Source organism: Streptomyces umbrinus (genome assembly GCF_030817415.1).
Lineage (GTDB): Bacteria > Actinomycetota > Actinomycetes > Streptomycetales > Streptomycetaceae > Streptomyces > Streptomyces umbrinus_A.
This window is the reverse complement of the sequence record NZ_JAUSZI010000002.1, coordinates 166,197-393,426: the sequence shown is the minus strand read 5'-3', so window position 1 is coordinate 393,426 and position 227,230 is coordinate 166,197. Positions and strand designations below refer to the sequence as shown.

Below are 227,230 nucleotides of genomic sequence, written 5' to 3'. Positions count from 1 at the left end.
GCCCCGCTGGACCGGCTGTCCATCCAGTACGGCTTCCTGCACGCCCATGCCCCGCACGTCATGAGCTCCTGGGTCACCGACGCCCCCGGCATCTTCGACCCGCGCCCCCGCAGCCTCGCCTTCCGCTTCGTCAACGCCATGTGCGGCGTCCTCGGCATCGGCGCCGACCTGCGCGCCTGGAGACCGGAGGAGCGGGCCGAGGCCGCCGGGTGGATCGCCCGGTACAAGAAGGTGAGGGACGTCGTCCACCGGGGAGAGGCCCGCCTCCTCGGCACACCGCACGACAGCACCTGCGGCGTGCAGTACGACCTCGACGACCGTACGGTCGTCGCCGCCCTCGGCACCGGTCGCCTGGACGGGGCCCCGCTCGTGCCCGGGCGGCCCGACCGGCTGCGGATGCGGGGCATGGATCCGACGGCGCACTACCGAGACACCGCGACGGGGACGACGTACAGCGGAGCCCATCTGCTCCACTACGGACTGCCGTTCCAGTGGAGCGCCGACCATGACGCCGAACTGGTGGTGCTGATACGGCAGTGAGCCCGGTCCGGCATATGTTCTTAAGGCGGCCGATCAACCGTCCCACGCCCGCGAAGGAGTCGAACCCCACGATGGAGCAGTCCGCACGACGGCACGGCGCCCGTTTCACCGGCCGCACGGCCGTGGTCACCGGAGCGGCCTCAGGCATCGGAGCCGCCACGGCCGCACGCCTCGCCGAGGAGGGAGCCGCCGTCGTGATCGCCGACCTCGCCGAGGAACAGGGCGAGGCCGTCGCCACGCGGATCACCAAGGCCGGCGGCGTCGCCAGGTTCGTAAGAGCCGACGTGGCCGAGGACGACGACTGGACGCGGATCCTCACCGCCGCCCACGACTTCGGGCCCGTGGACGTCCTCGTCAGCAACGCCTACACCGTCGAGGTGGCACCGGCCCACACGATGTCCCTCGCCTCGTGGCAGAGACAGCTCGCCGTCAACCTCACCGGCGGCTTCCTCGGCTTCCGGACCGTCCTGCCCGATCTGCGGGACCGCCGCGGAGCCGTCGTACTGACCTCGTCCGTCCACGCCCACAAGGGCATCCCCGGCCATCCCGCCTACGCCGCCTCCAAGGGCGCCCTGCTCTCCCTGTGCGGCCAACTCGCCGTCGAATACGGTCCCGAGGTACGCGTCAACGCCGTCGTCCCGGGCCCGATCCTGACCGCCGCCTGGGACAGGGTCCCGCCCGAGGAACGGGAACGCAGCATCGCCGAGACCGCGGTGCGCCGCTTCGGCTCACCCGAGGAGGTCGCCGCGGCCATCGCGTTCCTCAGCGCCGACGAAGCCTCCTACATCACCGGGACGAGTCTCGTCGTGGACGGCGGCTGGAGCGTCGTCAAGGCCTCCGCATGACCACGCTCCCTCAACAGCAGAAAGGCTGTACGACATGACGCCCTATGCCCGTCGCGGCGTGCACGGCCAGACCGTGGAACTCCTCGCCCGCCGCATCCTGGGCGGTGAGATCCCCGAGGGGGCCACGCTGGACCTGGTGGCGCTGCAGAGCGAGCTGGACGTGAGCCTGACCGCGCTGCGCGAGTCGCTCAAGGTGCTCGCCGCCAAGGGAATGGTCGACGCCCGCCAGCGGCGCGGCACCTTCGTGCGCACCCGCGCCGAGTGGAACCTGCTCGACGCCGACGTGCTGCGCTGGCAGTTCGAGGGCGGCCGCACCAACGCCTCCGACCGGGCGCTGCTGCACAACCTCGCCGAAGTACGCGCCATCATCGAACCCGCCGCCGTGCGCCTGGCCGCCGAGCGCCGCACCGACGAGGACCTGGCCGCCCTGGACGGCGCCCTGGCGGCGATGGGGGAGCACGACCACGACGCCGCCCACGCCGTCGAGGCCGACCTCGCCTTCCACCGAGCCCTGCTCAACGCCACCCACAACGAACTCCTCGAACGCATGGAGATGGTCATCGAGTCGGGCCTGGCCCACCGCGACCGCATCGTGCACAGCTCCCCGCACAGCGAGGACCCGGTCCCGGCCCACCGCGCCGTCCTGGATGCCGTACGCGACCGGGACCCGGGGGCCGCCGAGGCGGCGATGCGTGCCCTGCTCGACCAGGCCGGCCGCGATCTGGACCGCGTCGGTGACTCCGAAGAAGCGGAAGGCTCCCGGTCTCAGTGAAGATCACCCGAATCGAAACCTTCCTGGTCCCGCCCCGCTGGCTGTTCTGCCGCGTCGAGACCGACGAGGGCGTGGTCGGCTGGGGAGAACCGGTCGTCGAAGGGCGCGCCGAAGTCGTCCGCGCGGCCGTCGACGTCCTGGCCGAATACCTCGTCGGACAGGACCCGCTGCGCGTCCAGGACCACTGGCAGGTTCTCACCAAGGGCGGTTTCTACCGGGGCGGCCCGGTCCTCTCCAGCGCTGTCGCCGGCCTCGACCAGGCCCTGTGGGACATCGCCGGGAAGGCGTACGGCGCTCCCGTGCACGCCCTGCTCGGCGGCCCGGTGCGCGACCGCGTCCGGGTCTACGCCTGGGTGGGCGGCGACGAACCCGCCGAACTGACCGAGCAGATAACCGCCCAGGTCGAGGCGGGCTTCACCGCGGTGAAGATGAACGCCGCCGGGGCCACCTCACCGGTTCCCACCGCCGCCGAAACCGCCGCGGTCGTCGCCCGCGTGGCCGCCGCCCGCGAGGCGCTCGGCCCGGACCGCGACGTCGCCGTCGACTTCCACGGCCGCTTCACCGCCGCGGGCGCCCGCCGCGTCCTCGCCGAACTCGCCCCGCTGCACCCGCTGTTCGTCGAGGAACCCGTCGTACCCGAGCACGGCCATCTGCTGGCCGGCCTGGTCGCCGCCAGCCCCGTACCGCTCGCCACCGGTGAACGCCTCTACGGACGCGCCGAGTTCCTGCCCGCACTCACCGCGGGCATCGCGGTCGCCCAGCCCGACCTGTCCCACGCCGGCGGCATCTCGGAGGTGCACCGCATCGCCTCACTCGCCGAGACATACGGCGCCCAGCTCGCCCCGCACTGCCCGCTCGGCCCCATCGCGCTCGCCGCCAGTCTCCAGGTCGCCTTCGCCACCCCGAACTTCCTGATCCAGGAGCAGAGCCGCGGCATCCACTACAACAAGGACGCCGACCTGCTGTCCTACGTGGTCGACCCCGAGCCGTTCCGGTTCGTCGACGGGCACGCCCCGCGCGGCGACGCCCCCGGCCTCGGAATCACCGTCGACGAAGCCGCCGTACGCGCCGCCGACCGCACCGGTCATGCCTGGCGCAACCCCGTGTGGCGGCACTCCGACGGTTCCTTCGCGGAGTGGTGACCGCACCGATGGACATCGTCACCGACCTCGCCTACGGCGGCCGTTGGACGTCACTGCGCACCGCGGGGCGCGAATGGCTCTGGCGGCGCGAGGCACCCGAGCGCAAGAGTGTGTCACCCGGCGACACCTTCGTGGACGCGGGCGGACTGGAGGAGTGCATCCCCACGGTTCGCGGCACCCCCGACCACGGTGACGCCTGGTCACGGCTGTGGACGCGTGACGGTGACAGCGACGTCCTCCACTGCGACCGCTTCACCCTGACCCGCACGATCCGTGGCACCGCGGAGGGAGCCGAGGCCGACTACGTACTGAAGGCTGACGTGGGCTTCCGGTTCGTATGGGCCGCACACGCCCTGCTCGACCTCTCCGACCGTTCGACGCTGCACATCCGCGACGGAGCGAACACCCGCCTCTTCCCCGAGGCGGCGCCGCTGCTGGACCGGGCGTGGCCGCAAGGCGCCGCCCGGGTCGAAGGGAGCTGGCCCGCACCCTGCGGACTGCGCCTCGACCAACTCGGCCCGGACGACGGCACCGCCGTCGGAGCCGTCGTGGACGCCTCCCACTGCTGTGTCCACGACCGGGCCGACCGTCTGTCGCTGTCCCTCGAGGCCGACGGGCAGCCCGTGTCCATCGCCCTGTGGCGCAACCTGGGCGGCTTCCCCGCCGCGCACCCCTACCGGAGCACGGGCGTCGAACCGATGCTCGGCCGCGTCTTCGACCTCGCCGAGGCCGGCCCCGGTGACGCTGCGCGGGTACCCGAGTCGGGCGAGGTGCGGTGGCGGCTGACACTGACCGCGAACTGCCGCTGTACCTGAACCGACCTGTGTGAACCTCTGAGAACCCGCGTGAATGTGAACCCGCGTGAAAAGGAGAACTCGTCCATGGATCTGCGAGCGGCCCTGGCCGCCCACCGCCTGGTCGCGATCATCCGCGGCACCGACCCCGAAGCCTCGGTACGCACCGTGCTGACCCTCGCCGAGGAAGGCGTCGAGCTGATCGAGGTCTCCCTGACCGGCGCGGACGCCCTGTCCGTCATCGAGCAGGCGCGCAAGGAGCTCGGCCCCGACCGGCCCCTCGGCGCCGGCACGGTCCTGACCGCCGAGGACGCTCGCGCTGCCCAGGGGGCCGGCGCGAACTTCGCCGTCACGCCCGCACTCGGTGAGGGCGTCGTCGCGGCACACGAACTCGGTCTGCCCGTCCTGGTCGGCGTGATGACGCCTACCGAAATCGTGGCCGCACGCCCGTTTGGTGCCGCAGCGCTGAAGATCTTCCCGGCCGCGGCGGCCGGCGGCCCCGCCTATCTGAAGGCCTTGCGGGGCCCGTTCCCGCACGAGCTGTTCGTGCCGGTGGGCGGTGTCGACGAGGCCGCCGCCCGGGCGTACCTGGCCGCCGGCGCGACCGCGGTCGGAGTCGGCTCGCCGCTGATCGGAGACGCCGCCGACGGCGGCAGCCTGACCGCGCTGCGCGAGCGAGCCCGTGCCTTCCTGACCGTCGTACGGAAAGACACGCCGTGACCGGATCCGCATCGCACACCGAAGGCGCAGCCGGAAGCGGGACTGGCTCAGCCGGAGCCGGAGCCGGAGTCGCAGGCGGCGCCGAAGCTCTCCGCCCTGACCGTCTGGAGCTCGGTGAGGGCATCCGCTGGACGGACCGCGGCATCGTGCTCGTGGACATCCTCGCCGGGCGTCTGCTCACCGCCGTCGGACATCCCACCGACCCCCTGCGGAAACTGGCCCAACTGCCCGTTCCCCTGGGCGCGGTGGCCCCCGTGGCCGATGCTCCCGGCACCTGGATCGCCGCCGCGGGCACCGGGATCTGCCTGCTCTCACCCGAAGGGTCGACGCGGTGGCTGGCACAGCCCGAAGCGGACGCCGCGCGACCCATGCGTATGAACGACGCGACCACCGACCCGTTCGGCCGCTTCTGGGCGGGCAGCATGGCCTACGACGCCGACGAGGGAGCCGGTTCCCTCTACCGGGTCGATCACGGCGGCACGGTGACCCGCGTCCTCGACGACATCACGGTGCCGAACGGGCCGGCCTTCACGGCCGACGGCGCCACCATGTACCTGGCCGACAGCGCCCGGGGAGTCATCAGGCGCTACCCGGTCGACCCGGCCACCGCCGAACTCGGGCCCCCAGAAGTGTTCATCACCGTCGACGACGGCAGCCCCGACGGCATGGTGGTGGACGTCGAAGGCGCCGTATGGGTCGCCGTGTGGGGCACGGGATCCGTACGCCGGTATCTGCCGGACGGCCGCCTGGACCGCACACTGAGTCTGCCCGCGCGACAGCCCGCCGGGGTGTGTCTGCAGGAGGATCTCCTCCACATCACGACGGCCCGCGTGGGACTCGCCGAGCCGGGCCCCTACGATGGCGCGGTGTTCACGGCCCGTGTCGAGGTTCCGGGCCGACCGGCGACTGCCTACCGCCACGGCGGCTCGGGTTCGCTCCCGGGGGAGAGGTCATGAAGGACGGCTGGAGGCCTGCCGAAGGACCCGTGGTCTGCATCGGGGAGACCATGGCCGCCCTGGCTCCCGGCCCCTCGGAATCGCTGGAGACGGCCGAGGACCTGCGTGTGTCGGTGGCCGGGGCCGAGTCGAACGTGGCGATGTACCTGGCAGACCTCGGCATCCCCGTCTCCTGGCTGTCGGCGCTGGGCGACGACGCGTTGGGACGGCGTGTGCGTGCCGCGGTCGGTGCGGCGGGCGTCGACGTCGGCGGCGTGCGCTCCGATCCTGAAAGGCCCACGGGCCTGCTGGTGAAGGAGCCGACCGGCACCCGTACCCGCGTCCATTACTACCGCGGCAACTCGGCGGCCTCGGTCCTGGGACCCGACGTACTGGATGACGAGAGACTGCGGTCGGCCTCCGTCGTCCACCTGACGGGCGTGACTCCGGCACTGTCGTCGTCCTGCCGGAGCCTGGTCGTGGAGGCGCTCGCCACTCCGCCCGCCGAGCGCCCGTACGCCATCAGCTTCGACGTCAATCACCGTCCGGCTCTGTGGCCGCCCCGGACCGCTGCCTCCGTGCTTCGCGACCTGGCCGACCGCGCCGACATCACCTTCGTCGGCCTCGACGAGGCGCAGGACCTGTGGGACGCCGACCTCGAACCGGCCGACGTACGGAAGCTGTTGCAGCATCCGCGTCTCCTTGTCGTCAAGGACGGCGGTCGTGCGGTCACCGTCTTCGGCGACGAGAATTCGTGGACGGTGCCCGCTCTGCGCACGGAGGTGGTGGAGCCCGTCGGCGCGGGTGACGCTTTCGCCGCCGGATTCCTGACCGGCCTCTTGCGAGGCGGGGGAATGGAGCGCGCGCTGCGGCTCGGACACATCACGGCCGCGTCGGCACTCAAGGTGACAGGTGATCATGGCCCCCTGCCGGACGCCGCCCGGATCAAACGGCTCCTCGACCTTCCGGCACAGGAGTGGGAGACAGAGGCCGACGGCCGTCCCTGAAAGCCCAGTTCAAAGACGTCACCCTCCGTTGCCGACCCTGTGCCATGATGGTTACCGGCGAGTAATTAATGTGCCGGGAAAAGGAGTCCATCGTGGCCCGTACGTTCACCGTGTCCCGCAGCGTCCTCATGGACGTGCCACCGGCTGTCGTGTACGACGCGATCAGCCGCCCTGCCGACATGGGGCGCTGGAGCCCGGAGAACCTCGGCGCGACCGTGTCGGCGCCCGATGAATCGGCTTCACTCGGGACGACGTTCGAAGGGCGCAACAAGCGTGGCGCCTTTCGCTGGGTGACTCGGTGCACGGTGACGGTGGCAGAGCCGGGCAGCCGTTTCGCCTTCCGGGTCCACGCGATCGGGCTCAGCCGCCCCCGCCTGAGAGCCCCGATCGCCACCTGGGAGTACCGCTTCGAGCGGGACGGCGATGGCACGCGGGTCACCGAGACCTGGACCGATGACCGACGCTCCTGGCCGACCTTCGTGACCAATGTCTTCGACCGCGTGGCCACCGGCGGCCACACGTTCGCGGACTTCCAGGTGCGCAACATAGACAGGACCCTGCGGAACCTGAAGCGGGAACTCGAAACGGCACCTCAGTCCTGACGCTGCCGAGCAGGTGGCGCACTGGATGGTGTCATTGGTGGCTCAGCACATTGACCACCTTGCCGTTGGGGTCACGGACGAAGAACCGGCGTACTCCCCACTCCTCGTCCTGCAAGGGGTGCACGATCTCGGCGCCGCTCGCTCGCATCGCCGCATGGACCGCGTCCACGTCGTCCACCTCGACACTCATGTCGGGCACGACCGGCGCGCTCTTGTCCTGGCTCATGAAGGTGACCTGCGCCGTGGGGTTGGAAGGAGAGGCGAGCGTCATGACCCAGCCCAGGTTCATGACCTCCTCGAATCCCAGGAGGCCGTAGAAGTCCCGGCTCTCCTCCATGGCATCCGATCGGATGTCGGGCATGACTCGGCGGATGGACATGGGCGACTCCTGCTGACGGGCGAGCGTGGACATGCCCTGATTCTCCACTACTGAGACGCGCGTCACATTCGGCGATGTCACATCTCGCCGGGCCGTCCCGTCGTAGAGGTGTATCCGCCAGCAACGGCAAGGAGTGCATCATGGAAGCCCGTTTGAACCTCTTCGACATCCCGCTCGCAGTCAAGTCCCTGAAGCACATCGTCACGGCGGGCAAGGTGATGGGGGAGTCGACAGTGCCGGCCGCGACCCAGGAGCTGGTGAGGCTCCGGGCCAGCCAGATCAACGGCTGCGGCTTCTGCACCGACATGCACACCAAGGACGCGGCCCACGCGGGGGAGACCTCGGTGCGTCTGAACCTGGTCGCGGCCTGGCGTGAGGCCACGGTGTTCACCGATGCCGAGCGCGCGGCCCTGGAACTGACGGAACAGGGCACCCGCATCGCCGACGCGGCTGGTGGGGTCACGGACGAGGCCTGGGCGAACGCCGCCAAGTACTACGACGAGGAGCAGCTCGCCTCTCTGGTGTCGATCATCGCCATCATCAACGCCTTCAACCGCCTCAACGTCATGGTCCAGCAGCCCGCCGGCGACTACCAGCCCGGGCAGTTCGGGTAACGAGGGGCAGCCGACCGGGGCCCGTGACTGCTTCTCACGGGCCCCAAGGGGCAAGGCAGTTGAGGACCTATCCGGGGACCGGGGGCTGAAGGACGGGCGCGGGCGACGATGTCTGCCCTCCGGAGGCAACCGTCGTGTCCCCTTGGGTCGGGTAGGTGGTGCCGGGTTGCCAGGCCTGCCAGCCTCGGGACAGTACGTAGGCCAGAGCGACCGCTCACGCTCCGGGTCACGGCCGCCCGCGTGGTGCAGGAGGCCCTCACCAACGCGCTCAAGCACGCCGGCCCCGGCGCCGAGGTCGAAACCGTCGTGGACGTCGACGACACCCAACTGTCGGTGGAAGTGGCCAACTCCGGACCGGTCGGCCCGTACCCCACTCTGCCGGCGTCGGGGCACGGCCTGGCAGGGATGCGTGAACGCGTGGAGATCCTCGGCGGCACCCTCGCCGCCGGCCCCACCCACACCGGCGGCTGGCGACTGCGCGTCACGCTGCCCCTGGGAGCCCGCTCATGATCCGCGTACTCGTCGTCGACGACCAGACCCTCGTGCGGGCCGCTGCGTACGGCCGGGGAAGACGTGGTCGGCGAGGCCACGGACGGGCTCGAAGCCGTACGCATGGCTGAGCGGCTGCGCCCGGACGTCATCCTCATGGACCTGCGCATGCCACGAGTCGACGGTATTGAGGCGACCCGCCGGATCCTCAAGACTCTCCCCGCAACGCGCATCGTGATGCTCACGACCTTCGACGACGACGCCGAGGTCTACGGTGCCCTGCGCGCCGGAGCCGTCGGCTATCTGCTGAAGGACGGCGAGCCCGACGCGATGCTCTCCGCCGTACGGCGAGCCGCGCAGGGCGAGTCGCTTCTCGCCCCCGCGGTCATGGCGCGCGTCGTCCGGCGCGCCGTCCAGTCGCACCACCAGGACGTCACCGGCGACGCGACCGACCCGGCGATTCTGGCAACCCTCACGCCCCGCGAACGAGACGTACTCACCCTCGTCGGCGTCGGACAGTCCAACGCGGAGATCGCCGAGACCCTTCACCTCGGCGTGACCACGGTCAAGACCCACGTTGCCTCCGTCACGGACAAGCTGAGACTGCGCAACCGTGTCCAGGCGGCGGTCGTGGCCCACCGACTGGGCCTGGTCGACGACGACTTCCGTCTTGCCGAGGGCCACGACTAGCGATCCGCGGCACTCCGGGCGGTCGGCCGCAACGCGCGTTACGCGATCGAGCGCACTGCCGCCTCGGTGAGGGTGGTCGCGGTCCGTACGGCACTGGCGATGGCCTCGTCGGGGGCGAGGCCGCACAGATCGGTGAGCGTGAAGAACGCCTCGGCGCTCACGACCACCGCGAGGTCCCTCTTGAGCTGGGCGAAGACGTCCGGGTCCGTCGCGCCGAGGGTGCCCTCCAGGGGGAGGAGCGCATGGTCGATGAGCCCGAAGCGGATGCCGGGGCGTGTGGTCACCGTCTCGGGCCGGGTGATGGTGGCGGCGATCATCGCGCGGACCGAGCCCTGGCGTGCGTGGATGCCGCGCAGCAGGAACTCGCAGGCGAAAGCGACGCGTTCGACGGGGTCGGAGGAGTCCGCGACCGGTGCGAGCGCCTCGGCGGGGGGCGGCCAGACACCGGCGAGGGCCTCGCTGATCAGCGAGGGGAGATCGGGGAAGTACCGGTAGGCGGTCGCCTCCGAGACCAGGGCCGCCCGAGCGATCGCGGGCATGGTCACCTCGGCGCCCGTGCCGATGAGTTCCCGGGCGGCCGCCACGATCGCCATCCGTGTGCGCTGCTTCTGGTTGGTGCGGCCGGTACCCGCCTGCGCCGTCATCGTGGCACTCCTCCTGTTGGCTCACCCACATTTTAGCAGTCGACACTCATTATGAGAGTTCACTTGCATAACGAGACTCGACGTCTCTACTCTCGTGAGAGTCAACTCTCACGAAGGATTCGCGCAGGAGGAACTATGAGTACGGTTTCGGTGGTCGGCCCGGACGGTGGCGAGACGATCCAACTGGGCCCCACGCGGATGCGCATCCTCGAGGACGGCACCACCACCGGGCACCGCCTCGGAATCGGGGAGATCACCCTCGCCCCGCACACCCAGGGCCCGCCGCAGCACCGCCACGCCCAGCACGACGAGGGCTTCTACGTCGTCTCCGGCACCGTGCACTTCACCATCGGGGAGACGACCCGCGTCGCCCCGGCCGGCACGCTCGCCATGATCCCGCCCGGCGCCCCGCACACCTTCGCCAACCTCGGCGACACACCCGCGGTGATGCTAAACACCTTCACACCCGACCTGTACGTCCAGTACTTCCGCGACCTGCGGAACATGATCGCAGGCGGCCGGGAGCTGACCCCGGAGTCGACGGTCGAGGTGATGAGCCGTTACGCCACCGTCCCCGCAACCGACTTCGCGTGACGGCGCCCCATCTTCCTTCCCGCACCGCACACTTGAGGAGCACCGAATGACCCGTAGCACCCACACCATCCCGCTCGACCAGGGCACCCTCGACGTCGCCGTCGACCTCCACGGACAGCGGGGGCGCCCCTTCCTGCTCCTGCACGGAGGCGGTGGCCCGCAGACCGTCGCGCCGTTCGCCGGACTCCTGGCCGAGCAGCGGCCGGCCAGGGTGTTCACCCCGGTCCACCCCGGCTTCGACGGCACCGACCGCCCCGACTGGCTGACCGACGTCACGACCCTGGCCCAGGTCTACGCGCGGCTGCTCGACGCACTCGACCTGCGGGGCGTCGCCGTCGTCGGCAACTCGATCGGCGGCTGGATCGCCGCCGAACTGGCGGCCCTGGGCAGCGACCGGATCAGCGGCGTCATCCTCGTCAATGCCGTCGGCATCCAGGCTCCCGGCCACCCGATAGCCGACACCTTCTCCCTGACGCCCGCCGAACTGTCCCGCCTGTCCTTCCATGACCCCTCGAAGTTCCGCTTCGACCCCAGCACGCTGACCGAGGCGCAACGTACGGTGATGGCCGCCAACCGGGCCACCCTGCAGGTCTATTCGGGCCCGAACGCCATGGCCGACCCCACCCTGACCGACCGCCTGGCCAAGGTCGCCCACCCCACCCTGGTCGCGTGGGGTGCGAGCGACCAGGTCGTGGACGCCGACTACGGACGCGCGTACGCACAGGCCATCCCCGACGCGGAGTTCCGTCTGCTGGAGGGCACCGGCCACATGCCCCAAGCCGAGACACCGGAGCAACTCCTGCCGGTGCTCTGGGACTTCGCCGACGCCCACGACACTGACCGGCTGCAGCACTGACTGCCGGAAGGGCCGCGTGCCGCGTCTTCGTCCTCTCCACGCCTCCTTCACCTACGCCCCTGAGCAGCACTACCGCGCCTGGGAGGCCGCCCAGACCGACGGCTGAGACTCCGGGAGAACACACCGCGCAGGTCCGGCGCGCAGCGCCCGCCCCCGCTGGACGGTCGCGGTGAGGCAGCGGGTCATCCAGAGGACGGCGGTGTGGGGGACCGGACCGACAGCGCGGAGCTGGTCCTCCTCGTCGGGCGGCGGGTGACATCCCCGATCTGCCAGGCAGTGGCATACAGCAACAGGGTGACCGCGAAGGCGGCCCCCGCTCTTGTGGCGACTCCGGTCAGTACACCTTCGGTGACGGTGCCCCAGGGAGCCCGGACCGTCCTGGAGGGGTACGTGGTCTCGCTCGCACCGTCTCCCAGGGCGACGGTGTTGGGGCGGCTGTAGTCCACTTCGGTCACATGGCGGTAGGCATTGAAGTCGGCGCGGGCATCCACGGCACCGCCCAGCACGGGTGACAGGACCAGCAGACCCACCACGCTCCACCGCATGGCAGGACCCAGGCGGGCCACGGTGCCACCCCGAGTACGCAGTCGGCCGCGACGCCGCCAGAGATGCACGGCGACGGCCGCCAGGCCGAAGACCGTACTCACGTACTGCAACAGCCGAGCGACCGTCAGGCCCCCCAGGGTCGAAGCTTGCAGCGCCTCCACGTGCGTGACCAGGAAGCCGTCGCCGTGCGTGAAGGAGTCCCACGCCAGGTGGGAGGCGACGCCGATCAGTGCGGAGGCCAGCAACCACATCACGTGTCGGGCCCTGGCTCGCAGGCCGTGCACTCGCTCGGGTTCCGGAAGGCCGAGGCCCGACGGCAGCAGGGCGGTGACCGGCGCGCGCAGCATCCCGTAGACGGCGACCAAGCCGACGGCAAGAGGCAGGTTGACCAACAGGCCCGCATCGAACGAGTGGGTCTCCGTGGCATTGAGGAGCGGCCCGTACCAGTCCTCAGGGCTGGTCTCCGAAACGCCGATGCGGGCGAGGAAGTACGGGACGTCGGGCGCCACGGAACCCGCGGCCAGAGCAGCCGGAACGAACGGCCGGCGCATCAGCGGCAGCACGGCGGCGGGATGAGACACGGTGAACGGCAATTCGGTGATCTTCTCTGGCCCGGAAGGAACTCACGAATAGAACATCGGGGAGAGTATTCACTTCAACGGACTATTGCAAGCGTGGGTGAATCGCCGATGGCCGTCGGCCTGAGCGATGCGGCTGTGTCAGCGCCGGCGGCGAACCACCTGGAAGCACGCGGTGAGCGCCGCCGCGATCGGCAGCAGAAGGAACAGTCCCAGTACGGGCCGGACCTCGAGCCAGGCATCCGTGTAGGCGTGGGCGACCAGAGGCGAAGAGGCCACCGCCATCGCACCGAGCTCACGCAGACCGGAGGAACGCGCGCGCAGGGCGAGGACGGCTCCCGTGAGCGCGAGTACCAGCATCGGCCAGGCGCCGTAGTCCGTCGTCACGCCGAAGGCTCCGGTGTCCACGACCACGACGGGAAACCATGCCGCGGCCGCCATCACTCCGGCTGCCGTGGACAGTTGCCTGTTGCCGCGTCGATCAGGAGGGCAGCTGAGCACCACGGCGGTGGTCAGCAGGGCCGCGGCGACGGGAGCGACCGCCCCCTCGCCGGGCGCTGGTGTGGCGACAACCCGCTGCACTGCCGTCCCCAGCAACCCGCACACGGCCAGACCCGCACCCGGCAGCCACCGCCCGGTCAAGGCGATGACCGCGCCGAGGCACACCAACAGTGACAGCAGCAGGTACGCGGCCTGGGCGGCATCCATCGTGGAGAGCTGGATCCACATCGGGGCCGGCGAGCGAACGAGTCCCGCGTACCAGCGCGTCAGGTGCAGTCCGCTGTCCACCGCACCTGCCGCCAGAGCGAACGGCGCAGCCAGGGCGAAGAAGCGTCCCGCGGGCGACGCCGAGTCGAGGCCCAGCCGAACCCGTACGGCGTGCGCGGCCAGGTCGGCGTCCGCGCGCAGCCGGGCCGCGCGGGGCATGTCCGCCGTCATCTCCCGGTGCACATCGACGATTTCCTGCCCGCAGGCCGCCCGGTACGTGGCTGGATACAGACGGAGCAGTGGATCGGTCACGTCAGTGCCGCCGCCCCGCCGGTGTCCAGACGCCGTCTGACCTCCCGGGCGGTGGCGGCCAGCCGCTCCGCCTCGGCCTCCAGCCGCTCCCGCCCGGCGGGAGCGAGGGCGAAGATCCGGCGTGCCCGGCCGCCCACCACTTCCTCACGCTCCACCTGGATCAAACCCTCCGCCAGCAGCCGGTCCAGCGCCCCGTACAGCGCCCCGGTACGCGGCACCACCCGGCCGTCCGTGATGGCTTTGACCTCCTGGGCGACGGCATATCCGTGCCGAGGTGCATCCGCCAGCGCCGTCAGCAGCAGCAGGGCCAGCTCCTGCATTCCTCGTTCACTCATACCAGCAGAGTATTCCGTCCGACGGACCTTCTTGGACCGTGTCCTACATGGTCTTAGGTAATACGACTGATGTTCGTATCGGTGGTGACCTGGAGTTCGCGCCGCGCACTGTGGTGCAGGACGATCTCAGAGGCGCAACCGGGCTGTACGCGATGCTGCTCCACCCGCAAATGCCCCGACGACGACGAGCTCCCAGCCCGCGACCAAATTGGCCCCACCACTACCGATTCCGCTGAGTGCGAGTGCGGCGACCTCGATCCGGAGATGATGGCTCTATGAGTCTCCCAGGGGTGCGCAGGGACCGCTCTGTGCGTAAGTGGATCATCGCAGGCCTGGTCGTTGGCACGCTCTTCTGCGGCTACAGCCTCGTTCGCATTGCCTGCGAGGGTCTGGCTGATGCGGCACTCATCGACCTGCTGGCTGTGGTAGCGGGAGTGTTGGCGCTATTCGTCACACTGCTGGTTTGGTGGGATTCAGCTCGAATGACCGCGAAGGAAGAACGCAAGGATGGGCTGCTGAGTTAGCCCATCGGGTTGAAAAAATTGAGAGTGCCCAATTTCGACGGCTTGTGGGTGGCGACACTCTACGTATCACGTGCTCGTCAGTGGTTGCGCCTGGCGGGCCCTGCCGCCGTGCTTCGGAGAGTCGAAGTCGACTGTGCATCGCCGCTTCGCCATCTGGTCCCGCGCCGGGTCTGGGGCCGACTGCACCAGAAAGTTCTCCAGCTCCTGGACGAGGAGGACCTGGTCGACCTGTCCCGTGCGGTCCTCGACTCAGCTCATGTCCGCGCTAAGAAGGGGGCGAACTTACAGGTCCGAGCCCCGTGGACCGGGGCAGGCCCGGTTCCAAGGTGCACGTCCTGTCCGACGCGAACGGACTGCCCCTACGCGTCGGACTCTCCGCGGCCAACACTCACGACAGCCAGGCACTGAAGCCGATGGTGGCCCATTTCCACATGGGACACGAATCCCATGCGGCCGATTCAAAGCCGCAACGCCTGCATGCCGACAAGGCGTACGACGTACCCCACCTTCGACGATGGTTATGGGGCAAGCGCATCGGCGTCCGGATCGCCCGCAAGGGCATCGACTCGAGTGAACGGCTTGGCCGCAGGCAGCCCGTACGACACACCGGCCGTGCGGTCCCCTCTCGCAGTCCACGGCGAGCAGTCAACGGGTCGCACCACCTACGGGCGATCGGGCTCACGCGACGAACCACGGGTTCGCCACGCACACCGTTGCGGGTCAGCGCCGGACTCTCACCGGACTTCCCCCACAGGCAGCGACGGGAGCGTAGCAAACCGGGGAAGTGGCGGATGGGCTGGGCCACTTGATGGCGCTGTCAGCGACTGGATACTGGCGGAGGTTCCGACAGCACTACGTATGATCGGGATCTCGAACAATGCTTGAAATATCGGCCACGGCGTGGACCGTTCAAGCCGTCATCTCCGCACCCCCGACAGCCCAACCTCCACCTCCCCCCACACACACAGGAGTCCTTCTCCATGAGCCCACGACAGACCCCGGAGCCCACCGAGCGAGCGACCATGCCCTGGCGAAGGAAGGTGGCCATAGCCGCGCTGACGGGAGCCTTACTGGTCGGGCCCGGCGTCGCGCAGGCCGCACCCCAGGCCGCCCCGGCCCCCAAGGAACAGATGGCGGCGGCCACCATCACCTGGACCCTCGAACGGGCCGCCAACCCCACCCAGGACCAGCAGACGGCCTACAACCTCATCACGACCGCCCTGAACGCCGCGGTGGCCCGGTACAACAACGTGAGCGACCTCGGCAAGACCATCACCGTCCGCTACGACCCGGCCGTCCCCACGGCCGACGGCAACATCAACGGAACCATCCGCTTCGGCAACCGCGGCTACATGACCGAGCGGACCGCGCTGCACGAGATCGCCCACACCATCGGCGTGGGCACGAGCTCCGGCAGGTCCTCCCTCGGAGGCAGCGGTACCTGGCGTGGAGCGCAGGCCACGGCCCTCGTCAAGCAGTTCGACGGTTCGGGTGCCACGTTGTCCACCGGCGGCGGCCACTTCTGGCCCTACGGCCTGAACTACGAGAACGAGTTCTCCAGCACGGGGGCCAATCGCCACGTCCAGATCGTCGCCGCCATGGTCCGCGACGGCCTGTAACCCGGACCCTGCTGGAGGGTTGGCCACTCCCGCCGGTCCGCCGCGCGGCCCACGCACCCTCCGGCTCGGCCGGTTGGTGTAGTAGGAAGGGTGCACCTGCCCTGACGCACGACCGCACCCGCTCCCACCGCCACTCCCACGCGCCCGCATCGAGGACTCCTGAATGAACGACGTGTCGGCTTCCTACCGTCTCGTGGCCGGCGCGCCGGACTCCCCTGTCCTCCTGCACGTCCCGCACTCCTCACGGGTGATCCCGCCGGATGTGCGAAGCGGCATCTTGCTCGAAGATGCCGACCTGGAACGGGAGTTGGACCTCATCACCGACTCGCACACGGCCCGGATCGCGTCGACGGCAGCCGAACGCTGCGCCGCCGTGCCCTGGCAGTTCGTCAACCAGTTGTCTCGCCTGGTCGTCGACCCCGAACGGTTTCCGGACGAGCGTGAGGAGATGCTGGCCGTCGGGATGGGCGCGGTCTACACCCGGACGACGCACCGGGAGGACCTCCGCCCGGCCGACCACGACGGACAGTCGCTCGTCGAGCGCTACTTCCACCCGTACGCGGCCGCCGTCACGGACGCCGTGACACAGCGGCTGGAAGCAGTCGGACGGGCCGTGATCATCGACGTCCACTCCTACCCGACCGAGCGCCTGCCCTACGAACTGCACGGTGACGGTCCCCGGCCGCCCATCTGCCTGGGCCGGGACGCCTTCCACACCCCGGCTGACCTGCTGGCCCACGCCGAGAAGGCGTTCGCGGGCTTCGGCGGCACGGGCGTCAACAGCCCCTTCGAGGGGACGTACGTCCCGCTCAAGTTCTACGGGAACGACCCCCGGGTCAGCGCCCTGATGATCGAGATCCGGCGGGACGTCTACATGTCCGAGCCGGGCGGCCCGGCGGGTCCCGGCCTCGATGCCCTCGCGAACGCGCTCGCCGACCTGGTCGACATGGTGAGTACGGTTGGCGCGGTGCGCGCCTGACGCAGACCTGCCTCCACCACGAACGGGCGCGGTTCCACATGGCGTGCGCCATGGCTCGCAGCTGTCGCCTCCGCCCGTCCGACCGCTGCTCGCGGCACAGTGGAGACATGAACGCAGACGACAGAAACATTCTGGCCGGGGCACGTTTGGCGACGAGGCTTCCGGCCCAGGACCTGGACCGGGCACGGCGCTTCTATTCCGAGCAACTGGGTCTGGAGCCCGTCGACGAGCGGCCCGGTGGGCTGTTGTATCGGTGCGCGGGCGTGGACTTCGTCGTGTTCCAATCGACGGGAGCCTCGCCCGGGACCTTCACCCAGATGGCGTTGGAGGTCGACGACATCGAGACAGTCGTATCGGAACTCAAGCGGCGTGGCGTGGTGTTCGAGGAGGTCGACGCTCCCGGATTCCGCACCAGGAACGGCATCGCCGAGATCGAGGGGAACTACCCGAGCAAGGGCGCACGGGGCGAACGCGGCGCCTGGTTCCGTGACAGCGAGGGAAACCTGCTGGGCATCGGCGAGTTGGTCTTCTGAGCGGGGGTGGGATCAGAAGCGGCCCTTGACCGACGAGTACAGGGTTTCCACGCTGCGCCGGGTGTCGTCACTCCCGCCGATGAAGCTCGTACGGGGGTTGAGGCGGAACGTGCTGCCGTCCGCGCGGCGTATGCGGACGTACGTGTTGCCGGTGTAGGCGCCGTTCATGTGCAGCTCGTTGGGTCTGTTGCCCAGGGCCACCTCGTCGAGCGGATCCGCCCACAGGAGCCCCTTGTCGCTGACCGACCAGTAGGCGCTCTTGACCAGAAGCACCCGACGGTCTGTCACCCCGAGGACGGCACGCCGGAAACCGGCCCCGAGGTACCCGGACAGGGCCACCTTCAACGTCTCCTTGCGCAGATGGGGGTGCAGGGCTCGCTTCAGCTCGGACTCGATCATGAGGACGGCTCCATTGGTGGGTGCGTGCAGACCTGGCGCGTTGCCGCGGGTCGAGTGCGTACACCCTTGACGGTGTCCGTACCCCCGGTGCACCCACAGATGATGCCCGCCGGACCGCCCGCGAGTCACGCCTTGTGACCCAACTGATCCTGGTGGGAGCCGAGTTGGGCTGGCGTTGTCGGTAGGGCGGCCGACGCGCTGCCCGGCGGTCCGGTCGGCCGCCGGTGCGAGTTCTCGCGCCCGGGAGCGGTCCCGGGCACCGTACTTCACCATGAGCTCGCCCAGAACAGCCATCGGTCCTGACCGTGGAGCGGAGCCCATGCGCCAGATGCCTTCCACTCGACGCCCGGACGTCCTTGTCGCGCTCCTCACCGCCGGTGTAGCACTACTGCTGGCAGGGTGCGGGAGCGACGGTACGGACAAGACCGCCCAGGACCGATCGAGCGCGCCCCGGACGTCGGCGACGGCAGCCACGCAGTCGCCGGATCCGGACGTCACGCCCGACGAGAGTCCGAGCACCTCGTCCCGCCCCACCGATGACAGTCTTCCGACGACTCCTCCCACGGACGCGAGCGCCCAGGTGGACGAGGCGTTTCGCGCGGCACGCGTCGTCGCGGTCCAAGGCAACCTGCGCTACATCGACCCCGCACTGGGCGCACCCGAGGACATTGCCAAGGCCGATGCCCAGTGCGCCGACCTCCAACGAAACGTCGCCAACCCGGACCAGGTCGCCGCCCGGCGCTTCAGCACCGGTAACCACAAGGTGACCACGGCTGACGGCAAGCGGATCAACACGCTGTTGAGCAACACGTACTGCGGCTGAAGCGCGTTGTCGCCGCCGTCAATGACTCGCCCTGAGTCCGGAGCCCAACGACCCCGGGCCGCGGGTCAGTATCCTATGGCCTCTCGGAGGAGCAGCACGGTGCCGCGCCCCGGGCGGGTCTCCGCGTTGAGGATGAGCAGGCGGTTGACGGCGCTGGGCATCCCGTACGCCGCCTGGGCGCGCGCGTTCTCCAGCGGGAGGGCGTGCTCCTCGACGCGGTGCAGCGCAGTGCTCAGGTCGGGGACCACCTTCTGCGCGCCGACGATCCAGACCGCGTTGGCGGCGCCGCCCGCGTTGGCGGGGAGTTGGCTGCCGCTGCCCGAGGCAAGAACGAGCGAGCCGGTCTCGGTGACCGCGGCGACGCTGTTGACGACGAAGTCGGGTCCGGTGACCAGCCTTCGGATCTCGTCGGCGCCGGTGGCACGGTCGATGGCCAGGACGCGCGGCCTGATGGCGTCGTACCGGCCGCCGGCGTTGATGTCCTCGTCGATGCCGGACAGCCGGAGGGTTTCGCTGGCTCCGGTGAGCACGCTGGCGCCCTCGGGGACCAGGTCCTTGATGCGGGAGCGCGCGGCCGCGGCGTCGTCGAGGATCTCGGCGGCGAAGCCGGCCGCCCGCAGCGCGGCGGCTGCCCGCTCCAGTCGTTCGGCCGATGCCGGGTCGGCGAAGGACGCGGCCGGAGCCGGGGCGGCCGTGGCGTCTGCCGGGTTGGTCCCGGAGCCCTGCCCCGCGTGGGGCGCCGTACCCGCCAGCGGGGAGGTGTCGAGGTACCTGACCTCGTACACCCGCTCGGCGAACTTCCAGCCCTCCGCGGTGCGCTGGTAGCGGTCGTGGTAGACGGCGTAGTTCAGACCCTGGCGTCCGTCGAGGGTGCGCGCGAGTTCCTGGATGTAGGCGCGGCCGGTCGCGGTGTCGCCGTCGAGCAGGATGGTGCCGGGGTGTGTGGTCTGCACGAAGAAGTCCCACTGGCTCTGCAGCCGCTCGCCCCCGGCACGGATCTCCTCGCGGCCGACCAGTTCGACGGGGATGTTGGGCATGCGCAGGGCGCCGTCCGGTGTGAACAGCGACGCCATGCGGGGTCGGTCGCGCATCATCGCCGTGTCGGTGAACTCGCCACGCAGCGCCTCTATCTCGACGCGGTCCGCGATGGCCTGGAAGTCGTTCATCGGAATCACCTCTCGGTCCTGTTGTCGTCCTCACCGGTACGACAACGCAGCCCTGCGGAATGTGAGGTGGCGCGGCGACCTCACATTCCGGCGAGCTGTTCTGTCGTAACGGGTAGAGGCGACAGAACCGAGCGAGGGAGACCGCCGGACCATGACGAGCAGAGCCGAGCCAGGCGACGACCACAGCGATCCGGGCCTCAGCGCGATCATGAGCGAGCGGCGCCAGTTGATCAACCTCGGCTATCGACTCCTCGGGTCCCTTGCCGACGCCGAGGACGTCGTGCAGGAGACCTACGCCCGCTGGTACGCCATGTCCGCACAGGAGCGGCAGGCCATCGAGTCGCCCGGTGCCTGGCTGATGACGGTCGCCAGCCGTATCTGTCTGAACCTGCTCGGCTCGGCGCGGGCCAGGCGGGAGACGTACGTGGGCGACTGGATCCCGGAACCGCTGCCGGAGCCCACGGAGTGGATCACCGGGCGCTCCGGCGCCGGTGACATCGACCCGGCCGACCGGGTCACCCTGGACGAGTCGGTGACGATGGCGTTCCTGGTCGTCCTCGATTCGATGGCCCCGGCCGAGCGCGTCGCGTTCGTCCTGCACGACGTCTTCCGCTACCCCTTCGGTGAGGTCGCCGAGATCGTCGGCCGCACTCCGGCGGCGTGCCGCCAACTGGCCTCGTCCGCCCGACGGCGCGTCCGCACCGCGCAGTCCCCGGCGGGCCCGAGTGCCGGGCAGGCCAGGATCGTCAGGCAGTTCAGAACGGCATGGCAGGCCAAGGACATCGATGCCCTGATCAGCCTGCTCGACCCCGATGCCACCGCGACCGCCGACGGCGGCGGCCTGGCCGTCACCCATCTGCTCCCGATCGTGGGCGGTGAGCAGATCGCACATGCCTACGCCGAGATCGCCCGTGTGTCGGGCCACCGCACGACATTCCTGGAGTGCACGGTCAACGGCCTGCCCGGCCTGGTGGCACGGCAGGACGGCGACATCGCTACCGTGTTCGCGTTCGAGCTCGCGGGCGACCGGATCAGACACATCTGGGCGGTGCGAAACCCCGAGAAGCTCCGTCCCTGGCGGATCGGCTGAGAAACGGTCCGGAACACCGCAGCGATCGGATCATGACCAGCACCGACCCGCACCGAGCCCACATCTCAAACACGCCCTGGATGGTCCAAGGTGGTTCCGTCGGGCTTCCGCCCGAAGGCGGCCGCAAGAACGGCCGGGAGGTCGGCCGCGGGGACCGCGACGCGCACCTCTGTCAGGACATCAGGAAAGTCGTCATCGTCGACGACACCCATGTACTCCTGGCGCAATCGGTAAATGGCCTCGACGAGTTCGGGCCGCAGCAGCATCCAGGCGCGGGACGTGCGGACCTCCTCGTCGACCTGGTCCATGAACCACCGCATGACCTCGTACGAGACGTCGACGTGTTGCCCGCCGGGGTCGAAACACACCGTCGGCTCCCGAGCCGGGTCCTCGTCAGGGACGATCGCGGTCACAAGAGTTCGTTGCCCGGCAACGAGATCCAGTTCCAGGTACCAGGCGTCATCGGGGACCGAGTACATCGCGGTGATCGCGTACTCCCCGTTGGGGTGCGGGACGGGCATGATCGCATGTTGTCATGCTCGTATGGGGGCCTACCGGCCTTGTCCTGGGCGGGTGTTCTGGTGCAGTGAGTGACGCCGGTAGGGCGACTCGGGTGGCCCGAAGGCCAGCTCGTTCTCGTCGAGGGCGTTGGCGATGGTCAGTTGGCTGTGGGGGAAGCGAAAGCTGACAGCGACTGTTCCCTGGGCCATGTCTGTGCCGGTCCATTCGAGGAGCTCGACGTCCTGAAGGGCCTGGCCTTCGAGGGCGTGCAGCTCGCGGCGCATGTCGGACCGCCACTGGAGATCGAAGCCGGGCCATCTGACCGGCTGGTGGGGATCGACCGTGTTCCAGGTGATCGAGACGTCGTCGAACTTCCGGTGGTTGATCTCGACCTGTTCACCGGTGAAGTCGAGCAGGACGGGGCAGTCGGAGAACCACTCGTTGTCCTGGACGTCCCAGACCAGCCAGGCGCGGGTCAACGGTCGGCCGATGAGTGCGCGCAGCTGCCGGCCGTGGCCCGCCACGATCGCAGAGCGACCGTTCAGCCATTGGGGCCGGTAGGTTTCGATCCCGAAGTTGAACACGCCAGGATCCTATGAAGGTGCCCTGGGAGAGACGCGCCCGATGGCTGTCGAGGGAGACACGGACAGGGGTTCAGCCCACCGGCACGTGATCGGGTGAGGACGAGGGCGTGCCGGTCCACCGGCGCAGGGCGGCTTCGAGGCCGGTGACGGCGGAGATGCCGGTGGTGTCGGAGGCCCAGGCGACCACCCCGTCCGGGCGCACCAACACCCCCGTCGGCGTCGCGTTGTCGTCGGTCACGCTGGTCACTCGCCCGGCCCAGGCCTCGGCGAGGCGGGCGAATGCGCCGTCCGGAGTGCGGTCGAGCAGCAGGAATCCGCCGCCGTGACGGTGGTCGACCAGACGGGAGCCGTCCTTCAGCCATACGTCGGGGACGTAGCGGCCGATCAGTGGGTGGTCGCCGGGCAGGTCGATGCGCTGGTCGGCTCCGGAGATCTTCTTGACCGCGTAGGTCGTGCCGTCCCGAGTGCTCAGCAGATCGGCGACGACCTCCCGGAGCGCGGCCGACTTGGCGTCCCCGCGCATCACCCCGATCTGGGCCCGCGTCCAGTCCAACACCCAAGCGCCGAGCGGACGACGCTCGGTGTCGTAGGTGTCGAGCAGTCCTTCGGGTGCCCATCCGGCGACCACGGCACCGAGCTTCCACCCGAGGTTCATCGCGTCGCCGACCCCGAGATTGAGCCCCTGACCGCCGAACGGCGAGTGCACGTGCGCGGCGTCGCCGGCCAGCAGCACCCGTCCCGATCGGTAGGCCGCGGCCTGGCGGGCGTTGTCGGTCCAGCGGGTCGCGGTGGCGCGCAGCGCGGTCAGTGTGACGTCGGTGCCCGAGACCCGGCGCAGACTGGTCTGCACCTCTTCAAGGGTGACCGGCTCCCTGGGGGTCCTTCCGCGCGAGCGAAGCCGAGCGTGCGGGAGGTCGTTGAGAGCGCCGTCGAACTCCACGGTGACCACCCGCCCGGGCTGTGGCCCATAGCGGTACGCCCCACGGGTCGACCACGCCCAGCCGTCCGCGAGTTTCTCCGGGTCGGCTATGTCGACGAGCGCCAGGTGCCCGGTGAGTTCGGGGTCGGTGCCGGGGAACTCGATGCCCGCGAGGCGTCGCACGGTGCTGCGCCCGCCGTCGCACCCGACCAGCCACCCGGTGCGCACCGGACCGGCAGTGCTGTCGACGAGCACGCCGTCGCCGGTGTCTTGGAGCGCGGTGACCTCCACTCCGCGACGCACCGGTATCCCGAGTCGCGCGACATGGCCGGCCAGCAGCTCCTCCAGCTCACGCTGCGGCACCATCCGCGCTCCGGTGACCGCGGTGTGCGCGGCGAGGTCGGAATCGGACCAGTCCACGAGGTCGGCGTCGAGGACCATCCCCGCGAAATGCCCGGTGAACCGCGAGTCGGGTGGTCGCCGGCCGCCACCGGGCTGTTGATCACCACCGGGCTGCCGGTTTCCGCCGGGCTGCGCGCCGCCACCGGGCCGCCGGTCGCCGTTCTTGGGCGCGAACGAACCCACCCGCTCAAGAATCTCCCGCTGCACCTGCTCGGCAGCAGGCAACAGGCCTCGGCGGTCGAGCGCCTCGGCCGTCGGCACATTGATCGACCCCGCCTTCATTGCCTCGGCCGGCTCGGCCAGTCGCTCGATCACCTGCACCGTCGCCCCGGAGAGCGCCAGCTCGGCGGCGAGCATGAGGCCCACCGGCCCGGCTCCCACCACGGTCACGTCCACGTCCTGCTTCGCATCCATCGTCACGAACACCGTTCTATCTACGAACGCTGTTCGAGTCAAGCTATGATGACTCCGTGAACCCGAGAGAGCGACGCGCGGCGCGCCACCAGCCGCCGAACCCCGAGGCCGAAGCAAGCCCCAGGCCGCGGCGCCGCAAGGCCCCGATCACCGTGGAGCAGGTCATCGACACCGCTCTGGGCGTCATCGCCACAGAGGGCTACGAGGCACTGACCATGCGCCGACTGGCCGGAGCGCTCGACACCGGACCCGCCTCGCTCTACGCCCACGTGGTGAACAAGGCCGACCTCGACGAGCTGCTCATCGGACGGCTGTGCGCCGAGCTCGTACTGCCCGAGCCCGACCCCGCGGCCTGGCGGGAGCAGGTCCGCTGTGTGTGCGCCCAGATCCGCGACCAGTACCTGAAGTACCCCGGAATCTCCCGTGCCGCGCTCGCCATGGCCCCCACCGACCTCGAGACCGTGCGCGTCAGCGAAGGAATGCTGGCCATCCTGCTCGCCGGCGGCGTCGCCCCTCAGGCCGCCGCCTGGGCGATCGACGCCCTTTTGCTGTATGTGGCCGCCTACTGCCTCGAGGTGTCGATCGCGCGCCAGAGATCAGCAGATGACGACGCCGTCTGGGTCCACGACCGCGACGAACTGCTACGCCGGTTTGCCGCCCTGCCTGCCGAGACCTTCCCGCACACCACCCGCCACGCCGCCGAGCTCACCGCCGGCGAGGGCCACGACCGGTTCGACTTCACCCTCGCCCTGATGGTCGACGGCCTGGCCCGCCGCTAGCCCGACGACGCCCTCCCACTTCCTTGGGCAGGCGAACTGCAGTTGAGCGAACCGCGCCCGCAGGCAGGACCCACCGGCGGGCGCTCTCAGAGTGATCGGGATGTGGGCGCGCGTACGCCCCTGTCGGGGTCGGCCGCAGCCTCAGGGCTACCGCTTGCGAGCGAGGGTGACGCCGTCGGCCATCGGGAGCAAGCGGCTTGGCGTCGACGTCGTCACCCATCCGCCGGTCGGCCGCCGTCTGCGTGAACACCCCTGCGCCTGCGTGCTGTTCAGCGCGGGGGCCGAACAACTCGGTGCGACCACGCCCCCGGTCTCGGTCCTGCTGACGACGCGCAGCTCGCTCGCCCGAGCCGACGAACTCGACCTGCAGATCGCTCCGAGCCACCTCGTACGGTCCGACGCCTACCCGCACGGCAGCGGACTCGGCTTCCTGATCTCCGTCACTCGCCCTGAACCCGACGCCCACGTCACCCTCCAACTGGCAAGCACAGACCCGGCCGTCCCGCCCCGGCCTGCTCGACGACCCCGAGGACATGCACAAGATGACGGAGGCGATCGCTCTCGGCCGGGAGCTCGCTGACACCGCCCCGATGCGCTCACCGGGCCTCAACGAAATCGCCCCCGGCCCCGCCGTCACAACGGACACAGACGTGGCCGCGTACCTGCGCGCCCACGTCAAGCCGTACCCGCACCGCCTGTATGCCACCGCGCCCATGGGGCCCGACACCGACGCTCACGCCGTCGTGGACTTCCGCGGATGTGTGCGAGGAGTGTCCGGCCTCAGAGTGGTCGACGCCTCGATCCTGCCCGACGTCCCCGCCGTGGCCACCAACGTCACCGTGATCATGGTCGCCGAACTCATCGCCGACCACTTCACCCAGGACACCTCGGTCTGACGTCGACGCGGCGGTTCCCCGACAGCACTGCGGGGGAACGGCCGTTGAGGCGGGACGATGTCGGCGCGGATTCGTCTACGCCGCCGAGCGGGCCGCGCCGACCGAGGCCGCGTACGCCTCCAGAGCGGACCGCGGCTCCCGCTCCAACAGCCCGCGCAGCGCGTTGAGTTCGATGCCCGTCCCGTCCAGGAAGCCGGCCGCGATCGCCGAGTACGTCCCCACCAGCATCGGCAACTGATAGGGCAGCGCCTCTCCGGCCGCAGCGATCGTTTCCCGGGCTCGGGCGAGTGAGCCGGGCTCGTAGGAGCCGTCGGCCGCAGCCGCCAGCTCCGAACCGCCGAGGGCTTCCTCGCCGACAAGCTCGTACGTTCGGCCCGCGTGCTGCTCCGGGGCGCTCACCACGCGAGCGGCCACTTCCGCGAGATCCGCGCGGGCGACGGCGGCCAGACGCCCCGAGCCCAGTGGCGCGGTGATGGCCCCGTCGGGGCCCGGGGCGGCGATGGCGGCGAGGAACTCGGCGTACAGGCCATTGCGCAGGATCGTCCACTCCAAGCTGCTCTGCCGGATTCTGCGTTCGGTCCAGCGATGGGGGAGCGCGTAGGCGAGGTGGTCGCCGTCGCCGCTCAGGCTGGTGTAGACGACGTGCCGCACACCCGCCTTCTCGGCTGCCGTGATGGCCGCGTCGTGACGGGCGACGACCACGTCGTCCTCGCCGAATCCTGCGGAGATCAGCAACAGGGTGCCCACACCTGTGAAGTCGAGCGATGCAGGGTCGTCGAAGTCGACGCGGCGCTCGCCCGCGGAACGGGGTGTGCGGGTGCCGAGCACCACGTCGTCGCGTACGGCCAGTCGCTGGGCGACGAGTTTTCCGAGTGCCCCGGCGGCGCCGGTGAGCAGGATCATGGGAAGTCCCTCCTGAGCTGTGTGGTTCCATCCTCAGCGGAGGAACTCGATCGCATAAGGAGGCACTTTCATGTCAGCAGGGCACATGGCGGTAACCAGCCCGGCGGCCGCCCCGGCGGCAGCCGTACCCGTGATCGTCTGCGACACACCGCAGGACGAGTGCGGTGTCCGGGACGTGCTGGACCGGCTCGGTGACAAGTGGTCCGTCTACGTGGTGGTCGAACTCGCCTCTGGCATCCGCCGGTTCAAGGAGCTCCAGCGCGCCATCCCCGGCGGCATATCGCAGCGCATGCTCACGCTCACCGTCCGCCGCCTCGAGCGCGACGGCCTGGTGAAGCGCACGGTGTATCCCACGGTCCCGCCTCAGGTCGAGTACGAGTTGACGGAGATGGGACACAGCCTGACTCACCTCGTGAAGGCCCTCGCCGACTGGTCGATCGCCCATCGCCGGGCCATCGCCGCCTCCCACGAGGCATGGGACGCGGCCCACCCGGACCCGGAGGCTCGCTGACCACTCGGTCCGGCGGGCCCGACACCGGACCCGGCGGGCCTCGGACCGGATCCGGACCGGGGCCGTGCTGCCGGAAGGTCGCACGGCGTCACCGCGCCCGCCGTGCCATCGTGGTGCCATGACGATCGAAGTGCGCCCGGCTACGGTCTTCGAGGACGTCCGCACCCTGGTCGGCCCGAAGTCGCCCGGGGCCAACGTCTGCTGGTGCCTGAGCCACCGGATCCCGTCCAAGCTCAACAACGAGCTTCGAGGGCCGGCCCGAGGTGAATACGTCGCCGAGCTGTGCCGTACGGGACCCCCTCCAGGTGTGCTCGCCTACGACGGCGACGAGCCGGTCGGCTGGGCCGCGGTGGCGCCGCGCGCGGACACCTCCTTCGCGCGCAACCGCAAGATCCCGCACGTCGACGACCTCGCGGTCTGGTCGCTGTGGTGCATCCGCGTACGCCCCGGTCATCGGAAGCAGGGGATCTCGCACGCTCTCATCGCCGGGGCGGTCGAGTACGCCCGTGCCCAGGGCGCACCGGCGATCGAGGCCTACCCCCTCGACAACGGCGAGGCCAAGGTCGACATGACGATGGCGTACGCCGGGCTCCGCAAGAACTTCGAACGCGCCGGGTTCACCCACGCCGCCGACACCACCTCGGTACTGGCCGGTCATCCCCGCATCCTGATGCGCCTCGACCTGAGCTGACGGTCGGCGGGAATCCATGGTTTGGCATGCAGTCGCGTGAGATCGAGACCAACGTCGCCAAGATCCACGTGCGCGTCGGCGGCCATGGTCCAGCGGTCGTCCTGCTGCACGGCTTTGGCACAACGGGTGACATGTGGGGTCATCTGGCGAGTGCACTCATCGAGGACCACATGGTGATCGCGCCCGACCTGCGTGGGCTGGGCCTCTCGTCGAAGCCTGACGGCGGCTACGACAAGAAGAACCAGGCGGCGGACGTCTGGGGGTGTCCTGGACGCCCTGGGGGTGCGTTCGATTGAACTGGTGACGCACGACATCGGCATCATGGTCGGCTTCGCAGCTGTCGCCACCCACCCCGAGCGAGTGAGCCGATGGGTGGCGATCGACGCACCGCTGCCCGGGATCGGGCCCTGGGATCAGAACACCCAGGATCCGGCCATGTGGCACTTCGGCTTCGGCGGTCACGACATGGAGCGCCTGGTCGCCGGCCGCGAGCGCATCCATCTCGACCGCTTCTGGAACGAACTCTCCGTGGAGCCGAAGCGGTTCGACGAGGCGAAGCGCGAGCACTATGCGGCGCTCTACGCTCAACCCGGCACAATGCGAGCGAGCTTCGCCCAGTTCCTGGCGTTCACCCAGGACGCGGCCGACAACAGGATGTTCCTCGCACAGGGCAGGCTTCAGATGCCGGTCCTGGCCTTCGGCGGCGAAGCAACCTTCGGCCCTGGGATCGGCGAGGTGCCGCGGTGTGTCGCCGACAACGTCGAAGACGCGGTCATCCCGGACTGCGGCCACTGGATCACAGAAGAGCAGCCGCAGGCGACTACGGACCTGGTCGTCGACTTCCTGCGCCGGGAGCAGTAAGAGACCCGACTTCGATGTGAGCGACGCTCGGGCCTTCGGACTCGAACTCGGCGGACGCAGGCCGGCGCGGGCGCCCGGAAGACGCCCGCGCGCCACACCCTGTGGGTCAGGGCTTGCCCAGGTACTCGGTGGCCTCGATCTCGTTCAGGTGGATGAGGACGTCGTGTGCCGGGCCGAGGGCGGTCTTGTACGTCACGGGGTCGGGCCACCCGGCGCCGATGTTCCAGGTGACACGCGGCTTGTCCAGCCAGGCGCGCGCGGAGTTGGGAACCGTGCGCATGTCGAGGATGTAGTCGTCCTGGCGGACCTTGTCCAGGGTCTCCTCGTTGGAGCCGGGCTTCGCGGCCCCCACGCGGTAGGTGCGCATCACGTTGTCGTCGGTGCCGAACGCCTTGAAGGAGCCCTTGAAGAAGCTGAAGCCGATGCTGACGTACTTCCTGCCCAACGCGTCATGCAGGAACGCCCCTTGGGTCTTGGGATACCGCTCGTCGAAGGAGTCGTACGACACGTGCGTGTTGTGCGCCGACAGCAGGATCCGGTCACCGGTGTGCTTGTTCCACCAGGCCACGTTCTCCGCCATCACCTGGTCACGGAGCCTCATCATCTCCGCGACCTGGGCCTCGTCGGTGATGTCGAGGGAGTAGCCCTTGGCCATCTGGTGGATGGCCCTGGCGTGCTGCACGGTCCACAGGTGTTCCTGCCGGTCGGCACCGGAGCCGGGGCGCTGCTTGCGGAGCAGCTCGTACACCTTCCCGGTCCGCTCCGCCCGCTCCTGGCGTTCTGCCAGTGGCAGCTTCAGGTAGTCCTCGCTGTAGGTGCCGGCGTCGGTGGTCGGCGCCAGACCGCGGTACAACTCGGTGACCTGCTCCAGCAGTTGCGGGTACTCGCGCGCCACCTGGTCGGTCACCTTCTCGTACAGCTCCGGCCCGGCGTAGCCCATGTCGTTGCCCATGAACTGCACCTTGTCCTTCGGGTGCCGGCGGTTGTAGTCCCGCATCCACTCGATGAGGTTGATGTAGTCCTGGTTGTTCCAGATCCGGTACGCCCCCTGGAACTCCTCGTTCGCTATGTCCTTGAGGTTGCCTTTGCCGTTCAGTACGTAGTCGTTGAGCCGCAGACCGCTGCTCCAGGCAAGCTCAAGGGAGAAGGTCCGGAAGCCCTTCTGCTCCACCAGGTAGCGGAAGACCCGGTGCTTCATGCGGAAGAAGTCCTGCGATCCGTGGCTGGCCTCACCCAGACCCACCACCTCGGCGTCCTTGACCATGCGGCCCAGCGCGTCCAGGTCCCGCAGACTGCCTTCGGGCTCGGTGGTCCTCAATGTGTGGGCACTGCGCTCGATGGCATCGACCACTCCGCCCGCGGGCCGCCCCGTTGCTGACGTCTTGGCATGGCCAGCGGAGGCCGAAACCGGAGTCGATGACTTGTCCATGGCATCGCCGATGGCCGGAGTGGCAACCGCCACGGCACCGAGGGAGAGGAGGACCGAGGGAATGATTACTGCCTTGCGTCGCGTCATGGCTATAGATTCCCGTGCGCACAGGGGTCGTCTCCAACCCATACGCTGCCCACCTCCGGGTACCGCAGGCACTACCGCCGGGACTCCTGGCACTACCTTGCGGCCGCTGTCGTCGTAGCGGGCGGCACGGGCGAGATTGTCGACGGTCTGTCAGGTCTCGGGCGCCTTCGCCGTGTTCACGTCGGGCGCCTTCTTCAGATGGACGGTTCCAGCCTCGCTGGTGTCCACCCGCAGTATGACGGCGGTTTTTGTCCCCGCCGCTGACCTGCTGCGGCGACGCCATTACAGCAGGCGCTACCGGCACCCGCCGGTGGCCACCCCAGCCGGGTGACCCGCCTGCCTGATCGTTTCGACCGGCCGGAATTCCTAGCGTGCGGCCACACCGCAACGGCGGCCCGACCGACACGACACGCAAGGAGCCCGCGACCCATGAAACCCAAGCTCACCTCCCATGTGGTGGCCACTACGCTCGTAGCCGGGCTGGCATGCGTCGGCATGACGCTGCCCGCGGCGGGCGCGACCGGATCCGTAACCGCGCCGCTGCACGACACGGCGAACAGCAAGGCGCTGCAGGCACACGCGGACGCGGTCCTCAAGACCGGGACCGTCGGCGTCGTGGCCCGGTCGACCGGCCCGCGAGGTTCCCGGTACGCCACCGCCGGAGTGGCCGACCGAGCCACGGGCAACGCCGTACGCCCCGGTGACCGGTTCCGGATCGCCAGCACCACCAAGACGTTCGTCGCCGCGGTGGTGCTCCAACTCGTCGGCGAGGGACGCCTGTCGCTGGACGACACCGTGGAGCACTGGCTGCCCGGAGTCGTCTCCGGCAACGGCAACGACGGCAGCGCGATCACCGTACGGCAGCTGCTCCAGCACACCAGCGGACTGTTCGACTACACGGTGGACTTCCCCGAGTTCGCAAGCACGGCCGGCTACCAGGCCGACCGCTACACCACCTGGACACCGGAGCGGCTGGTCGCCATCGCGATGCGGCACACCCCGGGATTCGCGCCCGGCGACGGGTGGAGCTACTCCAACACCAACTACATCCTCGCCGGAATGATCATCCAGAAGGCCACCGGGCACACCTGGGACCAGGAGGCCACCGCGCGTCATCCGCCCGCTGGGCCTGCGCGACACCGTCGCCCCGACGACGTACCCGCGGATGGCCGGACGCCATCTGCGCGGCTATTCCTCCTTCGACGAGGACAGGGCACCGATCGACGTCACCGAGATCAACCCCACCGCGGCCGGCATGGCGGGCGCCATGATCAGTACGACGGCCGACCTCACCCGCTTCTACCAGGCGCTCCTCGGCGGGCGGCTGCTGCGTCCGCCGAGCTGGCGGCGATGAAGACCACCGTACGAGCCCTGGAGCTGGACCCCGGCTGGCCCGGCGTGCGGTACGGGCTCGGCCTGATGGAGATCCCGCTGTCCTGCGGCGGCGCGTACTACAGCCACGGCGGTGACATGCCGGGCTACACGACCCGTAACGGCGTCAGCGAGGACGGCCGCCGCACGGTGGTCCTGAACGCGACGAGCGACGGCTCGACGGACTCGTCCACGCAGCAGGCGGCGAACAACCTGATCGACGATGAACTCTGCGCGTGAGCACGCCCACCTGGCCGGCGCGGCCACGGTCGCCGCGTCGACCGGCGGTGTCGCGGGCCGGGAGATGCCGGAGCGTCGTTCTGCCACCTTCGCCGCACGCAGGGTCTGGTGGTGGATTGTGTTTCGATGACGGCGAATGCTCCTGCGGAAGTCGTTTTGACGCGGCGCGGGCCGGCCGCGGTGAACAGGGCGTCGGATTCGGTGATTTGGCGTCCCCTGCCGCCTGTCATGCAGAGCAGGTTCATGTCCATCAGCGGGTCAGTTGTTCCCGCCGCTCCTACGCCGATGACCTTGCCGAGGGTACGTCTGTCGATCGTCTGTGAACCGTTCTGTCCGTGTCGGCTCCTCAGTGTCTTTCCAAGTCGTCCTTCGAGTTTCCCGCAACCGCCGCTTCGGCAACCGCGGCTGAGGAACCCTGGATTTCGGAAGGGCGGACGAGGCGCTCATCGAGCGGGCGCGACCAGCGTGGCAGCCGCGCAGAGACGCGGCCCGTGTTCCGTCAGTCGGGGGCGTCGCCGGTCCGGAGATCCACTTGGCGGGCTTCCCCGTTGCCGAGCGTGATGTCGGCGGATACGGGAGGGCAGCCGGAGGCGACGACGGTGTAGGGGCCGGGAGTCAGGCCCTTCAGGGTGTACGTGCCGTTCTCGCTGGTTGTGGACGTGGTCACGACATCGCCATGGGCGTTCAGCAGGGTGATGTGGGCGTGAGGGACGGGACGATCGGTGTGTGCGTGGCGCACGGTACCGTGCACACCGCAGATCGCCGTCAGGGCGAGGTCGGAGAGGGCCGGTTCAGCGCCCATGGTGACCTGCACGGCGCGGGGCTCGTGCCCCTTGGCTGACACGACCAGCATGTGCGAACCGGGTTCCGCCGATGCCAGCTCGTACGCCCCGTCCTGACCTGATCTGGCGATGGCCTTCTGGTGGCCGTAGCGGTCGACGAGTGTGAGGGTGGCGTGGACCAGCGGCTCGCCGGCACCGTCCCGTACCCTGCCGCGCAGTTCCAGGGCAGGTGGCGTGGCCGAACCGGCCTCAGGGGCTGCCTGCGAGGACGCCATGGCAGCAGGCGTCACGGGTGTCGGTGAGGTGGGCAACGGCTTGGCGCGGCCACGGATCAGCGAAGCGGCCGCGGCAGCCAGGGACATGGCGATGGCGAGGGAGAAGACGATGACCAGACCGTCGTGGAACGGCTGAGAGATATCGCGCATTTACATAGTAGTGCCTGGTCAGGTTGGCTGGAGTGACGCGTGTCCTTGGGGCTTGGTGTGGCGTTGAGGGTGTATGACTCCGGACGAGATTGCTGTGGTGCGTGGTGAGTTGGAGGCGTTCGCGGCGGAGGTGTTCGAGCCGTTTGCGCGTAAGGATCAGCGCCGGTGGGGGCAGGTGTATCTGCGAGGGCTGTTGACCGATGGGCGGCGTAAGTCGGTCGAGCCGATGGCCGCCCGGCTCGGGGAGGACGGCAATCGTCAGGCGCTGGCCAACTTCATCACCACCAGTCCCTGGGACCCCGCCCGCATCCGGGCCCAGCTCGCCTGGCGGATGGAGGAGGCGATCGGGCCCGACGCTTTCGTCTTCGACGACACCGGGTTCCTCAAGGACGGGACGGCCTCGGCGTGTGTGGCGCGGCAGTACACCGGCACCGCGGGCAAGGTCACCAATTGCCAGGTCGGTGTCTCGCTGCACCTCGCGTCCGACCATGCCTCGGCGGCGGTCAACTGGCGGCTGTTCCTGCCCCGGACCTGGGATCCCGCCTCGCCGAAGTCCGATGCGGACAAGATCGCCCGACGTACGGCTTGCGGCATCCCCGACGATGTCGGGCACGTGGAGAAGTGGCAGCTGGCCCTGGACATGCTGGATGAGACCCGTTCCTGGGGGATCGGGGTGCCGCTGGCCATCGCGGACGCCGGATACGGCGACGCCGCCGCGTTCCGGCACGGACTGCAGGAACGCGGCCTGAACTACGTGGTGGGGATCTCCACCACGCTCTCGGCCCAGAGCGCCGACGCCGCCCCGGTGGCCGAGCCGTACTCGGGGACCGGACGTCCGCCGGTGGCGAAGTATCCCGGCAAGCCGCGGTCCGTGAAGGAACTGGTCATCGCGGCGGGCCGGAAAGCGGCCAGGCCGGTGCAATGGCGGGAGGGCTCCCGGCCCGGCAGCGGCCTCTCGGGCCGCAAACGGATGTATTCCCGCTTCGTGGCCCTGCGCATCCGGCCCGCCGGACGCGAGGTCCGCCAGCACGTCGACGGTCCGGAACTGCCGGAGTGCTGGCTGCTGGCCGAATGGCCCGCCGGTGAGAGCGAGCCGGTGCAGTACTGGCTGTCCGACCTGCCCTCCGGCATGCCGTTGACCACCTTGGTCCGCCTCGCCAAGCTTCGCTGGCGCATCGAGCACGACTACCGGGAGATGAAACAGGCCCTGGGACTGGCCCACTTCGAGGGCCGGACCTGGAACGGATGGCACCACCACGTCACCCTCGTCTCCGTCGCACACGCCTTCTGCACCCTGCAGCGACTGGCCCGGATCCCAAAAGACCCAGCGCCGGCCTGAGCCTCTACCAGGTCGTCCGCGAGCTGCAGACTGAGGGGCCACGTGCTTTCCGGACAGGCGTCTGACTGTCTATTTCACGCGGCGATTCGCAACTTTTCGTACTCGGCGTGGACTTCACGTGGAGGGCGGTAACCCACCGCCGAGTGGAGGCGTTTGCGATTGTACCAGAATTCAATGTACCGAGTGATGTCCTGCCGGGCAGCCTCTCGGGTCAGGTAAGTGACCCGAGATACGCGCTCGTTCTTCAACACGCCGAAGAACGATTCGGCCATGGCATTGTCGAAACAGATCCCGGTACGGCCGGAAGACCTGCGCAGTCCGAACCGGTTGAGCGTCTTCCCGAACTCGGCTGACATGTAGTTGCTTCCGCGGTCCGAGTGAAATATCGCTCCCGCCGAGAGGCTTCTGTTCCGTGCCGCGTTGCGGATCGCCCTGGATATCAGCGAGGTTTGGTAGTGGTCGTCCATCGCGTAACCGATAACTTCCTTCGTGCAGCAGTCGATGACCGTCGCGAGGTACAGCCAGCCTTCCCCGGTCGTGATGTAGGTGATGTCACCGACGAGCTTTTCGCCAGGCGCATCTGCGGTGAAGTCACGGCCCACCAGATCCGGTACCTGGCCGGCTGCGGCCTGGGTGAGGCCGAACCTCTTCGGCCTTGGCTGGCAGGGCACCAGGCCCAGTTCACGCATGAGGCAGCGGACCAGCTCCATGCCCGCGGCGACGCCCCAGCGATCCAGTTGAGCCTGGATGCGCCGGTGCCCGTAGGTGCTGTCGGATATGTCGAAGGCTTTCTTGATGAGCAGTTTCAATTCTTCGCGCCGCTGGGCCGTTGCGGATTCCGGGCGGGATCGCCAGTCGTAGTAGCCGGACCTGGACACGCCGAGTCGGCCGCACATGAACTCGACGCTGTAGGCGTACTCCTCGGTGTCGAGCCGCATCTCGTCGATGAACTCGTACTTGCTTGCTACCGGGGATCCTTCGCGAAGTACGCTGCGGCTTTTTTCAGGAAGGTAACTTCCATCTCCAGCTCGCGGTTGCGTCGTTCGAGTTCCTTCAGGCGCGCCCGCTCGTTCACCGTCAGTTCCGCATCGGGGGCCGGTTCCTGCTGCTTCTGGTGCTTCTTCACCCAGCCGCGTAGCGTCTCCGAGTTCAGCTCAAGCTCCCGGGCGACTTCAGAGATCGTCTTGCTCGACCTCAACGCGATCTGGACGGCTTCCTCGCGGAACTCCGGCGAGTACTTACTGGGTGGCGCCACTTCTTCCTCGTTTCCTTGTTCAGGACAACCCTATTGGGTACCTGTCCGGAAACTTCGTGGCCCCTCAGACACTCCTCGCCCTCTGGACCGGCGCATGCCCCACCTGCCACCGCGACATACCCACACCCATATCAACCTGACCAGGCACTAATAGGCACCCTATGAAAAACAGGTAAGAAGAATCTCCGGGACGCTGGAGCGCTGCCAGGGAGGGGTGGTGACCGGGACAGTGCGGTCGATCTCGCCCTGGTCGGGCGGGTATCAGCTGCGCTCGGCGGCGGCCTCGATGCGGTCGAAGCGCTGCTGGCGGCGGTGGGCGTGGGTGAAGTCGGCGACTCGGTGGGTGCCCTGATTCGTGGCGCGTGGGTGCGGACAGATACCCGAGGTGCGTCCGGACGCGGCTTGATGATTCGGAGAAGCGTCAGGACCACCGCGTCCTACGATGAGGGGCCCGCCTTCCGTCCGATCAGCAAGGAACACCAGGCCGTGGACGTCGAGTTACCCCCGTTCGTACGCGACACCGCCACCCGGTTCGGGACCGGTGTGCCCTACGCCCTGAAGGTTCTGGCCGGCCAGCTGGCCGACGACCCGGACATGGGCCGGCCCTCGAATCTGCCAGGCATCCTCACCGTGACGGTTGACGGCGACCTGTTCGAGGACTGCCCCGCCCTGGCCGTCGGCTACATCCGCGAGTCCGACCGGATCGAGATCCGGTACGTGAACCCGATCTCCTTCACCGCGCCCGCAGAGCCCGTCGCGGACGCCCAGGACCTGGAGCAGCAGGACGAGGAGCCCGCCGACCCAGCCACCGAGGCGGTCACCGTACGGGAGATCGCCGATGCCTGGCAGCGCATCACCGGCTGGCTCCAGCACAACGCCCCCGATTCCTACGCTGCGCTCCGTGTCGGCGCCGGCCCCACCGCCATCGCCGCTCTGGAGGGTGACCTCGGCATCCGGATACCCGTCGAACTGCACGTCCTGTGGCTGCTGACGGCGGGTGACGACGGGGTCGATGGCGCGGGATGCCTTCCGGGCAATCGGGCTCTCATGACCCTGGACGCCGTGGCCGCCACCTACCGGCTGAAGATGGACTCCCAGGCCCACCAGGACACCTTCAACACCGACCGCCCCGAGGACGAGCGGATCACCGTGTGGAAGGCAACCTGGGTTCCGGTTGTCGCCCTGGGCCCGGCTGACGGCACCTCGGGCCTGTACCTGGACGCCGCGTCCGGCTACATGGGCCGATGGTCCCGCTACAACGAAGCCCCCGGCGAAGAACTCGACACGCTGGTCACCTACTTGGAAGAGGCTGCCGACATGCTCGAAGCCCCGGCCCTGGCCACGCGGGACAGGCCCGGCCTGATCGGTGGGGCGCTGGTGTGGCTCAGCAGTATCGACCCCGCACAGGAAGACCGGTGGCAGCCTTGCACCGGCTGACCGGCTGACCGGCTGGCCACACCGGTCGTTGTCCGTCCGTTCAGTGGGATACCAGCAGGCCCCGGCTGCGCAGTACCCGCTGCTCCAGCGGACTGAAGATGAGCAGGTCGATGGCGATTCCGACGATCAGGATGAGGAGGATGGCGAGGAAGACCATGGACATGCTGTTGGCGGTGCGGCCGTTTTCAAGGAGCTGGCCGAGGCCGATGCCCAGGTCGGGTGAGGAGGCGATGATCTCGGCGGCCATCAGTGAGCGCCAGGAGAAGGCCCAGCCCTGCTTGAGGCCGGCGAGGTAGCCGGGCAGTGCGGCGGGGATCACGATGTGCCAGGTGCCGCGCAGTCCCGTGGCGCCCAGGGTGCGGCCGGCCCGCAGGTAGAGCGGGGGTACCTGGTCGACGCCGGAGACCAGTCCGTTGGCGATCGAGGGGACCGCGCCGAGCAGGATCACCGCGTACATCATCGAGTTGTTGAGGCCCAGCCAGAGCACGGCGGGCGGTACCCAGGCCACGGACGGCAGTGACTGGAGTCCGGACAGAATGGGGCCGATGGCCGCGCGGACGAACTTCACCCGGGCGACCAGCAGACCCAGCGGCGTGCCGATCACGAGGGCCATGGCGAAGCCGAGCAGGCCGCGCGAGACGCTGGTCCAGATGTACTCCAGCAGGGTGCCCTGCCGCCAGGCATCGGTCAGCTCGTTCCACACCGCGGACGGCGCCGGCAGCTTGTAGCTGTCGGTGACCTTCGCCCAGACCAGGATCTGCCAGACCACCAGCACCAGCGCCACGGCGACGACGGGTGGCAGCACCTTGCCTGTCAGGGTCTCGCGCAACGGCGTACGGTCGACCCGCACCGAATCCAGCGCGTCGAGGCCGGCCTCCAGTCCCGCCAGATCGTGCGGGTCCCGGGGCTCCCCGGCCGCCGGGGAGCCGTCCTTCTTGATGTCGACCCCGGTGTCAGTGCTGGCCATGGCGGCGGATCTCCCCACGCAGTTGTTCGGTGATCTCGACGGACAGTTCCGCGACGGCGGAGTCCTCGATACGGCGTGGCTGCGGGATGTCGACCGTCCACTCGTGCGCGATCCGTCCCGGGCGGGAGGACAGCAGCACGACGCGTTCGGCGAGGCGGACGGCCTCGCGGACGTTGTGGGTGACGAACAGCACCGAGACGCTGGTCTCGCGCCAGATGCGGGTCAGTTCGTCGTGCAGCACGTCCCGGGTGATGGCGTCCAGGGCGGCGAACGGCTCGTCCATCAGCAGCAGTTTGCTGTCCTGGGCGAGCGCGCGGGCCAGCGCGACGCGCTGGCGCATCCCGCCGGACAGCTCGTGCACCCGCTTGCCGTAGGCGCCCGTCAGCCGGACGAGGGCCAGCAGCTCCTCCGCCTTGGTGCGCCGCTCCGCCTTGGCCACGCCGCGCAGTTTCAGGGCGAGTTCGATGTTCTTGCCCGCGGTCAGCCACGGGAACAGGGCGTGTTCCTGGAACATCAGGGCGGGGCGGCCGTCGGTACTGATGCCCCCCGCCGTCGGTTTGTCGAGGCCGGCGACGAGGTTGAGGAGGGTGGACTTGCCGCAGCCGGAGGCTCCCAGGAGGGTGACGAACTCGCCGGGTGCGACATCGAGGGTGATGTCGTCCAGGACGAGCTGGCGGCCGGCGGGTGTGGTGAAGGACTTCGAGACGTGCTCGATCCGCGCGGCGTATGCCACCGACGTAGTGGCGTCGGCGGCCTTGGCGAGGGCGGTTGCCATGGTCGTCACCTCCTGGGAACTCATGCGGACAACGGGGGTGTGCGGGGGTTACTTGACGCCGAGTCCGGCGTCGTCGACCGGGCTCTTGCCCTCGGCCTTGAGGACCTTGTTCAACGGCGCGAGGTTGTAGATGCCGTCCAGCTTCGGCTGCTTGAGCAGGCCCGCCTTGACCGCGTGGTCGGCCTCGGTGTTCAGGGTGGAGGCCAGCGGGTCGTCGGTGAACTGGATCGACTTCCACGCCGGGTCCAGCACATTGGCGGGCAGCGGCTTGCCGGACAGCTCCTGCAGCTTGGCGTTCGCGGCCGCCTTCGCCTTGTCCGGGTTGGCGTTGATCCACGTGTTGGTCTTCACCGAGCCGCGCAGCACCGCCTGCACCACATCCGGGTGCTCCGTGAGGAACTTCTGGGAGACGATGATGTTGGTGATGACGAACTTCTTGTCGGGCCACAGGTCGGCCTCGTCCAGGAGGACCTTGCCGCCCTCGGCGACCAGCTTGGACGCGGTCGGCTCGGGCACCCACGCGCCGTCGATGGACCCCGACTTGTACGCATCCGGGGTGATCTTGTTGTCGGTGCGGACCACCGACACATCCCCCTTGCCGCTCTGCGCGTCGACCTTCCAGCCCTGCTCGGCGATCCAGTTCAGGAACGCCACGTCCTGGGTGTTGCCCAGCTGCGGGGTGGCGATCTTCTTGCCCTTGACGTCCTTGAGGGACGTGACCTTGTCCGGGTTGACGACGAGCTTCACACCGCCGGAGGCGGAGCCGCCGATGATCCGCAGGCCCTTGCCGTCGGTGGTGCTGTAGCCGTTGATCGCGGGGGAGGGGCCGATCCAGCCGATGTCGATCGAACCCGAGTTGAGCGCCTCGATCTCCGCAGGCCCCGCGTTGAACTGGGAGTAGGTGGCCTTTGTACCGCCGAGTTCCTTCTGCAGCAGGCCTTCCTGGTCCCCGACCAGGGCGGTGGCGTGCGTCAGGTTCGGGAAGTAGCCGATCCGCACGGTGTCCGCGGAGAGCTTCTTGCCCTCGGCCGCCACCTTCGACGTGTCGTTGTCCTTGGACTCGGACCCGTAACCGCAGGCAGTGAGAGCGAGCAGGGGAAGCGCGGCTATGGCGGCGATGGTGCGCAGGGTGGTGAGCGGTCGTGCGGCAGACACTGAGGTGTCCTCTCAGGGGATGGGTTGTCAGGAGGTTCGGCAGTGCGAGGCGTAACGCCCGGTGGCACGCACCAGCGCTCCACTACTGGCCCTCGGCGGCAGGAATGCTGGCGCGGGCTGAGGAGCGCAACGTGGCGCATGTCGCCGGAGTGGCTGGTGCGTCCCGCTGCCTCAGCCGCGCCGTGCCCGAAGGCATGCGGTCATGGGGAGGTGCGGTTGACGCAGTCAGCCGAAGAGTGTCCGGTCCGCCGACTGGGGCGGGACGGCAGCGAGCGCAGTGGTGTTCTGCGTGAGCCACCTGGTTCCGCGGACAGTGTCAGACGGGTCGACAGATGGCGCTGGACGTACGGCCGAGGTCGATGTGGCGACGCGAGGTCAGAAGGGGCAGCAACCAGTCTGTGCGGTTGAGCGTTCTCATGGCCACCCCGCAGTTCCCTAGTTTTCCCACCTGGTTGATGGGGATCGTGACAGAAGGCGGCCTTCACCCCAAGAGGGTGTTCATATGATGGACAGCCTGATCTCGATCTGTGAGATCAAGCTGTGGTCGGCCCTGCGGTCAGGGGTTTGTCCAGGCGCCGGGAGCGTCGGTCAGCGCGGAAACTCCGGCGGGCAACTCGGCCGACGCGACGTCGGCGAGGGAGACGCCCTCCAGGATCTCGCGCACGTTGGAGCGCAGTGCGATCCACAGGGGGAGCAGCGACTGGGCAGGTCCGGTGTAGGACAGGTCGGGAGGGCGGACCCCGCGGACCGAGACCAGCGGACCGTCCACGACGCGAATGACGTCGGCGATGCTGATGGACTCGGGAGGCTTGGCCAGCCGGTAGCCGCCGTTCCCGCCACGCTGGCTGAGCACGAGACCGCCCCGCCGCATGTCGTTCAGGATGCCTTCGAGAAATTTGTGCGGGATGTCCTGAGCGTCGGCGATGGCCTCGGCCTTCAGCGGCCCGTCATCTCGGGACGCGGCGAGCTGCAGTGCGGCACGTACCGCGTAGTCCGCCCTGGCTGAGATCCGCATGCGTTCATTATCCCGTACGAATTCGGTCGGCGTCCGCCGCGGGCGGGATGCCGGGCACCCGTTCTCGTCCGGCAGTCGAGAGGTTCGGGTCGTCGGAGATCAAGGCAGCGTCTTGCGAGGTCAGGCGGGCAGGATGAACGGGGGGTGTGCACCGTTGAGGAAGTAGTCTCCGACATCGCGGAGTCGGTCGGCCACCGGCTCGTACAACGTGTGGGTCCTGGCATTGCGCCAGAAGCGGTCGAAGCCAAGCCGCGAGGACGTGGAGCGGGCGCCGATGACGTCCAGTGCGCGGGCGGTGCATTCCTGCACGGCCCTGGAGGCTGCGGCTTCGGCCATCGCCACGAGGACCGATATCTCCGCGTACTCGTCGTACGTGAGGTCTTCGCCGCGCGCCAGCCCGCCCCGCAGGGCTTCCAGTGCGTGATCGGTGAGCGCGGAGGCGGAGCGGGTGAGGACGGTGAGTTCCCCGTACGTGGTCAGCACCTGCGGATCCTGCGGAGAGCCGGCCGGCCACGCCGGGTCCCAGGCGGAGTGGCCCGCCCGGCTGTACTCACGGGCTTCGGCGAGCACTCCCTCGGCCATGCCGAGACGGAGCTGGACGGATACGAGCCGCCCGACCGGTGACGCCAGGGAGGCTACGGGCGACAGGGCGTCCTCGTCCGCGGACAGGGAGCCGAGTACGTCGTCGGTGCTGACCGGCACGCCGTCGAACTCCACGCTGCCGCCGGCCGCGAGCCGTTGGCCGAAGGGGTCGGCGTCACCGTCGATCACCACGCCGTGCCGGGCGGGATCGACGACCACGGCGAGCGGTTCGCCGCTGTCGGTCCGCACGGCCCGTACGACGAGCCGGTCGGCGACCAGGACCCCGGTGACGTAACTCTGCCGGCCGTCCAGCAGGTAGCCGCCGGCGGTCCTGTTCAGTGCGAGAGGTGGTTCCTGACGGGTGAAAGCACCGCCCCAGCACCACTGCTCCGCCGCGGACTGCCGCCCGAGCTGCGCGGCGAGAGCGGGCTCCGTGAAGAACCGGGCGCTCCACGACATGAAGTAGTGACAGCCGAGGAGCTGACCGATGGCCCCGTCGGCAGCGGCGATCTCCCGGACAACGGCGTAGGCCGTCGGCCAGCTCTCGCCTGCGCCCCCGAGCTCGGCCGGTATCAGCAACGTCAGCAGGCCCGCCTCGCGCAGCCGGGACACCTCGTCGAACGGGACCTTGCCCGCCTGCTCCCGGACCACCGCGTCCGTGGCCAGGTCGTCCGCCGTCTCGCGGGCCACGCGCAGCCAGTGCGCACGGTCTGTCGCGGTCCGGTCGGACTCCGGCGCGGGACCGGACTGCGCGAGGGCAAAGCCCATGGGACTGGTCTCCTCAAGGACGGCCGCAGGGAGCGGCGTCGGGCCTCGTTTGCTGGTCGGGCACGTACTTGTAGCCCACGCGTCGTACGGTGACGATCCGGTGCTGGTGAGCCTTGCCCAGCTTGCGGCGCAGGCGCGCGATGTGGACGTCCACGGTGCGGCCGTCGCCGACGTGGTCGTAGCCCCATACGTTGGCCACCAACTGCTCGCGCGAATGCACCTGGTGGGGGCGCAGAACGAGATGCGCCAGCAGCTCGAACTCGAGGTAGGTGAGGTCGAGTTCGCGCCCGTCCGCCTGCGCGACATGCCGCGCGGTGTCGACGTGGATGCTGTCGCCGCTCGTCGGCGGCGCGGGAGGCGAGTCGTCGTAGGTGACCGGCCGGAGCTCCGGCCGTACGCCGTCCTTGACGAAGAGTTCGGCCGGGTCGGTGCCCTCAGGGACGAACAGGAGGTAGCCGACGAGCGGGGCCGCATCGCGTTCCCCGGCGCCGCTCTGTGGGGTGGCGCCCACCAGGCGAAGATGGCGCACGTCGGAGAGCGGCGAATGCAGTGGAGCGGGCTGAGCCGGAATTGCCGTGGGCATGGCGGTCGTCCTTCAGAAGGATGTCGGGCTGTCGGGAGCGGTGGGTGAGTTCACCTGAAGGAAGCGGAGCGGCACGCGCGATGGGTGCGAGTCGCGTGCCCTAGACGCGACAGCAGGCAGCGCTGACGACGTGACCAAAGTCGACATGCCGACGACGAACGAGTCGTTGCTGCGTGGGGCACATGTGCATCATCCTGCGCACCCCAGCAGGGCGCCGTCAATACTTCCCTAGTAAATCGATAGGAAATATAGGGAATGATCGAAAGGGTGGCCCGTATTCGTTGCCGTGGCTGGCCGGCCCGCAGGCCGGAGCCGGTCCGGCATGCGGGCGTCGGTTGACGACGAGCGAGATGTATTGCTCAATTGGCCGCATGAACGCCCAGCCGCGCTTGGTCTCGCGTGACCACATCGACTTCGGTCGGGTGTGGTCCGCGGCGTGTCCCGCCTGACTCGGGCGGTGGGCCGTCCGTCGGCCTTCCCTCCTCGGTGACCCCGTCGAACCCGTCGCGGACCGAGTTCTCCTTTAGGGTCATCGGCCTCGTCGGCGCTGACCCGCGCAACGACGTGGTCCTGAGGGCCCTGACACGCGCTGCCGCCGTCCGGTTCGCCGCCCGACGCTGAGCACCGCCTCGCTCGCTCCAAGCGCCGCACCAGTTCCCTGACGAGCCGTTCCCTGATGAGCCGTTCTCTGACGAGCGGTCACATCCCGCTGTGCAAAGGCCCGTTCTGCCGGCCCGTACGAAAGGTCATTCCCATGCCCGTCGAGTTCCTCGGCATCGCCGCGACCAACAACGGATCCGAAACCACCGCGCGGTCCGGCGCCGCCTTCGACAAGGAGTACACGCTCAGGCTGGCCCGGGCGCACGAGGAGTACGGCTGGGACCGGGTGCTGCTCGCCTACGGCTCCGGTTCGCCGGACCCCGCGCCGGCCGCCGCCTACATCGCGAGCAGGCTCGACCGGCTCCAGATCCTGCTCGCCCACCGGCCCAACGTCTCGTATCCGACCTTCGCCGCGAAGACCTTCGCCACCCTCGACCAGATCAGCGAGGGCCGGCTGACCGTGCACTTCATCACCGGCGGCAACGACCAGGAGCAGGGCCGCGAGGGTGACATCCTCACCAAGGACGAGCGCTACGCCCGCACCCGCGAGTACATCCGGATCGTCAAGAAGATCTGGACCACCCGCGAGCCCTTCGACCATGAGGGCGAGCACTACCGTTTCCACGACTTCGTCAGCGACGTCTTCCCGGTTCAACAGCCCCGCCCGAATGTGTCGTTCGGAGGTTCGTCGCCCGCCGCGTACGCCGCAGGGGCCGACATCTATCTTTGATCTTGACCAGTGCTCTGCCGTTTGCGGCGGGGGCGAAGGCCATCCCTGGGCTGCTCTGACCTGAGCGGGTGCATGGGGTCGCACCGTTTTCCTCAGTCGGCGGGGCGTTGCTGGTTCTCGATGTACCGCTTGACGACGGTCAGCGGTGTCCCGCCGAAGGACCCGGCGAAGTAGGAGCCGGACCAGAAGTGGCCGCCCCACAGATAGCGGCGCACGTGCGCGTCGTACTCGTGGTGTAGGCGTCGGGAGGAGACGCCCTTGAGACTGTTGACCCGTTTGGAGAGTTGCACCTTCGGCGGGTAGTGCACGAGGAGGTGGACGTGGTCCTGTTTGCCGTTGAACTGCTTCAGTTCGGCCTCGAAGTCCGTGCAGACCTCGCGCATGACCTCCTCCGTGCGGGTCAGCATGGCCTCGGTGAACGCGTGCCGCCGGTATTTACTGACAAAAACCAAGTGGACATGCAGGTCGTGGACGACGTGTCGGCCGTTGCGTACATCAGGGTTCGGATTCCATCGTGGTGACATAAACCAATGTCGTATGCTGCGGTCCGTGAGTGGTCGCGGCCTGGAGACACGGCAGTTCGGGCACCGCGCCCGGCTGGCGCTGAATCCTGCCGAAGTCCTCAAGGCCGATGACCAGGCGCACGCGGCTCGCACCATGTGGAATCTCCTGCACGCCTGGTGGCAGATGATACCGAAGGAGAAGCAGACACTCGCGAACGCGGACGCCGCGATCCGCCAGGCCCGCCAGGACATCGATTTCCTCGCTGTCCTTCCCGCGCAGGCCGCGCAAGCGGTGCTGAAGACGTATTTCCAGGCGTGGCGGAACTGCTGGGACGCCCGTGCGGATGCGCCGAACTTCAAGGGTCGGTTCCGTTGCGCCATGGCTGTGGACGTGCCGCAGGGCCGGGACTTGAATATCAGGCGGGTCCACCGCAGGTGGGGGATGGTCAACCTGCCGAAGATCGGCCGTGTCCGTTTCCGCTGGACCAAAGACCTGCCCGTCGGCAAGGGCGCCACTAGGGAGAACCGGATCACCGGCGCACGTCTGGTCAAAGACGCGCTCGGCTGGCACATCGCCTTCCGAGTCCAGACCCTCGAACCGCAGCCGGAACCTCACCAGGGGCCGCCAGTCGGCATCGATGTCGGTATCACCGTGCCCCTCGCCCTCTCCGACGGCGGGACGTACGAGCACGGCGAATGGCTGACCCGGCAGGAGCAGGCCAGGCTCCTGGATCTGGAGCAGCGCGCCGCCGGCCGTAAGAAGCACCGCAAGCCTGGCGAACGCACCTCCCGCCGGCTGCACCACACCTACGACCAGATCGCAGGACTGCGCGCGAAAGCCAAGCGCCGGGCCTCGGACTGGCAGCACAAGACCACCACCAGGATCGCCGACACGTATGGCGTTGTGGTGGTGGAAGCACTCACGATCACGAACATGGTCAAGTCCCCCAGGGGAACCGTGGAGCAACCTGGCAGGAACGTCGCCCAGAAGTCCGGGCTGAACCGCTCGATCAGCGGGGAGGCATGGGGGCGCACGGTCACCATGCTGACGTACAAGCTCGCCCGACGCGGCGGCACGCTGGCCAAGGCCCCCGCCCCGAACACCTCCCGATGCTGTTCCGCCTGCGGTTTCACAACACCCGGCAGCCGGGAGACCCAGGCCCTGTTCGTGTGCAAGAACCCCGACTGCGGGTGGTCCGGCAACGCCGACCACAACGCAGCCCGGAACATCCTGCACCTGTACCGGACGGGCCACGCGCTCGTCCCGGCTGCCGGGAGGGCAGTCGTCAGGCGCGCTCGCCGTGCCAAGCCCGCCACCGCAAGGTAGACGGGAATCTCCCTGCTTCAGCTGGGAGAGCACTTCAATGCCTCTGGGGCGAGCCCGAAGACCGCCGAGCAGATCGAGGATGTGAAGGCCGCCGCGAAGTCCGGGGGCCGCACCGAAGTACCCGGCATCCAGGTGGCGTTCCGACCGATCATCGCCCCGACCGAGGAACTGGCCTGGGAGAAGGCGCACCGCACGGTTGGCGCGATCAAGGCCCGTAAGGAGAAAGGTGAGGCGATCACCAAGCGCCACAACGGGCAGGCACAGCCGCAGAACACCGGCTCGCAGCGGCTGATCGCGATCGCCGAGGCGGGCGAGCGCTACGACCGTGCCCTGTGGACCCCGACAGCCGCCGCCACCGGGGGAGCGGGCAACTCCAACGCCCTGGTCGGCACCCCGGAAACGGTCGCCCAAGCCCTCCTGGACTACTACGACCTCGGCGTCGACATTCTCTCCGCCCGCGGCTACGACCTGTTGGACGACGCGATCGACTTCGGCCGGTACGTGATCCCGATCGTCCGCGAGGAGGTCGCCAAGCGCGACGCCGAGCACGACGCTGAGCGGGCAGCCCGCGCCACGCAGAACCTCGCGGCGGTGAATGGATGACATCGGTGGCGCAACCACCGTCGTCCTCAAGCGAGTTGACGGTGATTCAAGTGACCGTGTCCGACCCGCGGGTGAGACCGCTGCTGCGCGAACTCGGCGACGAGTACTCGACGCGATACGGCAAGGACGCGCACGCTGAACTCGCCCGCTATCCCGACGAGGAGTTCACCCGGCAGCACGGCGGGGTGCTGCTCCTGGTCCTGGAGCGCGATGAGCCGGTCGCGGGCGGCGCCTTCCGCCGGTACGACGCAACCACGGCGGAACTCAAACGGATCTGGACGCACAGCGCCCACCGCAGACGCGGCCTCGCGCGACGCGTCGTCGCCGAACTGGAGCACGAGGCGAGCGCACGCGGCTACCGGCGGATCTACCTGACCACCGGGCCGCGTCAGCCCGAGGCCCGCGGCCTGTACCTGGCCACCGGCTACACCCCGCTGTTCGACACGTCCGCCGACCCGGAAACCATCGGCCCGCTGCCCTTCGAGAAGCACCTGCCGGCCGAAGCGCGCACTTGAAAGGCCGCGGGCGTCTGACCGCAATCAGCCGTGAATGTCCAGGTCGTTGCGATCGCGTGCTGCTCGGATCTGACTGAGCCACTCTGCGCCGAGCCGACGCCCGTTCGGGAGTTGGTCGTCTCGGTCCCAGCGCCACGTTGTGATGATGGCCAGTACGAGGATCCGGCACTCGCGCAGCAAGTCCTGGTCGACACCCGGATAGTGCTCGCTGACTTCTTCGGGCGCATGGGCGAGGTCGAATTCGACGGGCCCACGACAACACGTCTCAAAGTCGATGAACAGCGGCCCGTTCTCCGTGGTGAGCAGGTTGCCCGGGTGCGGCTCGCCGTGCAGCAGTTGCTCGGCGCCGCCGCGCTCGCCGATCGCTCGCCCAAGGCTTTGTAGCGTGTCGCCGAGCAACTCCCGGTCCGCGTCTGCGAGTTCCGGAGTGCGCTCGTGGTTCGCCAGGAACTGTTGAGCCTGCTCGACTCGATCCATGAAGTGCGGTGCCGGGACATCGAGCTTGCGCATGCCGGCATGCAGCTGCTCGAGCGCATGGGCGAAGTCCGCTGGAGAGACCTCATGGGGCGCCACGGGTTCGTAGTAGGTCCACAGTGTGACCACGAAGCCATCGCGCTCATGGACGCGTGGCTCCACTCGCGGCTCAAGGGCGGCCACCGGGCATCCGGATTCACCGAGCCGCTGAGCGACATCGACCTCGAACTGCGCGACCTGTTGCTCTACAGGTGCCACTCGGGCCAGGACATCACAAGGCAGCAGACGCAGAGTGAGTTTGTTGGAGTTATGAAGAACGATCGCGTCGTCGACGGTCAGGTCAAGCGATGAGGCGATCGACCTGGCCGCGGCCGTGGCACGCGAGACCTCTGACGCCTGCATCGTCGCCCGGCCCCCCTCCCTTGAGCGCTGTCTCAACTCTCCAATTGGTGCAACTGGCCTGCGCACCTTACCAAGTTGTCGATCGAGGAACGCCTGCTGCAGCGCAGTGACAAGGTCAACGATGCGGTCCAGCGCGATATGCCGCATCGCAGCCACACCCCGGGGACGGCCCGGGAGCCGGGAGTTCAGTGAAGGTGGGACAGGACCTGCGGATTCGCGCAGTGCGCGAGTGGCCGGCCTGCCAGGAACGCGGCTACCTCCGAGGCCACGATGGAGGCGGCGTTGAAGGCGGTCTGTCTGCTGGCGCCGGCCAGGTGTGGCGTCATGACGATGTTGGGGGTCGTCAGCAGGCGTGAGGTGGCGGGGATCGGCTCGCGGGGGAAGACGTCGAAGGCGGCGCCGAAGAGTTTTCCGGACTCCAGGGCGTCGCACACTGCTTCGTAGTCGACGAGCGACCCGCGGGCACAGTTGACCAGCACGCCGCCGGTCGGCATCAGGTCAATCATCCGCCGGGAGACCAAGCCCTCGGTCTCCGGGGTCGCGCGGGCATGGACGGTGACGAACGTGGAGCGTCGCATGAGGTCCGCCAAGTCGGTGACCTCGGCCGGTGACACGTCGTCCGCATGGACAAAGGGGTCGGCGACGAGCACCTGTGCGCCGAATCCGCGGAGGATCCGGGCGACCCGGGACCCGATGGCGCCGTATCCCACGATGCCGACGGTGCTGCCCGCCAGCTCCGGCCCGACCTTTTCGAACATGTAGTAGTCACCTCGCCAGGTGCCTGCGGCGAGGTCTGCGTGGGTGACGGGGACGCGTCGGGCCGCGGCCATCATGAGGGCGACCGTGTGCTCGGCGGTGGCGGTGGCGTTGCGTCCGGGAGGCGAAGGAGACCGCGACGCCGTGCCGGGTGGCTGCCTCGAGGTTGGCGTTGACGGGGCCGCCGCGGCTGACGCAGAACAGGCGCAGATCGGGGCAGGCCTTGAGGATCCGTTCGGTGAGCGGTGCCATCTGGGTGACACAGATGTCCACTCCGCTGAGGGCCTTGATCAGCTGGTCCTCGGTGCCGGAGGCCTCCCGTACCTCGGCCACCTCCCCGAAGGGCGTGGGTGTGGCACTACCTACTTCGAGCTCGACACCAGCAAGGTGGACCCTGCACCCACCGGCCCCAGCACGGTCGTGGCGGCAGAAGCGCAGCTCGTCACCGAAGCGGTGAGTGCCCCGGCGAGGTCCTGGTCTTCGCCCAGGGCGGCTATCTGTCATGGCTGGAAGTCTGTTCATGGGGCGACGACATCGAAGTGACGCTGGCCGCCGCGCGTCACTGGTTGCAGACGTGCTCTTGATCCCGAACGACCAGCGCCCAACGGGCTCCGCGACACCGTCGACATCACGAACTCAACTTCAGTAGCCAGTGGGACTCCGTTAGGTCGCCTTCGTTCCGCGGAACGGCCAGCGGGCCAAGGGCGATTGCCGTCTGCGCGGGTTGATGCCGGACGGACGGCGCGAGTCGATCCAGCTGATGGCCACTCGGCTTCAGGATGGCTCGCTCGGCCACCGCGGGTCCGGCCGGCAACGTCCCGGCCAACGTCAGCCGGAGCAGGGCCGGGACGAGCCCGGTACGGAGGATCATGCCGGAAACCTCCGGCACCGCTGGGGCCGCTCGACGCGGGCCGGCTTTATTCGGTTGCCGCTCCCCGTGTCCGCCCCTCACCATGGGCGGGACATCGGGAGCTGCCCGGTGCTCCACGAGAGGAGGCACGACTGTGACCACGACTGTCGTCGGCCTGTCCGCAGACCGCCTCTCTCTCGCCTCATGGAGCACCTCCAGCGATGTCTCACGACGATCTCTCGCAGCACCCTCAGCACCCGGCATTTCCTGACGACCCCGCATTTCCTGACGGCTTCGTCACCGACCCCTACCGGCACATCCCGCCGCCGGACGACCTGGGCGACCTCGACGACCGGTTCGTCTTCGACTTCCGTGCCTACGACGACCTCGAAGACGGCCGGCGCTGGTCGACCTGGCTCAGCGTGGAACCCCTCTGCCGGGGCCCCGAGCCGCTCCCGGACTGGGTGGTGACCTCGCAGGGCGCGATCGACACCGAGCTCGGCGTCCTGAAGACCGGCAAAGAGGCCGACGTCCACCTTGTCGAGCGCGCCGACCCGCGAGACTCCGCAGCCGGCGTGGTCATGGCGGCCAAGCGGTACCGCTCTCCCGAACACCGGACCTTCCACCGCTCCGCGTCCTACACCGAGGGCCGCTCGATGAAGCGCTCACGCGACGAGCGGGCCATCAAGCGGAAGAGCTCTTTCGGCCGGCAGGTCGCGGCCGGCGAGTGGGCGGTGTCCGAGTGGGGCGCCCTGGTGCGGTTCTGGAACCTGGGGCTGCCGGTTCCCTACCCGGTCCAGATCGACGGCACCGAGATCCTGATGGAGTGGATCACCGTCGTCGACGAGGACGACGCCGTCCAGAGCGCGCCCCGGCTCGCCCAGACCCGGCCCTCACCCGAGCTGCTGGCGTCGTACTACGAGCAGCTCACCGACGCGCTCGCGACGATGGTGCAGAACGGCCTCGTGCACGGCGACCTCTCGGCGTACAACATCCTGGCCGCGGGCGAACGGCTGGTCGTCATCGACCTGCCGCAGATCGTCGACCTGGTCGGCAACCTCAACGGGATGACCTTCCTCCAGCGCGACTGCGCCAACATCTGCGGCTGGTTCCGCTCCCGGGGCCTCGACGTCGACGAGCACGCGCTGTTCGCGGAGCTGATGGCACACGCCTTCTGAACCGGGCGGCTGGTAGGGCTCCCTGTGGTCCCGGCCCAGGCCATGTCGGAGTTCCCGGTAGTCGTGCTCGATGCGTCGGCCGGGTCGGCCGCTTCACCGTGCCGTCGGGCCCGTCGCCCCCGTGGGGAACTCCTCGATGCCGATGACCCGCAGCAGCTCCAGCCGCTCGCGGGTCTCGGCGTCCGCGGGGGTGAGCACCAGCAGTTGCTGGCCCTGGTCGGGAGTGACCAGGGTCTCGCAGTCCATCAGCAGGCGGCCGACCCGCGGATGCAGCAGGGTCTTGCGGTCGGCGCGCCGGACCGCCACCTCGTGCTCTGCCCACAGCCGGCGGAAGTCGGCGCTCGCGGCCTGCAACCGGTCGACGAGTCCGGAGACCGTGGAGTCGCCGGACCGGCGGCCGGCGGCCGCACGCAGGTCGGCCACGAGCCGGCGGCCGTGGCGTTCTTGCTCCTCGGGTGGGGTGACGGCGCGGACCGCGGGGTCGGTGAACCAGCGGTACGCGACGTAGCGGCGGTCGCCGGACAAGCCGGTGTGGTCGCCCATGAGCAGGAGGGCGACCCGGTTCTGGGCGAGGGCCTCACCCAGGTCGGACAGCACCAGGGCCGGGGTGTCGCCGAGCAGGTCGAGCATGCGGATCAGCCCGGCGCGGGCCAGGCGAGCGACCCCGTCAGCCGGCGGGGGCCGATGGCCGGCCAGGTGGAACAGGTGGTCGCGCTCGTCGTCGGAGAGGCGCAGCGCCCGGGCCAGCGCGCCGAGCAACTGGACCGATGGCTGACTGCTGCGGCCCTGCTCAAGGCGTACGACGTAGTCCACCGACATGCCGGCGAGCGCGGCCACCTCTTCCCGGCGCAGACCTGTGGTTCGGCGGCGGGGGCCGTCTGCGATACCGACCTCGGCCGGGCGCATCGCCTCGCGGCGGCGGCGCAGGAAGTCGGCGAGCTGGTCACGTTCCATGGCCCCATCGTCTCTCGCGGCGGGCGGGCCGAGCCAGGGAGCGGCTCTCCCAGGATGAACGCTCCGCTCCCGTACGTCGCGGCGCCGCCGCAAGGTGGACGGCAGACCGACGACGAAGGAGAACACGATGCAGACACGAACCCTGGGCAGCACCGGCCCCGCCGTTTCCACGCTCGGGCTGGGGGCGATGGGCATGTCGGGCGCTTACGGCGCGGTCGACCGCGCGGAGAGCATCGCCACCGTGCACGCCGCACTGGAGGCCGGCGTCACTCTGATCGACACCGGTGACTTCTACGCCATGGGCCACAACGAGCTGCTGCTCGCGGAGGCGCTGCGCGGCCGGGACCGGGACAGCTACCGGTTGAGCGTCAAGTTCGGACAGCTGCGGGGGCCGGGCCGGGAGTTCGGCGGGCAGGACGGCCGGCCCGAGGCGGTGAAGAACTTCCTGGCCTACTCGCTGACCCGGCTGGGCACCGACCACATCGACATCTACCGTCCCGCCCGGCTCGACCCGGCGGTACCGGTCGAGGAGACGGTGGGCGCGATCAAGGAGATGATCGACGCCGGGTACGTCCGGTACCTCGGCCTCTCGGAGGTCGACGCGGCGACGATCCGCCGGGCGCATGCCGTGCACCCGGTCGCCGACCTTCAGATCGAGTACTCCCTCCTGTCCCGTGCGGTGGAGGCGGATGTTCTGCCTACGCTGCGGGAGCTCGGCGTCGGTCTGACCGCGTACGGCGTCCTCAGCCGCGGCCTCATCTCCGGGCACTGGTCCGCAGGCCGCACGGCCGGCCCCGGCGACGGCCGCGGCTTCAGCCCGCGATTCTCGAGCGGGAACGTGGAACACAACCTCGCCCTCGTGGAGGCACTGCGCCGGGTCGCCGACGCGAAGGGGTGCACGGTCGCCCAACTGGCCATCGCCTGGGTGGCCGCACAGGGCGACGACATCGTGCCGCTGGTCGGCGCCCGCACCCGCGAGCGGCTGGCCGAGGCGCTGCCCGCGCTGGAGCTGGCCCTCACCGCGGACGACCTCGCCGAGATCGAGAAGGCGGTGCCGCCGGGCGCGGCGCACGGCGACCGATACCCGTCCGCGTTCATGTCGGGCCTCGGCGTCGGCAACTGAGTCCGCGCGGCAACACTACGAAGAGGTCTGCAACCGAATCCTACGAGGACTTGTCTGGCGAATGGTGAACGCGTTGGTGGTCGAGCGGTGGGTGGGTAATGGCCTTGCTGTGATGGTGGAGCCCAGCGATGCTGGGCCGATGCCAGGGCAGCGGAAGAGGAAGCGTCAGCGGCGGGACGAGGCAGAGCGGGCGGCTGCTTGCTTCGCGTCTGACGTGGGCCGCTGGGAGGTGCTCTTCGAGACCCAGGACGGGGCGGAATGGCGCGCTCACATCCGCCGGCTCCGAGCGTCGGACACACAGATCGACTGGTCGGCGGTGCGGGTGGACACGTTCTGCGGACGTACCGTGCAGCCGACCACCTTCCGACTGAGCCTCTTCGTGCCGAACTCCGGACCCGGTCCTGGCCGGGGCTCGCCCGACAATTGATCCCGTGACTGGCAGAGGTGAACTCCTTCCCGAACGTGTGGCCCTCGACCAGGCGGCCTACTGCGACCTCAACCGGCGTGTACTCACCGGGCATTGGGCATGTGGCCGACACGGACTACTGCGCCTCAGCCGACACGGCCACCGCCGCAGGGGATGAGGGAGAGGAGCCGGACCCATCGTCCACGTGCTGTGCCAGACGGTCGCGCAGACGGGTCAAGCGGTCGATCTCGGCGTCGAGGGCTGCCAGTCTGCGGTCGGCGACCCTGGAGCCTGGGACGCCGGTGTCGGGGGGCCCGCAGCGCCGTTGGGGATTCTTGACCAGCACGTCGATCCGGTCGGCGACACCGCTCAGATCCTCGACGGTGAGCCCGAGCGCCAGCAGCTCACGGACGACGCGGACTCTGGCCACATCGTCCGGCCCGTACTCACGCTGTCCGGCGGCCGTACGCGGCGGCGGTGGCAGCACGCCGCGTTCCTCGTAGAACCGCAGCGCCCGGGGTGTGGTCCCCGCTGCCGCCGCCGCATCCCCGATCCGCATCCCGCCCCCGTCTCGGACTTCTTCACGCACCTGCCGCTCCCGCGGTGGCGCCTCGTGGCCTCACCGTGGCGGCAACTCCACGACGACGGTACCGAAGTGCCGCCCCTCGAACAGTTCCTGCAACGCACTCGGCGCCCGATCCATGCCCGGGACCCGCACATGCGGGAAGGTGATCTCGCCGGAGCGCAGCCACTGCCCGAAGCGCTTGGTCCATTCCTCCGTCATCTCGGGATGATCCATACCGCTGTAGCCGCGGAGCGAGATGCCCTGGTTGACGAGCCGGAACGTGTCGATCTCTGCGGGCGCACTGCCACCGTCCCCGTGCGGCGACAGCTGTCCGGCCAGGGCACCGACCAGTGCGAAACGGGCACCGCGGCGAGCGGCGCGGACCGCCGCGGCCAGTTGCTCACCGCCGACGGTGTCCAGCAGCACGTCGATGCCCTCGGGCGCAGCCGCGGCCAACTGCGCGTCGAGCGACTGGGATCCCGGCACCAGCACCTCGTCGTACCCCAACTCGGCCCGCAGCCGCTCGGCCTTGTCCGGCGAACGGGTGCTGCCGATGACCGTCGTGGCGCCCAGCAGACGCGCCAGCGAACCCGCCAGCGAGCCCACGGCTCCAGCCGCCCCCGTGACGAACACCGTGTCTCCGGCGCGGACTTCGGCGAGCCGGGTCAGCGCTCCGTAGGCGGCCGACCCGGATGACAGGTGGGCCACCGGGTCGGGCAGGACATCGCCCAGCGGAGTGCAGTCGGCCTCCGCCGGCAGCGCGTGCTCACGCCATCCGAGCAGATGGGTCACCGCGTCCCCCGGCCGCAACGAGCTGCCTGCCGCCGCCGCGACGACCTCGCCGACAGCGGGACCGAAGAGCGCGTCACCGACGTGGATGCGCGGCAGCGGTACGCCGTCGGCCTGGCCGCCGATCAGGGTACGCAGCCCCGGAAACACGAGGAAGTACCGGTTCCGGACGAGGACTTGCCCGGGACCGGGGGCGGAGAGCGGCTTCTCCACGATCGCGAAGTGCTCGGGCCCGGGCAGCCCTTCAGGGGTGTCGGCCAGCAGGATCTCGCGCGTCGTGGCAGGCAGAGCAGTGGCCATATTGGGGCTCCTGGACAGGTGAGTGGGTGAGTGGGCGCGGAGGACAGCCGGAGGTGCCCGGCTGTCGGCGCGCAGACGCTAACCCTTGACGTGCGCGTCAAGGGCAAGACGGTCGCGGCTGTCCGGCCTGCTGTTCGAAGCGACTCCCGCTTTCCGGCGCACCCCGTGTCTCCGCCGTCCCGCCGGTGTGCCCGGGGGCCAGCCAGGGGCGCTGGGCATGCCGAGTCAGTCGGCTCCGTGACATGAAGGTGCCGTTGACACCCGTACGAGCCACGTGCTTGCATCCCGCCATGCCGTCGCCGGAGCCTCTGACTCGCCGCCGCGCCGTGGACCTCGTCCGGGTGGCCGCGGCACTGTGTCGGACGACCGGCTGACCACGCGCTCTCCCGCACCTCCTGCCAACAGCCGTGCTGGGCAGGCCTGTTGTGCGGGGCATCCTGGCCGCTGGGTACTTGCCCCGGCCTGCGTCCGACCTCCTCTCGCGCTTTCCACCCCTTTTGATGAGGACTCGCCATGCCTTCTGCCGCCCCCGCCCCTCACCACGACGAATCCGCCTACGACCGTCGCAGGCTGCGCCAGTGGCTCGCCGGTGAAGCCAGGGCGGACGGGGTCACCCGCCGTCGGCTGCTCACCCTGCTCGCCGCCACTGCCGCCGGGACCGCTCTGGGCGCCGCGCGTCCCGCCCATGCCGCCGACCGGCCGATCGTCAAGACACTGCCGCCCGAGTGGTTCATCGAACGCGGCACCAACGCCGAGACCCGCTGGGAGGCGCTGCGCGGGACTGGCCTCCACACCCCCAACGAGCGGTTCTTCGTGCGCAACCACACCGCCACCCCCGTCCTCCAGGCCGACGAATGGAGGCTGCGGCTGTGGGGGAGTGGACTGCGCGGCGCCCCCGGCGAGGACCGGGCGGTGGAATTCGGGTACGACGATCTGAGAGCTCTGCCGGCGGTCACCCGTACCGCGTTCGTCGAGTGCGCCGGAAACGGACGCTCCTACTACACGACCCAGCAGGGCGAGACGGTCACCGGGACTCCGTGGACTCTGGGCGCGATCGGTGTGGCGCGCTGGCGCGGGGTGCGCCTCGCCGACGTGCTGCGCCGGGCCGGGCTGTCCCCGTACGCCGTGGACGTGCAACCGCGCGGCCTGGACGCCGACTACATCAGCGGAGGCGAGAATCTGGGCAGGGTGCGCCGTCCGCTGCCGCTGGCGAAGGCGCTGGACGACGTACTGCTCGCGTACGAGATGAACGGTGAGCGGCTTCCCTACGATCACGGGCATCCGGTACGGGTGTTGGTGCCCTCCTGGATCGGGATCGCGTCGATCAAGTGGGTCGGCGACATCGAGGTGTCCGCGCAGCCGCTCTACTCGCCGTGGAACACCACCTTCTACCGGCTGTTGGGCCCCGCCCACCCGGAGGGCGGCAGCGCGCCCATCACCCGGCAGGTCACGAAGAGCGCCTTCGAGCTGGCGAGCGGTGCCACGTTCACGGCGGGACAGAGGCACGTACTGCACGGGCGGTCGTGGTCGGGCGCGGGCGGCGTAGCGCGGGTCGATGTCAGCACCGACGCCGGGGCGAGCTGGCGGCCGGCACGCCTTCATGACAGGCCCGGCGCCGGTACCTGGTCCCGCTGGTCCCTCAGCTGGAGGCCCGAGGCAGTCGGTGCCACCCACCTGCTGGCCCGCGCCACCGACACGGCCGGCCGTACTCAGCCGGACACGGCCGTGCCGAACACACAGGGGTACCTGTTCGACGCCGTGGTGCGGCATCCCGTGAGCGTGGTGTGACGACCGCCCTTCACGATGACCGGAGGCCGCCAACAGACCGGCTCAGGCTGCCTGTTCGCGGCCCTCGGTGCCACGCTTCAGTCGGGGAGCGAGGACAGGGGCACGGCGAACACCGTCCGCAGGTTCTCCCATTCGGTCAGGGACCAGACCTGGCCCGTGCTCTGCCAGTACGTCAGGGACTCCGGGTGCTCGGCCCAGCACTGGTAGGTGCCTCCGCAGGTGGCGACGCTGCGGGTCGTCGTCTGTCCCCAGAGGTGTCCGTGTACGCCGGACGAGGCCGAGGCATGGGCGACGTACCAGACGTTGTTGTGGGCGAGGACCCCCTGCATGTTCCCCACGCCGCTCCGGTAGCCCTGGACGGCCGGGACGAAGGAACCGGAGGCGGTGCTGCTGTTGAGCAGGTAGTCGCTGCCGAAGTTGTAGCGCAGCATGCGGCCCTTGGTGCCGTTGTTGAGGTACTCGGTGGTGACCAGGCTGTTGGGCACGCTGCTGCGGTCCAGCGAGAGCGAACCGACGCAGGGCACGGCCGTGTTGACGTTGCCCGTGCAGGTTCCCGCATCGTACGAATACGAGCCGATGGCCGGCATGACGTACTGGTAGCCCCAGGCGGAGTAGCCACCGTCGACCTTGCCGATCGCGTAACTGTTCACCGAGGCCTGCAGGATGTGCTGCATGCTGAAGACATAGATCGCGTTCGTGTGGCCCTGCTGGCCGGAGACGAACAGCTTGTCCCCGTACCAGGCCATGCCTCCCGCATGCGCGGCGACCCGGGCGAAGTTCTCGCCGCCGCTGGTGGGAGTCACCAGGAGCACCCAGCGGTACTTGGGGGCCGCGGGGTTGTTGTAGTCGATGAAGGCGACGCGGACGGTGTTGTAGCGGGCGTCGCCGGTTCCGGTGCCGACGTAGCTCCACCCGGCCAGGATCAGCCTGTTGGTACCCCAGGCGCCGTCGTCGTCGGCGTCGCCCGAGCTGGTGATCGACTGGGGGTGCCAGTCCGGGGTGGTCGCGTCGCCGGTGTCCCAGCAGAAGCTGGCGCTCGCGGTGGGAGCGGTCGGCAGGGTGCCCCGCTCGGCCGCGTTGCAGGAGCGCGCCGGATGGTTGGCGCTCTCCAACACCTCGGTGACGCCTACGTTGTTGAGCTTCGAGTCGAGGTTCGCGGTCGTCTCAGGGGTGACCGCGTTCCAACGGAGCCCGTAGCCCGCCCGCTCACTCGCGCCGATTGTCTCCAGCGGATCGGTGTAGGCGGTGGCGGCGGCTCCCGCACCGGTGATCGCGCCCGGCGCCAGCGCGGCGGCGACCAGAGTGAGCAGGGCTACTAAAGCGAGTCGAATGCTTCTTCGGGAATTCATGGTGGGGCCTTGCCCCATGGAGTTGAAACACATTCCCGGGGCTCCGCCAGCACATGGCAAAGGCAAGGAGAACGCCTCTCCTTGCCACTATCAACCTATAGCGCACCGGGGGCCTTGCGGCAAGACCCGGGTCGTGCAGCAGAATCTCCGGTCGAAGCCAGAACCGGCGGAAATCAGTGAGTCGCGAACTACGTATGCCTTTGTTGGCATATGGGTCTCACGGGGCCTTGTTGGATGAGGGGGATTTGATGGTTGACGTGGTCGTGGTCGGCGGCGGACCGACGGGCTTGATGCTGGCCGGCGAGTTGCGGCTGCACGGCGTGCACGTGGTCGTGCTGGAGAAGGAGACGGAGCCGACCAAGGTTGTCCGTGCGCTCGGACTGCACGCGCGCAGCGTCGAGGTGATGGACCAGCGTGGTCTGCTGGACCGGTTCCTCGCGCTCGGGAAGCAGTACCCGGTCGGCGGCTTCTTCGCAGGCATCACCAAGCCGTCGCCGGACCGGCTGGACACCGCACATCCGTACGTTCTCGGCATCCCGCAGCCCGTCACCGACCGCCTGCTGACCGAGCACGCCACCGAACTCGGCGTCGATGTCCGGCGCGGCTGCGAACTGGTCGGGCTGAGCCAGGACGACCAGGAGGTCACCGCCGAGCTGGCGGACGGCACGCAGTTGCGCTCGCGGTACCTGGTCGGCTGTGACGGTGGCCGCAGCACGGTGCGCAAGCTGCTCGGCGTCGGCTTCCCCGGTGAGCCCGCCAGGACCGAGACGCTGCTGGGCGAGATGGAGGTGACCGCGTCGCGGGAGACGGTGGCCGCCGTGGTGACCGAAGTCCGCAAGACCCACCTGCGGTTCGGCGTCGGGCCCTACGGAGGCGGGTCGTTGTACCGCGTCGTCGTGCCCGCCGAAGGGGTGGCCGAGGACCGCTCGGTCCCGCCGACCCTTGAGGAGGTGAAGCAGCAGCTGAGGGTGTTCGCCGACACCGACTTCGGCGTGCACTCACCGCGCTGGCTCTCCCGCTTCGGCGACGGGACCCGGCAGGCCGAGCGCTACCGGACCGGCCGGGTACTGCTGGCCGGCGACGCGGCGCACATCCACCCGCCGCTGGGCGGGCAGGGCCTCAACCTCGGTATCCAGGACGCGTTCAACCTCGGCTGGAAACTGGCCGCCCAGGTCAACGGCTGGGCGCCGGAAGGGCTGTTGGACAGCTACCACTCCGAACGGCACCCGGTCGCCGCCGACGTACTGGACAACACCCGCGCGCAGACCGTGCTGATGTCCCCCGAGCCGGGTCCCCAGTCGGTGCGCCGGCTGATGTCGGAGTTGATGGGCTTCGAGGAGGTGAACCGGTATCTGATCGAGAAGGTCATCGCGATCGGCGTCCGCTACGACTTCGGCGAGGGCCATGAACTGCTCGGCCGACGTATGCGGGACGTGGAGCTGAAGCGGGGGCGCCTCTATGAGCTGATGCACGGCGGCCGCGGTCTGCTCCTCGACCAGACCGGCCGGCTCTCGGTGGAGGGGTGGGCGGACCGGGTCGACCACGTCGTAGACGTCAGCGGGGAACTGGACGCGCCGGCGGTACTGTTCCGACCGGACGGCCACGTGGCGTGGGCCGGTGACGACCAGCAGGACCTCCTCAGCCAGTTGCCCAAGTGGTTCGGCGCGGCCGTCGACTGAGCGCACAGTTCTGGGTCGGTGGGTCGGGGACCTGCCTCAGGCCGGATTCGGCGCGGTCCGGTGCCGTACGCAGCCAGGTTCGGGGCCATCACCGGTGGTGGCCCCGAACTCGAGGGCTACTCTGGCCCGAGAGCCGTAACCACCTTTAGGTTCCCTGGAATTGGTCCACCTCCGGGAGACGCTCACTGCTCGTATGCCCTGGGGGGCTGATGGCAATTTCCTGTCGATCCGGCGATGACCAGAGCGGTGGCTTGGAGATCACCATCACCCTGACTGCCCTGGAGGCCGAGGCCATGGGTGACGACGCCACCCTCATGGCCGAGATCTTCGACAGCTGTCTGTGGGCCATGGGCATGCTCCGCACCGGCCGCAACTCCCGTGACTCCGGCACACCGCCCCCGACCCCCGGCGACTGGGCTGCAGCTCTGCGCGGCCTCGACCGGCTGCCAACCCGGCTCCAAGGAATCCGCAACGGCCTGATCCGCGCCCACACCGCGGCCGACGGAACCCTGGAACGTCTGGCCGCCGTCATGAACATCAGCAGGCCGGCCGCACGGCATCGGCGCAGGAGGATCACCAGCCACGCCCCCAACTCGTGGGAGCAGTGGGCCAGGACGCGCCCTTCGCGAGCTTGATGCGGGGTACGGCGATGGATGGGACAGGGGTATTGCGGAGGGAGGCGGGAAGGTGACGACGCAGCCGGCGGCGTATTCGTGGACGGATGAGGAGACCGTGGCGGCCAACGCCGCCGGGCGGCTGGTCCCGGTGCAGCAGGCGCTGATGACCGGGGCACCGGCCCGGATCATGAGTGCGGTGGGGCGGATCGTCGAGATGCCGGGCGCCGAGCCGGAGGTGCGTGCCGGCGCGGTGCGGATCGAGGTGCATGACGGTGCAGCGCCGCTTCCGCCTCCCGCGACGTATCGGCTGTACTGGCTGGCGCCGCTGGAGGGGCCGAGCCCGCTGCTGTTGTCGGCGCAGCCGCTCGACGCGCAGCACCTGGGGGAGCCGGCGGACGCCGTCGCCGAAGAGGTGGGACGTGTGCCCGCCGTGAGCCGACGGCGCCGTCGCTCACTCCTGCTGGCCGGACTCGGAGCAGCCGCCGCTTCCGCTGCCGGCGTGACCCTGTCGCGGCTGTCGTCGCAAGGGGGCTCCAGCGGCGACCCGGGCCCCACCGCTGGGCTGCTCACCCCGGCTTCCTCAGGGGCCGGCCCCGCCGACGCGTCCCTCGCCCCGGTACCCCGAAGGACCGGTGTCACCAAAGGCATCCGCTATTTATCGCTACTGATCCAGGCCGGAGAGATCACCGCGCTGGCCTTCAGCCCGGACGGGCGTACGCTGGCCGGCGGCATCCAGGACGGCACCATCCTGCTGTGGGACCCGGAGAACGGACATCCGGCCACCCTCCTGACCGACGCCCGGCGAATCACCCCGATCGAGGTCGCCTTCCACCCGGACGGCACCACGTTGGCCGATGCCCGGGACGCAGTACACCTGTGGGATCTGGCTTCCGGACGCACGACAGCCACTCTGACCCTGGCCCGCAGTTCCGCTGTCGACTGGGCATGGTGCGTTGCGTTCAGCCCGGACGGCGCTCTCCTGGCCAGCGGCCACAGCTTCGACTACGTACGGCTGTGGGACGTCGCGAGCCGTTCGAACGTAGCCATACTCCACGGCCACAGCGCGTTCGTGCTGTCGGTGGCGTTCAGCCCCGATGGACGGCTGCTGGCCAGCGGCAGCAACGATGCCTCCGTCCGGTTGTGGAACATCGCGCGCCGTTCGAGTGCGGCCACCCTCACCGGCCACACCAGTACTGTCCACTCGGTGGCTTTCAGTCCGGACGGCACCATGCTGGCCAGCAGCAGCTACGACCGCACCATCCGACTGTGGGACGTCTCCTCCGCCCGCACCATCGCCGTTCTCAAAGGGCACACCAGCGCTGCGATGTCGGTGGCGTTCAGTCCCGACGGACGGATGCTGGCCAGCGGCGGCGCCAGTGCCAGCGCCGCGTTCGGCAAGGACTACCCGGACGACCACACCGTCCGGCTCTGGGACGTCGCGAGGCGTACGAAGATCGCCACCCTGACAGGCCACACGGGCACCGTGCGATCCGTGGTGTTCAGTCCGGACGGCAGCACGCTCGCCAGCGGGAGCCACGACGGCACCGTCCGGCTGTGGCGGATCAACTGACCGTGACGCCGGCGAGGCTACTGGGGCGTCAGCACAGAGAACTCGTTGCCGTCGGGATCGGCCAGCTCCACCCGGCTGCCTTCGCCCTGGCCGCTGTCGATCCGCTTCGCCCCGAGGGAGAGCAGACGGTCGACCTCTGCCTGCCGATCACCGTGGACAGGCGGAGCGAGGTCGAAACTCAGCCGGTCTCTACCGGTCTTCGGCGCCACCGGTGGACCACCCCACGTGATCTTCGGACCGCCGTGCGGCGAGCGGATCGCGGTCTCCTGGTCCTGGTCCCAGACCAGTGGCCACCCCAGTGCTTCGCTCCAGAAGTACCCGACCTCCTGCGAGCCGTCGCAGGCCAGCGCCCCGATGAATCCGCAGTCGGCGAGGAAGCTGTTGCCCGGCCCGACGACGCAGAACTCGTTGCCTTCGGGGTCGGCGAGCACCACATGGCCCTCCTCCGGGAGTTGACCGATGTCGATGTGCCTCCCACCCAGTCCCAGCGCTCTGGTCACCGTCTGCTGCTGGTCCTCCAGAGAGGTGCTCGTCAGATCGAAGTGCATCCGGTTCTGGACGGCCTTCGGCTCCTGGCTCGGAAGGAAACGGATGCGGAACCCGGTGTCATCACTGGGCAGAAGCGTGACGCCGTCGTCCGGATCGTCGACCATCTCCCAGCCCAGGACTCCGGACCAGAACCGTGCGAGAACCAGCGGCTCGCTCGCACCGAAGCAGACCGCGAACAGTTGACAAGTCATTCCCTGCACATCCCCGATCCCCTGACTGACCGCCACCGACAGGGCGCCTTGTCGGTCCCCGAAGCGGAGCTTAGGCGTGAGTCGGCGTCACCCGCATCCGAGTATTCGACGACGGCCGGGACATGTCGCCCACCACCATCGGCCTCCGGGGTCCGGCCTCCGGCAGTCGCGTGCGGCTGGTTTCACGGAGTTGGACATCCACCTTGCCGCGGTCTTCCAGGCCGTCATGCGGTGCGAAGCCGTCTCGTTCACTCATGCGGATCATGTGGGCGGAGACGCCCGCGGCGGGTGGGAGCGTGACCCCGGTAGGGGCCGCGTTCCTCCGTGAGGCAGCCTCACCTCCCCGGGACTGTTTCTCCAGGAGATCCGAGGAACTCACCCTATGGCCAATGCGTCACCTCCTTGACTGGTGACGCGAGACCGGGCAACAATCGCTACCTGCATGTTGGCTCGCAGCGCGTCGCACCTGACCATCATGAGGAGGAGACCGCATGGCCGAGGCGTACGGCATCGAGGTCGTCGTCTTCGACATCCTGGGAACGATGGTCGACGAGCCGGGCGGACTCCGAGCGGCCATCCGCGATGCGGTACCCGGGGCCGACGATGCGTCCGTCGAGCAGCTGCTCACGGTGTGGCGGGATCATGTCGAGCGCGAGCAGCAGCGCATCGCGGAGGAGAGTCGGGCGTACGCCAACACCGACGTCATCGACCGCGAGGCGGCCCAACTCGTGGCCGACCGCGCCGGGCTCACCGACCCGGTGGCCATCGTGCGACTGGCTGCCGCAAGTCGGCGCCTGAGGCCCTGGGGCGATTCCGTCGCCGGACTCGCGCGCCTCGCCCGGCGATTTCCCGTACTGGGACTCTCCAACGCCAGCCGTGCGACTCTCCTCCGCCTCAACGCGTACGCCCAACTGGGCTGGCATCAGGCCCTGTCCGCCGAAGACGCCCGGGCCTACAAGCCCGCGCCGGAGATCTACCGGCTCGCGCTCGACGCGGCAGGGTGTCCACCGGAGCGGGTGCTGATGGTCGCCGCCCACGCCTGGGACCTTCGCGGAGCTCAGGCGGTGGGAATGCGAACCGCCTACGTACGCCGACCGGTCGGGGATCCACCGGCGAGCACCGACACGTTCGACTGGCGGTCGAGGGGCCTGGACGAGTTGGTCGCCGAGCTGACGGCGTAACCCTGCCCGAACGGCTCCTGGCGAGGGGCTTGCCGGAGGCGCCACGCTCTCCTTCCAGTAGCCGTTGACAAAACGGAACACGGTTCCGTACGTTAAACGGAACAACGCTCCGCTTCATCCTGGCTGAAGCCGGACGCTTCCGTCCGCCTCGCCTGCCGTCGGCCCGAACGAGACCGGCAGCCGAGGCCATTGAAGGGAAACACGCATCATGAGCGCATCGGCTCGGACGGCCGACACCGTCAGCTCGCCCACGCCCGTCCTCTCGGTCGGCCCGGTGGTGCTGTCAGCCCCCGGTCGGGCGGTTGACCTTCAGGTACGGGTCTCCGCGCCCGTGACGGGGAGCGACCTGCCGGTCATCCTCCTCTCGCACGGTCAGGGCTACTCGAACCACCTCTCCTCGCTGAACGGTTACGCCCCACTCGCCAACTACTGGGCGGCGCACGGCTTTGTCGTGATCCAGCCCACCCATCTCAGCTCCAGGACGCTGAGCCTGGATCCCAGTACCCCCGGGGCACCCCTGTACTGGCGATCACGGGCCGAGGACATGACACGCATCCTCGACCAACTCGATGCGATCGAGGCCGCCGTCCCGCAGCTACTCGGGCGGCTCGATCATGGCAAGGTCGCCGTGGCCGGGCACTCGATGGGCGGGCACACCGCGAGCCTGCTGCTCGGTGCCCGGCTCACCGATCCGGACGACGGAAAGGACGTGAACCTGGCCGAGCCCCGGATCAAGGCGGGCGTCCTGCTCGCCGCGCCCGGCAGGGGCGGCGACGCCCTCACCGAGTCCGTGGCCGAGAATCTCTCGTTCTTCCTGACCACCGACTTCTCCAGGATGACGACGCCCACGCTCGTGGTCGCCGGCGACAAGGACACCTCCGCCCACCTGACGGTCGCGGGCGCCGACTGGCACGCCGACCCGTACGTCCTCTCCCCGGGTCCCAAGTCCCTGCTCACCCTCTTCGACGCGGAGCACGGGCTCGGCGGGGTTTCTGGATACGACGTCGCCGAGACCACGGACGAGAACATCGAGCGGGTGTCCGCGGTCCAGCGGCTCACCGGGGCCTACCTCCGCTCTGAGCTCTACCCGGGCGATCCCGCTTGGCAGCAGGCGCGCGACGCGCTGACGGCCGACACCGACCCGCTCGGACGCGTCGAATCCAAGTAGCCAAGGGCACCGCCTCAGTGCGCAGGCACCGCCGGGGGAGCACTGGTGTGGCGTACCCGCAGCTCCATCGGAATGAGTTTGGGTTCGGTGTCGCCGTTGGCAGCCATCAGCGCTTCCAGTGTCTGGGCGGCCTGCCGGCCCAGCTCGTCCCGGGCCAGCGAGGCCGTGGTGAGTCTGCGTGAACTGGGCAGGTCGTCGAGGGAGATGTCGTCGCAGCCGATGACCGACATCTCCTCGGGGACCCGCAGGCCCGAGTCCTCCAACGCGGTCACGGCACCGAGCGCCACGAGGTCGTTGTACGCGACAACAGCGGTGACACCGGAATCCCGCACGGCATCGGCCGCGGCGTAGCCATGCCGTGCCGTATGGCCACAGGGGATGACCGTGACGTCGACGTCGACGCCGAACGCCGCCGCGGCATCGAAGGCACGGATGCGTTCGGCGTTGGCCCAGGACGCTTCGGGGCCGCTCAGGTAGGCCACGCAGCGATGCCCGAGCTGGGTGAGATGGCCGCAGACCAGGGTCATCCCTCCGTAGAAGTCGACGGAGACCGAGGGGAGACTCAGCCCGGGGACGATCCGGTTCACCAGCACAACCGGGTGGCCACGCATGGACAGGTCGACGAGTTCGGCGCGGTTCATGCGTGGCGAGCAGAGCAGCACACCGTCACAGCAGCGCATCAGGTCCTCGGCGAGCTCGTGCTCACTCGTCGCGTCCTCGTCCGACTCCATCGCCATCACCCGCCGCCCGTTCGAACGGGCCACGGCGGAGACGGACTTGAGGACATCGAGGAAGTACGGGTTGGACAGGTCGGGCACGAGGACACCGATGGCACCGGCCTCGCCGCGGGCCAGGCCCTGGGCGGCGGCGTTGGGGCGGTAGCCGAGTTCGGCGACCGCGTCCTGCACCCGGCGCGCCAGTTCGGGGTCGACCCGGGCCGTGCCGTTGAGCACGCGGGAGACGGTGGAGGTGGAGACACCTGCCGCCGTGCCGACATCGGTGATCGTCACCCGCCGCTGACGTGCGCCCTTCTTCGCGACGGAGGCGCTCGCCACCACGGACGCGCTCGCCGTGCCGGGCGGTTCGGACTTCTCGGGCATGCGGACCCTCGGCGGATCCGGCTCCGCGGAGGTTCGGCCCGGAACGACGCCTGCTCGGCCGGGTCATGGCCGAGGAACTGGCCCGGTACGTCGCCGGGAGCCCGCTGCGTCACGAGGTGGCCGCCGCGTCGATGGAGCACGCCGCATGAGCACAGCCGCCTTCACCCTCGTCATGGTCCCGCCCTTGCCGACGGAAGCCCGATCCTGGCCCGACAGGCTCGTCGAGGCCGTACCGGGGATCGAGGTGCTCTGCCCCCACGGCCCTCAGGACGTCGACGCCGCGCTGGTCCGCGCCGATGCCGCGTACGGCACACTCACACCCGAACTCCTCGGCTCTGCCGACCGGTTGCGCTGGCTGCAGGCCCCTCAGGCCGGCCCTCCTCCCGGGTTCTACCACCCCGCGCTCGTACGTCATCCGGTCGAGGTGACGAACATGCGGGACACCTACACCGACCATGTCGCCGTACACACGATGGCCTTGGTCCTGGCCCTGGCTAGGCAACTGCCCCGCTATGTACGCGAACAGGCGGCCGCCAACTGGGCACCGGACTGGTCGGACGACGCGGTCGTCCCACTCGGCGAGGTGCGCGCGCTCATCGTCGGTACGGGTGCGATCGGCGCCGAGACCGGACGACTGCTCGCCGCGTTCGGCACCCGCGTGGAAGGCATCGACCCCCGTGTCACCACGGCACCGCCCGGATTCCTCCGGGTGCTGCCGCCTGGTGAACTCGATCGCGCGCTTCCCGAGGCGGACCTGGTGATCCTGACCGTGCCCCACACCCCTGAGACGGAGGGGCTGATGGACGCCGGCCGGCTGGCGTCCATGAAAGATGGGGCCTGCCTCATCAACGTGGGCCGCGGCCCCACCGTCCGCCTCGACGACCTCGTCGCGGCCCTGGACGCGGGGCGCCTGCGGGGCGCCGCCCTCGACGTCATGGAACTGGAGCCGCTGCCGCCGGACCACCCGCTCTGGCGCCACCCCAAGGCACTGATCACTCCGCACGTGGCCGGAGCCGGGCCGCACGCCGCTGAGCGCCGGTTCGAGGTGCTGGCGGAGAACGCACAACGGTTCGCCGACGGGCGGCCGTTGATCAACGTAGTGGACAAGTCGCTATGGTTCTGACCGGATCACCCGACACGCGACCCGCCGTGACCGTCGAGCGCGTGGAGACGATCACGGTCGCCCTGCCGACGCTGCGGGACTTCGCGGTCGCGGGCGGCGGCGTGACCGCCCGAGGGCGACCCCCCATCCGCGTGCTCGTCAAGGTCACGGCCTCGGACGGAAGCACCGGCTGGGGCGAGGCGACACCGATCCCCTCCTGGACGTACGAGACCACCGAGTCCATCGTCTCGACCCTGACGCACTACCTGGCGCCCGCCGCGACCGGCCTGCCGCTGTGGGACCTCGACGGGCTGGTGGTCGCCTGCGATCGCACCATCCGGCGCGGCTGGTCCACCGGGATGCCGCTGGCCCGTGCCGCCCTGGACGTCGCCTGGCACGACGCACTGGCCCGCTCCCGCGGCGTGAGCCTCGGCGAGTTGTGGGGCAGGCGTCGCCACGACACCGTCGACCGCTGCTGGATCGCCACCGGAGACGACGCGGGTGCCCTGGCCGAATCGGTCGCCGAGGGGCAGGCCCACGGATATCGCCACTTCAAGATCAAGACGGGGCTCGTGCCCGGACAGGACGAGACCGGAGAAGTCGCCCGAGTGGCGGCCGTACGTGAGGCCGCCCCGACGCCCGCCTGATCGTCGACGCCAACCAGGCCGGCACCCAGGACTCCGCGCTCCGCCTCGCCCGGCTGCTCGCACCGCTCGACATCGCGGCGCTCGAACAGCCCCTGCCCGCCAACGACATCGAGGGACTTCGCCGGCTGCGTGACCTCAGCCCGGTTCCGATCGCCGTGGACGAGAGCCTGCGGCACCCCACCGACCTCGCCTCGTTCGTCCGCAGGGGAGCCATCGGCATCGCCGTGGCCAAGGTGCAGCGCTGCGCCGGGCTCACCCTGGCACTGCGCCAGTGCCAGCTCGCCGAGGACTGCGGTGTGGCGCTGATGGGCTCGGGGCTGACCGAGTCCGACATCGGCCTCGCCGCGTCACTGCACCTGTTCGCCGCCCACGACCTCATCGCCCCCGCCGACCTCAACGGCCGGCAGTTCCTGCAGTCTCCCTACGCCACCGGCTCCGCCATCCAGGTGCGCGCAGGGGTGGCCGAGGTGCCGTCGGGCCCAGGCCTCGGTATCGGCATCGACGAAGGGATCGTACGAGAACTCGCCTGCTGAGCCGCGGGCATGTCAGGCCGGCCAAGTACCCCCAAGTACTCCCCGCACGTACGCCCAAGTCCCCCCACGGGCCCGTCGTGGCCCAGACATGAAGGAGCCGCTCATGGAACGTCAATCGCCTTCGCCCACTTCTCACCGCCGGGCTCTGCGCCTGCTCGCGGCGCCCGCACTCGCCGTCGGCCTGCTGGCCCCGTTGCAGAGTGCGTCGGCCGATTCTTCGGGTGCCGCAGCCTGTCCCGCACCGGCCTCGGCCATCGGCCTGAGCACCGGCTGGAAGCTTCAGCTGCCCCTCCCCACCAGCTCCGGCTCCCCGCAGGAGATCAAGCAGCCCGCTCTGAAGACCTACAACAACGCCCCCTGGTTCACGACCACTTCGGAATGTAAGGCGATCCTGCTGCGGGCCGCGGTCAACGGCGCCACCACCAGCAACAGCGGATACCCGCGGTCGGAGTTGCGCGAGATGTCCGCCGATGGGTCGGCGACGAAGAGCTGGCCGTCCGCGTCGGGCACCCACACCATGGTCGTCGACCAGGCGATCACCCACCTCCCCAAGACCAAGCCACACGTGATGGGCGGGGCAGATACATGACTCGTCGAGCGACGTCACCTCGTTCCGCCTCGAAGGGACCTCGCTGTACATCACCTCGTACAACACCATCCACTACAAGCTGGTGACCTCCAACTACCAGCTCGGTACCCGCTTCCAGGGGAAGTTCGTGGCCCACGACGGGAAGGTGGACGTCTACTACAACGGCGCCCTCAAGGCCACCGTCGACGGCGCGTTCGGCAGCGGCTACTACAAGGCGGGCGCCTACACCCAGGCGAACTGCAACAACTCCTCGCCGTGCGACACCTCGAACTACGGACAGGTCGCCCTGTACGGAGTCACGGTGACGCACAAGTGACCTGACGGGGTCGCTCCTCCCGGTGCGTCGTCACGGAACCCGCAGCCTGCTGCGGCTCGCTGATCGCACCGGGAGCGGGCGGCAGTTGTGTTCGGCGGCCGGGGTCAGGCCTCGCAGAAGGGCATGGTCCGTACGTATCCGCCGAGGTTCTCGTCGTCGGTGCCGAGGAGGGCGTCGGTGGAACCGGGCAGGCACTCGACTGCCTCGATCTTGTACTTGGGGAATGTTCCGAGGACGTCCGGGGAGGCCGCGAGCGTGACCCGAACCCGGCCGGCAGCCGACACGCTCACCCGGCCCGCATCGCTCACCGCGGAGTCGAACGGGCCGTCGTCACCGGCGTCGGCCGCCGAACTCACAATGATCCGGCCGGAGTCCGTCACCGAGATGTCGGAGATGTGCCGGGTGCCGTCACCGGTCGGATACGCGGCCCGGTAGGCCCGGCGCGTCACGGTGCCGAACTGCGGCTGACCCCACGGAGCGAACGTCAGGGGTGCCGCGTAGAGCGTGGCGGGACGATCCGCGCCGGCTCCACGGTCCGCCCACAGGACGGCGAGTTTCCCGTTCTGGGCGACGAGCGCGAAGCTCTCGAAGTCGTCGCCCTCGCCGATCGCCGGCAGCGGTGAGTAGTCGACGACCGTCGCCTTGGGGCCGGCGACCTTCAGGCGGTGGACGATGCCGCGGCTGGTGAGCGCCAGGTATTCACCCGGCATCCCGGGGATGGCTTCGATGGCTTCCAGGTCGACGGGTTCCGGCCTGTCCCAGGTGATCGGGGAGATGCCGTCGGCGCCCTCCCAGTGGGTGATCCGGGAGAGACGCTTCTGCCCGGCCCCTTTGTTGTCGTGCACGGCCAGCACGTCCACCCATGATCCGTCCGAGGCACGGCCCTCGTACGCGAGGCCGCTGACACCGCTGCGGACGTCGCCGCCCACCTTCTGCCATGCGCTGTCCGCCCCGGCCGGGGCAGTGCCGAGTGTGGTCAGCAGGACCGTCGCCGCGGTGAGCCAGGCCATGCGCTGCAGCATCGGGAGTTTCACTGAGGGTCGCTCGCCTTCTGTGTCCGACGGACGCGAGATCACGCGCCGGACGTCAGGTTATTGATCATGGTGAGCGCGGGCCCAACGACGGTTACGCCATTCGCGGGAGCGCGAAGAGGGACTCGGCGGGCACGCGCCGCGCAGCCGGACGCCGTGGTGGGTCGTGGCCGCCGCACCACTTTCTTGAGCGAGCGATCCAGATAGGTTAGTGTGAGTGCATGGCAAGGACCCGGGAGTTCGACACCGAGGCGGCGGTGAGCCGCGCGATGGAGCTGTTCTGGACGCGCGGATACGAGGCGACCTCTGTACGTGATCTGACCGGGCATCTCGGGATCGGTCAGGGGTCCCTGTATGCGGCGTTCGGAGACAAGGACGGCCTGTACCGGGCCGCGCTGGAGCACTACCGCGCCACCCTCGCGGCGGCCGCCCTGCGCAGCCTCGACGAGGGGGCGGACGCCCGGTCGGCGATCCGTACGATGCTGGTCGAGCGTGTCCGGATCGCGGTCGGACACGACGGCCGGGGCTGCCTGCTGGTCAATGCCGTCTGTGAGCGCCTGCCGGGGGACCCGACCATCCGTCGTACCGTGCGTGACGTGCAGGACGCCAGTCAGCGTGCGCTCGCCGACGTGCTGAGTGTGGCGGCGGAACGGGGTGAGATCTCGACGACCAGCGACCCGCAGGCCCTGGCCGCCTTCCTGGTCACCTTCCTCAACGGTCTGCTCGTCTCCTCGAAGATCACACCCGACGTCCGTGCCCTGGAACCCCTCGTGGAGGTCGCGCTGGCCGCCCTCGGCTGATTTTTTCATGCCTTCAATCTGTATCGCACGATCCACAAAATGTACCGGCGTCCGCGAAGTCACCGACGCCGACGAGAGCACATGCCGCTCACCGACCACATCGGAGGACCCATGCCCCCCGCGCAGACCTCGACCGCACCCGCCCTCGGCGGCTCCCGGTGGAACACCTTCCCGGCAACCCGCACGATGAGAGCCCGTCAGTTCTTCACCGGTGCCGAGCCGCTGCTGCAGGGCGTCATCGATGCCCTGCACGGCATCGACCGTGAGGTCCTGGAGGACCAGATCCACGCGACGCTCGGCCTCGGTACGCGCGAGACCTCATTGCCCCTGGCCGTAGGCCCCGACAGCGCTTCGGCAGCCCGCGAACTGGGCACGCAGGCCGAGAAGATCGGCCGGGAGATCGCCTCCTGGGCGACCGCGGCCCTGGACCGGCTGCTCACCCATCGGATACCGCTGCCCGCTGGCCCCATGGTGGTCCGCAGCCACTGCGACGGGCATCTGCTCACCCACCGCGCGGCCGACCTGCTCCTGGGCAGCCGCGGCGGACCGGTCGCGATGCAGCTCTACAACGAGTGGCTGCACCAGATGGTCCTGCTCCGCGACGCCCTACTGCCCTTCACCAACTGGCAGGACGCTCCGCTCCTGGTCACCCCGACCGGGCTGCGGCACATCGAGTCGGCCCGCGACAGCTTCCTCACCGAACTCCTGGTCCGCCAGATCCGGCACACCAGCATCGTGGACTTCGCCCGCCATGCGGTCACCGGTACCTCGGGCCCGGCCGGCTACGGCTTCGACCACGGCGGCGGCACCGTCCTGCCAGCAGTCGTCGGCACACCGCCTCTCACCGCGCCCCGCCACCTGCTGACCTGGCGACCCGGCCCCGCCGCAGACGACACGATCACGTACGTCGCCGAAATGCAGGACTACTACGCCGCACCCCGCACGCTCATCGAACACCTGCCGCCCGCCACCGCGGCACAGGGGCCAGTAGCCGGCCGCGTAGTCGTAAGACCGGTCGTCGACGGCACCCGCACCGCCCGCATCGCCGTGACCCACGACGGCACCACCGCACACCTCGACCTCGGCCAGGCACTGCGCGGCCACCGCTTCGCCCACCGCTTCTCCCACCAGACCGCCGCCACAGGCGCCACGACTGCCGGCAGCACCCGGAGCGCCGACCTGTGGACCGCACTACGTGCCCCCGGTCTGCTGTGGACGCAGGACGGCGACGTCACCCTGGAAGCCACCGGCCAGGACAACCTCGTTGCCCTGGCACTGCTCGGCCGCCTCTACCCGGACAATGTCGGCCTGCGCCCCGCCGGCCGTCATGTCGGCCCGGCAGCCGCGGGCACGAACGGACCGGGCCGCCTCATCGTCGACCTGCCGGACCACGACGTCACCGAGCGGCAGGACAGCCCGCCGGAGACGCGCTGATCACGCGGCTGAGACAGACACCGGCCCTCATCGCCTCACCAGGGCACAGTCCGGCAGGACCAGAACGCACTCTCAGGCGCCCGAACTGCCAAGCCCCTCAGGAAAGTTGAGAAGAAGTATGATCGTCGACCATCACGCAAACCCAGTGCGCACAGGCCGTGCCACCGTCAACGGAACGAGTCTGCACTACCGCACAGCCGGTTCCGGGCCGGCGGTGGTGCTGCTGCACGGCGTGCCCAAGACGGGCTACCACTGGCGGCACCTCGTCCCGAAGCTGACGGCCCAGTACACCGTCGTCGTACCGGACCTCCGTGGCCTTGGTGACTCCGCCCGTCCCGCGGACGGATACGACAGCGCGACGATGAGCGACGACATCGCCGAGCTGATGGCCCACCTCGGACACGCGTCCTACAGCGTGATGGGGGAGGACTGGGGAGCGGTGATCGGCTACCAACTCGCGGCCCGGCACCGCGATCACGTCAACGCCCTTGTGTTCTGCGAGGCGTTGTTCCCCGGATTCGGCTTCGAGGACCACACCGCACTCACCCACGAGAACGTCTCCAGCGGAATGCACCTGTGGCATCTGGGTTTCTACTTCCAGCCGGACGTACCCGAGATGCTGATAGCCGGGCACGAACGCGAACTGATCACCTACATGATCAAGTACGAGCGCAGCCACCCCGACACCGCCACCCCTGACGCGGTCGACGAATACGTGCGGTGTTACTCCATGCCCGGCGGCATCCGCGCGATGCTGGCGATCTACCGCGCGATGCTCGTCGATGCAGAGCAGAACCGGCAGGCATCACAGCGGAAGCTGGACATCCCGGTGCTGGCGCTCGGAGGCTCGGCGTTCATCGGCGACCGGAACGAAGCGCAGATGCGGTTCATGGCCCATGACGTCACCGGTCACGTCTTCAACGCCGGCCATGACCTCGCCGAGGAGGTACCTGACGAGGTGGCCGACGTAGTCCTGCCGTTTCTGACCGAGAGGCTGTAGCCGCACTCGCACCCGCTCGCACCCGCACCCGCGCCCTGGCCGCGGGCCCTGACCGCGGGCCTCGGCCTCGGCCTCGGCCGCGACCGTCAGCCGCTGGGCCGACGGCTGCGGTACGAGGCGATCGCGGTCAGCGCGAAGATCAGGGGCGCTCCCACCCCCATGACCGTGAAGGGGTTCAGGAACGACTCCAGCCACTCCGGCATGTCGACGAAGAGGGGCAGCAGCATCAGCACGGTCAGCGGGATGAACGCCATCATCACGGCGGCGAACCCCATCATGAGGGCCGCCTGACGTGCATCGCGTCGGTCGATGAGGACCGCGGCATGCGGGTCGGGCGCCCAGTCCTCGCCGCGCAGTTCCACCCATGAGTCGAGCAGCAGCCCGACTTCGCGCTCCACGTTCACATGAAGGTCGTCGACGAACGGCAACAGCACCTTGGCGCCGTCCCGGCCGTAGGCGTGCACGAGCACGTTGGGCGCACCGCTCTGCATGGCCGATGCCGGGTTGACCTCGGCCCTGATGTCCTGGATGTCCTCCCATGCCAACCGTCGGCGCTTCACCATGCCGCGTACATGGAGTGCCTTGATGTCCGCGATGGTCGAACAGTGCAACGTGGCATAGAAGAGCCACCCCATCAGAGCCACCCACGCCGCGAGGATGGGACAACTGAACGAGGCGGGTACCTCGGCGCCCCACAGGGCCACCAACACACTCAGTGTGCCCACGACGATCACCCAGAGGAACACATGCATCCGGGACCGTCTCATCCGGTACTCGCGCGGCAATCGTTCGTACCCCACAGCCACCCCCAGTGCGGCGTGCCCCATCCGTCGACGGGACCGATGGGGCACCATGGTGAGGCCCCAACTCCGTTGTGTCGAGGGCCCTTTGGGGATTGAGTGCGCCAGTGCGCCTCGACGCCTTTCGCCGCGTGCTCAGTTCGCTACGACCGTCCGCCGAACTGCCAGTTGTGGACCTCGATGCCGGCGTACGGGCCCGGGGTCAGGACGGTGCGGGCCGTGTCCGGGTCCGGTGCCCGGAGCAGCACCGCCGTACCCAGCCAGGTGGTGCCGTCGTCGGACAACAGCGGCCCGTACGCGATGAGTTCGTCATCCCGGTCCTGCGGTACGGCGAGGTCGGCGCCCTGCCCCGAGCCAAGGCCGAGCACCAGGTACCGGTTGCCGCCGGTCCTGCCACCGGGGAAGTCCCACATGGTGCGCCCCAGCAGGTTGCGCCACCGGCGCAGCAGCACGTCCCGGTACACACCGGCCTGGTAGCCGGGCTCGTCAAAGGCGAACGCGCGGGCGGCGGCAAGTTCCGGCAGGTCCACGATGTGCACGCTGCCGGTGGGTGCGTCGTCCCCGGTGAGGGTCGGGCCGCGGGCGATCATCTCCTTGTCGAACCGGTCCATGTAGGACCAGTGCTCCTCCAGCAACTCGTGACGCAGAGCCACGGAGTTGGGCCGATCGCGGTGGTAGCAGAAGAACTCCATGCCCCACACTCTTCACCATCCGTCGTTCGGGCAGGATCCGGTTGTCACAGGCAGGGCCCGTCATGGAGGATCAGGCGTTCGATGCGCGCGGAACTGCTGTGCGCGGCGGGGGCCTGAGGGGGCGGCGATCTTTTCCGTAGTCGTCAATGTGCTGGTCGGTCTGGTGACCAGCCTCATCGGTGGTGGGTTCGTCTGGCTCTGGGAGCGCGGCAAGCGCACCGGCCGGCTGCGCCGCAAAGCGGACTTCTTCGGCCTCGTCCCGGGGGAGACCTGCTTCATCGTCATCGGCAACAAACACAACACGCGGGGCGTCACCACGCACAAGGAAATCCGCGCCATGATCGAGGTCGCGACCCTGGCCGGCCAACTCGGCTGTGACGTCGAGACCGAGTCCAGCGAGGACTTCCGCGGCATCAACAACGACCGTACGGAGTTCTGTATCGGCGGTCCGCTCGGCGAGGCCAACCTCCGCACGGGCGGCCACCTCGCGGCCCACCTGCCCGGCGTCAGCATCCAGCCGTACGGTCAAGGTCCGGAGTCGGTGGCGTTCGACGTCGGCGGCCGACGCTACCCCTACCGGAAGAACGAGGTGGAGTACGCCCTGGTGGCCAAGTTCAGGCCACCGCAGGCGACTCGTCCGGTCATGCTGGTCTGTGGCCAGAGCTCCCTGGCCAACCAGGCCGCGATCCACTTCCTCAGAAGGAACTACCACCAAGTGGCAGACACCCTGGGCGCGGTCGACCACTACTGCCTCCTGATCAAGGTCTCGGACATCGGTACGTACGGCTTCCAGGGGGCGAGCCTCGAACGCGACGTGACCGCTGACGCGTTCACCGCCCCCTGACGTCAGTGCTGCGCCGACGGTTCTGTTCCTGACCGGAATCCGACCCTGACCCCGTCGTTACGGGCCCGTGAGCTGCGTCTCGCAGACTTGCGCCATGCCCCGCCGCCGTACCCGCCGCCCTGCTGTCGCCCTGGTCTGCCTCTGCGTGACGACCCTGCTGTTCGCGGGCTGCTCGGGCGATGACGGGAAGTCGGCGCCGGTGCCCCCTTCCCCCGCCCAGCGGGACGACGGCGAGGTCAACCGGGACGACGTGAACGGCGACGGGCACCCGGACGCGGTCGTCAACGGCTGGTACAAGGAGCCCAAGCCGGGGGGCGACTGGCACAACAACCGCTTCGTCGTCCTCGCCGCACCCGGCGGCCCGAAGCCGGGCGATGCCTTCCGCCTCGCGGAGCGCTACGCCAAGCCCGACCCCCGGGTCACCAGCTCGCCGATCACCTACGACCGGTCGACCCAGTTCACCGGGGATCTCGATGACGACGGCCACGCCGATGTCGTCGTACGCAACCTGCTGAGCCACCCCAGCGGGAAGTACACGCCCGACCAGCGCATTGTGTGGGGCGACCCCGACGGCCTCGCGGGAGTCACCAAGCTGCCCGCCGACGTCCTCCCGGCCACCGCAGCAGGGGACTTCGACGGCGACGGGGCTCTGGACCTGCTGACCCTCGCGGAGCCCGGCAGCGAGTACGACCGCAAGCCGCAGCCCGCCACCGTCCTGTACGGCCCGCTCAGCCGTGACGGCGGGGCGCCCCGCACCACTTCGACCATCGATGTGGGCCAACAGGGGTGGGTGTCCGTGGCCCACGCCGTCGTCGGCGACTTCGACGGCGACGGCCGGGACGACCTGGTCGCCAAGTCCGAGTACGACGAGGAGGATGTCCGCTTCGAGGACGACGACATGCCGGAAGACGTCATCGACGCCGTGTTCTACCGGGGTACGCCCCAGGGACTGAAGCCCGCGGGGGCCGTACCCGGCATCACGAACCAGGCCGACAGCCAGGCCCCCGTCGGCAAGCCCGTGGCCGCCGGGGACTTCGACGGCGACGGACACGCCGACATCCTCGCCCAGGTGGGCTTCAGCGAAGCCGTCGCCGTCTACGGAAGCGGTGAGGGCCCGGGCCGGGGCAGGGCCGCCGGCGATCTGGGGAAGCTGGGTGTCGTCAGCGCCGCCGCGGTCGGCGATGTCAACGGCGACGGCTACGACGACATCGCCACCCAGTCGCCGGGCGTCGATCGCCGCATCGGCGAGGTGGCGGTGGTCCTCGGCGGCAAGGACGGGCTCGACCCGGCCCGTACCGTCAAGATCGACCGGTACACGATCGGCCTCGGCGGTTCCCCGGAGCACGAAGGGGACCGCGACTTCTTCGGCTGGGACCTGCACATCGCCGACCTCGACACCGATGGCCGCGACGAGCTGCTCATCGGCACGTTCGGCTTCAACAAGCCCCGCAAGGACGCCGGTTACTGGATCCTGCGCGGAACGAAGGACGGACCGTCGAAAACGGACCACCGCTTCATCAAGACGAAGGACTTCGGCGAGAACTGACTACCTCCGTCCGCCGCATCGTCGACGTCCCGGTCGGTGAAGCTCCTCGCGGTCACCGGTGTGGCTGGTGTCCCCGGTGCCACCGCCGTCGCGGGCGATCGCGAGGCCCGGTCACGCGACCAGCCGCAGCCAGGCCGCCGCGAGTGCGGCGTGACCGGCCGGCGTCGGGTGCACGCCGTCCGCGGCCCAGTACTCCGGTCCGGTCGTCGCGGCGAGCTCGGCGAACATGCCGTCGGCGGCGAGCAGATGCGCGCCGTACTTGCGGGCCAGCTCGCGCACGACCTGGATCTTCGGGTCCAGGTCGGCCCGCCACTCCCTTCGGACCTCTTCGCCGAGGTGCATGTCGCCGACCTCGACAACGCCGCGAATCGGCAGCAGGAACGGCTCGACGAGGATCAGATCGACGCCGGCCTCGGCCAGGGGCGCGAGCAGGCGGTCGTACCCTGCCGCGAAGTCCTCCGCGGGGATCACGTAGCCGTCCGGGTCGTACGAGTGCCAGCCGACATCGTTTCCGCCGACGAGGATCGACACCACGTCCGGGCGCGCGTCGAGGACGTCCGCCTGCCAGCGGGCTTCGAGGTCCATCACCTTGTCGCCCGCGATGCCGGAGTTCAGCCACGTCACGTCCCGGTCCGGGTGCCGGAATCCCCACTCGCCCGCGACGCGCAGCGGATAGCCGAACCCAAGATGCTCCTCGCTCTCCAGCCGTTGGCAGTCGGTGATCGAATCGCCGGCGAACATCACTGTGCTTCCCGGGCGGATGGTGATTGTCATGTGTGCTCCTGTAACTCGGTTGTCGGGGTGGCTGGTTCAGACTTGCGGTGCGCCGAACCAATGGCCGGCGGCCTGCTCGAACGCTTCACGGTCAGGGTCACGATCACCTGCCCAGGCGACGGTGCCGTCAGGTCGGACCAGCACGGCACCCAGCCCGAGGTCGTTCCGCGCCGGACCGGCCACGTACCGGATCCGGCTCTCCCATCCCATCGCCGAACCGTGTAGGGATCGGGCGATGCTGAAGTTGAGCGCGACGCCTCGCCCGTCCTGCATCAGGTCGCCGAGCCGAGTGCCGTCCTCGAGACGGAGGTCCGGGGCGTTGCGGCCGACCAGCGGGTGCTCACTGCCGAGGTCGTAGCGGTTCGACGATCCCGATGTCTTCTTGAACACGTAGGTCGTTCCGTCTCGGGTCCCGAGCAGGTCGCGCAGCACTCCTTGGACCGCCTGGGCATGCGGGTCCGGCTTCATGGCCGCGGCCTGGGCGCGCGTCCAGTCGAGCACGCCCGCGCCGATCGGATGGCGCTCGCGGGTGTAGGTGTCGAGAAGCCCGTCCGGTGCGTGCCCGTGCACGGTCGCCGCGAGCTTCCATCCCAGGTTCATGGCGTCGCCGAGGCCGAGATTGAGTCCCTGCGCGCCAAGGGGGGAGTGGATGTGAGCGGAGTCGCCCGCGAGCAGGACGCGCCCCTGCCGGTACGTCGTCGTCTGCATCGCCCGATCGGTGAAGCTCGAAGCGAGATGGACGTCGGTCAGCGTCACGTCGGTGCCGGACACACGGCGCAGAACTGCCTGGAGATGTTCGCGAGTCGGCCGCTGCGAGCGGTCGAACGCGCCGCCGTCGAACTCCAGCATGCCGATGTACTCCTCCGCGGGCGTCCGGAGGTACATGCCTGTCGGCGTCAGGTTGAACCCGGGGTGCAGCTTCTCGGGATCGGCGATGGGCGCGAGCAGGACGTAGCCGGTGAACTGCGGCTCGGTGCCGACGAATTCGAAGCCCGCGAGCCCACGCACCGTGCTGCGTCCACCGTCGCAGCCGACGACCCAGCGCGCGGCGTACTCGTGCCAGCCTGCTTGCACGACCACGCTCTCGCCGTCCTGCGCGACGGCTGAGACCGTGACGCCCCGCCTGACCTCCACGCCGAGCTTGGACGCCCGCTCGGACAGCACCGTCTCGACGGCTTCGAGGCTCGTCATCACTCCCTCCGATGCCGGGCCGGCAAGCCGGAACGGCAGGGCAGTGACGTCGACCTGGGCCGGATCGAGCATCATGCCTGCGAAGTGGCCCACGCCCCGAGGTGGTGACGGCTCGTCCGTGTCGGGGTTCGCGGCGGGACCGTCGTGGACGCCCGACGCTCTCAGCAGCGGGTGAAGCATCTCGCGGCGGTAGAACGCCTCGACCGACGCGGCGGACAGGCCCCGCATCCCGAGCGGGTCCGCCTTCCACGGGGAGCGGAGTTCCGGCGCCCGCTCGAGCACCAGGACAGAGCAGCCCGCGAGGCCAAGCTCGCAGGCAAGGAAAAGACCAACCGGGCCGGCGCCCACAATCACTACGTCATGCACGAAACTCCCCTTCCGAAGCCTCTGCTGTCCGAGGCACGCAAAGACTGACGCCAGCCGCTCACACGGGGCACACACGGCGCTGACATGGGGGCACATGGCGCTGACACTCCCGTCCGGTGCCTTCCGGTACTGGCGTGGACAGGGAAGTCAGGCACCGCTGTCCTGATTTGGGGATCGAGGGTGCCCGCGCGAAGATCGGGGGATGGATGGGGATGCGCGGCTTCGCATCACGCTGCTCGGCGCCTTTCAGGCGTCTCGCGGCGACACTGTCCTGCCCGTTGCCGGCGCGCGGTTGCAGGGTCTGGCCGTGCGGCTGGCGCTCGCCGGCGGTCGTACGGTCCCGCAAGGCGTCCTGGTGGACGCGATCTGGGCCGAGGATCCGCCGGCCGGCCCCGCCCACGCTCTGCAGGCCCTTGTCTCGCGGCTGCGCCGGACCTTCGGCTCGGCCGACTGTGTCGCGCAGATCGCGGGCGGCTACCGGCTGGACGTGGACGCGGCCGACGTGGACGCACTGCGGTTCGAGCGACTCGCCGCCACCGGCCGTGACCGCCTGCGCGCCGGCGACCCCAGCGCCGCGGCGGCCGTACTCGGCGAAGCCGTGGCGCTGTGGGGCGACCGTCCCGGCGCTGAGCCCTCGCTCATCGTCGCGGTGGCGCCTGCCACCGCGACCCGGCTGGCCCACGCCTCGGTCGAGGCGGTCGCCGACCTCGCCGACGCCGAACTGTCCCTCGGCCGCGCCGATGCGGCCGCCGCCCGCCTGACCGCACTGCTCGCCGAGCACCCCGTCCACGAGCGGGCGGCCGCGCTGCTCATGGACGCGCTCGCCGCCCAAGGTCGCCAGGCCGATGCCCTGGCCCTGTACGAGCGGATCCGCGAAAGTCTGGCCGGCGACCTCGGCACCGACCCGGGCGCCGCCCTGCGCGAGCGCCACCTGAGCCTGCTGCGCGCGGAGCGGCCCGCCCCGGACACCGACGCCTGGCAGACCAGGCCGAGCAACCTGCCCGCCCCGTTGACCAGCTTCATCGGGCGCGACGACGACCTCGCCAGGATCGACACGCTGCTCGCCGCCGGGCGCCTGGTCACCGTGCTCGGTCCCGGCGGCGCCGGCAAGACCCGGCTCGCCGTCGAGGCCGCCCGCCACCACCGCCACGAGTACCGCGACGGCGCGTGGATGATCGATCTCGCCTCGGTGACCGAGCCGGCCAAGGTCGGCGCGGCCCTGCTCGCCGGGATCGGGCTGCGCGGCGGCGTGATGTTCGAGGCCCGGACGCGAGTGGAGGGCGACGAACTGGACGTACTCGTCGACCAACTCGGCGGCCGGGAGAGCCTGTTGCTGGTCGACAACTGCGAGCACCTGATCGACGCCGTGGCCCACCTGGTCGCGGCACTGCTGTCCCGCTGCGCCGGGCTGCGCGTGCTCGCCACCAGCCGCGAACCCCTCGCGGTCGACGGCGAGTCACTCGTGCCTCTCGGCCCGCTCGCCCTGCCCGGCCCGGACGACGGCGTCGAACAGGCCCGACGGGCGGCATCGGTACGCCTGTTCAGCGAGCGAGCCGCGGCCGTACGCCCCGGCTTCGAGGCCGACGAGACGACACTGCCCGAGATCCGGCGGGTGGTCCGCAGCCTGGACGGCATGCCACTGGCACTCGAACTGGCCGCGGCCCGACTGCGGACGCTGTCCCTGCCCGAACTCGCCGACGGGCTCTCCGACCGGTTCCGGCTGCTCAGCACCGGCAACCGCACCGCGCTGCCCCGGCACCGCACATTGCGCGCGGTCATCGCCTGGAGCTGGGACCTGCTGAGCGTGCACGAACGTACGGTCGCCGAACGCATTTCGATCCTGCCCGGCGGCGTCACGCCCGCCTCGGCCACCGCGGTCTGCGCCGACACCGCAGTGCCGGCCGCCGAAATCCCCGAGCTGCTCGCCGGCCTGGTCGACCGCTCGCTGCTGCAGCTCGCGTCCGCCCCGGGCCGCTACCGCATGCTGGAGACGCTGCGCGAGTACGGCACCGACCGCTTGACCGAGATGGGCGACCTCGGCACCGCACGCGATCTGGCCGCCGGCCACTTCGCCGAGCTGATGGCCCGCCACGACCCGCAGCTGCGTGGGTCCGGCCAGCTCGCGGCCATACGAGTCATCGGCACCGAGTACGACAACACGCTCGCGGCCCTGCGTCGGCGGTGCGACACCGGTGACGCTCCCGGTGCGGTCGCCCTCGCCCTGAACCTGACCTGGTACTGGCAGATGTTCGACCGGCAGTCCGACGCGGCCTACTGGCTGGGCGAGGCTCTGTCGGTGCCAGGCGGAGAGCCGACGCCCGACCGAGACTGCGCCCGCGCGATCCGCCTGCTCAACCAGGTCGACGCCTGGCAGGGGACAACCGCTGATGATGCCGCCAGCGGCGACCAGGCCGAGCTGCGAGAGCTGGCCGACCGGTTGCTCTCGTACCCGGAGCTGCCCGGCCCGTACGGCGCGCTCGCCGCGCTCCCGCTGGCGTTCCTGCAGGGGGAGAGGACCACGCCCGCGCTTGTCGAGCGCCTGGCCGACAGCGACGACGTGTGGCTGTCCGGGCTGGCCCGCATGTTCCGGGCCCAGTTCGCCGAGAACGCGGGCGAGCTCGACGGGATGCGCACCGACGTCGAAGCGGCCCTGGTCTGTTTCTGGCAGGTCGGCGACCGCTGGGGCCAGGCCAACGTGCTGCCGTTGCGTGCCCAGTTGAGGCAGTACGACGACGACCTCGACGGCGCGTTGGCCGACCTGCGCGAAGCCCGGTCGCTGGCAGGTGAGTTCGGCTCGCTCAGCCTCGGCGACGAGGTGTTCGGCGACCTGCGCTGGATCGACCTGCACCTGCGGCGCGGCGATACAGACCTGGTGATCGCGATGATCGACTCTGCCCGGGAGCGGGCGCTGCGCGCTGACTCGCGGGAGATGCTGCTTCTGGTCGACGCGTGGGAGGCCGTCCTGTGGGTGCGGCTCGGCGACCTGGACCGGGCACGGGAACTGCTCGACAGAGCTGAAAGGGGCCTGCACGGCGACCCCCCGTTCCCCGGTGACCACGGGCGGACGCTGGTCGGCAGCGCACGCGCCTCGCTCTGCCTGGTGACGGGCGACTTGGCCGGTGCGGCGAGGGCGCTGGCGAAGGCGTACGCGGCGGCGCTGGAGACCCGGGACCTGCCGATCCTGTCGCTGGTCGCGGTCAACACGGCCGCGCTCGCCGAGGCGCACGGTCGGCACCACGAGACCGCCGTCCTGCTCGGCGCCGCCTCCCGGCTGCGCGGCGCCCACGACCGCACCGATCGCCAGGTTCGCCACCTCACCCGCCGGGGGCGGGCCGCGCTGGGCGAGGAAGCCTTCGCCGCGGCGTACGGGAAGGGTTGGGAACTGGACGCGAAGACCGCCGTGACGGAAGTGGATCCGGCCCGGCTGTCCCCGGAACTTGGGACGGCTCACCTGGATCCCGACTGATTTGGCCGGGCAGGGCGAAGCGCGTCGGCGGGGGAGCGCCGTCCAGTGGGTGCGGGCCGGATCGTCCGCCGGGTCAGGGCACGGTGATGACGATCTTGCCGCGCGCGTGGCCGTTGGCGCTGACCTCGTTCGCTGTGGAGGCCTCCTTCAGCGGGAACACGGCGTGCAGCGGGACGTTGAGGCGGCCGTGATCGGCAAGGTCGGCCGCCAACGGAAGTCCCGCCCAGCCTGTCGGCTCACCTGTTCCGGAGCGGGAGAACCGCACTCCGTGCCGATCGGCGTCGAAGTCTGCGATCGTCACGACGCGGTACGGGTCTCCGGCGATGGCCACCAGTTCGGCAAGGGAGCCCTTCCCGGCCGCGTCCAGAACCACGTCGACACCGTGCGGAGCCGGCGGGGCAAGGCGATCGGCCAGACCGGGCCCGTAGGCGACCGGTAGGACGCCGAGTTGGTCGAGGAAGCCGTGGTTGGGTTCGCTCGCGGTGCCGATGACGAAGAGGCCGCGGGCGTGGGCGAGTTGCGCGGCGATGGTGCCGACGCCTCCTGCGGCACCATCGATCAGGAAGGTCATGCCCTCGGTGGCTTCCAAGGCGTCCAGTACGCGCGTGGCCGTGTCGATGTTGCCCGCGGCGCCACCGGCTTCCTCGAAAGACCATGACCGAGGCTTGGGTGCCCACGCCTCCAACACGGCGTACTGGGCCGCGGCCCTCCCAGATCCGTGAAGGGGACGAGACCGAAGACCGCGTCTCCTACGGCGGTGCCGGTCACCCCCTCGCCCAACTCGGCGACGATCCCCGCGGCATCCAGGCCGGGGATGTGGGGGAAGTCCAGGGAGACGATGTCCTGCAGTATCCCTGAGCGCAGGTAGGAGTCAGCAGGGGTGACACCGGTGGCACGCACCGCGATGCGAACCTGACCGGGACCGGCGTGGGCTCATCAGCCTCCTCCACTCCGAGGACCTCGGGGACGCCGTAGCGGTGGTACTGCACAGCAAACACGGACAACCTCCGTACACATGACAAGTCGTTCAGAAGGCGGGCTCGCAACCCTCACCTCTGCGGCAGAGCGCCGGCTGCGGGGCACCGCGGCACCAGATCACGCCAACCGGCTAAACGGACGACCTCTTCCGTTTGTGGTTAAGTGAGAGACATGCCTGCTCAACCGTCTCGGAACCCGCCCTCCACCGCCTCCGGCACGTGAGCCACGGGACAGAGAGCCGACGCCAGGCACAACCGCGCCCGGCTCCTCCAGGCCGCCCGCGAGGCGTACGCACTCAATGGCACCGACGTGCCCTCCAGCGCGATCGCGCGCAGAGCAGGTGTGGGTGCCGCCACCCTCTACCGGCACTTCCCGACGCGCGGCTCGCTGATCGCCGCGGCGTTCTCCGAACAACTGGCCCAGTGCGTAGCAGCCCTCGACGAGGCGCTGCAGGACGACGACCCCTGGCACGGTTTCTGCTCCGTCCAAGGGCGATGAGTTTCGCCGTGGTCGCCAGTCCCTATCCACACAAGCGATCACCACACTTGAGGAGAGCACCATGACGGTCACCTACACGTTCGACGTCTTCTGCAGCCTCGACGGCTTCGGCGCTGCCGGCGGCGACTGGACCGGCTACTGGGGCAAGCAGGGTCCCGAGCTCCTCGACCACCGCCTCGGCCTGTACGGCGAGGAGCAGCGGATGGTCTTCGGGGCCAACACGTATCGGGAGTTCGCGCAGATGCTGGCATCGAGCACCGAGGAGTCCGAGGTGCGTGACCCGTGGGTCACGCGGATGAGGAACCTGCCGGCAACGGTGGTCTCGACCACACTGGAGGGACCTCTCGACTGGCCGGATGCGAACGTCGTGAGCGGTGACGCCGTCGACGTCGTCGCCCGGCTCAAGGAGGAGTCCGAGGTGCCGTTGCGCTCGCACGGCAGCCTGTCGATGAACCGGGCGCTGATGGCCGCCGGTCTGGTCGACCGCGTCCAGGTGACGCTCTTCCCTGTGATCACCGGTCAGAGCGGGCTGGCCCCGATCTTCCAGGGTGCGGCCGACTTCGACCTGGAGCTGATCGAGCACAGGACGCTCGACGGCCACATCCAAGAGCTCATCTACCGGCCCACACTGCATGCCTGAGTCCGTCCATGCACGATCAGGGCAAGGGCACGTATCCGGGGGAAACCCGAACCAGGGCAGTTGGGGGTAGCACGAGTGACCCCGTCGGTGGTCGTGTCGAGGATGGACGGCATGTCATCCTTCGCTCTTCCACGCCGCGAGTTTCTGGCAGCAACTGCTCTGGCGATGTCGCCGCTGGCGGGTGCGCCTGCCGCCCGGGCCCAGTCCCGGCCGGCCCGCCGTTCGGCGATCCGGCTCCGTCTTCCCGAGCCGACGGGACCGTGCACGATCGGTACGGTCTCACTGCGGCTGTTGGACCGTACTCGGCCCGACCCGTGGGTGCCGTCGGTGCGTCACCGCGAGCTGATGATCAGTGTCTGGTATCCGGCTCTCGCACCACGCCGATGGCAACGCCTCGCGCCGTACATGGAGCGCGGTGCGGCTGAGCGATTCGATGCCCTGGAGCCGCATCGCATCCCGTCGGGCACGGTGGACTGGGCGGGCACCCGAACGCACGCCTACCATCAGGCGCCCGCGGACCCACGCGGCGGGCGTCGGCCGGTGGTGGTGTATTCGCCGGGTGTCGGCGACCCTCGCTCCTGGGGCACCGTGCTGGCCGAGGAACTGGCCAGCCACGGCTACGTCGTTGTCACCGTCGACCACACCTACGAGCCTCCAGGCGTGCGGTTTCCAGACGGCTCGGTCAAGACGAACGAGGTTCTGCTCGAGGAATTCGCGCGGGCTCAGCGTGAGGGCACTGTTCCCGCTCTGCTGGAGAAGACGTTGCGCGCCCGGGTCGACGACGCCCGCTTCGTGGTGCATCGGCTCGGCACGCTGCCGCACGGGCTGTCGGACGTGCTCGACACCCACCGGGTCGGCCTGGCCGGCCAGTCGGGAGGCGGATTCACCGCCGCTCAGAGCATGTACGAGGACCGGCGGATCCGAGCCGGGATCGACCTGGACGGCACCCTGGAGTTCAACCAGGAACCCAACGGAACCAATCTCTCGCCCGTTGCCACCCACGGCCTGGACCGCCCCTTCCTCCTGATGGGCCGTGAAGGCAGCGACCACGCGCGAACCGAGCCGTCATGGGCGGCGTTCTGGTCGCACGGCACCGGATGGCGCCGCGACCTGACCCTGCGCGGCTCCCGGCACCAGACGTACACCGATCTCGCGGCAGTCATGCCCCAGACCGGCCTCGGCCAGGACATCGTCGAAGAGACCATCGGCACGATCGACCCCACCCGTGCGGTCACGGTGATCCGAACCTGTGTCACCTCGTTCTTCGACCGCTGGCTGCGAGACCACAACGACCATGTTCTGGACGGTCCCTCAGCGAGTCTCCCCGATGTCACCTTCGTCTGCTGAGCGGCCGTGCCACCTCCCGCACCCGCTGAGCCTGTTCAGTACGGCCACTGCTCGGATGACGCCGACCGGCTGTGCAACGCATGAGGCGCCCGTGCCGTGCGGTGGGTTCCACAAGGGCGCCAACGACCTCACCCACGGCGAGCAGGTGCATCAGCTCACCAGTGCGCGCGACCGGATCGAGCGAGTTGGCACTTGGATCTTCCCTCAGCGTTGGCGGCTGTTCCGCCGCAGCGGCTCGAACCGTGCCGACCGCGCTGGAAAGATCACCGTGCGTCGGCTCGACCCGGCCACTCACCTCGGCCGACCAGCTACATCAGCCCGGACGTCCTGCTGCCCGACGGCCGCAGCTACCTGGACCGCACGACCGACACCGTGATCGAGATCGTCCGCGCCCGCCACAGCGCGCCCGCGGCGACGGACGGTCCGCTGCCGTGAGGGCGTCAACCAGAGCCAAAACAGCAGGCTAGATCCTGGGTTCCGGCACGTTCTCGACAGCGGGGTCGGCATCGAGTCCGGCGACCAGGCCGCGCAGGAGGGGGCCGTACTCGGGGTGGGAGAGGGCGAACGCCATCTGGGCGACGAGGTAGTCGGCCGGGTTCCCGGTGTCGTACCAGCGGCCCTTGATGACCTGGCCGTACACCGCGCGGGTGGAGGCGTAGGCGTTGATGGCGTCGGTCAGATAGACCTCGCCGGTCCTGTGCTCGTACCAGCGGCGTGTCTGCTCGCGCAGTTCGTCGATGATGCCGGGGGTCACGACGTAACCGCCGATGGCCGCGTACGACGACGGGGCGGCCTTGGGGTCGGGCTTCTCGACCAGGCCGGTGATCCGCAGCTGGCCGTCCCCGAGGTCCTCCTTGACGATGGGCACGCCATAGCGCTGGGAGTCGGTGGGGTCCATCGGCATCAGGGCCAGCACGGGGCAGCCGGTCTGCTCGTACGCGCGGATCAGCTGCTGGGCGCGGGGGACCTCGGCCACGAAGACGTCGTCGGGCCACAGCACCAGCACCGGCTCGTTGCCGAAGGCGCGGGCGGCGTTCAGCACCGGGGTGCCGTTGCCGTACGGGCCGTACTGGTCCAGGTAGGTGATGTGGCCCTGGCGGGCGAGCTCCGCGACCTCCTCCACGGCGTCCGCGTAGCTCGTCTTGCCGTCCTCGCGGAGTTGTTCGACGAGGGCGGGGTTCGGGCGGAAGTGGTCCTGGATGAGGCTCTTGCCGCCGGACACGACGATGGTGATGTCGGTGATGCCGGAGTCCACCAGCTCGCGCACGGTGTGCTCGATGACCGGCTTGTCGCCGACCGGGAGCATCTCCTTCGGCGTCGCCTTCGTGAGCGGCAGTAGACGGGAGCCGAGTCCGGCGGCGGGGATCACGGCCCTGCGAATCGTCGGGGACATCAGATCTCTCCCGGTCGAGCGGCACACCGCACCGGCCGGCACGGCACACGCCGACGCTACCAACGCGCACGGCTCCCGTGGTCAGAGGTCCAGCAGATCCTGCGTCCGTGCGGGCGGGTAGGTGTCCACCGATCCGGGTCTCTCCGAGACCGCGCTCCAGGACTCGCCGGCTGTCCTCCGCGCGGCGACGCGTTCTCGACCGATAGACGACGTGTGCGTGGCGTCAGCGCGAGCCCCGTAGTCCTACGGCGGCTGTCAGTGATTCCAGGGCGCCGGCCTGGGTGCGCCGGTCCGGCGGGTTGGGGCCTGTGCCGGACCAGCGCTCGCCGAGGCGCTTGAGGGGGTCTCGGTCGGTGGTCGAGATCGAGTCGGTACGCGCGCTCCCGGTTCCACCACACTCCACCGCCGCACGTGCTCGGATCCCAGCTTGCTGACCTGGTGATCTCTGTGGCCCAGACGCGGCAACCCTGTTTGGTGACGCGTGTGAGAGGTGGGGAGCTCCCGGCGGCTTGTTCCGGCGGGAGTTCTGTGTGTGGTGGTAGCGCGTGCTTTGCGGTGGCCAACGGTGTCTTGGGTGTGCTTCGGCTCGCTGCTTTCCGAGTTCGGCGGGGAGACAGCGACACGTGCTGCGTCACGTTTTACTGGTTGCACTTTCGAATCGGCAATCTCTGGCTGGTGGTGCTACCGGCAGGTATGGGATTCAGAGGCCAACGCAGTCGTGTGTATGCCAGATCGAGGGCGTATGTATGTCGGTACGCAGCGGCATGTACAAGTAGGCAAACAGGTCGCGCCAGTGTGGAGATTCCGGCCGTTTCAATCTATGAGTGGTGCCCGCAAAAGGGGTAAAACGGGTCGATTCGACTGCTGTAAAGCAACATCAAACGCCCGTTAAATGCCCAATTCACTCGGAAGGTTGACAGTGTCCAGTTCGGCTTGAGAGGGTCAAGTGGATCAACATTGTTGTCAAATTGCTTAATTTAGTTGCTCCTGGTGTGGAGCGCGAGCGTTGACCGGGGTGTGGGAATGTCTGGATCGCGTGGTGGCCGTCGTGAGCTGATGGCCGGACAGCTTGGTTTATGGCATGCGCAGCAACTGAATCCGGATAATCCGATCTACAACATGGGTGAATGCATTGAGATTCATGGGGCGGTGGACGCGGGCTTATTCGAGGCGGCTGTGCGAAGAGTCGTATTAGAATTCGACTCTTTCGGTCTGTGCTTCGAGGGAACCGCAGACGAGGTTCCGCGGCAGTATTTTGATCTGCGGAGCGATTGGCTGTTTCACGTGATCGACGTGAGCCGTGAGGGAGATCCCCGTTCCAGCGCGGAGGGCTGGATGCGGGCGGACATGCGACGTCCAGTGGATCTCCGGCGTGGTGAACTCTTCACCCAGGCCCTATTCCAGGTGGATGAAGATCTCTTCTTCTGGTATCAGCGTGTTCACCACATCATCGCAGACGGACTCGCGGGATCCCGGATCGCCTCCCGAGTGGCTGCGGTCTACACGGCACTTTTGGCCGGCGAATCCCTCGCGGACAGTGGACCTCCGTCGAGTTCCGTACTGATGGATGCCGACGCCGAATACCGGGCGTCCGATGAATTCGAACTGGACCGGCAGTACTGGACGGAGCGTCTTTCAGATCGCCCTCAACCGGTCAGCCTGAGTGGCCAGGAACCTTCCACCACACCCCATGAACTGATACGGCATACGCTCCGTATCCCTGCCGACGCCGCTACGGAACTAAGAAGCTCCGCACGTCGGCTGGGAACGAGCCTTTCGGGTCTGGCCGTAGCTGCGAGCGCTGCCTACCTGCATCGCGCGACGGGACAAGAGGACATCATTCTCGGGATCCCCGTGATGGGCAGAAAAACTGCACTGCGGGACATTCCCGGAATGACGGCGAATATCGTTCCTCTGCGCCTCTCGGTGCAGCCGAAGGTCACAGTGAGGGAACTCGTGAAGCAGGTGTCTCGCGGAGTGCGAGATGCCTTGCGGCATCAGCGATACCGCTACGAGGACATCCTCAGAGACCTGAAACTCGTAGGGCGCAGCGGACTTTACCCTCTACTGGTCAATATCGTCTCCTTTGACTACGATCTGCGATTCGGCGACGCCTCCAGCAGCGTGCACGGGCTTGGTGGCATAAATTTCAATGACCTGTCGATTTCGGTGTACGACAGGTCATCCGACGGAAGCGTGTCCGTGGTTGCGGAGGCCAATCCGGATCTTTACAGCCGGGGAGCGGTGCATGAGCATGCTGCACAGTTCCTTGACGTGATGAATTGGATGGCGCGTTCCACCGCGGAGGAACGTGTACACCAGATCACGTTGATGAGCGGCTCCGAGGAGCGTCTGGTCGTCGAGGAGTGGAACGACACCGCCCGGGAGGTGCCCGCGGCGACGCTGCCGGAGCTGTTCCAGGCCCAGGCCGCCCGCACCCCGGACGCGGTCGCCGTGGTCTTCGAGGGCGTCGAGGTGACCTATGCGGACCTCAACGCGCGGGCCAACCGCCTCGCCCGGTTCCTGATCGACCAGGGTGTGGGACCCGAGTCGCCGGTCGCGGTGATGATGCACCGCTCCGTCGACCTGGTGGTCGCCCTCCTCGCGGTGGTCAAGGCCGGCGGTGCGTATGTACCCATCGACCCCGACTACCCCGCCGAGCGGATCGCCTACCTCCTCACCGACGCCCGGCCCCTCCTGGTGCTCACCAGCACGGACCTGGCCTCCCGCCTCACCGGCAGAGCGGTGTCGCACCTGGCCGTCGACGACCCCCGGACCACCACCGCACTCAAGGATTTCGAGGACACCGACCCCACCGACGCCGAGCGCCGTACCACTCTCCTGCCCGCCCACCCCGCCTACGTCATCTACACCTCCGGGTCCACCGGACGGCCGAAGGGCGTGTCCGTACCCCATGCGGGTATCGTCAACTGGCTGACATGGCTGCAGGGCACCTACAACTTGACTGCCTTGGACCGGGTGTTGCAGAAAACCCCGTTCGGTTTCGATGTGTCGGTACGGGAGTTCTTCTGGCCGCTGCTCCAGGGTGCGACGGTGGTGGTCGCCAAGCCCTCGGGCCACCGGGACCCCGGGTATCTGGCCGAGTTGATCCAACGCGAACGTGTCACGATCGCGCACTTTGTTCCGTCCCTGCTGCAGGTCTTCCTCCGTGAACCGGCCGCCGCCCGTACCGGCCTGCGAGCTGTGTTCTGCAGCGGCGAAGCGCTCTCCAGCGACATCGTCGGGCAGTTCCGGAATGTACTGGGCCTTCCGCTTCACAATCTCTACGGCCCCACCGAGGCGTCGGTCGAGGTCACCGCATGGACGTGTGACAGCGACACCAGCAGAAGCAGTGTCCCCATCGGACGCCCGGTCTGGAACACCCAGGTGTATGTGCTGGACTCGGCTCTTCGGCCGGTTCCGGTGGGTGTCGCGGGTGAGTTGTACCTGGCCGGTGTTCAGCTGGCGCGGGGCTATCTCGATCGGCCGGGGTTGACGTCGGAGCGGTTCGTGGCCAATCCGTTCACTGCCGGTGAGCGGATGTACCGGACTGGTGACCTGGCCCGGTGGAACGGCGATGGGCAGTTGGAGTATCTCGGGCGTACCGATGACCAGGTGAAGGTTCGGGGTTTTCGGATCGAGTTGGGCGAGGTCGAGGCGGCGCTGAGCGCTCATCCGTCGGTGGTCCAGTCGGCGGTGGTGGTGCGTGAGGACCGTCCCGGGGACAAGCGTCTGGTCGGCTACCTCGTTCCCGGCACCGGTCACATTGGCGGTGTCGATTCCGCTGCCCTGCGCGCGCATCTCGGCGGGATGCTGCCGGAGTACATGGTGCCGTCCGTACTGGTAGTGCTGGATGCGTTGCCGTTGACGGTGAACGGCAAGCTGGACCGCAAGGCCCTGCCGGCTCCGGACTACCTGGCGGCGGACCGTGGTCGGGGGCCGGTCACGGTGCAGGAGGAGCTTCTGTGTTTGGTGTTCGCCGAGGTGCTGGGGCTGCCCACGGTCGGGGTGGAGGACAACTTCTTCGAACTGGGCGGCCACTCACTGCTCGCGGTGCAGCTGACCAACAGGATCCGGACGGCTCTGGGGGCGGAAGTCGCGATGCGGGCGCTGTTCGAGGCGCCGACCGTGGCCGGACTCGCGCAGCGGCTGACGGATTCGGGTACGGCACGTCCGGCGCTGGTGGCGATGACGCGGCCCAAGGTGCTACCGGTGTCGTTCGCGCAGCAGCGGTTGTGGTTCCTGGGTGAGTTGGAGGGTCCGTCGGCGACCTACAACATTCCTGTGGCTCTGCGGTTGAGCGGTGAGCTGGACGTCGAGGCGTTGCGGATGGCGCTGGGTGATGTGGTGGGTCGGCACGAGGTGTTGCGGACGGTGTTCGCCACGGTGGGCGGTCAGCCGTATCAGCACATCGTTGCGGCTGAAGAGGTTTCGGTGTCTCTTGCGGTCGAGCGGGTGGCTGATCTTGAGTCGGCGATCAGTGAGGTCGCGGGTCATCGCTTCGATCTCGCCGCCGAGATTCCGTTGCGGGCCTGGTTGTTCGAGGCCGGTCCTGACGAGCATGTCTTGGTGCTGGTGGTGCACCACATTGCTGGTGACGGGTGGTCGATGGGGCCGCTGGCGCGTGATCTGTCAGCTGCCTATACGGCTCGGTCCACCGGTCGGCCGCCGGAGTGGGCAACGTTGTCAGTGCAGTATGCCGACTACAGCCTGTGGCAACGTCAACTGCTGGGCGAGGAGGCCGACGCGGCCAGTGTGCTGGCCCAACAACTCGGTTACTGGCGCGAGACACTGGTCGACCTGCCCCAGGAACTGACGCTGCCGTTCGACCGGCCACGCCCAACGATCTCCTCCCACCAGGGCGGAAGCGTCGAACTGACCATTGACGCCCACATCCACAGCGCCCTGACGGAGCTGGCCAGAGCACAGGGTGTGACGGTGTTCATGGTGGTGCAGGCGGCACTGGCCGTCCTGCTGCACCGGCTCGGGGCCGGAGACGACATCCCGGTCGGCACCCCGGTCGCCGGGCGGACCGACGAGGCACTGGACGACCTGGTCGGGTTCTTCGTCAACACCCTCGTCCTGCGCTCGGACCTGTCCGGCGATCCGACCTTCCTGCAACTGCTGGCCAGAACAAGGGAAGCGGACCTCGGCGCCTACGCTCACCAGGATGTGCCGTTCGAGCGGCTGGTGGAGGACCTGGCCCCGGTCCGGTCGATGGCCCGCCATCCGCTGTTCCAAGTCATGCTCACCCTGCAGAACACCGCCGAGGTCCGTCTCGACCTGCCCGGGTTGAACATCGAGGCACTGCCTGCGGGCGTCCTTCCCGCCAAGTTCGACCTGGACTTCCAGATTGCCGAGCAGATCACCGACGGCGGCACCCCAGCGGGCCTGACCGGGCTGATCACGTACGCCACCGACCTGTTCGATCTCGCGAGTGCCGAGGCGATCGTACGGCGCTTCCTCATGGTCCTGGAGACAGTGACCGCGGATCCGTCGCTGCCGGTCAGCCGCATCGATGTCCTGGACACCGCGGAGCGGGAGCGGATCCTGTCCGGGTGGAACGACACCACCCATGAAGTTCCGCAGGCCACGCTGGCCGAACTGTTCGAATCCCAGGTCACCCGCACCCCTGACGCGACCGCGGTTGTATGCGACGGCACCGAGGTGACCTATGCGGAGTTGAACGCGCGGGCCAACCGGCTGGCCCGCGTCCTCGTGGACAGGGGCGCCCGGGCGGAAGAACGGGTGGCGGTGATGATGGACCGCTCCGCCGACCTCGTCGTCGCACTCCTCGCCGTGGTCAAAAGCGGAGCCGCGTACGTCCCGATCGACCCGGCCTACCCCGCCGACCGCATCACTTACATGCTCAACGACGCCCAGGTCGCAGTACTGGTTACACACCAGGCCGTGATGGGCGCAGGGGATGACGGCGTGACCCGCATCGTGACGGACGCCCCGGACACCACGGCGGCCCTGTCCGCCATGGCCGGTGAGAACCTCACGCACCAGGAGCGAGGAGCGGCCCTCCTGCCCGCCCACCCCGCTTACGTGATCTACACCTCCGGCTCCACGGGACGCCCCAAGGGTGTCGTGGTGAGCCACGCGGCGGTCTCCTACTACCTCAACTGGGCAGTCGGCGCGTACCCCGGGTTGAGCGGCCGGACCGTGCTGCACTCGTCGGCTGCGTTCGACCTGACCGTCACACCGTTGTACGGCACGCTGATCTCGGGCGGCGCTCTGCACATCGCAGATATCCAGGATGGGTTTCCCGCCGGACTGGCGCCCACCTTCCTGAAGGTGACACCGAGCCACCTGGGCCTTCTGTCCGAAGAGCCGGCCGGATCCTTCGCCCGGGGAGACCTCGTCGTCGGCGGCGAAAGCCTTACAAACGAGCAGCTCACACGGTGGCGGTCCGCACACCACGACGTCCTGATCACGAATGAGTACGGTCCGACCGAGGCGGCCGTCGGATGTGTCACCTTCACCGTCCGTCCCGGGGACCCGGATGTGCCGGGTGGCATCCCCATCGGCATGCCCGTCCCCAACACCCAGGTGTATGTGCTGGACGCGGCTCTGCGGCCGGTTCCGGTGGGTGTCTCGGGTGAGTTGTACCTGGCCGGTGTTCAGCTGGCGCGGGGCTATCTCGATCGGCCGGGGTTGACGTCGGAGCGGTTCGTGGCCAACCCCTTCACCCCGGGTGAGCGGATGTACCGCACTGGTGACCTGGCCCGGTGGAACGCCGATGGGCAGGTCGAGTATCTCGGTCGTACCGATGACCAGGTGAAGGTTCGGGGTTTCCGGATCGAGTTGGGCGAGGTCGAGGCGGCGCTGAGCGCTCATCCGTCGGTGGTCCAGTCGGCGGTGGTGGTGCGTGAGGACCGTCCCGGGGACAAGCGTCTGGTCGGCTACCTCGTTCCCGGCACCGGTCACATTGGCGGTGTCGATTCCGCTGCCCTGCGCGCGCATCTCGGCGGGATGTTGCCGGAGTACATGGTGCCGTCCGTGTTGGTGGTGCTGGATGCGTTGCCGTTGACGGTGAACGGCAAGCTGGACCGTAGGGCTCTGCCTGTTCCGGATTACGTGGCGGCGGACCGTGGTCGGGGGCCGGTCACGGTGCAGGAAGAGGTCCTGTGTTCGGTGTTCGCCGAGGTGCTGGGGCTGCCCACGGTCGGGGTGGACGACAACTTCTTCGAACTGGGTGGTCATTCGCTGCTGGCGACGCGGCTGGTGAGTCGTTTGCGGTCGGTTTTTGGGGCGGAGGTGGCGATCCGGACGTTGTTCGAGGCGCCGACTGTTGCTGCTCTGGCGGGCCGGTTGGCGTCTTCGGGTGTGAGGCGGCAGCCGCTGGGTCGGGTGGAGCGGGCGGAGCGGGTGCCGGTCTCGTTCGCGCAGCAGCGGTTGTGGTTCCTGGGTGAGTTGGAGGGTCCGTCGGCGACCTACAACATTCCTGTGGCTCTGCGGTTGAGCGGTGAGCTGGACGTCGAGGCGTTGCGGATGGCGCTGGGTGATGTGGTGGGTCGGCACGAGGTGTTGCGGACGGTGTTCGCCACGGTGGGCGGTCAGCCGTATCAGCACATCGTTGCGGCTGAAGAGGTTTCGGTGTCTCTTGCGGTCGAGCGGGTGGCTGATCTTGAGTCGGCGATCAGTGAGGTCGCGGGTCATCGCTTCGATCTCGCCGCCGAGATTCCGTTGCGGGCCCGGTTGTTCGAGGCCGGTCCTGACGAGCATGTCCTGGTGCTGGTGGTGCACCACATTGCTGGTGACGGGTGGTCGATGGGGCCGCTGGCGGGGGATGTGTCGGTCGCGTACACGGCTCGTACCGACGGGCGGGTGCCTGACTGGGAGCCGTTGGCGGTGCAGTACGCGGACTACTCGTTGTGGCAGCGGGAGTTGCTCGGTGAGGAGGCCGATCCGGGCAGTGTGCTGAGCGAGCAGCTGGGTTACTGGCGTGAGGTGTTGGCGGGGGTGCCGCCGGAGTTGGTGCTGCCGTTCGACCGGCCGCGGCCGGCGGTGGCCTCGTACCGTGGTGGCCGGGTGGAGGTGCGTGTGCCTGCCGGGGTGCATGCCCGGGTGGCCGAGCTGGCCCGTGTCCAGGGTGTGACGGTGTTCATGGTGCTTCAGGCGGCACTGGCCGTCCTGCTGCACCGGCTCGGGGCCGGAGACGACATTCCGGTGGGTACCGCGGTTGCCGGGCGGACCGACGAGGCGCTGGATGACCTGGTGGGGTTCTTCGTCAACACCTTGGTGATGCGCACGGACCTGTCCGGTGACCCCACGTTCGCGAGTCTGCTGGAGCAGGTGCGGGAGAACGGACTGGGTGCGTTCGCGCATCAGGACGTGCCCTTCGAGCGGCTGGTCGAAGACCTTGCCCCGACCCGCTCGATGGCCCGCCACCCGCTCTTCCAGGTCATGCTCGCCCTGCAGAACAACGCCCCGGCAGTCCTCGACCTGCCCGGCATCCACACCGAACCCCTGCCCGCCGGCGAACCGGTGGCCAAGTTCGACTTGTCCTTCGCCCTGGCTGAGACCTTCCACACCGACACCGACACCGACACCGACACCGGTGCCGAGGCGGGTACGGGCAGCGGTGATCGCCCGGCCGGTCTGTACGGCGGTATCGATTACGCCCTCGACCTGTTCGACGCCGAAACAGTGGAGACACTGGCCGAACGGTTCGTCCGCGTCCTGGACACCGTCACCAGGGAACCGCACCAGCACATCGACGCCATTGAGGTACTGGACCCGGGGGAGCGGCACCGGGTCCTGGTCGAGTGGAACGACACCGCCCGGGAGGTGCGCGCTGCGACGCTGCCTGAGCTGTTCCAGGCCCAAGCCGCCCGCACCCCCGACGCGACCGCCGTGGTCTTCGCCGGCGACGAGGTGACCTACGCCGAGCTCAACGAGCGTGCCAATCGCCTCGCCCGGCTGCTGATCGATCGCGGGGTGGGGTCCGAGTCGCCGGTCGCGGTCATGGTGCACCGCTCGGCCGACCTCGTCGTCGCCTTCCTCGCGGTGACGAAGGCGGGCGGCGCCTACCTGCCCATCGACCCCGACTATCCCGCCGAGCGGATCACCTACCTGCTCACCGACGCCCAACCTCTCCTGGTGCTCACCAGCGCGGACTTGGCCTCCCTCCTCACCGACGGCCACCCGCCCTACGTTGCCGTCGACGACCCCAGGACCATCGCCGTACTCAAGGATTTCGAGGGCACGGACCCCACTGACGCCGAGCGCCGTACCGCCCTGCTGCCCGCCCACTCCGCGTATGTCATCTACACCTCCGGGTCCACCGGGCGACCGAAGGGTGTGGCCGTCACTCATCAAGGGCTGCCGAGTCTGGTCGGCGCGCAGGCGGAGGAGTTCGGGGTCTCAGCAGGGAGTCGGGTGTTGCAGTTCGCCTCGGCGAGTTTCGACGCGGCGGTCTGGGAGATGGTGATGGCCTTGTGCAACGGGGCCTGCCTCGTGTCGGCTGCGTCGCACGACGTGCTGCCGGGCCAGGCGCTCGTCCGCCTGGTCGCGGAGCGTTCGGTCACGCACGCTCTCCTGCCTCCCGCCGCGCTGGCTCTCATGGAACCGGACAGCCTGCCGTCGATCACGACCCTCATCACCGGCGGCGAGGCTCTCGGCCAGAACCTGGTTGCGCGCTGGGCCGAGGGCCGTCGTCTCGTCAACGCCTACGGACCGACGGAATCCACCGTCTGCGCCACCACCACCGACCCTCTGTCCGCCGACGAACCCACCACACCGCCCATCGGCACGCCCGTCGCCAACACCCGCGTCTACGTGCTGGACTCGGCTCTTCGGCCGGTTCCGGTGGGTGTCGCGGGTGAGCTGTATGTCTCCGGGGCGGGCCTGGCCCGCGGCTACCTTGACCGGCCTGGGCTGACGGCGGAGCGGTTCGTGGCCAACCCCTTCACCCCGGGTGAGCGGATGTACCGCACCGGCGACCTGGCCCGGTGGAACGCCGACGGGCAGGTCGAGTATCTCGGTCGTACCGATGACCAGGTGAAGGTTCGGGGTTTCCGGATCGAGTTGGGTGAGGTCGAGGCCGCGCTGACCGCGCACCCGTCCGTGGTCCAGGCAGCGGTGGTGGTGCGTGAGGACCGTCCCGGTGACAACCGTCTGGTCGGTTACCTCGTTCCCGCCCCCGGTCACACGGGCGGTGTCGACTCCGCTGCCTTGCGCGCCCATCTCGGCGCGATGTTGCCGGAGTACATGGTGCCGTCCGCGACGGTGGTCATGGATGCGTTGCCGTTGACGGTGAACGGCAAGCTGGACCGCAAGGCCCTGCCCGCTCCGGACTACCAGGCGGCCGACCGTGGCCGGGGGCCGGCCACGGTGCAGGAAGAGATCCTGTGCTCGGTGTTCGCCGAGGTGCTGGGCCTGCCCACGGTCGGGGTGGAGGACAACTTCTTCGAACTGGGCGGCCACTCACTGCTCGCGGTGCGGGTGGTCGAGCTGCTGCGGGCCCGGGGGGTGTCGGTTGATGTGCGGTCGTTGTTCGCAGCGCCCACGGCTGCCGGACTGGCTGCGTCGGATGGTCCGGCCGAGGTGGTGGTGCCGGAGAACCGGATTCCGGACAACGCCCTGACCATTTCTCCCGACATGCTCTCCCTGGTGGATCTGACCCGCGCGGAGATCGACCGGATCGTGGCCCGGGTTCCGGGCGGAGCGGGCAACGTGGCGGATGTGTACCCGTTGGCTCCGTTGCAAGAAGGGATCCTCTTCCACCACCTGATGGGTGACTCCGGGGACGGGACCGATGTGTACGTGCTGCCGGTGCTGTTGGGGTTCGACTCCCGGCAGCGGCTCGACGGGTTTGTGGACGCAATGCAGAAGGTCGTCGACCGGCATGACATCCTGCGGACCGCCGTCTTGTGGGAAGGACTGCGTGAACCGGTCCAGGTGGTAGTGCGCCGTGCCGCGATCCCGGTGGAAAACGTCGACTTGCCCGACGGGCCCGACGATGAGGTGACCGGCCGGATGCTGGCCGCATGCCCGGGATCGATGGACATCGGCCAGGCACCGCTGATCCGCGTGTACACAACGACCGACCCGGTGAACGGTCAGTGGCTCGCACTCGTTCAGGCCCATCACCTGATCTCGGACCACACCACCCTGGACGTACTGCTGCAGGAGGTACGCTCGTTCGTCACGGGCCGCGAGGAAGCCCTGCCCGCGCCTCTGCCGTTCCGGAACTTCGTTGCCCAGGCCCGCCTGCGGGTGGCGCAGGAGGAACATCAGAGGTACTTCTCCACCCTGTTGGGGGACGTGACCGAGCCGACCGCGCCGTTCGGTCTGCTCGACGTCCGCGGCGACGGCTCCGGCGTGGCCGAGTCCCGTCGCGTGATGGATGCGGAACTCGCGCAGCGACTGCGGGACCAGTCACGCCGGCTGGGCGTGAGCCCGGCCACGGTCCTGCACATGGTGTGGGCGCGGGTTCTGGCGGCCACCTCGGGCAAGGACGACGTCGTCTTCGGTACCGTCCTCTTCGGCCGTATGGCCGCGGGAAACGGCGCGGACCGCGTTCTGGGCCTGTTCATCAACTCCCTGCCGGTACGGGTGCGGACGCACGGCGCGCAGGTGGTGGACACGGTCCGTTCGGTGCAGAACCAGCTGGCGGACCTGCTCGTCCACGAACACGCCCCCTTGAAACTCGCCCGGCAGGCCAGCGGCATCAAGGCTGACACTCCGCTGTTCACCTCCCTGTTCAACTACCGGCACTCCAGGAGCACCGAGCCAGGAACGGACAACGGCCTTGACGGTGTCGAGTTGCTGTACGACCAGGAGCGGACGAACTACCCGATCGGACTGAGCGTCGACGACACCGGTGACGGTTTCACCCTCACCGTGCAGGTCGCCGAACCCGTCTCGGGTGCATCGCTGTGCGCCATGGTCCACACCGCCGCCGAAGGTGTCGTCACCGCCCTGGAGACAGCACCACACCAGCGGATCAGCACGGTGGACGTCCTCGACCCCGCGGAGCGACACCGAGTCCTGGTCGAGTGGAACGACACCGCCCGGGAGCTGCCCGCTGCGACGCTGCCGGAACTGTTCCAGGCCCAGGCCGCCCGCACCCCCGACGCGACCGCCCTCGTCTTCGAGGACGTGGACCTGAGTTATACGGAACTGAACGCCCGCGCCAACCGCCTCGCCCGGCTGCTGATCGACCGCGGGGTGGGGTCCGAGTCGCTGGTCGCAGTCATGTTGGTGCGTTCCATCGACCTGATCGTGGCTCTCCTCGCGGTGACCAAGGCCGGCGGCACGTACGTACCCATCGACCCCGACTACCCCGACGAGCGGATCACCTACCTCCTCACCGACGCCCAACCCCTCCTGGTGCTCACCAGCACGGACCTGGCCTCCCGCCTCACCGGCAGAGAGGTGTCGCACCTGGCCGTGGACGACCACCGGACCATCGCCGCACTCAAGGATTTCGAGGACACCGACCTCACCGATGCCGAGCGCCGTACCCCGCTGCTGCCCGCCCACTCCGCGTATGTCATCTACACCTCCGGGTCCACCGGGCGGCCGAAGGGCGTGGCCGTCACCCATCAGGGACTGTCGAGCCTGGCTGCCGTGCAGGCGGAGGAGTTCGGGGTCTCGGCAGGGAGTCGGGTGTTGCAGTTCGCCTCGGCGAGTTTCGACGCGGCGGTCTGGGAGATGGTGATGGCCTTGTGCAACGGGGCCTGCCTCGTGTCGGCCGCGCCGGACGACCTGCTGCCGGGCCAGGCGCTCGTCCGCCTGGTCGCGGAACAGTCGGTCACGCACGCCACCTTGCCCCCCGCCGCGCTGGCTCTCATGGAACCGGACAGCCTGCCGTCGATTACGACCCTCATCACCGCCGGCGAAGCTCTCGGCCAGAACCTGGTGGCCCGCTGGGCCGAGGGCCGTCGTCTCGTCAACGCCTACGGACCGACGGAATCCACCGTCTGCGCCACTACCACCGACCCTCTGTCCACTGACGAACCCACCACACCGCCCATCGGCACGCCCATCGTCAACACCCGCGTCTACGTGCTGGACTCGGCTCTTCGGCCGGTTCCGGTGGGTGTCGCGGGTGAGCTGTATGTCTCCGGGGCGGGCCTGGCCCGCGGCTACCTTGACCGGCCTGGGCTGACGGCGGAGCGGTTCGTCGCCAACCCCTTCACCCCGGGTGAGCGGATGTACCGCACCGGCGACCTGGCGAAGTGGCGACCGGACGGTGTCCTGGACTTCCTGGGCCGTGCGGATGACCAGGTGAAGATCCGGGGTTTCCGGATCGAGTTGGGTGAGGTCGAGGCCGCGCTGACTGCGCACCCGTCCGTGGTCCAGGCAGCGGTGGTGGTGCGTGAGGACCGTCCCGGTGACAAGCGTCTGGTCGGCTACCTCGTTCGGGCGGGCGGTCCGGAGGGTGTGGACAACGCTGCCGTACGTGGGCATCTGCAGGGTGTGCTGCCGGAGTACATGGTGCCGTCCGCGCTGGTGATCCTGGATGTGCTGCCGTTGACGGTGAACGGCAAGCTGGACCGTAGGGCCCTGCCAGCTCCGGACTACGTGGCGGCCGACTATGGCCGGGGGCCGGCCACAGTGCAGGAGGAGCTTCTGTGCTCGCTGTTCGCCGAGGTGCTGGGCCTGCCTCAGGTCGGCGTGGACGACAACTTCTTCGAACTGGGCGGCCACTCACTGCTCGCGGTGCAGCTGACCAACAGGATCCGGACGGCTCTGGGGGCGGAAGTCGCGATGCGGGCGCTGTTCGAGGCCCCGACCGTGGCCGGACTCGCGCAGCGGCTGACGGATTCGGGTGCGACACGCCCCGCGCTGGTGGCGATGCCACGGCCCAAGGCGCTACCGGTCTCGTTTGCGCAGCAACGGTTGTGGTTCCTGGGCGAGTTGGAGGGTCCGTCGGCGACCTACAACATTCCTGTCGCTCTACGGTTGACCGGTGACCTGGACATCGAGGCGTTGCGGATGGCGCTGGGTGATGTGGTCGGCCGGCACGAGGTGTTGCGGACGGTCTTCGCCGCTGATGAGGGCAGGCCGTATCAGCAGATCCTTGCCCCGCCTGTCTCTTTTGATCTGCCGGTGGTCGAGGTGGGACGGGAGGGTCTGACGGAGACGGTTGCCGGGCTGGCAGGTCACAGGTTCGACCTGAGCGCTGAGTTTCCCTTGCGGGCGTGGCTGCTGCGGGTGGGGCCGGGTGAGTGCGTGCTGGTGCTGGTGGTGCACCACATTGCCGGTGACGGGTGGTCGATGGGGCCGCTGGCGGGGGATGTGTCAGCTGCCTATACGGCTCGTACCGACGGGCGGGTGCCTGGTTGGGAGTCGTTGGCGGTGCAGTATGCGGACTACTCGTTGTGGCAGCGGGAGTTGCTCGGTGAGGAGGCCGATCCGGGCAGTGTGCTGAGCGAGCAGCTGGGTTACTGGCGAAAGGCTTTGGCGGGGGTGCCGCAGGAGTTGGTGCTGCCGTTCGACCGGCCGCGGCCGGCGGTGGCCTCGTACCGTGGTGGCCGGGTGGAGGTGCGTGTGCCTGCCGGGGTGCATGCCCGGGTGGCCGAGCTGGCCCGCGTCCAGGGTGTGACGGTGTTCATGGTGGTGCAGGCGGCACTGGCCGTCCTGCTGCACCGGCTCGGGGCCGGAGACGACATTCCGGTCGGCACCCCGGTCGCCGGGCGGACCGACGAGGCGCTGGATGACCTGGTGGGGTTCTTCGTCAACACTCTGGTGATGCGTACCGATCTGTCCGGTGACCCCACGTTCGCGAGCCTGCTGGAGCAGGTGCGGGAGAACGGACTGGGTGCGTTCGCGCACCAGGACGTGCCCTTCGAGCGGCTGGTCGAAGACCTTGCCCCGACCCGCTCGATGGCCCGCCACCCGCTCTTCCAGGTCATGCTCGCCCTGCAGAACAACGCACCGGCCGTCCTCGACCTGCCCGGCATCCACACCGAACCCCTGCCCGCCGGCGAACCGGCAGCAAAATTCGACCTCTTCTTCACCCTGAGTGAAACCTTCCACACCAACGCCAACCTGGGTGCGGGTGCGGGTGCGGGTGCGGGTGCGGGTGCGGGTGCGGGTACTGGGACAGGTAATCGCCCGGCCGGTCTGTACGGCGGTATCGATTACGCCCTCGACCTGTTCGATGCCGAAACAGTGGAGACACTGGCCGAACGGTTCGTCCGTGTCCTGGACACCGTCACCAGGGAACCGCACCAGCGGGTCAGTGTTGTGGAAACGCTGTCGGAGGAGGAGCGGCACCGGCTTGTGGCGGAGTGGAACGACACTGTCCAGGAGGTGCCTGGGGCGACTCTGCCGGAACTGTTCCAAGGCCGGGTCGCGAAGCATCCTGATGCGGTCGCGGTGGTTGTCGATGGCGCCGAGGTGACCTTTGCGGAACTCGACGAGCGCGCGAACCGGCTTGCCCGGTTGCTGATCCGTCGCGGTATCGGTCCCGAGCGTATCGTCGGGCTGGCCCTGCCTCGCTCGGTGGACCTGATCGTCGGTCTGCTGGCGGTACTGAAGTCGGGCGCCGGTTACCTGCCGATCGATCCGGAGTACCCGGCCGAGCGGATCGCCTTCATGTTGGCCGACGCCGTCCCCTCGCTCACGCTGACCATCACAGAGGTCGCCGGGCGCACAACCACCGGCCCAGCGCTGCTGCTGGACGACCCTGCGGTCGTCGCCGAACTCGGCGCACTGCCGGCCGACGTTCCCGGCGATACGGAGCGGACCCGTCCGCTGCGGCCGCAGCACCCCGCGTACCTGATCTACACCTCCGGCTCGACCGGGCGTCCCAAGGGTGTGGTGATGTCCTGTGGCGCGCTGGTCAATCTGTTGTCCTGGCACGCTTCCGTCATCCCCGCCGAGGCCGACTCGCGGGTCGCTCAGTTCACCGCGATCAGCTTCGATGTCTCGGCCCAGGAAATACTCTCGGCCCTCTTGGACGGCAAGACCCTTGTGGTACCGGACGAAGAGATCAGGCGTGACCCTGAAGAGTTCGTCGCATGGCTGAGGGAGCAAAAGGCCACCGAGCTGTACGCCCCCAACCTGATGGTGGACGCGCTCGGTGAGGCTGTGGCGCAGCACGGCACGGAGCTGCCACGGCTGCGTCATGTTTCCCAGGCCGGCGAGGCCCTTGCGCTCAGTGATCGGGTCCGTGACCTTTGCGGGGCGGTCGGGACGGTGCTGCACAACCACTACGGTCCGACCGAGACACACGTGGTCACCGCCCACACCCTGCCGGCGGACCGGGCGGCATGGCCCGGGGGCACCGCGCCGATCGGCCGTCCGGTGTGGAACACCCGGGTCTACGTCCTGGACCCGGTGCTGCGGCCGACGCCGGTGGGTGTCGCGGGTGAGCTGTACGTCTCCGGCGCCCAACTGGCCCGCGGCTACCACGCCAGGCCGGGACTGACCGCGCAGCGGTTCGTTGCGAGCCCCTTCACCCCGGGTGAGCGGATGTACCGCACCGGCGACCTGGCCCGCTGGAACGCTGAGGGACAACTGGAGTACCTGGGCCGTACGGATCAGCAGGTGAAGGTCCGGGGTTTCCGGATCGAGCTGGGTGAGGTCGAGGCCGCGCTGAGCGCGCATCCGTCCGTGGCCCAGGCAGCGGTGATGGTGCGTGAGGACCGCCCCGGGGACAAACGCCTGGTCGGCTATGTCGTACCCGACGGTGGCCACACCAGCGGTGACGGCGACACCGCCCGGGTTGACCTGGCTGCGCTGCGCGCCCATCTCGGCGCGATGCTGCCTGACTACATGGTGCCGTCCGCGTGGGTGGTCCTGGAGAGTCTGCCGCTGACGGCGAACGGGAAGCTGGATCGACGGCAACTCTCGGCGCCGGACCATACTTGGTCCACGCCGAGCCGGGAACCCTCATCGGTCCAAGAGGAAATCCTGTGCAGAATTTTCGCCGAAGAACTGAATGTGCCTCACATCGGCGTCGAGGACAACTTCTTCGAACGCGGAGGGCATTCACTTCTGGCGGTCAAGCTGGTGAGTAGGATTCGTTCGATCATGGATGTCGATGTCTCCCTCCACATGCTGATGGAAACACCCAGCGTCGCAGGACTCGCACACCGGCTCAGCCTTCCCGCGACGAATGACTCGCTTCGTATGCTCCTTCCCATCAGGACGCACGGGGGCCGGCCGCCCCTCTTCTGTATTCATCCGCGATCCGGGCTCAGTTGGTGCTTCGCACCTCTGGCCGGATTCATACCTGCTGGTATTCCGTTGTACGGCTTGCAGGCGCGGGATGTCGACGGCGCGGGTGAGTTGCCGGGATCCATCCGAGAAATGGCAGAGGAATACGTCAAAGAATTGCGCACCGTGCAGCCGTCCGGTCCGTACCGTCTGCTGGGATGGTCGATGGGAGGCCGTGTGGCGCAGGAGATGGCTGTGCAACTGCAGGAAGACGGCCAGCAAGTGGCACTCATCATCATGGGAGGCTATGCGCCGGCTCCACTCGAGAAGCTCAACGCGGACGAGACCGGCCGGGAATCTGAAGACCTTGTCCGTCAAGCGATTCAAGAACGTGATGGCAACGGTCGCGGCGACCATGTGGACGCATCGGAAATAATAGACGAGGCACCTTCTCTTCGTGATCTCGCCGGACTTCCGGACTACTTCCGCAGCGAGATCTCAGAAGAGGAGGCTGAAGTAAGGGCGAGGATCATTGCGAACAATACCCGTATCTATGTGAAGCATTATCCTCGCAGGTTTCATGGCGATCTCCTCTTCATTTCGTCGGACGAGCTGGAGGATGGTTGGGGTCGTGCCATGTGGCAACCCTATACTTCCGGTCACATAAGCGAGTCACGGTTGCCTTGTTCTCACGACGATATGGCCAATCCCTCCATGCTCTCTCTGCTTTGGGGCGCAATTGTGGGTTGGCTGTCCACGGCGAAGGACGGATAGTCGTCGACTGAGCTGGTGTAACCCATTGGCCGCGGTTGGCCACCCTGACATGTCTACCCGCGAGTGACAGATAGGACTGAATGATGACGAACCCTTTTGAGGACCAGGACGCCAACTACCTTGTTCTGAAGAACGAGGAGGGTCAGTTCTCGCTTTGGCCCACATTCGTCGACGTGCCGGACGGGTGGGAGTCGGTCTTCGGAGAGGCAGCCCGTCAGGCATGCCTTGACTTCATCGAGCAGACCTGGACCGACATGCGCCCCCAGAGCTTGATAGACGCCATGAACGGCGGCTGAGCGGGGTCGGGGACGGGCGGCGGCTGACGCTCCGTCTCGTCCCCGCCGCTTCATCGGGAGCGTCTCCATGCTGCGTGCCATGTTCCCAAGTCCAAGATCCAGCATGGGCATTTATGGAGGTCAGAGGCCCGATGAGGTCGATCGGGTCAGTAGACGGGGTCTTCGAAGTTATGCGGTGCGGAGGTGTCCGGGGCTCGGCGGGTGGTGACGCAGCGTGCTCGGGGCGTTGGTTGGTCGGGTTGCGGAAGCCATAGGCGGCGCGGCCGACGAACTTGATCACGCGTTTGATCCCTTCGCTTTTGGCGTTGTTGATGCGGGTGTGGAGGAAGGCTTCGATCTCGGGCCACCAGCGGTCGGTGACGCGGGCGAGTTGAGGGACCGGTGTAGCGGCCGTCGGCCCACTCCCGTACCAGCCGCCTGAAGCGGCCGGTTGCCGTCGGCAGAAGCGTCCGGGCGCCGTCCCGGTCGGTGGTGGACGCCGGTGTGACCAGCACGCTCAGCAGGAGTCCGAGCGTGTCGGTGAGCAGGTGCCGCTGGCGACCGTTGATCTTCTTGCCCGCGTCGAACCCGCGTGAGCCGAGGGCGACCGTGGCGTCCGCCTTGACCGACTGGGAGTCAACCACGGCCGCACTCGGCTCCGGTGCACGGCCCTGTGACCGGCGGACTGCTTCCCGTAACCGTTCGTGCAGCTCGGTCACCAGCCCCGTGTCCCGCCAACGGGCGAAGAAGGCGTAGACCCGCGGCCAGGGCGGGAAGTCCGCAGGCATCGCCCGCCATTTGATGCCGTTGTCGACGAGGTAGCGCACCGCGTCAATCATCTGCCGGTAGCAGTAGCCCTCCGGACGCCCGCCGCGGCCCGCCAACCAGGCCGGAACCGGCAGCAGTTCCCTCTGCCTCTCGCTGGACTCGACATCCGTGAGCTACCAGAGGCCCTTCTTGCATGCCTCCACACCGAACAACTCACCCGAACCCTCACCGACCACACGAGCGGGTAGAGAACGGCCAGTCAACCCACAGGCGCTCTTCTCACCGACATCGATTCATGCGTAGTGCTCAGTCTGCCGCGCGGGTGACTCGGCTTGGCGTGCGGCAACGGCCATGACGACGACGGAGATCAGTACGATGCCGGCGCCGACGTAGAGCGGCGCGGTGTATCCGAGACCCGCGGTGATGGCCAGGCCTCCGAGCCAGGCGCCGAGCGCGTTGCCGATGTTGGACGCGGACACATTGGCACTGGCGGCCAGCGCCGCCCCGTGGGCGAAGTCGGTGACGCGAGTGATCATGCCGGGCACGCTGGCGAATCCGAACAGCCCCATCAGGAACACGAGTATCACCGACGCGGTGGCGCTGCCGGCCAGCAGACCGAACACGGTCAGGGTGACGGCCAGCCCGAGCAGGGCAAGGACCAGGGCTCGGTCACGGTCGCGGTCGGCCGCTCGCCCGCCGACCAGGTTTCCGACGACCAGACCGACGCCGTACACCATCAACAGCCAGGCGACATCCGAGGAGGAGAAGCCGCCGACTTCGGTGAACGTGTAGGCGATGTAGCTGAACGCACCGAACATCCCGCCGTAGCTGAGCGCGGTGGCGGTCAGGGTCAGCCAGACCTGCCAGGAGCGGAACGCGCGGAACTGCGCGCGCAAGCCGTCGGCAGGTGTCGAGTCGGAGCGGCCCATTACTGTCGTTGGCGGCGTCTCTCCCGCCCCGTCGGGGACAAGGGCGGCGATTCCCGCCAGCGCGAGCACGCCGATCGCGGTGACCGCCCAGAAGGCCGCTCTCCAGCCCCAGCGTTCACCCACCAGCGCGCCGAACGGCACACCCAGCACGTTCGCGAGCGTCAGCCCCCCGAACATGACCGCCACCGCGCGGGACTTCTTCTCCGGCGCGACCAGACTGCGAGCGACCAGCGAGCCGATACCGAAGAACGACCCGTGGCACAACGCCGCGACGATCCGCCCGAGCAACATCACCGGATAGCTCGGTGCGAGCGCGGACAACAGGTTGCCGACGACGAACAACGCCACCAGGCCGACCAGAACCGCCTTGCGGGGTAGCCGCGCCGTCGCGGCGGTCAGCGCGATCGCACCGATCGCCACGCTCAACGCGTACCCGGAGATCAGCCACCCCACCGCCGCCTCGGACACCGCGAAACTCGACGCCACCTGCGGCAGCAGCCCTGCGATCAGAAACTCGGTCAGCCCAATGCCGAACCCACCGAGCGCCAGCGCCACAAGCCCACTCGGCATCCGCTGCCGCTCGATCACGCTCCTGTACGCCATTCACTCATGGCTCCACCCTCACCCCTGGAGGCGGGCTCATCCATGGACAAAGGTCGAGGGCGCTTGGACGAAAATGAGCACACGATGGATGCGTGGAGGTGCGCCTGCCACACCCGGATCGCACTGTCATCGCGGACGGGGGCTACCGGGGCATCGGCCTGATCGTCCCGCCGTGTCGGGGGACGCTCAGTCGAGACAGAACTCGTTGCCCTCGATGTCCTGCATCGTGATGCAGGACTCGTTTTCGTCATCGGCAAGCTGTGTGAGCACGTGCACCGCGCCGAGCGCGATCAGTCGTGCGCATTCGGCCTGAAGCGTGGCCAGGCGCTCTTCACCCACGAGTCCGGTGCCGGCCCGCACGTCAAGATGCACCCGATTCTTGACGACCTTGCCTTCGGGAACGCGCTGAAAGAAGAGTCGCGGGCCCTCACCCGAGGGATCACTGCAGGCGAACCATGAATCCCTGTCCTCGGGAGGCAGGGAGCCGTTGAAATCGTCCCAAGTGGCAAACCCCTCCGGTGGCGTCGGTGCGACGTACCCCAACACCTCGCACCAGAAACGAGCGACGCGCTCTGGTTCTGCACAGTCGAAGGTGACTTGGAACTTCTTGATCGATGACATCGGCGCACCATAGCAGGGGGAGTTTGATGCCCATTTCCCGGTGTGGATCCGGATGTTGGCGGAGGAGCTACGGGACGGCCTTCAGCGGGTGACTACGTTGAACACCGGGTAGGTCTGCGGTTGCACGTCCTCGAGGCCGAGTTCTCGCAGGATCGGGATGAGGGTCTCGCCGAACTGCTGGAATGCCTCCTCGGACTCCCAGACGTCCACGACGAGCCAGCCGTTGCTGGTGGGCGCGGCAGTGTGCGAGATGAGTCCGGACACCGGCCAGTCGGCGGGGCTCTTGACCGGGCCGGGCCGGCCGGCGACCTTCTCCGCGCTCTGCTCGTACTTTGCCTGGGTCATGCCCGGCATATCGAGAACCACGACGATGGCCATAGCTGACTTTCCCTTGCGAAGAGGTACGGAGTCGTTCGGCCAGTCGACCACTTCGGTGAGCCGCCTGCGCGTTGGCCTGAGCCGGACAGGTCCTGGACGGCAGCGCCCACAGATTTCACACCTGGTACGAATCCGGTCGAGTCCACCTTCGCCACCGTCCGGCTACGTACCAAGATCCCCCGGGGCGCCGGCAGCGCGGTCGCGGCCCTTGCCATGGTCCTCGACTCGTTGAACGCCCCGAGACCCTTGAGGGGTGAACAACCCAACCGATCCACTTCGTGGCTTCCACTCCCTTGCTGTGCCGAAGGCTCCCCGGCAGAACTGAATTCAATTATGGTTCGGTTGGTATCCTTGGCGAGGGAGGCACGTAATGGCGTTTGTTCTCATCCATGGGGCAAGCTTCGGCGCGAACTGTTGGGACGAGCTGATCCCCCATCTAAGTGCGGAAGCGCTGGCGGTCGACCTTCCGGGGCGCGGGACCAGAACTGAAGTCGACCTGGGCACGGTCACTCTCGCGGACTGCGCCGATGCGGTGCGCGAGGACGTCGAAGCGAAGGATCTGCGCGACGTGGTTCTGGTCGGTCACTCCTTCGCGGGCGTCACGGTCCCGCGTGTCCTGGACCTCATACCTCACCGGATCCGCCACGTCGTCCTCGTGTCGGCCGTGGTGCCGGCGGACGGTTCCCGGGTGCTTGACCAGATCGATCCGGGGGTGCGGGGGCTGGTGGAGCAGTCCATCGCCGACGGCGTCTACCACCAAACTCGCGAGGGCGCGGCCGCAATGCTGTGCAACGACATGGACGAGGCGACCGCTGCGTCCACCCTGAACCGGCTGGCCGACGACTCGGCCGCCCTGCTGAGCGAAGCTGTGAACTTGAGCGGGTACGGCCGCGAGATCCCCCGGACGTACGTGCACCTCACGCGTGACCAGTGCTACGTCGAGGAACTCCAGCAGCGATCCATCGCGCTGCTACGGCCAGACGTCATCGATCTCGACACCGGCCATATGGCCATGATCAGTGCGCCCGAAGAACTTGCCGCAGTCCTCAACGCCATCCACGGCTGATCGCCGCCTCGCTTCACTGCGACGGGCGAAGCCGCCGGACGGCATGGCGACACCATCCGGTTCGTCCTCTTTGAGACCAGACCCGCCGGCCTGCTGTTCGCTCAGCTGGTCCGCGCCAGCGAACTCACCCCGAGCCAGGCCCGGGCGGGGCCGGACTGTCCGCGCGACATCATTGCGGAGAACGGCCGGTCGCCGCTGATCCGGGGCAGAGCAGGCGGCTACCAGCTGGGAGCGGAACCGGCCGCGTTGCAGGCATACGAGCGGGGGGTGCTCGGCGAGAAACTCACCGAGTTCCGCCGGCTCTTCTCGCACAATCTGGTGCGGGTCAGGTGGGTGTCGGGCTGGGTGCGGGGGTGGAGCGGCGTATCGAGGGGGAGACCGCTCCACCCCCGCGCGGGGCCGTCAGTTGGAGACGGCCTCGGAGGTGATCTCAACGTGCTCGGGGTAGAAGGCGACGCGGCCGGTGATCGTCCTCACGGCCTCGAACGGCTCCTCGTAGAGCCACACCGCGTCGGCGATCTTCTTCTCGGGGGTGACGAGGCTGTAGTAGGACGCCTCGCCCTTGTACGGGCAGTAGGTGTGGGAGTCCGTCCGCTCCAGAAGTGCCTGGTCGACATCGGCCAGGGGGATGTAATGAACGGCCGGATAACCGGCCTCGGTCAGAGTGACGGCAGAGGTCGTCTCGGCGACGACTTTCCCGCCGTCCCGAGTGACCACCCGGATCGGACTGGAGTTCTCGACGACCTCAATGGGGTGGTCCGGCCCAGGGATCCTTTTCTCGCGGGACATCAACGTTCTCCTTCATTTGGGCCCTGATCGGGCCACTGCTGCCGACATCGGCCTGCGAAACGAAGGCGGTGGCTGTCCCGAGAAGCACCCTCGCCGGGAGATCGTGGACGTGATCCGCTATGTCGTGGATACCGGATGCACGTGGAGGGCCCTGCCCAAGGACTTCCCGGGTGCGTCGTCGGCCCGGCTGGTGGTCGGCGTCGTGACCCGGTTCGGTCTCCGGCCGCACACGGAATGGCGTCCGTAGACCTTCGTGGTGGCGGTGGTCGCCGCGTCGTTCAGACGGCGAGGCGACCACCGTCGGCCACGATCACCTGGCCGGTGACGAAGCTCGCGCGCTCGCTCGCCACGAACGCGATGACCTCGCCGAGTTCCTCGGGCGTGGCGTTGCGCTTGAGCGGGTTGACCTCGGACCAGGTCTTGAACTGGTCGGCGCCGATGAAGTTCACCACGTTGTCGCTGTTCACGTTCCCAGGAGCCACCGCGTTGACGCGTATGCCGTACTGGCCCCACTCCGCGGCCCAACTACGGGTGAAGGATTCGACGGCCGCCTTCTGCGCTCCATACGTCGCCATGTGCGGCATGGCGATCGCGGCGGCGATACTGCTGATGTTGACGATGTTGCCGCCACCCCGCTCGATCATCCCCCGGACGAGTCGTGTGCTGAGGACGAAGTTGGCGCGCACGTTGGTGTTCCATGACTCCGCGTTCGCTTCGCTGTCCTGGTCGAGGGTCGGCTTGATGCTGGCCCTGTAGCTTGCCGCGTTGTTGACCAGCACGTCGATTTCACCCGCCTCCTTGGCCAATCGCTCGACGTCGGCGAGATCACTCAGATCAGCGAGAATGAACCGGGCCTTTCCTCCGCCGGCGGTGATGTCGTCCACCACCTCGGCCCCGCGCTCAGCGTTGCGGCCGGTGATCACCACCGACGCTCCGTCGCGTGCGAACGCGTGCGCCGTCGCGGCGCCGATACCTCCTCGCGACCCCGCACCCGTAATCAGAACGCTCTTGCTCTCGAAATCCATTGTGTGCTCCTCGAAAAGAAAAAGATGTCTGACGGCGCGCGCCGAGATCGGGCGGAGACTTTCCGGCCCTGGTGGCTGCGCTGGGTGTGCACCACGGTAGGTCCGGCCTGACATAGAGGCAAATAGTGGCAATGTATACTCTGCATTGACATCTTCTATGTCATGTTGAAGGTTGGATTTCGAATGAACCTGCGCCAATACGAATACGCCCTGGCCGTCGCGGAGGAGGGCTCCATGACGGCGGCAGCAGAACGTCTGGGGGTCACTCAGCCCTCTCTGTCGCAGCAGATCGGCACCTTGGAGAAGCACCTCGGAGTGCAGCTGTTCACCCGCACCCCGAGCGGGGTGACGGTGACCGTGGCAGGGCGGGCTTTCCTCGCGGAGGCGGAGATCGCGACGACCGCATCCCGGCGTGCCATCACGGCCGCACGCGCCGCCGACGGGGAACTGGCAGGCGAACTCATCATGGCTGTCCACATGGGCCTGGGAGCACGCCAGCTGCCCCAGGTATTGGGGCAGTTGCGCAATCACCACCCGAAGCTGCAGGTGACTCTCTACGAGGAGCCCGATCCCACGGACATGGAACGACTGGTCCGCCAGGGAACCCTCGACATGATCCTCGTGCACCGCATCCCCGCCGGGTGCGCCTTCGACACTCACCCTCTGGGCGAGGAAGCCTACGTAGCCGTCCTGCCGAAGGGTCACCCGCTTCTCTCGGACGGCGCCGCTCTGCGCCTGGAAGACCTGGCGTCAGAGGGATGGATCCGGTTCCGGCGTGCCAGCCTGCTCGACGACTACCTCGCCCGCCTGCTCGCGAACGCGGGCCTCAGCCCGCACACGGTGGCCCGAGCGTCACAGATCTCCACTGCGGTACGGCTCGTGGCGCAGGGCCTGGGCGTCACTGTGGTCCCGGCCTCGGCCATCCCCGAAGGCTTCGAAGAACTGGCCTGCCCGCTACTGCCTTCCCTGACCGAGCCCGTCCTCGTCGGCGTGCGGCGCAATCCGGGTTCGGCGGAGACGGCCATGCTCGACCATCTCAACCAGCAGAACTGGTGCGGTACAAGCCTCCTCTGCCAGCCCCCAACTGCTTGAGCGTTCACCGTTGAACGCCCCGGTGACGTCCAACCTGGCTGTCGGCAACCTGGACCCCGCCCGCCGTCACCGCTCACGCTGCGAGCGCCGCACCGCGGTGTCTTCCCGTCGTGGTCCGGCAGCACCCCGTGCTGGGGCCACGCGCTCGAGTTTGGTCCAGCCGGTCCAGCCTCGCTCCTTCAGCAGCTCGATCAGCCGACGGGCCGGCGGCGCGGTGTCGAACGCGAGCGTGTCCATCAGCTTGACGAACGGTGGCTCGATGTCGGCATCGTCGACGTAGCCCTCGCCCTGTTCGTCGGCCATCCGCGTGATGTACGCGGCCAACTGGTCGGCCAGCTCGACCAGCCGTGGGTCGTCGTCGGTCCGGTCGAGGGCCTGGCCCAGGGTGAGATAGAAGTCGATGAGCTGCGGGTCGGCGAGCTGCTCCCGCTTGCGCGCCATCCACTCCGGAATCCGCTCGGGCGAGTGCGCGGCCAGTGGGATCCAGCCGTCGCGTTCGACCCGTACGATCCGCTCGTCGACGCCGAGCGCCCGCAGCCGGTCGAGGAAGTCGACCACCTCCGGGGGCAGCGCCAGGTTGTCCCCGGAGGCGAGGCGTGCGATGTGCTCGCGGTGTCGCTGCCGTTCCCGGATCTCCGCCCGCAGTCGTCTGTCGATGTCCGCGATCGCCTCGGCGAAGTCCTCCTCGTCCGCCTGCAGCAGCTCACGTACGCGCCTCAGCGGAACCCCGGCCTCGGCGAGGGTCCGGATCTTGATCAGCTCGACCACGGCGCCGGCGTCGTACCTCCGGTAGCCGGAGTGGTCCCGCTCCGGCTCCGGCAGCAGCCCCTTGGCGTGGTAGTGCCTCACCGCGCGCACAGTCACTCCGGCGTACGACGCCAGCTCGCCGATGGTCAGCATCGCACCAGTCTCCTAGTTCGCGGCTCGCGTCCGGTACCGGTAGAGACGCCGCGACCACAGATACCCGACCACTCCGATCACCCCACACCAGCCGATGGCCCACAGCACTTCCGAACCGTCCGGTGAACCCGCCAGCAGACCGCGGAAGGCGTCCATGATCGGAGTGAACGGCTGGTGCTCGGCGAACCACTGCAACCCGGCCGGCATCGATTCGACCAGCACGAACCCGCTGCCCACGAACGGAAGCAGCACGAAGATCATCGGCAGGTTGCTCGCGGTCTCCGCGTCCGGGCTTGCCAGCCCGAGAGCCACGGTGAACCAGGTCATCGCGAGCGACAGCAGCACGAGCAGTCCGACCAGCCCCGACCACTGCAGCCCCGAGGCGGCGGTCTCCAGGCCGAGCAGGAACGCCACTCCGAAGATGACCGCGAGCGCGAGCGCGGTCTGGATCATCGCACCGAGCACGCGGCCGCTGAGCACCGAGACCTTGGCGATGGCCATGGTCCGGAACCGGTCGGTGATCCCGTTGGTCATGTCGGTGGCGACCAGGACGGCTGTGCCGATGGACACGCTGGCCACCGTCATGACCAGGATTCCGGGAGTGATGAACGTGAGATAGTCGCCACGGCTCCCTGCCGGGGCTTCGGGCAGACCGGCGCCCATGGTCGCGCCGAAGACATGGACGAACAGCAGTAGGAACAGCAGCGGCTGCCCGATCAGCATCACCGTCATCGACGGATACCGGGCCATGTGCTTCAGATTGCGACGCAGCATGGTCACGGAGTCACGAACGGCGTACCGCGCGGTGCTCATACCGACACCTCCTCGGAAGGCTTGTCGGTGGTGGGGCGGCCGGTGAGGGCCAGGAACGCGTCATCCAGGTCCGGGGTGTGCACGGCGAGCCCGGTGACCGCGTCGTCGTCGATCCCGTCCAGCAGCCGTCGCAGTGCGGCGAGGCTGCCGTCGTGCGGCAGGGTCACGGTGAGTGCCTCGGCGTTCGCGCTCGCCCCGGGCAACCGGCGCGCCAGGTCGGCCACCCGCTCGCTGTCGGCGGCCCGAAGCTCGATACGACCGCCGGGGACAAGCCGCTTCAGCTCGGCCGCAGTGCCCTCGGCGACCAGTCGGCCCCCGTCGAGCACGCCGATCCGGTCGGCGAGGTGGTCGGCCTCCTCGAGGTACTGGGTGGTGAGGAAGACGGTCACCCCGTCGGCCACCAACTCCCGCACGATCGCCCACAGTTCACGTCTGCTGCGCGGGTCCAGGCCGGTGGTCGGCTCGTCGAGAAAGATCAGCCGCGGTCCGGCGACCAGGGTCATCGCCAGGTCCAGCCGCCGCTTCATACCGCCGGAGTACGTCACCGTGCGCCGGTCGGCGGCATCGCCCAGCTCGAACCGCTCCAGCAGCCGCTCGACCACACTCTGCGCGCGGCGACGGTCGAGGTGGCCGAGGTCGGCCATCAGCCGCAGATTTTCCCGCCCGGTCAGCAACTCGTCCACGGCGGAGAACTGCCCGGTCACTCCGATCGACGCGCGCACCTGATCGGCCTCGCGGCGTACGTCGTACCCGGCGACCCGAGCCTCACCGGCGTCCGCGGGGAGCAACGTGGACAGGATCCGGACCGTGGTGGTCTTGCCGGCCCCGTTGGGCCCGAGCAGAGCGTAGACGGATCCGGCGGGAACGGTGAGGTCGACTCCGGCGACCACCTCGTGGTGGCCGTACGACTTGCGCAGTCCGGTGACCTCGATCGCACTGGTTCTTGTAGTCATGCCCACCATGCTGCGAGGTTGCCCCTGCGTCAGGGTCAACTGCCACGGCGAACGCGTCGCATGGCGCCGCTCGCGTACTGAGTGCTCAGTTGCCTGACACCTGACACCCGACGTGTGTCAGGACCGCTGCGGTCGGCACCCTTGCACCGCCAACCTCCACCTGCGGATCAACGCTGGTCCGGGGGTCTCTCCGGCGGCACCTTCGGTCTAGCCCGGGGAGCCTGGGACAACGTGGAGAATCACGCCGAGAGTGCCTACTCACCGCATTTCACCGTCCGGCAAGCACGAAGTGGCCAGTTCGCCCAGGGGTACCCCCAGCGCGGCGGCCAGTGCCGCGGCGGTGAAGTAGGCCGAGGAGGGTGATCGCCCCGTCTCGATCTTGCGCACCGTCTCCGCCGACACCCCTGCCGCCGCGGCCACTTCCACCATGCTGCGAGCCCCGCGTGCCTGGCGCAGCAGCGCGCCGAAGCGTTCGCCGCGCTGCCGTTCCCGCGGAGTCAAAGGAGTTCTCACCGTGGCCGTGATACTAATACCGGTATAAAAATTGGCACACCCGAGCGTGAGACGAGGAGTCGCAGGACATGGTGGAGATCAAGACCGACACGGCGCTGGACGCGATGCGGGAAGCCGGGCGCATCGTGGCTCAGGCCCTCGCAGCCGCCCGGGAAGCGGCAGGCGTCGGGGTATCCCTGCGAGAACTGGACGAAGCGGCCCGCACGGTGCTGACCAAGGCCGGGGCCGGCTCGCCCTTCCTCGGCTACCAGCCCTCCTTCGCCCCCACGCCCTTCCCAGCAGTGCTCTGCACCTCGGTCAACGACGCCGTAGCGCATGGAGTCCCCACCGACTACCGGCTGCGCGACGGCGACCTGGTCAGCGTCGACTGTGGTGCCGAACTCGACGGCTGGACCGGAGATGCCGCCATCAGCTTCACCGTCGGCACCCCTCGGCCCGCAGACCTGGCTCTGATCGACGCCACCCAGCGCGCTCTCGACGCGGGCATCGCCGCTGCTGTCCCCGGCAACCGCATCGGCGACATCTCACACGCCATCGGCGCCATCGCCGAAGCGGCCCGCTGCGGCATGCCCGCCGACTTCGGCGGTCACGGCATCGGCCGCAGCATGCACGAAGACCCCCACGTCCCCAACCGAGGACGTCCCCGCCGCGGGTTCCGCCTCCGACACGGTCTGACCCTCGCCATCGAACCCATGCTCATGGCCGGCGGACACGACGACTACTACACCGCACTCGACGGCTGGACCCTCCGCACCACCGACGGCAGCCGAGCAGCCCACATCGAGCACACCATCGCCATCACCGAAGAAGGTCCCCGCATCCTGACTCTGCCCTGACCGGAACACTTGCAGCCGTACGTCACGGCTGCGCGCAGCCCGGCTGTTCACCACGAACCCACGGGTGCCTCGATCCCCGTACTCGCGGCGGGCCCCGCCGTGCCGGGTCGGCCGGGGTGCCGTGGGTGCCGTCGAAGAGCCGGTAGCGGGCGAGGAGTTGACGGTCGGTGGACCGTCGGTGTCGCGCTGACGCGCAGGGCTGAATGGGGCCGAGAGAAGGGCGTCAGCCAGGGACGGCCGCTATTCCAGCCATGTCCCGTCGCGCATGATGACTCGGCCGCGTAGTTCCGGCTCGCCGCGCCAAGCGCGCACACTCTTCGGCACCACGCGCACATACAAGAAGGGACCCTCCTCCGCGCGAGGGTCCCACCCGAACTTGGTGGCGAACGCCTCCGCAGCGTCTCCGGGTACATCCTGGTCCAGGAAACACTCCGCCTCGCCCTGGAGAAGCACCACATCGAAGGTGTCCGGCAGCGCCAGGCGCACGCGCGGCTCCTCGCGGACGTTCCGCGCAGTTGCGGAAGTAGCACTGGTGCACATCCACACCGCTCGCCCATCCCACAAGAACCACAACGGCACCTGGTGCGGCCCGTGATCAGGATGTGCTGTCGACACCCATACATCCCGCTCGGCAACGAGCCGTTCCAGAGTGTCGCGCCTACGCTCCGCCGCCTGACGGCGAACAATCCCCGTGATCTGCATGAACGTCGACCTTAGCCAGCAGACTCAAGGCGCGCATGAGGCGAAAGACCTACACCCGGCGACCGATGAACTCCTCAGCCCCTGGGCTCGGGGACGGCCATGTGCTGGACGGGACTTGGTACTTCGCCCGGAGAGGGTTCGCCCTCATCAACCAACACACGGATGATATTGATGCTACGAATTTGCGCATATCATCGGCGTCTCCAAAACCGCATACGTGCTGGCAACGGCATGCTGCCTTGACTTGGCAGCATGAATCGAACTCCACCATCAGCACGAACAACGCCCCGTCGTTTTCGCCGGCTCGCTGTCGTTGGCCTGGTAGTTGTCATAGCAGCGATCACCGCAGCCCTCGGCTGCCTGGTGTCGCAGTCATCCTCTTCCTCATCGGCCGCATCACCCGCGAATACTCTTCGCATTGACCACCGTGGCGCGCTGGGCGAGGCAGATGGCGCCGTCCCCGACGGTGTGACGGTCTTCGATGACGAGATTCCGGCTGTGGCCAAGCTCGACCCAGACCTGCTCAAGGCCCTCCGTCAGGCTGCAAAGGATGCCGCGGACAACGGAGTCGAGTTATACGTGAACAGCGGTTGGCGTTCCCCGGCGTACCAAAATGAGCTTTTTCGCGAGGCGGTCTCCAAGTACGGATCTGAAGACGAAGCCGCCCGATGGGTGGCTACTGCAACGACGTCTCCCCACGTGTCGGGGGACGCGGTCGACCTCGGGCACTCCGATGCGACGATGTGGCTGGCGAAACATGGCGCCGAGTACGGGCTGTGCCAGATCTACAGGAACGAACCCTGGCACTACGAACTCCGCACCAATGCGATCGATCGTGGTTGCCCGCGTATGTATGCCGACCCGACCCAGGACCCGAGAATGCAGCAGTGAGCGAGGACAGAAGATGGCGTAGGTAGACACGGGGAGGCCTACGGGACGCTGTCGGAATTCGGTGTCGGCGCAACTACATGTCGAGCTGGTCAGTATGCGGCGTCGTAACGGGCGCGTGCGGTCTGCACATCGGCCTCGTGGGCAACTGCCCATTGTCCGAGCGTGGTCAGCAGTTCCCGTAGTGAACGACCGAGGTCGGTCAGGGCGTACTCGGCCCGTGGAGGCGTGCCGGCATGAAGAGTTCGGCTGATGAGCCCTTCGCGTTCCAGCGACCGCAGAGTGCGAACCAGCATGCGGCGGCTGAGGCCCTGGACCGACCGGTCGAGCTCGTTGAAGCCGTAACTGCGCTGCGCCAGAAGCGACAGCAGCACCGGGCTCCACTTGTCGCCGATCCGGCGCAGCACCTCCGTCGCCGGACACCTCTGGTGATCATCGACCGTGACCGGCACCGTGACGCCGACGACGGGCTCGTCTGCCGAAGCTTCGTGGAGGGGTGACATCAATGTGCCTTCTTACGAGACCAACACGCAATCACTGACCATCAGGCTACACATACGGCAGAGGAGCCTCTCTTGATCGCAGTAAGCGGAGCCTCGGGAAATCTGGGCAGCTCAACCGTCCGCCATCTCGTCCAACGCACCGACGCCGCCCGCGTCCTGGCGTTGTCCCGCACCCCGGACAAGAGCGCCGACTTGGGCGTGCGCACTCGCCATGCCGACTTCGACGAACCGCACGCGCTGGTCCGGGCCCTCGACGGTGTGGAACGGCTGCTGATCATCAGCATCGGCACCGACGACCGGCTGCCCAAGCACGCCCGAGCGATCGACGCCGCCGCGAAGGCGGGCGTGGGCCACGTCCTCTTCACCTCCATCACTCGCGCCGGCGACCCGGGCCACCCCAATCCCCTCGTCCCCGACTACGGGGCCACCGAACGGCTGCTGGCGGAATCCGGATTGGCCTTCACGGTGCTGCGCTTCAACGTATGGGTCGAGATGCTGACCCTGGTCGGGGCGGCTCCCCGGGCCGTGGCCACCGGAGTCCTTCCCAGCAACAGCCGAGACGGACGCATCGGCCACATCACCCGCGACGACAGCGCCGCAGTGGCCGCCGCAGTCCTGGCCGAGGGCGGCAGCCAGGGAGAGATCCTCGAGGTCACCGGGCCCGAGGCAGTGACCGACGCCGACGTCGCCGACGCGCTGACCGAGGCCACCGGCCGCCGCGTGCGCTACGAAGAGGTCGCCGACGCCGAACACCCCCAGCGGCTCCTGGACCAGGGGTTCCCCGAGCACTTCGCTCACGCCTGGAGCGCCGCCGGCATCGCCAAACGCGATGGCTGGTACGACATCACCACCCACACGGTCCAGCGGCTCACCGGTCGGCCGGCCACCACCATCACCGACTATTTCGCGGCGCACCGCGCCGAGTTGGTCAGCTGACCCCGGCGCCGAAGCACCTCGCAGCCGGCCGTGCCCCGCGGCTTGGTCGAGAACGGGCCGCGGCGGCGCCCTGATCGGCCGGCGCACCGAAGCCAGGCGGCGGCAGGGCCCTGGATTCCCGGACCCTGCCGTCCCGGTCCCGGCTCTACGGCAAGGGTGATCCGAACCATGTCTCCAGCGCGGCGTGCAGCCCCGTGGTGTCGGTGACCGGGTCGCCGGCCCAGCAGACGTAGCCGTCCGGGCGCACCAGGAAGGCGTCCGCGGGCGGGGTGTCAGGGGCGGGCACCGTTCCGGTGACGATGTCGACCCGGCCCTTGCACGCCATGGCCGCATCGCCGGCCCCGGCCGGTTCGTTCAGGAGGGCCAGTATGCCGTGACCGTCGCGGAAGTAGGAGCTCAGATGACGTTGTGACTGAGGGGTCACCACAGTCACATCCGGCATCCGCCGTCCTATCAAGGGATGCGAGCCTGCGATGTCGTACCGGGTGTCCAGCGCTGCTCCGCGTTCGACGAAATGGCGGTTGACCTCCGGGATCTGCAGCAGTTCGTCGAGCATGTCGCGCACATCCTGAAGGCCGGGGTCGGGGTCGAGCAGCAGCGCCTGGAGCCGCGCTTGGCGCAGCATCAGCTCGCCTGCTGGATGACGCTCGCTGTGGTAAGTGTCCAGCAGCGCGTCACCACCCCGGCCGTGCACGGCCGAGCCGAGCTTCCACCCCAGGTTCATGGCGTCCTGCACCGCGGCGTTCATACCCGGGCCGCCTGCGGGGAACTGCACGTGCGCGGCGTCGCCGGCGAGGAAGACACGTCCCTGCCGGTACTGTTCGGCCTGCCGGTTACTGTCCGTCAGTCGGGTCAGCCACCTGATGTCGTGCAGCCCGAAGTCACTGCCGGCGATCTCGACGAGCGCGGCTCGCATCTCCTCCTCGGACACGGGGGCATGGCGATCGGTGACAGTCCGCCCGTAGAAGAACGTAAAGATCCGGTAGATGCCCGGTTCGGGGAGCGGGACCGCCGAGAACCAGGTCCGTTCCTCCGGCCGCACGACGCCGTACGGGCGCAGGGGCCCCATGCCCTCGCCGACCGGCAGTTCGTCGCTGAACCTGCCTTCGGCCAACAGCCAGTAGAGAGTCGGGCCCTGGCCGGGGAAGGCGATGCCGGCGAGCTTGCGGGTGGTGCTGCGCCCGCCGTCGGAGCCGACCAGGTAGCGGGATCGGATCTCGTACTCGCCGTCCGGCCCGCGGATGCCGGCGGTGACCCCGGCATCGTCCTGTTCCAGCCGGATCAGCTCGTGCCCGCGTCGGAACTCCGCACCGAGCTTTCGGGCGCGCGCGGTCAGTATCTTCTCGACGTCCTCCTGCGGGCGGTATGCCGCGTGTGGATGGCGGCTGTCGAGGCCCTCGTACGTCAGCGGCGTGGGCAGGCTGGCGAAGTTGCCGTTGTGGAGCAACGGCGTACCGTCGAGGAGGTCTTCGAGTATCCCGCGGAGTTCGAACTCCTCAAGCGTGCGTGTCTGCACGCCGAGCCACTTGTGGTCGGACTGTTCTGTCAGCCGCTCCACGACCAGGGTCCGCACACCTGCCAGCCCCAGCTCACCGGCGAGTAACGCACCCGCCGGCCCGCCACCGACCACCACTACGTCAACATCAAAATCAGCATCCATCGATGCGTTTCCCTTCTGGACGATCGACGCCTCGGACTCGGCTGTGACGGCGGTTGTCACCGGCCCGGGAGTGTCCAGCCGGTGGAACGCAGCCATGTGGGCAGGTCCCACGCACTCGGTTCGATCGCTTTCGCCGCATCGATGTCGGCCTGGTAGGCGGGGGTCTCCGCGAACCAGCGGAACATAGCCTGGGTGTCCGGGTTGTCGTCGAGGACGTGCAGGGGCAGGGCTTCGTATCGTGCCGGGAGCCCGGCGTGTTCGCCGAAGGCGGCGGCGATCCGACTGCCGGTGCGTTCGTCGCCGGCGATCTCGATCGTGCCGCCGGGCGCCTGTGCGGTGCCCAGCAGGAGAGCGGCGCTGATCCGGCCGATGTCGTGGACGGCGACCAGCTGCAGCGGGATGCCGTCCGGCAGCGGTATACGCAGCACGATCTCGCCCTGCTCAACGCTCGGTGCCAGGAACGAGAAGTTCTCCATGAAGGCGACCGGGCGGACTGTCGTCGCCCGCAGGCCGGACTGCTGGAGGTATTCCTCCACGCGGCGCTTCGATTCGAAGTGCGGTATGCCCGAGTCGCGTTCCGCACCGCCGACCGAGCTGAACACGACGTGCGGCACGGCTGCCGTGACCGCCGCGTCGACGAGGGCGGTGCCCTGCTGTGTCTCGCCCTCGATGTCCGCGAGGGTGTGCCCCGCGGGGGTTGGTCATGAAGAAGAAGGCGTCCACCCCCTTGAGCGCCGTCGACAGCGACCTGGCGTCGCCGATCTCGACCTTCGCGAGTTCGACTCCGCGGTCGGCGAGCGCCTGCGCCCGGTCGGACTCGGGGGTTGCGTACGAGGGCGCGTACGTGCGCACCGCGGGTCAGGAGCGCGTCGATGACCGATCCGCCCTGCTGGCCAGTGCCGCCGAAGACGGCGATCGTGCCGAATGACTGTGTGCTCATGATTGCTTCTCCCTGTGGGCCTGCTCTGAAGCCGGTGGGGCAGCAGTCGCTGCCGTGCTCGGCGACGAGCGGGTTGTTCGGGTCTCGGTTTCGTAGAAAACGCGTCCGGGCGCGCTCTGGGGCGATGGCGTGCGCCGGGCGGGCCCGCCACGGCACAGGTGAGCCCGATCCGGGCGGACCAGTGGGGGAGCGCTGCTGGTGCCGCTCCAACAGCGCGCAGAGGCGCGCCGCCATCGGCGACCAAATAGTTCTTGCCGTGAACTAAAGTAGTTCCTGCCGTGAATTTCCGCAAGGTAAGGTGACATGCAGCGAAGGAAGGGTGCGCCGGTGACAGAGAACGACGGCTTCGGAAACAACCTGGTCTGGCTGTCTGTGCTGGTGCAGCGCCGGTACGCACAGGTCTGCGCCGACCACGACCTCACCCCTGTCCAGGCGACACTCCTGTGCGTGATCAAGGATCAGCCACAGGGCATGGGTGATCTCGCGCAGCTGCTCGGCGTGGCCAAGAACGCGCTCAGCGGTCTCGTTGACCGCATCGAACGACGCGGGCTGGTGCAAAGGGAAGCGCTCCAGCGCGATCGGAGGGCGGTCACACTCAGCACCACCGCACTCGGCAAGGAGATCGTCGACGCGCTCTATGCCGACGTCGCCCAGCGCATGCCCGACATCGCCAGCGCACTGCCCGCCGACGAGCGGCGGCAGCTCGCCAACTCCGTCGCCCGCATCACCGCCCCTCTGGCGGCATCGTCCGTGCCTGACGCAGCCCTGTCCAATGCCGAGAGCGAACAGTCGCCGGGATAGGCCACGTCATTGGGTGAGGATGACCAGAGCGCCGGCCCGGCCCGTTGCGGAGAGCTGGGTCGAGGACCGTCGTACCGCCACGAGTTGGCTCGGTTTCGTCAAGCATGGATGTGACCGACGTTGCCGACGGCACGGAAGCAGGAGCTCGTGATCGCCACGCCTGCGGTCAATCCCGTTGGGTACGGGCCTGCGTACGGCCGAGTTGTCACCGCGGACACTGCTGGGTGTCCCTTGACCGAGTGGAGCGGGGCCCGGAAGGTCACTCGGCGGATGGTGTTGCTGCATTGGGTATCCAGCAGTGTGTCACTGGCCAGGCGTTGGGACCGCCCATCCGCTGGAGCGCACCCACGCAGGCAGGTCCCACACGGTCGGCTCGATCACCTTCACTGCTTCGATGTCGGCCTGGAAGGCCGGCGTCTCTTGCAGCCAGCGGAACATTGCCTGGAGATGAGGGTTGTCGTCAAAGGCCTGCAGCGGCAGAGCCTCATAGCGTGCCGGCAGGCCGGCGCGCTCGCCGAACGCGGCGGCGATCTGACCGCCGGTGCGCTGGTCGCCGGCGATTTCGATGCTGCCGGCCGGCGCTTCTGCGGTCCCGAGCAGGAAGGAGGCACTGATCTGCCCGATGTCGCGGATCGTGATCAGCTGCAGCGGGATGTGATCGGGCAGCGGCAAACGCAACACGACCTCGCCGTGCTCCACGCTCGGTCCCAGGAGCGGCAGGTGGTCCATGTAGACAACCGGTCGCACCAGTGTCACCCGCAGGCCGGACTTTTCAAGGCGCTCCTCCAGGTGGCGCTTCGACTCGAAGAGCGGCACGCCCGAGTCGCGGTCGGCACCTCCGGCCGAGCTGAAGACCACGTTCGGCACGGCCGCCGCTACCGCCGCGTCGATGAGGGCGATGCCCTGGCGCGTCTCGCCATCAACGTCGTGGGTATCACCCTCGAGGGTGGTCATGAAGAAGAACGCGTCCGCACCTTGCAGCGCAGCCGGCAGCGATGCGGCGTCACTGACGTCGATGCGGACGAGCTCGACTCCTCGGCCGGCGAGTGACTGTGCCCGGTCGGAGCCAAGGTCACGGACGAGGCCTCGTACGCGCGCACCGCGGGACAGGAGCGAGTCGATGACCGCTCCGCCCAGTAAATCCAATGGGTGCGGATCCTTTCGAGGGGCAGCTGAGCTGGGAAGACGCTGATTGACGTGTGAGCGGTGCCGTCGTACTCCTACCGTGGCGGGGTGGAGGTGGGCGCGATGGTGTCGTTGCCGGAAGAGCTCCAGGCGCGGGAGGCCGCGGCTCGACAGCGGGTGGAAGAACTCCAGGCCGAGGCTGCGGAGTTGGCCGTCCGGCTGGAGAAGGCCCGGGCGGATCTGTCGCGGTTGGAGATCACGCGGGAGACCGTCGCGCAAGTGCTCGCGGAGTTGTCGGCCGCCCAGGCAGCGCCGGAAGCAGAGGCGCGCGATGCGCCGGACCCCAAGGCGCCGGCGCCTCACGGCATCGGAGTGATGGCCGTGCCGCCGTGGCGGGAGGGCCTGGTCGTTCAAGTGCTGCCGGACGTGTACCGGGACATCGTGGAGATCGTCGCTGATGCTCCAGGTCCGTTGCAGGCCAAGCAGATCGTGCCGCGGATCGGGTTGGAGGCCACCACGGCGAAGATCGAGGGGACACGGGGAAAGCTGAAGCGTCTGGTGGAGCGGGGCTGGCTGGACGAGGACGCACCGGGACGGTTCACCCTCGCTCGCCACGACGGGGACACCGGCCGGGTCAACTCCCGGTGACCAAGGGGCTCTTCTCCGTAGATTCGAAGGTGCCAACCAAACGAACCGCAAGAAGAGCCGAAGAAGAGCCCCAGATGGAACCCTATGACGCCTTGTCCGGGCCTGATGAGTATGCCGCCTCCCGTGGTGCCTTCGAACGCCTTGTCTCGACGCTGGCCGACGACCCGGCGCAAAGCATGGCCCACGACGAGCTGGAGGAACTGCTCGAACAGCAAGGGCGCGAGTTGCTGCGGCAGTTGATGCAGGATCACCTCGATGCGCGGGCGAGGACGGAAGAAGCGGACGCCCGTATCAACGCAGGGCAACCGGCGGTGCGCGGGCCGGAAGGACAGACGCGGACCTGGCGGGAGAGCAACCACCCCCGCTGGCTGACCTGCGTGTTCGGGCCGGTCCGGGTGAACAGGATCGCCTATCGCGGCCGGGGCGTGTCCAACGTGCACCCGGCGGATGCCCACTTGTCGCTCCCCGCCGGCCGGCACTCCCGCGGGCTTGCCCGCCTCGCGGTTCTGGAGGCGGTTCGCGGCTCGTTCGACCAGGCCCAGGCCGCGATCGAGCGACGCTGCGGGAAGGTGCTGGGCAAGCGCCGTCTCAAAGAGCTGGTGGTCGCTGCCGCCGTCGACATCGCCGCCTACTACACGGTGAAGATCCCCACGCCGTGCACCCGCGGGATGCCGCTGGTCATCCAGGTCGACGGCAAGGGGGTGGTGATGCGGCCCGAAGCCCTGCGCGAGGCCACCCGCCGGGCCGCGGCCAAGAGCGCGGCGGCCGGACGGCGCGGACGCCTGGCTCCGGGGGAGAAGCCCAATCGCAAGCGCATGGCGACCGTGGCCTGCATCTTCGACATCGTGCCCGCCCCGCGCCGGCCGCACGACATCGTGCACCCGCCCGGCGGTCGCAGCCAGGCCCGGCCGCCGAGGCCGGGCCCGAAGGCGGAACAGAAATGGTGCACCGCCTCGGTGATCCGTCCTCCGGAACAGGTCGTCGCCGACGCCTTCGGACAGGCCGAGGCCCGCGACCCGCAGCAGCTGCGGGACTGGATCGTGCTCGTCGACGGCGCCCGCCACCAACTCGACCTGATCCAAGCCGAAGCCGCCCGCCGCGGCATCCACCTCAACGTCCTGCTCGACTTCGTCCATGTCGCCGAGTACTGCTGGACAGCAGCGCATGCTTTCCATCCGCCCGGCAGCCGTGCGGCTGAGACCTGGGCCACGGACAAACTCACCGCGATCCTCGCCGGACATGCCGAGCGCGCCGCCACCGAGATGACCGCCCAGGCCGCAGCCGAACGGCTTCCCGCCGCCCGCCGCGAGGCAGTCACCACCTGCCACCGCTACCTCACCGGCCACCTCGATCAGCTTCACTACGACACCGCCCTCGCGGCCGGCTGGCCGATCGCCACCGGCGCCGTCGAAGGCGCCTGCCGCCACCTGATCGCCGACCGCCTCGACATCACCGGCGCCCGCTGGGGACTCGACGGCGCCGAAGCCGTCCTCCAACTCCGCACACTGATCACGAACGGCGACTTCGACAACTACTGGGTCTTCCACGCGGCCCGCGAACATCAACGCCTTTACCCCGGCCCCGACCAGCAGAAGTACAGCCTCACAGCTTGATCCCGACCGTCACTTCAGAGGATCCGCACCCAAATCCAATGCATCGAAGACGGCGATCGTGCTGGACGACTGTGTGTTCATGATTCCCCTTCTCAGGTGTACGTCGACGCCGGTGCGACAGCGATTGGCGGCCAGGTGAGCTCTGGACGCACTCCACTAGTTCCTGCCGTGAACTAAACTAGTTCACGGCAGGAACTTTAACAAGGGGGATGGGAAGTACGGCAAGGCCATGAGTGATCAGGGATCGGCGCTGAGGTGCGCGGAGAGTGGCCCCACCCTGGGCTGTTCGCGGCGGTCGGCCGCGGTGACGCAAACCGAGCAATCGCCATCGGGGCAAAGGAGGTTAGGGCTGCCGCTACTTGCGGCAATGGCTCCGCCATCGAGGCATCACCCGTCGCCTGGCACGCCGAGAGATCGAGCCCCGGCGCACATCGGAAGCCACCACTGGGTCGTTGAACGGCCAATGGCCTACTGGGAATCGTGCTGGCGGCGTGCGAGAACGATTCCCCCGAGTGTGCTCTCGGCTGAGGTGAGAGTCTTGTGCGCTTCGACGGTGAAGCCGGCTTCGTTGAGCCAGGCCGTCATCTGGCTGTGCTGTCGACGGTGGACGTAGAGCTTCATCGGGTGCCCGCCATAGCCCTGCGTCTTCAGCTGCGACTCGTCACCGACGTGGAAGCCGAGCAGCAGCGGGCCACCAGGCCGGACCACTCGCTTGAAGTGCGCGAAGACCGAGCCGATCTCGTCGTCGGGCACGTGGATCAGCGAGTACCAAGCGACGAGGCCGGCCATCGAGTCATCGGCAAGGTCGAGGTCGGTCATCGAGCCGAGCTCGAACCGCAGGCCGGGATGATCGCGCCGAGCCACCTCGATCATCCCGGGCGACAGGTCGATCCCGAACGCGTCCACGCCCAGTTCAGTCAGGTGGGCCGTGATCCTCCCCGGCCCGCATCCCACGTCCGCCACCGGGCCCCCGCCGCTGGTGCGCACCTGGTCGGCGAACTGTGCCAGGGCCGCGCGCTCGTAGGGCGTTTCATCCAGCAGGTTGCGCAACTGGTCCGCGTAGCTGGCGGCGACGGTGTCGTAGGACGCCCGAGTATCTTCCAGCCAGCCGTCAGTGTTCAGTTCGATTCCCACGCCGGCAGGCTACCCAAGAGCGGCATGAGATGACTTCCGACGACGGCCGGATCCTGTTCGTTCGGATCATGCCGGCTCGGGGGGCCTGGCACGCATGTCTGCGGCGTTGTCGTCAGCCCCAACACTCCGCGCTGACTCGCTTCTCCGCCTTGCAGCTACAAGTACCAGGCCCCGCTCCCTGATCTGGCCTGACCCGAATGACCCGAACGACAGGCCCTAGCCGTCGACCTCGTACTGGCCTACCTCAAGGAAGTAGCGCAGCGCTTCCGGGGTGTTGTCGTCCAGGGCCGCGTTCGCCGCCGCGCGCAGTGCGTCGCTGATAGCGGGATCGGCCAGTATCCGCGCGATGGCTACACGGTCGTCCTCGGCCTGAGCGAGACGCAGGCCGGTCTCAAGGAACTCTCGTACGGCCTCGGGGCTGCCGTCGTCGAGGGCCCCGTTGGCCTCACGGACGACGGCCTTGCCGCTGTCGGGATCGGCCAGGATCCTGGCGATGGCGACGCGGTCGTCCTCGGCCTGAGCGAGGCGGTAGCCGGTCTCGAGCCAGGCACGCATCTCTTCCACGGTGCCGTCGTCGAGGAGTTCGTTGGCCTCTCGGGTCACGCGCTTGCCGCTGTCGGGGTCGGCCAGGATGCGGAGGATCGCGATGCGCAGGTCGTCCGCGTCCATCTCGTCGTAGGGAGAGCCCGCGTCCGCTGCCGCCACGGCGGCAGGCGACGGTGTCGCGGCGCCGGCCAGGGACGGAGTGGAGAGCAGCAGGGCCGGAGCGAGGGTGCCGGCGGCCACGGCGAGGGACGCGCGGGTCAGTCTCACGGAGAGAACCACCTTGTGTCGTAGTCGCGGAGTGCGGAGGGGGCATTGTCCCAAGGGGAGCCGGGCCGGGTCTCTGCCCGGATCACGCAGTCTTCACTGGTTCTTCATTGCCGAGGGCCTGCCACCAGGCGGTTTCGATTCGATCAGTCGAACGTTGTGGTCCAGGTGTGCTGTTGACCGACGCGCAGTGGGCGCGGGTCGAGCCACTGCTTGCGGACCGGACTCCGAAACGGGTCTGGCCGCTGCGCTCGCCCGATGAGCAGTCCGGCGACGGCGAGTGAGTAGATGTCGACGATCCACAGCAACTGAACCGAGGACGGCTCCAGCTCAGTGCTCAGCGTCGGCAGTGCGACGTTCAATACGGTCAGGTCCAGCGCGACGACCAAGAGGCTCAGGGACAGGATGCCGAGCACTGTCCACCTGTTGGCCGCGCTGCGCGCCGATTCCATGGTTGCCCTCCTCTGATGTCCTTCGTTCAACCGCCTCGTACGTCATACCGCAGGATCGTACAATGTACGAGCCTGCGGTACTATAGAGCCGTGACTGAGACTTCTGGGCGAGAGACCACACCGAAGGGGCGTCAGGGTTCCTTCTGGCTTCGCGAGACGAAGAAGAGCCCGTCGAAGCCATCCCTGAGCCGTGAACAGATCGTGCAGGCCGCGGTGCGGCTCCTGGACGAAGGAGGCGTACGGAACCTGCGGATGCGTCAGCTGGCGACGTCGTTGAACTCCGCACCCATGTCGCTGTACTGGCACGTGCCCAACAAGGACGACCTCCTTGAGCTCGCCGTCGACGCGGTGTTCCCCGATCCGCCGAGCCGGGCCGACGCGGTGGCCTGGCAGGACGACATCAAGAGCGGCGCGATCGGCCTGTTCGAAGTGCTGCTGCGCCACTCATGGGTGATCGAGCTGATGGGCGGGCAACCCCCAGTGGGTCCACGGGCGTTGGCGCACACGAGTGCCATCATCGAGATCCTGGAGCGCGCGGACTTCACCCCCCAGCAGCTCGACTCCGCACTGGCGGCCATCTACTACTACATCGTGGGTGCGGCCCTGTCCGAGGCCTCCTGGCAGACGATGTCCAACCGGCGGGCCGAGAACGAGGAGGAGTGGGCGGCCCGGTTGGGCCCGTACCTCGACGCGGCGGTGCAGGACCATCCGAAGTCGCTGGCCGACTACATCAACCGCAGTGCCACAACCAGTACCCAGAGCCGCTTCCGGGAAGGGCTGGACTGCATGATCTCCGGCCTGGAGCGGATGCGTTCGTGACGCGCGGTTCTCCGTGGCCCCGGCAGGGCGCATCGTCTGTCACACGGGCGGCCCGGCTCGCGGCACTCGCGGCCGGAGGCGGCGGCGTACGCGAACACGTCGAGGCCGCCGACAGCGGACAGGTCCCGCCTCACCCCTCCAGGCGGGACAGCTCGTTCGGAGGGAGCTGCGGCAGGAGCGTGAGCGCGACCCTTCCTACTTGTCGTGCTGCCGGCGCACCATCTCGGTGATCCAGATGGGCGCGAACGGAGAGGTGCAGCCCGGGGAGGTCGGGTAGTCCTTGAGCACCTCCAGGCGCTCACCGATGTCGATCGCACGGGTGCGGTGCTCGGTGTGTTCGATCCCGATCTGGGCCAGGCAGTGGTTCATCGCCCACTGCAGGCGATCCGGGGCGTCCTTCATCTCTGCCTCGACGACATCGAGCAGCCCTACGAGGTCGAGTACCTCGGGCTTCTTCGCCACGCGTTCGGTGGTCAGTGCCCAACCCGCACTCGCGACCACTGGATCCGGATCGGCGAACCAGGCCAGGCGGAGCTCTTCGGAGTGCGGGTTCTTCTTGACCACGTAGTTCACGAGCCAGTCGTGCACCTTGGGGGTGCGCGCCTCGCGCAACATGACATCCAACTCGTCACGCTCGAACGCCTTCGGGCGGCAGATCAGGAGCGCCAGCAGTCTCGCCGCGGTATCACCCGTGTCCCAGAGGCGCCGGGCGAGTTCCTGCTGCGTCTTCAGCCGCTTCGCGAGCGCGCGCAGCTTGCTGAGGTTCACACCGTGATCGTCACCGTGCTTCTCGTTCACCGCGCGTGCTTTTGGGTCCTCGAGCGCGGCCAGCTCGGCCATCACCTCGGCCGCCGTCGTCTCGGTCACAGCCGTCTCGGCCACCTCAGCCTCCTGTCCCTCACGAGCGAGAGTCAGCCTACGACGGAGGTCGGCCCCCTGTCGTACACGCCGGTTCGGCAGTCTCCTTGTCCCTGCGGTCTGAGGTCTGCGGCCTGCGGGTGGTGGTCAGACACGCTCAGGCTGCAGGGGGTGGCTCCATCCCGGTACCCAGATGCCGCTGTCGGGGCGGCTGGGGTAGGCGGATGTGAGATGGCGGCGCAGGGCGGCCAGGGAGGGGTGAGGGTTGTCGGTGTGCCAGATCAAGGAGCGGGGTAGAGCGGGATCGGGTCTTTGATGGGGATGCGACGCAGGTCGTGGCCGGCGGGCCAGACCAGTGGGGTCTGTTCGCTGAAGAAGGTGCCCAGTGTCGTGGAGTTGGCGATGGTGTCGAGCAGGGGCTCGATTCCGAAGTCGGGCCGACCGAGTCGATGACCTGGTAGAGGGCCAGGCCGTGGCGCCGTTTCTTTGAGGTCTGGGCCAGTTGCTGGAGTGTGCAGAAGGCGTGGTCGGCTGAGGCGGGGGTGACGCGGTGGTGCCAGCCGTTCCATGTAGGGCCCTCGAAGTGGGCCAGGCCCAGGGCTTGTTTCATCTCGCGGTAGTCGTGCACGATCCGCCGGCGGAGGTCGGCCAGCCGCACCAGGATGGTGAGCGGGGTGTCCTCGGGCAGGTTGGAGAGTGAGAACTGCAGCGGCTCCGGCTCGGTGGCGGGCCACTCGGCCGGCAGCGGGCTCGTGGACTGCCGCAAGCGGATGTGTTGGCCCGTCCAGTGCTACGGCGAGGTGGGCAGGTGCGGGGAGCGGAGCACGAGCAGGGTGATCTCGCTGGGGGCGAAGACGCGGAACGGCGGGCCCCAGAAGCCGGTGCCACGGCTGGTGTAGAGGAGGGTGCGGGCGCCGTGGTGGCTCAGACCGGCGAGCGCGGGCTGGTCGATGCGGACCAGGTGGTGGAAGGGCCAGATCTGGCCGCCGTGGGTGTGGCCGGAGAGCTGGAGGTCGATACCGGCGGCTGCCGCCCGGTCGACGAACTTGGGCTGGTGTGCCAGGAGCAGGACGGGTAGGTCGGGGTCGGCGCCGTTCAAAGCTCCGGCGAGGTGGGCGCGGTGGCCGGCCAGGCCGGAGGATTCGGCGGTGACGTCGTCCACGCCGGCGACCACGAGGGTGTCGCCTCCGCGTTCGAGCAGCAGATGGCGGTTGCGCAGCGGCTCCCAGCCCAACTCGCCCATCAGGTCGACCCAGCCCTGGGCCTCGCTGTAGTACTCGTGGTTGCCGGTGACGTACACACGGGCCCGGCTGGCTCGCACGGTACCGAGTGGGACGGCCTGGGCGCGGCGGCGTTGGGCCGTGCCGTCCGCGATGTCGCCGGTGTGGCAGACCAGGTCGGCTTCCAGGGTGTTCACCGTCTCGCACACCCGCTCCGACCAGCGGGCGCGGTCGAGGGGGCCGTAGTGGGTGTCGGTGATGAGGACGACGCGGGTGCCGTCCAACCCGGCACCCAGCCGCGGGAGTTGCACGTCGAGGCGGCGCACGCGTGGCACGCGGCGGGCTTCGGCGTACCCCCAGGCGAGCAGTACGGCGGTCGTGCCGAGGACGGCCCAAGCGACGATTCGGGCCCGGTCCTGACTCTCGCCGACGCCGGCCACGGTCAGGGCGAGCCGCAAGAAGACGCCGAGCAGAACGGACCAGGTGAACAGAACCCAGCTGGTTCCCAGCAGGGTGTCACCGACTATCGCCGCCCGGTCCTGCTGGCGTCGGCCGTGGCCGCGCCCCATCGCGAGCGGCATACCAACGAGGCCGAGGACGAACAGGACGGTGCCGACCAGCGTGACGAGAAGCGGCCAGTGCTGGCCGGTGTACAGGAGCACCCAGCAGGGCACGGCCCACAGCAGGACGGGGGCGATCAGGGGGATGTAGCGCATCAGGCGGTGCAGTCGGCTCTGCTGCGGAGCTTGCACTTCGCTGTCGGCGGGTTGGGTGTTGCTGGTGTCGGTCACACTTCCCCTCTCTGCCCGGGCTGCCGTCTCGCGCACTGTATCCGGTCGCCCCGGGGCTGGTCGGAGGGGCCTTCATGGGAGCGCCCCTGCGGGGCGAAGGGTTTCCTGCGGGATGGCGTCACCTCGGCTCTGATCGCGTCATTGGCGGGTGCCGTGACGGCGCTTGCTTCCGCGAGCCCGGGCCGCCGTTGTGTCACCGGCGATGTGCGCAGCCGGCGGTGAGCGGTCATCCGGGCCTCTCTGACAACCTCGGCAGGGGCCTTGTCCCGGTGCACATGAGCCTGCGCTCCGACAATCCCACACTCGCAAACCCCGCACCGCGGGAGCTCAGCCTCCCCGCCACCTGACCATGCTGCCCCCCGCGCCTCACCGGACACGTGTCCGGTGAGGCGCGGGGGAAAGTTCGGCAAGGATGTCGAGAACGGCGTGGTGACTCCGTCCCAGGGGCAGAAGCGGCCACCGTGGTCGCTCAGCCTTGGGAGGCCCGTCATGACGAACGACCAGATCGCCGAGATCCTCAGTCGCCCGCTGAGCCAGGAGCTGCTGGCTCGTGACCTCTGCCGCCTGGCCTACGTGGCCAAGGACGGGACACCGCGGAACATCCCGATCGCCTTCGCCTGGAACGGCAAGGAGGCCGTGATGTGCACGTCGAAGAACGCCCCGAAGCTGGCTTCGCTCCGTCGGAACCCGGCCGTCGCCATCACGATCGACACCGAGGTGCACCCGCCCAAGATCCTGCTCGTCCGCGGCACGGTGGAACTCGACGAGGTCGACGGTATTCCCGAGGAGTACCTGGAGATGAACGGCTCCTACGGGATGACGGCGGAGCAACGGGTCGAGTGGGAGGCCGAGATCCGCTCGCTCTACGACGGCATGGTCCGCATCGTGATGACGCCGACCTGGGCGAAGCTGATCGACTTCGAGACGACCCTGCCCAGCGCCGTCGAGGAACTCGTACAGCAGCGTGCGGAACGTCAGCAGCAGAGTGGCGACAGCGTGCCGTCCGACGAGCAAGGAACATCGAAGTCATGACCATGCATACGGTGCATGGAACGAGCCATCCAGCCTCGACCGGAGAAGCCCCACCGCCCGGCCGGAAAGAATGCGGCAGCAGGGCCTCCTGGTGATCGGTCTGGTTCGCATCCCCGACGCGCCAAGAGGCCCTGCTCTCATACGCCGATCCCCGCGCGGCTACCCGACCAGGAAGGTTTTGCGCATTCCCTCCTCCAGTGTTTGCCGGGATCCGGTGCCCGTTCCGGTCAGGTGAGCCAGCTGCCCGCCGCGCATCCGGAGGCGGTGACCCAGCGGTGGGACCCGATGCGGTCGTTCACGACCTGCCCCGGCCTGTTGTAGAAGTAGTTGTCCGTGAGGTTGTCTGCCCACAGCTCTCCAGGAGCGAGGCAGACGTAGCCGTTCTGATACTGGTAGTCCTTGTCGTAGTAGAACGCGACGACGTCCTTGCCCCCGATGAACCCGCTGTTCATCACAGACGACGCCTCTTTGTAGGCGATCGTCTGGAACGGGCCACTGTCATCGCCCCAGAAGCGATCGTCTCCCGGTGTCACACCGAGGAGGTTCCCGTCACAGCCGTAGTCCGTCCAAGCCCTGACGTTGCCGTCACGGCCCGGCCACTCCTGCTGACAGCGGTATTCCTGTGTTGCCGCCGTGGCAGAGGTGGTCGGTGCCACAAGTCCGAGGGAGGTCAGGGCGATGACGATGGCGGCTGTACCTGGTCTGCGCATGGGCGTACTCCTTGGTGTCCGCCTCTGGGATGAGGCATACGGTTCCACGGTTGAGCCGTGGAAGTGATGGGCAGTCAGGCCCGTGGGCCGACGATCTTCTTGGCGCGGTCGAGCGCCTGGTGCTGCAACCGGCTGTGCGTGTCGAGGGCTTCGCCGTAGCGGTCGCGCAACTGGGCGACGTAGTGGCTCTCGCGCTCCTCACCGATGGGGCGGAGGTCGGTGTCCCGCGCACAGGTGGCGTCGGCCACGGCGAGCTTCCGCTCGGCCTTGAAAGCCTTGGGCTCAGCCGTCCGGGAAGCCTGCGCCACCGCTGCTTGGCGGGACGCCCCCGGGTCCCTGTAGACGTATCCGGCCCGTTTCATACACCGCGACCAGGCGTTCTGCGCCGCTGAGAACCGCTGGTCGGCCAGCACCCGGGGAACGTAGAGCGACCGCAGGTGTCCGACAGCCTTCTCCGCACGGAACCAAGCCCTGGGATCGCCGTAGAGCCTTTTCTCGGACTCGGCCACGCAGCCGCCCATCCGCTTGCGCAAGGTGCTGCCGCCGGGGATCTCGACGGCGATCACTGGCGCGTCGATCCCCTCGTCCAGAGCCTCGTCGTAGACGTGGCGACGCTGCTCGGACAGGCGCTTGCGGTAGGCGAGGTTGGGGTTGGAGGCGCGGGCGGCCGCTTCCTTGGCCTCGATGCGGCTGCCGTATCCGTGCTTGCGGGCCCAGCCGACATCGTCCAACACATAGCCGAGCGTGCGGCTTTCCTCCAGGCTGAGCTGCTCGGCCTCCCAGAACTCGAAACCCTGCCGCCTCATGCACGTGCCGATCAACTTCTGCTGTGCGTCCGAGATCCGCAACTGCTCGGCATCGGTCAGCTGCCGGGCAGTCGCGGCCGACGGAGGCGCCGTGCTCTGCGGAGTGTGCTGGGCACTGCCACAGCCGGCGATGACGGCCGACACAAGGAGCAGACTGATCACGGCCTTGCGCATGACATCCTCTCGCGTTGATTGTGAACGGGGCAGTGGTGCGGGCCAGGGCGGCCACGGAGAGGAAGGGCGACGGTGACGTGGTCCGCCGCGCGTCAACCCCGTGGTCTCGCGGCGGACCTGGGCAGCAGTCCCCGGTGGTCCCGCGCCCCGTACCCGACCGGACCCGTCGCAGGGCCCTCAGCACCCGTACGTATCGGTGCTGACGCCGCGGCAGCCGGCGCGCTGGCTGATGCCGTCGGCGCGAGTCCGGCAAAACCGACGAACGAAGCGGCCGCGTTCGGCGTGGCGGCCGTACGGGTGCACAGCGACATGGCGCTCCTTGCGGCTGGAATGACGTGGGGGGTGTGCTTGCGCCCCGCAAGGCTAGAAGGAGGCCGACCGCACCGGTCCTGACAGATGTCAGGTGTCGGGTCTCAGAAGCCTCCGCCTTCCGAACGTGATCGCTACTTTGGGCGGGGCGGGCATGAACTCCCGTCGTCGACGGGGGAGATGGGCGTGGTTCGTCCGTCCAGGTCGCTTGCGGCGTTACGGGAGGAGGCCGAGCGAGTGCAGTAGCCGGGGCGAGTCGACATCCATCAGGTCGTACTGAGACTGGCCTGTTGCCTCATCACCTACCGACAAGTCAGTTCATTGCGAGCCCTTGATGCGTGATGGGTTGGTTCTTCCCGGTTGGCTTCTGCGATGCATGCCATGATCCGGCCTCATGAGTGAGCGATCGTTGTCACATGCCTGGCTGTCGTCGTGGGTGGGCAAGGCGTCAGATGTCTTGAACGCGATGACAGAGGAGTTCGAGCGTCGGCACGGGTTCCCTCCGGGGACCAATCAGGTCCGATCGGCCAACCATGACGATCAAGAAGCGGCCCGCGCTCTGGTTCAAGTGGACGTCGCGGCAGGTGATTTGGTCGCATTCTACGAAAGCGTTGGCGAGGTCACATGGGAGGACGTCGGCAACGGTTACTTCGTCGATTCCGTGAGCAAAGTCCTGCAACGGCTCACTGAGTACGGCTCAGTTCGTATCGGCGCGAACCAGGAGCACTGTGGCTTGGTCGTTGGTTCAAATGGTGCCGGCCTGCTGTATGTGGCCGACCAGGATGGGGCGGTGTACCGGACGCGGACAGCGTCGTTGGACTCTACTGAGGTGGACAGGGTGGCAGACGGCCTGAGGGAGTTCCTGGAGTTGCTGGAACGATCCCTGACGCGGTTTGTCGCTACCGGCGAGCCGGGATACCTGTAGCTCCGGTCCTAGTACTCCAGTTGCGGTTCTCCATATGCCCTGGTCAGATGGCTCTTTTGGTGTGTAATTGGCTGACGCCTCGTCAGGGCGGCGGTGGTTCGTGACTCACCCGATCGGGGTGCGTTGAACCGGTTATGGAGCCGGAGATCGATGTCGAAGTAGGCCTGTGGGATGCCGAGTTGGAGTCGCTGCTGCTCCGGGTGGGAGAGCGGTTCGGCCGCGTCGAGCCGCGGCGGCGGATGCGGGACTACGTCCGCGGCCTGTTGGGACCGGTAGGTCGGAAGAACAGCTGGCAGTTGGCCGAGCACGCAGGCAACGCCACTCCCTACGGGTTGCAGCGGCTGCTGTCGTGGTGCCAGTGGGAACCCGACGAGATCCGTGATGACCTGCAGAATTACGTTGCTGAGCGGCTCGGGCAGCCGGACGGTGTGCTGATCGTCGACGACACCGGCTTCCTCAAGAAGGGCACCATCTCCGCCGGAGTACAACGCCAATATTCCGGCACCGCAGGCCGCACGGAAAACTGCCAGATCGGGGTGTTCGCCGCCTACGCCTCCGCCAAGGGCAGGGCCCTGGTGGACCGCGAGCTCTACCTGCCCAAGTCCTGGACCGGAGATCCGGACCGGTGCCGCGCCGCCCGAATCCCGGAGGGCAGGTCCTTCGCGACCAAGCCGGAACTCGCACGCGCCATGGTCCGGCGGGCGCTGGACTCTGCCCTGCCGATCGCCTGGGTGACCGCCGATGCGGCCTACGGACAGGAGTGGCACTTCCGGCAGATCCTGGAGGAAGCCCGCGTCGGATACGTCCTGGCGGTGCCCAAGTCCCAGCAGGTCAAGACGCCTGCGGGCAGTTGGCGCATCGACCATGTCCTGGCCGGCGCCCCGGCCGAGGCGTGGGAGCGGATCTCCTGCGGGGACGGGGCGAAGGGGCCGCGGGTCTACGACTGGGCCGCGGCCAAGCTGCCCACCATCGACGGTTGCGATCCCACCCACTACCGCTGGGTTCTGGCCCGCCGCAGCCTGGCGCGTCCCGAGGAGATCGCCTACTACCTCGCCTTCGCCCAGGCAGACGTCACGGTAGCCGAACTCGTCTGGGTCGCCGGCGCCCGGTGGGCCATCGAGGAGTGCTTCCAGGCCGCGAAGAACGAATGCGGCCTGGATCAGTACGAAGTCCGCCGCTACGTCGGCTGGTACCGCCACATCACCCTGGCCATGCTCGCGCACGCCTTCCTGGCGGCGATGACCGCCCATGCCCTCGAAAAGGGGGCCGGAGAAACGGTTCGAGCAGCCTCGTTCCCCTCACCGTGGCAGAAATCCGAAGGCTGTTGGACCTTGCCCATTCCTCCGCAGCCCGGCACCACTCACCTCGGCGCCGTCTCCACTGGTCCCGATGGCGACGCCGCCACCAGGCCGTCGCCCGCCACTGCCACTATCAGCACCGCGCGCACCCCGATCGGGTGAGTCACGAACCACCGCCGCCCTGACGAGGCGTCAGCCAATTACACACCAAAAGAGCCACCTGACCAGGGCATATGGAGAACCGCAACTGGAGTACTAGGCGCCGTGCGGATTCCATGACCGGAGGCGAGACGCCTGGTCCCAGTGGCCTTCACCATGGTGACCGTTGCAGGTCGCTGTGCGCACGGACTTCGGCCCTCCAAGCGGGCTTGCTGATCACGCTCCTGGTCCTGTGCGCCTTTGCCCACGGAGCTATAGAGCAATGAGACCGGCTGCCGTCTCCTTGAAGCCGCAGGCATCGAAATAGAACGAACGCAGGTGCTCCTCGAAGTCGACGTGGAGCCACTCGCACTTCGCAGCACGGGCTTCGTGGGCTGCGGTTGCGACCAGGGCGGCACCGATACCGCTCGCCCGGCGATGCCGTGCGACCACTGTGTCCAGGATGAAGGCATGGACGCCACCGTCCCAGACGACGTTCACGAAGCCGATCAGGGACCCGTCCTCCCAGGCGCAGACCCAGCCGAGACTGCGACGTTCAAGTCGTTCTCGCCAGTCGGTCTGAGCGACCGGGTGGTCGAATCCGTCAGCGTGGAGCGCGTTGAGGGCAGCGTTGCCGAAGTCACCCCGCCACTCGTACTTGATCGTCACCCCTCGATCGTAGTGTCCGTCGCGATGGCCGCGCCAAAGCCAGTGGCTGGGTTTCGGTACGAGGAGAAGTTCCGGCTTGATGTGTGGGGTCGGTTCAGGCCCTGTTGGGCACAGATCTCGTCCCGTTGGGCATGGGCGCCGGTTTCGGCGGGCCGATCCGGATGATTGCGGGTCTCGGACACAGGGACCCATACTGTGGCGGGTCATACGGGGGGAGACCGGCGAGTTGAGCGGGAGACGTGCGCCTACCGCAGTGCGTGGAACCGCGCACCATGGACTGGTGCTGGGGGCCGCGGGCCTTGCGGTGCTGCTCGCCGCCACCGTCCTGGCCGCGCTCGCGGCGCTCACCGAGAAGGCCGTCGAGGGCGGGATACAGCGACGGCTGGCCCGTGATCCGGGGGCGGTGGTCGAGGTCTCCGGAGCGTACCGGCCGCGCGGTGCGGGAGAAGTCGATGGCCTGGTACGCGCTGCCGTCGACCGCGCCTTCGGTGGCGTACCGCATCACACCTGGTCCGCGTTACGGGTCCCGGCCAGCCGGTCCGCCGCACTCAGTGTGACCGAGGCGGACGGCCGTCGGCGGGACGACGCTGTCGCCACTCTCGTTGCCCTTCAGGAGCCGCAGCGGCATGCCGAGTTGGTGTCCGGGCGCTGGCCGCGGACGGGTGGCGGTGGTGGGGTGGTCGAGACCGCGGTGAGTGAGGTGTTTGCCGCGGAACTCGCGGTGCGGCCCGGCGACGAACTGCGGGTGCAGCCCGACAGCGGGCGGCAGGTCCGGATGCGGGTGGCCGGGCTGTACCGGGTGGGCGGCCGCAGCCCGGCCGTCTGGGCGAGTCTGAGTCCCACCTTCAGGACGCCCGAGTCGATGGTGCTGGTGTCGCGTCAGGCGCTTGCGGCGGTGCCGGATCTGACCAGGGACGCCGATGCGTTGTGGCTGGGTGTGCCGGACACAGGCGGGCTTGGGCTCGGTGACATCGGGCCGTTGCAGCGGCGTGCCGACGCGTTCGGCGGCAGTGACGTTTCGCTGTCCGTCTTCCGCGGTGCTCCGCTCACGGCCGAGCTGGAGGTCAGGTCCACGCTCGACAACGCTCTCGACGACCTGACGACCCCGATCGCTGTGGCGCGTGCCGGTCTCTACATTCCGGCGACGCTGCTCGCTGCCCTGGCTGTGGCTGCTCTCGTACTCACTGCGCGTCAGCTCGCCGAGCACCGTCGTGCCGAGCTTGCGTTGCTCGCCGCGCGGGGTGCCGGAACGTTACGGCTGGCTGTGGCAACGGCGTTGCAGTGGGCGGTGGTTGCGGTGCCGGCGGGAGCGGCCGCGCCGTTCCTTGCCGGTCCGCTGTTGCGTCTTCTGGACGGGGCCGGTCTGATTCCTGGCGATGTGCCGGCGACGGCGACGTTGGCGGCGGGCTGGGTGGCAGCGCTGCTGGCTGTTGTGGTGCACGGTACGGCGTTGCTGTGGCCGACCATCCGGACCGTGCGTGACCGGCAGGCGGTGCGCAGGCTCCGGCTGCGCCTGGGACGGTTCGCGGGGGCGCAGCGGCTGGGCGCGGATGTGGCGCTGGCCGCTGTTGCGGTGCTGGGCTGGCTGCAGTTGCGGCAGTACCGGTCGCCGGTCACCGGTGGGGGAGTCGACCCGGTGCTGGTGCTTGCGCCGGTGGCGATGACGTGTGCAGCGGCGTTGCTGGTGCTGCGGGCGCTGCCACTGGCCGCGCGTATCGCGGATCCCCTCGCGCGGCGCGGCACCGGACTGGTGCTGCCGCTGGGCGGCTGGCAGATCGCGCGGCGTGCTGCGCGGCATGCCGGTCCGGCGCTGCTGGTGACACTCGCCCTGGCCGTTGCCGCGCTGAGCAGCACCGCACTGGCCATCCTGGACCGTGGCGACCACGACCAGGCGGTGTTCAGGGTCGGTGCCGACCTGCGGATCGTCCCGGGTGAGCGGCTCGCGACGGCCGAGCGGCGCGCCGCGTACGGCGCACTGCCGGGCGCCGGGGCGGTGACTCCGATGGTGGAGGCGAACGGTTACCTCGGCCAGAGCTGGGTCACCGTCACCGGTGTCAACACCGCACGCGGCCCAGCCCCGGCCCTGCGTCCCGACCTCAGTGACCGGCCGGTGTCCGAGCTGATCGCTCCGCTGGGCCGGAACATTCCCGTCCACGGGCTGCCGTTGAGTGGTGCGGCGGGTGAACTCCCGTTGCGTGTACGACTGTCCGCCGACGGGCCAGGCACCCCGGTGCCCCTCACGCTCACCGTGCACTTCGTGGACGCCGATGGTCTCACCCGAGCGAGCGAGGCCGTCCTCAAGGACACCGGTGGTGCGGCCCGTACCGTGCGCCTGAAGGTCCCGGTCGCCCGCGAAGGCGCACGGATCGTCCAGCTCGGGGTGAGCATGACCGGCGAGAGAGTACGGCGTACCTACCACTTCTCCGTCGACCGCGTACCCGGCCTCACCCGGCCTGCTGCCTGGCACGACCTGCGTACCGACGCCCCGGACCGGAAGATCGCCGGATGCCCTGGTGCCAGGGCACGCCGGCTGCCCGGGAGTGCTCCGGGGCCGGTGCTGTGTTCCGACCGGTCGGCGCCCGGCACGCTCCTGGACGCTGTGCTGCGCGGACCGGACACCACGCTCAAGTACCCGACCTGGAGCGTGCGGCTGGGCACCGACCGTGCCAAGGGGAGTCCGCCTGTGCCCGCGCTGGCCGACCGCATGCTGCTGTCCTCGGGCGTTGCCCGGGTGGGGGACACGGTCACAGTGCAGCGCGCCGGCGGCGGCACGGCCCGCATCAGGATCGTAGGGACGATCGACGCGGTGCCGGGCGCGGACCGTGACCGGCCGCGGCTGCTGGCCGACTCCCGGGCGTTGGCCGCCCAGTTCGTGCTCGGCGGAACCCTGCCGGCTGCCGATTCCGCCTGGTGGGTGGCCGCCGAGAACGGGGACGCGGCGGCCGCGCTGAGGGCTGTGCGTGCCGATCCCCGCCTGGGTACGGCTGTCGACGTGCCGCAGATGCGGGCCCGACTGGCCGCCGATCCGCTGCGGCAGGGGGCACGCGGGGCACTGACCCTGTGTCTGGTCCTGGCGCCCGCGTTCGCGGTCGTCGGCTTCACGCTGCATACGGCGCTGTCGGTACGGGCCAGGACGCGGGAGTTCGCGTTGCTGCGGGCTTTGGGTGTGCGGCGTGGGCAGTTGGCGGCGTATCTGTGGACGGAGCAGCTGGTGCTGGCTGCGGTGGCGGCGGTGCTGGGCACGGTGCTGGGGACCGTGCTGGCTGCACTGGTGATGCCAGTGGTGACGGTCGATGACACCGGCAGGCCGGTTTACCCGGGGCTGCTCACCGACGTGCCCTGGGCGCGGGTGGCTCTCACGGCGGGGGCGACGACGCTGGTGATCTGCGCGGTCGTGACGGTCGCCGCTCGCTTTTTGGGGCGGGTCGATCTGGCGCGGGTGCTGCGCGCGGGGGAGGACCGGTGAAGGTGAGGCGCTCGGTACGGCCGCTGCGCTGGGTCGCTGTGCGCGAGGTGCGCGCCGATGTGCCGTTGCTGGTCTGCCTGGCTGTGCTGGTGGCGCTGCTCACCGCGGTCGCCGCCGCAGGTCCCGGACTCCTGGAGCGGCTCGCCGGGCGGGCTCTGGCCTCGCGGCTGGAGCAGGAGCAACAAGTGGAGCCCGGCATCCTGTTCAGCGCGCGGTTCGAGCCGGCGGACAGCGCGGACGCCGATGCCTGGGCGAGTGACCTGGCCGAGGACCTGCTCCCGGTCACCGAGGTGATCGCCAACGCGGCTCCCGATGCCCTGAACGGCGGCCTCGTGCACGACTCGACGCGGGTGGAGCTGCCGCTCCTGCGCACCGCTGCGGGAGCGGGGGAGGTGGGTCTGGGCCTGGTGTATGCCTCCGACGCGCCCGGGCGCGGGGCCTACGTGGAGGGGCGGCCGCCCGCCCGGCGCGGTAAGGGTGTGGAGATTGCCGTCTCCACCCGGACGCGTGATGCGCTGAAGCTGCGGCTGGGGCAGGAACTCCCGCTCAGTCCCGGCGCGTTGGAAAATGTCCAGGCCACCGCTGTGGTCGTCGGGTTCTTCACTGCGGACGGCTCCGGCAGCAAGGGTGCTGACGCGAAGGGCGCCGGCGCTGCAGGTGGGGACCGGTTGTGGCATGAGGTGCCGTTGCTGGCGGGCCCGTCACGGTTTCCGCCGCGTAGCGCTGCCGGGCTGGACTGGGAGGCCCGCGCGCTGGTGGCGCCCGGTACTGTCACGGCTCTGCAGGCGCAGGCCGGGGCGGTCCTGACGGTCACGTGGGGAATGCGCCTGGATCTTGATGAGGGGACCGCCGCACGGTTCGCGGGGGAGCGGGGTCAGGGGGAGCTGCAGCGGCTGCTGGTGCGTTACCCGGATGACGCGCGGTCCGTCTTCTGCGGTGACATCGCCGACTACGGCGGTATGTTCTGCGAGATCGGCCCGCACCCGGCTTCCACCCTGCAGCACAGCACGCATCTTCCCGACGCGCTCGCCGACTTCGGCCGGCAATGGCGCCAGGGCCGCGCCGTGATCTCCTTCGCGCTGGCGTCCCTGCTCGTCGTCGGCCTGCTCGCCGCCGCGGTGACCGCGCTGCTCGCGGTGCGCCGCAGCCTGGACGCGCATCGGCTGCAGCGTGCCCGCGGCGCCTCCGCGACGGGCCTGGCGCTGGCGAGGGCGGTCCATACGGCGCCGGCCGTGCTGCTCGGGCTCGTGGCGGGCATCGCCGCCGCCCGCTCGCTGCCCGGCCCTTCGCCCGCCTACGGGCAGGCGCTGCTGGTGGCCGGGCTGGTGTGGTTGTTGCTGCCCGCGCTGACCTGGCATGCCCTGCGCGACCGAACCGCGCGCACCGGACACGGCCCGGCCCCGCACGCGGCGGGCCGCCGCCTGACTGCCGAGGCAGTGGTCCTGCTCCTGGCCGCGGCCGGTGTCGTCGCGCTGCGGACGCGGGGGACGGCTGCCGAGGCCGGACCGGACCCGCTGCTGGCCGCGGTGCCCGCGCTGCTGGGACTCGCAACCGTCGCTGTGCTGGTGCGCTGTTACCCGCTGCCGGTACGGATCCTGGCGCGCTTCTCGGCCCGCAGACGCGGCGTGGTGACGCTGATCGCGCTCTCCCGGGCAGCGAAAGAAGCGCCCGCGCGGGCCCTCGCCCTGCTGGTCCTGGTGGTGACCTTGGCCGGAGCCGTGTTCGGCGGCTTCGTGGCCGGGACACTGGCGGAGGGGCGCCGTGAGGCCGCCGGATGGCAGGTCGGCGCGGACGCCTCCTACCTCGGCGCACAGCGCAGCCCTGCCGTCGCCGAGCGGCTGGCCCAGGTGCGCGGGGTACGCGAGACCGTCAGCGTCCGGCAGCTGCGGGTGGACCCGACGAGCGCGACCAGCGGCAGCCGGTACGGCATCGCGAGCCTGGTCGGCATCGACGGCGCACGCCTGCGGGCGGCAGCGCCTCACTCGCCCGCGGCCCGCGCACTGGACGCCGCCGGGCTCACCGGCCCGCGGCCCGGTACGGACGTCCGGGTGCTGGCCACCGGGGCCCGCGCGGGCGACCGGCTCACCATCACCTTGCACGGCAGGAAAATGCACCTGCGTGTCGCCGGCCCCCTCCCCGACGACGTACTCCAGGACCCGGCGCTGGGTCCGGTCCGCGGCACAACACCGTCCAGGGAACGACTGCTGCTCGCCGACAACCGTGACCTGACGGCGATCGGGGCCAGCGACTTCGAGGGGTCCTCGCTGCTGCTGTACGGCCCGCACCTGGACGTACAGACGTTGCGGTCCCTGGTGCCGCGCGCCGGCCACGACACGGCCGTCGGCGAACTGCGTATCCGCTCCGAGGAGCAGGCCGATGCCGCGGCCGACGGCATGATCAGCGTCCTGCGGGCCGCGCACACCATGTGCACCGCACTCGCCGTGCTCCTGGCCCTGCTGGCGCTGGTTCTGGAACTGCTGCTGTCCGCCGAGGCGCGCGGCCGCACCACCGCCTACCTGCGCACACTCGGCCTGGGCAACCGTGCCACCTCGGCGCTGCATCTGCTGCAGTTGCTTCCGATGGTGGTGGCGGCGGTGGCGGGCGGCACCGCCCTGGGCCTGACGCTGCCCTCTCTGCTCGGCCCCGCCCTGGATCTGCGGGAGTTCACGGGCGGACCCGCCGCCCCCACCCCGCATCCCGACCTGCTGCTGACCGCTGCTCTGGGCGCAGGCCTGGGCGTGCTGGTGGTGGTGGCGGTGGGTGTGGAGACCTGGATCGGACGGCGCCGCGGGCTCGGCGCGGTCCTGCGACTGGGGAGGAACGGTGACTGACCCTCACGCCGGCGACCTGCGCCACCTGGAAGACAGAGCCCGCGAGGCCGTCCGCCCGCACGCGGACGAGGGGCTCGTCGTGTGCGACAACCTGGTCCGCGTCTACCGCACCGACGAGGTCGAGGTCCAGGCCCTCCAGGGCCTGGACCTGGTGGTCGAGGAGGGCGAGTGCACGGCGCTCGTCGGCGCGTCCGGATCCGGCAAGTCGACCCTGCTGTCCATCCTCTCCGGACTCGACCTGCCCACCGCGGGCCGCGCCCGGGTCGCCGGGCACGACCTGCTCGCGCTGGGGCGGCGAGAGCGGCTCGGCTACCGCCGCCGCACCGTGGGCTTCGTCTGGCAGCAGACCGGACGCAACCTGCTGCCCTACCTGACCGCCCTGGAGAACGTGGCACTGCCCATGAAGTACGTACGTGTGCCGCGCCGTCAGCGTGCCGCGCGTGCCGCCGAACTCCTCGACGTCCTCGGCGTCGCCTACTGCCGCGACCGGCGGCCGGCCGAGCTGTCCGGCGGCGAACAGCAGCGAGTGGCCGTCGCGGTCGCCACGGCCAACACCCCGCAGGTGCTGCTCGCCGACGAGCCCACCGGCGAGTTGGACACCGCCAGCGCCGAGGAGGTGTTCGCCGCGCTGCGCCGCGCCAACGAGGAACTGGGCGCCACCGTCCTGGTAGTCACCCACGACCCCCTGGTCTCCGGGCAGGTCCGCCGCACGGTCCGCATCCGCGACGGCCGCACCTCCACGGAGACCCTGCGCGGGCCGGGCGGTGGGGGCGCCGAGGAGTACACGGTCCTGGACCGCGCGGGCCGCCTCCAACTGCCCCGGGACTACGTGGAGCGCTACGGCCTGAGCGGCCGCGTCCGCCTGACCGAGGAACCGGACCATGTGGGGGTGTGGCCCGACCGCACCGAACAGCCGCCCGGCCCCAATCCCTTGACGTGACCGACGGGAATGCCTCGACCGCCGGTCGTGTGGTCCGTCAGCCGCAGTGGCTCAAGCGGCGCCGTGTTCAGGAACGTGTCGGATCTCCTGGCCTGGCACGGCTTCTACGGGGCGACCTGCTGGCATCGCGACACAGCGCCCCAGGCGGGGTGATTGGCCAGCCGTCGACAGGGGCTGTGTCGGCCTTGTGGGCGTGCCATCGGCGCACCGGGCGGGTGGCACCACTTGCCCGTGGCGGAGACCGTGAGGTCTCCGGACTTGCGCAGGGATCCGACAACTCCACTCTTCGCGTGAGCCGTTGTAAGACCCGATTGCGGGCGGAGGGAAAGCGAACGCGACCCCTGCTCGTGATCAAGACGTCGAGCAGCTTGATCATCAGAGGTCGCGTTCGCCGTCACGCTGGGACAGCAGCGGCTCCAGGCCGCGGCGCCTGCTCGGGCCCGAACGCTCGGTGTCCACGCCTTGGCCGGTGATCGGACATCCCTCAGTCCCGCCCGCGTGACTCCGCGGCGCGCCGCGCCAACGCGTCGAAGACCACCGCGGTGAGCAGCACTCCACCGGTGATCATGAACTGGACCGCGGGCTCGACTCCGAGCAGCGCCATGCCTGAGGCGATCGACTGGATGATGAGCACTCCCAGGAGGGCGGACCAGGTCGAGCCGCGTCCGCCGAACAGGCTGGTGCCACCGATGACGGCAGCGGCGATGGCGTTGATGAGCAGCATGCCGGAGCCTGGGACCTGGGTTGCCGAGGTGAGGCGCGACGCGACGAACAGGCCGCCGACTGCGGCCAGGGTCCCCGACACCAGGAACACGGCGATTCGCACGCGTGCCACGTAGACGCCGGCCCGCCGGGCCGCCTCCACACCGCCGCCCAGGGCGAGGACCTGCCTGCCGTAGGTCGTGCGGCGCAGGAAGAGGTCCGAGGCGACGATGACTCCGAGGAAGATCAGGAGCGCCAGCGGCAGGCCCTCGAACCGGCCCAGCACGTAGATGGTGGCGAACGCGACCACCGCGAGCAGAGCCGTACGCGCCCAGATCTCGCGCACCCGCCGGTAGGGCATCCCGACGGCGCTGCGGCGCCTGCGGTCGTGGTAGGAGAGGAGCAGGTACGCGACCGTACCGAGCGCCGCCAGGCCGTAGGTGACCACGGCGGCGCTGAAGTAGCGGCTGGTCAGCATGGCGACCAGCCCGGCGTCGCTGAAATTGATGGAGCTCTCCGGCCCCAGCAGGTAGAGCATCAGGCCGTTCCAGGCCAGCAGGCCCGCGAGGGTGACCACGAACGCGGGTACGCCGATCTTGGCGAAGAAGAATCCGTGGACGGCCCCGGCTGCCGCACCGCAGATGACCGCGATGATCACGGCGAGCCATTCGGGCATTCCAAGGTTCACGTTCAGCGACGCGAAGAGGGCGCCCGCCAGACCGGCGAGCGAGCCCACCGACAGGTCGATCTCTCCGATCAGCAGCACGAAGACGATGCCGACGGCGATCATGCCGGTCCCGACAATGTCCACGCTGAGGACGGACAGGTTGCGTGAGGAGAGGAAGTTGTCGTTGAGGCCCTGGAAGACCATCCAGGTCACGGCGAGAGCGAGCAGGGCCGGGGCCGGGCCGAGTTCGGCTTCGTGCAGTCTGCGGCGTACCACGCCGGCGTTCGCCCTGAGACGGTCGGCAGCGGGCGAGGCATCGGCGCCGCGCGCCCGCGTCCTCCTCCACCTCACGGCCATGCCTCCTCCGCGTGGGTCGTGCGGTGGGCGACGGCATTGTCCGTCGCGCCGGTGATCGAGGAGATGATCTGTTCCTGGGAGGTGGTGTTCACGTCGAACAGGCCGTTGTTGCGGCCGAGGCGCAGCACGGCGATGCGGTCCGCGACGGCCTTGATGTCACCCATGTTGTGGCTGATGAGGAGCACCCCGGAGCCACGGTCGCGCACCTGCTCGATGAGGTCGAGGAGCTGATTGGTCTGCTCGATGCCCAGGGAGGCGGTGGGTTCGTCGAGCAGGAGCAGCTTGGGCGCGCTCAGAAACGAGCGGGTGATTGCGACGACCTGCCGCTGGCCGCCGGACAGCGTGGCGAGCGGCGCACGTACGTCGGGGATGCGGATGGACAGGGTTTGCAGCAGCTCGCGGGTGCGGCGCTCCATCTCCACCTCGTTGAGGATGCCGAGCCGGTGGATTTCCCGGCCGAGGTAGAGATTGCCGACGACGTCGAGGTTGCCGCACATTGCGAGGTCCTGGTAGACGGTCGAGATCCCGAGGATCTGGGCGTCCTGGGGGCGCTTGATCTGGACGGCATTGCCCTGCCACTCGATGACGCCCTTGTCGGCGGGACCGACCCCCGAGATCACCTTGATGAGGGTGGACTTTCCGGCGGCGTTGTCGCCCACCAGGGCGACCACCTCCCCGGCTCTGATCTCCAGCTCGACGTCCACCAGCGCCTGGACGGCAGCGAAGCGCTTGGAGACGCCGCGCAACGCCAGCAGGGGCTGTGCCGGCACGTGGCCACCTCCTTCCGCCTTCGCGGAAGCTCATGGAGTGAGTCCGGCCTTGTCGCAGGCGGACCGGAGCTTCGCAGTGCAGATCTGGTCGATTGTGTACATACCATCCTTTACCAGAGTGTTCTTGATGTTGCCGACCGTCACTGAGATCGATGGGAGCAGGACCGCAGGGATGTCCTTGGCGGTGACGCTGTCGACGGTGCCGGTGGCGATGGAACCGACCGTCTCGCCGCGCCCCAGCGCGACGGCCATCTCGACGGCGGCGTCGGCCGCCGGCTTGAAAGGCTTGTAGACGGTCATGTACTGGTCGCCCCTGACGATGCGCCGCACGGCCGGGAGATCGGCATCCTGGCCGGTGATCGGGGGCAGCGGTCTGACCTCTGCGGCGTTGAAGGCGGAGACCACGGCGCCGGCGAGGCTGTCATTGGCGGCCAGAACGCCGTCGATGTTGCCCGCGCCCAGGGCGGCGATGGCGCCGGTCATGTTGACGTAGGCGTTCTCCGGCCGCCATCCGACGGTGTCGTACGACTTGCCGATCTTCACCTTGTCCTTGAGGGCGGAGAGGGCTCCCTGCTTGTACCAGTCGGCATTGGGGTCGGGCGTGGCGCCGTTCATCATGACGATCTGGCCGCCGTTCGCCTTTGTGCCCATGGCCTTCAGGAGCCCCTCGCCCTGAAGCCTGCCGACCGTCGCGCCGTCGAAGGTGACGTAACCGGAGATCGGGCCCTGCGCGAGCCGGTCATAGGCGACGACCGGGATACCGGCTCGGTGTGCGGCCTCGACCGTCGAGCGCAACCCCTTGGCGTCGACGACGGCGATGATCAGGACATCCACACCCCTGGTGATCATGGCCTCGAGCTGCTGCCGCTGGACCGCCGGTTCAGGCGTGGCAGCGACGGTCGCCGCCGGGCAGTCAGGGCACAACTGCTTCAGCTTCTGCTCGATCAGCGGCCGGTCGAACTGCCCGAAGCGCGAGGCCCCGCCGCCCGGGAGCAGTACGCCGACGGTGAGGCTGTCGCCGCCGCCCTCACCGCCCCCGCCCCCGACCCCGCCGCAGGCTCCGGTCAGGGCCAGGCCGGCGGCAACCGAGATCGCCACAGACGCACGGGTGAGGGACCTGCGCTTCACGACCGGAAGGCTGACACCGAGAAACATTTTCGGTTCCTTAGCGAATTTTGCCCCATTATCCCCAGTATTGGGAGCTTAGTGCCCAAGCGTAGTCAAGGCATCGCCGTCGTCCCGTTCAGGTCCGGCGCTCGTCTGGCAGTACCGGGCGGGGCCCGGATGTGACGACGGCGGTACGACGGCCATGCCGAGGACAACCAGCAACTTGTGCTCGTGCTGCGCCTTACGGGACGCGCGGCCGGCCGGTTGAGAGACCAGTCGCGGCTGTGAGTGGTGTCGACGTGCACGTGAACGCTTCCGCAAGCACGCCGACAAGCGGTGCAGTGCGGAGCCGGTCGCCCTCTGGTACCAGCTGTTACCATCTGGGTATGGCGAAGTCACAGAAGGGCTGGCGCGTCGACGACGAGATCGCGGAGCTGGCTACGGCCCGGGCCAAGGATCGCGGCATGAGCGTCGGCGACTACATCGCTGCTCTCGTGCGAGAAGACGTCGGCGGGCTGCGTCAACGAGGCGTGGACGCGGCGAGGCGCTTCCTCGACGAGCACCAGGCGGTCTTCGACGACGTTGAAGACGCCGACCGTCGTTCCTCGGGGGCTCACGCCGCCTGATGGACCTGTACATCGATGTCCCCTGGATCCTGCAGGTCGCGGAAGTGGCGGGTGCGGCGGATCCCGCCCCGGACGACTACGGGGTGCCCGTGGCTGCGGTCGCCTGTCACCGGGCCGAACTGCTGGAAACACCTGTCTACGACGGTCCCTACGCCCGTGCCGCCGCGCTGGTGCACATCCTCGGGCGCTGCCGCTGGCTGGAGCGCTCCAACATGGCTGTGGCCGCCGCGACGGGCGTGATGTATCTGGAGGCCTCCGGGATCCCGGTCAAGCCCACTCGCGAGAACGCCGTCGCCCTCCGCGACATACTGCGTGATCCCACCTGCACTGCCGCCAGGATCGCCGCCCTGTTGCGCACCTGGCCCCAGGCCACCTGATCGGAGCTGCCTCACCGGTGCGACGGACTGGGAGCGCGAGAAGCGGCCCCGGCGCGGCCCACGTCATGCATGAACCTCTGTAGTGGTCAGGTCGAGGCTGACGCAGCGGGCTCGGGTCCTTCAGGTCCAGGGCCTGTCGTTCGTTCATCGCGACCCGAGCGGAGTCTGGCACGCACATGTGCGGCGTTGGCGTCGGTTGCCATGCTCCGCATTGATGCCCTCCTCCGCCCTGTGGTTGCACGCACCAGACCTTGCTCGGGTCGGACAAGAGGTACCGCACCTCACTCACAGCCGGGCTGATCCAAACGACGGCCCTGGTGCCGCGTCACGGAAGCTCCGCCGATGAGTTTCCGGCGGTTGTGCCGTCTACCCTTCGACGAAGGGAGCGCACCATGCGCGAGATCATCGTTTGCACGTTCCTGACGCTGGACGGCGTCATGCAGGCGCCGGGCGGTCCGGACGAGGACGCCGAGAGCGGCTTCGAGTACGGCGGCTGGCAGAAACCGGTGGCCGACGACGAGGTCGGCGCGGCCATCGCCGGTTGGTACGAGCCTGCCGACGCGATGCTGCTGGGCCGCAAGACGTACGAGATCTTCGCGTCGTACTGGCCGACCGCCGATCCCGACAACCCGTTCACCAATCGGATGAACAGCATGCACAAGTACGTGGCGTCTCGGACCCTGACGTCCGTCGAATGGCAGAACTCCACGCTGCTGGAGGGCGACACCGTCGATGCCGTGCGGAAGCTGAAGGCGTCCGACGGCGGCAACATCAACGTCGTCGGCAGCGGCGACCTCGCCCAGACCCTCATGCGGCACGGCCTCGTCGACGAGTACCGGCTGACCATCCATCCGGTGATCATCGGCACCGGTAAACGGTTGTTCGCCGACGGAGCGATCCCCACTGCGCTGCAGCCGGTCAGCGTCTCGACGACGAAGGGCGGCACCATCGTCGGTGCCTACCGGCCGAACGGCAAGCCCAGTTACGACAGCTACTGAGCGGTTTCGTTCGGATCACCGAGCTGATCAGAGGAGGATGCCCGCGACGTGGAGTCCGGCGGCCAGGTGGATGGTCGCGGTCTTCTCGTAACGGGTGGCGATTGCCGCGCCATTGCTTCAGGCGGTTGATGCACCGCTCGACGGTGTTGCGCTGCTTGCAGGTCTCGCGGTCGAAGGCAGGTGGCCTGCCGCCCCGGCATCCCCGCCGCAGCCAGTGACGCTGCAGATCACGCGGAAGGGATACGCCTTGTCGGCCAGGACCATGTCCGGCCTCGTGCGGGGCCGTCCACGGCGGCGGGGAACGCGCAGGCGTGCCATCACTTCCGATCCCGACGTCCTTCGGTACACGTGAGACACCCCGTCGGCCCGTGGGCTCAGGAGAGGGCGGTGACCAGCAGGGTGAAGGCGGCGATGATGACGGCGACGCGGACGTAGTGGAGGCGGTCCCAGCGGTTCATCTGCTGCTTCCAGTCGGCGGGGAGGCCGTCGGCGGTCCACGTCTTGACCCGGTTGTTGATCGGGACGAGCAGCACGATCGACATGACCACGCTGACGATCAGCAGTGCGGCGGCGGTGACGACGAGGCCGGCGCCGTGGTCATGCCATCCGGCGATGGCCCAGACTGCTGCGAGGACGAGCGAGCCGATGTACCAGAACGGCATCACGGTGCCGAGCAGCCGGGCCCCGTGGGTGCGGCCGCGGAGGCCGTTGTCGCCGGGGAGGCCGTCGAGGATCGGGTTGACGAAGAAGGCGACGGAGAACTCCACCCCCACCATCACGCCGACGGCCACGGTGGTGAAGACCTCGAGTGCATTGAGCATGATGACCCCTCCTGGGATCTAGCACCGCTAGATGATGAGGCAACGCTAGCCCTGTCGACGCTCGATTGTCTAGCGATGCTAGAATCTCCCCATGTCGGTACAGGAACGCAAGGAGCGCGAACGGGCGGGCCGTGAACGCCTCATCTTGGCGACGGCCCGCGAACTCGCCGAGCAACAGGGCTGGGACGCGGTCACCACGCGCCGGCTCGCCGAGCGCATCGAGTACAGCCAGCCCGTCCTCTACAGCCACTTTCGCGGCAAGCGCGAGATCATCGGCGCCGTCGCCCTGGAGGGCGCCGCCGAGATGGCCGCGGAGCTGCGGGCCGCGGCCTCCGCCGCGGACGGCTCGCGCGCCCGGGTCGCGGCCCTCGCCCGCGTCTACCTCGACTTCGCCGAACGCAACCCGGCGGTCTATGAGGCCATGTTCCAGCTCGACGGCGGCCTGGCGTTCGCGAAGGAGGAAACCCCGGAGCCTCTGAAGGACGCCTTCGCCGCCCTGCTGGAGAGCCTCGGCGAGGTTGCTGGGGACGGCGTCCACCCGGCGCTGTTCACCGAGGTGTTCTGGGCGGCCCTGCACGGAGTGGCGACCCTGACCCGTGCGGGACGGCTGCCGCCGGGAGACGCCGAGCGGCGGGTGGAGCTGCTGGTGGACCGGCTCGCCATGGTCTGACGCGCCGTCCGGGCGGGCAGCCGGGCTCTTCCTGCCCCGGCTGCCCGCCTACGGCATCGCCTCCGGTCACGCTGCACAAGGTGCAGCCGCAGATCTCCGGGGCCCGCGCTCCTGACGGGGCTCCAACCTCGGGCCCTGCAGTTCCTTGGCGTGTCGGCGCTTCGGCCTGCACCGCCCGCACCTCGGGCCCGCCCCTTCGGCTCGGTGTCGCACGTGCGGTATCCGGGGCCGGCTGGCCAGAGACTCGGAATTCCGAACCACCAAGCCAGGGCGGCTCAGTGGTCGGCCAGGCGCGTGGGTAGGGCATGTGCAACGCCTCGGCCGTCGTCGGGGTGTGGTCGGCGGCTGCGTGCAGGCGTCCGTCGCGGAGGACGACCGCGCCGCTGCTGAGCATGGTCGTGACCAACTCGGCGGTGAGGAACTCGGGGGACACGTCCAGGAAGCGGGCGGCGTCGGTCAGCCAGGTTCGGGCAAGGAGGTACGGCTCGACCTCGTTGACCGGGATCCCTTCGCGGATCATCAGGGCGAATGCGAAGATCCGCCGTGCGCCGTACCAGACTGCTCCGCCGGGGTCGTCGACGAGGCGCTGGGCCCGGCGCAGGGTGGTGGCGGGCTCGGTGGGGATCGGGCCGTGGGAAGGAAGGATCATGCGCGGGGCGAGGTCGGCCATCCGCTTCAGGGAGGTGAGCGCGGTGGTGGCGGCGTCGGGGCCGTCGAGGGCGGCGTTGACCCAGCCGACGTCGTAGTCCGACATCGCGTCCCCGACGACGAGGAGCCGCTCCTCCGGCTGCCACAGGGCCAGATGGCCCGGGGTGTGGCCGGGGGTTCTCAAGACTTCCCAGTCGGTGTCCCCGAGGCAGAGAACCTGTTTGTCGTCGAGCGCGAGGTCGACGGTGTACGGGGCGACGGGCTGGTCGAGGTATTCGGCAGCGCAACATCCCGGGTCGCGGCGGGAGATCGCCTCCGCCTCCGGTGCCCCGGCCGCGATCGCGGCGCCCTGAGCCTGGAGGAGGGCGTTGCCGCCGACGTGGTCCGAGTGCCAGTGGGTGTTCACGACGAGGGCGACATTGCCGGCCTGGGAGCGGGCCCGGGCCGCGGTCTCCTGCGCGTGCGCGACGAACCCGCTGTCGATCAGGGTTGGTTGCCGTCCTGGGAGCAGGAGCGTGTTGGCGTCGGGGAACGGGCGCTGCCACCACGTGACCCAGGCCGGCAACGACGGCGCGTCCGGGTGGGGGCTCACTCCGGGCTCACTCGGCGGGCCTGTTCGCGCGGATCAGGGTCTGCTGGCCGTTGGCGACGAGCTTGCGTTCGCCGTCACCCTGGATGCCGTACACCTCCAGTCGGCAGACGGTCAGGGTGCGGCCGGGCTTGAGGACGGTGCCGACTGCCTCCAGGTGGTCACCGGCCGCGGGGGCCAGGAGGTTGATCTTGTACTCGACGGTGAGGACTTCGGAGTCCTCCTCGAACAGGGTGAGGGCGGCGTAGCCGCCGGCGGTGTCGGCGATGGCGCTGGTGGCGCCCGCGTGGACGTAACCGTGCTGCTGTGTCACCTCAGGGCGGGCCGGGAGCACGATATGTACGCGGCCGGGCCCGATGTGGGCGAGGCGTGCGCCGAGATGGGTCATGAGGCCCTGACGGTCGAAGCTGTCCTGGACGCGCTTGCGGACCGCTGGGCTCGCCTGCTCCTGCTGTGTCCGGTCTTCCACGTGCGTGCTCTCCTTCAGCTCCGTGTCGGGCGGATCGGGGCGGGTCCCTCAGCCGACCAGACGTTCCACCAGCAGGAGGGCGCTGATGGCGATCATCATGGCACCGCTGATGCGGGTAACAGTTCGGGCGGCCGAGAGTCGGGTCTTCAGGACAGTGCGGGCCAGGACGCCGACGGCGAGGTAGACGACGGCGCACGCGGTCAGGTGCACCATGCTGAGCAGCCCGGTCTGCGCGGCGACCGGCCAGCCGACACCGGCGTGGATGAACTGCGGGAACAGCGAGAAATACAACAGCAGCGCCTTCGGGTTGAGACCGCTGATCCCGAGCCCCGTGAGCATGGTCTGCACGCGGGAGGTGTCCGCGCTCTCTTTGCCTGCCGTCGGTACGGCGGGCTGCCGCAGCACGCCCCAGCCCAGCCACAGCAGGTAGGCGGCGCCTGCCACGATCAGGGTGGTGAGCGCGGCCGGGGAACTGGCCACGATCACCGCCAGGCCCGCGACGGCCACCAGCGCGTAGGCCGCGTGTCCGGCGACCAGCCCGATGACGGCGGGGGCGACCGAGCGTCCCCGCAGTCCGGCGGAGATGGCGTACGCCCAGTCCGCGCCCTGGGGTGAACACCAGCAGCAGGTCCACCACCAGGAAGGCCACCAGCGTCGTCGTATCCATCGAACGTTCCCTCTCATGCTTCTTGCTCTGAGAGGGAAGGCTAGGGCGGATCTGCCCGAATGTGTTTGCCTATCTACCCGGTGATCGCGCGATGTGGGGGAGAATCTTCTTCATGGATGCTCTGGACCGGAAGATTCTTGCCGAGTTGCAGCTCGATGGCCGTCTGACCGTCACCGAACTGGCCGCCCGAGTGCAGCTCAGCGTCTCGCCCTGCCACCGTCGCTTGCGCGACCTCGAACGCGAGGGTGCGATCCGCGGCTACAGGGCCGTCGTCGATCCGGCCGCCGTCGGCCTGGACTTCGAAGCCCTCGTCTTCGCCACCCTGCGCTGGGAGAGCCCCGACACCGTCACCGCCTTCGAAGAGGCGGTAGCCGGTATCCCGCACGTCCTCCAAGCCCAGCGCCTCTTCGGCGAACCCGACTACCTCCTGCGCGTCGCCACTTCCGACCTGGTCGCCTTCCAACAGCTGTACGACCAGCAGCTCGCCCGACTGCCCGGGGTCCAGCGCCTGACCTCCACCCTCGTCATGAAGAACGTCATCGACGACCGCCCCCTACCCGAGTAGGACCGCTACCGTGAGCCCGGTCGCCACGAAGGCCAGGTCAGGGGCTCTACCGGCCGCGCACTGGGTGGACCTGGACGTCTTGCCCAGCGGTTCCGCAGTTACCTCACCCCTCCGACAAAGAGTGTGGTGTGGATGTCGTGGCTGGTTGTCGCAGCAGTTGTTCGATGAGGCGTTCCTTGGCCAGGGCGAGGTGACGCCGGTAGGTGCCGTAGGGCACCCCCAGTCGTCGGGCGGCGGCCTTGTGGGTGCGGGAGGCCACGATGTAGGTGGCGGTGAGAGCCTCGTGCGCCTTGACGCCCGCGGGGTCGATCTGCAGCGCGTCGAGGGCGGTGATGATGGCGCCGCGCAGGTCCGCGACCGGGTCGGGTGATCCCGGCGGCACGAGACGGGAGTGCAGCAGGACGCTGGTCGCGAATTCGCGGGGGGTGTGCCAGGTGCGCAGCGCCTCGAGCACGCCTTCCTCGAACGCGGCGCGCGGTAACTGGTCGCCCGGGCCACTCACGGAGGCGGTTGCGGGCCATGTCGCCAAGGGCGTGACCGCTGCACGAGCCCGCTGTTGCACCCACTGTTCCACTGATTGACGTCGCCAGTCCCGGCCGAAGATGTGCTGTTGCTTCCCGTCGACGTCCACGGCCGCGACCTCCGGCATCCCGGCCTCGGCGAGGTAGCGCCCCCACCGGTCGGCGTCTTCGAAGACCGTGAAGGTCACCGCGCGTCCGTGGGTCCTCATCTCCTCGCCGATGGTGCGTCGGCTGGTGAGCTCCATCAGGGGTGAGGGCCGCTGGTGCCCGCCGGGTTGCACCGCGAAGCGGCGGATGCCCAGGTGCCCGCCCGGCCTCAGGGGAGCGGCCGCCTCCACGAGGTCCCAGACTTCTGCGATCACCGGGTCCTCGGCGCGGTCCTCGGGCAAGGGTGCGTCCAGCCGCAGAATGGCCATGAATGACGCAGGTGTGGAGGAGCCCACATAGCGATGGACGCGGAAGGCCTCCGGTTGGCGGCGCACCCAGTGCGCGACCGCTGCCGCTGATGCCGGGCCCTCCGCTTCCTCGGCCATGCGCAGCACGTCCGGCACGTCTTCGGTCCGGAGCGGAGTGTCTTCGATGTGCGGGTGTGTCCGGTAGTTGTACAGATCTTCCGGTCCGCCCTGGTGACGGAAGAGGAACATCCACTCCGCAACCCGCAGCAGTGCGTCCCCTTCGGTGGCGCCGCGCACCGCCTGGAGGCCCGCGAGCGATATGCGGGCGCGGACGTCGTCGTAGCGCTCGGGGTCCCGCCAGCGCAGGTCGGCCTCGAGGGTCGCCCGCACCGCGTCGTGCGGGTGCAGTCCTTCGGGTGTGGCCTCGATGTAGGGCAGCTGGCGCAGCCAGGAGAACACCGTGTCGGTGTCCTCGTCACCCAGTACTGCGCGCAGCAGGGGCTCGCGGGTGACGTAGGCCTGCGCGACCACCTCGAGGGCGCGCCGGTAGACGGCGCTGGGCAGGTCGCCCACCAGTCGCTCGACCAGGGTCGTCAGGACGTCGCCGGTCGGTTCCCACGGTGCGCCGGGAGCGGCCGGGGGGACGGAGGCGGCCAGCGAGAGGGCGAGCGGGCTGCCTCCGGCGAAGGCGACGAACGCGCCGCGCTGCTCGGCGGGGACACCCCGGGCAGCGAGCAGGGCGTGGGACTGGGCGGTGTCGAGCGGTCGCACGGCCAGTGCGGTGAACAGCTGTGCCCACCCAGGGTCCAGTGACCATTCGGCGTCGGGGGAGACCCTGCCGGCCACGACCACGATCGCACGGTCGGCGAGCTGCAGCAGGAAGGTCTCGCGCAGCCACGCCTCGAGTGGCTGACACTGCTCGAAGGTGTCGATGAGCAGCACCGCACCGGGTTCGGTACACGCCGGGGCCGCGAGCTCCTCGAACCGGCGCGGGTCAGCGTCGAGGAACCGGCCGTCCACGTGCACCACGCGGCGGCCGGTGAGCTCGGCCTGCCGGGCGGCGTAGCGCACCAGCGAGGACTTGCCGATGCCGCCGGGACCGTACATGAACGCCACGAGCGGAGCGTCCGCCGCGCCCGACAGCATCCGGTCGAGCACCGCCCGCTCCGGCTCCCTGCCCACCAGCGCACCGGCTCGAGCCTGCGCCAGCCGGCCCGCCAGGCCCGCCACTCCCAATCCGCGTTCCTCTCTGGTTTCCGTCATGCCTCCAGCGCCGCGTTCTTCACCGGCGGCTGCCCGTCGCCGGCCCGTCATCTCGCCGGGCACATCGTGAGCTGGGTGGAGCAGTCCGCGAACCTCGACCGGTGGACCGATCCTGCCGCCCGGCTGATCACGCTCGTCCTGTTCCGCTGCCGTCGCCGGGGCTCCGAGAATGTCGAGTCCTTAGGCTCCACCTTTGCGGCGGCGAGGCGCGGCAGAGCGAGGTGGCGTCGAGCGCATGTGGTCGCGTACAGGCGCCAGCAGGTCCGCGAGAGCCTTGGCGTCGTCGCGCGAGAGCGGCTCGAACAGGAGGCCGCTGACCACCTCGACGTGACCCGGCAGCACCTTCGCAAGCAGCTCGCGCCCGGCATCGGTGATGGTGACGGTGATGCTCCGCTCGTCGTCCGGTGAGGGAGCGCGGACGACCAGGCCCTCCTTTTCGAGCAGACCCACTTGGTAGGTCAGGCCGCTGCGGCTGTAGACGACGCCGTCGGCCAGGTCGGTCATGCGGTGGCTGCCCGTCGGCGAGTCTCCGAGCCGGGCGAGCAGTTGGAACTGCACATAGCTGAGATCACCGGTCTCGCGCAGCTGCTGCTCGACCGCATGCCGGAGCAGGCTGGTCACCTCGACGAGGTCGAAGTAGGCGCCGAGCTGCACGGGGTCGAGCGACGGCGGTGAATCAGGCATGACCGGAGTCTACTGCTTCGAATTCGAAGAGTGTGGCGTGGCGCCGGTCCAGCCACCGCAGGCGGAGCTGGAGCTGAACTCCTCCGTGAATTCCGGTGCCGTCCCGGGCGGGTGGATGGGGCGGACGCAGGTTCCATCGGCCCGATGTCGTGACCTCGTGAGCGCACGGTGTGGGCAGTGTTGGGCCCGACTGAGCACCGCAGAACATGGAGATCGGGCAGTGGTGCGGCGCAGGGTTGCGGAAGGAGGACGGCGCCGCCGCCCACGGATCCCGAGGACCGGCCATGAGCATCCCCTACCTCGCACAACGTGAGGACCAGCAGCAACTCGAGTGGATCGGCGGGAGTGTCTTCAGCGTTCTGCTCGACGCCGCGGCGACCGGTGGGCAGCTGACCGTCGGCCGCTTCGACGTCAGCAAGGGCGAGGCGCCGCCGTTCCACGTGCACAACAACGAGGACGAGGTCTTCCTGCTCCTGTCCGGTTCGGCGCTGGTGTGGGCCGGCGACGAGGAGCACGAGTTGCGGGAGGGCGGCATCGCCTTCCTGCCCCGGCGCATTCCGCACGGCTACCGCATCACCTCCGAGAAGGCAGACCTGCTGCTCATCTCGACTCCCGGAGGGCTGGAGAAGATGTTCCGCCACGCGGGCCGTGACCTTCGTGAGCCACGACCGGAGGGCTTCGATATCCCCGCGCAGCTGCTCGCCGAAGCCGCGGAACTGTCCGGCAACGTCGTTCTCGGCCCTCCCCGGTGACGGCACCACGGCCCGGCCGCAGGGAAGAAGCCATGAACACGGTGCCGGGATGAGCACCGCCGCGTGGAGTCCGGTGTCCTTGGCCGTCGTGAGCGCCGGTGTCGGCCATCCGCGTCCGACTCGCCTGCTCGCGGACTGGGTCGCGGAGGCTGTGTGCCGGTCACTGGCGGCCGGCGGTGCGCGCGCCGAGGTGGAGGTGCTGGAGCTGCACCGGCTGACGGCCGACCTCGTCCAGTACTCCGCCCAGGGTCGCGCCAGCCTTGACCTGCGGGAGGCGATCGCGGCGGTCGTGGCGGCCGACGGGCTCGTGGTGGCGACTCCGGTACTCACCGCATCCCCGAGCGAGGTGCTCGACTCGTTCCTCGCCGCCCTCGGGGACAGGCTCCTCTCCGGCGTGCCGGTGCTGCTGGCGCTCAACAGCGGCTCTCGCCGACAGCCACCCAACCTCGCGCAGGTGATACGCAGCTGCCTCACCGACGTGCACGCGGACCCCGTGCCCACGGTCGTCGTCGCGTGCCCCGCCGACTGGCGGGCCACGGCTCACGGTGACGCGGTGCGGTTGCGCGCCTGCATCGACCAAGCCGCCGCCGAACTCGCCGCGGCGATGCGCTCGCACCGGCAGTAGCCGACAGCACTTGCTTCGAATTCGAAGCAGAGGTACCGTCAACACTAGTTGCTTCGAATTCGAAGCAATGTGGATCGCAGCGAAGGTGAGAACCGAAATGAAGGCAGTACGTTTCCACGAGTACGGCGACCCCGGCGTCCTGCGCCATGAAGACGTGGAGCAGCCCGTCCCCGGGGCCGGTGAGGTCCGGATCCGCGTCGCCGCGACGTCGTTCAACGCCGTCGACGGCAACATCCGCGGCGGGTTCATGCGTGGCCCCATCCCGGTGGTGCTGCCGCACACTCCCGGCATCGACGTCGCCGGCACGGTCGACGCGCTGGGCGAGGGCGTGGACGGCATCGCGATCGGCGACGACGTCATCGGCTTCCTGCCGATGGACGGGAACGGCGCCGCTGCGGAGTACGTTCTCGCGCCGGCCGAGGTCCTGACGCCGGCTCCCAAGAACATCCCGCTGCCCGACGCCGCCGCACTGCCGATCGTGGGCCTCACCGCGTGGCAGGCGCTGTTCGACCACGGCAAACTGACGGCCGGGCAACGCGTGCTGATCAACGGCGCCGGCGGAGCGGTCGGCGGCTACGCCGTGCAACTGGCCAAGGGAGCCGGGGCCCACGTGATCGCCACGGCCAGCCCGCGCAGCAGCGAGGCGGTCGAGTCGGCCGGCGCCGATGAGGTTATCGACCACACCACCACCGGAGTGACCGCGGCAGTGACCGAACCGGTCGACGTCGTGCTCAACCTCGCGCCGGTCGACCCGGCCGAACTCGCCGCGCTCGTCACGCTGGTCCGTCCGGGCGGGGTCGTGGTGAACACGACGGTGTGGATGCCCGCGCCCGCCGACGAGGAGCGCGGTGTGCGCGGCATCGACCTGTTCGTCCGCAGCGACGCCGACCAGCTGTCGCGGCTGGTCGCGCTGGTCGACCGCGGGGAACTGCGCGTCGACGTCGCCGAACGGGTGCCGCTGGCCGAGCTGTCGGCCCTCCACGCCCGGGCCGCCGAAGGCGCGGTGCACGGCAAGGTCATCGTCGTCCCGCCTGTCGCCTGACGCCGATCCTCCACCGAAAGGAAAAGGCCATGGCACTCAGTCTGGATCCCGAAATCGCCGAGGCGCTGGCCCCGATGGCCGGCGCGATGGCGGACGCCACACCACCGGCAGTGGGGGACATCGCGGCGCGGCGCGCCATGTGGGAGCCGATCATCGGCGCTGCGGGAACGGCCCAACCGATCCCGGCCGACGTGAAGACCAGCGAGCACTGCACGACCGCCGGCGACGGCACAGAGATAACAATGCGCTGGTACGTCAAGGACGGCGCCAAGCCCGGCCCGGCCGTGCTGTTCTTCCACGGCGGCGGATACATCTTCGGCCATATCGACCTGTTCGACGGCCCGGTTTCCCGCTATGTGTCCTCCAGCGGCGTGCCGATGCTGTCGGTCGAGTACCGCCGCGCCCCCGAGCACCCCTTCCCGACACCGCTCGAAGACGCCTACGCAGCTCTGAACTGGCTGCACGAGCACGCAGCCGAACTCGGCGTCGACCCCGACCGCATCGGTGTGATGGGCGACAGCGCCGGCGGCGGCATGGCCGCAGCCGTGTCGATCCTCGCCCGCGAGCGCGGCGGCCCGCGGATCGCCCGGCAGATCCTGATCATGCCGATGCTCGACGACCGCACCACCACCCCCGACCCGCACATCGAGCCCTACGCGCTGTGGTCCTACGACGACAGTCTCACCGCATGGCCGGCCTTGCTCGGCGAGGCCGCCGATGGGCCCGACGTCCCGGCCACAGCGGCCCCGGCCCGGCTCGAGGATGCAACTGGCCTTCCCGCGGCCTACATCGAGGTCGGCCAGCTCGACGTCTTCCGCGACGAGGACACCGCCTACGCGACCAAGCTCAGCCGTGCGGGCGTGCCGGTGGAGTTCCACCTTCACCCCGGCGCTCCGCACGAGTTCGACTCCATCGCCTTCGACTCCGACGTCGCACGGCGTGCCATCGCCGACCGGGTCCGGGTGCTCAAGTCGATCTGAGCCGCAACCACCGCTGTCACTCAACCCATGTCTCGCGCCACATGCCGTTGCGTCTCAGCGACTCTCAGCAAGGACGATTGAAGGGCCTGCCGGGATGCAGGGTTGTCAGGGTTGTTCCTATCTCCGGGTCGCGGCTGAAGTGTCTCGGCGCTGGCACGCAAGTGCTCGTTCACCGCGTACTGCGGCAGTCTGCTGACCGTCGGTCAGGGGGTGCAGCAGACACTCGATGTTCAGACCGACGGTCGGGTCACTCACACCCCGAATCTGCTTACTTCCCATTCGAGGCGCTTTGTGTTCGCCAGGGGATGTCTCACGTGGTGCATGGCTCGTGCGGCATCACGGTTGTGGGTGCTGATCTGTCGCAGCGGCTGCGCCTGGCGGCATCTGCCGCCGACGTTCGGCACCTCTTCCGCGACGGCGCATCGCCGGATCACGGCGTGGACCGAGGCGGGTCTGCGGCGCCGGCTCCACCGCGCGGTCCTGGACGAACTCGGCGCCAGGGGCGCGGTCACTGGACCTCGGCGATCATCGACGCAGCGCCGGTCAAGATCCATTCGGGCAAGGCGTCCTTCTCCGCCGACCACCTGGCCTGGCTCGGCCGCGGCCTGATCCCGCGGATCCCGCGTCCGGGAATCGAGTCCGGCGAACGGCTGGCCGCCACCGCTGGAAGATCGAACGGTCGACCTCCTGGCTGTTCGGCCACCGCCGACTCACCGTCCGATGCGAACGTAAGGGCAGGCACTTAAAACTCGCCACGTCAGACATCTCTTAATGCTTCGAAGCGGATAGGCATCACCAAGTCAGGAGGATATTGATGTCCGACAAGAAACCGGCCGCGTCGAAGGAAGCGACCGAGCCCCAGGAACGCGCAGTGGCTCAGGCGATACCACTCATTATCGGCCCAGCCGACAACACGGTTCCGATCACAGTCCAGCGGCGCACCTCGGTGGCGCCCGCCAAAGCGTTCCGGCTGATCGTTCCCATCGACCTGTCGAGCGTTTTCCACCGGGTGGCACCGTTTCCCGGCGTCAAGGGTGTGGCAAACCAGACCGAAGCATGGGACCACGTCGGACCTACCAGGAATCCGCAGTTCGACGACGGCTCGCAGGCCGACGAACAGTTGATCGAGTACACGGAAGGCGCGAGTTTTGCGTATCAGCTGACGGGATTCACGAACGTCCTCTCCCGGCTCGCGGTCGGCGTTCGGGGCGAATGGAACTTCAACCCCGATGGCGATGGCACCCTCATTCGGTGGACATACGAATTCAAGCCGTTTCCGGGTCGTCGCTGGATTCTCGCCGGTCCCTTCGCTCCTCTCTGGCGCCGATACATGGTGGCCGCCATCGAGAGGTGCCTGGAAGTGATCGAATCGGAAGAGAGCAACTCGTAGACGTTGTCCGAGACCCGCAGTCGTGGGCTGTTTGCCAGGTCAGGCCCGGAGGTGATATTCCGCCTGGGCTCCCCGAGCAGAGAATTCCGTACGGCGATATCCAGGGCCCGTCGATGAGGGAGCTGGCGGGGGTGCTCTAAGCCTTTCGTCAAGTTCGACGCCGAGCTCTACCGGCGGTTCCGGTTCCCCGCCTCCACCCGGTCGAGTCGGAAACCGACTGCAGCGGACGCGATCCGCCGCGGTTGTGGGGCGTCGGCGCGAGGCGGGTCAGCCCTGGGGTTTGGCCTTGCGGGCGTGGCGGGATGCCTTGAGTGATTCCGGCATGAAGCGGTGTTTGAGGGCGGTGCGCCGGGTGGCGGCGTCGCCTCCGACGACTTCGGCCCGTCCGTCCATCATGGCCAGGAAGCCCTGGCACGCCCGCCACAAGCAGTGGCATCAGGCTGCCCAGGGGCGGGCTTTGTCGAGGCCGACCGGACCACCCGGCCAGCACCACTGGAAGACCGCGACTGTCACTCCGAGGCACTTCCAAGCCGAGGTCATCCAGCCGGCGGAACGTTGTCAGGTCAGCAGGGCGGAAGGGAGCGTCACGCACGGGCCCAGGGCGCGACCACCGTCTTTGGGGACCGGTGATCGTTCGGTGGCGTTCGGCCGGTCAGGCGCGGTCGTGGAGGGTGACTTGGTAGCCGTCGGGGTCGGCGAAGGTGAAGGTCCGGCCGAAGGGGCCGTCGATGGGTGTGGAGACGATGGTGTGGCCGTCGGCGACGAGAGCGTCGTGGATGGCCTGGACGTCGGTGGCGTGGAGCCAGATCGCGGCGCCGATGCCGGGCTGGGCAACGGATGCGAGATCGGTGCCGGGAGCGACGTCGCGGAGTGCGAACGCGATCGGCTTCGTCTCGAAGACGACAGCGTGCGGAGGTCCGGCCTGCGAGCGGACGAGGCCGAGGTACTGCTCGTAGAACGCCTGCGAAGCGTTGAGGTCGCGCGTCTGGAGCGAGATGAAGTCGGGGCCGGTGGCGGGCATGATGATGCTCCTTCTCTTCGTGTCAGCTTTCTGACACAGGCCAACGTATGTCAGAATGCTGACATGAATCAAGACGGCGTCGACCTGGAGACGTCACTGGGCTACCTGCTGAAAGAGGCGTCGAGCGTCCTGCGCACGGCCATGGAGGAGGTGCTGCGGCCGCTCGGGATGAGCGTGACGCACTACTCCTGCCTCGAGCTGCTGGCTCAACGGCCGGGCTTGTCGAACTCCGAGCTCGCGCGGGGCGCGTTCGTGACACGGCAGTCGATGAACGTGCTGCTCCAGACCCTGGAACGAGACGGCTACGTGACCAGGCCCGCGGAGGCGCCCGTCGGGAAGGTACTTCCCGCGCGGCTCACGCCTCGCGGCCGACGGAGCCTGGAGAAGGCGACCGTGGCGGTCCGGTCCGTCGAGGTCAGAATGCTGGCCGGCATGACCGAGACCGAGCAGTCAGGCGCGTTCCGGATCCTGCAGAGCATGATCCATTCCCTGCGCGACGGCAACGACGGTGCGTAGCTCGTTCCCTGGTGCACGTCTCGCCGTGCCCGGACAGAAGTGCAGCCGAGCGCGGGAATCCGTGCCGGCGACCTCGAAAAGGTTGACAGGCGGGATCGCTGAACGTTTTCCAACCTCGTGTTGATGTGTCGTGAACGGCCAGGACGGCCAGGACGGCCTTCACGGCGCATCAACGGCCCGGTCGGCCACGCCCGGCAGATCGTCGCGGTCCGACCCTTGCCGAACCGCTGATACCCGAAGGTCCCCGGTAGCCAGGCTCCCTGTGTGACGTGGATCACGGCGAAGGGAAAACCTGTCGCCCGGGCCGGGCGTCTAGCAGGTGTGAGATCAGTCAGAGCAGCGCTGCACGAGGTGGACGAGGAGCGTCTCGTCCGGCTGGTGGCAAAAGGCGACCGTGCCGCGTTCGAGGAGTTGTACCGGCGTACGTCACCGTGGATGGCGGTGCGGCTGCGCCGCCGGTGTGTGGACGAGCAGATCGTCGCGGAGGTCATGCAGGAGACCTACTTGGCGGTCTGGCGCGCGGCGGGTGCGTTCGCCGGGACCGCGGTCGGAGGGACGGCCACCGGTTGGCTGTGGACGATCGCGGCGCGCCGCCTCGTCGACGCGTTCCGGCGCAGGGCGCACCACGCGGAGCCGCCGCCGGCCGCCGCTCCGCCCGACGTGGCGCCCGCCGCCGAGGAGTTGGCGCTCGCGGGAACCGTCGACGGTGATGTCGGGGACGCACTGAGGTGCCTCGCGCCGGAGTTGAGACAGGTACTGCAGGCCATGGTGCTCGACGGGCTGTCCGTCAGGGAGACCGCGGTCCTGCTCGGGCTGCCCGAAGGCACGGTCAAGACCCGTGCCCGCCGGGCCCGTATCGAGATGCGGAGGGCGCTGGCATGAGTATCGAACACGCGTCGAAGCGGATCATCGAGGGGTATGTGCGCGGCAGCGCGGACCTCTCCGCGGACGAGGTGTGGGCTGTGGAGGCGCATCTGGAGATGTGCCGGGCGTGCCGCGACCGGTTGTCTGCCGCAGTCGATGCCGGGGCTCCCGCCGTGGCGTCGCTCGTAGACACCGTGTGGTCCGGCCTCGAACCCCAACTCGCGGTCACTGCCACGATGCCGCGCCGACGGCGCTGGTCGGCGCCGCTGGCCAGGTGGATGACGCCCACGATGGTGCCGTGGCTGGCCATGGTCGTGGGCGTGACGCTGCTGGCCCTGCTGCTCGACCTGTCCGACACCGGATCCGGCGAGGTGTCGTTGGTGCTGCTGCTCGCGCCCATCCTGCCCGTGCTCGGCGTCGCGGCGTCCTGGTCGCGCGGTCTGGACCCGGCGTACGAACTGACGGCCTCCGTCCCCAGGGCAGGGCTCTATCTGGTGCTGCGGCGCACCGCGTCCGTTCTTGCCGTGCTCGTCCCCGCGCTGCTGGTGGGCGGATGGGTGATGGGGGTGATGGTGGCCCAGTGGCTGCTGCCCTGTCTGGCCTTCACCGCGACGACCCTGGCGCTCGGCGGTGTCGTCGGTGTGACCCGCGCCGCCGTCGTGCTGGCCGCCGTATGGGCCGCCGTGGTCGTGGCGCCGACCCTGGCCACCAGCCGTACGACCTTCGCCCTGCAGACGGACGGTCTGCCCGCGTGGGGGCTGATCCTCGCGATCGGTATCGGCGTCGTGATCGCCCGCAGAGGCGCGTACACCGTGCTGGGAGCTCATCGATGACCATCGGAAAGAACATGGGAAGGGAACACCACATGACGTCCGCCGTGAGCGCGGCCGACATCGCACCGACGGCCTACGCCTGGGAGATCCAGGCCACCGGGCTGAAGGTCAGGGTCGGCAGGAAAAGGATGGCCGTCGACGGCCTCGACCTGTCGCTGGGCACCGGCGTCCACGGACTCCTCGGCCCCAACGGGGCGGGCAAGACCACCCTCATCCGGACGCTGGCCACCGTGCTGCGCCCCACCGAGGGCAGCCTGGAGCTGCTCGGCGAGTCCGTGGGCGGCATGGGCGAGCACCGTGCGGTACGCCGCCGAATCGGCTATCTGCCGCAGGAGTTCGGCTACTACAAGCGCTTCACGGTGCGCGAGTTCGTCGAGTACATGGCGTGGCTGAAGGAGGTGCCCAAAGCGGCCATCCCCGCGGCGGTGCAGCGCGCCGTGGAGCGGGTGGGTCTGGCGGATCGCGCCGACGAGAGGATGAAGGCCCTGTCGGGCGGCATGGTGCGCAGGGTCGGCATCGCCCAGGCCATCGTCAACGACCCGACGATCCTGCTCCTCGACGAGCCGACGGCCGGCCTGGACCCTGCACAGCGGCTGCGCTTCCGCGAGCTGTTGCAGGAGTTGGGTACGGACACCTGCGTGCTCGTCTCGACCCATCTGGTGGAGGACGTCGCCGCCGCCTGCACCGACGTGGTGCTCTTCGCCGAAGGACGGCTGGTCTTCCAGGGCCCTCCGGACGAACTGGCCTCGGCGGGCGGTCCCGAACACGTGGGTGACAGCCCGCTGGAGCGCGGCTACTCGGCACTGCTGCTCAACCCCGAGCAGGGAAGGGGCACTTGGTGAACAGCCGCGTCCTGCGTATCGAATTGAGGCGTTCGGTCGCCCCATGGGCCGGCGTGGTGGTCCTGGCACCGGCGCTGGCGTTCCTGTACCTGCTGAACGGCGCCTGGTGGAGTGGCACCACGGCGTGGACGGCCCAGTGGACACCACTGGCCCTGTGGACCCGCTCCCTGCTGTTCTACCTGTGGCCGCTCGCCGTCGGGCTCGGGGCGCTGCAGGGACTGCGCGACCACCGCTCGAAGATGTCCGAGCTGCTGACGAGCACGCCGCGGCCCGCCCGGCACCGCGCGGCCACCCTGGCGGGCGCGACGGCGATCACGCTGGCCTCGGCCTTCGCGTTGCTCGTCCTCGTGGGTGGGGTCCAGGTGCTCGCCCACACCGAGTACACCCACCTCGGGTGGCTGCCCATCTCCCTGGTGGGGGCAGTCTTCCTCGTCGCGGGGGCCGTGCTGGGCATGGGAGCCGGGAGGGCCCTGCCGTCCCCGCTCACCCCGCCCGCGCTGGCCATGGGCGCCTTCGTGTTCACGGCCCTCATGCACATGTCGCTGGGCCGGACGCAGACGGACACGGCGGACGGGTTCACGAGCACGGAACCGAACCGGGTCTCGCTGCTGTCACCGACGGTGGAAGACGCGCGCGAGGCGTTCGTCACGCTCTCCGCCTCCGTGCATGTCGGGCAGACGCTCTGGCTGCTCGGCATGGCCGCGACCGGCTTCGCACTGCTGGTCGCCGCCACCCGGCGCGCCCGACTGACCGCCTTGACGCCCGTCCTCGCGGGTGCGGCGATCGCCCTGCTCGTCCTCCCCACCGACCCGCGCCGGATGTACGTCGTCGACGAGGCCGCCGCGGAGCCGGTGTGCGACGGCCCGGTGTGCGTGACGAAGACACAGCAGGCACGACTCGCGGACCTCGCGGGTCCCGGCAAGGAGGCGCTGCGCCTGCTGCACGGCGCCCTGGGCGATCAGGCGCCGGCCTCGATCCGGGAGAACACCGCAGCACTGCCGGAGGGCTCCACGCCTCAGTGGTCCCGCAAGACCGTGCTCCTCGACTTCGACGACGACATCGTCGCCGCCGCCAAGGGCGAGGAGCTCACCCGAGCCCTGATCGCCAAAGGCATGGTGCCAGGGTGCACCCCCGTCGGCTGGAGCGGCTTCGGGGGAGATGAATACGCGCAGACCATCGCGGTGGGCTGGGTCCTCGGGGACCTCAAGCCGCTCGGCGGCACGCCGGCAAATATGCGCGGCGAGGTCGAAGCCGAGACCCGCCCGGTGTGGAAGAAACTCAAGGCGCTTCCCCGGGCCGAGCAGCTCTCGCGGATCAACGCGATGCGCGCCGCAGCGCTCTCCTGCGAGGGCGACCCGTTCGAGGTGCTGTCCGGCGGTGCGTCCCGGTGAGATGGCTGACGCTGTACGCGCGCTCGCGACAGGTACCCGCGTCGCTCGCCGCGGTGCTGATCAGCGCTGTGGCGATGTGGGCACTCGCCCGGGACGGGGGCGAGGGGCCCGGCGATCCGCGACCGGCCGTGCTCGTCCTCGCCACGGGGGCGATGGCCTTCTCGATCGGGCTCGGTGGGCAGGACCTCGCGCTGGACCGGACGGCCGCGATCCGCTGGGTGCCCCGCAGGACGGCGCACGTGCTGCTCGCCGGTGCGATCGTCGCCGCGGCGCTGCTGACAGTGCAGACCATGGGCGCGCCCATGGCCACCACCGCGTTCGTCGTCCGCGACAGCGCGGGCCTGATGGGACTGGTCGCCCTGGGCGCGGTGTTCTCCGGCGGCCAGTACGCATGGACGCTGCCGTTCGCCTGGCTCTTGTTCTCGTTCTTCGCTCCGCCCCCGACGAGTGCGCCGATGGAGGTGGCGACGTGGATGCTGCTGCCTCCGGGCACGGCAGCGGGCACCTGGACGGCCCTGGTCCTCACGGTCGTCGGCACCGCGGCCTACGCCGTCGCAGGACCGAGGCGGTAACCGGACCCCGACACCTCGGACCGGGAGTCACCGTCGGGCTACGCCGGCAGGTTGATCGCGGCGATGCCGCGGTCGAAGGAGGCCAGCAGCTGCTGCTGGGCGCCATTGCGGTCCATGTCCATGACGTACGACGTGCTCACCGGTTCGAGGGGAGACCGCCAACGGTCCATCGGGCCCTATGTGTTCTTGGCGACGCCGGCGCGCCTGTGCGAGTTGACGCTGCGATCTTTGCGCGCGCCTCGGCTCAATGAAGCTCGGCCGGCATCCTCCTGGTGGGCCTGGCACGCAACGGCGCCGGCTTCGAGATCGCCTTGGGCGCCGAAGTCCTCTGAAGATTCTCTCCAGCAAAAGAACATGGACACGGTGGTATTCATCACCGGCTCCAGCGGGCGGACGGTAAGCGCGACCCCCTGATCGGCCTCCTACGCGAGTTCGCCGACTCGATCAACACCGATCCGGAATGCCTTCCGCATCGACGTCGAAGTCGTCCGACGCGCCCCGGGGCCAAAGAGTTCAAGGTCATAGACCTGTATCTCGTTCGCGTTGAACGCCGACGCCTGCAAGGTCAAGCGGCCGTGCCGGGAACATCCGGTCCCGCCGGCACGGTTGCATCGACCGGGGGACCGGCGCCGCACGGGCGGGGAACATGGAGACCACGAGGTCGTCCGCCCCGCCAGGATCCGGGCCCCCGGATCGCGGCACGCCCGCCGCGCTACTTGGACGAAGTCGTATTCCGCTGGAGGACTGTTTTGATGACTGACCGGCCCTTGACCCTCATGGCAGTACACGCCCACCCCGACGACGAGGCCACCGGAACCGGAGGGGTCCTCGCGCGGTACGCGGCGGAAGGCATCCGCACGGTTCTCGTGACGTGTACCGACGGCGGTTGCGGTGACGGACCGGGGGGTGTCAAGCCGGGCGATCCCGGCCACGATCCTGCGGCGGTCGCCTTGATGCGCCGTCAAGAACTTCAGGAGAGCTGTGACGTCCTGAAGGTCAGCGATCTGGAGATGCTGGACTATGCCGACTCCGGGATGATGGGCTGGCCGACCAACGACGCCCCCGGATCCTTCTGGCAGACCCCCGTGCAGGAAGGAGCGGCCCGACTCGCGGAACTCATGCGGCATTACCGACCTGATGTAGTCGTCACCTACGACGAGAACGGCTTCTACGGCCACCCCGACCACATCCAGGCCCACCGCATCACGATGGCGGCGCTGGAGATGACCGAGCTGGCACCGAAGGTGTACTGGACCACGATGCCCCGCTCGGGGATGCGGCGGTTCGGCGAGATCATGCGCGAGTTCCATCCGGACATGCCGGAGCCGGACCCTGCCGAGGCCGCCGCGATGGCCGAGATCGGCCTGCCCGACGATGAGATCAGCACGTGGGTGGACACCACCGCGTTCAGCGGCCAGAAGTTCGACTCGTTGGCCGCGCACGCCAGTCAGGGCGAGAACATCTTCTTCCTCAAGATGGGCAAGGAGAGGTTCGGTGAGTTGATGGGCGTGGAGACCTTCGTACGCGTCCAGGACACCACCGACGCTGCCATACCCGAGAACGACCTCTTCGCCGGACTGCGCTGATCCACCCGTCCGACCGGCAGGGAAAGCTCATCGGCCGCACGGCGCGGTCGAGCGGGTCACACACCCGCAGGCTTGTCCACGCGAGTTCCGCTCCGGCAGCCCGCGCCCAGGCCCTCGCCGACGGCGTCGACGTTTGCCCACACTGCCGACGTGACACCGCGCTCGTCCCCGAACCAGCTGGCGGCGGCACAGGTGGGAGACCTGCGGGCTGCTGACTCGGAAGGTGCGCGACAGTCCAGGTCCTGGGCCCGGCGGTCTGCTCCGATCAGGACAGATCGCCGGGGGAGTGACACGAAGCTGAGGCTCCGATGCCCGATGCCGTGAGACAGCGGAAGCAGCAGGTCACGAGTACCGTTTTCGACACCAAGCGCGAGACCCCACACCGGCTGTGGGACCTCACGTCCCGCTGCGCGCACTCACCGTGTCCTCGACGAACTCGCCCACCGCGCACGGCACATCGAATTGGCCGGCGAGCCCCGCCGCAACACCTCCCACCATGTCTGGGGCTAGGCCTCCCTGCCTTGTCTCACTCTCGGCGCGCGCGGATTGTGGGTGGGCTACCCTGCGCGCATGTGCGGACAGTTCACCGGCTGGCCGGAGCAGGCCATGGACGTGTTGTGGCAGCTCCAGGGCGAACCGACCCACGCGACCCGCGAGCGCTACCGCGCGGATCGCGAACGCCTGGTCCGGCAGCCGATGATCGCTCTGCTCAACGAGGTAGCGGACACCGACCCCCGGTACGAGGACTTCTCCGTCTGGCACTACCGCACCGACTCCTGGTGGTGGCAGAACCAGGGCGCGGTGATCCGGCTCGGCCGCAAGATCGAGATCGGTCTCCGGTTCTCCCTGGACGGTCTGCGGATCCAGGGCGCCTGGTGGTACCCAGATCCCGGCCAGGTGGACATGTTCCGCAAAGCGGTGGCCTCCGAGGGGAGCGGCCGCGAACTGTCCGCCATCGTCGAGGACGTGCGGAAGAAGGGCTACGACGTCTCCGGGGACGTGATGAAACGTCCCCCGCGCGGCTATCCGACCGACCACTCCCGTACGAACCTGCTGCGCCACCGTTCGCTGATCGCCGCTCGTCCCCTGGGCTGCGAGGAGTGGCTGCACACCCCCGAGGCGGTCGACCGGGTCCTCTCGGCCGCCGCCGACCTGGACGCCCTGCTGATGTGGCTGGTCCGCCACGTGAAGCGCGCCGCCTGACATCACGAGGCCGCCGCGCACTCAGAAGATGATGCGCACCTTCAACGCCGACCGGTCGTCCATCGCCCGATAACGGTCCGGCACCTCGGCCAGGGGGTTGGTCCGGTCGAGGAAGGGCCCCGGGGTGTGCCAGTGGTGCCATCGAGCGGCGACCTGGAGGGCTTGCGGGGCGCCGAGGGTGGCGCCTTCGGCGAAGAAGGGGGCGCGATCGCACAGACAATCTCGGTGCCGGGCCACTCGGCGAGCCAGGCCGCCAACGGGTCCGCTTCCCAGTCCGGAAGGAGGTCCACCGGGAGTCGTGTCTCGACGCCGACGAGCACAGTTCCGTAGGCATGTCCCTTGCGCTGGGCGGGGCGAATACACGGCTCCTACCTGCGATTTCCTCGTGATCTACCGACGGCGGGCGTGGAAGTCCACGGCCAGGACCGTGATACCGGTGGCGGCCAGGAGGATGAGCACGGTCATGTACAGGGCAGCCGGGGTATCGCTCAGCCATGGCAACTGTGAGCTGAGCTGCTCACGGAACCTGGTGGTCTTGAGGACACTGGAGGCCGCAACGGTGACGGCCGGCAGGCTCTGCACGACCACAGGCGTACGTTCATCGAAGCGGAAGCCCTCTTCTGGGATCGCGCCGCGGCGTGGTGGGCTGCGGCGCGATCAGAGTTCGACGGGAGGCGGGTGCGGTGTCAGCCGCGGGGAAAGCCCTCGGTATTGAGCTTGAAGACGAGTTCGTCCTCGTCGCGCTTGGTGGTGTGCAGCTCCCAGTACATCGGTGAGATCTGCTCGGGCCGGGCCGCCTCCACGCCAGGGATGACGGAGACGCCGATCGAGGCGTCAATGCCGACGTGGGCGGCCTGGATGCCGGTGCCGGCCAGCTCCTTGTGCAGGTTCATCGCCCAGTTGCGCAGCGCCGCCGCGGCGGCGTTGACGTTGGCGACCCGCGGGTCGGGCCAGATCGAGCCGGCGCCGGTGGTGTAGAGCAAGGTGCCCGCACCAGCCTCGCGCATCGCGGGCAGTACTGCCTTGGTGGCAGCGATTGCCCCGTACAGCTGGAAGTTCATCTCCGATTCCACATGCGACGGTTCGGTTCCGGCCGGAGCAGTCAGTGTGGTGATGCCGAACGTGCCCACTGGGGAGTATTCCAGGACGTCGATCCCGCCGAACTGCGAGGCGGCGTCCTTCAGTGCCTGGCTGAGGGTGGCGCGATCGAGTACGTCCGCGGGGAATGCGGCGGCGGTGATGCCCTCGGCGGTGAGGGTGCCGACGAGATCGTCGAGCTTGGCGCGGTTGCGGGAGATCAGGGCGACGTCGTAGCCCTGGGAGCCGAAGGTGCGGGCGATGGCCAGACCCAGCTGAGGGCCGGCTCCGACAATGGCGATGCTGGTCACAGCAATCCTTTCGTAGAACGCCGTCGAGGAGACACCGGCGGCGCTGAAGAGACGGAGGACATGGAAAGGCCCATCCGTTTTTGGATCCGGATGGGCCTTTCCGGTTCACCGTAGCACGTGAAATGGATAGGGCTTTCCGATTGTTAGAGTGTCCCCATGAGCCCTGGCGACCAGCACTCCGACGCCCCCGCCGCCCAGTCTGTGCGCAGTGACGTCGAGCGCAACCGGGGACGGATCCTCGCTGCCGCGCGCACCGTGTTCGGGCGCGACGGCCTGGGCGCCTCCATGGCCTCCGTGGCCCGCGAGACAGGCGTCGGGATCGCCACCGTCTTCCGGCACTTTCCCACGAAGGAAGCGCTGGTCGCAGCCGTCTTCTCCGACCGCATGGACGCCTACGCCGACGCGGTCGACACCGCCCTCGAAGACCCCGACCCCTGGCACGGTTTCACTGGCTACATCGAGGCCGCCTGCGCCATGCAGGCCGCCGACAACGGCTTTGCCGACGTCCTGACCATGACCTTCCCCACCGCCAAGGCCATGGAGAAGCGGCGGAACGAGGCGTACGAGGGCATGGTGCGACTCATCGGCCGCGCCAAGGCCACGGGCCGACTGCGTGAGGACTTCGACCCTTCGGATCTGGTACTGCTGCACATGGCCAACCTCGGCGTCGTCAATGCCTGTGGCGACGCCGCCCCCGACGCTTGGCGGCGTGTTGTCGCCTTGATGATCCAGTCCTTCGAGGCCCCGGCCCGGGCCCCCCTTCCCGCCTCGCCCGAGCATGACGCCCTCTACAGGGCCATGCTCCGCGCCGTCCCGGCCGGCGACACCGCGCGGAAGCCGGAACAGAACAGCTGACCCGCTGGGCCCCGCCGGCCTGTCTCCCCTCCGTCAGCTGACAGAGGGGATGTCGGCATCCCCGAGAGCGTCGTGCCGCTCGCCCCGATCGCCTTCGGCGCCGTGGCCTGGACGGCACGGCCATCGGAGGCCAGCTGGGTGACAGTCGCCCGATGGTCACCACACTCACCGCTGCCACAGCCACCACTCTGGTCCTGCTCCTGCTGATCCCGCTGTCCGCCAACCACGTCACGGCCGTTGGCCTCGTCTTCCTCGTGGCCCTGGCCGGATTCACAGTCAACCCGGTCGTCACCACGCTCGCCATGCGCTTCGCGGGCGACACCTCCACCTTCACCTCTGCGCTGGCCACCTCTGCCTTCAACGTCGGCATCACCGCCGACCGGCCATCGCGGGGACGGTTCTGGAATCCCCCTCGGCGTGACCGGACCGCTTCTCGTCGGCGTCGTCATCGCCGTCCTCACCCTGCTGCCCTTGATCGCCCTCGACCTCCGCGGTACGTCCAGCACGTCGCGGATCGTGCCCCGGCGCACCGCCGCCGGTACTGCGCGATGTGGCGAACCCGCACAGGTGTCAATGCACTGCTGATCACCGTTCGTATTCCCGGGAGGAGCCCGCCAATGAGCCCGGTCCACGACTTCACCGGCCCGGTAGCCCTCGTCACGGGGGCCGGCTCCGGCATGGGCCTGGCGACCGCCCGTGCCTTCGCCGCCGCGGTCTCGCAGGCGGGGGCCTTGAGCGCGGCCCTGGCCACCTACGAGGAGGCGTTCCGCATCACTGCTCACGAATCTCACGTGGAGATCCGAGCTCAAGCAGAACGCAAGGCGCCGATCCTGTCGCCTGACGATCAGTGGAGGCGAAGCCCCGGTGAAGCCGGTCAGGCGGGATCGGAAGGGTCTCATCCGATTCAGCCCCGTCCTCGCCGGTCACGACGGGGTATCAGCCGCTGGGTCGATCGTCTGAGCCACCAGTCGGGAGCGACCTCTCCGGAGCTCACGAATGACAGCAGCGCGTAGGCGGCGGCGCCGACAAGGGAGGTGGCGAAGGTAGCGGCGAGCGCAGCCGGAGCGACGCGCGCGACGGGCAGACGTCGACCGACGAGAATCGGGCCGAACAGCGAACCGCAGCCGATGCCGTCGATGCCCCCGACTGTGCCGACCACCACCGCGAAACCAGTGAACGTGTGAGGTGCGAACTCTCCAGGGGGCGGCGGCCGGTGCTGTGCCTGTCCGCCGCCCAGCGCAAGGCCGGCCGTGAACTCGGCTCCGCCGGCGCGGTCGCCGACTCCAAGCAGACCTGCTGTGCACCTGCCTGTCTCACCGCCGTCCTCCTGGTCGGTCTGGTCCTCAACGCCACCCCTCGGCTGGTCCTGGGCCAACCCGATTGCCGCCCTCGCCGTCAAAGGAGGCCGCGACGCCTGGCAGGGCAAGGTTGCTGCGCCCCTTCGCCGCGACGGTTCCGGCCGCGGTCAAGGTGAGCGACGCGTGCGGTTGCGGCCCGGGTGCGCCTGCCGCACATGATCGGCAGCTCCGGTGCTGCTGTATCTCGCTTGCGGCGGGTGTGACTGCGCTTCGCCTAGCGGGCGGGTTCGAATAGTTCGATGAGGTTGCCGGCGGGGTCGGTGAGCAGGATCTGACGCCCACCGGGGCCCGAGACCACATCGCTGAGGAAGGTCAGTCCGGCGCCACGCAGCCGGTCGATCTCGGCGTTGAGGTCGTCGACGGTCAGGTGGATGCGGTTGCCCCCGGCGCCGAGGTCGCTGGGGGTGGCGCGGGCGCCGGAGCTGGCCGGGCCGGACAGCAGCAGCCGCAGCGGCCCGCGGGTCACGTCGGCGAAGGCGGGGGCGGGGTGGCTGTGGAGGGTGAAGCCCAGGTGGGTGGTGTAGAAGTCGATGGCCGCCTGGACGTCGTCGACGAGGTAGCGGACGTTGGCGAACTGGTCGGGCGTGGTCACGGCTGAACCTCCTGTGGCGTGAGGGTGAGCAGCGGCAGCAGGTAGCGGATGCGGGTGTCGATGTCTGCTGCCGTGCGGACGAATGCGGGGTGGCCGACCGGGCCGGGGGCGGTTGCTGCAGCCGGGTCGGGGATGCTCCAGTGCACCAGCCGTGGCCGGTCGCCGAAGTCGGGGCAGACCTCGCGGACCTTGTCGCACAGGCTGATCACGTAGTCGAACCGGTGGCCGACCAGGGTGTCCAGGTGTCGTGGACGCTGCCCGGAGATGTCGATGCCGTGCTGTTCACGCAGGACCTGCACGGCGTCGGAATGGAGGCAGGGTTTGGGGTGGCTGCCGGCGCTGGTCACCTCGACGTGACCGTCGGTGCGGTGGCGCAGCAATGCCTCTGCGATCGGGGAGCGAGCGCTGTTGCCGGTGCATGTGAACAGGACGGTGGGCCGCCTCTCCAGCCGCGCCGAGGACGGCAGCGGCGGGGTGGGGGCGAAACCCAGCGCTGGGTGCAGAGCGGTCCCGGCGTTGGTGAGCGCGTGGGCGCACTGCTGCAGGTCCAGGTGGTAGTAGCTGTCGCGGGCGTCGAAGTTGCTGCGGCGGGCGGTGACCAGCCCGCCGCCGCGCAGCAGCCGCAGATGGTAGGAGACCAGGTTCTGCGGCTGGCTCACCCGCTCCACCAGTTCACGAACCCGGTAGTCACTCGCGGCGAGTTCGGTCAGCAGCTTCCACCGCAGCGGGTGGGCGGCCAGCCGGACGAACGCCGGGGCGGCAGGATCCGAGGGCCTCATGAATCCAAAATACATCAAACTGAATTGATGTACCTTGCCGGGAGCCCCGACGATCAATGCCGGAAGACGGAGGCACGTCATGAGTCAGCCCAGCGAGAGCGTGTCGCCTCAGCTCCAGCGCCGGCTCGGCGTCGGCGACGCCGTCCTGATCGGACTGGGTTCGATGATCGGCGCGGGCATTTTCGCAGCGCTCGCCCCGGCGGCCCGCGCGGCCGGCTCCGGGCTGCTGGTCGCTCTGGCGGTGGCCGCGGTGGTCGCGTACTGCAATGCCTCCTCCTCCGCCCGGCTGGCCACCCGCTACCCGGCCTCCGGCGGCACTTACGTCTACGCTCGCGAACGCCTCGGCGACTTCTGGGGCTACCTGGCCGGCTGGGCCTTCATCATCGGCAAGACCGCCTCTTGTGCGGCGATGGCGTTGACCGTCGGCTCGTACGTGTGGCCTGGTCACGCCCACGCGGTGGCGGTCGCCGCGGTGGTGGCGCTGACCGCCGTGAACTACGTCGGGATTCAGAAGTCCGCGTGGCTGACCCGGGTTGTCGTCGCCATCGTGCTGGCAGTGCTCGCGGCGGTCGTGGTCGCCGGCCTCACGTCGGCGACCGCGGACGCGGGCCGGCTGGGTGTCGGCTCCGATGCCACCGTCACCGGCGTGCTGCAGGCGGCGGGCCTGCTGTTCTTCGCCTTCGCCGGGTACGCCCGCATCGCCACCCTCGGTGAGGAAGTCCGCGATCCCGCGCGCACCATCCCCCGCGCCATCCCGCTCGCCCTCGGCCTCACGCTGGTCGTGTACTCGGCGGTGGCCGTCGCCGTCCTGATGGTGCTCGGCCCCCGGGGGCTGGGCGAGGCGGCCGCGCCGCTGTCGGATGCCGTGCGGGCCGCGGGGGCGGACTGGCTGTCGCCCGTCGTGCGGGTCGGGGCGGCCGTCGCCGCGCTCGGCTCCCTGCTCGCCCTGATCCTGGGCGCCTCCCGCACCACCCTGGCGATGGCCCGCGACCGGCACCTGCCCCACGTCCTGGCCGCCGTGCACCCGCGCTTCCAGGTGCCACACCGCGCCGAACTGCTGGTGGGCGCCGTCGTCGTAGTGCTCGCTGCCACCACCGACGTACGCGGCGCGATCGGCTTCTCCTCCTTCGGCGTGCTCGTCTACTACGCAGTCGCCAACGCCTCTGCCTGGACGCTCACGCCGGACGAGAACCGTCCGCCCCGTATCGTCCCCGCGGTCGGCCTGACCGGCTGCCTGGTGCTGGCCCTCACCCTGCCCGCAGGCTCCGTCGCATCGGGGACCATAGTGGTGGCCGCCGGCATCGCCGCCTACGGAATACGCCGGGCCATCAGCGCCCGCCGGACGTCCTGAGCCGCTCACCCGCACGAGCGGGATGGTGCCCCGAACTCACATGTCCGGGCGGACCCTCGACGTAGGTCCGGACGGTACTTATGAGGTGGACCCGAACTCCCGCTCGTGCCCGACGCGGTCGGCGCTCCGCTCGGTGCGCCGGGAGAGGGCGAGAGCACGCCGGCCGAGGGTCATGGCGATCAGCCCCAATGGGATGGCCCCGATGGCTCCCACCATCCCGTTGCCCGTGCCGGGGCCACCGCTGGAGGTGGCCAGATGCAGCGCCGCGAGGGCCGTGCCGACCAGGCCCACCGCCATGGCCGCCATGGCGCCGGTGCGCGCATTGCCGGTGCTGATACGGCCGGCCATGCGGGCCAGGGCCAGCCAGCCAATGGCCACGCCGATCAGCCCCACTCCGAGGGCCAGGTGGGCCCCCGTCCGCCCGTCGCCGATGACTCCGCCCTCGGCGGCCACCGTGAGGACATCTGATGCACTCATGCCACTCTCCTCCTTCGTGCGTGGCGAATTCCGCGGTTCCCGTTGCGCCTTGAGCGTGCCTGTCGACCACCCTGCTGGTCGTCCCGCGAGTGTCGTCTCTTCGGACTGCCGTCGACATGGCAGTCGACTGCCACGCATGTGGCAGGCGGCGGGCAAGTACCGCAGGTGCGGTAGCCGGCCACTCGTCCGCGGGCGGGACTCGCCCGCACCGGCGTCCGGCTAGGGTGCGCGCATGGACACAGGGCCTTTTCGTGTCCCGGCCGGTGCCATGGACTGGGCGATTGCCGTCAGTGTGGCGGCACTGCTGCTGGGAACCGGGTTGTCCGGGCAGCACCCGGCCGGGGAACGCGAGCTGCTCGGCGCCGTGCTGCTGGCGGCGGGCGGTCTGGCGCTGATCGCGCGTCGTAAGGCTCCGATTGCCGTGCTGACTGTCACCGGCCTCTGCGCGGTGGGGTACGAGGCGGCCGGTTTTGAAGTGCTCGCTGTCTCGTACCTGGTTGCTGTGTACGGCGCCGTGCGGGCCGGGCACCGTGCCCTGACGGTTGCGGCATCCGTGTCCCTGCTCGTCGTCCTGCCCCTCACGGCGCTGGTCTTCCGCGACGGGTCGGCGCCCGAGGCGTTCGCGCAAGCCAGGAACGTACTGGAAATCGCCTGGCTGATCGCCGCCTTTGCCGCCGGGGAGGCGCTGCGGCAGGCCGAGCGGCGGGCGGACGAAGCCGAGCGCACTCGGGAGGAGACCGCTCGGCGCCGAGCCGGCGAGGAGCGGCTGCACATCGCGCGGGAGCTGCACGATTCCCTCACCCACCAGATTTCGATCATCAAGGTGCAGTCCGAGGTCGCCGTCCACGTAGCCCGCAGGCGCGGCGAGCAGGTGCCCGAGACGCTGCTGGCGATCCGGACGGCCGGACGGGAGGCGACCCGGGAGCTACGCGCGACTCTGGAGGCCCTGCGCGACGACGACACGGCCCCGCCGCGGAGTCTCGAGCACCTACCGGAGCTGGTGGAGAGCGCCCGTTCGATGGGCCTGGACGCAACCCTGACCATCGCAGGGCAACGGCACGACGTGTCGGCCGCGGTGGGCCGCACTGCCTACCGCATTGTCCAGGAGGCGCTGACCAACGCCGCCCGGCACGCCTGCGCCACCACCGCGGCGGTCCGGATCGAATACCGGCCCGACGCCCTTGCGGTCCAGGTGGACGACGACGGCAAGGCGGTCCCTGATGACGCCCCGGCTCCCGGCCTCGGGCTGCTCGGCATGCGCGAACGCGTCACAGCCCTCGGGGGCCGGCTGCGCGCGCAGCCGCGCACCGAGCACGGTTTCACCGTCCAGGCCGAACTCCCCGTGGAACGAGCATCATGATCCGTGTCCTGCTGGTCGACGACCAGCCGCTCATCCGCAGCGGCTTCCGTGCGCTGCTCGGCCTTGAAGACGACATCGAGGTGGTGGCCGAAGCCGCCGACGGTGAAGAGGGTCTGGTGCTCGTCAAGGAGCATCTGCCCGACGTCGCGCTCATCGACATCCAGATGCCGGTCATGGACGGCATCGAGGCAACGCGGCGCATCGCCGCGAACCCGGCCCTGGCCGACGTGCACGTCGTCATGCTGACCAACTACGGCATGGACGAGTACGTCTTCGAAGCGCTGCGCGCCGGAGCCGCCGGGTTCCTGGTCAAGGACATCGTGCCGGAGGACCTCCTGCACGCCGTACGGGTAGCCGCCCGCGGCGACGCTCTGCTCGCCCCGTCCATCACCCGCAAGCTGATCCACCGGTACGTCGCCCAGCCGCCCCCCGCCTCCAGTGCCGCGCTGGAGGAGCTGACCAGCCGCGAACGCGAAGCGGTCGCCCTGGCCGCACAGGGACTGTCCAACGGCCAGATCGCCGACCACATGGTGATCAGCCCGATGACCGCGAAGACCCACATCAACCGGGCCATGACCAAACTCCATGTCCGCGACCGGGCCCAACTCGTGGTTCTCGCCTACGAATCCGGCCTGGTCGCCCCGCGCAACGGCTGACAGCCAGCAGTGGTTGCCGACTTCGCGGTGGACGTCCGACCATGCCCCGACCACACCACCGCGACGGTGCTCGCCGCCTTCACGCCTCCTAACGGCCTCGTGCACGGTTGGCCGTGGCCTGTCGAGGTGTGTGGCGTTGCCGGTGTTCACGTTCGCAGGGTGGTCGACGGCGGCGTGCTGTTGGTCTGAGAGCACCGGCGACGGCTTGGACGATGTCACTCATGTGTTCACGGCGGCCAAGGTGGGGGGCGGGGGCCCGCCAGTTCCTTCGTTGCGGGCGTCGCGGCACCAACGCCGCGCACATGAAGGTCGAGAACTTCGGACCGGTCCGCGTCAGCGCCCGGCCGTCCCATACCTCACGGGCGTCCCGCGTGGCTTCCCCTGGCGCGGCGTCGGCTGAACCTGCGGCGCGGGCGTTGCGTATCAATCCCAGAGGGACAGCTCAGGTCTCTGCCACGGGACGGAAGGAGAGCGCCGTGCCCACACCGCCCGCGTCCGACTCACCGGACGACCGCCCCGCGCTGGAGCCCATCCGCGTGCTGCGACCGCGCCGCACCGACGCGCTGGCCCAGCTGCTCGACGAGATACGCCAGGACAAGGACTACCGCAGCCACGACACCGGGGCCGCACCCGTCCCGCACACCCGGACGGGCGACGAGACAGAGCAACTCCCGCCTGTCCTGGGCGGTATGACGAAGGAACTCCCCGCGTCCGACGGCGATTCCTGCCCGCCGCGTTCCGTAGGCCGCCCGCGCCTCGGGCCCGGACAGCGCCGGGCGGCCATGGTGATCGCGGTCGTCGCGGCGGCCGTCGTCGGCTTCGGCTGCTCCCTCCTGATCCCCGGCCGTACCGACGCCACCCCGGCCGCACCCTCGGCGAGAGCGTCGGCCGCCCCGGGCGCGGTCGGGGCCGTCGACGTCCTGACCAACCCCGGCTTCGAGTCGGGCAGCCTCGCGCCGTGGACCTGCACCGGCAACCCGGGTTCGGCCGTCTCCTCTCCCGTCCACGCGGGCTCCAAGGCCCTCCAGGGGACGGTCAGTTCGAGCGACACCGCGCAGTGCAACCAGACCGTCGCGGTACGGCCGAACACCACCTACTCACTCAGCGGCTGGATCCGCGGCTCCTACGTCTATTTGGGTGTGAACGGCGGCGCCTCCACCTGGACCACTTCCCCCTCCGAATACAGCCCACTGAAGGTCTCCTTCACGACAGGCGCTTCCCAGACCAGCGCGACAATCTACGTGCACGGCTGGTACGCACAGGGCAGGTACTACGCCGACGACATCACCCTGGAGGGGCCCAGTGGCGGCGGTGGCGCCTGAAGCGTGTTGCGCAAGGCTGTGAGCTGGGCACCTCCTTGGTGTGGCTGGGGTGTTGAGGGTTGACCGGGTGTGGGTGGAGACGTTCACCGGGCTGCAAGTGACCCAGTTCGCAGGCCTGTTGAAGGTGGTGCGGGAGCGGGGCGGCAATGGCGCCATGCAGGGTCGGCCGTGGTCTCTGCCGCTGGCCGAGCGGGCGCCGGTGGTCGCGGTGTATGACCGCACGAACCTGACGATGCGGCAGTTGGGCCCGCTGTTCGGTGTCAGGTCGTCGACGTGCTCACGGGGGAGCGGGTCAGCCTGCTCGGCGGGGAGTTCACCGCGGATCTGCGCATCGCCCCCGCCCGGCTCTGCGCCGTCGTCCCGCTGACGCACGCCCCGCTGCCGCCCCCGGCCGACTACGCCTTCGGCCTGCATGTGCGCGACATCGCGGACGGCCGCACCGCCGCCCTCACCGCCTTCAACGGGACCACAACCTCTACGGCCTCGACCTCGCCACCGGCACTACACGCTGGCGCCGCCGCCTCGGCCACCACTTCGCCTACGCCCCCAGCGCCCCCGGCACCGGCTTCGCCGCACAGGGCTTCGACGTGCACAGCCCCGAGCGCTACCACCTGTACCTGCTGAACGCCGACGGCTCGCCCGGGCGCCGCTTCGCCCTGTTCGGCCTGGCCAAGAAGGCCACCGACTGGACGAAGGGCGAATGGGGCCACGACTACGGCCTGAGCAACTTCGCGGCCGCGCCCGGCGGTTCCTGGATCGCCACCTCCGGCGACCTGGGCCTCGCGCTCTGGGACAACCAAGGCACCGCGGCGCGCGAGAAGTGGGCGCACGAGTGGTGGAAGACCGGCGAGCGGACGCCGCTGCGGCTCCTCGCCCTCGACGACACCCTCATCACGTTCGCCGCCAACACGATCACCGGACTCGCCGCCGCGGACGGCTCCACCCTGTGGTCGATCGGTGGCGAGGGCGGCTTCGGCGGCGGGGTCGTCAGCGGCGACCGGCGCACCGCCGTAATCTGGTCGGACGCCGACGGCGGCCGCGTGTACGTGATCCGCGGCGGCGCCCTCGTCAACACCATCCCCACCGCCGCCGGCGAGGTCTCCGTCAGTGCCGACGGCTCGTTCCTCGCGGTCACCTTCCGCAACCAGCTCAAGGCGTACGACCCCGCGCGCGGACTGCTCTGGACGTACACCGGGGACGACCTGCTGCGCCGCCCCCGCGTCTCCCCGGACGGCACCCGCGTCGCCGTCGGCAACGAGCTCGGCACCCTCGCCGTACTGTGGCGCGACGGCACCAAGCTGGTCACCAAGGACCTCAAGGCGCTGCCGGTGTCGGCCTGGCTGCCCGACGGCGGGCTCCTCGTCGCCACGTGGACGGGCACCGTGCTCCGCTACACCGCCGCCCTCGACGAACGCCGGCGGACCCGGCTGACCCCGTCGGAGACGGACATCCGCCCCAAGCTCCTCACGCCCGACCCCGTCCCAGCGGTCCGCCGCGCGGGCTGGGGCAACGCCACTGCGACCCAGGACCTGACACCCAACCTGATCAGGACCACCTCCGCGCTCTTGGACGTGCGCCTCGTCAACCCGACCCGGTACGTCGACCTCGGCAAGCAGAACGCGGTCGCCCTGCTCACCGACGGGCGCGCCGACGCACCGGCCAACCCGTGGGTGTCCGGGTCGGTCATCGGCGCCATCCGCATCCAGGACGGGACGGGCAGGAGCTGCTGTTCACCGTCGACACCTTCCGCACGCAGGTCCGACTCACGGGAGTCACCTTCACCGAGGACCCCGCCCACCCCGTGTCGTGGCTGCGCGATGTCCAACTGCAGTGGTGGGACACCAAAGCCGGGCTCTGGAAGGACGGCCCGAAACTCCTTTCCGACGCGGGCGCCGTGCACAGCCACACCTTCGAGGCCCTGTCCTCCTCCCGTTTCCGGTTGCGCACCACCGGCGGCGGCATCTGGCCCGTGGGCAACATCCGGCTCGGCGAACTCGTCTTCCACGGCACCGTGGTGGGCAACTCCCACCGGGACGGTACTGGAAGGGAACGCGCTCGCCGTCCTGTTCGACGACCGGGACGACGACGTGCACGGCATCGTGGAGGACAGCGAGGCGGCCGACATCCAGATCGGCGGCGCGGCCGCGGGGACCAGGTGCCTGCGGCTGAAGAAGGCGGTGGAGCGCTACCCCACGTCGCGGGCACCCTTCGGGCACGCCATGCACGACTGGGACTTCAGGATCGTGGAGAACCCGAGCGCCCCGGGCGAATGCCGCTACCTCCAGTTCGCCTGGAATGCCCTCAGCCCCGCGACCACGGGGATCTGCGTCCGGCTCGGGCCCGCGAAGTCCGCCCCCATCTTCTCGGCGTCCATCGGCGACTCGCACTGGTCACCACAGACGTCCATGGTCGAGAAGCGGTTCGAGGGTCGCGTCCCCGCCGACTGGGAGGTCGTACGCGTCGGCCTGTGGAAGTTCACCGCCGGAGCGGTCAAGGTCGTCGACCAACTCGCCCTGCGCAGCAACGGCGACGGCGCCCTGTTCGACCAGATCGTCCTCGCCCGCACCGAGGCAGCGCTACCGATCCTGCCCTGGCCCCCGTCGACATGACACCCGGTGGGCCGGACGCGCGGCCTGGCTAGTCGCTCGGATGCCGGTATCCCGACCGGTTGTACTGCTTCCAGACGCTCTGGGTCATCATCTGCCGCCTCGCCGTAGGTCCTGGACGACCTCCTCTCAGCCCGGGTCGTCCAGCAGCTCGTAGCCGGCGCGGATGTGCTCGACTATGAGGGCGCGCGGATAGGCGTGATGGTGGCACCCAGCCGCAAGACAGGCGCAGGTCCTGGCGATCATGGAGTTGTGACGCTCTGTAATCATCGGAGAGACCTGTGCCTGCGCTGCCATGTCCGGGCTGTCAGAGCCTCAGGTATACGGAGAAGGCAGAAGGCCCACCACGCCACCAGGGCTACCGTCAGGGTGGGAACGATCGACGGACACGTGATCGCGACAAGCCCAAGAAAAGCCGCCCCAAGGGCAGCTCCGGATTCGTCGGTCTACCCGGCCGCCGGGTCGTCGAGAGATTCTTTTGCCTGCATCATGCACGCCCGCCGACATGCCCGCGACTACGAGCGGGCCGTCCAGCACTCCGAAACCCTGATGGCTGGGCCTACATCACGTTGATGCCCCGCCGCATCGCCCGCGGCATAAAGCGCCCAAAGGGTTAGACCACAACCCTTTCTTCAGTGACCATTACTGCCACTGAATTCATATCGATGAACTTACTCTCGTCCGGGTTCACCAACTCCTTGTAATTCTTGGACGTGAAGAAGGCGTGGTGATCCGCCCAGCTTTCGAACCAGATTTCAGTGAGGCCGTCGTAGGCGGGGCTCGGATACCCTTCGGCGGGTACCGGGTGGGAGACGGTGTACTTCTTCACGTACTGCCGCGCTTCTGGAATGGAGGTGAACAACGGGGCGTGGCGATTTCGGTGATGCTCGACGAATTCCTCGAAGGTCATTCCATCGATACGGTTGATCATGAAAGCGAACTTGATCACGGACTTCTCCTTTTCGTGCTCGCGGACGCGAGAGGTCGGCAACCAGATGCCCTGGCGGCGAATCGCGAGCCATGGGGTTAACCTAAACGCTCACATCGATGTCAAGGGCAAGTCGCCGTGACCCAATGCACACGAGGGGTTGAGATGCGGATCGGTGAGCTGTCCGCCCGGACAGGAGCAAGCCGTCGATCGCTGCGCTACTACGAGCAGCAGGGCTTGCTGGTCAGCACAAGGTCCCCCAGCGGCCAGCGGTGCTACGACGATGGTCACGTCCAGCGGGTGGCGCTGGTTCAGAGCTTCCTGGTCGCCGGAATGTCCAGCAGAACCATCGCTCAGATGGTCCCCTGCATGACGGAGCCCAACATGGACAGAGCCCGGGAAGCTTTGACCGCAATGAATCAGGAGCGAAATCGCCTTTCATCCACAATAGACAGCCTGACTGCCGCCAGAGCAGCACTTGATCACCTGATCAACGTAAATCGGGAGTTTCTGGCGAACGTGGCGGATGACTAGGCCTCGGGCTGCCTGAGTCAACATTCTGGTTCGGCCAGTCGGTCAGGCAGCAGTGCCGCGAACTGGTCCCAGGGGGGTTCGGTCAGCCATGGCGGCAGTACAGGCGCAGGTCTCCCAGGTGATCACAGAGCGTCGCAACTCCATGATCGTCAGGACCTGTGCCTGCCTTGCTGCCGGGATGCCTTACTACGCCTATCCGCGCGGCCTCTAAGGTCCACCAGTTCTCGAAGTTCGGTGGGGCGTCGTCCAACGCGCAGTTGTGGTTGGTCTGCAGGTCGGAGGGCCGGGTCGGACCGGGGACCCGGCGGCGGGACGCCAAGTAGTCCTCCTTGCGCAACGCCCTCGGACGCTGAGGCACGTCGCCCGTGCTGAAGTCGTACGGATGGAGTTGCGGCGCCGCCGGACCACCCGGAGGAGTTCCGGCTCGGAATGCGGACCGAGCCCGATGGTGTTCTGGAAAATCCAGCGCAGCCCCTCGCGGATCGCCTCGCTGAGGTAGCCGGCGAACCAGTAGGCGTCGTCTTCGTAGTACTGCCGGTTGAGGCCGATATGCACCAGATCGGTGTCGTACACCAGCCAGAAGTTGAGGCTTTCGCCGCCGTGGACCTCCGACTTGAGGAGGTAGCAGGCGCGGAGCCGGCTGAGTGGCAGGTGCTCGACCCGTTTGCGGCGCCACGGCATCCCACGTCGGGTGATGGTCAACGACCGGCCGTCGAATGCGAAGGTCCATCCGGAGTACCGCATGACCATGGCGTCAGACATCTGGTGAATTCACCGAGTTCACCGGCAGGCGACAACGGAAGGATCACGGCTCGGCAGGGTGGCGGACGACCGGAACACTGCGCCCTCGGCATGTCGCCCGAGGGCGGGTGGTGGCCGCCGGCCGGCGCGTCAGGACGCCAGAGAGTGTCTCCCGTGGTCGCGTGAAGGCGGTGCTGGCCGGGCGTGACCGGCCAGTGCGGGGCGCGTCAGCGGCGTCGCTGGTCGGCGCGCAGTTCGAAGTCGCCGTAGCTGTTGTCGACCGGGTTGACCGTGACACCGGGCGCGACGACCTCGTCGATGGCGTCGAGCACGTCGGACGACAGTGTGACGTCGGCGGCGGGCAGGAACGCCTCCAGCTGTTCCATGGTGCGCGGGCCGATGATCGCCGACGTGACGCCGGGGTGGTTGATGACGAAGGCGACGGCCAGCTCGATCAGGGTGAGGCCCGCCTTCTCCGCCAGGAGCGCGAGCTGTTCGACGGCGTCGAGCTTGCGCTGGTTGGCGGGGGTGCTCATGTCGAAGCGGGCCTGGGGGCGTGCGGCGGAGGCGGGGCCTTCGGTGGCGTGCTTGCGGTAGCGGCCCGACAGCCAGCCGCCGGAGAGCGGGCTGTAGGTGAGGGTGCCCATGCCGTGGCGGCGCGCGGTGGGCAGCACGTCCTCCTCGATGCCGCGGACCAGGATCGAGTACGGCGGCTGCTCGGTCACGAACCGCTCCAGACGGCGCTCCCGCGAGGTCCACTGGGCCTCGACGATCTGGGAGCCGGAGTAGGACGAGGAGCCGATATAACGGATCTTGCCCTGGTGCACGAGGTCGGAGAGGGCGCCGAGGGTCTCGGCCAGGTCGGTGTCAGGGCTGGGGCGGTGGACCTGGTAGAGGTCGATGTGGTCGGTGCCGAGACGCCGTAGGGAGTTCTCGACCTCGCGGATGATCCAGCGCCGCGAGCCGCCCCGCTGGTTGGGGTCGTCCTGGTCCATGGGCATGAAGAACTTGGTCGCCAGGAACACGTCGTCGCGGCGGTTCGTCAGCGCCTTGCCGACGATCTCCTCCGAGACGCCGGCGGAGTACACGTCGGCGGTGTCGACGAAGTTGATATCTGCGTCGAGGGCACGGTGGATGATCCGGATCGAGTCGGCTTCGTCCTCGTTGCCCCAGGGGCCGAACATCATCGCGCCCAGGCAGAGCGCGCTGACCTGGACACCGGTGCGGCCGAGCGGTCGGTACTGCATGAAGGGGGTTCTCCTCGGGTGTGCTGGATCGTAGTCAGTCGTTGGCGGTCGGGACGACGGTCCCGGTGCTTGCCCAGCTGGCGAGGAGGCTCAGGGCCTCCTGCGCCGGGGAGTCGGGTTCGGGCGTGTAGAAGTTGAGGCGAAGGCCGGGGTCCGCGGGCAGTTCCATCGCCTCGTAGGGCAGGGCGAGATCGCCGACCAGCGGGTGGTGGAGGTTCTTCACCCCGGAACGGTGGAACTTCACGTCGTGGTGGGCCCACCGGCGGGCGAAGTCGCCGCTCTTGGTCGTCAGCTCTCCGATCAGATCGGTGAGCGCCTTGTCGTGGGGTGCCCGGCCCGTCTCGGTACGCAGGAACGCGACCGCGTCGTCGGCGCCCTTGTCCCAGTCGACCCAGAAGTCCTTGCTGGCGGGGTCGAGGAACATGAATCGGGCGCTGTTGGCAGGGCCGCGCTGGGCGAACAGCGAGTCGAAGAGGGGTGCGTACAGCGCCAGCCCCAGCGTGTTCGCGGCCAGGATGTCGAAGCGCGCGTTGCGCACGTACGCCGGCACATCGGTCATCGCGTCGAGCAGGCGCAAGATCGTGGGCCGAACCCGGGACGCCGTCACGGTGGGGCGCCGGCCCGACGGTGTCGCCTCGCGGGCCAGGTCGTACAGGTGAGTGCGCTCGGCCTCGTCCAGCTGCAGTGCGTGCGCGAGGGATTCCAGTACCGAGTCCGAGGCGCCGGAGAGGTTTCCGCGCTCCAGGCGGACGTAGTAGTCGACGCTCATGCCCGCGAGCAGCGCGACCTCCTCCCGGCGCAGGCCCGCGACCCGCCGGTTGCCGCCGTAGACCGGCAGTCCGGCCTGCTCGGGGGTGATCCGGGCACGCCGGGTGCTCAGGAACTCGCGGGCCTCGGAGGCCACGCTCCTCTTGTTGTCTCTGTCTGCCATCGTCCAGATCCCTGAAATCGCTCCGTCGCCGTCTGATCGCGTCCCGGTGGGACGGTCCGGCCCCGACCTACGACGGTCGTGCTTTTGACCTTCACCGTAGGTCCCTCCGCGAGGACCTGCGAGGTACTGCCAGTACCTGGAAGACCAGTGACTACCACCGCTGTGCCCGCGCGGGGTTCTCCCGGAGAGGACCGAAGGCCGGGAGCCCGGCACCAGGCCCTGACCCTGATGCGAAGGACACCACCGTGCGCGCAGTGCTCAAGTACGACGGGTCCTGCGATGCCGCCATGGCGGAATCCACGCCGACCATGGAGGTGCGTGCGCCGGCCGCCTCTGCCGCCCCGGCCCGGGCGACGCTGATCCTCGCGATCATCTGCGTCAGCTACTTCATGGTCATCTTCGACAACTCGATCGTGTTCACCGGGCTGCCGCAGATCCGCTCCGCCATGGGGTTCTCCGGCCACGAGGCCGCCGACATCGCGGCCCGCTCGGGTGCCGCGCTGACCGGCACCGCCGTCCTGCTCGCCCTGGCCCTCGCGGCCACCCGCACTCTCATCGTCCCTACACGTACCGACCCGCAACAAGGGTCCCTGTACGGCCGCGCTCGAACTCGGCTACCGGCACATCGACACCACCGCCGCGTACGGCAACGACGCGAAGCCGGCCAGGCCATCCGCACCTCCGCCGTGCCCCGCGACGACCTCTTCATCGAGACGAAGATCTGGATCAGCGACTGGAACCCGGGGTCGGGCCACAGCCCGGGGAGCCATGGTGGAGGTGGGCCCTGCCTGGGGTTTGGATCAGTGGGTTCAGGTCACGGGCTCCATTGGGGGCGATGAGTGATGTCATCGAGCCCTGCCCAGCCACCCTCGGACACCCGGAGCGCATCTGAAGTCGGCCTGATGGAGCGGTCGTTCACACGGTGAGTTCCTTGGTGATGCGGTCCAGCATGAAGGCCGAGGACTCGTGGGCGCGTTCCTCCCAGGCGAAGACGCAGGCGGTGGCCACTCCGTCGAAGTCGAGGTCGCGGAGTGTGCCGAAGAAGGCGTCCCAGTCGACTTCGCCCTGGCCGATGTCGAGGTGCTGGTGGATGCGGGCGGTCGTGCCGGGCGGGTTGAGGATGTAACGCAGGCCGGAGGAGCCCTTGTGGTTGAAGGAGTCGGCGATGTGCACGTGCTGGAGCTTGTCCCCGGCGTAGCGCATCATCTTCGCGATGTCCGCCCCGACTTCGGAGGCCCCGGAGAGGTGGAAGGAGTGCGGGGCGCAGTAGAGGTAGTTCACCCAGGGCTTGTTGATCGCCCGTACGAGGTCGACCGCGGGGGTGTTCTCCTCGCAGAAGTCGTCCGGGTGGGCCTCGAGGTTGAGGGCGATGCCCTCGCGCTCGAAGACGGGCAGCAGCTCGTCCATCGAGCGCCAGAAGGCGGCCTCGCTCGCGGCGGCGTGCTCGGGGCGGCCGTTGAACTCCGAGTTCATCAGGGGGCATCCGAGATCGGCGGTGATCTCGATCATGCGCTTCCAGTAGCGGACGGCGGCCTGTCGCTCGGTCTCGTCCGGCGAGGACCACTTGTACAGGGGGAGCACGGAGGACAGTTGGACGCCGTGTGTGCGCAGGGAGTTCTTCAGCGTGGCGACGCGTTCGTCGTTGGCGCGCGGGTGCAGGAAGAAGGGCATGAAGTCGTCGCGGGGTGACAACTCGATGTGCTCGTAGCCGAGTTCGGCGACTGTACGCACCATGTCTTCGATGGGCAGGGCGCGGAACATGTACGGGTCGAGGGCGATTTTCATGCGGTGCCTCCGTAGAGTGCGGGCCGGGGCTTGAGGTCGGTGGCGATGACGTGGCCCGACTCCAGGGCCTCGACGGTCGCGCTGGTGATGACGGTGGCCGCGTAGCCGTCCCACGCCGAGGGGCCGGTGGGTTCGTTGCCTGCGGCGATCCCCGCGATCCACTCGCGGAACTCGGTGTCGAAGGCGTCCGAAAATCGGCCCACCCAGTCCGTGAGGACCTCCGTGCTGTGCTGCCCGGCGCTGCGTAGGCCGACCGAGGCCGGGTCGGGCAGGCGGACCAGGCCCTCCTCGCCGACCGCCTCGCACTGGATGTCGTAGCCGTACTGGCAGTTGACGAAGACTTCCAGGTCGATGCGGACGCCCTTGGCGGTCTCGAAGAGCATGATCTGCGGGTCCTTGAGGTGGGCGAACCGTTTGCGGGTGGCGCGCGGGGTGACCACCTGGGTGGAGACGATCTCGTCGTCGAGCAGCCAGCGCAGTACGTCCACCTCGTGCACGGCCGTGTCCAGGGCGGCCATGGGGGAGGTGTACGACTCCGGGACGGTCGGGTTGCGGTGGGCGCAGTGCACGATCAGCGGCTCACCGATGCGACCGGCGTCGATGAGCAGCTTCAGTTGCCGGTATCCGGCGTCGTAGCGGCGCATGAAGCCGACCTGGACCAGGCGGCGGCCGTGGCCCGTCTCCGCCTCGACGATCTTCAGGCAGTCCTCGGCCGTCGTGGCCAGCGGCTTCTCGCAGAACACCGGTTTCCCGGCGGCCACCGCGTTCAGCACGTGTTCGGCGTGGGTCGGGCCCCACGACGTCACGAGGACCGCGTCGACGTCGTCCGCCGCGATCACGGCTGCGCCGTCGGGCAGCACCCGGGCACCGGCGGGCGCCGCAGCTTCCTCGGCGCGGGCCGCGTCGATGTCGGTGACCGCGGTGACACGGGCGCCTGTGACGGTGTGGGTCAGGCGCCGGATGTGCTCCTTGCCGATCCAGCCGGCGCCGATGACGCCTACGCGCACAGTCATGGTTGGTGATCCTTTCTGCGGACCCCGGGCCGCATCGGCCCGGGGCAGGGGAAATCAGGAGAAGCGCGCCCGGAGTTCGGCTTCGAGGGTTTCGAGGGTGCGGCCCTTGGTCTCGGGGACGTAGAGCTTGACGAAGGCGAGCGAGAAGACGCCCGCCACCACGAAGAGGAAGAAGGTGTTGGAGATCCCGATGCCGGAGACCAGGGACGGGAAGACGAGGCCGATGGCGAAATTGGTCAGCCACAGCACCACCGCCGCGACACCCATCCCGAAGCCGCGCATCCGCATCGGGAAGATCTCGGAGAGCATCAGCCAGGTCACCGGCGAGATTGCCCCCTGCTGGAAGGCGAGGAAGGTGACCGTCATCACGAGGACCGCGAACGCCCGGCCGTCACCGGAAGGCAGCACCAGAGAGAAGACACCGATCAGCAACAGAGCTGCTGTTGTGCCGATCTGACCGGTCATCAGCATGGGGCGGCGGTTGACGCGGCCCAGCAGCCAGATGCCGACGAAGGTGGCGAGCACCGAGATGACGCCGTTGGCGATGTTCGCGGTGAGGGCGCTGTCGGCGGTGAAGCCGGCGTCGGTGAGGATCTGGGTGCCGTAGTACATGATCGTGTTGACCCCGGTGATCTGCTGCACGATCGCGATGCCGAACCCGACGAACATCAGCCGGCGCAGCCAGGGCGTGGACTTCATGTCCTGCCAGCCGCCGAGTTTCTGCTGATCCTCCTTGACGGCGAGCGCGGACACCTCGCGAAGCTCGGCCTCGGCTCGCTGCTGGGAGCGGACCTGCTTGAGCACTTCGAGAGCCTCACCGAAGCGGGTCTTGGAGGCCAGCCAGCGCGGGCTCTCCGGCATGACGAGCATGCCGAACCAGAGCACGACGGCAGGGATCGTGGCGATCACGAGCATGTAGCGCCACACACCGCCGGACTCACCGCCGATCCGCGCGATGATCGCGTTGGAGGTGAACGCGAGCAACTGACCACTGACGATCATGAGTTCGTTGCGGGTGACCAGGGCGCCGCGCCGCTCGACGGGCGAGATCTCGGCCAGATAGACCGGCACGGTCACCGAGGCACCGCCGACCGCGAGGCCGAGCACGAAGCGGGCCACCACCATGACGGCGGTGTTCGGCGCGAGCGTGCAGCCGAGTGCGCCGACGAAGAACACCACGGCGAGGACGAGGATCGTACGGCGCCGGCCGCGCGCGTCCGAGAACCGGCCGCCGGTGACCGCGCCCAGCGCGGCGCCGAGCAGCAGCGAGCTGGTGACCATGCCCTCGGTGAAGGGGGTCAGGCCCAGGTCCTCGGTCATGTAGGGCAGGGCGCCGTTGATGACGCCGGTGTCGTAGCCGAAGAGCAGTCCGCCGAACGTGGCGATGACGGTGATGAGTCGCAGCCGCCGCGACACCGCCGGAGGGGCGGCGTCCGTGACCACGGTGGCCGGGGCTTTGGTCATGTCGTTCCTGACGTCCATGGCCGCCTCCTACCGGTCGAGGCGCGGGCGGCGGGTTCCGGTCAGGCCGCAGACGGCCAGGTGCTCGCGGGTGCTGACCGCGATGGGCAGCGGTACCTCGGGAGCGCAGGGGTACAGGTCCTGCTCGACGATGACGAACAACTCGGCGTCGAGCAGGGCGAGTTCGGCCACCACGTCGGCCGGATTCGGTACGCCGGCGGGAGGTGACACGCACACGCCGCGCTTGACCGCCTCCCCGAACGACAGGTCCTCGACGGTGACTTGGGCCAGCACCTCGGGATCCATCTGCTTGATGTGGACGTAGCCCACACGGTCGCCGAAGCGGCGGATCAGGTCGAGGTTGTCGCCGCCGCCGTAGGCCACGTGCCCGGTGTCCAGGCACAGGTTGGTGTAGCGGGAGTCCGACTCGTTGAGCAGCCGCTCGATCTCCGGCTGGGTCTGGATATGGCTGTCGGCGTGCGGATGGATGACGAGTCGTACGTCGTACTCGTCGAGCAGCAGCCTGCCGAGACGGTCGGCGGATCGGCCGAAGCCCGCCCACTGGTCGGCGGTCAGCTCGGGCGACTCGGTGAACGCGCCGGTCTTCTCGTCCCGGTACATGGGCGGGATGAGGACGAGGTGGTGAGCGCCGGCGGCCGCGGTCAGTGCGGCGACCTGCCGGACATGGGCGAGCATCTCGTCCCACGCCTCCGGCCGGTGCAGGGCGCCGAACGCGGTGCCGCCGGAGACCTGCAGACCACGGGCGTCGAGGTCGGCCTTCAGGCGCTGCGGGTCGGTGGGGAGGTAGCCGTACGGGCCGAGCTCCAGCCACTGGTAGCCGGCCGTGGCCAGTTCGTCGAGGAAGCGGGTGTACGGCACCTGGTGCTCGTCCTCGGGGAACCAGATGCCCCAGGAGTCGGGGGCGGAGCCCAGGCAGAGGTTGCCGGCGATGGTGCGGAGCGGACCTGGCGCCATTGCCATGACATGTCCCTTCACCCCGAGATCGGGAGTTTCGCGGTGCTTGCTGTCGCGCTCTACTAGCGCGCTCTAGTGCGAGTACGATGACCCTGGTCCAAATGTCATGTCAATAGTCTGTTGCCGGGAGATTTCGAGCCCGCTGGTCACGGTGGGCGGTGTCGAAGGGTGGGTTCACACGTGGATGCATCGGGCAGGCAGCGGCCCACGATGGCGGACGTCGCCGAGAAGGCCGGTGTCTCCAGGGCGCTCGTCTCGATCATTTTCCGCAACCAGCCGGGGGCCGGCGAGGAGACCCGACAGCGGGTGCTGCGGGTCGCCGACGAGATCGGCTACCGCCCCGACAGCGCGGCCCGGCTGCTGGCCCGCGGCCGCAGCCGCACGCTCGGCGTGATGTTCACCGTGCACCAGACCTTCCACACCGACCTCATCGAGGGCATCTACGCCGAGGTAGAGCGCCTCGGTTACGAGGTGCTGCTGTCGGGCGCCACGCAGGGCCGCAGCGAGGAGAAGGCCGTGGAAGCACTGCTCAGTCACCGCTGCGAGGCGGTGATCCTGCTCGGCTCCTTTGCGGAGCCCTCCTTCCTCGACGAACTGGGGCGCCGTACGGTCGCCGTCTCCGTCAGCCGCCGGGTTCCGCACGCCCACGTCGACTTCGTCCACACCGCCGAGGGCAAGGGCGTACGGCAGGCCATGGACCACCTCGTCGAGTTGAGGCACCGCCGGATCGTGCACATCGACGGTGGCACCGGCCCCGGCTCGGCCGAGCGGCGCCGCGCCTACCGGGCGGCGATGCGGCGCCACGGACTGGAGTCCGAGGCGCGTGTCATCCCCGGTGACCACACGGAGCAGTCGGGCATCGAGACCGGCCGTCTGCTCCTCGCGGAACGAGACCAGGGGCAGCCTCTGCCTACCGCGGTCCTCGCCGGCAACGACCGTTGCGCGATGGGTCTGTTGATGAGCCTCACCAGGGCAGGCGTCGAGGTGCCGCGCGATCTCTCAGTCGTCGGCTACGACGACAGCCACCTCTCCCACCTGATGCCGATCGGCCTGACCACCGTCCGTCAGGACGCGGGGCTCATGGCGGAGTACGCGGTGCGCTTCGCGGTGGAGCGGCTGGAGAAGCCGGAACGGGAGCCGAGGGAAGCGGTGTTGGACCCGCAGCTGGTGGTCCGGGGGAGCAGCGGGCCGACCCCGGAACCGCCGGCCTGAGAGACGGACGTACGGTTCCGGGGCTGGGCGGTGCCGGTTACGGCGTTCCCCTGGCCGCGAACTCGGCCGCGGCGTCCACGTTGTCCCTCCCATGGCATCATGCCGGCCATCGCCCGCAGGGACACTCCGCGCGCCACCGGTCCGGGCGCCTACCGACCGCTGGCCGAGCGGCCCTTCGCGTGGCTCCACGGCCTGGGACGGCACGAAACTCCAGACCAGCGCGTTGGTCCTGCGCGACTTCGCGAGATGCCCCGCGCTGCGACTCTCCGCAAGCCCTCAGCTGCGCCGTCTGTGGCCCGTCTCTCTGTCCCCGCCCTCATCTACCAAGAGCAATCGGAGGTCGGCTCGTTAGGGTCGGAGGCCTGACGACACCCCCTGCCGGCAGTGCCTTTGACATGCTCCGCCTCGACGCTGTGCCCGACCAGGGGGCATTGCGCAAGGTCTGCGCACTCCCCAGCGACGCGGCCGTGCGGAAACAGATGACGGAACTCACCGAGCAGACCCGGCGGTTGATCGGTTGTTCATCTCTGGTTCTGGTGGCCGGCGCGGACGCCGAGGGCAATTGGACGTCTCGCCGCGCGGCGGCCCCGCCGGGTTCGTCGCCGTCCTGGACGCACGGACGGTGGCGATTCCGGACGCGACCGGCAACAAGCGGCTGGACATCGTGCAGAACGTCATCGCCACCGGACGGGCCGGGCTGCTGTTCGTCATCCCCGGGCGGGCCACCACCCTGCGGGTCAACGGCCGGGCTGTCGTCTCCACCCGCTCGGAGCTGCCGTCGAAGCTGACCGCCGTGGGCAAGCCGTCGGCCACCGCCCTGCGCTGCGACCTGGTCGTCGGCCGGACAGCGGATCGCCGCGCCCCGGTGCCCGGGTGCCTGAACTCTCCGTAGGGCTTGGTCCTGCGGAGTTCTGCCAGTCTGTCGCCGGTGGACGCGGCGGTGCTCTGTCCTCGCCGACCGCGCCTACCTGGGAGCCGGGCCGTGGGTGACGACATCCCTCAGACGCCCGCCAGGCCGCGACCTCCCACCAACCCGGCGAACCGCCAATCGCGCACTTTCGGCAGCACGGGCACCAGCGGAGCGGGGCGTAGCCCGTCCGCAGTCATGGCGCATCTTCCGTAGAGCCCGGTGCAGCCCGAATCGCAAGCCGTCAATTGCCTCGGCTGTCCTCACCCTGGGGCGGCAACGCTGACAGAGCTCTGTGACGGCCTGAGGGGACATGGCGAACCTGATCAACTACCTGTCGGCCGTGCCGGTGCCCCTACCGCGGACGGCTCTGCACGGAGCGGGCGGTGTCTCGCGTGCTGCTCGGCGTCAACATCGGCCCCAGCCTCACTCACGTACGCGCGCTCCCTGGCTACCGTGCTGTGGCGGCGTATCGTGCGCAACCACGACACTGATGTGGGACTGGGCGAGTCCATCCGGCTCGGCCTGTACGCGGTGCCCGCCGCCCTCGCCTGTTCGACGCCGGCGTTGGGGACGTCGCTGCGTCTGATCGGAGCATGACCTACGTGGGAGTCGGAAGGTGAGCGAATGGCCGTCATCGCGTGGATCGTCGAAGGCACCTGGCCCGCCGTCGTGGACGCCACTCTCACTCATGCTTCTGAGGATGCCGAGATCGTCCTGCTCCATGTGACGGGCCATGAGATCCCGGGCATCGCGCACGGTGCCTTCGCCGGCCTGCTCGGCCGTGGCCACCCCGAACGCGACCCCGGCACCCGCCTGGAACACCTCGCCGCCACGGCCGCCAACCAGCTCCTCCTGGATGCCGCCGACCGCCTGGGTCGCCCCTGCACCCGGATAGAGCGCACCGGCCGCATCGAGCAGGAGGTCGTGCTCGCCGCGCAGGGCGCGGAGTTGCTCATCGTCGCCCGTGACGGCGACCGCAGCCGCCTGGGCCCCAAGAGCCTGGCCCCGGCCGACCGCTTCGTCGTCGACCATGCCCCCTGCCCCGTACTCCTGATCTGGCCCGAACCGGCACCCGACCTCGCCGACCTCCCGCAGCCGCCGCACCACCGGTAGCGCCACATCACCGCCTCCGTCGAGGCGCGCTGTCTTCCTGAATCCATCAGCCGAACCGGATTTCCGTCAGCGCTCAGCCGAATCCAGGTGCCGCATCGCGTATCCGCGCTCTTCCGGGTGCCGCGCCGGCCGGGCATCGCCCAGTGCGGAGAACTGATTCCAGAACACAGCCGCCGCAGCCCGACGGTGCGTCGCGGAAGCGAACGCGAGACCAAACGAACGGTAATCAAGGAAGAGCACGAGACGGAGCGTGCACGAATCGCTGCCGATATTGAGCGTGAGCGGATCCGGCGTGGCGTGACAGGACAAGAGGAATTTCCTGATGCCTCTACCGATGAGGGTGAGGCGCCAGGAGCAGTATGAGCCCTTGGTCCGGATCAGTGATGGCCCTCTTCGTACGCCCGGGCCTGCTCCTCCAGCCGAGCGTTGTACTCCGCGATGATGCCGGCAGCGTCACGGATGGCCTCTTGCTCGTCGGGCAGGGGCTCATGCCGCACAGCGGTACCCAGGCAGTCGAGGCCATGCCCGCGCGGCCCCGCGGCTCGACAGCACCCAGGGGTGCGGCCGCCGCTCCGCGGGAGCACCCTGCCGATTCCTTACCTGTTCCGCTTGCTTGGAGTGCACGCCAAGGCCATAGCGTTTAGGGCATGCCGGTATCACTAGGGTCTCGCCGGTGTTCCGGAAGGCTGCATAACTTCTATACCGGCTCCCGGCTAAACACGAAATGAGTGGGAGCCATGAGTTTCTTCTACGGTCAGCGACCACGGCCCCGGCAAAGTCGTGATTGAAACACCGACAGCTGAACCGAACCCCCGACGCGTCGACGCATCATCCCGCGCGACCAACGAGAAAGACGGCAAGTGGTAGACAACCAATTCACGACGCATGCAGAACTTTTCGATCTGCGTGGAAAGCGCGCGCTCGTCACCGGTGGCACCAGAGGCATCGGGATGATGATCGCGCGTGGCCTTCTCCAGGCGGGCGTCCGCGTGGTCATCAGCTCACGCAACGCAGAAGCGTGCTCTCAGGCGCAGGAACAGCTGTCCAAATTCGGTGAGGTGCGGGCCATCCCCGCCGACCTGTCCCGCCACGACGAGTGTCGGCGACTGTCCGACCTCGTCACCGCCGACTCGGAGCGTCTCGACATCCTCGTCAACAACGCGGGCGCCATCTGGGACGAGCCGCTGGCGACGTTCCCGGACGCGGCCTGGGACACGGTCGTCGACCTCAACCTGAAGTCGCCGTTCTGGCTGGTCCAGGCGCTGCTGCCCGCACTTCGCAAGGCGGGCACCGCCGACGATCCCGCGCGGATCATCAACATCGGCAGCATCGCCGCCATCCACATCCCCCAGCGGCCCAACTACTCGTACTCCAGCAGCAAGGCCGCGCTGCATCAACTCACCAGAGTGCTCGCCAGGGAACTAGGACCGCAGCACGTCACCGTGAACGCCGTGGCGCCGGGACCGTTCCCGTCGACGATGATGGCTGCGACCCTCGATGAGTTCGGCGAGGCGATCGCGGCGTCGGCCCCACTGCGCCGGATCGGCCGCGACGACGACATGGCGGGTGTCGCCGTGTTCCTCTCCAGCCGGGCAGGCGCATACCTGACGGGCGCCGTGATCCCCGTCGACGGCGGCATCGCCACAACCGCGTAGGCCCCCCTAGGGCCTGTGCGGAGTTGTGATCTCGTGGGCCCCCGACCTGGGAAAGTCGGGGGCCTTGGAGTAAAACGGTGGGGTGTCTCGACCTCAACTTTCGGATGCCGATTGGGAGTTCATCTCCCCGTTTCTGCCGGTCGGTGAGTACGGGCCGTACCCGGAGAACCTGCGGGCGCACTTCGAGGGCGTCGTGTGGCGGTTCAGGAACGGTGCGAAATGGCGGGAGTTGCCCGAACGGTTCGGGCACTGGTCCACCGTTTACGGCCGGTTTCGGCAGTGGCGGGATGCCGGGGTGTTCGCCGCGGTGTTCCAGGGTGCCATCGCCGAGGCGGCGAAGCGGGGCCTGGTGGACTTGTCGCTGGTCAGCGTGGACTCGACCACGGTCCGGGCCCATCATGATGCTGCCGGGATGATCGTGGAGCCCGGGATCCTGGACGCGTTGGAGAAGGCCGCCGCGGAAAAAGGGGCGCCGGCCAAGACGGGCAACCGGACCCGGAGCGTGAAGAACGACGGCGCGTGAGGCGTCGCCGCAGGGCCCGGCTCGCCGTCGCCGACCTGGGACGTTCCCGCGGCGGACTGACCACCAAAGCGCATCTGTCCTGTGTGCCGCAGTGTCTGCCCCTCTCGCTCAAGATCACTGCGGGGCAAGCCGGAGACAGTCCGCAGTTCATCCCCGTCCTGAACAGGATCCGCGTCCCCGGCCCGGTCGGCCGGCCCCGCACCCGGCCCGACGCAGTCGCGGGCGATAAGGCGTACTCGTCCCGCCAGAACCGTTCTCACCTGCGCAAACGCGGGATCAAAGCGGTCATCCCCGAGAAGAAGGATCAGGCCGCCCACCGCAAGAACCGTGGCTCACGCGGCGGACGGCCCGTCACCTGGGACAAGCAGCTGTACAAGCTCCGCAACAGCGTCGAACGCACCATCAACAAGATCAAGGACTGGCGCGGTCTCGCTGTCCGCTACGACAAAAAGCCTGAAAGCTACCAGGCCGGACTCGAATTATGCGCCGGCCTCCTCTGGATCCGACACCTCGGATCACAGCCTTGATCACAACTCCGCACAGGCCCTAGGGGCAATGCCGTTGCGTTATGGGTCTGTGGGTTGGGGTCGTTTGATGAGGATGGCTTGGGTGCCGGTGCGGGTGGGCTGGGGCCAGTGGCGGTGTTCAGCCCGTTTGAGCCAGTAGTTGGACATCTTTCGTTTGACGACGCGGGGCTGGCTGCGCAGGCGTCTGGCGGGGAGGAGTCTTTCCAGCAGGTCTTCCTGGAGTAATCGCAAGGCCTGGACCAGGAGGTCAGGGGGAAAAGCTGCCGGGCGTGACGGTCACACTGCGGCGGGCGGAGCGCAGGGTCTCGGTGAAGGAGATGCGGTCGGGGTCGAGTTGGCGGGTAGCCGCGGTTCTGAGCATCAGTTCCCGCAGTGCATGGTGGACCAGGAGATGGGCCCAGATCTGTTGCAGGACACCGTCGGGTGTCTTGCTGCTGAGGACCACCTTCGCGCCGCGCTGGTGGGTTTTGATCTCGGCGAAGACGGATTCGATCTCCCAGCGTTCGCGGTAGAGGGCGGCCAGTTGCCGGGCCGGATAGCGGCGGGCGTCCAGGAGAGTGGTGATCAGGCGGTAGTCCTGGGCCGTGTCTTTGAGCTGGTAGGCCAGGACACGCACGGTGACCGGGTTGCGGTGGGAGGCGTCGGTGCCGGCATGGATGCGTGAGATCCAGGACCCGTCGCGCAGTGGCCTGTCGATGGGCAGGACACGGTTGGCGGGCACCCGCCACAGCAGGTCGGCGCCGGTGGCGGTGAAGGCCTGCCACAGCGGGACGCCGAGGAACTCGCGGTCGGCCAGCACGAGTTGGCCTGGCCCGCAGGAGCGGGGCAGGCGGCCCACCAGGGTCACTTCCCCGGTGCGGCAGCCGGCGAGTTCGGCGTCCAGCACTGCATGGCTGCCCACCTCCACCAAGGCGGCCATCCGCACCTGCACAAAGGCGCTCCGGCCGGTCCCACGACCGTTGCCGGGACGGCCGAAGGCCGCTTGATTGGCCTCACTGTCGGCGACATCCCAGCAGGTCCCGTCCACCGCCAGAACCCGCAGGCCCCGCCAGAACGCCCCCGGAGTCGCCTCGGTGGCCATCGGCTTCGCGGTCGTGGCGAACAGCACCCGCAGCGGCTCGGATCCCAGCCGCTGCCGGGCCCGAAACAGTGACGACTTCGCCGGAACATGCCAGTCACCCAGCAGTCCCAGACCGCGAAGCCCCGCGACCAGGTGCCGCATCACTTCTAGATACGGGGCGGGAGAGAACAGCGCCAGCCCCAGCACGAAGTACACCACCAGCCGGGCGGGCAGCAGCCGCTTACGCCGCTCGGACCGGCCACACGCTGCCACCACCCGATCCACCAACCCCGGCGGATACACCCAGGTCAACAGCCCCAGACCCGATAAGTCAGACACCCTCGCGGCCACCCGCACCACCCCCGGGACCCACTCCCAACCAGCCTACGCCCAAGGCAAAAGCAACGGCATTGCCCCTAGTAGGGCTTGGTCAGGTCCGTATTGGTGTGGGTATGTTGCGGTGGCAGGTGGGGCAGGCTCCGGACCAGGTGGCGAGGAGTGTCTGCAGTTCGCGGACTACCTGGTAGAGGCTCAGACCTGCACCGGTTCTTTTGGGTCTCGTGCCAGTCGTTGCAGGGTGCAGAAGGCGTGGGCGGCGGAGACGAGGGTGACGTGGTGGTGCCATCCGTTCCAGGTGCGGCCTTCGAAGTGGGCCAGTCCCAGGGCCTGTTTCATCTCGCGGTAGTCGTGCTCGATGCGCCAGCGGAGCTTGGCCAGCCGCACCAGCGTGGCCAGCGGCATCCCAGAGGGCAGGTCGGACAGCCAGAACTGCACCGGCTCACTCTCGTCGGCGGGCCATTCAGCCAGCAGCCACCGCTCGGGCAGTTCAGGATCGTCGCCGGCCTTGCGGATGCCGCGTCCGGCCGGGCGGATCCGCAGGGCGACGAACCGCGAATACATGCGCTTGAAGCCACTTTGGCTCTTGCCCGGCCGGGAGCCTTCCCGCCAGGACACCGGTCGTGCGGCCGCCTTCCCGGCCGCGATCACCAGATCCTTCACGGTCTGCGCGGGCTCGGGGTACTGCATTTTCGGTGGCCGGCCGGTGCCCGCATAGGCGGGCTGGACGGGCCGGGCGCCGGCGGGCCGGGCGCTGTGGCGAGAGGAAATCCCCACCACATAGGGCACGTTGCGCTCCTCAAGCCCCAGGCGGAAGGCAGCGGCATCACCGTATCCGGCGTCCGCGACGACAAGCGGAACATCAACACCCCAGGACCGCGTCTCATCGATCATGTCCAGGGCCAGCTGCCACTTCTCCACATGCCCCACCTGGGCGGGAATCCCGCAGCGACCGCGGCGGCCGACCTTGTCCACATCAGCCTCCGGCGAGGCCGGATCCCAGGATGCGGGCAGGAACAACCGCCAGTTCACCGCGGCCGAGGCATGATCACGGGCCAGGTGCAGCGACACACCCACCTGGCATTTGGTGACCTTGCCCGCGGTGCCGGTGTACTGCCGCGACACACACGCCGAGGCATCCCCGTCCTTGAGGAATCCGGTGTCGTCGATGATCAGCGCTTCGGGACCGATGACGTCCTGCATCCTCCAGGCCAGCCGGGCCCGCACATGCGCGGGATCCCACGGACTGGAGGTGACGAAGTGGGCCAGGGCCTGCCGGTTGCCGTCCTCGCCCAGACGGGCCGCCATCGGCTCCACCGACTTACGCCGCCCGTCCAACAGCAGCCCACGCACATACGCCTGCCCCCAACGCCGCTGATCCGCACGGAAGAACCCATCGAACAACTCCGCCGTGAACGCCGCCAAGTCCTCCCGGACCGAGGCCATCTCCTCAGGTGTCACACCATTCCAACGACGCTCACAGAGCAGTAGACACGCACCCAAAGCGAACATGACCAAGCCCTACTAGGGGGTGCTTCGAAAGTCCTGTGCGGTGCCCGCAGTGTCCGGTGCGTGCTCTCGGCGACCGGAAGAAAGCCCTCGTACTGGATGTACTTCGGATTTCGGCCGGTGCGGCGAGAGTGCGTGCCGGGCGCCGTGGGTGCTGTGCGGGGCTTTCGAAACACCCCTAGCACGCTCTCTGTGAGCGGCATCACTGTCGCCGTTTCTCTCGGCAACATGGCTGTTCTTCTGCACGGTCGCAGAGGCTCCGCCCCGATTGGAGGGGCGGAGCCTCTGCGCGTTGGAAGGGGAGAATCCGTTGCGCGCGGGTTCGAGACCCCTTCCTGGGCTGGCACAGCTGGTTCTGCGTCGGCCAAGCCTGTCCATACGGAATCTGCCTGCCACTGCATCCGGCGCCTGGCCATCGGTGCTCGGTGCATGGGCGGGCACGGCATGAGGACGGTCCGCAGGGCGTGACAGTACTGTCGTCGCCATGACTGACAATTCGCTGCGTTCTGTCACCATCGAGCGGGCCGGCCCGGGCCGGTTCACCGTGACCAATGCCCGCGGGGGCACGCTGAGCTTCGGCACTGGCGAGGGTGCCGACTTCACGCCGGTCGAGTTGTTCCTCGCGGCGATCGGCGGTTGTACCGCGGCCGACGTAGAGGTCGCCACGAGTCGTCACGAGGAACCGACCACGTTCTCCGTCGCCGTGACCGGCAACAAGGTCGCGGACGAGAGCGGCAACCGGATGTCGAACCTTGAGGTCACCTTCTCTGTCGCGTTCCCGGACGGGCCGTCGGGGGAACGCGCCCGCACCATCCTGCCCCGAGCCGTGAAGACTTCGCACGACCGGCTCTGCACGGTCAGTCGCACCGTCGAGGCGGGCACACCGGTCAGCGCGACGGTGTCCGACAGGACTGACGGCGCCTGACGTCTCACCCGGGGTGCATCCAGGACGTCGATTCCAAGAGGTGCAGCCGGCCCTGGGTGAGCGCGAAGCGCGAGGCCGTTGCGGCTCGGCGATGGCGTCGGCAACGTGGTCATCGCGACCGGGGGTACCCCCGGCCGGAGGCTGGGGGAGGATCTCCGCCACCGGGCACCCAGAGTCGATGTGGGAGCTGACCGGCGTGAACGCGGTATGTAAAGGGAGGTGGCCAGGGTCCGTCCCGGGTGTGGTCCGGATCATGCCCTCGGCTTTGGTCGATCGGGACGGCACTGATCTCACGCAGCGCGGTGAGGCGTCGTACGCGGGACCGAGTGCCGGGCACGACGCCGCACCCCTTCAGGGCATCAGCCCTTGACGGGGCCGCCGTTGATGGCGATGCGCTGGCCGTAGCGGGCGTAGGGGTAGTAGTCGTACGTCGCGTGGTGCTGGACGCATCGGTTGTCCCAGAAGACGAGCGTGCCCGGGGTCCAGCGGACGCGGCAGTGCAGGACCGGCCTGCGGGCGATGATGTCGAAGAGCACGTCGAGCAGGGCCCGGCTCTCGTCGGGGGAAAGCTGCGGGATGCGGCTGGTGTAGGCCTTGTTGACGTACAGCAGTTTGCGGTCGGTCTCGGGGTGCCGGGCGACGAGGGGGTGTTCGCTCTTGGGGATGACGTAGTCCGCGGGCAGCGCGTATCCCGCCAGGGCCTGCGCGCCGTCGTGTATCGCGGTCAGCGGGTCCAGATGGGTGCGCATCGCCGGTGAGAGCATGTCGTAGGCGAGGTGCATGTTGGCGAAGAGGGTGTCCCCGCCGCATCCCGGCTCGGGGGTCTCGGTGATGTAGAGCATCGACCCCAGGGACGGTTCGGCGTCGGCGGTGCCGTCCGCGTGCCAGCCGTTGCCCGCCACGTTCGCCGCGGCCGACGTCGTGCGGATCTCCAGGATGTAGGGATCGCCCTCGGGCGGCGGCGGGTTGACGGGGCGCAGTTCGCCGAAGGCGGCGGCGAAGCGCCTGTGATGCTCGGCGGTGATCGTCTGATCGCGGAAGACGAGGACGTGGTGGTCGCGGAAGGCGGCCCGGATCTCTTCCAGTTGCTCTGCCGGGATCTCCTGTGACAGGTCGACGCCTGAGACTTCCGCTCCCAGAACGGGAGTGATCCGCTCGACGGTGAGCGTGCGGTAGGGGTACGCGGGACGAGTGGTCACTGCTTCCAGCGCTTCGAGTTCGTATGACTCCATGTCAACCTCCAGGGGCGGGGTGGGGTTTACAGGTCAGCGGTTCCGCGGGCACCGGTACCCGGGGACGCCAGCGTCGCCCTGATGGTCTCGGCCACCGTGTCCACGTGGGGTGCCGCGACGATGCCGTAGTGGTCCGTGGGCAGATACCTGCGTACGGCGGACGGAGGCAGGCAGCTGTTCCACTGCCGGTCCGGCTCCTGAGGGTCTGCGGGGGCGGGCATGCCCGCCGTGGGGTGTTCGGCCAGCCACAGATAGGTGGGGACGGCGACGAGTGGCCGTACGTGATGTTCCCCGAGGCTGCGCAGGTTCGCGCGGCAGCAGCCGGCCAGCCTCTCGGCGTACGCCTGTGCGTGCTCGGCCGACAACGAGGAGGCGCCGACGCCGAGTTCGGCGGCGAACACCCTTTCCAGGTGAGCCTCGTCGTAGGCGGCGACCAGTGCCTGCGCCTCGGGCGGTGGCGGATCCAGAAGGTAGAGCGCCTCCAGTGGCCGGCCGGCCGACTCGGCGAGGCCCGCCATCTCCATCGCCACACGGGCGCCGTAGGACCATCCGGCCAGGTGAAGCCGGTGGTCCGGTCCGCCGAAGCGCTCACGTAGCTCCGCGTCGTAGTGATGGGCCCGCTCGGTCAGTGACCACGCGGGCATCCCGGTGTCGCGGAGTGCCGGGTCGGCGATGAGGCACACCGTCGGCGCGGGGCCGAGCGCTGCCACCAGGGAGCGGTAGGCCTGGATGTCTCCGCCCACGGGGTGCACCAGGCACAGGACGGCCGAACCGGTTCCCTTCTGCCAGATGTCGAGGACGACCCGGGAGGTGCCCCCGGCCGCCTCGGTGGTGGGCTCGGCGGAGGTGAGGGCCGCCTCGATGTGTTTCAGGATCTCCGTGAGGCTGACGCGGTGGCTGAAGGAGGCCAGGTCGAACTCGATGCCGTAGTCGTCCTCGATCCGGGCGATCAGGCTGATCAGGGTCAGCGAGTCGGCGCCCAGGTCGTAGAGGGAGTCCTCGGGGTCCAGTTCCTCCAGGCCCAGCAGATCCTGGATCACCCGGGCCATGGTCACCGCCCGCTCTCCGGAACCGCTGGCGTCGGAGCCTATGACGAGGGCTTCCTCCTCTCCGTCCGTCGGGTGCGCCGGTCCGGAACGCGAGGACGGGGCCACGATCCCGGTCGGAGCGTAGAAGGCCCGGGAGACATCGATGTCGGTTGTGGACACGAGGAGTTGAGGCAGTTGCAGGGCCAGGGCATGCGCGAAGACCGCTTTGCCCTCCTCGACGGTCAGGCCTACCGCGAGGTGGGCCTGATGGCGGCTGTCCGGGTTCAGGACCCGGGTCGCCATTCCGGTCTCGCTCCAGATGTCCCAGTCGATGCCGATCCGGACGGTCGTCTCGGTCTCGGTGGCCCGGTGGTGGGCGAAGCCGTCGAGGAGGCCCGCGCCGGCCGCGTAGTCGCTGTGGCCGACACCGCCGAGCAAGGCGGACATCGAGGAGCAGTAGACCGCGATCTCCGGGCGGAGGGCTCCGATCAGGTGCTCGACGAGGAGTGCGCCCCTCTCGCGGACCGCGGCGGCGTCACGCATCGCGGTGGCGTCACGTCGTACGAGCAGCCCGCCGTGTCCGAGACCGGCCGCGTGGATGACGCCGTCCAGCCGTGACGTGTGGTCGGCGACGGCCGCCGCCACATCGTGGACGGGCATGGTCGCGAGATCCGCCGGGACGAGGCCGATGCGGTGGGCCCATCCGTTCAACTCCTCCGGCAGCCGCGGGTTTCTCGACAGCAGCAGGACGCGACCGCGGGTGTGTTCGAGCAGCCAGGCGGCGATGGCGCGGCCTATGCCGCCCGTGCCGCCGAGCACCAGGTGGACGGTGTCCGCTCCGGCCGGTACGAGGGACTGTGTCCCCTCCGGTTCCGGTACGGGTATGGTGCCCGGCCGCCACCAGTAACCCTGCCGCAGCGCGAGCTGGCGCGGTAGATCCGGTCCGTCGGGATGACCGGTTTCACGTGTTCCGGCGATGACCGAGGCCACGTGTCCGGCCCAGCGGGTGAGGTCGCCGTCGGGGAGGTCGAGCCAGTGTCCGTTCAGGGCGGACTCCTGATGGGCGACCTCGACCGGCCCGGCGAGGAGCGCCAGCTCAGGTCTGTCCACCGTGCCTGTCACGGGCCGGGCGCCGTACGACAGCCACCACACACGGGGGGAGCCGTTTCGCCCGGTCAGTGCCTGGGCCAGGGCCGCAGTGCTGTCCAGACAGGTGTGACGGGCGTGTTCCAGGGTGCCGGGACCGACCGGCCCCGTCACGTCGAGGGGCAGGGTGTGCACCCACTCCGTGTCGGCAGAGGCTGGGACACCGTCCTCGGACAGCGCGTCGAGCAGCCGGCGCAGAGACGCCGGGTCGGCGGGGTCCGCGTCGTAGGCGTTCGGTCCTCTGCGGGCGAAGGCGCCGGCCGGGTGCACCCGTATCACTCGCGACGCCACCGCGTCGAAGGGCGTGAGCGCTGTCCGCGGAGTGTTCTCGGAGGCTACGACGACCACGGTGGACGCGCGGCCGGCCGGCACGCTGGTGTCCGCGACGGCGGCACGGCGCAGCCGGACCCAGTGCGGCTGGTGCAGCCAGTTCTCCCGGGGAAGCCGCCGGGGTGTGGCGGCCGGGACCTCGCGAGGCTTCTCGGGCAGCCGGTCGAAGTCGTGTTCCGTGAGGGAGAAGGACGGGGGAGGGAAGTCCCAGGGCGCCGGAGCGGAGCCCGCCCCCCAGTCGACCGGGCGTCCGGCGGCCCAGTCCTCGGCGAGGTCGTGGGCCGTGCGACCGGCCGCGGAGACCGTTGTGGCGTCCGGGTCCGCGGTACCGGGCGGCACCGCTCCCGCGGCCACCGCGCGCAGCCAGCGCTCGGCCGCGGCGACGTCCGTCGCGGGGGCAGCGGTCCGCAGGCGGCGAGCGACGCGCCCGGCCTGGAGATGACGCAGCACGAACCCGTAACGCTCCGGGTGGAGTTGGAGGTAGTCGGCGATCCGCTCGGCCTCGGCGGCGAGGGCGTCCGTGTTCGAGGCCGACAGCACCAGGCACTCGGGTACCTCGTGGGTCGCCACAGGTCCGGGCGCGGTGTCCTGCTCCACGATGACGTGGGCGTTGGTACCGCCGATGCCGAAGCTGCTGACCGCGGCCACCCGTTCGCGTCCCTCGGGCCAGGGCGTGGCCTCGGCCGGAACATAGAAGGGAGCGGGATCGGGGCCGATCTCGGGGTTGAAGGCACGGAAGTTGAGGTTGGGCGGGAGTGTCCCGTGGTGCACGGCGAGGACCGCGCGTACGAGGCCCACCACACCGGCGGCCGCTCCCATGTGGCCGAGCTGGCTCTTGACGGAGCTCAGAGCGCAGCGGCCGGACTCACTCACGTCGAACGCCTGCCGAAGCGCGCCCACTTCGATCGGGTCGCCCAGCCGGGTGCCGGTGCCGTGTGCCTCCACATAGCCGAGGTCGGCGCCCGCCCGTCCGGCGCGGGACAGGGCGGTGCGGATCACCTCCCGCTGCCCGGCGAGGGACGGCGCGGTGTAACTCATCTTCGCCGCACCGTCGTTGTTGATGGCGGAGCCTGTGATGAGTGCGTAGACGGTGTCGCCGTCGCGCCGTGCCCGCCGCAGCGTCTTGAGGACCACGACTCCGACGCCGCTCGCGCCGACCGTGCCGGTGGCGTCGTCGCTGAAGGGCCGGCAGTCGCCGTCCGCGGAGAAGATGTGCTGCGGGCGGTAACGGTAGCCGCCGGTCAGCCCGGGGTCGATGAGTACTCCTCCGGCGAGCATCACGTCGGCTTCGCCCTGCCGGAGCAGACCGGCGGCGAGGTGCACGGCGACCAGAGAGCTGGAGCAGGCTGTCTGAGCGCTGAAGACGGGGCCGGTCAGCCCGAGGTGGTACGCCACCTTGGTGGCCAGGAAATCCTTCTCATGGTGGAGGGCGAGCTGGAAGCCGTCAGGCAGCCGTTCGGGGTCCGCCTCGCGCACCAGGGACTGGAAGTAGGTGTTCTCCCCGGCACCGGCCACCAGGCCCACCCGGGTCGCCGAGGTGTCCGCCACTCCGGCGTGCGCCAGGGCCTGCACGCCGGCCATCAGCAGGTGACGCTGCTGGGGGTCCATCAGACGTGCCTCTTGGGGGCTGATGCCGAAGTGGCCCGGGTCGAAGCCGAGCATGCCGTCGAGTGTGCTGTGCGCGCCGACGACCCCTTCCGGCGCGTCGACACGGCGGATTCCGGTGCCGCCGGAAACCACCAGCTCCCAGAAGGCGGCCAGGTCCGCGGCGCCCGGCACCCGTACCGCCATGCCGACGACCGCGATCGGCTCGCCGGGTTCGGGGCTCTCGTCGTGCTCCGCGGCCGATGGGGTGAGCGGCCGCGGCGTGGTGAGGTGGCGGGCCAGGGAGCGGACGGTGACGTGCTCGAACAGATCCGCGACGCTGAAGCGCAGACCGAGTGCCGTGGTGCAGCGCAGGTGGAAGCGCATCAGGGCGAGGCTGGAGGCACCCGCCTCGAAGAAGGTCTGGTCCGGTGCGATCACCGACCCGGTGACCTCCTCGAAGGCAGCGGTGAGGCGCTCCTCCTCGGCCGACAGGCCCGTGCGGGTGACCGCGGAACGACGTATCTCTTCTCCCGGTGCCCGGGCGACCGACTGCCGGTCCAGCTTGCCGCTGGGTGTGCGGGGCAGTCTCTCCAGCCTGCGGAAGCGGTCCACACGTACGTAGGAGGGCAGCAGGGCGGACAGGTGCGCGGTCAGCTCGTCGGCGGACGGCGTTTCGCCACGGATCTCCAGGCCGGCCGTCAGCCGGTCTCCGTCACGGGTGACGACGGCGTTGACCACCGCCGGATGGCGCAGCAGGGCCGCCTCGACGGAGCCGAGTTCGAGCCGGTGCCCGCTCAGTTTGATCTGCTGGTCGTCGCGGCCCGCGTAGTGCAGCAGGCCCCCACGGTCGAAGAACGCCCGGTCACCGCTGCGGTAGAACAGGCCCGCGCCGGGGAGTTCGACGAAGCGGGTGTCGTCCGGTGCGGGTTCGTCGAGGTAGCAGCGGGTGGTCATGGTGCCGCCGATCAGCAGCTCGCCGGCGCACCCGTTCGGGACCGGGTCGCCCTGGGCGTCCACCACCCGCAGATCGGCGCCGGCCACCGGGCGTCCGATGGCGGGCCGCTCGGGCCACTGCCCGGGATCTCCCTCCAGACACAGGGCGCTCACCACGTGGGTCTCGGTCGGCCCGTAGTGGTTGAACAGGCGCGCGCCGGGGAGTCCGGAGAACCAGCGCCGGATGCTGTCCGTGCACACCAACTGCTCGCCTGCGGTGACCACTTCGCGCAGCCGGGAGGGATACCTGTTCAGGCGGACGCCGTACTCGGCGAGCAGGTGCAGGGCCACATAGGGCATGAAGATCCGCTCGGCACCCGCGGAGTCCAGCCGGTCCAGGAGCGCGGGCACGTCCTGACGCCACTCGGGACGAATGAGCTGGAGGCTGCCACCCGTGCACAGCGTCCCGAAGATCTCCTGGAAGGACACGTCGAACGCCAGCATCGAGAACTGCTGGGTGGCCGCGGGGGCGGTCAGGCCGCCGGGACCGGACTGCCACCTGATCAGGTCGCACAGTGTGCGGTCGTGGATCTGCACGCCCTTGGGGACGCCGGTGGAGCCGGAGGTGAACAGTGTGTACAGGGGGCGGGCGCCGTCGTGTGCCGACGCGTCGACCGTGCGCCGACCGTACGTCTGCCCGTCGTACGACGCGCTCGTGCCGCCGCCCTTCAGAGGCGGTACGACGAGGTGGCGCACCACACCGTCCGGGAGCAGCGTGTCCAGCGTCGGCGAGCCGTCCTGCGTGGCCAGGACGCACAGCGGGTCGATCTGTTCCAGGACGCGGCGCAGCACGTCGGCCGGGTAGGAGGGGTCGAGGGGAACGGCGGTGACGTTCAGCCGTGCCAGTGCCAGCAGTGCCACCACGTGTTCGACGGAGGGATCCAGGTACAGGGCCGCCCGGCAGGGGCTGCCGTCGGCCGGGATCGGGTAGCGGTCGGCCAGTTCCGTGGCGAGTGCCGCGGCCCGGGCGTCGAGGGCTGCGTAGCTCAGGGTGACGCCGTCGGCCGTGACGAGGGCGGGGGCGTGCGGAGTGCGGGCGACCTGCCGGCCGAAGCCTTCGGCGATCGTGCTGAAGCCGGTGTCCGGGGCGGGTCCGCGCCCCTGCTCCGGAAGGGAACGCCGGTACGGCACGACGAGCTCCCGGGCGGTGGAGCGGCCGCCGGCCGCGAGCGCGTCCACGCCTCGCCGCAGCAGCTCCGCCATCGCCTCGACGTCCTCGCCGGTGAACCGGTCCTCGGCGTACTCCCACAGCACGTCGAGGCCGTCCGCGTGCTCGACCACGGAGACCGTCATCGGGCACTTGGCCTCCGGCGCCGCCCACCACAGGGGGCGCTGGGCGCAGCCGGGCAGCCGCAGCGCACCGAAGTCGGTGTTCTCCAGGACGAACAGAAAGTCGAACGGCGTGCTGTCGCCGACGCCCTCCCAGCCGGTCAGGACGTCCGTGAGCGCCACGTCCTGGCATCCCAGTACCCGCCCCGCGTCGGTCCCGGTACGGGCGAGGTGCGAGCGCAGGTCCTCACCGGGCGCGACGGTCAGAGGCAGCAGCACGGTGTTCGCCATCATGCCCACGCTGTTCTCGAACTCGCGCACCGGGCGGCCCGCGACCGGGGCGGCGACGCGCGGGCGGACCAGGCCGGTCACGCCGTACAGGCACCAGGAGAACACGCTCAGCAGGACCTGGAACCGGGTCAGTCCGAACTCGGAGCACAACTGGTCCACTTGAGCCCGCCGAACGACGTCGAGCGACGTGCGCAGCAGGTGCGCCCGCGGTGCCGGACCCGCGTCCTGGGCGGGCAGCGGCTCTAGCGGCTCCTCCAAACCCCGGTAGAACGCGAGGAGTTCATCGCGCCGCGCCTGGTAGGCAGGGCTCGCGAATCGGTCGCCCTGCCAGACGGCGAAGTCCAGCTGGGTCGGAGCAGGTGCCTCGGGCCGACCGCTTTCGGCGTAGGCGGCCGACAGGTCGTGCAGCAGGATGCTCAACGACCAGCCGTCCACGGCGATGTGGTGCAGGTGAAGCAGGAGCGTGCCACCGTCCTCACGCGGCAGCCAGCAGGCTCGGAGCATGCGGGGGACGGCGAGGTCGAAGGGCTCGGCGAAGAAGGTGTCGGCAAAGTCGTGTGCTTCTTCCTCGTCCCAGGCATGCTGGGCGCTCGGTTCGTGCCAGGGGTCGTACGGCTCCGCGACGGTCTGCTCCAAGCCGTCGGGCCCGAGGCCGAAGCTCGTCCGCAGCGCCTCGTGGCGTGTCACCAGGCCGCGCAGCGCTCGCCGGAGGCCGGCGGTGTCGACGGGTCCGTCCACGCGGAAGGCCTGGTTGACGGAGTAGGCCCGGGAGCCCGGGGTGCGCCGCTGCAGCAGCCACAGCCGCTGCTGTTCGCTGGTGGCGGGCGCCGAGCGGGCACCGGAGACCACCGGTGCCGGTAAGTCGCTCTCCTCGCCGGGGCGGACCGTGACGACCGACCGGGCGATGGCGGCCAGGTCGCCGTGCAGGACGGCCGCCTGGGACAGCTCGCGGCCCCATCGCTGTCGTACGGCGAAGCAGAACCGGAGCGCCTTCAACGAGTCACCGCCGCTGGCGATCCACCGGTCGCCGAGCCCGAGGCCGGTGGTGCCGAGTATCTCCTCGGCCAGTTCGACGACCCGGCACTCCGTCTCCGTCATGGCCGGTCCCTCGGAACCTGGGGAGGCGGGCCGCCAGGGCCGGTCGGCCCTCCGCAACAGGGCGGCCTGGTCGATCTTGCCGTTGGCGTTGAGCGGCAGCTCGGCCACGAGATGAATCTGGTGGGGGCGCATGTATGCGGGCAGGTGGGCCGTCAGGTGGCTGTCGAACTCCTCGTAGGACAGTTCCTGACGCAGGACGACGAACGCCAGCAGTTCGTTGGGCCCCTCCTGGCCCGCGCGGTGCGTGCACACGTAAGCCCGTTGGACCGCCGGGTGGGCGCGAACGCGCCGTTCCACCTCGCCGGGCTCGATCCTGAAGCCACGGACCTTGACCTGGCGGTCGGTTCGTCCGACGTACTCCACCAGGCCCTCGTCGTCCATCCGTACGAGGTCACCGGTGCGGTAGTACCGTTCCTCGCCGCCGTCCAGCCACGTGAGCCGCACGAAGCGCCGCTCGGTCTCCTCGGGGCGGTTGCGGTATCCGCCGGCGAGCCCGGCTCCGCTCAGCAGGAGTTCGGCGACCTCACCGGGTGCGGCCACCCGCTCCTGGCCCGGCACGACCAGGACGGCACCGGTCTGCGGCAAGGGCCGGCCGATCGGCACCACGGCCCCGTCGAAGTCCCGTGGGATCGGATGGCACAGGGCGAAGGTGCTGGCCTCCGTCGGTCCGTAGCCGTTGAGCAGACGGGTGCCGCTGTCGGGATTGTCGCTATACCAGCGGCGCATCGTCCCGGCGTCGAGCTGCTCACCGCCCACCAGAACCTCGCCGGCCGCGGCAAAGCAGTCCGGCACGGCCGTGACCACCGCGTTGAACAGCGCGGCGGTGACGAAGAGGGTGTCCACCCCCTCGTGCCGCAGCGCCGCGGCGAGCCGCTCGGGAGTCCGCACGTCCCCGTCGCTCAGAACCACGCAGCAGCCACCGGTCAGCAGGGGCACCCAGACCTCGAAACTCAGCGCGTCGAAGGCCGGATTGGCCAGGCAGGCATAGCGCAGACCGGGCTCGACGCGGATGTAGCCGGGTTGAGCCAGTCGCCGGACCCCGGCGTCACGGACCTCGACTCCCTTGGGCTGCCCCGTCGTTCCGGAGGTGTAGTACAGGAAGGACACCTCGCCGGGAGCGGACGGTGCCTCCACGGCGGCAGCGCCGTCCGGGGGTTCGGGCAGAAGGGCGTCCGCGGCGAGTACCTTCACGTGCTGCGGGAGCCCGGTGACGCTCTCGATCGTCTCGTGCACCAGGGCGACCGCAGCGGAGTCCCGGAGGATGAAGTGACGGCGTTCCGCGGGGCTCTGCCTGTCGAGGGGCACGACCTGCGCCCCCAGCCGCAGAATGCCCAGCATCACGCAGACCAGCCGCCACGACCGCGGCAGCGCCACCGCCACGGCCTGCCCCGCGGTGACGCCCCGGCGCCCCAGCTCCTGGGCGACGCCGGCGGCTGCCACGTTCAACGTCGCGTAGTCGAGGCCGACTTCGCCGTCGACGACTGCCTCGGCGTGTGGTGTGCGAAGAGCCCGGCGGTGAATCTCGAGGGCTATCCCGGTTGGGTCGCTCATGTCCTTGGCCACGTCGGTGGGGGACGATTCGGCATGCGGTTTCATCGTGCCTCCGGCGTGCCTGAAGGTGTGGTGCACTCCGTCTCGCCCTGGCCGGGGTCGGAGGTCAGCCGGTGCAGTTCGGCGGTGAGGACGGCGGCGACGCGGGGCAGTTCGTCGCTCTCCAGCATGTCCCAGTGACCGCAGGCAACCGGCTCGACCACGAACTCGCCGCTGACGCGATGCCGCCAGAACGCGCGTAGACGAGCAGCAGCATGTTCGACGTCCGCTTCTTCGTCCTCCACGGCCGTCGCCTGCATCAGCACGACACGGGCGGGCGATCGGGGTACGGCGTAGTCGCGCCCTGTCTCGCGGTGGTGGTTGTAGACGTTCAGGTATCGGGCCACCTGGTCGTCGTCGATACCCGGGTACATGCCGTTGAAGCGCACCAGCTTCTCCCGGAACTCCTCCATGCCGACCAGTGCGATCGCGGCGCGCTGCTCGTCGTCCTGGGCGCCGTGGGTGTCGAGGAGGACCACGCTCACCTTCTCGTGCCCGGCCGCCACCAGACGGCGGCCCATCTCGTACGCGATGAGACCGCCGTAGGAGAGCCCGCACAGCACCAGTGCCTCGTCGGTGCGGGGACCGACGAGCCGCAGATACTCCTCGGCCATCGCCTCGACACCGGGCAGGGTCGACTCGCCGGGATTGATGCCGGGTGCCTGAAGCCCCACCACGCCGATGCCGTCGGCCAGTTCGGCGGACAGCGGCAGGTAGCAGAACGCGGTGCCGCCGGCGGGGTGCACACACACCACGCGCTGTCGGCCGCCGCCCGCACGGAATTCGACCAGGTTGCCGGGTTCTGTGGACCGCGCTGTATCGCCCACGTTGCGGCGCACCCGCTCGGCGAGCGCCTCGATGGTGGGATGCAGCATGACGTCCCGGACGGGCAGGGCGACGCCGAGTTCCTCCTGGACGGCGGATGCCATCTTGATCGCCGATATCGACGTGCCGCCCAGCTCGAAGAAGTTGTCACCGATACCGATGTCCGGGTGCAGCAGCACCCCGCGCCAGACCCGGTACAGCGCCATTTCCACACGGTCGCGGGGCGCGGCCGTGTTGACCTGCCCGGCGCGGGTCTGTGCCGCGGCGCGCAGCACCTCTGTCCGGTCCACCTTGCCGCTGCGGTTCAACGGCAGTCGCGGGAACTCGGCCACCACGGCGGGGATCATGTAGTCCGGCAGACGGCCCCCCAGGGCCGCACGCCACTCGTACGGCATCCGCGTGGCCCCGGCGTCACATCCCACGCCGGCGACCAGACGGGGGCCGCCGGGGGCGTCGCGATCGGCCAGGACGACGGCCTCCCGCACCCCGGGAACCGCCAGCAGCGCCGCCTCGACCTCGCCGGGTTCGATACGGAATCCGCGCAGCTTGAGCTGGTCGTCGCGGCGGCCGACGTACTCGGCGTTGCCGTCCGGCAGCCAGCGCGCCAGGTCGCCGGTGCGGTAGAGGCGTTCACCGGGGACGAACGGGTCGGGCACGAAGAGTTCGTCCGTGAGGTCGGGGCGGTTCAGATATCCACGGGCCAGACTGGCTCCGCCGAGGTAGACCTCTCCGGGAACTCCCACGGGCACCGGACGCATTCGGTCGTCGAGCAGGTACAGGCGGGTGCCACGCAGCGGCCGCCCGATGGGACACGACCGCTCGTACGGCTGTGGGTCGGTGTAGGCGGTGGAGTACAGCGTGGCCTCGGTCGGGCCGTAGCCGAAGCAGATGCGCAGGCCGGGCAGCAGCTCACGCATGCGGTGCAGGGTGCTCTCAGGCAGGGATTCCACTCCGGTGAGGAGCTGGCGCAGGCTCGATCCGGCCAGCCGTGCGGCCGGATCCTCGCCGATCCACAGGACGTAGGACGGAGGCAGAAACGCCTGGGTGACCTTGCGTTCGCGCATCCAGTCCAGCAATGCCCGTGGGTCTCCACGGAGTTCGTCGGGAACCAGGTGGAGCACGGCGCCGGTGGCCAACGGGACGAGGAGTTCGTGCACCGACGCGTCGAAGCCGATGCTCGACCAGGCGGAGGACGCCTCGCCGGGGGCGTCCCCCATGAGTTCGCGCCAGTGGTCCAGGAGATTGACGACGCTGGCGTGCGTCACCGCCACGCCCTTGGGGCGGCCGGTCGACCCCGAGGTGTAGATGACGTAGGCGAGCCGAGTCCGGTTCACGTCGATGACCGGTGCCTCGTCGTGCGACCCCTCTGCCTCCACCTTCGCCAGGTGCTCCCACAGCCGTCCGTGGTCGTCCGCGGTGTTCCTCTCGTCGGTCAGCACGAGGACCGGTGCGGCGTCGCTCACCATGGCGCCGAGCCGCTCCGGGGGCTGGCCGGGGTCGAGGGGCAGGTAGGCGGCTCCGGACTTGAGGATCCCGAGCACGCCGATGACGAGTTCGGCCGTACGTCCGGCGTGCAGGCCCACCACACGATCGGGACCGGCACCGCGGGCGATCAGCGCATGGGCGAGACGGTTGGCCCGGCGGTCGAGTGTCGCGTAGTCCAGCTCCGCGTCATCGGCCACCACCGCACACTGCCCGGGGCGTTCTCGGACCTGCGCGGCGAAGCGCTCCAGTACGTCTGCCGACGCCGGGTCGGCCACGGTGGGCCCTGTGCTGAAGTCGGCGAGGAGCGCCCGCTGCTCGTCCTCGTCGAGCAGCGTCAGGTCGGCGATCTCGGCATCGGGCCGCTCGGTCATCAGACGCAGCACGCGCAGGAATTGGCGTACGAGCCGTTCGATCGTCGCCCGGTCGAAGAGCGCCACCGCGTAGTCGATCTCCCCGGTGAGGTGCCGCCCCTCGTCGGCCAGGGCCAGGACCATGTCGAACTTCGCGGGTACGTGGGCGGCGTCCTCCCGCAACTCGACCTGCAGGCCCGGAAGTTCGAGCTCCTGCCGCATGGAGGGGACCCAGGCGAACATGGTCTGGAACAGGGCGGTGTAGGAGGGGCTCCGCGGTGGGTTGACCAGTTCGACGACTCGTTCGAAGGGGAGATCGACGTGCTTGAGGGCGTCACGGATCCGCTGGTTCACCCGCTTCAGGGCATCCTTGACGCTGGGTGAGCCGGAGAGGTCCGCGCGCAGGGCGAGGGTGTTGACGAAGAAGCCGATCAGGCCCTCGACGTCGCCGCGTCGGCGGTTCGACGTGGGGGCGCCGACAACGATGTCGTCCTGCCCGGAGAGCAGGGACAGCAGCACGGACCAGCCGGTGAGGACGGTCGCGTAGAGGGAGACATCGTTGTCTGCGGCCAGCGCGCGCAGGGCTCGCGTCAGATCCTCGTCGACGGTCACGGGCAACCGATCACCGCGGAAGCCCTGCTCGGGCGGGCGGGGCCGATCGGTGGGAAGGGAGATCACGGCCGGGATGCCGGCCAGTGCGGTGGTCCAGTAGTCGGCGTGCGAGACGGGCTCCTCTCCCGACATCCACTCCCACTGCCAGCGTGTGTAGTCCCTGTACTGCCAGGTGAGTTCGGGCAGCGGGACGTCCTGCCCCTGCTGAAGCGCGGAGTACATCACGCCCAGCTCTTTCAGTAGCAGGGAGCGGGACCAGCCGTCGAAGATGATGTGATGCGCCATCAGGATCAGTACGTGATGGTGCGGTTGGAGCGCTATCAGGCAGCCGCGCACCATGGGCTCCTCGCCCAGGCGGAACGGGGTGCCCTCCACCTTGGACCGTATGCGCGCGAATCGCTCGGCCCCGTCCGGCAGGCCCGTCAGATCCTCGAAGCTCACCGGGAACCCCGTGTCCGGCGGATCGACGACCTGAAGAGCCGAACCCTCGAAGGGGACCAGCCGGGTGCGCAGGGCCTCGTGCCGGGCCGCGAGCAGATGCAGCGCCTTGATGAGCAGGTCCCGGTCCAGCGGTCCCCTGATATCGAAGGGCATCGGCTCGTTGTAGGCGGCGCTGGCGTCGCCGTCCATGCGTGCCATGACCCACAGACGCTCCTGCGCCAGTGACAAAGGCGCGGGTTCTATCTCTTCGCCGGAATGATTACTGAGTGCGATTCGGGGTAATAACACGGGTTACCCTTCACGAGAAGAGAACGCGGCGAAAATCGGGTAAAGCGTGATCTGAAAGCAATATCTGCAGGTCTAGGGCCTTCGGCCGGACCGCATCTGGAGACGAGTGGCTATCCGGCCTGGTCAACGCTGTCGTTGCACTGCCGTGCGGGCGGCGCGGAGTGCGGGAGAAGCTCTATAAAGTTGAGCGGGGTACCTGCAGAGTGGCGATTGCGAACGTTGCTGTGTATTCGGCCGCCCGCATGGTGGCTAATTTCCGTTGATGCTAAATGCGCTTCGATTGAGTGGTCAACCGTGACCAATGCCACACCCATTCAGTGATGGAATACTGTTTGCGCCCGGCCTGCGACATTAAGGGGCTTGCCTGAAGAAAGCGGACCATGCGGGGCCAATGGTTCACTACGGTCGTGCCGCGCTCTCCTCGTCGGGGACGGCGTATCCGGAGACAGAAGGCCACCGCAAGGTCATGGCCGCGGAGTCGTCCTCGGCGAACCAGGTGTGGTACACCCTCTGCCCCCCCCGACGACGTAGTCGCCCTGCCGCTCCAGCAGCACACTGCGGCCGGGAACTCCAAACGGAAGCGTCCAGCGATGAGAACCAGCAGAGCTCTCCGCACCTCACCCTGCACGCACTGCGCTCGTTGCAACTCCTCACCTGCGCACCCGATGTCAATCCCACGGAAGGCGTGTGGCCGCTGGGCAAGCGCGACTTGGGCAACCTCGCCGCCGCCGACCTGAGCCAGCTCACCGGAGCCGTGAAGCGCAAGCTCAAGACCCTGTAGTACCGGCCCCAGGTGATCAACGGCTGCCTGAGCGGAACCGGCTTGGGCCTCGAAAGCTGACCACGCTCAACGCGTCGACTAGAAGAAGCCGAAGAATCGATCCCACCAGCTGGGCTGCCACGCATCTTTATCCCATGGACGCAGTCGACTCTCCCCGTCGTACCGGTGATTGAGCAGCTCTTCCGGGACCACTACGTACCTCAGGCTGATGAGCGCGTGCTCCACCTTTTCAAGATCCCCGGCGTCCAGCTCGCCCTCCGCCTGAGCGTCATCCGTGCCGAAAAAGGCCCCGGGGTTGTCGGCCGACACCAGAGCCAGAGACCCGAACTTGCTCAGGCACACCACGATCCGAGTTGCGCACACCGTCGCTTCTGCGGGTACAACGACGCGACCGTACTCACTGGAATCCTGAGTGTCCCGCTCAGCCGTGCAGCTCGTCCCGAAGGCGCTCTCCAGCCTGGACACCAGACGTCCGAACGGCACGGCAGCTTCGCCACGGCTGTAGCCCATGGGCCACTCCAGCCACTCCGGGTCGTCGAGCCGACGCAGCAAGGCCATCAAATCGGGTTCGTTCTCCACCATCTCCGCATCCTGGCGCGAGAGGCCGACGCTGGTCCATGCGGTTCCTGGAACTGCCGCAACCCGACATGACGCATTCAAGTCCAGTAGCAACCGAGGGTGCGGTGTCAGCCGCGGCACGATCAACCACGGGGCCACGGTCCTCACTTGCCGAAGCCCTGGACGGGTTCACCCCGGCCGGGGCCCCTGCGCTCGGACCGGCCCGAGCGCTCCCGAGCACTACGGGCCGACGTTGTTCACCGAGACTCGTGGACCAACCGGCGTGCGGCAACCTCCGCTCCGTCGGTGCGGAGCCGGCTGCCCAGGGACTTCGCGCGCGCCCGGGTCTCGGGTGACAGAGCGGTCTTGAGCGCGATGCCCAGAGATTCGACGCTCGTGGTCGGAGCGTCGAGGGCCGCACCGAGGTCCAATGCCGCCACCTGGCCTGCCCAGTAGGGGTTGTCCGACAGCTGGAGAGGTATCACCACTTGGGGCGTGCCCGCACGGGCCGCCGTCAGCGTCGTACCCGCGCCGCCGTGGTGGACCACAGCGGCCACCTTGCCGAACAGGTTCTGATGGTTGGCCTCGCCGATGGCGAAGCAGTCGTCCCCGTCGTCGACGAGATCCAGGTCCGCCCACCCGCGGGACACGAGCACGCGGTGCCCCTGTGCGCGGATCGCCTCGACGGCCATGCCTCCGACGCCTTCGGCAGGGGACATACTGCCGAAGCCGACGTAGACCGGTGGGGTGCCCGCGCCCAGGAACCTCGCCAGGTCCGCCGGGAGGGGCCGTTCGTCCGCGAGGGTCCACGCGCCCGTCTGTGCGACGTCGAGCCCGGGGGTCTCCCGCCACGGACCCAGGACCGGGTCCGCCGCCAGCCACGGACGGTCGGTGAGGATGTGATCGCGCACATTGTCCACCAGCGGCAGACCGAGTGCTCCCCGGTGACTGTTGAGTGCCTCGCCGAACTGCGCGTTGACGTTCTGGGCGTCCAACTCCCACAGCGTCCGGTTGTCGGCGACCTCGGGCTCCGGCCAGCCCGGCCGCGGTGGTGGCGCGTGGTGCGGCGACGGCAGGTGGACCGCCGCATAGCTCACGTACAGGTAGGAGATACCCGCGACCTCGGCCACGGATCGCGCGGCGACCTGCCCCAGACCTGCCGCCACCACCACGTCACATCCGTCGAAGGCCGCAGGGAAGGTGTCGAACTGTGTCTCGACCAACTCGTTCCTGTAGCGGGCCAGGTCCTTTGCCGAGGGCAGGGTCTTCCCGCGCATCAACTCCCTTACAGGCGGCCCGACCGGCACCAGCCCCACTCCGATACCTGCGAGCCGCTCGGAGAACTCCTCGTCCGGCGGGGCGCACATCCGCACCTCCGCGCCGAGCGCCCGCAGCCGCACCGCGAGAGCCACCAGCGGTTCGACGTCGCCACGTGTCCCGTATGTAGACAACAGCACCCGCATTCAGCGTCCTCTTTCGTCGGGTCGTCCATGCGCTTCTGTCGTTTCCGCCCAGGCTCGGCGTGGTGGCCGGCGGCGGCGATACGTTGGTCGTCGGCAATGACCGGCAGCAGTGTAGGTCGCGTGTCGGCCAGGGCGGGGGAGGGTCGCCGAGCGTCATCGCGCTTGGTCGCGTCCGTCAACTCGGCTGTTTCGCAGCAGACTTCGGCCTTCGGGAGTTACTGGAGCGGCCATCTCGGTGGCTACGGTGCGCGTGAGGCCGGAGGTTCGGCGTCGGCAGCTCTGGGCAGTCTGTGCTTGGCGAGGTGTGCAAGGTCCCCCATCGTCCACACAACCGGAGTGTTACGCGATGCAGAGTCCGTCCACACCCGTACCTGATGTCTCGGTCATCCTGCCCTGCGCCGGAAACGGAACACGTTTCGGTGCGCCCTACCCGAAGGAGTTGCACTGTCTGGCTCCTGGGGTCACGGTGCTGGACCGCAGCCTGGAAGCCGTCGTCGAACTCGCCAAGAGCGGACTCAAGGTGCGCCTGGTCGTCGTGTTCGGAACACACAAGCTGGACACCGTGAGTTATCTCCTTCGCTACGCCGACACCTTCCAGATGGTCTTCGTCCACCAGGACGAGTCGTTCGGACCTGGTCTCGACGGGGCGATCCGGTCCGCTCTGCCGATGACCCAGGGGCCGGTGGCTCTGGTGCTGCCCGACATCGTTGTCTCAGGGGCGGACACGCCTGGCAAGCTCCTTGACGCCTTACGGCAGGTCGAGGTGGCGGGCTGGAGCGTAGTGGCCGCCGAGGAGGGGGATCACGACACGCTCCGGCAGATGGGCGCGTTGGCCGTGGCTGAGGCGGAAGGCGTTCTGACCGTGGGCGCGGCCACCGACAAGCCGACGGACCCCTCGGGCTTCAACGCGTTCTGGGGCATGGTGGCCGTCGCCGAGAGCGAGGCGCACAGGCTGCCCGACGTTGTGGGCACAGGAACGACCAACCCGTTGGCAGGTGCGGTCGCTCTCATGGTTGAGGGGATCGTCAACTACAACACCCCGGCGGGCTGACTTACTGGCTCCGGCGAAAGTTGTTGATCATGTGGCTGTTGGCTTGTCTGCTCGTTGGTCTGGTTGTGGGGAAACGCCAGTCGCCTCCGTGGATCGTGTCGGATGAACTGTGGTAGCTCATCGAGCCATTGCTGCCCGCAACAGGTCCGAGACCGGTCGAGGGCAGACCTCGAGTGCCGGACCGGCAGGCCCTGTGCGGGATCCTGTTCGTCCTGCACACCGGCATCCAGTGGGAGTACCTGCCCCAGGAGCTCGGTTTCGGCTCGGGCATGACCTGCTGGCGACGGCTGGCCGCATGGAACGAGGTCGGCGACTGGGGCCGACTCCATGTCGTGCTGCTGGAGAATCCGCGTCCCGCGGTGTTGTCGGGGCGTACCGGCAGGGAGGGCCCACTCGGGATTGATCGTCGTGAGGGGAGCGCGGCATGCAGGCGGCCTCTGATGTCCTGGCCCTGCCTGGCCGCGATGACGGCGAGCTCGCACAGCCCCATCAGGCGGCCGGCGCGGACGTGTTCGGGGACCTGCTGCAGCAGCTGCGTGCCGAACCAGTACTCCGGCGTGCAGGGGAAGGCGTATCCGAAGCCGACCATGGCGCTGTTCGCGTACGCCTCGACCAGCGTGAATCCTTCCCTTGCGGTGTTGGGTGTGCCCGAGGACCTGGCGGCGCAGCGCGGGCACGGACAGGCCGCCGGTGGCGGCGCCCGGGGTGTCCACGATCTCCGGGTGCGTGTCCGCCCTGAGGTCGAGGGCGGCGAGTACGCCGGGGTACCCGGCCTCGGGGAACATCGGTACAGCAGTTGGCGCCGAGAACGATCATGGTCAGGGTGTGAGCGTTCCGACCCGGTTCTCGTACTCGCGGTGGGCCTTGCGCGGGGCCGGGACCGCTGGAACACCCTGGCCGCCGTCGAGCGGCTGGCAGAGGGCAAGGAGCTGACGGTGCACGGCAGGAACGGCGCTGACGCGCAGGGTGTAGCCCTGGCCTCGCCGTACGGTCGCCCCCCGGTCGAGCGCGTCCCGCTCGGCGGGCTCCAGGTCGGCCGAGCGGAGGAAGTCGGCGACTTTGCCCGGCATGTCGAGGGTGACCGGCAGCTCAGGGGCGGCGGCCTCCTCGGTGGCGGTGTGGTCGGGCAGGAGGTCGGCGACGGCGGTGCGGATCGCGCCGCGGCTGACTCCGTGGTCGCGGGCGAGGGCGGCGATGGAGCGGCCTTCCAGGTATGCGGTGCGCACGTCGCCGGTCTTCGTGGTCGCCACGGCCGGACGGCGTCCGCCCTTGCTGCCCTTGGCCTCGGCGGCGCGCAGTCCGTCGTAGGTCAGCTCGCGCTGGAGTTCGCCGACGGCGGCGAGGGTCTGCACCATGAACTTCACGGTGGAGAGCAGTTCGCCGGTGTGCGGGTGGCGGGCGGTGAGGTCCATCGCGGAGAACGCGCCGTCGTGATGCGCAGTGCTACCTGCTCGCGGTGCAGGACCTCGCGGTGCAGGACGTCGAGCATGTCGAGGATGTGCCCGGTCCCGCGTACGAGGCGGAACATCTCGGAGATGCGGACGGTGTCGCCCGGCCGCGCGTACGTGAGCAGCTCGCGGAACGTCGGTCGCTGGAGCAGGTGGAGGCGGCTGGAGGTGCCCGGGTCCTCCTCGAAGGCAACCGGGTCCTCGATCCCGGCCTCGTCCAGGGCGAGGTTCTGCCGGACGGTCGACTTCTGGTCGGTCGAGACCGGTTTGTGGACCAGGTTCGCCACTCGTGGGGCCCCTTCCGTACGGAGGATCGGACCCCATCTGTCGTCAAACCCTGTCAGCAATCACCATCGGATCTGATTGGATTCGAGCCGCCGCGAACCCCCGGATTGCACGGGTTCATTGGACATGCCGACCACCTGTCGTCAAACGATCGTGTACCGACATGCGTCGCCGAGTGGAGGCGTCGCGGATGTTGAGCATTGCGCGCCAGTGTCAACGTTCCGGCTTCGGGTCAGGTCGGCGGGTCGGGGCGTATCTGGCGAGCATGGTCTGGACGGCCTGTTCGACGGCATCGTGGATGTCGGAGGCTGCTGGGTTCCAGTCGGTCAGCAGCATGCGGGGCCACAGGACGTAGTTGGCGATCATGCCGAGGAACTGGTTCGCGGCGCTCGCGGCGTCCGGGACATCAGCGTTGCCCGCCTCGTGCTCGGATTCCAAGTAGTGCTGGACGGAGGTGAAGTAGGGCAGTTTGCCGAGCTGGAACTGCATCCGTCCCAGTTCGGGGAAACGAGGCAGTTCGGCGATGACGATCCGGAACAGGGCTGTCATGCCGGGCCGGCCGACCAGGTCGGCATAGCGGTGGCCGACGGTTGTCAGTCCGGAGCGCAGATCTCCGGTCTGTGGCCGCGCGGCAGCGTCGCCGGCGTCACGCTGCCAGGACTCGGTGACGATGGCCTCGAACAGGGCCGCCTTGGTGGGGAACCGCTTGAACAGAGTGGACTTCGAGACCCCGGCCGCTTCGGCGATCCGGGCCAGTGAGGTGCCGTCGTAGCCACGATCCAGGAACAGCTCTGTGGCTGCGGTGGTGATCGCCTCACGTTTCTGCTGAGCGAGCCTGCGGTGGTGCGCGGAGAGTTCTGCTGCCATGCGGACAGTATGCCGCAGACCCGAGGCGAGTCACTTGACTCGCCTCGGTGGTCCTGCTTACGGTACGAGAGAAAGGCGAGTCGAGTGACTCGCATCGTATCTGTGGCGCCGAGTGAATTCCGGCAGCCGCGTGGTGGAGGAACAGTTCATGACGATCGACAAGATCGCTTTGGTGACCGGTGCGAATCGCGGCCTCGGACGTAGCGCGGCCATCGCTCTGGCCACACGCGGGGTGCGGGTCGTGGTCACCCACCGCGGTGATGCGGCCGGGGCTGAGAAGACGGTGGAACAGGTGCAGGCGGTGGGCGGGACTGCCGCAGTTCTCCGGCTCGACATCAGCGACGTCTCCTCTTTCGCGTCCTTCACCTCCGAACTGAGCGAGCAGCTGGAGCGCTGGGGTACTTCGCGGCTCGACATCTTGGTCAACAACGCGGGAGTGGGGATCTTCGGACCGCTGGAGGACGTCACGATCGACGACTTCGACACGCTGATGGGCACCAACGTCCGGGGCACGTTCTTCCTCATCCAGTCACTTGTGCCGCTGCTGACCCAGGGCGGCCGCGTCATCAACGTCTCGACGTCACTGACCCGCCACACCAGCCCCGCCACCTCGGTCTACTCCACCTCGAAGGCCGCCGTCGAAGCCCTGAGCCGCACCCTCGCCGCAGAACTCGGCCCGCGCGGCATCCGGGTCAACTCCATAGCCCCGGGGCCGACCGCCACCGATTTCAACGGTGGAGCGATGCGGGACGA

The 227,230-nt window shown here is 69.0% G+C and carries 201 protein-coding genes and 27 pseudogenes (2 of these 228 only partly in view); 122 read left to right on the top strand and 106 right to left on the bottom strand.

Annotated elements, in window-relative coordinates:
* The 9 genes from QF035_RS02480 to QF035_RS02440 all read left to right on the top strand — a co-directional run.
* Positions 1–540, top strand: partial view of an alpha-galactosidase gene (locus QF035_RS02480; protein ID WP_307517820.1) — the 3' portion only. 1,524 nt of this gene lie to the left of the window's left edge; 540 of the gene's 2,064 nt are visible here — the last part of the coding sequence; the start codon falls outside the window, past its left edge; it ends in the stop codon at positions 538–540.
* Between the two features lie 71 nt (positions 541–611).
* On the top strand, positions 612–1,385 hold the full coding sequence (locus QF035_RS02475) for an SDR family NAD(P)-dependent oxidoreductase (protein ID WP_307517819.1): 774 nt from the start codon (positions 612–614) through the stop codon (positions 1,383–1,385).
* A gap of 34 nt (positions 1,386–1,419) precedes the next feature.
* Positions 1,420–2,157, top strand: coding sequence for a FadR/GntR family transcriptional regulator (locus QF035_RS02470; protein WP_269651346.1), 738 nt, complete (start codon positions 1,420–1,422; stop codon positions 2,155–2,157).
* Complete coding sequence (dgoD, locus tag QF035_RS02465) at positions 2,154–3,299, top strand: galactonate dehydratase (protein ID WP_307517817.1); 1,146 nt, start codon at positions 2,154–2,156, stop codon at positions 3,297–3,299. Before QF035_RS02470 ends, dgoD begins: the two co-directional genes overlap by 4 nt.
* Positions 3,296–4,114 carry a hypothetical protein gene (locus tag QF035_RS02460; RefSeq protein WP_307517816.1) on the top strand — a complete coding sequence of 273 codons (819 nt, stop codon included), beginning with the start codon at positions 3,296–3,298 and terminating at the stop codon, positions 4,112–4,114. Before dgoD ends, QF035_RS02460 begins: the two co-directional genes overlap by 4 nt.
* Before the next feature lie 66 nt (positions 4,115–4,180).
* Complete coding sequence (locus QF035_RS02455; RefSeq protein ID WP_307517815.1) at positions 4,181–4,813, top strand: bifunctional 4-hydroxy-2-oxoglutarate aldolase/2-dehydro-3-deoxy-phosphogluconate aldolase; 633 nt, start codon at positions 4,181–4,183, stop codon at positions 4,811–4,813.
* A 104-nt stretch (positions 4,814–4,917) separates the two neighbouring features.
* The gene (locus QF035_RS02450; protein ID WP_307530849.1) at positions 4,918–5,769 is read left to right on the top strand and encodes an SMP-30/gluconolactonase/LRE family protein; all 852 of its coding nucleotides are present in this window, start codon (positions 4,918–4,920) and stop codon (positions 5,767–5,769) included.
* Positions 5,766–6,755, top strand: coding sequence for a sugar kinase (locus tag QF035_RS02445; protein WP_307517814.1), 990 nt, complete (start codon positions 5,766–5,768; stop codon positions 6,753–6,755). The genes QF035_RS02450 and QF035_RS02445 overlap by 4 nt, the downstream gene beginning before the upstream one ends.
* Positions 6,756–6,847: 92 nt before the next feature.
* A complete protein-coding gene (locus QF035_RS02440) occupies positions 6,848–7,357 on the top strand; it encodes an SRPBCC family protein (protein WP_307517812.1) in 510 nt (169 codons plus the stop codon).
* A gap of 31 nt (positions 7,358–7,388) precedes the next feature.
* On the opposite strand, the gene QF035_RS02435 is transcribed toward QF035_RS02440, so the two are convergent.
* Positions 7,389–7,736, bottom strand: coding sequence for a VOC family protein (locus QF035_RS02435; RefSeq protein ID WP_307530847.1), 348 nt, complete (start codon positions 7,734–7,736; stop codon positions 7,389–7,391).
* Between the two features lie 140 nt (positions 7,737–7,876).
* On the opposite strand from QF035_RS02435, the gene QF035_RS02430 reads away from it, so the two are divergent.
* From QF035_RS02430 to QF035_RS02420, 3 genes are all read left to right on the top strand, one after another.
* Positions 7,877–8,350: a carboxymuconolactone decarboxylase family protein gene (locus QF035_RS02430; RefSeq protein ID WP_189841929.1), complete on the top strand. Its 474-nt coding sequence runs from the start codon at positions 7,877–7,879 to the stop codon at positions 8,348–8,350.
* 240 nt (positions 8,351–8,590) lie between these two features.
* A complete protein-coding gene (locus tag QF035_RS02425; protein WP_307517811.1) occupies positions 8,591–8,860 on the top strand; it encodes a sensor histidine kinase in 270 nt (89 codons plus the stop codon).
* Between the two features lie 63 nt (positions 8,861–8,923).
* A complete protein-coding gene (locus QF035_RS02420; protein ID WP_307517809.1) occupies positions 8,924–9,529 on the top strand; it encodes a response regulator in 606 nt (201 codons plus the stop codon).
* A gap of 38 nt (positions 9,530–9,567) precedes the next feature.
* Here the strand turns inward: QF035_RS02420 and QF035_RS02415 are convergent, their stop codons facing one another.
* Positions 9,568–10,173 carry a TetR/AcrR family transcriptional regulator gene (locus QF035_RS02415; protein WP_307517807.1) on the bottom strand — a complete coding sequence of 202 codons (606 nt, stop codon included), beginning with the start codon at positions 10,171–10,173 and terminating at the stop codon, positions 9,568–9,570.
* 135 nt (positions 10,174–10,308) lie between these two features.
* On the opposite strand from QF035_RS02415, the gene QF035_RS02410 reads away from it, so the two are divergent.
* Both QF035_RS02410 and QF035_RS02405 read left to right on the top strand, forming a co-directional pair.
* A complete protein-coding gene (locus tag QF035_RS02410) occupies positions 10,309–10,767 on the top strand; it encodes a cupin domain-containing protein (protein WP_307517805.1) in 459 nt (152 codons plus the stop codon).
* A 46-nt stretch (positions 10,768–10,813) separates the two neighbouring features.
* Complete coding sequence (locus tag QF035_RS02405) at positions 10,814–11,623, top strand: alpha/beta fold hydrolase (protein ID WP_307517804.1); 810 nt, start codon at positions 10,814–10,816, stop codon at positions 11,621–11,623.
* Positions 11,624–11,805: 182 nt separating this feature from the next.
* Here QF035_RS02405 and QF035_RS02400 read toward each other — a convergent pair whose 3' ends face one another.
* The 3 genes from QF035_RS02400 to QF035_RS02390 all read right to left on the bottom strand — a co-directional run bounded on the left by QF035_RS02400 (position 11,806) and on the right by QF035_RS02390 (position 14,102).
* A complete protein-coding gene (locus QF035_RS02400; RefSeq protein WP_307517802.1) occupies positions 11,806–12,762 on the bottom strand; it encodes a DUF4184 family protein in 957 nt (318 codons plus the stop codon).
* A 126-nt stretch (positions 12,763–12,888) separates the two neighbouring features.
* Positions 12,889–13,767: a hypothetical protein gene (locus tag QF035_RS02395; protein WP_307517800.1), complete on the bottom strand. Its 879-nt coding sequence runs from the start codon at positions 13,765–13,767 to the stop codon at positions 12,889–12,891.
* Complete coding sequence (locus QF035_RS02390; protein ID WP_307517799.1) at positions 13,764–14,102, bottom strand: PadR family transcriptional regulator; 339 nt, start codon at positions 14,100–14,102, stop codon at positions 13,764–13,766. The genes QF035_RS02395 and QF035_RS02390 overlap by 4 nt, the downstream gene beginning before the upstream one ends.
* Positions 14,103–14,410: 308 nt before the next feature.
* Here QF035_RS02390 and QF035_RS02385 point away from each other — a divergent pair, with 308 nt between their 5' ends.
* From QF035_RS02385 to QF035_RS02365, 5 genes and pseudogenes are all read left to right on the top strand, one after another.
* Entirely contained in the window at positions 14,411–14,626 is a 216-nt protein-coding gene (locus tag QF035_RS02385; RefSeq protein ID WP_307517798.1) for a hypothetical protein, read from the top strand.
* A 67-nt stretch (positions 14,627–14,693) separates the two neighbouring features.
* A pseudogene (locus tag QF035_RS02380) lies at positions 14,694–15,306 on the top strand (IS5 family transposase); the annotation flags it as partial.
* Between the two features lie 342 nt (positions 15,307–15,648).
* Positions 15,649–16,245 (top strand): hypothetical protein, encoded by a 597-nt coding sequence (locus tag QF035_RS02375; protein ID WP_307530845.1) that lies wholly within the window; start codon positions 15,649–15,651, stop codon positions 16,243–16,245.
* A gap of 163 nt (positions 16,246–16,408) precedes the next feature.
* The gene (locus tag QF035_RS02370; protein ID WP_307517797.1) at positions 16,409–17,224 is read left to right on the top strand and encodes an N-formylglutamate amidohydrolase; all 816 of its coding nucleotides are present in this window, start codon (positions 16,409–16,411) and stop codon (positions 17,222–17,224) included.
* A gap of 107 nt (positions 17,225–17,331) precedes the next feature.
* Entirely contained in the window at positions 17,332–17,757 is a 426-nt protein-coding gene (locus tag QF035_RS02365; protein ID WP_307517796.1) for a VOC family protein, read from the top strand.
* A gap of 12 nt (positions 17,758–17,769) precedes the next feature.
* On the opposite strand, the gene QF035_RS02360 is transcribed toward QF035_RS02365, so the two are convergent.
* Entirely contained in the window at positions 17,770–18,156 is a 387-nt protein-coding gene (locus QF035_RS02360) for a hypothetical protein (RefSeq protein ID WP_307517795.1), read from the bottom strand.
* A 319-nt stretch (positions 18,157–18,475) separates the two neighbouring features.
* Here QF035_RS02360 and QF035_RS02355 point away from each other — a divergent pair, with 319 nt between their 5' ends.
* Positions 18,476–18,979, top strand: coding sequence for a hypothetical protein (locus QF035_RS02355; RefSeq protein ID WP_307517794.1), 504 nt, complete (start codon positions 18,476–18,478; stop codon positions 18,977–18,979).
* Positions 18,980–19,044: 65 nt separating this feature from the next.
* Here QF035_RS02355 and QF035_RS02350 read toward each other — a convergent pair whose 3' ends face one another.
* Positions 19,045–20,145, bottom strand: coding sequence for an LUD domain-containing protein (locus QF035_RS02350; protein WP_307517793.1), 1,101 nt, complete (start codon positions 20,143–20,145; stop codon positions 19,045–19,047).
* Between the two features lie 151 nt (positions 20,146–20,296).
* Here QF035_RS02350 and sigJ point away from each other — a divergent pair, with 151 nt between their 5' ends.
* Complete coding sequence (gene sigJ / locus QF035_RS02345; protein ID WP_307517791.1) at positions 20,297–21,235, top strand: RNA polymerase sigma factor SigJ; 939 nt, start codon at positions 20,297–20,299, stop codon at positions 21,233–21,235.
* A 65-nt stretch (positions 21,236–21,300) separates the two neighbouring features.
* Here sigJ and QF035_RS02340 read toward each other — a convergent pair whose 3' ends face one another.
* The 3 genes from QF035_RS02340 to QF035_RS02330 form a co-directional block, all read right to left on the bottom strand.
* A complete protein-coding gene (locus tag QF035_RS02340) occupies positions 21,301–21,756 on the bottom strand; it encodes a hypothetical protein (RefSeq protein WP_307517790.1) in 456 nt (151 codons plus the stop codon).
* Between the two features lie 30 nt (positions 21,757–21,786).
* Complete coding sequence (locus QF035_RS02335) at positions 21,787–22,320, bottom strand: hypothetical protein (RefSeq protein WP_307517789.1); 534 nt, start codon at positions 22,318–22,320, stop codon at positions 21,787–21,789.
* Between the two features lie 70 nt (positions 22,321–22,390).
* Complete coding sequence (locus tag QF035_RS02330; RefSeq protein WP_307530843.1) at positions 22,391–24,055, bottom strand: FAD-dependent monooxygenase; 1,665 nt, start codon at positions 24,053–24,055, stop codon at positions 22,391–22,393.
* Between the two features lie 56 nt (positions 24,056–24,111).
* Here QF035_RS02330 and QF035_RS02325 point away from each other — a divergent pair, with 56 nt between their 5' ends.
* Together QF035_RS02325 and QF035_RS02320 are read left to right on the top strand one after the other, a co-directional pair.
* Positions 24,112–24,834: a TetR/AcrR family transcriptional regulator gene (locus QF035_RS02325; RefSeq protein WP_307517788.1), complete on the top strand. Its 723-nt coding sequence runs from the start codon at positions 24,112–24,114 to the stop codon at positions 24,832–24,834.
* Between the two features lie 449 nt (positions 24,835–25,283).
* Positions 25,284–25,730, top strand: a complete 447-nt coding sequence (locus QF035_RS02320) for a GMC oxidoreductase (protein ID WP_307530841.1) — start codon at positions 25,284–25,286, stop codon at positions 25,728–25,730.
* A 75-nt stretch (positions 25,731–25,805) separates the two neighbouring features.
* Here QF035_RS02320 and QF035_RS02315 read toward each other — a convergent pair whose 3' ends face one another.
* A complete protein-coding gene (locus QF035_RS02315; protein ID WP_307517786.1) occupies positions 25,806–26,633 on the bottom strand; it encodes an NAD(P)H-binding protein in 828 nt (275 codons plus the stop codon).
* A 70-nt stretch (positions 26,634–26,703) separates the two neighbouring features.
* Between QF035_RS02315 and QF035_RS02310 the strand changes: the two genes are divergently transcribed.
* The 4 genes from QF035_RS02310 to QF035_RS02295 all read left to right on the top strand — a co-directional run bounded on the left by QF035_RS02310 (position 26,704) and on the right by QF035_RS02295 (position 28,696).
* Positions 26,704–27,144 (top strand): winged helix-turn-helix transcriptional regulator, encoded by a 441-nt coding sequence (locus QF035_RS02310; RefSeq protein WP_307517785.1) that lies wholly within the window; start codon positions 26,704–26,706, stop codon positions 27,142–27,144.
* Positions 27,145–27,262: 118 nt separating this feature from the next.
* Complete coding sequence (locus QF035_RS02305; protein WP_307517783.1) at positions 27,263–27,835, top strand: GNAT family N-acetyltransferase; 573 nt, start codon at positions 27,263–27,265, stop codon at positions 27,833–27,835.
* Between the two features lie 26 nt (positions 27,836–27,861).
* Positions 27,862–28,131, top strand: coding sequence for an alpha/beta fold hydrolase (locus tag QF035_RS02300; protein WP_307517781.1), 270 nt, complete (start codon positions 27,862–27,864; stop codon positions 28,129–28,131).
* 4 nt (positions 28,132–28,135) lie between these two features.
* The gene (locus QF035_RS02295) at positions 28,136–28,696 is read left to right on the top strand and encodes an alpha/beta fold hydrolase (protein ID WP_307517779.1); all 561 of its coding nucleotides are present in this window, start codon (positions 28,136–28,138) and stop codon (positions 28,694–28,696) included.
* Between the two features lie 106 nt (positions 28,697–28,802).
* Here the strand turns inward: QF035_RS02295 and QF035_RS02290 are convergent, their stop codons facing one another.
* Positions 28,803–30,212 carry an erythromycin esterase family protein gene (locus tag QF035_RS02290; RefSeq protein WP_307517778.1) on the bottom strand — a complete coding sequence of 470 codons (1,410 nt, stop codon included), beginning with the start codon at positions 30,210–30,212 and terminating at the stop codon, positions 28,803–28,805.
* A gap of 429 nt (positions 30,213–30,641) precedes the next feature.
* On the opposite strand from QF035_RS02290, the gene QF035_RS56200 reads away from it, so the two are divergent.
* Both QF035_RS56200 and QF035_RS02280 read left to right on the top strand, forming a co-directional pair.
* Positions 30,642–31,823 carry a serine hydrolase domain-containing protein gene (locus tag QF035_RS56200; protein WP_307517777.1) on the top strand — a complete coding sequence of 394 codons (1,182 nt, stop codon included), beginning with the start codon at positions 30,642–30,644 and terminating at the stop codon, positions 31,821–31,823.
* Positions 31,807–31,953, top strand: a complete 147-nt coding sequence (locus tag QF035_RS02280; protein ID WP_307517776.1) for a hypothetical protein — start codon at positions 31,807–31,809, stop codon at positions 31,951–31,953. The genes QF035_RS56200 and QF035_RS02280 overlap by 17 nt, the downstream gene beginning before the upstream one ends.
* Before the next feature lie 369 nt (positions 31,954–32,322).
* On the opposite strand, the gene QF035_RS02275 is transcribed toward QF035_RS02280, so the two are convergent.
* Complete coding sequence (locus QF035_RS02275; protein ID WP_307517775.1) at positions 32,323–33,030, bottom strand: carboxypeptidase-like regulatory domain-containing protein; 708 nt, start codon at positions 33,028–33,030, stop codon at positions 32,323–32,325.
* 73 nt (positions 33,031–33,103) lie between these two features.
* Here QF035_RS02275 and QF035_RS02270 point away from each other — a divergent pair, with 73 nt between their 5' ends.
* Positions 33,104–34,369 (top strand): IS701 family transposase, encoded by a 1,266-nt coding sequence (locus tag QF035_RS02270; RefSeq protein WP_307517773.1) that lies wholly within the window; start codon positions 33,104–33,106, stop codon positions 34,367–34,369.
* Between the two features lie 74 nt (positions 34,370–34,443).
* On the opposite strand, the gene QF035_RS02265 is transcribed toward QF035_RS02270, so the two are convergent.
* A protein-coding gene (locus QF035_RS02265; RefSeq protein WP_307517772.1) for an IS3 family transposase occupies positions 34,444–35,624 on the bottom strand; the annotation gives its coding sequence in 2 pieces (ribosomal slippage) (positions 34,444–35,360 and positions 35,360–35,624; 1,182 coding nt in all).
* Between the two features lie 486 nt (positions 35,625–36,110).
* Between QF035_RS02265 and QF035_RS02260 the strand changes: the two genes are divergently transcribed.
* Positions 36,111–37,061: a hypothetical protein gene (locus tag QF035_RS02260; protein ID WP_307517770.1), complete on the top strand. Its 951-nt coding sequence runs from the start codon at positions 36,111–36,113 to the stop codon at positions 37,059–37,061.
* 40 nt (positions 37,062–37,101) lie between these two features.
* Here QF035_RS02260 and QF035_RS02255 read toward each other — a convergent pair whose 3' ends face one another.
* The 7 genes from QF035_RS02255 to QF035_RS02230 form a co-directional block, all read right to left on the bottom strand.
* Positions 37,102–38,028 carry an ABC transporter permease gene (locus tag QF035_RS02255; RefSeq protein WP_307517769.1) on the bottom strand — a complete coding sequence of 309 codons (927 nt, stop codon included), beginning with the start codon at positions 38,026–38,028 and terminating at the stop codon, positions 37,102–37,104.
* A complete protein-coding gene (locus QF035_RS02250) occupies positions 38,015–38,803 on the bottom strand; it encodes an ABC transporter ATP-binding protein (protein ID WP_307517768.1) in 789 nt (262 codons plus the stop codon). Before QF035_RS02250 ends, QF035_RS02255 begins: the two co-directional genes overlap by 14 nt.
* A gap of 48 nt (positions 38,804–38,851) precedes the next feature.
* A complete protein-coding gene (locus tag QF035_RS02245; protein ID WP_307517767.1) occupies positions 38,852–39,958 on the bottom strand; it encodes an aliphatic sulfonate ABC transporter substrate-binding protein in 1,107 nt (368 codons plus the stop codon).
* A 316-nt stretch (positions 39,959–40,274) separates the two neighbouring features.
* Positions 40,275–40,376: a putative leader peptide gene (locus QF035_RS55615; protein WP_373466597.1), complete on the bottom strand. Its 102-nt coding sequence runs from the start codon at positions 40,374–40,376 to the stop codon at positions 40,275–40,277.
* 138 nt (positions 40,377–40,514) lie between these two features.
* The gene (locus tag QF035_RS02240; RefSeq protein ID WP_143643055.1) at positions 40,515–40,973 is read right to left on the bottom strand and encodes an RrF2 family transcriptional regulator; all 459 of its coding nucleotides are present in this window, start codon (positions 40,971–40,973) and stop codon (positions 40,515–40,517) included.
* 120 nt (positions 40,974–41,093) lie between these two features.
* Entirely contained in the window at positions 41,094–42,323 is a 1,230-nt protein-coding gene (locus QF035_RS02235) for an acyl-CoA dehydrogenase family protein (RefSeq protein ID WP_307517766.1), read from the bottom strand.
* 13 nt (positions 42,324–42,336) lie between these two features.
* Complete coding sequence (locus QF035_RS02230) at positions 42,337–42,906, bottom strand: winged helix-turn-helix domain-containing protein (protein ID WP_307517764.1); 570 nt, start codon at positions 42,904–42,906, stop codon at positions 42,337–42,339.
* Positions 42,907–43,660: 754 nt separating this feature from the next.
* Here QF035_RS02230 and QF035_RS02225 point away from each other — a divergent pair.
* Positions 43,661–44,230 (top strand): annotated as a pseudogene (locus tag QF035_RS02225) (LLM class flavin-dependent oxidoreductase); the annotation flags it as partial.
* Positions 44,231–44,328: 98 nt separating this feature from the next.
* Here the strand turns inward: QF035_RS02225 and tnpA are convergent.
* On the bottom strand, positions 44,329–44,760 hold the full coding sequence (gene tnpA / locus QF035_RS02220) for an IS200/IS605 family transposase (RefSeq protein WP_307517761.1): 432 nt from the start codon (positions 44,758–44,760) through the stop codon (positions 44,329–44,331).
* A 25-nt stretch (positions 44,761–44,785) separates the two neighbouring features.
* On the opposite strand from tnpA, the gene QF035_RS02215 reads away from it, so the two are divergent.
* The 3 genes and pseudogenes from QF035_RS02215 (at position 44,786) to QF035_RS02205 (ending at position 47,184) form a co-directional block, all read left to right on the top strand.
* The gene (locus QF035_RS02215) at positions 44,786–46,066 is read left to right on the top strand and encodes an RNA-guided endonuclease InsQ/TnpB family protein (protein ID WP_307517759.1); all 1,281 of its coding nucleotides are present in this window, start codon (positions 44,786–44,788) and stop codon (positions 46,064–46,066) included.
* Positions 46,067–46,098: 32 nt separating this feature from the next.
* Positions 46,099–46,669, top strand: a pseudogene (locus QF035_RS02210) (LLM class flavin-dependent oxidoreductase); the annotation flags it as partial.
* Positions 46,666–47,184, top strand: a complete 519-nt coding sequence (locus QF035_RS02205; protein WP_307517758.1) for a GNAT family N-acetyltransferase — start codon at positions 46,666–46,668, stop codon at positions 47,182–47,184. The pseudogene QF035_RS02210 and the gene QF035_RS02205, both read left to right, overlap by 4 nt.
* 24 nt (positions 47,185–47,208) lie before the next feature.
* Here QF035_RS02205 and QF035_RS02200 read toward each other — a convergent pair whose 3' ends face one another.
* The 3 genes from QF035_RS02200 to QF035_RS56190 all read right to left on the bottom strand — a co-directional run bounded on the left by QF035_RS02200 (position 47,209) and on the right by QF035_RS56190 (position 49,149).
* Positions 47,209–48,060, bottom strand: coding sequence for a phosphotransferase enzyme family protein (locus QF035_RS02200; RefSeq protein WP_307530839.1), 852 nt, complete (start codon positions 48,058–48,060; stop codon positions 47,209–47,211).
* A 185-nt stretch (positions 48,061–48,245) separates the two neighbouring features.
* Positions 48,246–48,890, bottom strand: coding sequence for an NAD(P)-dependent oxidoreductase (locus QF035_RS56195; RefSeq protein WP_307530838.1), 645 nt, complete (start codon positions 48,888–48,890; stop codon positions 48,246–48,248).
* Positions 48,826–49,149, bottom strand: a complete 324-nt coding sequence (locus tag QF035_RS56190; protein ID WP_307517757.1) for a hypothetical protein — start codon at positions 49,147–49,149, stop codon at positions 48,826–48,828. The genes QF035_RS56195 and QF035_RS56190 overlap by 65 nt, the downstream gene beginning before the upstream one ends.
* A 738-nt stretch (positions 49,150–49,887) precedes the next feature.
* Here QF035_RS56190 and QF035_RS02185 point away from each other — a divergent pair.
* A complete protein-coding gene (locus QF035_RS02185) occupies positions 49,888–50,844 on the top strand; it encodes a serine protein kinase RIO (protein WP_307517756.1) in 957 nt (318 codons plus the stop codon).
* A 93-nt stretch (positions 50,845–50,937) separates the two neighbouring features.
* Here QF035_RS02185 and QF035_RS02180 read toward each other — a convergent pair whose 3' ends face one another.
* Positions 50,938–51,798 carry a helix-turn-helix transcriptional regulator gene (locus tag QF035_RS02180; protein WP_307517755.1) on the bottom strand — a complete coding sequence of 287 codons (861 nt, stop codon included), beginning with the start codon at positions 51,796–51,798 and terminating at the stop codon, positions 50,938–50,940.
* Positions 51,799–51,925: 127 nt separating this feature from the next.
* On the opposite strand from QF035_RS02180, the gene QF035_RS02175 reads away from it, so the two are divergent.
* Positions 51,926–52,921, top strand: coding sequence for an aldo/keto reductase (locus QF035_RS02175; protein ID WP_307517754.1), 996 nt, complete (start codon positions 51,926–51,928; stop codon positions 52,919–52,921).
* Positions 52,922–53,060: 139 nt separating this feature from the next.
* A complete protein-coding gene (locus QF035_RS02170) occupies positions 53,061–53,348 on the top strand; it encodes a hypothetical protein (protein ID WP_307517752.1) in 288 nt (95 codons plus the stop codon).
* A gap of 115 nt (positions 53,349–53,463) precedes the next feature.
* On the opposite strand, the gene QF035_RS02165 is transcribed toward QF035_RS02170, so the two are convergent.
* Positions 53,464–53,886, bottom strand: coding sequence for a MerR family transcriptional regulator (locus QF035_RS02165; protein ID WP_307530837.1), 423 nt, complete (start codon positions 53,884–53,886; stop codon positions 53,464–53,466).
* A gap of 60 nt (positions 53,887–53,946) precedes the next feature.
* Complete coding sequence (locus QF035_RS02160; RefSeq protein WP_307517751.1) at positions 53,947–54,981, bottom strand: MDR family NADP-dependent oxidoreductase; 1,035 nt, start codon at positions 54,979–54,981, stop codon at positions 53,947–53,949.
* Positions 54,982–55,494: 513 nt separating this feature from the next.
* Between QF035_RS02160 and QF035_RS02155 the strand changes: the two genes are divergently transcribed.
* On the top strand, positions 55,495–56,769 hold the full coding sequence (locus QF035_RS02155) for a sulfite oxidase (RefSeq protein ID WP_307517750.1): 1,275 nt from the start codon (positions 55,495–55,497) through the stop codon (positions 56,767–56,769).
* A 77-nt stretch (positions 56,770–56,846) separates the two neighbouring features.
* Here the strand turns inward: QF035_RS02155 and QF035_RS02150 are convergent, their stop codons facing one another.
* On the bottom strand, positions 56,847–58,118 hold the full coding sequence (locus QF035_RS02150) for a hypothetical protein (RefSeq protein ID WP_307517748.1): 1,272 nt from the start codon (positions 58,116–58,118) through the stop codon (positions 56,847–56,849).
* A gap of 248 nt (positions 58,119–58,366) precedes the next feature.
* Between QF035_RS02150 and rox the strand changes: the two genes are divergently transcribed.
* The 3 genes from rox to QF035_RS02135 all read left to right on the top strand — a co-directional run bounded on the left by rox (position 58,367) and on the right by QF035_RS02135 (position 61,984).
* Positions 58,367–59,797: a rifampin monooxygenase gene (gene rox / locus QF035_RS02145; RefSeq protein ID WP_307517747.1), complete on the top strand. Its 1,431-nt coding sequence runs from the start codon at positions 58,367–58,369 to the stop codon at positions 59,795–59,797.
* Positions 59,798–60,048: 251 nt separating this feature from the next.
* Positions 60,049–60,432 (top strand): hypothetical protein, encoded by a 384-nt coding sequence (locus QF035_RS02140; protein ID WP_307517746.1) that lies wholly within the window; start codon positions 60,049–60,051, stop codon positions 60,430–60,432.
* Between the two features lie 52 nt (positions 60,433–60,484).
* Entirely contained in the window at positions 60,485–61,984 is a 1,500-nt protein-coding gene (locus QF035_RS02135; RefSeq protein ID WP_307517745.1) for a WD40 repeat domain-containing protein, read from the top strand.
* Between the two features lie 17 nt (positions 61,985–62,001).
* Here QF035_RS02135 and QF035_RS02130 read toward each other — a convergent pair whose 3' ends face one another.
* The gene (locus QF035_RS02130) at positions 62,002–62,724 is read right to left on the bottom strand and encodes a VOC family protein (RefSeq protein ID WP_307517744.1); all 723 of its coding nucleotides are present in this window, start codon (positions 62,722–62,724) and stop codon (positions 62,002–62,004) included.
* A gap of 491 nt (positions 62,725–63,215) precedes the next feature.
* Here QF035_RS02130 and QF035_RS02125 point away from each other — a divergent pair, with 491 nt between their 5' ends.
* Together QF035_RS02125 and QF035_RS02120 are read left to right on the top strand one after the other, a co-directional pair.
* On the top strand, positions 63,216–63,905 hold the full coding sequence (locus QF035_RS02125; RefSeq protein WP_307517743.1) for a haloacid dehalogenase type II: 690 nt from the start codon (positions 63,216–63,218) through the stop codon (positions 63,903–63,905).
* 208 nt (positions 63,906–64,113) lie between these two features.
* A complete protein-coding gene (locus QF035_RS02120; protein ID WP_307517741.1) occupies positions 64,114–65,073 on the top strand; it encodes an alpha/beta hydrolase family protein in 960 nt (319 codons plus the stop codon).
* A gap of 14 nt (positions 65,074–65,087) precedes the next feature.
* Here QF035_RS02120 and QF035_RS02115 read toward each other — a convergent pair whose 3' ends face one another.
* Positions 65,088–66,173, bottom strand: a complete 1,086-nt coding sequence (locus QF035_RS02115; RefSeq protein ID WP_307517739.1) for a LacI family DNA-binding transcriptional regulator — start codon at positions 66,171–66,173, stop codon at positions 65,088–65,090.
* Between the two features lie 145 nt (positions 66,174–66,318).
* Here QF035_RS02115 and QF035_RS02110 point away from each other — a divergent pair, with 145 nt between their 5' ends.
* The 5 genes from QF035_RS02110 to QF035_RS02090 all read left to right on the top strand — a co-directional run bounded on the left by QF035_RS02110 (position 66,319) and on the right by QF035_RS02090 (position 69,360).
* Complete coding sequence (locus tag QF035_RS02110) at positions 66,319–67,296, top strand: D-2-hydroxyacid dehydrogenase (RefSeq protein ID WP_307517738.1); 978 nt, start codon at positions 66,319–66,321, stop codon at positions 67,294–67,296.
* Between the two features lie 26 nt (positions 67,297–67,322).
* On the top strand, positions 67,323–67,922 hold the full coding sequence (locus QF035_RS02105) for a hypothetical protein (RefSeq protein ID WP_307517736.1): 600 nt from the start codon (positions 67,323–67,325) through the stop codon (positions 67,920–67,922).
* Positions 67,919–68,455 (top strand): mandelate racemase/muconate lactonizing enzyme family protein, encoded by a 537-nt coding sequence (locus QF035_RS02100; RefSeq protein ID WP_307530836.1) that lies wholly within the window; start codon positions 67,919–67,921, stop codon positions 68,453–68,455. The genes QF035_RS02105 and QF035_RS02100 overlap by 4 nt, the downstream gene beginning before the upstream one ends.
* Positions 68,456–68,558: 103 nt before the next feature.
* Positions 68,559–69,044 carry a polysaccharide lyase family 7 protein gene (locus QF035_RS02095; protein WP_307517735.1) on the top strand — a complete coding sequence of 162 codons (486 nt, stop codon included), beginning with the start codon at positions 68,559–68,561 and terminating at the stop codon, positions 69,042–69,044.
* A complete protein-coding gene (locus QF035_RS02090) occupies positions 69,037–69,360 on the top strand; it encodes a polysaccharide lyase family 7 protein (RefSeq protein ID WP_307530835.1) in 324 nt (107 codons plus the stop codon). Before QF035_RS02095 ends, QF035_RS02090 begins: the two co-directional genes overlap by 8 nt.
* 104 nt (positions 69,361–69,464) lie before the next feature.
* Here the strand turns inward: QF035_RS02090 and QF035_RS02085 are convergent, their stop codons facing one another.
* Positions 69,465–70,370 carry a hypothetical protein gene (locus tag QF035_RS02085; RefSeq protein WP_307517734.1) on the bottom strand — a complete coding sequence of 302 codons (906 nt, stop codon included), beginning with the start codon at positions 70,368–70,370 and terminating at the stop codon, positions 69,465–69,467.
* 242 nt (positions 70,371–70,612) lie between these two features.
* Here QF035_RS02085 and QF035_RS02080 point away from each other — a divergent pair, with 242 nt between their 5' ends.
* The 3 genes from QF035_RS02080 (at position 70,613) to QF035_RS02070 (ending at position 73,625) form a co-directional block, all read left to right on the top strand.
* Entirely contained in the window at positions 70,613–71,191 is a 579-nt protein-coding gene (locus QF035_RS02080; RefSeq protein ID WP_307517733.1) for a TetR/AcrR family transcriptional regulator, read from the top strand.
* A 111-nt stretch (positions 71,192–71,302) separates the two neighbouring features.
* The gene (locus tag QF035_RS02075; RefSeq protein ID WP_307517731.1) at positions 71,303–72,625 is read left to right on the top strand and encodes a hypothetical protein; all 1,323 of its coding nucleotides are present in this window, start codon (positions 71,303–71,305) and stop codon (positions 72,623–72,625) included.
* A 118-nt stretch (positions 72,626–72,743) separates the two neighbouring features.
* On the top strand, positions 72,744–73,625 hold the full coding sequence (locus tag QF035_RS02070; protein WP_307517730.1) for an alpha/beta fold hydrolase: 882 nt from the start codon (positions 72,744–72,746) through the stop codon (positions 73,623–73,625).
* Between the two features lie 86 nt (positions 73,626–73,711).
* Here QF035_RS02070 and QF035_RS02065 read toward each other — a convergent pair whose 3' ends face one another.
* Positions 73,712–74,377 carry a PH domain-containing protein gene (locus tag QF035_RS02065; protein ID WP_307517728.1) on the bottom strand — a complete coding sequence of 222 codons (666 nt, stop codon included), beginning with the start codon at positions 74,375–74,377 and terminating at the stop codon, positions 73,712–73,714.
* Between the two features lie 191 nt (positions 74,378–74,568).
* Positions 74,569–75,117 (bottom strand): YciI family protein, encoded by a 549-nt coding sequence (locus QF035_RS02060; RefSeq protein ID WP_307517726.1) that lies wholly within the window; start codon positions 75,115–75,117, stop codon positions 74,569–74,571.
* A 163-nt stretch (positions 75,118–75,280) separates the two neighbouring features.
* Here QF035_RS02060 and QF035_RS02055 point away from each other — a divergent pair, with 163 nt between their 5' ends.
* Positions 75,281–75,961, top strand: a complete 681-nt coding sequence (locus QF035_RS02055; protein ID WP_307517725.1) for a hypothetical protein — start codon at positions 75,281–75,283, stop codon at positions 75,959–75,961.
* Between the two features lie 94 nt (positions 75,962–76,055).
* On the top strand, positions 76,056–77,507 hold the full coding sequence (locus QF035_RS02050; RefSeq protein WP_307517724.1) for an FG-GAP repeat domain-containing protein: 1,452 nt from the start codon (positions 76,056–76,058) through the stop codon (positions 77,505–77,507).
* A 111-nt stretch (positions 77,508–77,618) separates the two neighbouring features.
* Here the strand turns inward: QF035_RS02050 and QF035_RS02045 are convergent, their stop codons facing one another.
* Positions 77,619–78,281, bottom strand: coding sequence for a GDSL-type esterase/lipase family protein (locus tag QF035_RS02045; protein ID WP_307517723.1), 663 nt, complete (start codon positions 78,279–78,281; stop codon positions 77,619–77,621).
* A 36-nt stretch (positions 78,282–78,317) separates the two neighbouring features.
* Entirely contained in the window at positions 78,318–79,838 is a 1,521-nt protein-coding gene (locus QF035_RS02040) for an FAD-dependent monooxygenase (RefSeq protein ID WP_307517722.1), read from the bottom strand.
* Positions 79,839–80,040: 202 nt separating this feature from the next.
* Here QF035_RS02040 and QF035_RS02035 point away from each other — a divergent pair, with 202 nt between their 5' ends.
* A complete protein-coding gene (locus QF035_RS02035) occupies positions 80,041–83,304 on the top strand; it encodes a BTAD domain-containing putative transcriptional regulator (protein ID WP_307517721.1) in 3,264 nt (1,087 codons plus the stop codon).
* Positions 83,305–83,377: 73 nt separating this feature from the next.
* Here the strand turns inward: QF035_RS02035 and QF035_RS55605 are convergent.
* A pseudogene (locus QF035_RS55605) lies at positions 83,378–84,302 on the bottom strand (NADP-dependent oxidoreductase).
* A gap of 151 nt (positions 84,303–84,453) precedes the next feature.
* Between QF035_RS55605 and QF035_RS02020 the strand changes: the two are divergent.
* The 4 genes and pseudogenes from QF035_RS02020 to QF035_RS02005 all read left to right on the top strand — a co-directional run.
* Positions 84,454–84,768, top strand: a pseudogene (locus QF035_RS02020) (TetR/AcrR family transcriptional regulator); the annotation flags it as partial.
* A gap of 73 nt (positions 84,769–84,841) precedes the next feature.
* Positions 84,842–85,420: a dihydrofolate reductase family protein gene (locus tag QF035_RS02015; protein WP_307517718.1), complete on the top strand. Its 579-nt coding sequence runs from the start codon at positions 84,842–84,844 to the stop codon at positions 85,418–85,420.
* A 111-nt stretch (positions 85,421–85,531) separates the two neighbouring features.
* Positions 85,532–86,767: an alpha/beta hydrolase family protein gene (locus QF035_RS02010; RefSeq protein ID WP_307517716.1), complete on the top strand. Its 1,236-nt coding sequence runs from the start codon at positions 85,532–85,534 to the stop codon at positions 86,765–86,767.
* A gap of 192 nt (positions 86,768–86,959) precedes the next feature.
* Positions 86,960–87,202 carry a hypothetical protein gene (locus tag QF035_RS02005; RefSeq protein ID WP_307517712.1) on the top strand — a complete coding sequence of 81 codons (243 nt, stop codon included), beginning with the start codon at positions 86,960–86,962 and terminating at the stop codon, positions 87,200–87,202.
* A gap of 28 nt (positions 87,203–87,230) precedes the next feature.
* Here the strand turns inward: QF035_RS02005 and QF035_RS02000 are convergent, their stop codons facing one another.
* Entirely contained in the window at positions 87,231–88,160 is a 930-nt protein-coding gene (locus QF035_RS02000; RefSeq protein ID WP_307517709.1) for a UTP--glucose-1-phosphate uridylyltransferase, read from the bottom strand.
* 1,056 nt (positions 88,161–89,216) lie between these two features.
* Here QF035_RS02000 and QF035_RS01995 point away from each other — a divergent pair.
* Positions 89,217–106,058 (top strand): non-ribosomal peptide synthetase, encoded by a 16,842-nt coding sequence (locus QF035_RS01995; RefSeq protein WP_307517707.1) that lies wholly within the window; start codon positions 89,217–89,219, stop codon positions 106,056–106,058.
* An 83-nt stretch (positions 106,059–106,141) separates the two neighbouring features.
* Positions 106,142–106,354, top strand: coding sequence for an MbtH family protein (locus tag QF035_RS01990; protein ID WP_269655071.1), 213 nt, complete (start codon positions 106,142–106,144; stop codon positions 106,352–106,354).
* On the opposite strand, the gene QF035_RS55600 is transcribed toward QF035_RS01990, so the two are convergent.
* From QF035_RS55600 to QF035_RS01970, 5 genes and pseudogenes are all read right to left on the bottom strand, one after another.
* The gene (locus QF035_RS55600) at positions 106,290–106,691 is read right to left on the bottom strand and encodes a transposase (RefSeq protein WP_373466914.1); all 402 of its coding nucleotides are present in this window, start codon (positions 106,689–106,691) and stop codon (positions 106,290–106,292) included. The genes QF035_RS01990 and QF035_RS55600 overlap by 65 nt on opposite strands.
* Positions 106,642–107,235: pseudogene (locus QF035_RS01985) on the bottom strand (IS5 family transposase); the annotation flags it as partial. The gene QF035_RS55600 and the pseudogene QF035_RS01985, both read right to left, overlap by 50 nt.
* Positions 107,236–107,394: 159 nt before the next feature.
* The gene (locus tag QF035_RS01980) at positions 107,395–108,600 is read right to left on the bottom strand and encodes an MFS transporter (RefSeq protein WP_307530831.1); all 1,206 of its coding nucleotides are present in this window, start codon (positions 108,598–108,600) and stop codon (positions 107,395–107,397) included.
* A gap of 219 nt (positions 108,601–108,819) precedes the next feature.
* Positions 108,820–109,254 (bottom strand): VOC family protein, encoded by a 435-nt coding sequence (locus QF035_RS01975; RefSeq protein WP_307517704.1) that lies wholly within the window; start codon positions 109,252–109,254, stop codon positions 108,820–108,822.
* A gap of 81 nt (positions 109,255–109,335) precedes the next feature.
* The gene (locus QF035_RS01970; RefSeq protein ID WP_307517703.1) at positions 109,336–109,632 is read right to left on the bottom strand and encodes a hypothetical protein; all 297 of its coding nucleotides are present in this window, start codon (positions 109,630–109,632) and stop codon (positions 109,336–109,338) included.
* A gap of 370 nt (positions 109,633–110,002) precedes the next feature.
* On the opposite strand from QF035_RS01970, the gene QF035_RS01965 reads away from it, so the two are divergent.
* Together QF035_RS01965 and QF035_RS01960 are read left to right on the top strand one after the other, a co-directional pair.
* Positions 110,003–110,698, top strand: coding sequence for an alpha/beta fold hydrolase (locus tag QF035_RS01965; protein ID WP_307517702.1), 696 nt, complete (start codon positions 110,003–110,005; stop codon positions 110,696–110,698).
* 54 nt (positions 110,699–110,752) lie between these two features.
* A pseudogene (locus QF035_RS01960) lies at positions 110,753–111,007 on the top strand (RacP protein); the annotation flags it as partial.
* A gap of 93 nt (positions 111,008–111,100) precedes the next feature.
* Here QF035_RS01960 and QF035_RS01955 read toward each other — a convergent pair.
* Complete coding sequence (locus QF035_RS01955; RefSeq protein WP_307517701.1) at positions 111,101–111,487, bottom strand: DUF427 domain-containing protein; 387 nt, start codon at positions 111,485–111,487, stop codon at positions 111,101–111,103.
* Between the two features lie 14 nt (positions 111,488–111,501).
* Between QF035_RS01955 and QF035_RS01950 the strand changes: the two are divergent.
* Positions 111,502–111,656 (top strand): annotated as a pseudogene (locus tag QF035_RS01950) (transposase); the annotation flags it as partial.
* Between the two features lie 109 nt (positions 111,657–111,765).
* On the opposite strand, the gene QF035_RS01945 reads toward QF035_RS01950, so the two are convergent.
* Positions 111,766–112,626 carry an SDR family NAD(P)-dependent oxidoreductase gene (locus tag QF035_RS01945; protein ID WP_307517700.1) on the bottom strand — a complete coding sequence of 287 codons (861 nt, stop codon included), beginning with the start codon at positions 112,624–112,626 and terminating at the stop codon, positions 111,766–111,768.
* Positions 112,627–112,695: 69 nt separating this feature from the next.
* Between QF035_RS01945 and QF035_RS01940 the strand changes: the two genes are divergently transcribed.
* A complete protein-coding gene (locus QF035_RS01940) occupies positions 112,696–113,604 on the top strand; it encodes a LysR family transcriptional regulator (protein WP_307517699.1) in 909 nt (302 codons plus the stop codon).
* A gap of 66 nt (positions 113,605–113,670) precedes the next feature.
* Here the strand turns inward: QF035_RS01940 and QF035_RS01935 are convergent, their stop codons facing one another.
* From QF035_RS01935 to QF035_RS01920, 4 genes are all read right to left on the bottom strand, one after another.
* Positions 113,671–114,504, bottom strand: a complete 834-nt coding sequence (locus QF035_RS01935; protein WP_307517697.1) for a MerR family transcriptional regulator — start codon at positions 114,502–114,504, stop codon at positions 113,671–113,673.
* Positions 114,505–114,516: 12 nt separating this feature from the next.
* A complete protein-coding gene (locus QF035_RS01930; RefSeq protein ID WP_307517696.1) occupies positions 114,517–115,317 on the bottom strand; it encodes an ABC transporter permease in 801 nt (266 codons plus the stop codon).
* Positions 115,314–116,270 carry an ABC transporter ATP-binding protein gene (locus tag QF035_RS01925; protein ID WP_307517694.1) on the bottom strand — a complete coding sequence of 319 codons (957 nt, stop codon included), beginning with the start codon at positions 116,268–116,270 and terminating at the stop codon, positions 115,314–115,316. Before QF035_RS01925 ends, QF035_RS01930 begins: the two co-directional genes overlap by 4 nt.
* 258 nt (positions 116,271–116,528) lie before the next feature.
* Positions 116,529–116,783 carry a helix-turn-helix domain-containing protein gene (locus QF035_RS01920; protein ID WP_307517693.1) on the bottom strand — a complete coding sequence of 85 codons (255 nt, stop codon included), beginning with the start codon at positions 116,781–116,783 and terminating at the stop codon, positions 116,529–116,531.
* A gap of 68 nt (positions 116,784–116,851) precedes the next feature.
* Here QF035_RS01920 and map point away from each other — a divergent pair, with 68 nt between their 5' ends.
* On the top strand, positions 116,852–117,619 hold the full coding sequence (map, locus tag QF035_RS01915) for a type I methionyl aminopeptidase (protein ID WP_307517692.1): 768 nt from the start codon (positions 116,852–116,854) through the stop codon (positions 117,617–117,619).
* A 240-nt stretch (positions 117,620–117,859) separates the two neighbouring features.
* Here the strand turns inward: map and QF035_RS01910 are convergent, their stop codons facing one another.
* On the bottom strand, positions 117,860–118,321 hold the full coding sequence (locus tag QF035_RS01910; protein ID WP_307517690.1) for a pyridoxamine 5'-phosphate oxidase family protein: 462 nt from the start codon (positions 118,319–118,321) through the stop codon (positions 117,860–117,862).
* Positions 118,322–118,573: 252 nt separating this feature from the next.
* Between QF035_RS01910 and QF035_RS01905 the strand changes: the two genes are divergently transcribed.
* Positions 118,574–119,212, top strand: a complete 639-nt coding sequence (locus tag QF035_RS01905; protein WP_307517689.1) for a M15 family metallopeptidase — start codon at positions 118,574–118,576, stop codon at positions 119,210–119,212.
* Positions 119,213–119,301: 89 nt separating this feature from the next.
* Here the strand turns inward: QF035_RS01905 and QF035_RS01900 are convergent, their stop codons facing one another.
* Positions 119,302–119,712, bottom strand: a complete 411-nt coding sequence (locus tag QF035_RS01900) for a winged helix-turn-helix transcriptional regulator (protein ID WP_307517687.1) — start codon at positions 119,710–119,712, stop codon at positions 119,302–119,304.
* 72 nt (positions 119,713–119,784) lie between these two features.
* Between QF035_RS01900 and QF035_RS01895 the strand changes: the two genes are divergently transcribed.
* Positions 119,785–120,648, top strand: a complete 864-nt coding sequence (locus QF035_RS01895) for an NAD(P)H-binding protein (RefSeq protein WP_307517686.1) — start codon at positions 119,785–119,787, stop codon at positions 120,646–120,648.
* 145 nt (positions 120,649–120,793) lie between these two features.
* On the opposite strand, the gene QF035_RS01890 is transcribed toward QF035_RS01895, so the two are convergent.
* The 4 genes and pseudogenes from QF035_RS01890 to QF035_RS01875 form a co-directional block, all read right to left on the bottom strand.
* Positions 120,794–122,404, bottom strand: coding sequence for an FAD-dependent monooxygenase (locus QF035_RS01890; protein ID WP_307517684.1), 1,611 nt, complete (start codon positions 122,402–122,404; stop codon positions 120,794–120,796).
* Complete coding sequence (locus QF035_RS01885) at positions 122,365–122,922, bottom strand: NmrA family NAD(P)-binding protein (RefSeq protein ID WP_307517683.1); 558 nt, start codon at positions 122,920–122,922, stop codon at positions 122,365–122,367. Before QF035_RS01885 ends, QF035_RS01890 begins: the two co-directional genes overlap by 40 nt.
* Before the next feature lie 142 nt (positions 122,923–123,064).
* Positions 123,065–123,160, bottom strand: a pseudogene (locus QF035_RS01880) (hypothetical protein); the annotation flags it as partial.
* 16 nt (positions 123,161–123,176) lie between these two features.
* Positions 123,177–123,248, bottom strand: a pseudogene (locus tag QF035_RS01875) (hypothetical protein); the annotation flags it as partial.
* A 327-nt stretch (positions 123,249–123,575) separates the two neighbouring features.
* On the opposite strand from QF035_RS01875, the gene QF035_RS01870 reads away from it, so the two are divergent.
* Complete coding sequence (locus tag QF035_RS01870) at positions 123,576–124,049, top strand: MarR family winged helix-turn-helix transcriptional regulator (protein ID WP_307517682.1); 474 nt, start codon at positions 123,576–123,578, stop codon at positions 124,047–124,049.
* A 303-nt stretch (positions 124,050–124,352) separates the two neighbouring features.
* On the opposite strand, the gene QF035_RS01865 is transcribed toward QF035_RS01870, so the two are convergent.
* A complete protein-coding gene (locus tag QF035_RS01865) occupies positions 124,353–125,195 on the bottom strand; it encodes an NmrA family NAD(P)-binding protein (protein WP_307517681.1) in 843 nt (280 codons plus the stop codon).
* A 102-nt stretch (positions 125,196–125,297) separates the two neighbouring features.
* On the opposite strand from QF035_RS01865, the gene QF035_RS01860 reads away from it, so the two are divergent.
* Both QF035_RS01860 and QF035_RS01855 read left to right on the top strand, forming a co-directional pair.
* Positions 125,298–125,822 (top strand): hypothetical protein, encoded by a 525-nt coding sequence (locus tag QF035_RS01860; protein ID WP_307517680.1) that lies wholly within the window; start codon positions 125,298–125,300, stop codon positions 125,820–125,822.
* Positions 125,823–125,896: 74 nt separating this feature from the next.
* Entirely contained in the window at positions 125,897–127,435 is a 1,539-nt protein-coding gene (locus QF035_RS01855; protein ID WP_307517679.1) for an ISKra4 family transposase, read from the top strand.
* A gap of 468 nt (positions 127,436–127,903) precedes the next feature.
* On the opposite strand, the gene QF035_RS01850 is transcribed toward QF035_RS01855, so the two are convergent.
* From QF035_RS01850 to QF035_RS01840, 3 genes and pseudogenes are all read right to left on the bottom strand, one after another.
* On the bottom strand, positions 127,904–128,557 hold the full coding sequence (locus QF035_RS01850) for a class I SAM-dependent methyltransferase (protein ID WP_307530829.1): 654 nt from the start codon (positions 128,555–128,557) through the stop codon (positions 127,904–127,906).
* Positions 128,558–128,785: 228 nt separating this feature from the next.
* Entirely contained in the window at positions 128,786–129,382 is a 597-nt protein-coding gene (locus QF035_RS01845; protein ID WP_307517678.1) for an ALF repeat-containing protein, read from the bottom strand.
* Between the two features lie 254 nt (positions 129,383–129,636).
* Positions 129,637–129,831: pseudogene (locus QF035_RS01840) on the bottom strand (MFS transporter); the annotation flags it as partial.
* A 90-nt stretch (positions 129,832–129,921) separates the two neighbouring features.
* On the opposite strand from QF035_RS01840, the gene QF035_RS01835 reads away from it, so the two are divergent.
* A complete protein-coding gene (locus QF035_RS01835) occupies positions 129,922–130,650 on the top strand; it encodes a TetR/AcrR family transcriptional regulator C-terminal domain-containing protein (protein WP_307517677.1) in 729 nt (242 codons plus the stop codon).
* A gap of 195 nt (positions 130,651–130,845) precedes the next feature.
* Here QF035_RS01835 and QF035_RS01830 read toward each other — a convergent pair whose 3' ends face one another.
* The 4 genes and pseudogenes from QF035_RS01830 to QF035_RS01815 all read right to left on the bottom strand — a co-directional run bounded on the left by QF035_RS01830 (position 130,846) and on the right by QF035_RS01815 (position 133,519).
* Positions 130,846–131,490, bottom strand: a complete 645-nt coding sequence (locus QF035_RS01830; RefSeq protein ID WP_307530827.1) for a DNA alkylation repair protein — start codon at positions 131,488–131,490, stop codon at positions 130,846–130,848.
* A gap of 165 nt (positions 131,491–131,655) precedes the next feature.
* Positions 131,656–131,945: pseudogene (locus QF035_RS01825) on the bottom strand (LysR family transcriptional regulator); the annotation flags it as partial.
* A gap of 47 nt (positions 131,946–131,992) precedes the next feature.
* A pseudogene (locus QF035_RS01820) lies at positions 131,993–132,253 on the bottom strand (IS701 family transposase); the annotation flags it as partial.
* Between the two features lie 45 nt (positions 132,254–132,298).
* Positions 132,299–133,519: a metallophosphoesterase gene (locus QF035_RS01815; protein ID WP_307517676.1), complete on the bottom strand. Its 1,221-nt coding sequence runs from the start codon at positions 133,517–133,519 to the stop codon at positions 132,299–132,301.
* 489 nt (positions 133,520–134,008) lie between these two features.
* Between QF035_RS01815 and QF035_RS01810 the strand changes: the two genes are divergently transcribed.
* The gene (locus QF035_RS01810) at positions 134,009–134,551 is read left to right on the top strand and encodes a pyridoxamine 5'-phosphate oxidase family protein (protein ID WP_307517674.1); all 543 of its coding nucleotides are present in this window, start codon (positions 134,009–134,011) and stop codon (positions 134,549–134,551) included.
* 227 nt (positions 134,552–134,778) lie between these two features.
* On the opposite strand, the gene QF035_RS01805 is transcribed toward QF035_RS01810, so the two are convergent.
* Positions 134,779–135,261: a hypothetical protein gene (locus QF035_RS01805; protein WP_307517672.1), complete on the bottom strand. Its 483-nt coding sequence runs from the start codon at positions 135,259–135,261 to the stop codon at positions 134,779–134,781.
* A 74-nt stretch (positions 135,262–135,335) separates the two neighbouring features.
* Positions 135,336–136,241 carry a hypothetical protein gene (locus QF035_RS01800; RefSeq protein WP_307517670.1) on the bottom strand — a complete coding sequence of 302 codons (906 nt, stop codon included), beginning with the start codon at positions 136,239–136,241 and terminating at the stop codon, positions 135,336–135,338.
* Between the two features lie 703 nt (positions 136,242–136,944).
* On the opposite strand from QF035_RS01800, the gene QF035_RS01795 reads away from it, so the two are divergent.
* Positions 136,945–137,475 (top strand): SMI1/KNR4 family protein, encoded by a 531-nt coding sequence (locus QF035_RS01795; protein ID WP_307517669.1) that lies wholly within the window; start codon positions 136,945–136,947, stop codon positions 137,473–137,475.
* A gap of 134 nt (positions 137,476–137,609) precedes the next feature.
* Positions 137,610–138,761, top strand: a pseudogene (locus tag QF035_RS01790) (IS701 family transposase); the annotation flags it as partial.
* A 423-nt stretch (positions 138,762–139,184) separates the two neighbouring features.
* Here QF035_RS01790 and QF035_RS01785 read toward each other — a convergent pair.
* Positions 139,185–139,580: a GNAT family N-acetyltransferase gene (locus QF035_RS01785; RefSeq protein WP_307517668.1), complete on the bottom strand. Its 396-nt coding sequence runs from the start codon at positions 139,578–139,580 to the stop codon at positions 139,185–139,187.
* A 280-nt stretch (positions 139,581–139,860) separates the two neighbouring features.
* Here QF035_RS01785 and QF035_RS01780 point away from each other — a divergent pair, with 280 nt between their 5' ends.
* From QF035_RS01780 to QF035_RS01770, 3 genes are read left to right on the top strand one after another with little or no spacing between them, the layout of a single operon-like run.
* Complete coding sequence (locus tag QF035_RS01780; RefSeq protein WP_307517667.1) at positions 139,861–143,046, top strand: ABC transporter permease; 3,186 nt, start codon at positions 139,861–139,863, stop codon at positions 143,044–143,046.
* Complete coding sequence (locus QF035_RS01775; RefSeq protein WP_307517666.1) at positions 143,043–145,877, top strand: FtsX-like permease family protein; 2,835 nt, start codon at positions 143,043–143,045, stop codon at positions 145,875–145,877. The genes QF035_RS01780 and QF035_RS01775 overlap by 4 nt, the downstream gene beginning before the upstream one ends.
* The gene (locus QF035_RS01770; protein ID WP_373466596.1) at positions 145,870–146,817 is read left to right on the top strand and encodes an ABC transporter ATP-binding protein; all 948 of its coding nucleotides are present in this window, start codon (positions 145,870–145,872) and stop codon (positions 146,815–146,817) included. Before QF035_RS01775 ends, QF035_RS01770 begins: the two co-directional genes overlap by 8 nt.
* Positions 146,818–147,301: 484 nt before the next feature.
* Here QF035_RS01770 and QF035_RS01765 read toward each other — a convergent pair whose 3' ends face one another.
* The 3 genes from QF035_RS01765 to QF035_RS01755 are packed head-to-tail and all read right to left on the bottom strand — an operon-like array spanning position 147,302 to position 150,468.
* The gene (locus tag QF035_RS01765; protein ID WP_307517665.1) at positions 147,302–148,543 is read right to left on the bottom strand and encodes a sugar ABC transporter permease; all 1,242 of its coding nucleotides are present in this window, start codon (positions 148,541–148,543) and stop codon (positions 147,302–147,304) included.
* Positions 148,534–149,313, bottom strand: coding sequence for an ATP-binding cassette domain-containing protein (locus QF035_RS01760; RefSeq protein ID WP_307517664.1), 780 nt, complete (start codon positions 149,311–149,313; stop codon positions 148,534–148,536). The genes QF035_RS01765 and QF035_RS01760 overlap by 10 nt, the downstream gene beginning before the upstream one ends.
* Positions 149,314–149,343: 30 nt before the next feature.
* Positions 149,344–150,468, bottom strand: coding sequence for a sugar ABC transporter substrate-binding protein (locus QF035_RS01755; RefSeq protein ID WP_307517663.1), 1,125 nt, complete (start codon positions 150,466–150,468; stop codon positions 149,344–149,346).
* A 338-nt stretch (positions 150,469–150,806) separates the two neighbouring features.
* On the opposite strand from QF035_RS01755, the gene QF035_RS01750 reads away from it, so the two are divergent.
* From QF035_RS01750 to QF035_RS01740, 3 genes are all read left to right on the top strand, one after another.
* Positions 150,807–151,046 (top strand): hypothetical protein, encoded by a 240-nt coding sequence (locus tag QF035_RS01750; RefSeq protein ID WP_189844351.1) that lies wholly within the window; start codon positions 150,807–150,809, stop codon positions 151,044–151,046.
* Positions 151,046–151,423, top strand: a complete 378-nt coding sequence (locus QF035_RS01745) for a fic family toxin-antitoxin system, toxin component (RefSeq protein ID WP_307517661.1) — start codon at positions 151,046–151,048, stop codon at positions 151,421–151,423. Before QF035_RS01750 ends, QF035_RS01745 begins: the two co-directional genes overlap by 1 nt.
* A 392-nt stretch (positions 151,424–151,815) precedes the next feature.
* Positions 151,816–152,421, top strand: a complete 606-nt coding sequence (locus QF035_RS01740) for a dihydrofolate reductase family protein (RefSeq protein ID WP_307517660.1) — start codon at positions 151,816–151,818, stop codon at positions 152,419–152,421.
* Positions 152,422–152,448: 27 nt separating this feature from the next.
* On the opposite strand, the pseudogene QF035_RS01735 reads toward QF035_RS01740, so the two are convergent.
* Together QF035_RS01735 and QF035_RS01730 are read right to left on the bottom strand one after the other, a co-directional pair.
* Positions 152,449–152,742: pseudogene (locus QF035_RS01735) on the bottom strand (IS5/IS1182 family transposase); the annotation flags it as partial.
* A gap of 53 nt (positions 152,743–152,795) precedes the next feature.
* Positions 152,796–153,242, bottom strand: coding sequence for a DUF1772 domain-containing protein (locus tag QF035_RS01730; protein WP_307517658.1), 447 nt, complete (start codon positions 153,240–153,242; stop codon positions 152,796–152,798).
* Between the two features lie 91 nt (positions 153,243–153,333).
* On the opposite strand from QF035_RS01730, the gene QF035_RS01725 reads away from it, so the two are divergent.
* Positions 153,334–153,912: a TetR/AcrR family transcriptional regulator gene (locus tag QF035_RS01725; protein ID WP_307517656.1), complete on the top strand. Its 579-nt coding sequence runs from the start codon at positions 153,334–153,336 to the stop codon at positions 153,910–153,912.
* A 643-nt stretch (positions 153,913–154,555) separates the two neighbouring features.
* On the opposite strand, the pseudogene QF035_RS01720 reads toward QF035_RS01725, so the two are convergent.
* The 3 genes and pseudogenes from QF035_RS01720 to QF035_RS01710 form a co-directional block, all read right to left on the bottom strand.
* Positions 154,556–155,152 (bottom strand): annotated as a pseudogene (locus QF035_RS01720) (MBL fold metallo-hydrolase); the annotation flags it as partial.
* Positions 155,153–155,159: 7 nt separating this feature from the next.
* Positions 155,160–155,618, bottom strand: coding sequence for a PaaI family thioesterase (locus QF035_RS01715; protein WP_307517655.1), 459 nt, complete (start codon positions 155,616–155,618; stop codon positions 155,160–155,162).
* A 48-nt stretch (positions 155,619–155,666) separates the two neighbouring features.
* Complete coding sequence (locus QF035_RS01710; RefSeq protein ID WP_444968426.1) at positions 155,667–156,302, bottom strand: LysE family translocator; 636 nt, start codon at positions 156,300–156,302, stop codon at positions 155,667–155,669.
* A gap of 95 nt (positions 156,303–156,397) precedes the next feature.
* On the opposite strand from QF035_RS01710, the gene QF035_RS01705 reads away from it, so the two are divergent.
* Positions 156,398–156,850, top strand: coding sequence for an Lrp/AsnC family transcriptional regulator (locus tag QF035_RS01705; RefSeq protein WP_307517654.1), 453 nt, complete (start codon positions 156,398–156,400; stop codon positions 156,848–156,850).
* A 103-nt stretch (positions 156,851–156,953) separates the two neighbouring features.
* Here QF035_RS01705 and QF035_RS01700 read toward each other — a convergent pair whose 3' ends face one another.
* Positions 156,954–159,029 carry an ATP-binding protein gene (locus QF035_RS01700; protein WP_307517653.1) on the bottom strand — a complete coding sequence of 692 codons (2,076 nt, stop codon included), beginning with the start codon at positions 159,027–159,029 and terminating at the stop codon, positions 156,954–156,956.
* A 180-nt stretch (positions 159,030–159,209) separates the two neighbouring features.
* Positions 159,210–159,713 carry a MarR family winged helix-turn-helix transcriptional regulator gene (locus QF035_RS01695; protein WP_307517652.1) on the bottom strand — a complete coding sequence of 168 codons (504 nt, stop codon included), beginning with the start codon at positions 159,711–159,713 and terminating at the stop codon, positions 159,210–159,212.
* Between the two features lie 284 nt (positions 159,714–159,997).
* On the opposite strand from QF035_RS01695, the gene QF035_RS01690 reads away from it, so the two are divergent.
* The 6 genes from QF035_RS01690 to QF035_RS01670 all read left to right on the top strand — a co-directional run bounded on the left by QF035_RS01690 (position 159,998) and on the right by QF035_RS01670 (position 164,502).
* Complete coding sequence (locus QF035_RS01690) at positions 159,998–160,465, top strand: cupin domain-containing protein (RefSeq protein WP_307517651.1); 468 nt, start codon at positions 159,998–160,000, stop codon at positions 160,463–160,465.
* Positions 160,466–160,514: 49 nt separating this feature from the next.
* Positions 160,515–161,090 (top strand): NAD(P)H-dependent oxidoreductase, encoded by a 576-nt coding sequence (locus QF035_RS01685; protein ID WP_307517650.1) that lies wholly within the window; start codon positions 160,515–160,517, stop codon positions 161,088–161,090.
* 97 nt (positions 161,091–161,187) lie between these two features.
* Positions 161,188–162,132 carry an NADP-dependent oxidoreductase gene (locus QF035_RS01680; RefSeq protein WP_307517649.1) on the top strand — a complete coding sequence of 315 codons (945 nt, stop codon included), beginning with the start codon at positions 161,188–161,190 and terminating at the stop codon, positions 162,130–162,132.
* Positions 162,133–162,161: 29 nt separating this feature from the next.
* Positions 162,162–163,112 carry an alpha/beta hydrolase gene (locus tag QF035_RS01675; RefSeq protein ID WP_307517648.1) on the top strand — a complete coding sequence of 317 codons (951 nt, stop codon included), beginning with the start codon at positions 162,162–162,164 and terminating at the stop codon, positions 163,110–163,112.
* Positions 163,113–163,433: 321 nt separating this feature from the next.
* The gene (locus tag QF035_RS55595; protein WP_373466595.1) at positions 163,434–163,721 is read left to right on the top strand and encodes a transposase; all 288 of its coding nucleotides are present in this window, start codon (positions 163,434–163,436) and stop codon (positions 163,719–163,721) included.
* 205 nt (positions 163,722–163,926) lie between these two features.
* Positions 163,927–164,502: an SRPBCC family protein gene (locus tag QF035_RS01670; RefSeq protein ID WP_307517646.1), complete on the top strand. Its 576-nt coding sequence runs from the start codon at positions 163,927–163,929 to the stop codon at positions 164,500–164,502.
* A gap of 267 nt (positions 164,503–164,769) precedes the next feature.
* On the opposite strand, the gene QF035_RS01665 is transcribed toward QF035_RS01670, so the two are convergent.
* On the bottom strand, positions 164,770–164,898 hold the full coding sequence (locus QF035_RS01665) for a hypothetical protein (protein WP_307517644.1): 129 nt from the start codon (positions 164,896–164,898) through the stop codon (positions 164,770–164,772).
* Positions 164,899–165,154: 256 nt separating this feature from the next.
* The gene (locus tag QF035_RS01660) at positions 165,155–165,523 is read right to left on the bottom strand and encodes a VOC family protein (RefSeq protein WP_307517643.1); all 369 of its coding nucleotides are present in this window, start codon (positions 165,521–165,523) and stop codon (positions 165,155–165,157) included.
* A 63-nt stretch (positions 165,524–165,586) separates the two neighbouring features.
* On the opposite strand from QF035_RS01660, the gene QF035_RS01655 reads away from it, so the two are divergent.
* From QF035_RS01655 to QF035_RS01620, 8 genes are all read left to right on the top strand, one after another.
* On the top strand, positions 165,587–166,039 hold the full coding sequence (locus tag QF035_RS01655) for a MarR family winged helix-turn-helix transcriptional regulator (RefSeq protein WP_307517642.1): 453 nt from the start codon (positions 165,587–165,589) through the stop codon (positions 166,037–166,039).
* Positions 166,040–166,360: 321 nt separating this feature from the next.
* Complete coding sequence (locus QF035_RS01650) at positions 166,361–166,921, top strand: RNA polymerase sigma factor (RefSeq protein WP_055616834.1); 561 nt, start codon at positions 166,361–166,363, stop codon at positions 166,919–166,921.
* Positions 166,918–167,736, top strand: a complete 819-nt coding sequence (locus QF035_RS01645; protein WP_307517641.1) for a zf-HC2 domain-containing protein — start codon at positions 166,918–166,920, stop codon at positions 167,734–167,736. Before QF035_RS01650 ends, QF035_RS01645 begins: the two co-directional genes overlap by 4 nt.
* Before the next feature lie 32 nt (positions 167,737–167,768).
* Positions 167,769–168,578, top strand: a complete 810-nt coding sequence (locus tag QF035_RS01640; protein WP_373466913.1) for an ABC transporter ATP-binding protein — start codon at positions 167,769–167,771, stop codon at positions 168,576–168,578.
* A complete protein-coding gene (locus QF035_RS01635; RefSeq protein WP_307517639.1) occupies positions 168,575–169,969 on the top strand; it encodes a hypothetical protein in 1,395 nt (464 codons plus the stop codon). The genes QF035_RS01640 and QF035_RS01635 overlap by 4 nt, the downstream gene beginning before the upstream one ends.
* A complete protein-coding gene (locus QF035_RS01630) occupies positions 169,966–170,541 on the top strand; it encodes a hypothetical protein (RefSeq protein WP_307517638.1) in 576 nt (191 codons plus the stop codon). The genes QF035_RS01635 and QF035_RS01630 overlap by 4 nt, the downstream gene beginning before the upstream one ends.
* Positions 170,542–171,293: 752 nt before the next feature.
* A complete protein-coding gene (locus tag QF035_RS01625; protein WP_307517637.1) occupies positions 171,294–172,127 on the top strand; it encodes a PIG-L family deacetylase in 834 nt (277 codons plus the stop codon).
* A 570-nt stretch (positions 172,128–172,697) separates the two neighbouring features.
* Positions 172,698–173,330: a DUF2461 family protein gene (locus tag QF035_RS01620; protein WP_307517636.1), complete on the top strand. Its 633-nt coding sequence runs from the start codon at positions 172,698–172,700 to the stop codon at positions 173,328–173,330.
* Between the two features lie 21 nt (positions 173,331–173,351).
* Here the strand turns inward: QF035_RS01620 and QF035_RS01615 are convergent, their stop codons facing one another.
* From QF035_RS01615 to QF035_RS01605, 3 genes are all read right to left on the bottom strand, one after another.
* Positions 173,352–173,567 carry a hypothetical protein gene (locus QF035_RS01615; protein WP_307517635.1) on the bottom strand — a complete coding sequence of 72 codons (216 nt, stop codon included), beginning with the start codon at positions 173,565–173,567 and terminating at the stop codon, positions 173,352–173,354.
* A 153-nt stretch (positions 173,568–173,720) separates the two neighbouring features.
* A complete protein-coding gene (locus QF035_RS01610) occupies positions 173,721–173,912 on the bottom strand; it encodes a hypothetical protein (protein ID WP_307517634.1) in 192 nt (63 codons plus the stop codon).
* Positions 173,913–174,016: 104 nt separating this feature from the next.
* A complete protein-coding gene (locus QF035_RS01605) occupies positions 174,017–174,718 on the bottom strand; it encodes an SDR family NAD(P)-dependent oxidoreductase (RefSeq protein WP_307517633.1) in 702 nt (233 codons plus the stop codon).
* Between the two features lie 156 nt (positions 174,719–174,874).
* Between QF035_RS01605 and QF035_RS01600 the strand changes: the two genes are divergently transcribed.
* Together QF035_RS01600 and QF035_RS01595 are read left to right on the top strand one after the other, a co-directional pair.
* Positions 174,875–175,573, top strand: a complete 699-nt coding sequence (locus QF035_RS01600; RefSeq protein WP_307517632.1) for a TetR/AcrR family transcriptional regulator — start codon at positions 174,875–174,877, stop codon at positions 175,571–175,573.
* 152 nt (positions 175,574–175,725) lie between these two features.
* Positions 175,726–176,586, top strand: a complete 861-nt coding sequence (locus QF035_RS01595; RefSeq protein WP_307517630.1) for a hypothetical protein — start codon at positions 175,726–175,728, stop codon at positions 176,584–176,586.
* On the opposite strand, the pseudogene QF035_RS01590 reads toward QF035_RS01595, so the two are convergent.
* Positions 176,532–176,774, bottom strand: a pseudogene (locus tag QF035_RS01590) (sulfite exporter TauE/SafE family protein); the annotation flags it as partial. The gene QF035_RS01595 and the pseudogene QF035_RS01590 sit on opposite strands and share 55 nt — an antisense overlap.
* A gap of 21 nt (positions 176,775–176,795) precedes the next feature.
* On the opposite strand from QF035_RS01590, the pseudogene QF035_RS01585 reads away from it, so the two are divergent.
* A pseudogene (locus QF035_RS01585) lies at positions 176,796–177,090 on the top strand (cation transporter); the annotation flags it as partial.
* Positions 177,091–177,145: 55 nt separating this feature from the next.
* On the opposite strand, the gene QF035_RS01580 reads toward QF035_RS01585, so the two are convergent.
* A complete protein-coding gene (locus tag QF035_RS01580; RefSeq protein WP_307517629.1) occupies positions 177,146–177,523 on the bottom strand; it encodes a VOC family protein in 378 nt (125 codons plus the stop codon).
* Entirely contained in the window at positions 177,520–178,302 is a 783-nt protein-coding gene (locus tag QF035_RS01575; RefSeq protein WP_307517627.1) for an arsenate reductase/protein-tyrosine-phosphatase family protein, read from the bottom strand. Before QF035_RS01575 ends, QF035_RS01580 begins: the two co-directional genes overlap by 4 nt.
* A 79-nt stretch (positions 178,303–178,381) precedes the next feature.
* Here QF035_RS01575 and QF035_RS01570 point away from each other — a divergent pair, with 79 nt between their 5' ends.
* Positions 178,382–179,653, top strand: coding sequence for an APC family permease (locus QF035_RS01570; protein WP_307517625.1), 1,272 nt, complete (start codon positions 178,382–178,384; stop codon positions 179,651–179,653).
* Between the two features lie 78 nt (positions 179,654–179,731).
* Here the strand turns inward: QF035_RS01570 and QF035_RS01565 are convergent, their stop codons facing one another.
* Positions 179,732–180,130 (bottom strand): DUF6223 family protein, encoded by a 399-nt coding sequence (locus tag QF035_RS01565; RefSeq protein ID WP_307517624.1) that lies wholly within the window; start codon positions 180,128–180,130, stop codon positions 179,732–179,734.
* Between the two features lie 232 nt (positions 180,131–180,362).
* Between QF035_RS01565 and QF035_RS01560 the strand changes: the two genes are divergently transcribed.
* The 6 genes and pseudogenes from QF035_RS01560 (at position 180,363) to QF035_RS01535 (ending at position 186,077) form a co-directional block, all read left to right on the top strand.
* Complete coding sequence (locus QF035_RS01560; protein WP_307517623.1) at positions 180,363–181,490, top strand: sensor histidine kinase; 1,128 nt, start codon at positions 180,363–180,365, stop codon at positions 181,488–181,490.
* On the top strand, positions 181,487–182,146 hold the full coding sequence (locus QF035_RS01555) for a response regulator (protein WP_307517622.1): 660 nt from the start codon (positions 181,487–181,489) through the stop codon (positions 182,144–182,146). The genes QF035_RS01560 and QF035_RS01555 overlap by 4 nt, the downstream gene beginning before the upstream one ends.
* A gap of 875 nt (positions 182,147–183,021) precedes the next feature.
* Positions 183,022–183,462 (top strand): annotated as a pseudogene (locus QF035_RS01550) (carbohydrate binding domain-containing protein); the annotation flags it as partial.
* Positions 183,463–183,508: 46 nt separating this feature from the next.
* Positions 183,509–183,751: pseudogene (locus tag QF035_RS01545) on the top strand (transposase family protein); the annotation flags it as partial.
* A complete protein-coding gene (locus QF035_RS01540; protein WP_307532035.1) occupies positions 183,742–184,092 on the top strand; it encodes a hypothetical protein in 351 nt (116 codons plus the stop codon). The pseudogene QF035_RS01545 and the gene QF035_RS01540, both read left to right, overlap by 10 nt.
* Positions 184,056–186,077, top strand: coding sequence for a WD40 repeat domain-containing protein (locus tag QF035_RS01535; protein WP_307517621.1), 2,022 nt, complete (start codon positions 184,056–184,058; stop codon positions 186,075–186,077). Before QF035_RS01540 ends, QF035_RS01535 begins: the two co-directional genes overlap by 37 nt.
* Before the next feature lie 126 nt (positions 186,078–186,203).
* On the opposite strand, the gene QF035_RS01530 is transcribed toward QF035_RS01535, so the two are convergent.
* On the bottom strand, positions 186,204–186,344 hold the full coding sequence (locus QF035_RS01530; RefSeq protein WP_307517620.1) for a hypothetical protein: 141 nt from the start codon (positions 186,342–186,344) through the stop codon (positions 186,204–186,206).
* A 143-nt stretch (positions 186,345–186,487) separates the two neighbouring features.
* On the opposite strand from QF035_RS01530, the pseudogene QF035_RS01525 reads away from it, so the two are divergent.
* A pseudogene (locus QF035_RS01525) lies at positions 186,488–186,667 on the top strand (IS5-like element IS4811 family transposase); the annotation flags it as partial.
* Between the two features lie 20 nt (positions 186,668–186,687).
* Here the strand turns inward: QF035_RS01525 and QF035_RS01520 are convergent.
* Positions 186,688–187,023 (bottom strand): EthD domain-containing protein, encoded by a 336-nt coding sequence (locus QF035_RS01520; RefSeq protein ID WP_307517619.1) that lies wholly within the window; start codon positions 187,021–187,023, stop codon positions 186,688–186,690.
* Positions 187,024–187,167: 144 nt separating this feature from the next.
* Here QF035_RS01520 and QF035_RS01515 point away from each other — a divergent pair, with 144 nt between their 5' ends.
* The gene (locus QF035_RS01515) at positions 187,168–187,536 is read left to right on the top strand and encodes a MerR family transcriptional regulator (protein ID WP_307517618.1); all 369 of its coding nucleotides are present in this window, start codon (positions 187,168–187,170) and stop codon (positions 187,534–187,536) included.
* 207 nt (positions 187,537–187,743) lie between these two features.
* On the opposite strand, the gene QF035_RS01510 is transcribed toward QF035_RS01515, so the two are convergent.
* The 3 genes from QF035_RS01510 to QF035_RS01500 form a co-directional block, all read right to left on the bottom strand.
* On the bottom strand, positions 187,744–188,298 hold the full coding sequence (locus QF035_RS01510; protein WP_307517617.1) for a hypothetical protein: 555 nt from the start codon (positions 188,296–188,298) through the stop codon (positions 187,744–187,746).
* Between the two features lie 206 nt (positions 188,299–188,504).
* Positions 188,505–189,524, bottom strand: a complete 1,020-nt coding sequence (locus tag QF035_RS01505) for an aldo/keto reductase (protein ID WP_307517616.1) — start codon at positions 189,522–189,524, stop codon at positions 188,505–188,507.
* Between the two features lie 34 nt (positions 189,525–189,558).
* A complete protein-coding gene (locus QF035_RS01500; protein WP_307517614.1) occupies positions 189,559–190,455 on the bottom strand; it encodes a helix-turn-helix transcriptional regulator in 897 nt (298 codons plus the stop codon).
* 245 nt (positions 190,456–190,700) lie between these two features.
* Between QF035_RS01500 and QF035_RS01495 the strand changes: the two genes are divergently transcribed.
* A complete protein-coding gene (locus QF035_RS01495) occupies positions 190,701–191,294 on the top strand; it encodes a hypothetical protein (RefSeq protein ID WP_307517613.1) in 594 nt (197 codons plus the stop codon).
* A gap of 76 nt (positions 191,295–191,370) precedes the next feature.
* Here the strand turns inward: QF035_RS01495 and QF035_RS01490 are convergent, their stop codons facing one another.
* From QF035_RS01490 to QF035_RS01475, 4 genes are read right to left on the bottom strand one after another with little or no spacing between them, the layout of a single operon-like run.
* On the bottom strand, positions 191,371–192,240 hold the full coding sequence (locus QF035_RS01490; RefSeq protein ID WP_307517611.1) for a sugar phosphate isomerase/epimerase family protein: 870 nt from the start codon (positions 192,238–192,240) through the stop codon (positions 191,371–191,373).
* A complete protein-coding gene (locus tag QF035_RS01485; RefSeq protein WP_307517609.1) occupies positions 192,237–193,253 on the bottom strand; it encodes a Gfo/Idh/MocA family oxidoreductase in 1,017 nt (338 codons plus the stop codon). Before QF035_RS01485 ends, QF035_RS01490 begins: the two co-directional genes overlap by 4 nt.
* A 54-nt stretch (positions 193,254–193,307) precedes the next feature.
* Entirely contained in the window at positions 193,308–194,735 is a 1,428-nt protein-coding gene (locus QF035_RS01480; RefSeq protein ID WP_307517607.1) for a sugar porter family MFS transporter, read from the bottom strand.
* A 9-nt stretch (positions 194,736–194,744) separates the two neighbouring features.
* The gene (locus QF035_RS01475; protein WP_307517606.1) at positions 194,745–195,695 is read right to left on the bottom strand and encodes a TIM barrel protein; all 951 of its coding nucleotides are present in this window, start codon (positions 195,693–195,695) and stop codon (positions 194,745–194,747) included.
* 204 nt (positions 195,696–195,899) lie between these two features.
* On the opposite strand from QF035_RS01475, the gene QF035_RS01470 reads away from it, so the two are divergent.
* From QF035_RS01470 to QF035_RS01450, 5 genes and pseudogenes are all read left to right on the top strand, one after another.
* Complete coding sequence (locus tag QF035_RS01470) at positions 195,900–196,901, top strand: LacI family DNA-binding transcriptional regulator (protein ID WP_307530823.1); 1,002 nt, start codon at positions 195,900–195,902, stop codon at positions 196,899–196,901.
* 362 nt (positions 196,902–197,263) lie between these two features.
* Positions 197,264–197,721 (top strand): annotated as a pseudogene (locus QF035_RS01465) (pyridoxamine 5'-phosphate oxidase family protein); the annotation flags it as partial.
* Positions 197,722–197,845: 124 nt separating this feature from the next.
* Positions 197,846–198,094, top strand: a pseudogene (locus tag QF035_RS01460) (transposase family protein); the annotation flags it as partial.
* 27 nt (positions 198,095–198,121) lie between these two features.
* Positions 198,122–198,408 (top strand): annotated as a pseudogene (locus tag QF035_RS55590) (arsenic transporter); the annotation flags it as partial.
* 27 nt (positions 198,409–198,435) lie between these two features.
* Positions 198,436–198,924 carry a universal stress protein gene (locus tag QF035_RS01450; protein ID WP_307517604.1) on the top strand — a complete coding sequence of 163 codons (489 nt, stop codon included), beginning with the start codon at positions 198,436–198,438 and terminating at the stop codon, positions 198,922–198,924.
* Positions 198,925–198,990: 66 nt separating this feature from the next.
* Here the strand turns inward: QF035_RS01450 and QF035_RS01445 are convergent, their stop codons facing one another.
* Positions 198,991–199,233: a hypothetical protein gene (locus QF035_RS01445; protein WP_307517602.1), complete on the bottom strand. Its 243-nt coding sequence runs from the start codon at positions 199,231–199,233 to the stop codon at positions 198,991–198,993.
* A 551-nt stretch (positions 199,234–199,784) separates the two neighbouring features.
* Here QF035_RS01445 and QF035_RS01440 point away from each other — a divergent pair.
* Both QF035_RS01440 and QF035_RS01435 read left to right on the top strand, forming a co-directional pair.
* A complete protein-coding gene (locus tag QF035_RS01440; RefSeq protein WP_307517600.1) occupies positions 199,785–200,579 on the top strand; it encodes an SDR family oxidoreductase in 795 nt (264 codons plus the stop codon).
* 82 nt (positions 200,580–200,661) lie between these two features.
* Positions 200,662–201,629, top strand: a pseudogene (locus QF035_RS01435) (IS5 family transposase).
* Positions 201,630–201,876: 247 nt separating this feature from the next.
* On the opposite strand, the gene QF035_RS01430 reads toward QF035_RS01435, so the two are convergent.
* Positions 201,877–203,028 carry an IS4 family transposase gene (locus QF035_RS01430; protein WP_307518108.1) on the bottom strand — a complete coding sequence of 384 codons (1,152 nt, stop codon included), beginning with the start codon at positions 203,026–203,028 and terminating at the stop codon, positions 201,877–201,879.
* A 192-nt stretch (positions 203,029–203,220) separates the two neighbouring features.
* On the bottom strand, positions 203,221–204,471 hold the full coding sequence (locus tag QF035_RS01425) for an IS701 family transposase (protein ID WP_307517482.1): 1,251 nt from the start codon (positions 204,469–204,471) through the stop codon (positions 203,221–203,223).
* A 547-nt stretch (positions 204,472–205,018) separates the two neighbouring features.
* Between QF035_RS01425 and QF035_RS01420 the strand changes: the two genes are divergently transcribed.
* Positions 205,019–205,459, top strand: a complete 441-nt coding sequence (locus tag QF035_RS01420; RefSeq protein ID WP_307517596.1) for an OsmC family protein — start codon at positions 205,019–205,021, stop codon at positions 205,457–205,459.
* Positions 205,460–205,818: 359 nt separating this feature from the next.
* On the opposite strand, the gene QF035_RS01415 is transcribed toward QF035_RS01420, so the two are convergent.
* The 4 genes and pseudogenes from QF035_RS01415 to QF035_RS01400 all read right to left on the bottom strand — a co-directional run.
* Positions 205,819–206,691 (bottom strand): TauD/TfdA dioxygenase family protein, encoded by an 873-nt coding sequence (locus QF035_RS01415; RefSeq protein ID WP_307517595.1) that lies wholly within the window; start codon positions 206,689–206,691, stop codon positions 205,819–205,821.
* Between the two features lie 26 nt (positions 206,692–206,717).
* Positions 206,718–215,984, bottom strand: coding sequence for a non-ribosomal peptide synthetase (locus tag QF035_RS01410; protein WP_307517594.1), 9,267 nt, complete (start codon positions 215,982–215,984; stop codon positions 206,718–206,720).
* Positions 215,985–216,025: 41 nt separating this feature from the next.
* Complete coding sequence (locus QF035_RS01405) at positions 216,026–220,024, bottom strand: non-ribosomal peptide synthetase (RefSeq protein ID WP_307517592.1); 3,999 nt, start codon at positions 220,022–220,024, stop codon at positions 216,026–216,028.
* Between the two features lie 399 nt (positions 220,025–220,423).
* Positions 220,424–220,667: pseudogene (locus QF035_RS01400) on the bottom strand (signal peptidase I); the annotation flags it as partial.
* On the opposite strand from QF035_RS01400, the gene QF035_RS01395 reads away from it, so the two are divergent.
* On the top strand, positions 220,665–220,805 hold the full coding sequence (locus QF035_RS01395; protein ID WP_307517591.1) for a hypothetical protein: 141 nt from the start codon (positions 220,665–220,667) through the stop codon (positions 220,803–220,805). The pseudogene QF035_RS01400 and the gene QF035_RS01395 overlap by 3 nt on opposite strands.
* A 78-nt stretch (positions 220,806–220,883) precedes the next feature.
* Here QF035_RS01395 and QF035_RS01390 read toward each other — a convergent pair whose 3' ends face one another.
* The gene (locus tag QF035_RS01390) at positions 220,884–221,387 is read right to left on the bottom strand and encodes a hypothetical protein (RefSeq protein ID WP_307517590.1); all 504 of its coding nucleotides are present in this window, start codon (positions 221,385–221,387) and stop codon (positions 220,884–220,886) included.
* Positions 221,388–221,620: 233 nt separating this feature from the next.
* Complete coding sequence (locus QF035_RS01385) at positions 221,621–222,826, bottom strand: glycosyltransferase (protein ID WP_307517588.1); 1,206 nt, start codon at positions 222,824–222,826, stop codon at positions 221,621–221,623.
* A gap of 346 nt (positions 222,827–223,172) precedes the next feature.
* Between QF035_RS01385 and QF035_RS01380 the strand changes: the two genes are divergently transcribed.
* Together QF035_RS01380 and QF035_RS01375 are read left to right on the top strand one after the other, a co-directional pair.
* A complete protein-coding gene (locus QF035_RS01380) occupies positions 223,173–223,877 on the top strand; it encodes an NTP transferase domain-containing protein (protein WP_307517586.1) in 705 nt (234 codons plus the stop codon).
* Between the two features lie 119 nt (positions 223,878–223,996).
* A pseudogene (locus QF035_RS01375) lies at positions 223,997–224,230 on the top strand (transposase); the annotation flags it as partial.
* A 465-nt stretch (positions 224,231–224,695) separates the two neighbouring features.
* On the opposite strand, the gene QF035_RS01370 reads toward QF035_RS01375, so the two are convergent.
* The 3 genes from QF035_RS01370 to QF035_RS01360 all read right to left on the bottom strand — a co-directional run bounded on the left by QF035_RS01370 (position 224,696) and on the right by QF035_RS01360 (position 226,477).
* Entirely contained in the window at positions 224,696–225,289 is a 594-nt protein-coding gene (locus QF035_RS01370; protein ID WP_307517585.1) for a hypothetical protein, read from the bottom strand.
* Positions 225,238–225,612: a recombinase family protein gene (locus QF035_RS01365; protein ID WP_307517583.1), complete on the bottom strand. Its 375-nt coding sequence runs from the start codon at positions 225,610–225,612 to the stop codon at positions 225,238–225,240. Before QF035_RS01365 ends, QF035_RS01370 begins: the two co-directional genes overlap by 52 nt.
* A 211-nt stretch (positions 225,613–225,823) precedes the next feature.
* Positions 225,824–226,477: a TetR/AcrR family transcriptional regulator gene (locus tag QF035_RS01360; protein WP_307517581.1), complete on the bottom strand. Its 654-nt coding sequence runs from the start codon at positions 226,475–226,477 to the stop codon at positions 225,824–225,826.
* A 148-nt stretch (positions 226,478–226,625) separates the two neighbouring features.
* Here QF035_RS01360 and QF035_RS01355 point away from each other — a divergent pair, with 148 nt between their 5' ends.
* A protein-coding gene (locus QF035_RS01355; RefSeq protein WP_307517579.1) for an SDR family NAD(P)-dependent oxidoreductase crosses the window boundary here: on the top strand, positions 226,626–227,230 show its 5' portion. Its footprint extends 154 nt past the window's final position; 605 of the gene's 759 nt are visible here — the first part of the coding sequence; its start codon is at positions 226,626–226,628; its stop codon lies off the right edge, out of view.

Coding starts and splice junctions, on each gene's coding strand:
- QF035_RS02275 (WP_307517775.1), bottom strand. CDS start 33,030: ATGCGCGATATCTCTCAGCCGTTCCACGACGGTCTGGTCATCGTCTTC.
- QF035_RS02035 (WP_307517721.1), top strand. CDS start 80,041: ATGGATGGGGATGCGCGGCTTCGCATCACGCTGCTCGGCGCCTTTCAG.
- QF035_RS02000 (WP_307517709.1), bottom strand. CDS start 88,160: ATGTCCCCGACGATTCGCAGGGCCGTGATCCCCGCCGCCGGACTCGGC.
- QF035_RS01910 (WP_307517690.1), bottom strand. CDS start 118,321: ATGCAGATCACGGGGATTGTTCGCCGTCAGGCGGCGGAGCGTAGGCGC.
- QF035_RS02255 (WP_307517769.1), bottom strand. CDS start 38,028: ATGGCCAGCACTGACACCGGGGTCGACATCAAGAAGGACGGCTCCCCG.
- QF035_RS01940 (WP_307517699.1), top strand. CDS start 112,696: ATGAACCTGCGCCAATACGAATACGCCCTGGCCGTCGCGGAGGAGGGC.
- QF035_RS01980 (WP_307530831.1), bottom strand. CDS start 108,600: ATGCCGAGTGGGCTTGTGGCGCTGGCGCTCGGTGGGTTCGGCATTGGG.
- QF035_RS02315 (WP_307517786.1), bottom strand. CDS start 26,633: ATGATCCTGCTCACCGGCGCCGCCGGGGCACTCGGAAAACTCGTCGCC.
- QF035_RS02200 (WP_307530839.1), bottom strand. CDS start 48,060: ATGCAGGCGTCAGAGGTCTCGCGTGCCACGGCCGCGGCCAGGTCGATC.
- QF035_RS02250 (WP_307517768.1), bottom strand. CDS start 38,803: ATGGCAACCGCCCTCGCCAAGGCCGCCGACGCCACTACGTCGGTGGCA.
- QF035_RS02290 (WP_307517778.1), bottom strand. CDS start 30,212: ATGACGCGACGCAAGGCAGTAATCATTCCCTCGGTCCTCCTCTCCCTC.
- QF035_RS01560 (WP_307517623.1), top strand. CDS start 180,363: ATGGACACAGGGCCTTTTCGTGTCCCGGCCGGTGCCATGGACTGGGCG.
- QF035_RS01730 (WP_307517658.1), bottom strand. CDS start 153,242: ATGCTCAATGCACTCGAGGTCTTCACCACCGTGGCCGTCGGCGTGATG.
- QF035_RS02070 (WP_307517730.1), top strand. CDS start 72,744: ATGATCGTCGACCATCACGCAAACCCAGTGCGCACAGGCCGTGCCACC.
- QF035_RS01370 (WP_307517585.1), bottom strand. CDS start 225,289: ATGGACCTCACCGCCCGCCACCCGCACACCGGCGAACTGCTCTCCACC.
- QF035_RS55615 (WP_373466597.1), bottom strand. CDS start 40,376: ATGAGAACGCTCAACCGCACAGACTGGTTGCTGCCCCTTCTGACCTCG.
- QF035_RS02455 (WP_307517815.1), top strand. CDS start 4,181: ATGGATCTGCGAGCGGCCCTGGCCGCCCACCGCCTGGTCGCGATCATC.
- QF035_RS01480 (WP_307517607.1), bottom strand. CDS start 194,735: ATGGACGTCAGGAACGACATGACCAAAGCCCCGGCCACCGTGGTCACG.
- QF035_RS01490 (WP_307517611.1), bottom strand. CDS start 192,240: ATGAAAATCGCCCTCGACCCGTACATGTTCCGCGCCCTGCCCATCGAA.
- QF035_RS02175 (WP_307517754.1), top strand. CDS start 51,926: ATGCAGACACGAACCCTGGGCAGCACCGGCCCCGCCGTTTCCACGCTC.
- QF035_RS01410 (WP_307517594.1), bottom strand. CDS start 215,984: ATGAGCGACCCAACCGGGATAGCCCTCGAGATTCACCGCCGGGCTCTT.
- QF035_RS01690 (WP_307517651.1), top strand. CDS start 159,998: ATGAGCATCCCCTACCTCGCACAACGTGAGGACCAGCAGCAACTCGAG.
- QF035_RS01905 (WP_307517689.1), top strand. CDS start 118,574: ATGAATCGAACTCCACCATCAGCACGAACAACGCCCCGTCGTTTTCGC.
- sigJ (WP_307517791.1), top strand. CDS start 20,297: ATGACGAGCAGAGCCGAGCCAGGCGACGACCACAGCGATCCGGGCCTC.
- QF035_RS02185 (WP_307517756.1), top strand. CDS start 49,888: ATGTCTCACGACGATCTCTCGCAGCACCCTCAGCACCCGGCATTTCCT.
- QF035_RS02045 (WP_307517723.1), bottom strand. CDS start 78,281: ATGACAATCACCATCCGCCCGGGAAGCACAGTGATGTTCGCCGGCGAT.
- QF035_RS02180 (WP_307517755.1), bottom strand. CDS start 51,798: ATGGAACGTGACCAGCTCGCCGACTTCCTGCGCCGCCGCCGCGAGGCG.
- QF035_RS01385 (WP_307517588.1), bottom strand. CDS start 222,826: ATGCGGGTGCTGTTGTCTACATACGGGACACGTGGCGACGTCGAACCG.
- QF035_RS01955 (WP_307517701.1), bottom strand. CDS start 111,487: ATGTCCCGCGAGAAAAGGATCCCTGGGCCGGACCACCCCATTGAGGTC.
- QF035_RS02010 (WP_307517716.1), top strand. CDS start 85,532: ATGTCATCCTTCGCTCTTCCACGCCGCGAGTTTCTGGCAGCAACTGCT.
- QF035_RS02375 (WP_307530845.1), top strand. CDS start 15,649: ATGCCCTGGCGAAGGAAGGTGGCCATAGCCGCGCTGACGGGAGCCTTA.
- QF035_RS02355 (WP_307517794.1), top strand. CDS start 18,476: ATGCGCCAGATGCCTTCCACTCGACGCCCGGACGTCCTTGTCGCGCTC.
- QF035_RS01975 (WP_307517704.1), bottom strand. CDS start 109,254: ATGTCATCGATCAAGAAGTTCCAAGTCACCTTCGACTGTGCAGAACCA.
- QF035_RS01900 (WP_307517687.1), bottom strand. CDS start 119,712: ATGTCACCCCTCCACGAAGCTTCGGCAGACGAGCCCGTCGTCGGCGTC.
- QF035_RS02155 (WP_307517750.1), top strand. CDS start 55,495: ATGCCTTCTGCCGCCCCCGCCCCTCACCACGACGAATCCGCCTACGAC.
- QF035_RS02080 (WP_307517733.1), top strand. CDS start 70,613: ATGGCAAGGACCCGGGAGTTCGACACCGAGGCGGCGGTGAGCCGCGCG.
- QF035_RS01935 (WP_307517697.1), bottom strand. CDS start 114,504: ATGCTGACCATCGGCGAGCTGGCGTCGTACGCCGGAGTGACTGTGCGC.
- QF035_RS01570 (WP_307517625.1), top strand. CDS start 178,382: ATGAGTCAGCCCAGCGAGAGCGTGTCGCCTCAGCTCCAGCGCCGGCTC.
- QF035_RS02060 (WP_307517726.1), bottom strand. CDS start 75,117: ATGGAGTTCTTCTGCTACCACCGCGATCGGCCCAACTCCGTGGCTCTG.
- rox (WP_307517747.1), top strand. CDS start 58,367: ATGGTTGACGTGGTCGTGGTCGGCGGCGGACCGACGGGCTTGATGCTG.
- QF035_RS02115 (WP_307517739.1), bottom strand. CDS start 66,173: ATGCCCGAGAAGTCCGAACCGCCCGGCACGGCGAGCGCGTCCGTGGTG.
- QF035_RS02305 (WP_307517783.1), top strand. CDS start 27,263: ATGACGATCGAAGTGCGCCCGGCTACGGTCTTCGAGGACGTCCGCACC.
- QF035_RS01625 (WP_307517637.1), top strand. CDS start 171,294: ATGACTGACCGGCCCTTGACCCTCATGGCAGTACACGCCCACCCCGAC.
- QF035_RS01795 (WP_307517669.1), top strand. CDS start 136,945: ATGAGTGAGCGATCGTTGTCACATGCCTGGCTGTCGTCGTGGGTGGGC.
- QF035_RS02230 (WP_307517764.1), bottom strand. CDS start 42,906: ATGCCCACGGCAATTCCGGCTCAGCCCGCTCCACTGCATTCGCCGCTC.
- QF035_RS01755 (WP_307517663.1), bottom strand. CDS start 150,468: ATGTTTCTCGGTGTCAGCCTTCCGGTCGTGAAGCGCAGGTCCCTCACC.
- QF035_RS01420 (WP_307517596.1), top strand. CDS start 205,019: ATGACTGACAATTCGCTGCGTTCTGTCACCATCGAGCGGGCCGGCCCG.
- map (WP_307517692.1), top strand. CDS start 116,852: ATGGTGGAGATCAAGACCGACACGGCGCTGGACGCGATGCGGGAAGCC.
- QF035_RS01740 (WP_307517660.1), top strand. CDS start 151,816: ATGCGCGAGATCATCGTTTGCACGTTCCTGACGCTGGACGGCGTCATG.
- QF035_RS01800 (WP_307517670.1), bottom strand. CDS start 136,241: ATGCGCAAGGCCGTGATCAGTCTGCTCCTTGTGTCGGCCGTCATCGCC.
- QF035_RS01965 (WP_307517702.1), top strand. CDS start 110,003: ATGGCGTTTGTTCTCATCCATGGGGCAAGCTTCGGCGCGAACTGTTGG.
- QF035_RS01360 (WP_307517581.1), bottom strand. CDS start 226,477: ATGGCAGCAGAACTCTCCGCGCACCACCGCAGGCTCGCTCAGCAGAAA.
- QF035_RS01475 (WP_307517606.1), bottom strand. CDS start 195,695: ATGGCAATGGCGCCAGGTCCGCTCCGCACCATCGCCGGCAACCTCTGC.
- QF035_RS02065 (WP_307517728.1), bottom strand. CDS start 74,377: ATGCATGTGTTCCTCTGGGTGATCGTCGTGGGCACACTGAGTGTGTTG.
- QF035_RS01700 (WP_307517653.1), bottom strand. CDS start 159,029: ATGACGGAAACCAGAGAGGAACGCGGATTGGGAGTGGCGGGCCTGGCG.
- QF035_RS01600 (WP_307517632.1), top strand. CDS start 174,875: ATGAGCCCTGGCGACCAGCACTCCGACGCCCCCGCCGCCCAGTCTGTG.
- QF035_RS01890 (WP_307517684.1), bottom strand. CDS start 122,404: ATGGCTGCGTTCCACCGGCTGGACACTCCCGGGCCGGTGACAACCGCC.
- QF035_RS02110 (WP_307517738.1), top strand. CDS start 66,319: ATGAGCACAGCCGCCTTCACCCTCGTCATGGTCCCGCCCTTGCCGACG.
- QF035_RS02405 (WP_307517804.1), top strand. CDS start 10,814: ATGACCCGTAGCACCCACACCATCCCGCTCGACCAGGGCACCCTCGAC.
- QF035_RS01555 (WP_307517622.1), top strand. CDS start 181,487: ATGATCCGTGTCCTGCTGGTCGACGACCAGCCGCTCATCCGCAGCGGC.
- QF035_RS01810 (WP_307517674.1), top strand. CDS start 134,009: ATGACGAACGACCAGATCGCCGAGATCCTCAGTCGCCCGCTGAGCCAG.
- QF035_RS01855 (WP_307517679.1), top strand. CDS start 125,897: ATGGAACCCTATGACGCCTTGTCCGGGCCTGATGAGTATGCCGCCTCC.
- QF035_RS01595 (WP_307517630.1), top strand. CDS start 175,726: ATGGTCACCACACTCACCGCTGCCACAGCCACCACTCTGGTCCTGCTC.
- QF035_RS02435 (WP_307530847.1), bottom strand. CDS start 7,736: ATGTCCATCCGCCGAGTCATGCCCGACATCCGATCGGATGCCATGGAG.
- QF035_RS01695 (WP_307517652.1), bottom strand. CDS start 159,713: ATGCCTGATTCACCGCCGTCGCTCGACCCCGTGCAGCTCGGCGCCTAC.
- QF035_RS01830 (WP_307530827.1), bottom strand. CDS start 131,490: ATGGCCGAGCTGGCCGCGCTCGAGGACCCAAAAGCACGCGCGGTGAAC.
- QF035_RS01750 (WP_189844351.1), top strand. CDS start 150,807: ATGGCGAAGTCACAGAAGGGCTGGCGCGTCGACGACGAGATCGCGGAG.
- QF035_RS02430 (WP_189841929.1), top strand. CDS start 7,877: ATGGAAGCCCGTTTGAACCTCTTCGACATCCCGCTCGCAGTCAAGTCC.
- QF035_RS01745 (WP_307517661.1), top strand. CDS start 151,046: ATGGACCTGTACATCGATGTCCCCTGGATCCTGCAGGTCGCGGAAGTG.
- QF035_RS01510 (WP_307517617.1), bottom strand. CDS start 188,298: ATGTCTGACGCCATGGTCATGCGGTACTCCGGATGGACCTTCGCATTC.
- QF035_RS01620 (WP_307517636.1), top strand. CDS start 172,698: ATGTGCGGACAGTTCACCGGCTGGCCGGAGCAGGCCATGGACGTGTTG.
- QF035_RS02410 (WP_307517805.1), top strand. CDS start 10,309: ATGAGTACGGTTTCGGTGGTCGGCCCGGACGGTGGCGAGACGATCCAA.
- QF035_RS02270 (WP_307517773.1), top strand. CDS start 33,104: ATGACTCCGGACGAGATTGCTGTGGTGCGTGGTGAGTTGGAGGCGTTC.
- QF035_RS01640 (WP_373466913.1), top strand. CDS start 167,769: ATGACGTCCGCCGTGAGCGCGGCCGACATCGCACCGACGGCCTACGCC.
- tnpA (WP_307517761.1), bottom strand. CDS start 44,760: ATGTCACCACGATGGAATCCGAACCCTGATGTACGCAACGGCCGACAC.
- QF035_RS01995 (WP_307517707.1), top strand. CDS start 89,217: ATGGCCGGACAGCTTGGTTTATGGCATGCGCAGCAACTGAATCCGGAT.
- QF035_RS01530 (WP_307517620.1), bottom strand. CDS start 186,344: ATGATTACAGAGCGTCACAACTCCATGATCGCCAGGACCTGCGCCTGT.
- QF035_RS02300 (WP_307517781.1), top strand. CDS start 27,862: ATGCAGTCGCGTGAGATCGAGACCAACGTCGCCAAGATCCACGTGCGC.
- QF035_RS01680 (WP_307517649.1), top strand. CDS start 161,188: ATGAAGGCAGTACGTTTCCACGAGTACGGCGACCCCGGCGTCCTGCGC.
- QF035_RS02350 (WP_307517793.1), bottom strand. CDS start 20,145: ATGAACGACTTCCAGGCCATCGCGGACCGCGTCGAGATAGAGGCGCTG.
- QF035_RS02050 (WP_307517724.1), top strand. CDS start 76,056: ATGCCCCGCCGCCGTACCCGCCGCCCTGCTGTCGCCCTGGTCTGCCTC.
- QF035_RS01645 (WP_307517641.1), top strand. CDS start 166,918: ATGAGTATCGAACACGCGTCGAAGCGGATCATCGAGGGGTATGTGCGC.
- QF035_RS56200 (WP_307517777.1), top strand. CDS start 30,642: ATGAAACCCAAGCTCACCTCCCATGTGGTGGCCACTACGCTCGTAGCC.
- QF035_RS02470 (WP_269651346.1), top strand. CDS start 1,420: ATGACGCCCTATGCCCGTCGCGGCGTGCACGGCCAGACCGTGGAACTC.
- QF035_RS01470 (WP_307530823.1), top strand. CDS start 195,900: ATGGCGGACGTCGCCGAGAAGGCCGGTGTCTCCAGGGCGCTCGTCTCG.
- QF035_RS01930 (WP_307517696.1), bottom strand. CDS start 115,317: ATGAGCACCGCGCGGTACGCCGTTCGTGACTCCGTGACCATGCTGCGT.
- QF035_RS01565 (WP_307517624.1), bottom strand. CDS start 180,130: ATGAGTGCATCAGATGTCCTCACGGTGGCCGCCGAGGGCGGAGTCATC.
- QF035_RS01670 (WP_307517646.1), top strand. CDS start 163,927: ATGTCCGACAAGAAACCGGCCGCGTCGAAGGAAGCGACCGAGCCCCAG.
- QF035_RS56195 (WP_307530838.1), bottom strand. CDS start 48,890: ATGGCCGCGGCCCGACGCGTCCCCGTCACCCACGCAGACCTCGCCGCA.
- QF035_RS02365 (WP_307517796.1), top strand. CDS start 17,332: ATGAACGCAGACGACAGAAACATTCTGGCCGGGGCACGTTTGGCGACG.
- QF035_RS02390 (WP_307517799.1), bottom strand. CDS start 14,102: ATGAGTGAACGAGGAATGCAGGAGCTGGCCCTGCTGCTGCTGACGGCG.
- QF035_RS01450 (WP_307517604.1), top strand. CDS start 198,436: ATGGCCGTCATCGCGTGGATCGTCGAAGGCACCTGGCCCGCCGTCGTG.
- QF035_RS02370 (WP_307517797.1), top strand. CDS start 16,409: ATGAACGACGTGTCGGCTTCCTACCGTCTCGTGGCCGGCGCGCCGGAC.
- QF035_RS55595 (WP_373466595.1), top strand. CDS start 163,434: ATGGCTCGTGCGGCATCACGGTTGTGGGTGCTGATCTGTCGCAGCGGC.
- QF035_RS02160 (WP_307517751.1), bottom strand. CDS start 54,981: ATGGCCACTGCTCTGCCTGCCACGACGCGCGAGATCCTGCTGGCCGAC.
- QF035_RS02360 (WP_307517795.1), bottom strand. CDS start 18,156: ATGATCGAGTCCGAGCTGAAGCGAGCCCTGCACCCCCATCTGCGCAAG.
- QF035_RS01970 (WP_307517703.1), bottom strand. CDS start 109,632: ATGGCCATCGTCGTGGTTCTCGATATGCCGGGCATGACCCAGGCAAAG.
- QF035_RS02475 (WP_307517819.1), top strand. CDS start 612: ATGGAGCAGTCCGCACGACGGCACGGCGCCCGTTTCACCGGCCGCACG.
- QF035_RS02150 (WP_307517748.1), bottom strand. CDS start 58,118: ATGAATTCCCGAAGAAGCATTCGACTCGCTTTAGTAGCCCTGCTCACT.
- QF035_RS02240 (WP_143643055.1), bottom strand. CDS start 40,973: ATGCGGATCTCAGCCAGGGCGGACTACGCGGTACGTGCCGCACTGCAG.
- QF035_RS01685 (WP_307517650.1), top strand. CDS start 160,515: ATGAGCACCGCCGCGTGGAGTCCGGTGTCCTTGGCCGTCGTGAGCGCC.
- QF035_RS02015 (WP_307517718.1), top strand. CDS start 84,842: ATGACGGTCACCTACACGTTCGACGTCTTCTGCAGCCTCGACGGCTTC.
- QF035_RS02125 (WP_307517743.1), top strand. CDS start 63,216: ATGGCCGAGGCGTACGGCATCGAGGTCGTCGTCTTCGACATCCTGGGA.
- QF035_RS01805 (WP_307517672.1), bottom strand. CDS start 135,261: ATGCGCAGACCAGGTACAGCCGCCATCGTCATCGCCCTGACCTCCCTC.
- QF035_RS01725 (WP_307517656.1), top strand. CDS start 153,334: ATGTCGGTACAGGAACGCAAGGAGCGCGAACGGGCGGGCCGTGAACGC.
- QF035_RS01945 (WP_307517700.1), bottom strand. CDS start 112,626: ATGTCAGGCCGGACCTACCGTGGTGCACACCCAGCGCAGCCACCAGGG.
- QF035_RS01500 (WP_307517614.1), bottom strand. CDS start 190,455: ATGGCAGACAGAGACAACAAGAGGAGCGTGGCCTCCGAGGCCCGCGAG.
- QF035_RS01505 (WP_307517616.1), bottom strand. CDS start 189,524: ATGCAGTACCGACCGCTCGGCCGCACCGGTGTCCAGGTCAGCGCGCTC.
- QF035_RS01765 (WP_307517665.1), bottom strand. CDS start 148,543: ATGGCCGTGAGGTGGAGGAGGACGCGGGCGCGCGGCGCCGATGCCTCG.
- QF035_RS01710 (WP_444968426.1), bottom strand. CDS start 156,302: ATGAGAGGGAACGTTCGATGGATACGACGACGCTGGTGGCCTTCCTGG.
- QF035_RS01425 (WP_307517482.1), bottom strand. CDS start 204,471: ATGGCCTCGGTCCGGGAGGACTTGGCGGCGTTCACGGCGGAGTTGTTC.
- QF035_RS01515 (WP_307517618.1), top strand. CDS start 187,168: ATGCGGATCGGTGAGCTGTCCGCCCGGACAGGAGCAAGCCGTCGATCG.
- QF035_RS02085 (WP_307517734.1), bottom strand. CDS start 70,370: ATGGCCTGGCTCACCGCGGCGACGGTCCTGCTGACCACACTCGGCACT.
- QF035_RS01380 (WP_307517586.1), top strand. CDS start 223,173: ATGCAGAGTCCGTCCACACCCGTACCTGATGTCTCGGTCATCCTGCCC.
- QF035_RS02205 (WP_307517758.1), top strand. CDS start 46,666: ATGACATCGGTGGCGCAACCACCGTCGTCCTCAAGCGAGTTGACGGTG.
- QF035_RS01665 (WP_307517644.1), bottom strand. CDS start 164,898: ATGATGGACGGACGGGCCGAAGTCGTCGGAGGCGACGCCGCCACCCGG.
- QF035_RS01925 (WP_307517694.1), bottom strand. CDS start 116,270: ATGACTACAAGAACCAGTGCGATCGAGGTCACCGGACTGCGCAAGTCG.
- QF035_RS02445 (WP_307517814.1), top strand. CDS start 5,766: ATGAAGGACGGCTGGAGGCCTGCCGAAGGACCCGTGGTCTGCATCGGG.
- QF035_RS02310 (WP_307517785.1), top strand. CDS start 26,704: ATGTCAGCAGGGCACATGGCGGTAACCAGCCCGGCGGCCGCCCCGGCG.
- QF035_RS02165 (WP_307530837.1), bottom strand. CDS start 53,886: ATGCGGATCGGGGATGCGGCGGCGGCAGCGGGGACCACACCCCGGGCG.
- QF035_RS01575 (WP_307517627.1), bottom strand. CDS start 178,302: ATGAGGCCCTCGGATCCTGCCGCCCCGGCGTTCGTCCGGCTGGCCGCC.
- QF035_RS01485 (WP_307517609.1), bottom strand. CDS start 193,253: ATGACTGTGCGCGTAGGCGTCATCGGCGCCGGCTGGATCGGCAAGGAG.
- QF035_RS02235 (WP_307517766.1), bottom strand. CDS start 42,323: ATGGGCTTTGCCCTCGCGCAGTCCGGTCCCGCGCCGGAGTCCGACCGG.
- QF035_RS02130 (WP_307517744.1), bottom strand. CDS start 62,724: ATGACTTGTCAACTGTTCGCGGTCTGCTTCGGTGCGAGCGAGCCGCTG.
- QF035_RS01705 (WP_307517654.1), top strand. CDS start 156,398: ATGGATGCTCTGGACCGGAAGATTCTTGCCGAGTTGCAGCTCGATGGC.
- QF035_RS02170 (WP_307517752.1), top strand. CDS start 53,061: ATGCCAGGGCAGCGGAAGAGGAAGCGTCAGCGGCGGGACGAGGCAGAG.
- QF035_RS02280 (WP_307517776.1), top strand. CDS start 31,807: ATGAACTCTGCGCGTGAGCACGCCCACCTGGCCGGCGCGGCCACGGTC.
- QF035_RS01675 (WP_307517648.1), top strand. CDS start 162,162: ATGGCACTCAGTCTGGATCCCGAAATCGCCGAGGCGCTGGCCCCGATG.
- QF035_RS01655 (WP_307517642.1), top strand. CDS start 165,587: ATGAATCAAGACGGCGTCGACCTGGAGACGTCACTGGGCTACCTGCTG.
- QF035_RS01860 (WP_307517680.1), top strand. CDS start 125,298: ATGGTGTCGTTGCCGGAAGAGCTCCAGGCGCGGGAGGCCGCGGCTCGA.
- QF035_RS02120 (WP_307517741.1), top strand. CDS start 64,114: ATGAGCGCATCGGCTCGGACGGCCGACACCGTCAGCTCGCCCACGCCC.
- QF035_RS02095 (WP_307517735.1), top strand. CDS start 68,559: ATGGAACGTCAATCGCCTTCGCCCACTTCTCACCGCCGGGCTCTGCGC.
- QF035_RS02340 (WP_307517790.1), bottom strand. CDS start 21,756: ATGCCCGTCCCGCACCCCAACGGGGAGTACGCGATCACCGCGATGTAC.
- QF035_RS01660 (WP_307517643.1), bottom strand. CDS start 165,523: ATGCCCGCCACCGGCCCCGACTTCATCTCGCTCCAGACGCGCGACCTC.
- QF035_RS02075 (WP_307517731.1), top strand. CDS start 71,303: ATGCCCCCCGCGCAGACCTCGACCGCACCCGCCCTCGGCGGCTCCCGG.
- QF035_RS01415 (WP_307517595.1), bottom strand. CDS start 206,691: ATGGAGTCATACGAACTCGAAGCGCTGGAAGCAGTGACCACTCGTCCC.
- QF035_RS01990 (WP_269655071.1), top strand. CDS start 106,142: ATGACGAACCCTTTTGAGGACCAGGACGCCAACTACCTTGTTCTGAAG.
- QF035_RS02415 (WP_307517807.1), bottom strand. CDS start 10,173: ATGACGGCGCAGGCGGGTACCGGCCGCACCAACCAGAAGCAGCGCACA.
- QF035_RS01390 (WP_307517590.1), bottom strand. CDS start 221,387: ATGGTGGAGAACGAACCCGATTTGATGGCCTTGCTGCGTCGGCTCGAC.
- QF035_RS02330 (WP_307530843.1), bottom strand. CDS start 24,055: ATGGATGCGAAGCAGGACGTGGACGTGACCGTGGTGGGAGCCGGGCCG.